Origin of the sequence: Propioniciclava sp. MC1683 (assembly GCF_014164675.1) — a bacterium.
Taxonomy (GTDB): Bacteria; Actinomycetota; Actinomycetes; order Propionibacteriales; family Propionibacteriaceae; genus Propioniciclava.
In genome coordinates this window covers 1-195,214 of the sequence record NZ_JACJFX010000005.1, presented here as the reverse complement: position 1 = coordinate 195,214, position 195,214 = coordinate 1, and the positions used below count along the sequence as shown (strand labels likewise).

Sequence of the window (195,214 nt, the reverse complement as noted above, 5' to 3'; positions counted from 1 at the left end):
CCAACTCACCTGGCGAGCCCCCGACATCAAAGCCCTCAAAATCCGCGCCGGCTAGACCCCCGTTCCCGGGGAAAAATCTGTGAGGCACACGCCCCATCAGCCGGGGACTTGACTATGAGGCACCACGATCGGCCGCCCGTTGATGCGTGGAGTAAGCTGTCCGCGCTTGGAGCCAGCGTTGGTCGGGAGGTCCGAATGGCGAAGTCAGAGGCCCGCACTGTCGGGGTGCGCACGCGGGGGCGTGCGTTCGCCGCACTCGTGGCTGCGGCCGCGCTCGTGCTCACGGCCTGCACGGCCGGTGGCCAGCAGCTCCCGGCGCCCGCACCGGCGCCCAGCGGGTCGACCGCGGCGCCCACCGAGGCGCCCGCCGGTGAGGCGAGGACCCTCGTCATCGGCGCGACCGCCGAGCCGCAGACGCTCGACCCGACCGCGACGGACGCGGCTGCGGGTCCGCAGGCGCTGCTCTACAACGTCTTCGAGACGCTGATCCGCCTCGACTCGGCCGGCGAGCTCAAGCCGCTCCTGGCCCAGGCATGGGACGTCACCCCCGACCGCCTGACCTACACCTTCCGGCTGAACCCGTCGGCCAAGTTCTCCGACGGGTCGCCCGTGGATGCCGACGCGGTCGTCGCGAACATCGAGCGGATCCGGACGGGCACGGTCGCCCCCAAGCTGAAGCGGGCCATGGAGGTCGTCGCGAGCACCGAGGCGGTCGACGCGCAGACGGTGAACGTGGTGCTGAGCCGCCCCAGCGTGACCTGGCTGTTCGACATGGCCGGCGCCGCCGGCATCGTCATGAACCCGACCGGCTTCGCCGACGCCGGTTCCCAGACCGCAGGGTCCGGGCCGCTCACCCTCGACCGCTGGACCCCCGGCGACAGCATCGCCCTGAAGCGCAACGACGCGTACTGGGGGACGCCGACCCGCTTCGACGAGGTCACGTTCCGGTACTTCAAGGACCCGAACGCGATGAACGCCTCGATGCTCTCGGGTCAGCTCGACATCATCTCCAACCTGCAGGCGCCCGAGACGATCGACCAGTTCAGCGACACCAGCCGGTTCACGGTCATCGAGGGCAGCACCGAGGGTGAGGTCACGATGGCGATCAACAACGGCGCCGCCCCCGAGGGCGTGCCCGCGGGGACGGGCAACCCGGCGCTGAAGGACGTACGCGTCCGCAAGGCGATCACCATGGCGATCGACCGCAAGGCGCTGCTCGACACCGTGTGGCACGGCAAGGGCACGCTGATCGGCTCCATGGCCGTCCCGACCGACCCGTACTACGAGGACCTGTCGCAGCTCTACCCGTACGACCCCGAGCAGGCCAAGGCCCTGCTCGCCGAGGCCGGCCAGACCAACCTCACGCTGCGCCTGCGCCCGCCGACGCTGCCGTACGCCACCAAGGCGGCACAGTTCATCGCTTCGCAGCTGGGCGCCGTGGGCATCACCGTCCAGGTCGAGGAGCTCCAGTTCCCGCGCCAGTGGATCGACACCGCGATGACCAACGCCGACTACGACCTGACCATCGTGTCGCACGTCGAGCCGCGTGACGTCCTGACCTACGCCAACCCCGCGTTCTACTGGCGCTACGACAACCCGGCGGTCCAGGAGGCCGTGAAGAAGGGCACCGAGGGCACGGTGGAGGAGTACACCACCGAGCTGCGCACGGCCGCTCGGCTGATCGCCGAGGACGCCGCGTCGGTGTGGCTGTTCGCCCTGCCCAACCTCGTCGTGACCCAGCACGGGGTGACCGGGGTGGCGGAGAACGCCAACAGCTCGCTCTCGTTCGACGTCACCACGATCGCCAAGGCCTGACACCCGTCGTGGCGCGCCAGGTGGTGGCACGGCTGGGCATCTTCCTGCTCAGCCTCGCAGCCGCCTCCTTCGCGATCTTCGTGATCACCCAGGCGCTGCCCGGCGACGTGGCCGCCGTCATCCTCGGGCACGGCGCCACGCCCGAGCAGCTCGCCGCGAAGCGGGCCGAGCTGGGCACCGACCGGCCGTTCGGCGTCCAGTACCTCGAGTGGGTCGGTGGGCTGCTCACCGGCGACCTCGGCCGCTCCTGGTTCTCGTCGCTGCCGATCTCCACGCTGATCGCACCCCGCCTCGAGGTGACCGGCTCCCTGGTCGTGGGCGGGCTGGCCCTGGCCGTCCTGATCGCGCTCCCGCTCGGGGCCCTGGCTGCGCTCAAGCGGCGCCGCCTCCCCGGCCTGCTCACCTCGGCGGCCGCCCAGGTCGGCATGGCCATCCCGGCCTTCTGGGCCGGCATCCTGCTGGTCTTCGTGTTCGGCGTCCTGCTGCGCTGGCTGCCGCCCAACGGCTACGTCCCCTTCGGGCGCGACCCGGGCCGCTGGGCGTCCCACCTCGTGCTGCCCGTGGTCACGCTGGGGGTGATCCAGGCCGCCGTCCTGGTGCGCTACGTGCGCTCGGCGTTCCTCGAGGTCCTGTCGGAGGACTACTACCGCACCGCGCGCGCCGTCGGGTGGACGAAGGGGCGCGCGCTCGTCCGCCACGGCATCCGCAACGCCGCGCTCTCGCTGGTCACGGTCCTGGGGCTCCAGCTGGCTTCGGTGATCGTGGGGGCGATCGTCATCGAGCGCGTGTTCGTCCTGCCCGGCCTGGGCTCGGCCCTGCTCGACGCGGTCGCGACCAGCGACCTGGTCGTGGTCCGCGGGATCACGATGCTGCTGGTCTTCGCCGTGCTCGTCATCAACGCGGTCGTCGACCTGAGCTACGTGCTGATCGACCCGCGCCTGCGCACCCGGGAGGAGTCGTGAAGCGCGCCGAGCTCTGGGTGGGCCTGGTCCTGGTCACGACCGTGGTGGCCCTGGCCCTGCTGTCCTTCATCTGGACGCCGTTCGACGCGACCGCCGTCGGCTCGGCACCCCGCCTGCAGAACCCGGGGTGGCCGCACGTGCTCGGCACCGACCACATGGGCATCGACACGTTCAGCCGCATCCTGGTGGGCGCCCGCTCGGCCCTGTACGTGGGCATCATCGCGGTCGGCATCGCGGCGCTGGTCGGCGTCCCGCTCGGCATCCTCGCGGCGTGGCTTCCCCGCTGGGGGGCCGAGGTGATGATGCGGGCGACCGACGTCGCCTACGCGTTCCCGGCGCTCCTGCTCGCCATCCTGCTGGCGGCCGTGTTCGGGGCGTCCACCGAGACGGCCATGGTGGCGATCGGCATCGCCACGATCCCCGCGTTCATCCGGGTCACGCGCGCGGGCGCGCTGTCGGTGCTGGCGTCCGACTATGTGCTGGCCGCGCGCGCCTCCGGCACGCCGGTCCCGGCCATCGCGGTGCGCCACGTGCTGCCCAACGTCGCCCACCTGATCGGGGTGCAGGCGTCGGTGAGCTTCGCGATGGCGATCCTCGCCGAGGCCGCGCTGTCCTACCTCGGGCTGGGCACCCCGCCCACCGTGCCGTCGTGGGGCCGCATGCTGGGCGACGCCCAGACCTACCTGTTCAGCCACCCCGCCCAGGCTGTGTGGCCCGGCCTCGCCATCGCCGCCGCCGTGCTGGGGTTCAACCTCGTCGGCGACGGCCTGCGCGACTTCCTCGACCCGAAGCTGCGGGAGGTCGCATGACCGCCACGAACGGCCCCGGCGCCACCCTGGCGGTCCGCGACCTGTCGATCGCGTTCGGCCGGCTAAAGCCCGTCGTGCGCGGCCTCGACCTCGACCTCGCCCCGGGCCAGCGCCTGGGCATCATCGGGGAGTCCGGTTCGGGCAAGACCGTCACCGCGTTGGCGATCATGGGCCTGCTGCCCGAGAACGCCCGTGTGAGCGGCTCCATCCGCCTCGACGGGCGCGAGCTCGTGGGGCTGAGCGACCGTGCGCTGTCCCGCCTGCGCGGCGACCAGATGGGCATGATCTTCCAGGAGCCCATGACCGCCCTGGACCCGACCATGACCGCCGGTCGGCAGGTCGCCGAGGTCTTCCGGCTGCACCGCGACCGCGACGCCGGGCGCGCCCGCGCCGCCGTCCTCGAGGTGCTCGGCGCCGTCGGGTTCGACGACCCCGAGCGGGTCGCCGACAGCTACCCCCACCAGCTCTCGGGCGGCCAACGGCAGCGCGTCGTCACCGCCATGGCGCTGGTCAACCGGCCCGACCTCGTCATCTGCGACGAGCCCACCACGGCCCTCGACGTGACCGTCCAGGCGACGGTCCTGCGGGTCCTCGACGAGGTGCTGGACGCCGTGGGCGCCAGTTGCCTGTTCATCAGCCACGACCTGGCCGTGGTCTCGCAGATCTGCTCCGACGTCGTCGTGATGCTCGACGGCGAGGTCGTGGAGCGCGGCACTGCCGACCAGGTCTTCAACGAGCCCCGGCACCCGTACGCCGCGGGCCTGGTCGCCACCGCCCGCCTCGACCTGCTCGAGCCCGGAACCCGCCTGCCCACCGTCGCCGACCACGTGCGGAGGGACCGATGAGCCTGTACGAGGTCGAGAACCTGACCCGCGTCTACAGCAGCGGCCCGCGCCGGGTCGTGGCCCTCGACGACGTGAGCCTCACCGTCGAGCGTGGCCAGCGCCTGGGCATCGTGGGGGAATCCGGCTCCGGAAAGTCCACCCTGATCCGGCTGATGGCCTCGCTGGACCGGCCCACCTCGGGGGAGGTGCGGTTCGACGGCCGTGTGGTCTCGGGGGTGCCCGAGCGACGCCTGGGCTTCCTGCGCGCCTCGGTGCAGCTGGTCCTGCAGGACCCGCGCAGTTCGCTGAACCCCCGCATGAACGTGGGCGACATCGTCGCCGAGCCGCTGCGCAGCCCGATCATCCGGCGCGAGCGCGGCGACCTCGACCCGCGCGCACGCGTGGCCGAGGTGCTGGACGCCGTGGGCCTGCCGGTCGACGCCGCCCGGCGCTACCCCCACGAGTTCTCCGGCGGCCAGCGCCAGCGCATCGCGATCGCCCGGGCGCTCGCCCCGTCCCCCGAGGTGCTGATCGCCGACGAGGCGGTCTCGGCGCTCGACGTGTCGGTGCGCGCCCAGGTGCTCAACCTGCTGATGGGGCTCGTCGACGAGCTGAGCCTGACCCTGCTGTTCGTGAGCCACGACCTGGCCGTGGTCCGGCACGTCTGCCCCGACGCGGTCGTCATGCAGGCGGGCCGGATCGTCGAGGCCGGTCCCACCCAGCGGCTGTTCAGCGAGCCCGAGCACCCCTACACCGCCCGACTGGTGGCCGCGATCCCCGCCTTCCGCGCCCGGCCGTAGAATCCCCCGGGTGAAGGCGCTCCTGCTCGAGAACATCCACCCGTCCGGCATCAAGCTGTTGACCGAGAAGGGCTACGACGTCGAGACGCTGCCGAGCGCGCTCGGTGAGGACGGCCTGATCGCCGCGCTGCAGGGTGTCGACCTGCTCGGCATCCGGTCCAACACGATGCTGACCAAGCGGGTGTTCGAGTCGGCCCCGCAGCTCAAGGCGGTGGGCGCGTTCTGCATCGGTACGAACCAGATCGCGCTCGACGAAGCCACCGCCCGCGGCGTGGCCGTGTTCAACGCCCCCTACAGCAACACCCGCTCGGTGGTGGAGCTCGCGATCGGCGAGATCATCGCGATGGCGCGCCACCTGACCGACCACAACGCGCGCATGCACGCCGGTGAGTGGGTGAAGTCGGCCAAGGGGTCCCACGAGATCCGCGGACGGTCGCTGGGCATCGTCGGCTATGGCAACATCGGCTCGCAGCTGTCGGTGGTTGCCGAGTCGCTGGGCATGAGCGTCTACTTCTACGACATCGTCGATCGGCTCGCGCTGGGCAACGCCCGCCGGATGGGCTCGCTGGAGGAGCTCCTGGCCACCGCCGAGACCATCTCGCTGCACGTCGACGGCCGGGCGGGCAACCGCGGCCTGTGGGGCGACGCCGAGTTCCAGATGATGCGCCCCCGCTCGCTGTTCCTGAACCTGTCGCGCGGCTTCGTCGTCGACACCGAGGCGCTCAAGCGCCACCTCGACTCGGGCCACATCGCCGGGGCGGCCATCGACGTGTTCGAGACCGAGCCGAAGAAGAACGGCCCCTACTTCACCAGCCCGCTGCGCGGCACCCCGAACGTGATCCTGACCCCGCACGTGGCCGGCTCCACCGAAGAGGCGCAGGAGAACATCGGCTCCTTCGTGGCCGGCAAGCTGGCCGACTACTCCGAGAACGGCTCCACGGTGCTGTCGGTCAACCTGCCCGCCGTCGCCGCGCAGGGCCCCGGCGCGCGCCGGATCATGCACCTGCACCAGAACGTGCCCGGCGTGCTGGCCAAGATCAACACCATCCTGGCCGAGCACGGCACCAACATCGACGGGCAGACCCTCGCCACCCGCGGGCACGTCGGCTACGTCGTGCTCGACATCGGCGGCGAGGTCACCGACGCGGTCGTCGAGGCCCTCACCGCGATGCCCGAGGCCATCCGCGTCGAGGTGCGCTGACGCCGCTCAGGGGGTCAGGCGCCCGAGGTCGACCGTGGGCTCGGACGGTGTGAGCCGGCCGACGACCAGGTCGTGCAGGCGGCCGTTGGTGGCCAGGGCGCCGGGGCCCACCGGCCCCAGGACGCCGTCCAGGTTCGTGAAGCGACCGCCGGCCTCGGTGACGATCGGGACCAGGGCGGCCATGTCGTACAGGGCCAGGTCGGGCTCGCAGGCGATGTCGACCGCGCCCTCGGCCACGAGCATGTAGCTCCAGAAGTCGCCGTAGGCGCGGGTCCGCCAGGACTCGCGCATCAGGTCGACGAACTCCTGCCCGCGCCCGGAGGAGACCCAGCCCCCGATCGAGCTGTAGGACAGCGACGCGTCCTCCACGGCGTCCACCCCCGAGACCTGCAGCCGCGTGGCCGAGGCGAGCGTCTTGCCGGTGAACGCCCCGCCGCCCTTCGAGGCCCACCAGCGGCGCTGCAGCGCCGGGGCCGACACCATGCCCACCACGACCTCGTCGCCGTCCATGAGCCCGATGAGCGTGGCCCAGACCGGGACGCCGCGCACGAAGTTGCGCGTGCCGTCGATCGGGTCGATGATCCAGCGCCGCGGCCCGTGGCCGGTGTCCTGCCGCTCCTCGCCGTGCACGGCGTCGCGCGGCCGGGCCCGCTTCAGGGTGGCGCGCAGGGCGTCCTCGACGGCGAGGTCGGCGTCGGTGACCTCGGTCAGGTCGGGCTTCGCGCTCACCTGCAGGTCCAGCGCCTTCCACCGCGCCATGGTGAGCGCGTCGGCGTTGTCGGCGAGCACGTGCGCCAGCCGCACGTCGTCCACGTAGGAGGTCTCGGGCATGCGCTCACCCTAGCGGCGCACCGTGGGCGCCGGATCAGTCCCACGCGGGCGGGCTCGTCCAGACCTTCTCCATGCGGCGGAACGACTCCAGCCGCTCGGGGCGCAGGTCGCCCCGGGCGACGGCCTCGTCGAGCGCGCACTCGGGCGCGGTGGAGTCGTGCTGGCAGCCGCGCGGGCAGTCGGCGACGAGGGCGGCCAGGTCGTCGAACGCCGCCAGGATCGTGTCCGTGGTCACGTGCGACAGCCCGAACGACCGGACGCCCGGGGTGTCGATCACCCAGCCACCCGGCTCGGGGAGCTCGAGGGCGATCGCGGACGTGGAGGTGTGCCGCCCCCGCCCGGTCACCTCGTTGACGTGCCCGATCGCGCGGCCCGCGTCGGGGATCAGCGCGTTGACCAGCGTGGACTTGCCCACGCCGGAGTGCCCGACGAAGACGGTCCGGTGGCCGGCCAGGAGGTCGCGCAGCTCGGTCAGGTCGGCGCCGGGCTGGACCACCACGGCGTCCACGTCGAGGCCGGCGTAGGCGACCAGCAGTCGGTCGGGAGCGGCGAGGTCGGCCTTGGTGAGGACCAGCAGCGGGCGCAGGCCCGCGTCGAAGCTGGCCACGAGGATCCGGTCGATCATGCCCATCCGCGGCGGCGGGTCGGCCAGCGCGGTGACGATCGCGAGCTGGTCGGCGTTGGCGACGATCGGGCGCTCGTGCGGGTCGTCGTCGTCGGCCGTGCGTCGCAGGACGGTCTCGCGCTCGACCACCTCGACGATGCGGGCCAAGGTGCCCTCGTCGCCGGTGGTGTCGCCCACGACCCGGACGCGGTCGCCCACGATGACGCCCTTGCGGCCCAGCGCGCGGGCCTTGGTGGCCAGGACGCGGCGGTGGCCGGCGTCGTTGTCGAGGTCGACCGAGTACCGGCCGCGGTCGACCGTGATCACCAGCCCGACCTCGGCGTCGGAGTAGTCGGGGCGGTCCTTGGTGCGGGGGCGCGTGCGGCGCGGGGGCCGGCCGTAGCCGTCGTGCTCGTCGCGCGACCAGGCGCGGCTGCTCACGGGGCCACCAGCCCCGACCACAGGCCGGGGAAGTCGGCCATGGTCTTGGTGGTGGACCCCACGTCGTCGAGCTCGACCCCGGCCACGGCCAGGCCGAGGACGGCGCCGGCGTGGGCCATGCGGTGGTCGGCGTAGCAGCCCCACACCCCACCGGTGAGCGGCCCGGGCACGATGGCCAGGCCGTCGGGGGTCTGGTGCACGCCCGCCCCGCGGGCGCGCAGCTCGGTCTCGAGGGCGGCGAGCCGGTCGGTCTCGTGCCCGCGCACGTGCGCGACGCCGCGGATCGAGCCGGGGCCGTCGGCCAGCGCCAGCAGGGCCGCGGCGATGCAGGTGAGCTCGCTGGCGTCGGTGAGGTCCAGGTCGGCCCCGCGCACGACGCCGGTGCCGGTCACGGTGACGCTGTCGCCGTCGCGGGTGACGGTGCCGCCGAGGGCCTCCAGCGTGCCCAGGATCGCGTCGGCGGCCTGCAGGGTGTGCCGGGGCCACGCGACGGTGACGGAGCCGCCCGTGGGCAGGGCTGCGGCCAGGAAGACCGCCGCGTTGACCAGGTCGGGCTCGATCGCCTCGTCGCGTGCCGCGATGGGCCCAGGGGCCACGCGCCAGGAGGCGTCACCGACGGCCTCGGCGTCGACGCCCCGGTCGCGCAGCATCGCCAGGGTGAGGCCGATGTGCGGTCGGGACGGGACGGCGCCGCCCCGGTGGTGGACGACCAGCCCGGCGTCGAAGCGGGCGGCCGCCAGCAGGAGGCCGGAGACGAACTGGCTGGAGCGGGAGGCGTCGATGGTGGCCTCGCCTCCGGGCACCCAGCCGGTGCCGCGGACCGTGAAGGGCAGCGCGTCGCCCTCGATCTGGACCCCCGCCTGGCGCAGGCCGTCGAGGAGGGGGGCGATGGGTCGCACTTCGGCCTCCCGGTCGCCGGTGAACGGGGTGACGCCGTCGGCCAGGGCGGCCAGGGGCGGGACGAAGCGCATGATGGTCCCGGCCAGGCCGACGTCCACCGCGCCGGCGGCGAACCGGGCGGGGGGCGTGACGGTGACCGAGGCGTCCGGGTGGTCGGTGAAGCCGACGCCCAGCGACCCTAGCGCGGTGCGCAACAGCCGGGTGTCGCGGGCCTCGAGCACCCCCGACAGCGTCGACGGGCCGTCGGCGAGGGCGGCCAGCACGAACGCGCGTGCCGTGGCCGACTTCGAGCCCGGTACGGTGACCCGGCCGCGTACCGGACCCCCCGTGGTGGGGGCGACCCAGCGGGTCACGAGACGCACGGGGTCACGGAAGGGCGCCCTCGATGGTCTTGCGGGCGATCCGGGCCTGCAGTTGGGCCTCGCGCTTGTAGCGCTTGATGTCCTTGGCGAGCGCGCGGCCGGTGTTGCCGGTCTCGCGGGCCACGAACTTCGCGGTGCGGTCGGCCTCGCGGGCCAGGCGCTTGCGGCTGTCGGAGGCGCGCCACAGCAGGCTGGGCTGGCCGGCCGTGTCCTGGGACACCACGAGGGCAGCACCCAGCAGGGCCAGGTTGCGCAGGAAGACGCTGCGGATCGAGTTCTTCTCGGCCGGCGTCGCACCCCGCGGGTCGGCAGCGAGCACGTGCGGCAGCATGGACGCGGCGGCGAGGTAGGCGCCGCCCCGGCGGCCGATGCCGGTGGCCATGCCGAGCCCGCCGAGCACCGACGCGGCGCCGTTGAGGCGCACGAGGGTCTCCGGGTCCTCCGGCACGTAGGCCGAGGCCTCGGGCGGCAGGGTCCGCTGGGCGAGGGGCACGAACCGCTGGGCGATGGGCTCAGCGGCGGTGGCGAACTGGGCCGGGTCCTTCACGGCCTTGGCGCCCTGGACGATGAAGAAGCCACCCAGCAGCAGGCGGCCGATTCCGCGCACGAGATTCATGTGCCATTCCTACCACGGGCGACAAGGCACGGGAACAAAGTGGTGGGCGCCGGTGTTGATTCCGGCATGGCGAGCAGCGCGACCGTGGTGTCCCCGGGCACGGGGCGGCACGCCCCGAGGTCTTCGGCAGTACTCTCGTATGCGATGAACCTGCCGAGCACCGACGCACCCGACGAGGTCGACGTCGCCACCGAGACCCCGCACGAGCGGTCCGCCCGCTTCGAGCGTGACGCCCTGCCGTACCTCGACCAGCTCTACGGCGCCGCGCTGCGGATGGCGCGCAACCCCGCCGACGCCGAGGACGTGGTGCAGGAGGCGTACGCGAAGGCCTTCGCGTCCTTCCACCAGTTCAAGCCGGGCACGAACCTGAAGGCCTGGCTGTACCGCATCCTCACCAACACCTACATCAACAGCTATCGCAAGAAGCAGCGCCAGCCCCAGGAGGGGTTCGGCGAGGACATCGAGGACTGGCAGCTGGCCGCGGCCGAGAAGCACACCTCGACGGGCCTGCGCTCGGCCGAGATGGACGCCCTGGACCGGATGCCCGACTCGGTGGTCACCGACGCGATGGGCCAGCTGGCCCCCGACTTCCGGATGGCGGTCTACCTCGCCGACGTCGAGGGCTTCTCCTACAAGGAGATCGCCGAGATCATGGGCACGCCGATCGGCACCGTGATGTCGCGCCTCAACCGCGGTCGCACCCAGCTGCGCAAGCTGCTGGCCGACCACGCCGCCTCGCTCGGGATCGGGACGGGGGACCGCGATGCGTGAGATCGACTGCAGCACCGTTGAGCAGAAGGTGCACCAGTTCCTGGACGGGGAGCTGACCGAGCGCGAGGCCGACGACCTGCGCCACCACATCGACGCGTGCGCCCACTGCCTCGACGAGACCGACCTGATCGACGCGCTGAAGAAGCTCGTCAAGCGCTCCTGCGCGTGTCCGCCGGCCCCGGCGGCGCTCCGCCTGCGGATCGTCACCCAGATCCAGTCGGTGACCGTCACCCGCTTCGAGTTCTGACCAGACGCTCGGACGCCCCCACCGGTATCGGTGGGGGCGTCCGTCGCTTCGGGTACAGCTACCGTGCCTCAGGCGTTGGGGCGCTTGCCGTGGTTCGCCTTGTTCTTCTTGCGTGCGCGGCGCTTGCGTCCGGTCTTGCCCATAGGAGTTCTCCTCACGTCAGTGCGCCGGACGGCGCGAGGACCCATTCTGCCACGGATCTACCATGGGCCGCATGCTGACGCTCACCGATGTCGTGGCCGCCCACAGTGACCTGTCGGCCGAGGACACCCTGTGGCTGGGCGGGCTGGTGGACCAGTGGGACATGCTCGCCGACCTGTCGTTCAGCGACCTGCTCCTGTGGGTGCCCGACGTCGACGACAACGTGTTCTGGGCGGCGGCGCAGTGCCGGCCCACGACCGGCCCGACCGCGCTCGAGGACGACGTGGTCGGCGAGGACGTGGCGTACGACCCTGAGAGCCTCGTGGTCGAGGCCTACCTCTCCCGCGAGATCTGCGGCACCAGCGGCAACAAGCTCCACGCCGGGATCCCGGTCGACGTGCACGCGGTCCCGGTCATCCGGGGCGACAAGGTCATCGCCGTGGTCGAGATGCACACCAACCGCATGGGCGTGCGCGCCCCGGGCGCCCTGGAGGACACCTACCTCGAGACCGCCCAGGTGCTGATGGCCATGCTGCGGGTGGGCCAGTTCCCGATGGTCGGTGACAAGCCCGTCCCGTGGGAGACCCCCCGCGTGGGCGACGGATCCATGCGACTGGACGCCCAGGGCGTGGTCACGTTCGCCAGCCCCAACGCGATGAGCGCGTTCCGGCGCCTGGGCTGGGGAGGCGACCTCCTGGGCGACGACCTGCGCGCCGTCGTCGCCGAGCTGGCCCGCAACCGCCGCGAGCCGGTGGACCCGGTCGCCGCGCCGCTGCTGTGCGCCGCGCGGGTCCGCGAGCAGGAGATCGAGACGCGGCAGGGGTCGATGCGGCTGCGGGTCCAGCCCCTGCTCGTCGAGGGCATCCAGTCCGGCTGGTTCGTCATGGGGCGCGACATCACCGACCTGCGCTCCCGCGAGCGCGAGCTGGTCACCAAGGACGCGACCATCCGCGAGATCCACCACCGGGTGAAGAACAACCTGCAGACGGTGGCGGCGTTGCTCCGCCTCCAGGCCCGCCGGACCACCTCGCCCGAGGCGTCCGGGGCCCTGAGCGACGCGCAGAAGCGGGTCGCCGCCATCGCGGTGGTGCACGAGATCCTGTCCCAGGGCTTCGACGCGTCCGTGCGCTTCGACGAGGTCGCCGACCGGCTCATGACGATGGTGCGCGACGTCGCCACGTCGCGCAGCAAGGTCGCCATGACCCGCCAGGGCAGCTTCGGGCTCATCCCGGCCGAGGTCGCGACCAACCTGTCGCTGGTGTTCACCGAGGTGGTCCAGAACGCGCTGGAGCACGGGCTGGGGGAGGCCCCCGGCGAGGTGGTGGTCCGGGCCGGCCAGCGGGACGGGCAGCTGGTGGTGGAGGTCGAGAACGACGGCACCGCGCTGCCCGACGACTTCTCGGTGGCGGCGTCCGGCTCGCTGGGCCTGTCGATCGTGACGACGCTGGTCGCCGACCTGGACGGCACCTTCGAGATGGCGCCCCGCCCCTCCGGCGGCGGCAGCCGGGCCCGGATCGTGGTCCCGCTGGCCTGAGGCGGACGCCTAGTCGCCGACGCCCATGTGGGCGCGGATCGCCAGGGCCGCCGCGCCCCGGGCCCACTCCGCGTCCCCGACGACCTCGACCACCACGGTGGGGGCCGGGATGTGGTCGGGGCTCATCCGCCCCACCAGGGCGCGCACGCGGTCCTCGCGGCCGGCGAGGAGGGGGGCGCCCTCCCCGGCGACCAGGATGCGTTCGGGGGCGGTGATGGCCGACACCGTGCCGGCGAGTTCGCCCACGGCGTTGGCCACGTCGTCGAGCAGGGCCGCCACCCCGGGGACCTCGGTGCCCAGCGCCACGATGTCGGTGCCCGGTTCCACGGACGCCCCCACGGCCTCGTCGACCGCGGCGAGGAACCGGTCCCGGTTGAGGACCTCCTCGGCCCGGCGTCCGTCGAGGACCTTGAGCGGGCCGACCATGCCGACGGCGCCGGCCCGGCCGCGCACCACCTCGTCGCGGCAGACCAGGCCCAGCCCGACGCCGGCGCCGATGGTCAGCACCGCGAACTCCTGGGTGTCCCGACCGACGCCGAACCAGTGCTCGGCGACGGTGAACGCGTTCACGTCGTTGTCGATGGTGGTCCGCAGCCCGGTCTCCGCCTCGAGGAGGGCGGCGAGGTCCACGGGGGCGGGCCAGCCGAGGAAGGTCGCCCCGCGGACCAGCCCGTCGCGGTCGACCGTCGCGCCCAGGGAGACACCGAGCGCGTCGGGCGCGCGCCAGCCCTCGGTCAGTTCGTCCACGAGCGCGTGGACGGCGCCGGCGACCCGGGCGGGGGAGAGGCGGTCGCCGTCGCAGGAGGCCGTGGCCAGGATCGTGCCGCGCAGGTCGGTGAGGACGGCGTGGAGGCCCTCGTGGGAGACCTTGAGGCCCACAAAGGTGGCGCTCTCGGCAGCGATGTCCAGGGGGAGCGCGGGCCGGCCGGTGGACCGCCCCAGCGGGGCGCCCTCCAGGAGCAGGCCGGCGGACACCATCGGCTTGGTCAGGCGGGTGACGCTCGCGGAGGAGAGGTCGAGCATGCGGCCGAGGTCGGCGCGCGAGATCGGTCCGTGGCGGAGGACGGTCAGGGCGACGCGCAGGCTCGTCGGATCGAGTGACCAGCGTCGGGTCGGCATGCCATCGTCCCCCAGAGTCGGGGCCCCTGCGTCAGGTGCGGACGCGGGCCCGTGCGTTGCGCCGCTTCATCGCGCGGCGTTCGTCCTCGGACAGTCCGCCCCACACCCCGTGGTCCTGTCCTGCGTCGAGAGCCCACTGAAGGCATTCCGTACGCACCTCGCAGCGCGCGCAGACCTTCTTGGCCTCGGCGATCTGCATGATGGCCGGGCCCGTGTTCCCCACGGGGAAGAACAGCTCCGGGTCCTCGGTCAGGCATGCAGCCCGATGGCGCCAGTCCATGCGGCAACCACTCCTCGTAGATGGGACGCTCTCAGGAAAAGTGCCCCGTGGTGGGGTCCGCCGGGCACGCCTGACTACCTTGCCAACTTGTTGAGCCGAAAACAAGGGGCACGGCCGGGAATGGTCAGCCCCGCGCCATCTTTCGGACACCCGGGGGTCACCGAGTGGACGGCGTAGAATCACCCGGTGCCCGAAAACCCTTCCCCGCGCCCGCTCGGCCTGACCGTGGCGGCCGTCACGACGATCCTCTTCGGCCTGTTCTTCCTGGGCATGGCGGGGCTGTCGCTGGCCTCCGGGCACGGCGCGTTCAGCGGTGGTGTCGCCCTCGCGCTGGTGTTGTGGGGCCTGCTGGTGGGCGGCGTCGGCGTCGCCCTGCTGCGGGGCGCGCGCTGGGCGATGGGGCCCGTCGTGGCCGCCGCGCTGCTGCACGTGTTCTCGTTCGCCCAGTTCGCCACCGACGGGTCGGCCCCCCAGGCGCTCATCGGGGCGGTGGCCGCGCTCGCGATCGTCGTCGGGGCGTTGCACCCCATCAGCCGGGCCTGGCTCAACGGGCCGCGCTGAGCTCGATCCCGCCGGCCGCGGCGCGCGTGGTGGACAGCCCCGGGGCGGCGAACCCCCGCTCGGCGTAGGCGGCGCCCAGCGCGTCCGCGAAGGAGTCGAGCGAGCCCACCGGGAGCAGCGCGATCACCGTGCCGCCGAAGCCACCGCCGGTCATGCGTGCGCCCAGCGCGCCGCAGGCCAGGGCCGTCTCGACGGCGAGGTCGACCGTCGGGACCGTGATCTCGTAGTCGTCGCGCATCGAGGCGTGCGAGGCCGTCAGGATCCGGCCGAAGGACGCCCAGTCGCCCGCCTCCAGCGCCGCCACCGCGTCGAGCACCCGGGCGTTCTCGGTGACCACGTGCCGCACCCGACGCACCTGCTCGTCGTCGGTGAGGCGGGACAGCGCGGCGGGCAGGTCGGCGGGGGTGACGTCTCGCAGGGCCCGGACGCCGAGGGCCTCGGCCGCGCTCGCGCAGGCCCGGCGGCGCTGCGCGTAGTGCCCGTCCGCGAGGACGTGCGGGCTGCGGGTGTCCACGAGGGCGAGCACGAGGTCGTCCGGCAGCGCGAACGGCACCTGCTCGGGGGTCAGCGTGCGGCAGTCCAGGAGCAGGGCGTGGTCGGTGGTGCACCACAGGCTCGCCCGCTGGTCCATGGGGCCGGTGGGGACGCCCATGAAGTCGTTCTCGGCCGCCTGGGCGACCTCGGCCAGCTCGGCGGGGGAGAGCCCCAGCCCGGCGAGGGCGTCCAGGGCCAGCGCGGTCGCGCACTCGATGGCGGCCGAGCTCGAGAGCCCACCGCCCAGGGGGACGGCACTGTCGAGGGCGAGGTCCACGCCGCCGAGGGCGTGCCCGCGCTGCCGCAGGGCCCACAGCACCCCGGCCACGTAGCCCCACCAGGCGCGCGGCCCGGGGGACAGCTCCTCCAGCTCGACGGACTCGCCGAGCTGCGCGGAACTGATGAGCACGCGGCCGTCGTCACGCGGGGTCGCCTCGACGCGGGCGACGTGGCCCAGGGCGATCGGCAGGACGAACCCGTCGTTGTAGTCGGTGTGCTCCCCGACCAGGTTGACCCGGCCGGGGGAGGTCCCGAGGGCGGGTTCAGTCATCGTCCTCGTCGTCCAGCCGCGCCAGCCACGTGGCCAGCCGCTCGACCGGCACCTCGAACTCGGGGTTCAGGTCGACGAACGTGCGCAACTGCTCGGCGAGCCAGGCGAGGCTGACCTCATCGGCGCCCCGCCTGGTCTCGAGCTCCTCGATCCCGCGGTCGGTGAAGTACAAGCGGGCTCAGATCCCTTCGAAGGCCTGGTCCATGAGCACCTTCTCCTGCGCCTGGTGCACCTTGAGCAGGCCCACCGACGGGGAGGAGGACTCGGGGCGGGCCACCGGGGTCAGCTCGACCTCGCGGCCACCCATCTTCTTGGCGAGCGCCGCCGGGAGGTGGAGGGCCATGAACGGCCACGAGCCCTGGTTGAGCGGCTCGTCCTGCACGAAGCGGATGTCCGTGACGTGCGGGTAGCGGGCCAGCTCGGCGGCCAGGTCGTCGGTCGGGAGCGGGTAGAGCCGCTCGAGCGACACGATGGCCACCTTGCCCTCGAGGCCGCGCTTGGCACGCTGGGCGACGAGCTCCCACCGGATCTTGCCCGAGCAGAGGATGACCGCCTGCACCGCGGACGGGTCGCTGATCGACTCGTCGCCGATGGCCGGACGCCAGCTGCCGTTGGTGAAGTCCTCGGGCGACGAGGCCGCGGCCTTGCTGCGCAGCATCGACTTCGGGGTCATGATCACCAGCGGGCGGTGCCAGTTCACGTAGGTGTGCGTGCGCAGCAGGTGGAAGTGGGACGCCGGGGTCGACGGCTGGCAGACAGCCAGCGCACCCTCGGAACACAGCTGCAGCCAGCGCTCGATGCGCGCCGAGCTGTGGTCGGGGCCCTGGCCCTCGTAGCCGTGCGGCAGCAGCAGGGTCACACCGGACTTCTGCGTCCACTTCGCGTCACCCGAGGAGATGAACTCGTCGGCGACCGTCTGGGCGCCGTTGGCGAAGTCGCCGAACTGGCCCTCCCACAGCACGAGCGACTGCGGTGAGGCCACCGAGTAGCCGTACTCGAAGCCCATGACCGCGTACTCGCTCAGCAGGGAGTCGAACACGTGGAACTGGCCCTGGTCGTCGGTCAGGTGCTTGAGCGGGATGTACTCCTCGTTCGTGTTGCGGTCCACGACCGCCGCGAAGCGCTGGGAGAACGTGCCGCGTCGGCTGTCCTGGCCGGTCAGGCGGACCGTGCGGCCCTCCATCAGGAGGGAACCGAAGGCCAACAGTTCGGCGGTCGCCCAGTCGATCGGGCCGTTCATGATCGCCTCGGCGCGGCGCTGCATCTGCGGGAGCACCTTGGGGTGCACCGCGAAGCCCTCGGGGTAGGTCACCTGCGCGTCGGCGATGAGCTGCATCGTCTCGCGGGAGATGGCCGTGCCCTGGTCGCGACCGAGCTTCGCCGGGTAGAACGGCACCTTGCGGTAGGAGTCGTCCTCGCCGTCGGCCTCCTTGACCTCCTTGAAGACACCCTCCAGGCGGGCGCGGAACCGCGCCATCACGCCCTCGGCGTCCTCGGTGGAGATGTCGCCACGGCCGATGAGGGCCTCGGTGTACAGGCGGCGCACGGAGCGCTTCTGCTCGATGAGGTCGTACATCTTGGGCTGGGTGAAGCTCGGGTCGTCGCCCTCGTTGTGGCCGCGGCGGCGGTACGCGACGAGGTCGATCACGACGTCGCCACCGAAGCGCTGGCGGTACTCGAACGCGAGGCGTCCGACGCGGGCCACGGCCTCGGGGTCGTCCCCGTTGACGTGGAAGATCGGGGCGCTGATCGCCTTCGCGACGTCGGTGCAGTACGTCGAGGAGCGCGACTCGGACGGGGCGGTGGTGAAGCCGACCTGGTTGTTGACCACGATGTGGATCGTGCCGCCGGTCTTGTAGCCGCGGAGCTGGCTCATCTGCAGGGTCTCGTAGACGACACCCTGGCCGGAGAAGGACGCGTCACCGTGCAGCAGGACGGGCAGGACCGCGCCCTTGTCGAGGGTGCCGGCAGCGTCCATCTTCGCGCGGGCGATGCCCTCGACGACCGGGTTGACGGCCTCGAGGTGGGAAGGGTTGGCGGCGACCGAGGTCTTCACCGTGTTGCCGGCCAGCGAGGTGAACTCGCCCTCGGCGCCCAGGTGGTACTTCACGTCGCCGGTGCCCATGACCTGCTTGGGGTCGATGGAGCCCTCGAACTCACGGAAGATCTGGCCGTAGCTCTTGCCGACGATGTTGGCCAGGACGTTGAGGCGACCGCGGTGCGGCATGCCGATCGCGACCTCCTCGAGCCCGTCGTTGGCCGCCCTGTCGCAGATCTCGTCGAGCAGCACGATGGTCGACTCGGCGCCCTCCAGGGAGAAGCGCTTCTGGCCCACGAACTTGGTCTGCAGGAAGGTCTCGAAGATCTCCGCCTCGTTGAGCTTGTCGAGGATGCGGAGGTGCTCGTCGCGACCCCAGCGGACGATCGGGCTCTCGAAGTAGGACTCGAGCCAGCGCCGCTTCTCGGTGTCGGCGATGTGCATGTACTCGACGCCGACGTGGCCGCAGTAGGCGCCGCGCAGCTGCTCGAGCACCTTCTTCAGCGTCATCGTCTCCTTCTCGTTGCCGCCGAAGATGCCGACCGGGAACTCGCGGTCGAGGTCCCAGATCGACAGGCCGTGGGCCTCGAGCTCGAGCTCGGGGTGGCTGCGCTGAGAGTACTCGAGCGGGTCGATGTCGGCCATCAGGTGGCCCCAGCTGCGGAAGGCGTTGATCAGCTGGATGACGCGGGTGCCCTTGGCCAGCTCGTAGGAGCGGTGGGCCGAGTCGTCGGACGCCCAGCGCAGCGGCAGGTAGGGGACGCGCAGCGAGAGGTAGATCTCGTCGTAGAAGTCGTGCTGGCCGATGATGAGCTCGTGCATGACCTTGAGGAACTCACCCGAGACCGCGCCCTGGATGACGCGGTGGTCGTAGGTGCTGGTCAGGGTCGTGATCTTGCTGACGCCCAGCTCGCGCAGGCGGGTGTCGGAGGCGGCCTGGAACTCCGGCGGGTAGTCGATCGAGCCGACGCCCAGGATGACGCCCTGGCCCATCATGAGGCGCGGGACGGAGTGGCTGGTGCCGATGCCGCCGGGGTTGGTCAGCGACGCGGTCGTGCCGGCGAAGTCGTCGACGGTCAGCTCGTTCTTGCGGGCCTTGCGGACCATCTCCTCGTAGGCGCGCCAGAACTCGCGGAAGTTCATCTTGTCGGCGGCCTTGATGTTGGGGACGATCAGCTGGCGGGTGCCGTCGGGCTTGGGCAGGTCGATCGCCAGGCCGATGTTGACCTGGTGGTTCTGGACCAGGACGGGCTTGCCGTTCTCCTCGTCGTAGGCGACGTTCATGTCCGGCAGCATCGACAGGGCCTTGACCATGGCGTAGCCGAGGATGTGGGTGAAGGAGACCTTGCCGCCCGTGGTGCGGGCCAGGTGCTTGTTGATGACGTCGCGCTGCTCGATGATCAGCTTCATCGGCACGTTGCGCACCGAGGTGGCCACCGGCATCTGAATCGAGAGGTCCATGTTCTTCGCGGTGCGCATCGGCGCGCCGCGCATCACGGTGCGGGTCGGCTCGGCCGACTCCTCGATCTTGCGCGCCGCCGAGGGGCGGTTGGCCGAGAGGCCGCCCGCCGAGCCCGGGTTCTTCGGCCCGGAGACGGACTCTGCCCGCGGCTGCGGGGGCGCGGAGGGAGCCGCCGGCTTCTGGGCCGGGGCCTCGGCCGCCTTGGGAGCGGGGGCCGGGGCCGCCGGAGCCGCGGTCACCGCGGCAGGGGCTGCCGGGGCCGGCGCGGGCGCAGGGGCCTTGGCGGGAGCCGGCGCGGGCGCCGGAGCCGGGGCGGTTGCAGGGGCGGCCTGAGGCGTCGCCTGGCCTGCCCGCTTGTCGAAGAATTCACGCCAGGAAGTGTCCACCGAGTTGGGGTCCTTCTTCCAGGCCTCGAACATCTCCTCGATGAGCCAGTCGTTGGCCCCGAAGTTCGAGAGGTCGTCGTTGGAGCTGTTGCCGGGCGCCGTCGCCACAATCGCCTTCTTCCATCAGGTCGCACTGGGCGATCCCGTCGACATCGCCCCTCGTGCGATGGTAGCGAGGAAACGGGCCCCGGACTAAATACCCGGGCGGCGTGGTGGACAGACTGCGTCGTGCCATCCCGGGCGGACTGCTGGGAGACTGGGGTCGTGCACCCCGACACCAGTCCTCCCACGCCCCCGGTCGAGTCGCAGGCCGGGGTGCTGGGCCCCGTCGTGGGCGGCCTCGTCGTCCTCGCGATCGTCGGCGGCGTGATCGGGGGCGCGGTGGCGACCCGGTCCGCGGGGCTGGCGTCCCCGGCGCCGTCGGTGGTGGAGGCCTCGCCGGGCCCGCCCGCGCAGCCCACGATGCTGTCCCCGGCCCCCACGACCAGCCCGACCCCGACCCCCACCCCGTCGGCGACGGCGGAGTTGTCCGCCAGCCCGGTCCCGAGCCCGGGCGGGGAGACACCGAGCGCAACCCCGAGCCCGGCCGCGCCCACGGCGTCCGCACGGCCGGTGACCCGGCCCACCAGCCGGGTCGACCCGCAATGGCTGGCGGACGTGGCGGAGCGGACGGGCGTCCCGCGCCGCGCGCTGGAGGCGTACGCCGCCGCGACGCTGACCCTCCAGCGGGAGGACGCCTCGTGCTCGCTGGGGTGGAACACGCTGGCCGCGATCGGGCAGATCGAGTCCCGGCACGGGTCGTTCGGGGGCGCGACCCTCGGTGAGGACGGGGTGGCCTCGCCCAAGATCATCGGGCCGGCGCTGGACGGCAACGGGTACGCCTCGATCCCGGACACCGACGGCGGGGCCCACGACGGCGACACGAAGTGGGACCGCGCGGTGGGGCCCATGCAGTTCATCCCGGGCACGTGGAAGCTGTACGGCGCGGACGGCAACGGCGACGGGGCGAAGGACCCCCACAACATCGACGACGCGTCCCTGGCGGCGGCGCGCTACCTCTGTGCCCGCGGTGGCATGGACTCGGCGGGCGGGTGGCGCAGCGCGGTGATCGGTTACAACCGCTCGGAGCAGTACCTGGCGGACGTGGCCCGCGTGGCCAACACCTACGCGCAGAAGGTGTCCGGCTGATGTGTGGCGCCCCCTGCAGGATTCGAACCTGCGCTCCCGCCTCCGGAGGGCGGTGCTCTATCCCCTGAGCTAAGGGGGCATGGCCCGTGGGCCGCAGGAAACTGTACCACTGCCGCGGTGGCGGTCCGCACGTCGCGGCGGTGGACCGCCCGGGGTCGGCCACGGCGACTCTGGGAAACTGGTCGCCATGACCCACATGCACGTCGCCGGCTCGATCCACGCGGACGCGGTGTCCGCCGCCCCGAACTGGCTCGTGAAGCCCACCGACGCCAATGTGCTCGTCGACGGGCTGTGGAGCGGTACGGTCGCGCGCGCCGACGACGGGGCCATCCGGATCGGCGGCCTGACGGTGCAGGAGATCGTCGAACAGGTCGGCACGCCCGCCTACGTGATCGACGAGGTCGACTTCCGCGGCCGCGCCCTGACGTGGCGGCAGGCGTTCGAGGGCTGGAAGGTCTACTACGCGTCCAAGAGCTTCCTGTGTGGCACGGTGGCGCGCTGGATCGACGACGCCGGGCTCAACCTCGACGTCGCCAGCATGGGGGAGTTGACCGTCGCGCTCCGTGCCGGTTTCGACCCCGCCCGCATCGGCCTGCACGGCAACAACAAGTCGGACGCCCTCCTGCGGCTCGCCCTGACCCGGGGCGTCGGCCGGATCGTCGTCGACTCGCCGGACGAGATCAGCCGGTTGGAGCGGCTGACCGCGGAGCTGGGCGTGACCGCCTCGGTGCAGATCCGCGTCACCACCGGCGTCGAGGCGCACACCCACGAGTACATCGCGACCGCGCACGAGGACCAGAAGTTCGGCTTCTCCATCTCGGGCGGCCAGGCGCTGGTGGCGCTCGTGCGCTGCCACGGCAGCGCCAACCTGGACCTGCGCGGCATCCACTCCCACATCGGCAGCCAGATCTTCGACACCAACGGCTTCGAGGTGGCCGCCCGCCGCACGCTGCGGCTGATGAGCCAGTTCAAGGAGGCGACGGGCGTCACGCTCCCGGAGCTCAACCTCGGCGGCGGCTTCGGCATCGCCTACACGATCGACGACTCCCCGGCCACGGCCCAGGAGCTGGCCCGCGGGCTGGACGACATCATCGACCACGAGTGCCGCGCGTTCGGCCTGGACAAGCCAGTGCTGTCGGTCGAGCCGGGGCGCTCGATCTCGGGCCCGGCGGGCACCGCGCTGTACACCGTCGGTACCACCAAGAACGTCGAGATCGGCGGGGGGCAGCAGCGCCGCTACGTCTCGGTCGACGGGGGCATGAGCGACAACATCCGCCCGGCCCTCTACGCCGCGGAGTACTCCGCCGTGCTGGCCAACCGGGTGAGCCCTGCGGCCCCCGTGCTCTCCCGCGTGGTCGGGCTGCACTGCGAGGGCGGCGACATCCTCGTCCGTGACGTGTTCCTGCCCGGCGACACGGGCATCGGCGACGTCCTGGCGGTGCCCGCCTCCGGCGCCTACAGCCGCTCCATGGCGAGCAACTACAACCACACGCCCCGCCCGCCCGTCGTGTCCGTCCGGGACGGTAGGATCACGACGATGATCCGGCGGGAAACCCTGGACGACCTGCTGGCCCTGGACGCCGGCCTCGACGAGACCTTGTGAGGACGAGACCGATGATGAACCTGGGGGACTCCCCTGTGCGCGTGGCCCTGCTCGGGTGTGGGGTGGTCGGGTCCCAGGCGGCCCGCCTCCTGCTGGAGCAGGCCGACGACCTGCGGGCGCGCGTCGGCCGCCCGCTCGAACTGGCCGGCATCGGCGTCCGCACGGTGCGCGAGCGGCCGGGCATCGACCCGAGCCTGTTCACCACCGACCTCGCCGGACTCGTCGACCGCGACGACATCGACCTCGTCATCGAGCTGATCGGCGGCATCCACCCCGCCCAGGAGCTGGTGCTGGCCGCTGTCCAGGGCGGCAAGTCGGTCGTGACCGCGAACAAGGCGTTGCTGGCCGAGCACGGGCCCGAGATCTACCACGCGGCCCGCCTGGCCGATGTCGACGTGTACTACGAGGCCGCCGTCGCCGGGGCGATCCCGATCATCCGGCCGCTGCGGGAGTCGCTGGTCGGTGACGCGGTGACGGCCGTCAAGGGCATCGTCAACGGCACGACCAACTACATCCTCGACCAGATGCACACCCACGGGGTGTCCTTCGACGCCGCCCTGGCCGACGCCCAGCAGCTGGGCTACGCCGAGGCCGACCCGACCGCCGACGTGGAGGGCCACGACGCCGCGGCGAAGGCGGCCATCCTGGCCTCGCTGGCGTTCCACACCCGCGTGCGCCTGTCCGACGTCTCCTGCGAGGGGATCTCGTCGGTGACGAGCGAGGACGTGGCCGCCGCCGAGTCCATGCGCTGCGTGATCAAGCTGCTGGCCCAGTGCTCGGTCTCCCCGGACGGCACCCTCGCCGTCGGCGTCCATCCCACGATGGTGCCGCTGGAGCACCCGCTGGCCGGCATCCACGGCGCCTACAACGCCGTCTTCGTCGAGTCCGTGAACGCGGGCCGGCTCATGTTCATGGGGCCGGGTGCCGGTGGCTCGCCGACGGCGTCCGCGGTGCTGGGCGACGTGGTCACCGCCGCCCGGAACCGCGTGCGCGGGGTGGCCGGCCCGGGCGAGTCCGCCTACACCAGCCCCGGGATCACCGATCCCGCGCGCGTGGTGTCGGCCTACTACATCGCCATGGTCGTGCGCGACGAGCCCGGCGTGCTCTCCCGTGTCGCCGAGGTGATGGCCCGCCGCGACATCTCGATCGCCACCGTCCGCCAGGAGCAGACGCGCGACGACGACGCGTCCGCCCGCCTCGGCATCACCACCCACCGGGCCTTCGACGGCGACGTGCGCGCCGCGGTGGCCGAACTCACCGAGGGCGGCGACGTCCTGGGCAACGTGCGCGTGCTGCGCGTGGAAGGAGCCTGACGTGCTGGTCGCCTGCCTCGACCTCGAGGGCGTGCTCGTCCCCGAGATCTGGATCAACGTCGCCGAGCGCACCGGCATCGACGACCTGCGCCTCACCACGCGCGACATCGCCGACTACGACGAGCTGATGACCCACCGCCTCCAGGTGCTGGACCGCCACGGCATCCGGCTGTCCCAGATCCAGGAGGTCATCGCCGGCATGGGGCCGCTGCCCGGCGCCGCCGCGTTCCTCGACTGGCTCCGCGAGCGCTTCCAGGTGGTCATCCTGTCGGACACCTTCTACCAGTTCGGTATGCCGCTGATGGCCCAGCTGGGGTACCCGACCCTGTTCTGCCACAACCTCGAGGTCGCCGACGACCGCATCGTCGACTACCACCTGCGCCAGCCCGACCAGAAGACCAAGGCCGTGGCCGCGCTGCAGTCGCTGAACCTCAGGGTCGTGGCGACCGGCGACTCCTACAACGACACCGGCATGCTCGGGCAGGCCGAGGCCGGCATCCTGTTCAGTCCGCCCGACAACGTGGTGGCCGAGTTCCCGCAGTACCCGGTCGCCCGCGACTACGACGCCCTGCGCGCCGAGTTCACCGGCGCGGCCGAGCGGGTCGGCTGATCAGTCGCAGGCGGTGACCCGGTAGAGGGTCGCGGCCCCCTGTGAGTCGACGACCTCGAACCCCGGCGCGGCGTCGAGCCCGTGCAGTCCCGGGTGCGAGGTCTCGGACTCGTACACGCCCTCGATCTCGAAGGGCTCCAGGGCCAGCGCGTGGTGTGCGCCGGTCTCGGCGACGGCGGCGCACACGGCCGGGTCCGTGGCCGCGTCGCGCAGGTGCAGGGCCAGGTACTCCGCGGCCGGCGTCACGGGGGCGTTCATGTAGTAGTGCGTGACCCGCCGGTCCGCGATCGCGTAGGCGAGGCTGCCGCCCTGGCTGGGGTTGACCACCAGCACGGCGTCGTCCGGGGTCGTGTCCGGCAGCCGCTCGATCAGCGCCCGCTCGTCCGGGGTCAGCAACCAGGCCGTGGAGTCGGCGACGAAGCGCTTGCGCACCTCGTCGCGGAGCCCGCGCATCCCGTCCGAGGCGACCGCCGTGGCCAGCAGGGCGGCCGCCAGCGCCATGGCGACCACGACGCCCACCCGCATGGGCAGGTGCTCGGCGAACCACCGGGCCACGGAGTCCCAGCCGAGCACGGCGATCGGGACGACCAGCACCGTCGCCACGGCCGCGATCCGGTAGGGGTCGGTGTAGTAGGGCGCGGTGAGCAGCAGGGGGAGCGGGCTCGTCTCGAGGGCCACCGAGGCGACGTAGGCCGTCGAGACCAGCGCGAAGGACGCCAACAGCGGGCGCAGGCGCGCGGTGGCGACCAGCACGAGCAGGCCCGCCACCAGGCCGATCGCGAGCGAGGGGACCGGGGGGCGGCCGATGGACGTGCCGGCGACCACCTCGCCCAGCGCGCGGCCCCGCTCCAGGAACGGGTCGCGCACCGACCCGGCGGCGATGGCGTCCCCCAGCACGTACCAGGCCACGGGGAAGGCGACGAGGAAGCCCGCCGCCACCGTCAGGGTCCACACCACGGAGCCCCGGACCGCGCGGAGGTCGCCCCGGCGCACCAAGGGCCAGACCGCGGCGATCGCGACCGGGAACAGGAACAGGCCCACGGACAGGGCGGCGTTCGGGTGGGCCAGGGCGACCGCGGCGCCGGTCAGGGCCGCCATCGTGACGGCGCTGCCCAGGCCCAGGACCGGGTGGTCGTCGCGCCCGAGCGCGTCCCAGACGACGGTGAACAGGACCGGCGCCAGCGCGATGCCCAAGAGGTTGGGGTACAGGGTGCCCCAGCCGGCCAGCGTGAGGGGGAACGACACCGAGGAGAGGGCGAGGACGCCCACGAGGAGCCGCCCCGCGGTGCCGGGCCGGACGACCACCTCGACCAGCCAGGCCACCGACAGGGGCCACACGAGGAAGACGATCGCGAGGGTGCACGCCTGGCTGGCGACGAGGGCGTCGGTGCCGCTGAGCTGCATGACGAGCCCGGCCCAGTCGTGCCAGGCGGCCGGGTAGAAGGAGTTGGTGGTGACCGGTGCCAGGGCGAAGGGCGACGCGTGCCCGGAGGCGACCAGGTGCGTCGTGTTGAGGTGGAAGACGTTGTCGTGGCGTTGCGAGAAGGACTCCGGGGAGACCAGCGCGTCGAGCACGAGCCCGCCCATCGCGATCCCCGCGACCCCGATCCCGGCGAGGTACGCGAGCAGGATCCGGGGCGACCTGCTCGGGGGCGCGGCCTCGGCGGGGGGACGACCCCGACGCACGAGGATCCGGCCGCCCACGACCCCGCCGAGCAGCAGGACGGCGACGCCGAGCACCCAGGGCCAGCCCCAGAGACCGCCGGCGACATCGGCCAGGATCGCGCTCACCGACAGCACGAGGACCGCCACGGGGGGCGCGAGGGCGGCCGAGGCGAGCGGGGGGAGGCGGAGCGCGGCGAACAGCGCCGGGGCCGGCCAGTACAGGGCCACCAGGGCGACGAGGACGGCGGGGACGGCCGCGGACCAGGGCACCGGCCCCTCCTCTCGGGTGTGCGACAGCGACCCAGTATCGCACGCGGGGGTGTCCGGTTCGCGGCCGCTCCGGGGTGCCGTGCTAGCATAGTCACCAGCGCATTCGCGCGCAGCCCCCCAGATCGGGTGCGACCGACCATGACGCGGTGCAGGATCTGACCCTCCCATCACTCAAGGTGGCAACCCCCACCTGGCCCGGCGTGCCACGCCGGTGCTCGGAAGGACATTCGTGACCAACATCGACTCGATGCTCCTGCCCGACCTCAAGAAGGTCGCCAGCTCGCTCGGCGTGAAGTCCGCCGGCCTGCGCAAGGCGGAGCTCGTCGCAGCCATCCGTGCCCAGCAGGGCAACGGTGCCCCCAGCGCGCCCGCCTCCGCCGGCGAGCAGCCGCAGCGCACCGCCCGCCGCCGCGCGGCCCGCCCCGAGGGCGCGCCCGAGCAGGCGCCGCAGGAGGCCCTGCCCGCCGCGGCCCCCGCGGCGTCGGCCCCCGCACCCGCGGCGTCCGACAACGACGACGTGGCCTCGCGCCTCGAGGCGCTGGCCGCCGAGCCGGGCCGTCGCCAGCGCAACCGCAACCGCAACCGCGACGGTGGTGCGGGCGGTGACACCGAGCAGGCGCGTCAGGCGCCGGCCGACGAGGCACCCTCGGGCGGCGCCGAGCAGGCCGAGGCCCGCGCGCCGCAGCAGAACAACCAGCCCCAGCGCTACGAGGACGACGAGGCTGGGGGCGGCCGCCGCAACCGCCGGCGCCGCAACCGTGACCGCAACAACCGCCAGCGCACCAACCGTGGCGGCCAGGGCGTCGACATCGGCCGCATGGAGGCCGAGCCGACCGTCACCGACGACGACGTGCTGACCCCGATCTCCGGCATCCTCGACGTCCTCGACAACTACGCCTTCGTGCGCACGCAGGGGTACCTGCCCAGCACCAACGACGCGTACGTGTCGCTGTCGATGGTCAAGAAGTGGGGCCTCCGCAAGGGCGACATCGTGACCGGCGTCATGCGCGCCCAGCGCGAGGGGGAGCGGCAGAAGTACAACCCGCTCGTCCGCGTCGAGACGATCAACGGCACCGACCCCGAGCAGGCGAAGGGACGCCCCGAGTTCAACAAGCTGACCCCCCTGTACCCGCAGGAGCGGTTCCGCCTCGAGACGACGCCGACCAACATGACCGGGCGGATCATCGACCTGGTCGCGCCCATCGGCAAGGGCCAGCGCGGCCTGATCGTGTCCCCGCCCAAGGCGGGCAAGACGATGGTCATGCAGGCCATCGCGAACGCGATCTCGCAGAACAACCCCGAGGTGCACCTCATGGTGGTCCTCGTCGACGAGCGTCCTGAGGAGGTCACCGACTTCCAGCGCTCGGTCAAGGGCGAGGTCATCGCGTCCACGTTCGACCGCCCGGCCGACGACCACACCACGGTCGCCGAGCTGGCCATCGAGCGGGCCAAGCGCCTGGTCGAGCTGGGCCACGACGTGGTCGTGCTGCTGGACGGCATCACCCGCCTCTCGCGGGCCTACAACCTGGCCGCCCCGGCGTCCGGCCGCATCCTGTCCGGTGGTGTCGACTCCGCGGCGCTCTACCCGCCGAAGAAGTTCTTCGGTGCCGCGCGCAACGTCGAGAACGGCGGATCCCTGACCATCCTCGCCACCGCGCTGGTCGAGACCGGCTCGAAGATGGACGAGGTGATCTTCGAGGAGTTCAAGGGCACCGGTAACATGGAGCTGCGCCTGCGCCGCGAGATGGCCGACAAGCGCATCTTCCCGGCCATCGACGCGGTCGCCTCCGGCACCCGCCGCGAGGAGCAGCTCATGACCCGCGAGGAGCTCGCGATCATGTGGAAGCTCCGCCGCGTGCTGTCCGGCCTCGACGACCAGGCCGCCCTGGAGATGCTGATCAACCGCCTCAAGAAGACGCAGACGAACCTCGAGTTCCTCCACGTCATCAGCCGCACCACGCCCAGCCAGGACTAGCTCCCGGCCGGGCCCCCGGCGGGGCTTGCACAACCCGGGGCCGCGGTCTATCGTGGCTCACGAGTTCAAGCTCATCAGGGTTGTTACCCGTCAGGGGCGAGACCTGAGACACTCGCGTGTCTCAGGTCTTTTTTGCGTTCTGGGGGGTGCCTAACGACAAGGAAGTCCCATGCAGTCAACGACACAGGGTTCCACGGCCGAGCAGATCGTCTCCGCCGTCGGTGGGCCCGAGAACATCATCAGCCTCACCCACTGCGCGACCCGGCTGCGCTTCGAGCTGAGGGACGCCGCGGGCATCAGCCAGCCCGCGGTCGAGTCCATCGACGGCGTCCTCGGCGCCGTGCCGCAGAGCGGCGACCGCTACCAGGTCGTCATCGGCGGCGGCGTCCAGACGGTCTACAACGCGATCATGAACCTGCCGGACATGCGCGGCGCCAAGGGTGCGCTCAGCGACGCCGACGTCAAGGCCGCCGCCCGCGCCAAGGCGCGCGGCAAGGTCGCCTGGGTGGACGCGTTCTTCGAGTACCTGTCCGACAGCTTCCGCCCGCTGCTGGGCGTGCTGCTGGGCGGCTCGCTCATCATCGCGATCGCGGCCGTGCTGGACGCCCTCGGCATCGTCCCCTTCCAGGGCGTCGACCGCGCCGCCGAGGCCGGTGCGACCTGGATCTTCTGGGACGCCATGTGGCGCGCCGTCCTCTACTTCCTGCCGATCATGGTCGCCTACAACGCCGCCAAGAAGCTCGACGTCGACCCGTGGCTGGGCGCGACCATCATGGCCGCCCTGTTCACCCCCGAGTTCATGAGCCTCACCGACACGGCGAAGTTCCCGGGTACGACCTGCACCACCAACCCCACCCTGGGCACCGAGTCGTGCGTCGCCACGATCTTCGGCCTGCCGATGCAGCTGAACGGGTACGGCGGCCAGGTGTTCGTGCCGCTGATGATGGTCGCGATCCTCGCGCTGGTCTACCGGTTCCTGAAGAAGGTCTTCCCCGAGAACGTGCAGATGGTCTTCGTGCCGTTCCTGTCGATGCTGGTCATGATCCCGCTCACCGCATTCCTGATCGGCCCGCTGGGCATCTGGCTGGGCACCGGCCTCGGCGCGGGCCTCGCGTGGCTCAACACCTCGGCCCCGATGGTGTTCGCGATCATCATCCCGCTGATCTACCCCTTCCTCGTCCCGCTCGGCCTGCACTGGCCGCTGAACGCCCTCATGCTGGCCAACATCCAGACGCTGGGCTACGACTTCATCCAGGGCCCCATGGGCGCGTGGAACTTCGCCTGCTTCGGCGCGACCGCCGGCGTCCTGTTCCTGTCGATGCGTGACAAGGACACCGTCATGCGCCAGACCGCCACCGGCGCCCTCGCCGCGGGCCTCTTCGGCGGCATCTCCGAGCCCTCCCTGTACGGCATCCACCTGCGCTTCAAGCGGATCTACCCGCGCATGCTGGTCGGCTGCCTCGCCGGCGGCCTCACCATCGGCATCCTCGGCACGCTGTTCACCTCCGGCGACGTCCGCGGCGTCACCACCGGCGCGTTCGCCTTCACCTCGCTGCTGACGATCCCGGTCTTCAACCCGATCTGGATCTACGTGGTCTCCATCGCCATCGCGTTCTTCGTCGCCATGGTGCTGGTCATCATCTCCGACTACCGCACGCCCGAGCAGAAGGCCGAGGCGCTCGCCGCCCGCGAGCAGGCCGAGGCCGACCTCGCCCTGGCCACCGCCGCCCCGGTCGCCGCGACGTCCACCGCCACCGCGGCGGCTGCTGCCCCCGCCGCCACCGCGACGCTGGTCGCGACCGCGGTCGTCGGCTCCCCGATGGCCGGCCGCGTGGTCAGCCTCGACGACGTGGAGGACAAGGTCTTCTCCTCCCGCGCGCTCGGCGAGGGCGTGGGCGTCGTCCCGACCGCCGGCCGGGTCACCGCGCCGGTCACCGGCACGCTGGTCACCGTCCCCAAGAGTGGGCACGCGTTCGGCATCAAGACCGACGACGGCGTGGAGGTCCTCGTGCACGTGGGGATCGACACCGTGCGCCTGAAGGGGGAACATTTCGACGTGGCCGTGACCAAGGGACAGCGCGTGGAGGCCGGCGACCTGCTCGCCGACGTGAACCTCGACGGCATCCGCGAGGCCGGCTACGACACCACCACGATCGTGGTCGTCACCAACACCAAGGCCATGGCCTCGGTGACCCCGATCACCGGTTCGGACGTCGCGCCCGGCGAGCCCGTCATCGAGGTCACCCGCTGACGTGGAGATCCTGCGCGTCTTCAACAACAACGTCGTCCTCGCCCGGGACGACGCGGGTCGGGAGGTGATCCTGACCGGCCGGGGCCTGGGCTTCCAGGCCCGGCCGGGACGGACCGTCGACCCGACGCTGGTGACGCGCACCTTCATCCCGGCCGACGGCCGCGACCCCGACCACCTGGCCGAGCTCCTGGCAGGCATCCCGCCCGAGCACGTCCAGCTGGTCGGGGAGGCCCTGGCCGAGGCCGGGCTGGACGCCAGGGCGTCCGCCAGCCCGACCCTCGTCATCGCCCTCGCCGACCACGTCAGCTTCGCCCTGCGCCGCCAGCGCCTGGGCGTGGCCGTGGAGTACCCCGTGGTCGCCGAGGTGAAGAACCTGTACGCGGGGGAGTACGCGCAGGCCCGCGCGCTGCTCGCCGCGATCAACGCGCGCAGCGACGAACCGCTCCCGGACGCAGAGGCCGTCGCGCTGGCCCTCCACCTGGTCAACGCGGGCTTCGCGTCCGGGGACCTGTCGTGGACCTACACGATGACCGGCGTCATCCAGCAGATGATGGACGTCATCGGCCAGTCCTACGGCCTCGAGCTCGACCCGGGGTGCGTGAGCGTCGGGCGGTTCGTGACCCACCTGCGCTACCTGTTCGTCCGGATCGAGCAGCACGAGCAGCTCGACCAGCAGCACTCCCCGGTGGGCGGCGCCATCCGCGCGGCCTACCCCCGGGCCGTCGCGTGCGCCGAGCGGCTGGCGTCCATCGTGGAGCTGCGGCTGGGCTCGCCGCTCACCGACGACGAGGTCTCCTACCTCGCGCTGCACGTGGCGCGGGTCACCGAGACGGCCGCCTGACGGCACGCCGGCCGCGCATTTGGGCGACGGGCGCGCGTGCGGCATACTTGATCCTCGGTGCCGGTTCACGCCCAGGGCCCCATGGCCCGGTCAATCCCGTTCGGCGACCCGGTACGACACCATCGCAAGGAGACGTTCATGAAGCAGGGCATCCACCCGGACTACGTGGAGACCCAGGTCAGCTGCACCTGTGGCAACACGTTCACCACCCACTCGACCGCCAAGGGCGGCACCATCCGCGCCGAGGTCTGCGCCGAGTGCCACCCCTTCTACACGGGCAAGCAGAAGATCCTCGACACCGGTGGTCGCGTCGCCCGCTTCGAGAAGCGCTACGGCGCCAAGAAGGGCAACTAGTCCATCCGCACGCCGGGTGCCAGCACGAGCTGGCACCCGGCGTCGTGTTTGCCAGACCACCCACGGCGGAGCAGGAGCCCTCGATGTTCACCAACGCGGACGCGCTGCGCGAGGAGTACGCCTCGCTCGAGGCGCAGATGGCCGACCCGGCCACGCACTCCGACATGGCCCTGTCGCGCCGCGTCGGGCGGCGCTACTCCGAGCTCACGCCCATCGTGCGCGCCCTGGCCGAGCACGACACGCTGACAGCCGACCTCGAGGCCGCGCGCGAGCTGGCCGCCGACGACCCGGCGTTCGCCGAGGAGGCCGTCGACCTGGAGGCGCGGCTGGGGGAGTCCTCCACGCGCCTCGCCGAGATGTTGGCCCCCCGCGACCCGCACGACTCCCTCGACGCGCTGCTGGAGATCAAGTCGGGCGAGGGCGGCGAGGAGTCGGCCCTGTTCGCCGGCGACCTGTTCCGGATGTACAGCAAGTACGCCGAGCAGCGTGGCTGGAAGGTCGAGGTCCTCGACTCCACCGAGACCGACCTGGGCGGCATCAAGTCGCTCACCATGGCGGTGAAGGGGAGCGCGAGCGCGGGACCCGACGACTCGCCCTACGGCGTGCTCAAGTTCGAGGGTGGGGTCCACCGCGTGCAGCGCGTCCCGGTCACCGAGACCCAGGGCCGCATCCACACGTCGGCCGCCGGTGTGCTGGTGATGCCCGACGTCGAGGACGACGCCGACGTCGAGGTCTCCGAGGACGACCTGCGCGTCGACGTCTACCGCAGCTCCGGCAAGGGCGGCCAAGGTGTGAACACCACCGACTCCGCCGTGCGCCTGACCCACCTGCCCACCGGACTGGTGGTGACCTGCCAGAACGAGCGCAGCCAGCTGCAGAACAAGGCCTCCGCCCTGCGCATCCTCAAGGCGCGCCTCGCCGCCCTGGCCGAGGAGCAGGCCGCGGCCGAGGCGTCCAGTGCCCGCAAGTCGCAGGTGCGCACGGTCGACCGCTCCGAGCGGATCCGCACCTACAACTTCCCCGAGAACCGCATCGCCGACCACCGCATCGGCTACAAGGCGCACAACCTCGACGCCGTGCTCGGCGGCGACATGTCCGGGGTCGTCGAGGCCCTGCAGGCCGCGGACCTGGCCGAGCGCCTCGGTGCCGCCGGTGCCTGAGTCGGTCTCGGCCCTCGTCGCGCGGCTGTCCCGCCGGGTCCCGGCCCACGAGGCGCGCATCCTCCTCGCCCACGTCCTGGGCACCGACCTGTCCCGCCTGCTGGTGGCCGACCCGCCGGACGCCGCGACCGTCGCCCGCCTCGAGGGGCTGGTGGCGCGCCGGGAGGCCGGCGAGCCCCTGCAGCACGTGACGGGCACCGCCCCGTTCCGCACGGTCGACCTCGAGGTCGGCCCCGGGGTGTTCATCCCGCGCCCCGAGACCGAGGTGATGACGGGCTGGGCGCTGGAGCGGATGGCCGAGGTCGACGCGCCGTTCGTCGTCGAGCTGTGCGCCGGATCGGGGGCCATCACCAAGGCGCTGGCCACCGAGTTCGGCGCCGCGGCCACGTACCACTGCGTCGAGCTGTCCTCGGACGCCTTCGCCTACCTCGAGCGCAACCTGGCCGGCCTCGGCGTCGACGCGCGGCTGGGGGACATGGCGGACGCCTTCGCCGACCTCGACGGGACCGTCGACCTGGTCGTGGCCAACCCTCCCTACGTGCCGCTGGACCACTGGGCCGACGTGCCCGCCGAGGTGCGCGACTTCGACCCTGCGCTGGCGCTGGTGTCGGGCGCCGACGGGCTGGACGCCATGCGCGTCGTCGCCGACGTGGCCGCCCGCCTGCTCCGGCCCGGCGGCTGGGTGTGCGCCGAGCACGCCGAGGTGCAGGAGGCCTCGGCCCCGGAGGTGTTCGTGCGGCAGGGGTCCTTCACGCACGTGGCCGACCACCGCGACCTCACGGACCGGCCCCGGTTCGTGACCGCCCGGCGGGGTGGCAGGATGGGCGCGTGAACCACACTGTCATCGACATCGCCGACGCCGAGGCGGCCCACGCCGCGGCCACGGCCGCGGTGGCGGCGGGCGAGGTGATCGTCCTGCCGACCGACACCGTGTACGGGGTCGGGGCACAGGCGACGTCGGGCGCGGCCGTGCAGCGCCTGCTGGACGCCAAGCGGCGCGGCCGCGACTTCCCCCCGCCGGTGCTCGTCGCCGAGGTCGGGATGGTCCGCGCGCTGGCGACCGGCACGGACGAGCGCCTCGACGGCCTGGCCGCCGCCTTCTGGCCCGGCGCCCTGACCGTCGTGCTCAACGCGCGCGAGACCCTGCGGATGGACCTGGGGGAGCGGGGCGCGACCATCGCGGTGCGGGTCCCGGACCACGACTTCACCCGTGAGCTGTTGCGCCGGACGGGGCCCCTCGCGGTGAGCAGCGCCAACGTGCACGGCGAGGAGCCCGCGCTCACCGTCGACGCCGCCGTCGCCCAGCTGGGGGACTCCTGCTCGGTGTACCTCGACGCGGGGGAGATGGGCGGGCCCGTCCCCTCGACGATCGTGGACCTGACCGGCCCCCGGGCCCGGGTCCTGCGCGAGGGCCGGATCACCTCCGCCCAGCTCAACGAGGCCGTCCCCGGGTTGATCGAGGACTGAGGTGCGCGAGTACCTGCTGGTGCTGCTGGTGGCCGCCGGCGTGACCTACGTCGGGGCCAGCCTCGCGCGCCGGCTGGCGTTCCGCTACAACGCCGTCGCCCTCGTCCGCGACCGCGACGTGCACACCACCCCGATCCCGTACTTCGGCGGGGTCGCGATGCTCGCGGGCACCACCGCGGCGCTCATCCTGGCCACGAACCTGCCCTGGCTCGGCCGCTTTGAGCTCGTCCAGCGCGACGCGTGGGCCGTGTTCTGGGCGTCCGTGCTGATCTGCACGGTCGGCGTCGTCGACGACATGTTCGAGCTGGGGGCGATCCCCAAGTTCGCCGGCCAGACGCTGGCCGCGGGCATCGTGGTGCTCAACGGGGTGAAGTTCTACTGGATCCCGCTGCCGGACCGGATCATCGCCCTCGACAACGTCGCCGCCACCGCGGTGGCGGTGTTCGTCATCCTCGTCTGCGTCAACGCGATCAACTTCATGGACGGGCTGGACGGGCTCGCCGCCGGGGTCGTCGGCATCGGTGCGGGCGCCTTCTTCGTGTACGCCTACCTGCTCAGCTACGAGCAGGAGCTCGTCCGTGCCACCACGGCCTCGCTGCTCACCGTGGCGCTCGTCGGGGTGTGCCTGGGCTTCCTGCCCCACAACATCCATCGCGCGCGCATGTTCATGGGCGACTCGGGCTCGATGCTGCTGGGCTTCCTGCTGGCCACGTCGATGATCAGCCTCACCGGCCAGCTCGACCCCTCGCGGCTCAACGCCAGCGGGGGAGCGCTCATCTCCTCATACCTTCCCCTCCTCCTGCCCCTGGCCGCGATGGCCCTGCCGTTCATCGACCTGGTGAGCGCCTACGTGCGCCGGACGCTCGCGGGCCGGCTCTGGTACCAGGCCGACAAGCAGCACCTGCACCACCGGATGCTGGAGCTGGGCCACTCCCACCGGGTCGCCGTGGCCCTGCTGTGGCTGTGGTCGGCGGTCATCGCCTTCGGCGTCGTGCTGATCGGGATCACCGACGCCTGGTGGGCGTGGCTGGTGCTCCCCGTCGGGCTGGCCGTCGCGGCCGCCCTCACCTTCCGCAACCGGGACAGGAGCGTGGGACATGCGTGAGCGAGCGCCGCGGCGTCCGATCAGCGAGAACACCCGCCGCGCGCAGGAGCTGCTCGTCGCCGGGCTCGTGGGCGGCCACGTGGCCGCACTCACGGTGGTGGGGCTGTTCCTGGCGCTCGGCGGCACGCAGTCGGCCGCCACCGCGGCCATCGGCGCGGCGGTGACGATCGCCTTCTACACGATCGCGCTCGGCGTCCAGCTCGCGGTGGCGGACGCCTCGCCCAAGGTCGTGCTGTTCGCCTGGTTCGCCTCCTACGTGACCCGCGTCAGCCTCCTGGGGCTGGGGCTGGCCGCCGTGCTCGCCAACGCCGAGCGCTGGGCGTGGCTCGACCCGGTCGCCCTGTTCGTCTCGACCATCGCCACGGTGATGGGCTGGCTGGCCCTGGAGCTGTGGCGGTTCTCCCGCATGCGGGTGCTCGTCTACGACGAACCGTCGGAGATCTCACGGCGAAGTTGAATGTGACTCCGCGGCAAAGGCGTTGCTAGAGTCCTGACCGCACCCCGAGGAATGCTCGAAATCCTCGGGAGCATGTCCAGCGAAGGTTGATGCAAGGAGGCGCAATGGGTGGGCTCAACGGGCTGATCCTTCCGCTGGAGGGAGAGGCGTCCTGGCCTCCCGGCGAGCACAGTTTCGGCTCGCGCTACCTCTTCCCGGGCGTCGAGTCCGGCTGGCTGACCAACCACGCCGCGCAGGCGGTCATCGGTGCGATCCTGGTGATCGGCTTCTGGCTGTGGATGGCGCGGGGCCAGTCGATCGTCCCCGGCAAGAAGCAGGCCGTCGGCGAGTTCGTGTACGACTTCGTCCGCAACGGCATCGCCCGTGACATCCTCGGGCCCGAGTTCCGCAAGTACCTGCCCCTGCTGCTGACGCTGTTCTCCTTCATCCTGGTGAACAACCTCTTCGGGCAGTTCTTCCTCTTCATGTTCCCGACCTTCTCCAAGATCGGCTTCGCCTGGGGCCTGGCCCTCGTCGCATGGGTCGTCTACAACGGTGCGGGCATCAAGAAGCACGGCCTCTTCGGTTACCTCAAGCACGCCACCCTCCCGGCCGGCGTCCCGAAGTTCCTGTGGCCCCTGATCATCCCGCTGGAGTTCCTCTCCAACATCATCGTCCGGCCGCTCACGCTGGGCCTGCGTCTCTTCGCCAACCTGTTCGCCGGCCACCTCGTCATCGTGGTGTTCGTCGTCGGTGGCACGCTCCTGCTGACCGCCACCGAGAACCTCGGCGGCTTCCCGATCCCGCTGCTCAACGTCGCCGGCGTGGTCTCGATCCTGTTCAGCTTCGCGATCTTCGCCCTCGAGCTGCTGGTCGGCTCGATCCAGGCCTACATCTTCACCGTCCTGACCGCCCAGTACGTGTCCTCGGCCATCGCCGAAGACCACTAAACCACCAGAGCTTTCGTCAGAAAGAAACCATCCGAAAGGAACGAACCATGCTCCTCTCCCTCCTGGAGATCAACGGCTCGATCAACATGATCGGCTACGCGCTGGCGACCCTCGGCCCGGCCCTCGGTGTGGCCTGGATCTTCGCGTCGGTCATCAACGGCACCGCGCGTCAGCCCGAGGCCCGTGGCGCCATGATGGGCACCGCGTGGATCGGCTTCGCCGTGGTCGAGGCGCTCGCCATCATCGGCATCGCCCTCGCCTTCGTGCTCAGCTGACCTGAGGGTTGACACATGCTGCCCCTCGCAGGTGAATCTCCTCTTGGTCCGCTCCTCCCGGAGCACATCGAGGAGCTCTTCGTCGGCCTGATCCTCTTCGCCATCATCCTCGCGGTGATGTGGAAGGTGGTCGTGCCGATGTTCGAGAAGACGTACGCCGAGCGCACGGCCGCCATCCAGGGTGGGATCCAGAAGGCGGAGGCCGCCCAGGCCGAAGCCGCTGCCGCCCTGGAGGAGTACAAGGCCCAGCTCGCCACGGCACGGGAGGAGGCCTCGCGCATCCGCGAGGAGGCCAAGACCCAGGGCGCCGCGATCGTGGCCGACATGCGCCAGCAGGCGACCGAGGAGAGCAGCCGCCTCCTCGCCAACGCCAAGGCGCAGATCGAGGCCGAGCGCGCCGCCGCGGTGAGCTCGCTCCGCACCGAGATCGGTGGTCTGGCCACGACCCTGGCCGGCCGCATCGTGGGCGAGTCCCTCGATGACGACGCTCGCGCCCGCCGCACGGTGGACCGCTTCATCGCCGACCTCGAGTCCCAGCCGGTGGAGCAGGCATGAGCGCAGCCGCCGAGTCCCGACTGAAGGCCCTGGACGGTGTCCTGGACAGGCAACCCGCTTCCGAGGCCCTGGCCGACGAGCTGTTCGCCGTCGTGGAGGCCGTGGGCGCCCAGCCCTCCCTCCGCCGTGCGCTGACCGACCCGTCCACGCCGGACGAGGTGCGCTCCCAGCTCACGCAGTCGCTGTTCGGGGACCGCGTGAGCGGGGCTGCGGTGGCCGTCCTGACGGAGGCTGCCCGTGCCCGCTGGGGCACGGCGGGCTCCTTCGTCGCGGCGCTGGAGCGCCAGGGCGTCCGCGCCCTGCTCCGCACCGCGCAGGACGCCGGCCGGCTCGACGAGCTGGAGGACCAGCTCTTCAAGGTCGAGCGACTGGTCGACGCCAACCCCGAGCTGCGTCGTGCGCTGGGGGACCGCCGAGCCCCGATCGAGGGCCGTGAGGAACTCCTCGCCGGCCTCCTGTCGGGCAAGGTGCTCCCGAGCGTGGCCCGCCTCGCGAAGCGAGCGGTCGCGGCACGCCAGCGGACCTTCGACCTCACGGTCGAGGGCTACCTCAAGGCAGCAGCAGAACTGCGCGAGCGCGCGGTGGCGACCGTCACCGTGGCACAGCCCCTCGCCCCCGAGCAGGAGGAGCGCCTCCGGGCCGCCCTCTCCCGCCAGGTGGGTCGTGAGGTCAACGTGCGCGTGGTGATCGACCCCACCGTCGTAGGCGGTGTCCGTGTGTCCCTGGGTGACGAGGTCATCGAGGGCACGGTTGCTGGGCGTCTGACCGACGCGCAGCGCAAGCTGGCCTGAGGGCCAACCCAGACCTGATTTCAAGCAAGCAGCGAAGCAGCGAAGGAACGCATTCGACATGGCGGATCTGACCATTCGTCCCGACGAGATTCGGGACGCCCTTGACCGGTTTGTCTCCAACTACACGCCGGACACCTCCACCCGCGAGGAGGTCGGCACCGTCGTGACTTCGGGTGACGGCATCGCCCGCGTCGAGGGCCTGCCCTCGGCCATGGCCAACGAGCTGCTCGAGTTCGCCAACGGCACGCTCGGCATCGCCCTCAACCTGGACGTCCGCGAGATCGGTGTCGTCGTGCTCGGCGACTCCGAGGGCATCGAGGAGGGTTCGCAGGTGCGCCGCACCGGCGAGGTCCTCTCCGTCCCGGTGGGCGACGGCTACCTCGGCCGCACGGTCGACGCGATGGGCAACCCCATCGACGGCCTCGGCGAGCTCACCGACATCCCCGAGCGCCGCACGCTCGAGCTCCAGGCCGCCGGCGTCATGGACCGCCAGGAGGTCCGCGAGCCGCTGCAGACCGGCCTGAAGGCCATCGACGCGATGATCCCGATCGGCCGCGGCCAGCGCCAGCTGATCATCGGCGACCGCAAGACCGGCAAGACGGCCATCGCGATCGACACGATCATCAACCAGAAGGCCAACTGGGCCTCCGGCGACCCCACGAAGCAGGTGCGCTGCATCTACGTCGCGGTCGGCCAGAAGGGCTCGACCATCGCCGCGCTGCGCAAGACGCTGGAGGAGGCCGGCGCGATGGAGTACACCACCATCGTGCACGCCCCGGCGTCCGACCCCGCCGGCTTCAAGTACATCGCGCCCTACTCGGGTTCCGCGATCGGCCAGCACTGGATGTACCAGGGCAAGCACGTCCTGATCATCTTCGACGACCTGACCAAGCAGGCCGAGGCCTACCGCGCCATGTCGCTGCTGCTGCGTCGTCCCCCGGGCCGCGAGGCGTACCCCGGTGACGTCTTCTACCTCCACTCCCGCCTGCTGGAGCGCTGCGCCAAGCTCTCCGACGAGCTGGGTGGCGGTTCGATGACCGGCCTGCCGATCATCGAGACGAAGGCCAACGACGTGTCGGCGTACATCCCGACCAACGTGATCTCGATCACCGACGGCCAGATCTTCCTGCAGTCCGACCTCTTCAACGCCAACCAGCGCCCCGCGATCGACGTCGGTATCTCCGTGTCCCGCGTCGGTGGTGCCGCGCAGATCAAGGCCATGAAGGGTGTCGCCGGAACGCTGAAGATCGGCCTGGCCCAGTACCGCGACATGCAGGCGTTCGCGATGTTCGCGTCCGACCTCGACGCGGCCTCCCGCCGCCAGCTCGACCGGGGCGCCCGCCTCACCGAGCTGCTGCGCCAGGGCCAGTACCAGCCGTACCCGGTCGAGGACCAGGTCGTCTCCGTGTGGGCCGGCACCAACGGCCACTTCGACGACATCCCCGTCGAGGACGTCCTGCGCTTCGAGTCCGAGCTGCTGGAGCACCTGCGCCGCAACACGCCGATCCTGGCCACCATCGCCGAGACCCAGAAGTGGGACGACGACACCGCCAACGCCGTCGTGGCCGAGATCGGCAAGGTCAAGCAGCAGTTCAAGACCTCGTCGCAGCAGGCCCCGGTGGGCGAGGGCGAGTCCAAGTCCCTGGGCGAAGACGACGTCGACGCCGAGAAGATCGTGGTCCAGAAGCGCTGACATGGCTTCGAGTCTGAGAGAGCTCCGCCAGCGACGGAAGTCGGTGACGGCGACGAAGAAGATCACCAAGGCGATGGAGCTGATCGCTGCGTCGAAGGTGATCCGGGCCCAGCAGGCTGCGCGTCGTGCGCTGCCGTACACCCGCGAACTCAACCGCGCGGTGTCGGCACTGGCGACGCACACCCGCAACCTGGACCACCCGCTGACGACGCAGGTCGAGAAGCCCCGTCGCGCGGCGCTCGTGGTGTTCACGTCCGACCGCGGCATGAACGGTGCCTTCAACTCCAACGTCCTCAAGGTGGCGGCGCAGATGCGCACGCGCCTGGAGGACCAGGGCATGGAGGTCAAGCGCTACGTCGTGGGCCGCAAGGGCATGGCGTACATGAAGTTCCGCCAGATCGAGATGGTCCGCACGTGGGAGGGCTTCAGCGACGCGCCGACGTTCGCGAACGCCCACGAGATCGCCGACGTGCTGATCGAGGACTTCCTCACGCCGTACGAGGAGGGCGGGGTCGACGAGATCCACGCGGTCTACACCCGCATGGAGTCGATGCTGACCCAGACCCCGCGCGTCCGCCGGCTGCTGCCGATGGAGGTCGTCGAGGGTGTGGCCGAGCTCGGTGAGCTCGACCACATCCCCCAGTACGAGTTCGAGCCCGACCCCGAGACGGTGCTGGACGAGCTCATGCCGCTGTACGTGCGCAGCCGCGTGTGGTTCTACCTGCTGCAGACGGCGGCGTCGATCCTGGCGAGCCAGCAGCGCGCCATGAAGTCGGCCACCGACAACGCACAGCAACTCATCGAGTCCCTGACGCGCGAGGCGAACCAGGCGCGCCAGGCCGAGATCACCCAGGAAATTACCGAGATCGTCGGTGGCGCCAGCGCGCTCGCCGAGGCGAGCGCCGAGCACTAAAGGCGAGAGAGGCAACCATGACCCTGACTGCTGAGAACCCCACCACGACCGGTGTCGGCCGCGTTGCGCGTGTCATCGGCCCGGTGGTGGACGTCGAGTTCCCCGCCGACCAGATGCCCGGCATCATGAACGCGGTGAAGATCAAGATCGACGCCGGCGAGCTCTCCCGTGAGATCACGGCCGAGGTCGCGCTGCACGTCGGCGACAACATCGTCCGCGCCATCTCCCTGAAGCCCACCGACGGCATGCGCCGCGGGACCGAGGTCGTCGACACCGGCGCCCCGATCTCCGTGCCCGTGGGTGACGTCACGAAGGGCCGCGTCTGGAACGTGACCGGTGACTGCCTCAACGAGGACATCTCCGGCGTCGAGATCAACGAGCGCTGGCCGATCCACCGCCCGGCCCCGAAGTTCGAGGACCTCGAGCCCAAGACCGAGATGCTGGAGACCGGCATCAAGGTGCTCGACCTGCTGACCCCGTACGTCAAGGGTGGCAAGATCGGCCTGTTCGGCGGCGCTGGCGTCGGCAAGACCGTCCTCATCCAGGAGATGATCTTCCGCATCGCCCACAACTTCGGTGGCACCTCGGTGTTCGCAGGCGTGGGGGAGCGCACCCGTGAGGGCAACGACCTGATCCACGAGATGATCGAGGCCGGCGTCATGAAGGACACCGCCCTGGTCTTCGGCCAGATGGACGAGCCGCCGGGCACCCGCCTCCGCGTCGCCCTGTCGGCCCTGACGATGGCGGAGTACTTCCGCGACGTGCAGAACCAGGACGTGCTGCTCTTCATCGACAACATCTTCCGGTTCACCCAGGCCGGCTCTGAGGTCTCGACCCTGCTGGGTCGCATGCCCTCCGCCGTGGGTTACCAGCCCAACCTGGCCGACGAGATGGGTCAGCTGCAGGAGCGCATCACCTCGACGCGTGGTCACTCCATCACCTCGATGCAGGCCATCTACGTGCCCGCCGACGACTACACCGACCCGGCCCCGGCCACGACGTTCGCCCACCTGGACGCCACGACCGAGCTGTCGCGTGACATCGCCTCGCGTGGTCTGTACCCGGCCGTGGACCCGCTGACCTCGACGAGCCGCATCCTCGACCCGCAGTACGTGGGCCAGGACCACTACGACACGGCGACCCGCGTGAAGCAGATCCTCCAGCGCAACAAGGAGCTGCAGGACATCATCGCGATCCTCGGTGTCGACGAGCTGTCCGAGGAGGACAAGATCGTCGTCGGCCGCGCCCGTCGCATCCAGCAGTTCCTGAGCCAGAACACCTACATGGCCACCAAGTTCACCCAGATCGAGGGTTCGACCGTTCCGCTGGCCGACACCATCGAGTCGTTCAAGATGATCTGCAATGGCGAGGTCGACCACATCGCCGAGCAGGCCTTCTTCAACGTCGGTGGCATGGACATGGTCATGGAGAACTGGGACCGCATCCAGAAGGAGGGCTGAGGCATGGCGTTCGACTCCACCCCGTTGCGGGTCGAGGTCGTCAGCGCCGAGGGCCTCATCTGGGAAGGCGACGCTGTGCAGGTGATCGCCCGCACGACCGAGGGCGACATCGGCATCATGGCGAACCACGAGCCCTTCCTGGGCATCCTGGTCCCGGGCGCCGCCGAGGTGTTCACCACCGAGGGCAAGCGTGAGGTCGTGGCCGTCGACGGCGGGTTCATGTCGGTGTCCGACAACCGTGTGTCGCTGCTCAACGGTTACGCACGCATGGCTCGCGAGATCTCGCTGCCCGAGGCCGAGAGCGAGCTGGCCAAGGCCCAGCTCGCCCTCGAGGAGGGTGACGTGAGCACCGAGACGATGCAGCACTACCATCGAGCCAGTGCGCAGGTGCGAGCCGCCCAGAAGGCGGCCGGCCGCAACTGACGAAGCGGGGGTGAGCAGTGCCCGACTGGTGGAGTTGGACCGCGATGGCGGTCGGTCTGCTGGCCGCGGTGCTGCTCATCCCCGTTGTCTGGCTCATCGTCCGGCGGCGCTGGCTCGCCGGGCGCGGACGGGTCTTCGAGTGCTCCCTGCGGCGCACCGGCACCACGTCCTCCGGCTGGACCCTCGGGGTCGCCCGCTTCCGGGACGAGGACCTCGAGTGGTACCGGGTGTTCAGCCTCTCGTTGCGCCCGAAGGTGGTCTTCCACCGGCACGAGACCAGGGTCCTGCGCGTGCGCACCCCTGAGCCCGGCGAGGCGGCCGAGCTCTACGACGGCCACGTCGTGACCGAGCTGGGCGGCGCCCACGAGGGCACGATGCTGGCGATGGACCGCCAGGACCTGACCGCCTTCTCCTCCTGGACCGAGGCGGGACGCCCAGGCGGCCCCTAGCCCCGGGCCCTCTCGATCTTCTCCCGCTGCCGACGCGCGCGCTCGCCGAGCGGCTCGCGGTCCTTGCCCGGGATCCACAGCACGTCGCCCACGCCCTCGTTGGCGACCCGCCCGAGGATGAACAACAGGTCGCTCAGCCGGTTGAGGTAGGTGAGCGCCAGGACGTTGACGCCGCCGGGCTCCTCTCCGTCGGTGGCCTCCAGACCGTAGGCGTCGGCCGCGGCCCAGCCCGCGCGCTCGGCGCGACGGACCACGGTCCGGGCGAGGTGCAGGTACGCGGCCCCCGGCGTCCCCCCGGGCAGGATGAACGAGACCAGGTCGGGCAGGGGCTCGGAGAACTCGTCGCACCAGGCCTCGAGCCGGTCGATGCTGCCCTGCGTGATGCGCAGGGGCTCCCACTTCGGCTCGGTGACCAGCGGGTTGGACAGGTCCGCCCCGACGTCGAACAGCTCGTTGCTGACCTCGCGCAGCACGCCAACGACCGCCTCGGGCAGCCCGCCCAGCGTGACGGCCAGCCCCACGGCGGCGTTCGCCTCGTCCACGTGCCCGTACGCCTCGACGCGAAGGTCGGTCTTCCGCGCCGTCGACATGTCGGACAGGCGGGTCGTCCCGGCGTCGCCGGTGCGGGTGTAGATGCGCGTCAAGTTGACCATGGCACCCACCCTAATGTGAGGTGGGACCGTGATCCTTCGCCGCCTCGCCGCCGCCTCCGCCGTCCTCGTCCTGCTCGCGACCGCCGGGTGCGCGACGACCCCGCCGCAGGGGCTGAACCAGACCCGGCAGACGCCCAGGGCGCCCGGTGAGGGCCCCGAAACGGTCACCTGCACCTACCGCCCGGGCGGCACGCCCGCCAAGCCGGTCGACCCGCCGAACGGCACCGACGTCCCCGCCAAGGGCGCCGCCACGGTGACCATCGACCTCGGCGACGCGAAGGTCGTCGCCACGCTCGACCGCGAGGCCGCCCCCTGCACGGTGAACTCCTTCGAGAGCCTCGCCGCGCAGGGCTACTACGACGGCTCCGAGTGCCACCGCCTGTCCACCACGGGCATCTTCATCCTGCAGTGCGGCGACCCGACGGGCACCGGCCGCGGCGGCCCGGGCTACACCTACGACGACGAGCTGGGCCAGACGCGGACGTATCCCGCGGGCACCCTCGCGATGGCGAACGCCGGCCCCAACACCAACGGCTCGCAGTTCTTCTTCGTGTTCGAGGACACGCCGCTCCCGCCGAACTACACCGTGTTCGGCCACCTCGACGAGGCCAGCAACCAGGTCATCGCCGACCGGGCGTTCCAGGGCCACGACGCCCAGTACCCCGACGGCACCGGCAAGCCCAACCTGCCGACCGTGATCCGGTCGGTGGTCAGCGGCTGATCACGCGCTGAGCTGGGGCCGCAGGCTGGCCAGGAACATCCCGACCGACTGGGCGACCGCCTCGGGCTGGTCGGCGTGCAGCCAGTGCCCGGCGTTCTTGATGGTCACCAGCCGGGCGCGCGGGAACAGCTCCTTCATGACCGGGACGTGCTCCTCCGTCACGTACCCGGAGTCGGCCCCGCGCAGCCACAGCACGGGCCCGTCGTAGGTGCCCCGGACGCCGGCGGGCCAGCCGCTGATCAACGGCAGCGACTCGGCCAGCAGGTCCAGGTTGGCGCGCCAGCCCCAGCCCTGCGGCGTCCGGTACAGGTTCTGCAGCAGGAACGAACGCACGCCGGCGTCGCGCACGGACGGGGCGAGCAGGTCGTCCGCGTCCTGCCGGCTGCCCACGCGGTCGAGGGGGAGGTCCTTCAGGGCGCCGATGAGGCGGTGGAAGCCGTAGCCGTGCGAGGAGTCGTCGGGCGCGATGTCGGCCACCACGAGGCCCCGGACGAGGTCGGGGTGCCGCAGCGCCAGCGCCATCGCGGTCTTCCCGCCCATCGAGTGCCCGAGCACGGTGACCGGGGTACCGTGGCCGAGCCGGTCGCGCAGGTCGGCGGCCACGGCGTCCGCCATCGAGGCGTAGCCGAAGCCCTCGGTCCAGGGGCTGCGGCCGTGGTTGGGCAGGTCGTACAGCAGGCCGGGGTCGGACGCCGAGACGGCCTTGGCGACCGTGGCCAGGTTCTTGCCCTGGCCCAGCAGTCCATGCAGGTAGGCGACCCGCGGCGTCCCTCGACCGATGGCCGTGGTGTGCAGCTCCACGGCTCAGCCCCTTCGGCTCCAGCAGGCGGTGTGCCAGTGCCGCCGGTCCTCGACGGCCGAGGACGCCCCGACGTGCGGCGTCCGGGGCCAGGCGACGACGTGCGCGGCACCGGCCGGGATGACGCGGTGGCAGGAGGGGCAGGTGTACTCCTTCTCGGAGCGCCCACCCACCACCGACTGGACGACCCACGTGCCGTCGCGCTTGGTCTCGGCCCGCGACAGGGACGTCGACAGCGGCCGCGCGGGGCGCAGGTGCTTGCTGGGACGTCGGGCCATGGGGCCGATCGTACCGGGTAGGCTTCCCCGGGTGCGTCTCATGATTGCCCGCTGCCAGGTCGACTACGCCGGCCGCCTGTCGGCGCACCTGCCGATGGCGACGCGGCTGATCCTGCTCAAGGCCGACGGCTCGATCTCGATCCACGCCGACGACCGCGCCTACAAGCCGCTGAACTGGATGAACCCGCCCTGCTCGATCACGATGCGGGACGCCGACCCGGCCGACCCCGACCAGGCCGGCCTGGCGCAGCGCTGGGAGGTCGCGAACAAGGACGGTGACAAGCTGGTCGTCTCGATCGCCGAGGTGCTGCACGACAGCTCCCACGAGCTGGGCGTCGACCCGGGTCTGGTCAAGGACGGCGTGGAGGCGCACCTGCAGGCGCTGCTGGCCGACAACCCCGCCACGTTCGGCGAGGGCTGGACGCTGGTCCGGCGCGAGCACATGACCGCGATCGGCCCGGTCGACATCCTGTTCCGCGACGCCGACGGCGCGCACGTGGCCGTCGAGGTGAAGCGGCGCGGCGAGATCGACGGGGTGGAGCAGCTGTCGCGCTACCTGGAGCTGCTCAACGCCGACCCGCACCTGCGGCCGGTGCAGGGTGTCTTCGCCGCGCAGCAGATCAAGCCGCAGGCGCGCGTGGTCGCGGCGGCGCGGGGGATCAACTGCGTGACGGTCGACTACGACGCGCTGCGCGGGATCGACGACGCCGAGGACCGCCTGTTCTAGCCCTCAGGCGCGGTCGAGCGCCGGGACGATGACCTCGCGGTAGACCAGCAGCAGCGAGGCCACGGTGGGGATCGCCAGGAGCGCCCCGGCGATGCCGAACAGCACGCCGCCGCTGATGGCGGCCAGCACGATCAGGGGGCCGGGGACGTTGACGGACTTCTGGAAGATCCGCGGCTGGAGCAGGTAGGCGTCCACCTGCTGGTAGACGATGAAGAACACCAGCGTGATGATGCCGGTGGTGGTGTCGTTGGAGAACGCGACCAGGCTCACGATGAGCATGGAGATCGTGGGGCCGACCAGGGGGATGAAGGCGAACATCGCCACGACGACCGCCAGGGCCAGCGACAGCGAGCCGAGCCCCACGGCGTTGAGGAGGACGAAGGCCGACCCGGTCGCGAGCAGGACCAAGGTGAACAGGCCCGACATGTAGCCCCCGATCCGGCGGAACATCTCGCCGGCCAGGTACTTCACCCGCGGGCGGCGCGAGGCCGGGGCGAGCTGGTAGATGGTCTCCTTGATCGAGGGCAGCGAGGCGAGGAACCACAGGGTCAGCACCAGCGTCACGACGACGCTGAACACGACGTTGGCGATCGCCGCGCCGGCGCCGAGGATGCCGCCGAAGAGCCCCTCGACCCAGGCCCCGGAGGTGAACATCTGGCTCACCCGGTTGATCACGTCGTACTGGCGGTCGAACTCGGCGACCTGGGGGTTCTCGCGGAGGCCCTGGAGATACCCGGGCGTGTTCTGGATCAGGATGTTGACCTGGTCGGTCAGCAGCGGCAGCACGGCCCAGGCGCCCAGCACGATGAGGACCACCAGGGACAGCGCGACGATGGCCACGGCCAGGCCGCGGGGTGCGCCGGCGCGGTGGAGGGCCTCGACCAGCGGGTTGAGGCCGAGGGCCAGGAACAGGGACAGGACGCCGAGGATCAGCACGCCCTGCAGGGCCACGACGGCGCCCAGCAGCCCGAACGCCACCAACCCGCCCAGCGTGATCAGGAAGCCGATCTGGAAGGGCGAGCGGTAGAGCAGGCTCGTGGGGCCCGCGGGGATCGCCATGGCCGCGAGCTCACGCTCGGGGTCGGCGGGGGTCAGCTGGCTCGTCCGCCGCAGCCTGCGCCACCACTTGCGCTGCGGCGCGGTCGTGGTGACGGGCTCAGGCGGGACCGGGGCCGGGGCGGGCGCGGCCGACGGCAGGGGGGACTCGGTCGCGGACTGCTCGCGCGGTTCCTCCTGCGGGTCGGGCAGCGTGGACGGGGTCACTGACCGTCCTGGTCCTCGGGGGTCTCGTCGATGCCGTCGTCGCCGCCCACCTCGGGCTCGGCGACCAGCGCCGCCGGGATCGGGCCGGTGGCCTCGTCCTCGGGGAACTCGCTGGCCGTCTCGGTGGCCAGGCTCGACAGCTGGGCCAGCTGCGTGAGCAGCGCCTGCTTGCGCTGGCGCAGGAGGCGGTTGTCCTGCTTGAGGCGGTCGTTGCGGGCGGCCAGCTCGGCGTCGGTCTCGGTCAGCTTGTCCTCGGCGTCGGCGCGGGCCTGCGCGACGATCGCGGCGGCCTCGGAGATCGCGCCGGCCTTGATGTCCTCGGCCTCGGCCCACGCGGACTGGAGGCGACCGCGCAGGTCCTCCGACGCCTGGGTCAGGGCGGCGAGGAGTTCCTCCGAACGCGTGCGCGCCTCGGCCGTCGCGGTCGTCATCTTCTCGGACAGCGCGGCGTGCTCGTTGTGGAACGTCGCGAGGGCCTGCTCGTGTGCGGCCGCGGCGGCGGCGCGCGCCTCGGCGGCCTCGCGCTCGGCGGCCTGCCTGATCGCGGCGGCCTCGCGCCTGGCGCCCTCGATCAGGGCGTTCGCCTTCTGCTCGGCGTCGGCGAGCACGATCGAGTGGTGGGTGTCGGCGGCCTCGCGCAGGCCCTTGGCCTCGGTGCGGGCGGCGTCCAGCTCCTGGGTGGTCTGGCGCTCGAGGTCGGTGCGGAGCACCTTGATCGAGGCGATGCCCTCCTGCCGGGCGGCCTCGGCGGTCTGGGCGGCCTCGTTGCGGGTGCGCTCGGCCTCGACGCGCGCCTCCTCCAGCATCGACTCGGCCCGGGAGCGTGCCTTCTGCATGAGGTCGCCGGCCTGGGCCTCGGCGACCTTGAGCAGGTTGGCGGTGTGGGCGCCCAGCTTGCTGAAATCGGTGTCGTCGACGCGGAGGTTGGCCGCCGTCAGCTCGCGCTGCACCTCGCGCATCTGGTGCTTGGCCAGGGAGAGCTGGCGCTCGAGGTCGCGGATGTACTCGTCGACGGCCTTCTTGTCGTAACCGAGCATCGCGTTGGGGAAGCCGCGGACGGCGCTCGCGTTCTCGTCGAACAGGTCGAGTCCGTGGTGGTCTTGCTCGTGGGTCACCGCTGCGTCCTCTCGCGGGGGTCATGCCGATCGGGTGATCCCGATGGTACCCCGCGCCCGTGACGGGTGGTGGGACGACGAGGCCCGCCCGACACGAAGTCGGACGGGCCCTCCTGCTGGGGGTTTCGCGCCGTCAGTGGGCGGCGTCGGCGGCCGGCTCGACGAGCTCGAGCAGGATGCCGCCGGTGTTCTTGGGGTGCGCGAACTGGATGCGGGAGCCGCCGGTGCCGATCTTCGGCTCGTCGTACAGCAGGGTCACCCCACGCTCGCGCAGGGTCGCGCACACGGCGTCGATGTCCTTGACGCGGTAGGCCAGCTGCTGGATGCCACCGCGTCCGCCGTTCTTGGCGAGCCACTTGCCGATGGTCGACTGCTCGGACAGGGGGGCGAGCAGCTGGATCTGGGCGTTCTCGACGTGCTGGTCGCCGGTACCCAGCATCGCCTCCTCGACGCCCTGCTCCTCGTTGGTCTCGCGGTGGAGCACGCGCCAGCCGAAGACCTCGGTGTGGAGCTTGATGGCCTCGTCGAGGTTCGGAACCGCGAGGCCGACGTGGTCGATGCACACAAACAGGTCGGTGTTGTCCATGGCCCCCATCCTTCCACTCCCGGCGGCGCGCCGCACAGCCGGGGACGCCCGCGTGCGGCAGACTGACCGGGTAACGCCGTCCGAACCAGACTTCCCCCTGGAGGCCGCCATGGGTAAATGGATCCGCACGATCCTGCTCGCCCTGCTCGTCATGTTCGCGATCTTCTACCTCTACACGCGCCCCGAGGCGGCGGCGGAGTTCGTGAAGTTCATCTTCGGGATCTTCGACTCGATCGGTCGGTTCTTCGACTCGCTCGCGCGAGGGTGACATGGCGCTCCTGTCGCGATTCCTGCGCCCCGAGGCGTCGCGCCGGATGCTGGTCGACGAGGGCGAGTTCATCGTCGACGAGGTCACGCGCCACTGGGTGACACGCGTGGTCCCCGTGCTCATCGTCATCGCCGGCATGGCGTGCTTCGCCGTCATGCCGCTGCTCGGCGCTGGCTGGTGGGTCGGCCTGCTGCTCGGCCTGGGGTTGGGCGGGTACGGCTTCTACCGGATCCACCTCGAGTTCATGGACCGCTTCGTCATCACGAACATGCGGGTGTTCCGCGTGCACGGCATCGTCGACCAGCACATGGCGACGATGCCGATCGCGCGCATCCTCGACATCTCGGTGCGCCAGACGTTCCTGGGCCAGCTCCTCGGCTACGGCCACTTCGTCTTCGAGTCGGCGGCGCAGGACCAGGGCCTGAAGCAGATCAACTTCGTGCCGCACATCGAGCGGCGCGACCTCACGATCCAGCGCGTCATCCAGCGCGCCGGCCTGCGCGCCCGGATGGAGCCCGTCGACGAGTTCGACGGCGTCTGACCACCCGGGCGCCGGACACTGGCCTCAGCCGAGGACGGCGTCCACGACCTCCTTGGCCTCCTTCTGCACCTGCGCGAGGTGCTCGGAGCCCTTGAAGGACTCGGCGTAGATCTTGTAGACGTCCTCCGTGCCCGACGGGCGCGCGGCGAACCACGCGTTCTCGGTCACGACCTTCAGCCCACCGATGGACGCCCCGTTGCCGGGGGCCTCGGTCATCTTCGCCACGATGGCCTCGCCGGCCAGCTCGGTGGCCGTCACGTCGGCGGGGGAGAGCTTGCCCAGCTTGGCCTTCTGCTCCCGGTTCGCCGGCGCGTCGATGCGCGCGTACGCGGTCTTGCCGAACTCGGCCTCGAGCTCGGCGTAGTGCTGGCTCGGGGTCTTGCCGGTGACGGCCAGGATCTCGGAGGCCAGCAGGTCGAGGATGATGCCGTCCTTGTCGGTCGTCCACGTCTTGCCGTCCAGCGTCAGGAACGACGCGCCCGCGGACTCCTCGCCGCCGAAGCCGATCGAGCCGTCGGAGAGGCCTGGCACGAACCACTTGAAGCCCACCGGCACCTCGACCAGCGTCTTGCCCAGCTTGCGGGCCACGTTGTCGATCATCGAGCTGGAGACCAGGGTCTTGCCGATGCCCGCGCCCGGGTCCCAGCCGTCGCGGTGGCTGAACAGGTACTGGATGGCCACCGCCAGGTAGTGGTTCGGGTTCATGAGTCCCGCGTCGGGGGTCACGATGCCGTGCCGGTCGGCGTCCGCGTCGTTGCCGGTCGACAGGTCGTAGGAGTCGCGGTTGTTGATCAGCGACGCCATCGCGTGCGGGCTGGAGCAGTCCATGCGGATCTTGCCGTCCCAGTCCAGGGTCATGAACGGCCACGCGGGGTCGACCACGCGGTTGACCACCGAGAGGCCGATGTCCAGCGTGTCGGCGATGTACTCCCAGTACTGCACGGCGGCGCCGCCCATGGGGTCGGCCCCGATGTTCAGCCCGGCGCCGCGGATGGCGTCCAGGTTGATGATGTTGGCCAGGTCCTCGCAGTAGGGCGTCCGGTAGTCGTGGCGGGTGATCTCGCCGGCGATCTGCTCGTAGGGCGTCCGCTTGATCGACGTCCAGTCCGCCATCAGCTCGTTGGCCCGCTTGGCGATCACCGAGGTGGCGTCGCTGTCGGCCGGGCCGCCGTGCGGCGGGTTGTACTTGAAGCCGCCGTCGGTCGGCGGGTTGTGCGACGGCGTGACCACGATGCCGTCGGCGCGGGGGCCGGAGTGGTCGCGGTTGAACACGATGATCGCGCGCGAGACGGCCGGGGTCGGGGTGTACTCGTCCTCACGCTCGGCGCGGACATCCACGCCATGGGCGTGGAGGACCTCCAGCGCCGTCTTCCAGGCGGGGAGCGACAGGCCGTGGGTGTCCTTGCCGATGAACAGCGGGCCGGTGATGCCCTGGCCCGCGCGGTACTCGATGATCGCCTGCGTGGTCGCGGCGATGTGGGCCTCGTTGAAGGCGGTCTTGAGCGAGGAGCCGCGGTGACCGGACGTGCCGAACACGACCATCTGGTCGGGGTTGCCCGGGTCGGGGACCAGGTCGTAGTAGGCCGCGATGAGGGCGTCGATGTCGGTGAGGTCTTCTGGCAGTGCCAACTGCCCGGCGCGTGCGTGAACCATGTCACCATCTTGCCCCTTCGCGGACGCCGCGGGCACGGTTCGGTGCGATTGGGGCGCGGTGGAAGAATGGTCCCATGACTTCTGTGCCGTTCCGTGGTGGAGCCATCGACCTGTCCGCGCTCAAGCCCGCCCCGCCCGCCCCCGCGGGTGCCGTGTGGTGGGTGGAGGCCGATGACCGCTCCTTCGAGTCCCACCTCGCCCAGTCGATGCAGCACCCCCTCGTGGTCGAGTTCTGGTCGCCGCGCGCGCCGAACGCCGCCCAACTGTCGGCTGACCTCAAGAGCCTGGCCAACGAGGCCGCGGGTGCGTACCTGCTCGTGCGGGTGAACGTGGACGAGGCGCCCACCGTGGCGCAGGCCCTGCAGGTCACCGCCGTACCCATGGTCGTCGGCGTGGTCGCCGGACAACTCGCCCCGATGTTCCAGGGCACCACCGACAAGGCGCAGGCCAAGGCGGTCATCGACCAGCTGGTCATGCTGGCCCACCAGAACGGCCTGTCCGGCCGCGCGCAGCCGATCATCGCCGACCCCGAGGCCGCCGCCGGGCCGGACCCCCGCTTCGAGGCCGCCGACGCGGCCCTCGACCGCGGCGACTTCGCCGCCGCCGTGGAGGAGTTCGACAAGCTGCTGGCCGCCAACCCGGCCGACGCCGAGGCGTCCGCGGGCAAGGCGCAGGCGAGCCTCATGGTGCGGCTGGGCGGCGCGAACCCCGCCGACGTGCAGGCGAGGGCGGCCGCCGACCCGGCCGATGTGGACGCCCAGATGGCCATGGCCGACCTCGAGGTCGCCGGCGGCCAGCTGGAGCCGGCCTTCGCCCGCCTCGTGGAGGCCGTGCGGCTCAACGCCGGGCCCGCGCGCGACAAGGCGCGCACCCGCCTGCTGGAGCTGTTCGAGACCGTCGGCCACGCCGACCCCGCCGTGCTGACCGCCCGGCGGAACCTGACGACCGCGCTGTTCTGAGCTACCCGGTGTTGCGCAGGCCCGCCGCGACGCCGTTCACGGTGACGAGCAGGGCCCGTTGCAGGGTGGCGGGCACCTCGTCGCCCGCGGCGTCCAGCGCGCGCACCCGGCGCAACAGCTCGACCTGCAGGTAGCTGATCGGGTCGAGGTACTGGTCGCGCACGGCCAGCGTGCGCTGCAGGCGCGGCTGACGGTCGAGCAGGGTGGCCTCGCCGGTGAGGCGGGTCACCTCCTCGACCGTGAGCGCGAACTCGGCGCGGATCGTGTCGAACACGTGCCGCAGCTCGGCCGGCACGAGCGAGTCGACGTAGTGCGCGGCCACCTCGAGGTCCGTCTTGGCCAGGGTCATCGAGACGTTCGAGACCACCGCGGCGAAGAAGTGCCACTCACGCAGCATCTCGGCCATGTCCTCGGCGTGCCCGGCCTCCCGCGCCGCGCGCAGCCCCGAGCCCACCCCGTACCAGCCGGGGATGATCTGGCGGCTCTGCGTCCAGCCGAACACCCACGGGATCGCGCGCAGCCCCTCGATCCCACCGCCCGAGTCGGGGCGCTTGCTCGGCCGGGAGCCGATCTTGAGCGCGCTCAGCTGGTCCACCGGGGTGCTGGCCACGAAGTAGGCCGGCAGGTCGGCGTCCGACACCAGCGCGGCGTAGGCGTCGTAGGCGGCGTCGGAGGCGAGCTGCAGCACGGCGTCCCAGCGGGCCAGCGCGTCGGCGGACTGGCGCGGGGCGGTGTGCAGCGCGGTGCTCTCGAGCACGGCGGCCAGGGCGAGGGCCAGGTTGTCGCGGGCCAGCGCCGGCAGCGCGTACTTGTCGGAGATGACCTCGCCCTGCTCGGTGAACTTGATCGTGCCGTCGAGCACGCCGTAGGGCTGGGCGAGGATCGCGTCGTAGGTGGGGCCGCCGCCGCGGCCCACCGAGCCGCCGCGGCCGTGGAACAACCGCAGCTGGACGCCGTGGCGGCGGGTCACGTCGCGCAGCTTGCGCTGGGTCTGGTGGATCTCCCACTGCGAGGTGAGGACGCCCGCCTGCTTGTTGGAGTCGGAGTAGCCCAGCATGACCTCGAGCCGGTCTCCCCGCAGCTCGACCAGCCGCCGGAACGATGGGTCGGACAGCAGCCCGTCGATGAGCTCGGCCGAGGCGCGCAGCTCCACGACCGTCTCCAGCAGCGCGACGAAGCCGATGTCGGCATGCGCCCCCGCGCCGTCGGCGCCGCCGTGCAGGTCGACCAGCCCGGCCTCGCGGGCCAGGATCGCCGCGGCCAGGATGTCGTCGACGCCCTGGGTCATCGACACGATGTAGGTCTCGATGACCTCGGCGCCGTAGCGCTGCTGGGCCTCGCGGATCGCGCCGAACACCCCGAACGTCCGCGCGGCGCGACCCGTCAGCGGCGGGTTGGGTCCGGTCAGGGGACGCCGCGCGGCCAGCTCGGTGGACAGCACCCGGCGGCGCTGCTCGCGGCTCAGGTCGGCGTAGGGGACCGCCACCTCGCCCACGTGGTCGATGATCGCGCCGACCGCCTCGTGGTGGGCCTCGGCGTGCTCGCGCACGTCGAGGGTGGCCAGGTGCAGCCCGGTGGCCGCGACGGCCTGCATCGCGGCGCGCACGCGCCCGTGGGCGGCCAGGTGGCCGTGGTGGGCCTCCAGCGACGCGGCGACCAGCGCGAGGTCATCAAGCAGCTCGCCGCCGTCGGCGTAGTCGCGGCCCGGCTCGTGGGCCGCGCCCGACCGGGTGCGCGCCCGGGTGTTGAGCAGCTTCGCGCGCACGCAGGTGAGCTTGAGCCGGTAGGGCTCCTCGGCGTTGATCTCGAGCACCCGCTTGTCGAGGCCGGGCAGCTTGGCGAGGTCCTCGCGCAGGGAGGCGGCCAGGTCGTCGCTGACCGGGGCGAGGCGGGTCGAGACCGACAGGTCGGTGGTGAGACCGTCGACCACGGCGAGCGCGTGGCTGATCGCGTGCTCGTGCTGGAGCTGCAGCACCTCGCGGGTCACCGCCGGGGTGACGAAGGGGTTGCCGTCGCGGTCGCCTCCGATCCACGAACCGAAGCGCACGGGCGTGCCGGCGGCGTCCAGCTCGACGCCGTGGTCGCCGCACAGCGCGGCGAGGTCGTCGAGCACCGCGGGGAGCGCGTCGGAGGTCAGCGCGTCGAGGTAGTACAGCGCGTTGCGGGCCTCGTCGACCGGCGTGGGGGAGGCCAGCCGTAGCTCGTCGGTCTGCCAGAGCAGGTCGATGGTCTCGGCCAGGCGCGCGTCCTGCCGGCGGCGGCCCGCCGAGCCCTCGGCGGACGGGGCAGCGAGCACGTCAGCGACGTCCTTGAGCTTGAGCAGCACCGACCGCCGGGACGCCTCGGTCGGGTGGGCGGTGAACACCGGGCGCAGGTCGGTCTCGCCGATGGTCTCGGCCAGGAGCTCCGGCCCGCCCTCGGCGACGATCGCGGCGACGGCCCGCTCGAGCCAGCCGCTGTCGGCGTCCGCCGCGTCGATGGACCGCACGCGGTGCACCTGCTCGGCGGTGTTGGCCAGCTGGAAGTAGGTGGCGAACGCGCGCACGAGCGCGGTGGCGTCGTCCAGGTCGAGGCCGGTGAGGGTGTCGCGGGCCGCGGCCGCGGCGTCCGGCGAGGACTCGGTGCGCGCCTGCTTGACCTGGACGCGCACCTGCTCGACCAGGTCGAGGAGGCGCTGGCCGCCCTGGCGGACGAGGCTCTCGCCCAGCAGCGTCGAGACGCGGCGGACGTCGGAGCGCAGTTCGGGGTCGATGGCGGACAGTGCGGGCTCGCGGTCGGTCACGGCGCGCATGCTACTCGACGGGCAGTCCGCCCTCGGTGTAGGTCGTCCGGGCGGACGCCAGCGCGGCCACCGCGGACCGGGCCCGGTCGGCGCCGAACGGGGTCATCACGGTGTCGAGGTCGGCCGGGTCCAGCCAATGGAGGGCCAGGATCTCGACCCCGTCGGGAACGAACCGGGCCTTGTCGGCCTCGGCCACCACCGGGGAGGCGAAGACCAGCTCGATCGCGTCCTCCCAGCCCTTGTAGGGGCGCAGCCAGTCGACGACCAGCACGTCGCCGACGCCGGGGGAGGCGCCCATCTCCTCGACCATCTCGCGCTCGCAGGCCAGCCGGGGCGACTCGCCGGGCTCCACGATGCCGCCGGGCAGCTCGAAGTCGGCCTTGAAGGAGGTCTCGCACAGCAGCACGCGCCCCGCCTCGTCGGTCACGAGGGCGTGCGCGATCAGCCGCTTGCGCGGGGTGACGGAGTTCATCACGTGCGTGAAGGCCTCGCGGCCGGCCGGCTCGCCCGCGAGGCGTCCGTACACCAGCTCGTCGACGAAGCGGTCGCCGGACGCCCGGGCCTGCCGCAGGCGCCCCTCCAGGCGGAAGCCGCGCCGGTGGAGGTCGCGGCGGGCGGGCCAGTCATCGGCCGCCACGCGCTCCTCCTGCCGGCGCGGCTCCTGCGTCGTCACCTACTCGGACGCCTCGACGTCGGCGGCGTCGACCGGCGCGGTCACGTCCACCTCGTCCTCGACGATCGCGCGGCGGGGCTCGGCGTCCTCGGCCGGCTCGTCGAGCCGGAAGAAGACCGCACCCAGCGGCGGAACCTGGACGGTCGCGCGGGCCGGGAAGCCGCCCCAGTCGCCCTCGTGGGCGTCCACGCCGCCGAAGTTGCCGATGCCGGAGCCGTCGTAGACGGTCGCGTCGGAGTTGAAGATCTCCGTCCAGCGGCCGGTCTCGGGCAGGCCGATCTCGTAGTCGTACCAGGGCTCGGAGCTGAAGTTGACCACGACCGCGATCTGCTGGCCCTCGCCGTCACGGCGCACCCACGAGTAGGCGTTGCGGCCCGCGTCGTCGGCGTTGATCCACTGGAACCCGTACGGGTCGTTGTCCAGCTTCCACAGGGCCGGGTGGGCCTTGTACAGCTCGTTGAGGTCCTTGATCATGCGCTGCAGGCCGTGGTGGCCCCACAGGTCGCTGACCCACCACTCGAGGCTGACGGCCTCGTTGAACTCCGACCGCTGGCCGAACTCCTGCCCCATGAACAGCAGCTGCTTGCCCGGGAAGGACCACATGAAGGAGTAGAACGCGCGTAGGGTGGCGAACTGGCGCCACGCGTCCTGCGGGATCTTGTTGATCATCGACCCCTTGCCGTGCACGACCTCGTCGTGGCTGATCGGCAGGATGAAGTTCTCGGAGTACTGGTACACCATCGCGAACGTCATCTCGTGGTGGTGCCACTGGCGGTAGATCGGCTCGAGCGCCAGGTAGCGCAGCGAGTCGTTCATCCAGCCCATGTTCCACTTGAAGCCGAAGCCCAGGCCGCCGAGGTTGGTCGGCTGGGTGACGCCGCCGAACGAGGTCGACTCCTCGGCGATCATCGTGACGCCGGGCACCCGCTCGTAGAGGTGGCGGTTGACGTAGCGCAGGAAGTCGATCGCCTCGAGGTTGTGGTTGCCGCCGAACTCGTTGGGCACCCAGGCGCCGGGCTCGCGGCTGTAGTCGAGGTAGAGCATGGACGCCACCGCGTCGACGCGCAACGCGTCGATGTGGAACTCCTGCACCCAGTACAGCGCGTTGGAGACGAGGAAGCTCTTCACCTCGTTGCGGCCGTAGTTGAAGATGTAGGTGCCCCATTCGGTGTGCTCGCCCTGGCGCGGGTCGGCGTGCTCGTAGAGGGCGGTGCCGTCGAAGCGGCCCAGGGCCCACTCGTCCTTCGGGAAGTGCCCGGGCACCCAGTCGAGGATGACGCCGATGCCGGCCTGGTGCAGGCGGTCGACGAGGTAGCGGAACTCGTCGGGCTTGCCGAGGCGGCTCTGCGGGGCGAAGTAGTTGGTGACCTGGTAGCCCCAGCTCGGCTCGAACGGGTGCTCGGTGATCGGCATCAGCTCGACGTGGGTGTAGCCCTGCCACGTGACGTACTCGACCAGCTCGTCGGCCAGCTCGAGGTAGGTCTTGCCCTTGCGCCAGCTGGCGAGGTGAACCTCGTAGATGCTCATGGGCTCGACCTGCATGTTCTTGGTCTTGCGGGCCTCCATCCACGCGTCGTCGCCCCAGCCCATCTGGGAGGTGTAGACGATCGAGCTGTTGGCGGGCGCCTGCTCGGCGAAGAACGCCATCGGGTCGACCTTCTCCCGCCACACGCCGTCGGCGCCGAGGATGTTGTACTTGTACAGCGTGCCGTCGCCGACGCCCTCGACGAACAGCGCCCAGACGCCCGACCCGGGGACCAGGTGCATGGCGTCGCCGGTCCACCAGTTGAAGTCTGCGTTGATGCGCACCTCTTGCGCGTTGGGCGCCCAGACCGCGAACCGGGTGCCGGTAACCTCACCACGCTCGTCGTCGTGGAGCGTCACGACGTGGGAGCCGAGCCGCCTCCAGACCTCGGTGTCGCCGCCGTTGTGGAACCCCTCGAGATCCCATCCGGTCAATCCGCCGAACGGATCGTGTGCCATCGCCTCTCCTAACGCTGGTCGGTCACTCCACCCTAGTGCTTCGCGCGGGGTCGGTGTCGGAACCCCGGCGAGGTCCGCGGAGTGTTCCGGCCTCACTCGGGGAGCAGCCGCACGGCCATGCGTTCCCCCCGGGTACTCGTCCCCCTCCTACGGGTTGGACTCCTGGATGGCTCGCAGGGGGATCCCGACCCAGTCGGGGCGATTGCGCAACTCATACAAGACTTCATACACGGCCTTGTCAAGGACGTACGCGGCCAGGACGTCGGCGTCTGCCCCGTCGCCGTACCCGGCGAGGAACGCGTCGCGGCACGCGTCGGCCCAGGCCACGGCCTCGGGCGACGACGGCTCGGGGTGGGCGCTGCGCACGTAGTCGAAGGACCGCACCATGCCGGCCACGTCCCGCCACACCGAGTCGAAGGCGCGGCGTTCGGCGGCGGTCTTGGCCGGCTCGCCCTCGAAGTCGATGATCGTCCAGCCCGTGGGGCTGTGCAGGGTCTGGCCGAGGTGGAAGTCCCCGTGCACGCGCTGCACCGGGAGCGTCCGGCCCCGCAGCGCCTCGAACGCGGCGCGGACGGTCTCGGCGTGGGGCGCCAGCTCCGGGGCGGCCGTGACCGCCGCGTCGAGCCGGGCACCCATGGTGTCGGCGACCTCGTCACCGGGGAGCACGTGGGCGCCGAACGCGTCCGCGAGGCGTCCGTGCACCGCGCGCAGCGCGACGCCGAGGTCGCCCGCCGCCTCGACGAAGTCGGCCCCCGCGGTGCAGGTGCGGGTGGCCAGCTCCCAGCCGTCCTCGGCGCCGACCACGCGCTCGATCACCAGGCCGAGGTCGGTCGTCCCGCCCTGGGGCCATGCCCCGGTGAGCCGGCCGTGCACGGCCGGGACCGTGCCCCCGCCCAGGGCGAGCAGCACCTCGGCGTCCAGGTTCGGGCCGGGCTCGACCCGCCGGAACAGCTTGTACAGGTCGGTGTCGTCCAGGACCAACGTCGTGTTCGACTGCTCGCCGGACCACACCTTGACCGGGTGGTCGGCGAAGTCGGGCTGGGTCGCGGCCACGAACGCCGCCAGCGCCGCGGGGTCGGTGGTGGCGTCGACGACCTGCATCGGCTCGCCGTCCACCTCGTCGGTGCCCAGCACCGTGCCGGACGCCTCGCGCCCGGCCGGGTGGTGGGCCACCAGCAGGTGGTAGTGCTCGGTGTGGCCGTCGGGGTAGGCCAGGGTGGCCACCTCGCTGCGCACGGCCGGCTCGACGCCCGGGGGCGTCCACGCGGGCAGGACGTCGCGGCGCACGATGCGCGCGCCGGCGCCCTTGCCCCCGAACCAGCGGACCGTCTCGAGGTGGCGCTCCCAGGCGCGGTCGAGCCCCGTCACACGACCACCAGGATGTGGGCCGGGTTCGCGGGGGTGAGCCGGACGAAGTTGCGGGCGCCCCACGTGAACGTGGCGCCGGTGAGCTCGTCGCGCACGCGCAGCGGGGCGTCGGGCGCGAGCCCCAGCTTGGTGAGGTCGAGGTGCACCTCGGACTCGACGGTGTTGTCGGGGTCGAGGGACACGATCACGACCACCTTGCTGTCGCCGTCGACCTTGCTGAAGGCCAGCAGCTTCTCGTGCGGCGCGGTGTGGAAGTCGATCCGCCGCAACTGCTGGAGGGCGCGGTGGTTCTGCCGGATCGCGTTCAGCGTGCCCATCAGCATGTTCAGGTTCGGCTGGGCGTTGTAGTCGCGGGGGCGGAACTCGTACTTCTCGGAGTCCAGGTACTCCTCGCGCCCGGGGGCGTTCGGCACGTGCTCGAACAGCTCGAAGCCCGAGTACACGCCCCACGCCGGCGACAGCATCGCGGCCAGGATCGCGCGGATGGCGAAGATGGCCGGGTTGCCCGACTGCAGGTGGAACGGGTTGATGTCGGGGGTGTTGACGAAGAAGTTCGGGCGGTAGAAGGAGTCCATGTCACGGGACAGCTCGCCCATGTACTCCTCGATCTCGCCCTTGGCCACGCGCCACGTGAAGTACGTGTAGCTGGTGTGGAAGCCGACCTTGCCCAGGGCGTGCATCATCTCGGGCTTGGTGAAGGCCTCGGCGAAGAACAGCACGTCGGGGTCGGTGGCGCGGACCTGCTCGAAGACCCAGGCCCAGAACTGCACCGGCTTGGTGTGCGGGTTGTCGACGCGGAAGATCTTCACGCCGTGGCTGATCCACAGCTTCAGGACCCGCAGCACCTCGTTGTAGATGCCCTCGGGGTCGTTGTCGAAGTTGATCGGGTAGATGTCCTGGTACTTCTTCGGCGGGTTCTCGGCGTAGGCGATCGTGCCGTCCAGACGGGTGGTGAACCACTCGGGGTGGTCGGTCACCCACGGGTGGTCGGGGCTGGCCTGCAGCGCGAAGTCGAGGGCGATCTCGATGCCGAGCTGCTTGGCCTTGGCCACCAGCCGGTCGAAGCTCTCCCAGTCGCCCAGGTCGGGGTGGATCGCGTCGTGGCCGCCGTCGGGGCTGCCGACGGCCCACGGCGAGCCCGGGTCCTTCTCGGTCGCGTCGAGGGAGTTGTTCTTGCCCTTCTTGAACGCGGTGCCGATCGGGTGGATGGGCGGGAAGTAGACGACGTCGAAGCCCATCGCGGCGACCTCTTCGAGCCGCTGGTGGCAGTCGTCGAAGGTGCCCGAGGTCCAGGTGTCCGTCTCGGCGTCGTAGGTGGCGCCCTCCGAGCGCGGGAAGAACTCGTACCAGGAGGCGAACAGTGCCTTGCGGCGGTCGACGAAGATCGGGAAGTCGGCGGTGGGGGAGACCAGTTCGCGGGGCCCGTACTTGCGCATGGCCTTGGCCAGGCCGCTGCCGGTCGCCACGTCGAGCAGGTCCTCGGCCGGACGCTGCGGGATCAGCAGCTGGGCGGTCGCGCGCAGGATGGACGCCTCGACCGGGTCGCCGGCCTCGTCCGCGGCCCTGGCGGTGCGCTCGAACAGGTCGCGACCCTCCATGCAGACCAGCTCGATGTCGACGCCGGCGGGCAGCTTCGCCTCGGCGTTGTGCAGCCAGGTGCCCCAGGGGTCGGACCAACCCTCGACCCGGAAGGTGTGGGCGCCCTCGACCTCGAACCGGACCCAGGCCTCCCACGGGTCGAGGCCGCGGGGTTCGAGGGGGGTCATGTCGTGGCGGGTCTCGCGGCCGGACGGGTCGGTGACGATGACCGACGCGTTGACGGCGTCGTGGCCCTCGCGGAACACCCGCGCCCGGATCGGGACGAGCTCCCCGACGGTCGCCTTGGCGGCGTAGGCGCCGCCCTCGATGACGGGCGAGACCTTGGTGACCGGGATGCGGCCGAAGCCGCGCACGACGGTCTTCGTGGGGGAGAGGTCGACCGGCACCCGGGTGGGCGCGGTCGCGGGGGCCGCCTTCTTCGGCGTGGTGGCGGCGGTGGTCTTGGACTGGGTCACGTTGCGCTGCGTCACGCCGACCACGCTACTGCACCCGCAGAGTCAGCGGCGACGTTCCGCAAACGGACGCCGGCTGGCCACGGTGGCCTTCATCACGACCACGGTGCGGCCGGGGAGGACCACCCGGCGACCCGGTGCGAGGGCCGTCATCCGCAGTTCGTCGGGGGTGCCGGTGTGCGCCATGATCCGGTAGCCGCTGGACCAGGGCTGCCCGGGCAGCGTGATCGCGAGGGGCTCGATCCCGGCGTGGAAGAAGACGTAGAACGCGTCGCGGCGGTCCGAGACGTACATGCCCAGGCTCCGGCGTGCGCCGTCGTGCCAGTTCTCGATCGTCATCTCGGTGCCGTGCTCGTTGAACCAGGCGGACTCGGTGCGGCCCAGCCCCTCGTCGTGCTCGCCGATCACCTCGGCGCGCGAGCGGTACGCGGCGGGGCGGAGCACTGGGTGCTTGCGGCGCAGGTCGAGCAGCTTGCGGGTGAGCGCGAGCTGGTCGTCCCACTCGTCGGTCTCGGTCCAGTGCACCCACGACAGCGGGGTGTCCTGGCAGTAGGCGTTGTTGTTGCCCTGCTGGGTGCGGCCCATCTCGTCGCCGGCGAGCACCATGGGCATGCCCGAGCTCAGCAGCAGGGTGGCCATCATGTTACGCATCGTGCGGCGGCGGGCGGCGTTGATCGCGGCGTCCTCGGTCTCGCCCTCGTAGCCGTGGTTCCAGGACCGGTTGTCGTCGGCGCCGTCGCGGTTGCGCTCCCCGTTGGCCTCGTTGTGCTTGAGGTCGTAGGTGACGACGTCGCGCAGCGTGAACCCGTCGTGCGCGGTGACGAAGTTGACCGAGCTGGTGGCGGGGCGTCCGTCGTGGTCGAAGATGTCGGCCGACCCCGCGAGCCGGGTGGCCAGCTCCTCCACGCCGAAGACCGCGCCGCGCCAGAAGTCGCGGGTGAAGCCGCGGAACCGGTCGTTCCACTCGCTCCAGCCCCGGCCCCAGCGGCCGACCTGGTAGCCGTAGGGGCCGAGGTCCCACGGCTCGGTGATCATGACGGCCTTCGACAGGACCGGGTCCTCGGCGACCGCCTGCTTGAACTCGTGGCTCTGCTGCACGTGGTGCAGTTGGTCGCGGATCAGCGTGGTGCACAGGTCGAAGCGGAACCCGTCGACGCCCATGTCGCGAACCCAGTAGCGCAGCGAGTCGAGGATGAGGTCGAGGACGCCGCCCATCGACGTGTCGACGGCGTTGCCGGTGCCGGTGACGTCGTAGTCGTTGCGCAGGTCGGAGGTCAGCCGGTAGTAGCCGGCGTGGTCGATGCCCCGGAAGCTCAGCGTCGGGCCCTCGTGGCCGCCCTCGGCGGTGTGGTTGTAGACCACGTCGAGGATGACGGCGATGCCCTCGTCGTGGAGGGCCGAGACCATCTCCTTGAACTCGGTGACCTGCTGGCCGAGGGTGCCCGAGCTCGAGTAGGGCGCGTGCGGGGCGAAGAAGCCCAGCGTGTTGTAGCCCCAGTAGTTGACCAGGCCCTTGCCGATCGCGAACGGCTCGGAGATGAAGTGGTGCACCGGCAGCAGCTCGACGGCGTTCACGCCCAGCTTCTTGATGTGCTGGACCACCGCGGGGTACGCCAGGCCCAGGTAGGTGCCGCGCAGGTGCTCGGGGACGGCCGGGTGTAGCTGGGTGTAGCCCTTGAGGTGGGTCTCGTACACGACCAGCTGGTCCTCGGTGATCGGGGTGGCCAGCGGGCGCGGCGGGGGCGTGTCGGCCACGACGACGCTCAGGGGGACCGACGCGAACGAGTCGCGCGGGTCGGGCAGGTAGTTCGATTCGGGGGTGTGGTCGCTGATCGGGCCGGAGTAGTCGACGCCGCCGGTGATCGCCCGCGCGTACGGGTCGACGAGCAGCTTGGCGGGGTTGAACCGCTGGCCGGTCTCGGGGCTCCAGGGGCCGTGGACGCGGTAGCCGTAGCGCTGGCCCGGACCGACGTCGGGGACCAGGAGTTCCCACACGCCGTCGTTGTGCCGGACCAGGTCGTGGTTGGTCTGGCGGCGGTCGGTGTCCACCAGGGCGAGTTCGACGCGGGTCGCACGGGGGGCCCAGAGCGCGAAGCGGGTGCCGCCGTCGACCACGTGGGCACCGAGGATGGACGAATCCACCGGTCGGGGCAGCGAAGGGCGCACGGACACCACTCTCGATCGACGGACTCGGACTCGCGGTCAGCCCCGGTGGGGTGAGGGCGGACGATTCATTCTGCCGTAAAGGAACAGTCCGGTCCATTCGCGCTCCCTCTAGACTCGGCGCACGAGGAGGGCACGGTGCGACGCGTCTACCTGGACCACGCGGCCTCCACGCCGCTGCGCGAGGAGGCTCGGTCGGCCATGCTCGCCGCCCTCGACGTGACCGGGAACGCCAGCTCCCTCCACGGCTCCGGCCGCCACGCCCGCGCGCTCCTCGAGGACGCCCGCGAGCAGCTCGCCGACGCGCTCGACGCGCATCCCGGCGAGGTCGTGTTCACCGGCGGGGGCACCGAGGCCGACCACCTCCTGGTCAGCGGCGCCGCGGCGCTGGGGGAGACGACCGGGCGGCCACGGGTGGCCGCGTCCACGGTCGAGCACCCGGCGGTCGCCCACGCCGTCCGGGCGCTGGGGGAGCGGGCCGTGTGGCTGCCGGTCGACCGCGCGGGCGTCCTGCGGGCGTCGGGGCTGGCCCAGCTCACGCGCGATGTCGCGTGGGCCTCGGTGATGTGGGCCAACAACGAGACCGGCGCGCTGCAGCCGATCGGGTCCTTCGTGCAGGCCTGCCGCAGGGCCGGCGTCCGATCGCACAGCGACGCCGTGCAGGCGGTCGGTCACGTACCGGTGTCGTTCGCCGACTCGGGGCTGGACGCCCTGACCGTCTCGGCGCACAAGCTCGGCGGGCCGGTCGGGGTCGGTGCGCTCGTCCTGCGTCGCGACGCCCCGCTGGCCGTGGTCAGCCACGGCGGCGGGCAGGAGCGCCGGTTGCGGTCGGGGACCGTGCCGGTCGCGCTGGCGGTGGGGTTCGCGGTGGCGGCCGCCGCGGCCGTGGCCGCCTTGGCACAAGAGGGGCCGCGGCTCGCCCGGCTCCGGGAGGTGCTGGTCGCGGGCCTCACCCGCGTGGAGGGCGTCCGGGTCAACGGGCCCGCCGACGTGAGCCCCTCGATCTGCCACGTGACGGTGGACGGCGTCCGGGCCGACGACGTGCTCCTGCTGCTGGACGCCGCGGGCATCGACTGCTCCACCGGTTCGGCGTGCACGGCCGGCGTCCAGCAGCCCAGCGAGGTCGTGCTGGCGATGGGCCTGGGGGAGGAGGCGGCCACCGGGTCGCTGCGGTTCTCGCTGGGCTGGACCACGACCCCCGCCGACGTGACCGCGGTCCTGGACGCCTGGCCGGCGGCCGTGTCCCGGGCCCGCGCGGCGTCCGCCTAGGATTCATCGGGTGCGTGTCCTGGTCGCGATGTCCGGGGGAGTCGACTCCTCCGTCGCCGCCGCGCGCCTCGTGGCGGAGGGCCACGAGGTCACCGGCGTCCACCTGGCGCTGAACCGCAACCCCGAGCTCTACCGGTCCGGGTCGCGCGGCTGCTGCTCGCTGGAGGACTCCAACGACGCCCGTCGGGTGGCCGACACCCTGGGCATCCCCTTCTACGTCTGGGACTTCTCCGACCGCTTCCACGCCGACGTCGTGGAGGACTTCGTCGCCGAGTACGCCGCCGGCCGCACGCCCAACCCGTGCCTGCGCTGCAACGAGAAGATCAAGTTCGCCGCCGTGCTCGAGCGGGGGGTGGCCCTCGGCTTCGACGCGGTGGCGACGGGCCACTACGCGCGGCTCGGGTTCGCCGGCGAGGACGCCGAGCTGTACCGCGCCGCCGACGCCGCCAAGGACCAGAGCTATGTGCTCGGCGTCCTGACCCAGGCGCAGCTGCGCCGCTCGCTGTTCCCCCTGTACGGGACCGTCAAGGCCGACGTGCGCGCCGAGGCCGAGGCGCTCGGCCTGCGGGTCGCGTCCAAGCCCGACAGCCACGACATCTGCTTCATCGCCGACGGCGACACCGCCGGCTTCCTCGACCGTGCGCTGGGCGAGCGGCCCGGCGAGGTCGTGGACGCCGCGGGCGCGGTCCTCGGCACCCACGGCGGCCACCACCGGTTCACCGTCGGCCAGCGCAAGGGGCTGCGCCTCGGGGTGCCCGCCGCCGACGGCCAGCCGCGCTACGTGCTGGCGATCTCGCCGGTCGACAACACGGTGACGGTCGGTCCGCACGAGGCGCTGGCCGTGAGCGAGATCACCGGCATCCGGCCGACGTGGGCGGTCGCCGAGCCGCGCCTGGGCTCGTGGCGGGGGCTCGTCCAGGTCCGCGCCCACGGGACGCCGCTGCCGTGCGGGATCGAGGCCGACGCCGAGGGCGTCCGGATCGCGCTCGACGAGCCGGCCTTCGGGATCGCGCCCGGCCAGGCCGCGGTGCTCTACGACGGCGACCTCGTGGTCGGGGCCGCGACGATCGCGGGTGCCCGGTGAGGACGTCCGCGATCGGGTCGCTGCCCGGGACCGACCTGGGCGCCGGCGTCCGGCTCGCCCTGGAGGCCGTGTCGGTGCCGTGGCTGCCGGAGTTCCCGGCGCGGGGGCCGTGGACCGGGATGGTCGGGCGCGCGCTCGGCCTGCTGGACGGGTTGGGCGCCGAGCTGTCGGCCGGGGAGTGGCGGCTGGCCGCCGTGCCCGGCGTGGACCAGCGTCGCGCGAGGGCCGCGCTGCGCGACGACCTCGACGTGCTGGAGGAGAACGCGCAGGGGCTCACCGGGCCGTTGAAGGTGGCCGTCACCGGCCCGTGGACGCTCGCCGCATCCGTGTTCCGGCCGCTGGGCGGCCGCGTGCTCGCCGACCGCGGCGCGCGCCGCGACGTGGCGCAGTCGATTGCCGCCGGCGTGCGCGACTTGGTGGCTGACGTCGAACGCCGCCTGCCCGGGGTCGAGGTGCTGGTGCAGGTCGACGAGCCCGCGCTGCCGGCGGTGCTGGCCGGCGCCGTGCCGACCGAGGGCGGCTACTTCCGCCACCGCGCGGTCGACCGACCCGAGGCCGTCGAACTGCTGCGCGAGCTGGGCGGCCACGTGCTGCATTGCTGCGCACCGGGGCTCGACGTCGGCCTGGTGCTCGGGCCGCACGGGGCCGGCTTCACCGGCGTCGCGCTCGACCAGGACCTGCTCTCCCGCGCAGCCTGGGACGCCCTCGCGCCGCTGATCGAGGACGGGAAGGAGCTGTGGCTCGGGGCCGCACCCACGGCGTCCGGGGTGCCGCTGTCGGCCGACGCGCTGACGCGGCGTGTGCTGGGGGCCCTGCGCCCCCTCGAGCTGGGGCCGGTCGTGCTCGACCGGGTCGTGCTGACGCCCGCCTGCGGGCTGGCGGGCTGGACGCCGGCCGCGGTCTCCGCGGTGCTGCGGGCGCTGCGCACCACCGCCGAGCGGATGGACGAGGAACTCTCCCGCTGATTGTCGGTCCGGCGCGGTAGGTTTCAGGTCGTGACCGAAGCCGAGGACCAGTCCCGCCACGCCGAGCTCGCGCAGCAGATCAACGACGCGCGGTTCCAGTACTACGTGCTGGACGCCCCCACGCTCACCGACGCGGGCTTCGACGTGCTCATGGCCGAGTTGCAGGCGCTGGAGGAGGCCCACCCCGAGTTCGTCACGCCCGAGTCGCCCTCCCAGCAGGTGGGCGGCGGCCTTTCGGCGACGTTCGCCGCGGTCGAGCACCTCGAGCCGATGATGAGCCTCGACAACGCCTTCTCCACCGAGGAGGTCGAGCGCTGGTACGCCCGCCTGGGCGGTCCGGCCGAGCTGCTGTGCGAGGTGAAGATCGACGGCCTCGCCCTCGACCTCGTCTACCGCAACCGGCGCCTGGCCACGGCGGCCACGCGGGGCGACGGCCGCTACGGGGAGGACGTGACGGCCAACGTGCGCACGATCGCCGACATCCCGCTGACGCTGGCTGACGACGCCCCCGACCTGGTCGAGGTGCGCGGCGAGGTGTTCATGACCCCGGCCGCGTTCGCCGCGCTGAACGCGTCGCTGGAGGAGGCCGGGCGTGCGCGGTTCGCCAACCCGCGCAACTCCGCGGCCGGGTCGCTGCGGCAGAAGGACCCGCGGGTCACGGCGTCCCGCAAGCTGCGCTTCCTGTGCCACGGCATCGGCGCGAGCTCGGGGCAGGCGCCCCAGCGGCAGTCGGAGGGGTACGACCTGCTGCGTGCGTGGGGGCTGCCCGTGAGCACGCACAACGTGGTCGTGCCCGACCTCGCGGCCGCGCTGGCCTACATCGAGACCATGGCGGGGCGCCGCCACGACCTCGAGCACGAGATGGACGGCATCGTGCTCAAGGTCGACGACCGGGCGCGGCAGCGCGAGCTGGGCTCCACCTCGCGGGCCCCGCGGTGGGCGATCGCGTTCAAGTACCCGCCCGAGGAGGTCAACACCAAGCTGCTGCGCATCGAGGTCAACACCGGCCGCACCGGGCGCGTCACGCCCTACGGCGTGATGGAGCCGGTGGTCGTGGCCGGCTCGACCGTCGAGATGGCGACGCTGCACAACGCGCACGAGGTGGCCCGCAAGGACGTCCGCCCCGGCGACACCGTGGTGCTGCGCAAGGCCGGCGACGTCATCCCCGAGATCCTGGGGCCGGTGCTGGCGCTGCGCCCCGAGGGCCTGCCCGCCTGGGTCATGCCCACGCACTGCCCGGGCTGCGGCACCGAACTGGTGGAGCAGAAGGAGGGCGACAAGGACCTGCGCTGCCCCAACACGCGCTCGTGCCCCAGCCAGCTGCGCGAGCGGGTGTTCTTCGTCGCGTCGCGCACCGCGCTCGACATCGAGAACCTCGGCTTCCAGGCGGCGGACGCCCTGCTGTCGGCCGGGCTGATCGAGGACGAGGGCGACCTGTTCGCGCTGACCGAGGAGGACCTGGCGAAGTCCGACTTCTTCACGACCAAGGCCGGGGTGCTGAACGCGAACGCCAAGAAGCTGCTGGCCAACCTGGAGGGGGCGAAGACCCGCCCGTGGGCGAAGTTCCTGGTCGCGCTGTCGATCCGGCACATCAGCAAGGGCGTGGCCCCCGACGTCGCGCGGGCGTTCCCGAGCGTGGAGGCGCTGTCGTCCGCGTCGGAGGAGGAGCTGTCGGCGGTCGACGGCATCGGGCCCACGCTGGCGGCGTCCATCACCGAGTGGTTCGCGGTCGACTGGCACCGCGCGATCGTCGAGAAGTGGCAGGCGGCCGGCTGCGTGCTGGCCGACGAGCCGGCGGCCGATGCCGTCCCGACCGTGGAGCAGACGCTGCAAGGCCTCACCGTCGTGGTGACCGGGGCGGTGCCGGGGTACACGCGCGACACCGCGCAGGAGGCGATCGAGGCGCGCGGCGGCAAGGCGGCCGGCTCGGTGTCGAAGAAGACGTCGGTGCTCGTGGCGGGGGAGTCCTCGGGGTCGAAGTACACCAAGGCCGAGAGCCTCGGCGTGCTGATCCTGGACGCCGAGCGGTTCGAGGCGCTGCTGGAGAAGGGCCTCAGCGCGCTGGACTGAGATCCCGGCTGTGGTCGTTGCGGTCCTGGAAGGCCTTGGTGGCCATGATCGACACCAGCAGGGTGAGCTCGAACGCGTTGGTGATGGCGCCGCTGGGCAGGGGTAGCTGCACGCCGCTGCCGATCGTCATGACCACCGCACCCACGAACAGCCACGGCCACTTCTGCTTCCGCCAGACCAGCGCGCCGGCGACGACGAGGAACGCCGCGACGACGAGCACCATCAGCGGCGGGCCGGTGGCGGGTTCGGCGCTGCCGTAGGACAGGACGCCGTACTCCTCCTGCGGCACGAGGTGCAGGCCGCGCACCTCGAGGAAGTACTCCACGACGGTGAGCGCCAGCGCGGCGCCGATCGACAGCACCTGGTAGGCCCGCGACTGCGCCCACCCGAAACCGGCTCGGCGCAGGGTGTGCAGCGCCCAGGCGACGAGCGTGGGGGTGATCGCGGCGTGGATCCAGTAGCGGCCGTAGTTGAGGCCCTCGAGGAGTGGGCCCTCGCCGATGAAGGAACCCAGGCCGAGCACCAGGTTGTCGTAGACGAGCGCCGCGACGACGAGGAGGGGGATGTTGGCGGGCGTCCACCACCCGTTGCGCATCGCGAGGCGGACGCCCCACACGAGGAGGGCGAGGTAGGCCGCGGCGAAGCCGAGGAAGAGGATGGTGTCCATCCGGTCAGTACGCACAGCACAAGCAACGATGCCGGATGGTCGAACGCGCGTCCGAAAATGTCGGCGGCGAGTCCTAGCGTGGTGACATGGACGAGGGCAGGCGGGCGGAGGCTCGGCGGGTGGCCGATGAGCTGCTCGGCGTGCTGTCGTTGGAGCGCTCGCTGGGCGCCACGAAGGCCCTGCTGGTGGCGGGGTTGGTCGACCTGCACGACACGGTCGCGTCGAACCCGGCCCCCGGGGCCGAGCGGCTCGTCCGGTCGGGGCACGAGGGCACGCCGCTCGTGGCCGAGTTCCTGTACGCCGAACTGGCGCCCCTGCTGGGCGTGACGATCCCGGCCGCCTCCGCGCTGGTGTCCGACGTGATGGACCTGCGGCACCGCCTGCCGCGCACGTGGGCGGCCCTGCTGGCAGGTCGCGTCGAACTCTGGCAGGGCCTGCAGGTTGCCCAGGCCAAGGGGATGCGCGACCTCGACCGGGCGGCCGCCGCCCGCGTGGACCGCCTCGTGGAGCCCTGCCTCGGCCGGCTCGCCTGGCGCCGCGTCCTGCGCAAGCTCGCCGGGCTCATCGTGGCGGCCGACACCGAGGCGGCCGCTGCGCGCGCCGAACGGGCGCGGGGTGAGCAGTTCGTGCGGGTCACCCACGACGGGGACGGCATGAGCACGCTGGTGGCCCGGCTGCGCACGGCGGGAGCCGTGCTGTTGGAGGCCGCGGTGGACGGCTACGTCCGACAGGAGGTCGCGGCGGGGTCGACCGAGCAGGTCGACGTCCTGCGCGCGGAGGGTCTGGTCCGGCTCGCGACGCCGACCGCCGCATCCGACGCCGCCGGCACCCTGCGTCGCCCCGAGGCGACGGTCGTGGTGCACCTCAGCCCCGACAGCGAGGTCGTGCGCACCGAGGGCGACCTCGGGCCGGTGCTCAAGGCCCACCTCGCCGAGTTGCTCCAGCACCACCGGATCCGGGTCCTGCCGGTGGTCGACCTCGCCGACCACCCGCAGGTCGACGCCTACGAGGTGCCCGTCGGCATCGGCCGGCACGTGCGGGCGCGGGACCCGTTCGAGATGTTCCCGTTCTCGGTGCGCGGTTCCCGGGGGCTCGACCTCGACCACTCCGACCCGTGGCGCGACGACGGCACCCGGGGGCAGACGCGGGCAGCCAACCTCGCCCCACTGGGCCGCTTCGCCCACCGGGCCAAGACGCACGGCGACTTCGAGCTCACCCAGACCGCACCCGGCATCCTCGCGTGGGTCACCCGTCTCGGTTACGAGTGGCTGGTCGACCGTCAGGGAACGCACCCGCGCGGGGACGTGCCCAATGCCGGCGGCGCTGACGTCAGCTTCGGCTGAGGGCCGACGCGAAGCCCAGCCAGGTGTGGTGGTTGCCGGCCCAGCACCACCCGACCTTGGGGACATCGCGCCGGTCGGCGCCGTCGCGCCCGGTCCCGCGGCTGATCCAGATGGCCGGGGTGCGGGCGTCGAGCCCGCGGTCCTTGCGCTTGCGGGAGCCGATGCACATGAAGCACCGGTTGGGTTCGAGCACCTCTGGGGCCTGGAGGAGCCAGCTGATGCCCTCGCCGATCGTCAGCGGGCTCCGGCCGCGGGCGAGGATCTCGGGCAGTGCCCGGTCGGGGGTCCACCCGAGCAGGTCGTCCCCACGGTCGACCCCGTGCACGAGGTAGAGGGCACGATCGGGGACCACCACGGACTCGATGGGGTCGAAGGCGTCGAGGTCGTCCATGTCCGCGACCACGAAGCCGGGGCGGTCGCCGCGGCGCAGGAGCGGGGCCAGTTGGCTGGGTCCGGCGAGCTCGGGGTGCACGCACAGCACCCCCTCGCCGGTCAGGTCAGCGGCCAGCTCCCGGAACTCGTCGGCGCTGACGCCCGCCACGTCCGGGACCCCTGCCGCGACCAACCGTTCGACCTGCGCCCGCATGCTCATCGGGCCAGTGTGCCCGTCAGGCGGCGACGGGCAAGCGGTGGATCCCGCGGCGGGCGAACCAGGACGCCGTGGCGTCCACCTGCGCGGCTGCGGCGTCCACCTCGATGGTGAGGACGTTGACGGGGAAGATCTCCATCGTGGTCACCCGCTGCCCGAGCAGGCGGACGGTGACGCCGAGTTCGGCGGTCAGCTGGGCGAGGGCGGCGCGGCCGGCGTCGGCGCCGACGAAGACGAGGTCGAGGGTCATGGCTGTGCTCCGAGGATCTGGCGTGTTGTCGGGAGGGTGCTGGTGCGCGACTCCCGAGCCAGGGGCTTCAGGGAGTCAGGCGCGACAACACGGACAACAGCCCACGGGCACGGTGAACGACGGCAGCGCGAGGGTGCGTGCGGTCGTGGCCATGGGAGCAGGGTAGGTGACGCAGGCCCACGCGTGCACACCGGTGCGCCGCATCGTGAGACGCGTACGCTGGGGGCCGTGGAGGGACTGAACACCGACCTGGACCTGAGCGGCTCCGCGTCGCCGCGCGTGCGGCCGCGTGTCGGCGAGTGGGCGCCGGCGGACGTCCCCACGACACGCAGCAAGCGCAACCAACGCTGGTGGACGATCACGGTCCTCGGCGTGGTCCTCGTCGCGGTGGTCGCCTTCGGCTACTTCGCGTACCTGACGCTGCGGGGCTACTGACTCACACCGCGTGCTCGTGCTCGCTGGCCATCAGCGCCAGGTGGCGCAGCCGGGCGAGCTCGGCCTTGCGGAACTCGGGCCCAGGGCGTCCGATCACGATGCTGTGGGCGCTGCGGCAGGGGGCCACGGCGACCGCGGCCTCGCCCCACCCGTCGTGCCAGCCGGCGGGCAGTTCGGCGACGTGGGCGGTCGCCAGGTCCCCGAACACGCCCACCGGCACCTGCGTGCCGATGGGGGCCAGCGCGCTGCGGTGCAGCACCATGCCGCGCTCGCGGTCGACCAGGAGCGCCCACGAACAGTGGAATGTCGAGGGCGCCTTGTCGGTGAGCAGCACCTCGGCGCGCTCGGGGCTCTCGGCCATGGCGTCGAGCACGTCGAGGTCGGCGTGCAGGCCCCAGTTCTCGGGGTAGAAGGAGACCCACAACACCTCGACGTCGGGCAGCGCCGCGCAGGCGGTGACCAGCTGGTCGGGCCGCGCGTCGGCGGGCAGCGTCAGCATGAAGTCGTCGATGACGTAGCCGGTGCCCTTCTCCACGATCTCGACCGCGTTGATGTCGGCCTGGGCGTGGCCCAGGGCGGTCGCCACGGCACCGAGCGTGCCGGGGCGATCGGGCAGGACGACGCGCAACAGGTACATGGCCCCCTTGATACAGGACGCCCCCGGCCCGGCCCAACACCTGTCCCGGATCGTCGCCAGCTTGTAGCGTGACCGAAACGTCCGCCGGGCACGCGACCGGGCCTAGGATGAGCGGGTCCCCGACCCGATCAGGAGTCCTCCCGTGGCCTTGACCACCGACGACGTCGCGCAGCTCGCCGCGCTGGCGCGCATCGAGCTGACCGACCAGGAGCTGGAGCGCATGGCGCCCGAGCTCGCCATCATCCTCGAGGCGGTGGCCTCGGTCTCCGAGGTCGCGGACGCCGACGTGCCGCCGATGTCGCACGCCATGCCCCTGACCAACGTCTTCCGCGAGGACGTCGTGCGCCCGGGCCTCACCCAGGAGCAGGCGCTGGCCGGCGCGCCCGCCACCGACGAGGGCAAGTTCCTGGTCCCGCGGATCCTGGGCGAGGAGGCCTGATGACCGCCGACATCCTCACCGCCACGGCCGCCGACCTCGGCCGCCGCATCGCGGCGCGCGAGCTCACCGCCGTCGAGGTCACCGAGGCCTTCCTGGCCCAGATCGAGCGCGTCGACGGCGACGTCCACGCCTTCCTGCACGTGGACGCCGAGGGCGCGCGTGCCCAGGCTGCCGCGGTCGACGCGCGGCTGGACGCGGGGGAGGAGCTGGGCCCGCTGGCCGGCGTCCCCATCGCCGTCAAGGACCTGTTCTGCCAGGCCGGGGTGCCCACCACGGCTGCCTCGAAGATCCTCGAGGGCTGGCGCCCTCCGTACTCCGCCACGATCGTGCAGCGCGTGCTGGACGCAGGCCTGGTGGTCCTTGGCAAGACCAACCTCGACGAGTTCGCGATGGGCTCCTCGACCGAGACCTCGGCCTACGGCACCACCCGCAACCCGTGGGACCTGGACCGCATTCCCGGCGGCTCCGGCGGCGGCTCGGCCGCCGCCCTCGCCGCGTTCCAGGCGCCGCTGGCGCTGGGCACCGACACGGGTGGCTCCATCCGCCAGCCGGGCGCGGTCACCGGCACGGTGGGCGTGAAGCCGACGTACGGCGGGGCGTCCCGCTACGGCGTGATCGCGATGGCGAGCAGCCTCGACCAGCCCGGCCCGTGCGCCCGCACCGTCCTGGACGCCGCCCTCCTGCACGAGGTCATCTGCGGGCACGACCCGATGGACTCGACCTCCATCGACGCGCCCGTGCCCCCGGTCGTCGAGGCCGCCCGCTCGGGCGACATCGCCGGCATGCGCATCGGCGTGGTCAAGGAGCTCGGCGGCGAGGGCTACGAGCCCGGCGTCGAGCTGCGCTTCCGCGAGGCGGTGGCCGCGCTCGAGGCGGCCGGCGCCGAGGTGGTCGAGGTGTCCTGCCCGCACTTCACCTACGCGCTGGGCGCCTACTACCTGATCATGCCCAGCGAGGTCAGCTCGAACATGGCCCGCTACGACGCCATGCGCTACGGGCTGCGCTCCGGCGACGACGGCACCCGCTCGACCGAGGAGGTCATGAACCTCACCCGCGCCGAGGGCCTCGGCGCCGAGGTCAAGCGCCGCATCATCATCGGCACCTACGCGCTGAGCTCCGGCTACTACGACGCCTACTACGGCTCGGCCCAGAAGGTGCGCACCCTGATCAGCCGCGACTTCGACGCGGCCTTCGAGCAGGTCGACGTCCTGGTCAGCCCGGCGACGCCGACCACGGCGTTCCTGGTGGGGGAGAAGCTGTCCGACCCGCTGGCGATGTACAAGTCCGACCTGTGCACGATCCCCTCCAACATGGCGGGCAACACGGCCGGGTCGTTCCCGTGCGGGGTCGCCCCCGAGGACGGGATGCCCGTGGGCCTGCAGGTGATGGCACCGCCGCAGGCCGACGACCGCGTCTACCGCGTGGGCGCCGCGCTCGAGCGTGCGCTCGCCGAGCGCGACGGGGGAGTCCTGACCGACCGGATCGCCGAGCGCTGGGTGGAGGCCTGACATGACCGACCTGATGGACTACGACGACGTCATCGCCGACTTCGACCCCGCGCTGGGCCTGGAGGTCCACGTCGAGCTCAACACGGCGTCCAAGATGTTCTGCGGCTGTGACAACACTCCGGGCGGCGAGCCGAACACCAAGGTGTGCCCGGTGTGCCTCGGCCTGCCGGGCTCGCTGCCGGTGGTCAACGGCAAGGCGGTGGAGTCGGCGATCCGCATCGGGCTGGCGCTGAACTGCTCGATCGCGCCGTGGGGCCGGTTCTCGCGGAAGCACTACTTCTACCCCGACATGACCAAGAACTTCCAGACCTCGCAGTACGACGAGCCGATCTGCTTCGACGGCCACGTTGACATCGAGGTCGACGGTGAGGTGCACCGCATCGACATCGAGCGCGTGCACATGGAGGAGGACGCCGGCAAGCTCACGCACGGCGGTGTGACCGGGCGCATCCACGACGCCAGCCACTCGCTGGTCGACTACAACCGCGCCGGGACGCCGCTCATGGAGATCGTCACCCGCCCGGTCCTGGGGCTGGGGGCCAAGGCACCCGCCGTGGCGAAGGCGTACCTCGCGCACCTGCGCGAGCTCATGCTCGCCCTCGGGGTATCCGACGCCCGCATGGAGGCCGGCAACATGCGCTGCGACGCCAACGTGTCGCTGGCGCCCAAGGGCTCCGACGTGCTGGGTACCCGCACCGAGACCAAGAACATCAACTCGCTGCGCTCGGTCGAGGGCGCGCTCACCTACGAGATCCAGCGGCAGGGCGCGATCCTGGCCGACGGCGGGCGCGTGCACCAGGAGACTCGCCACTGGCACGAGGAGGGCTACACCTCGCCGGGCCGCTCGAAGGAGCAGGCGGAGGACTACCGCTACTTCCCCGAGCCCGACCTGGTCCCGGTGGCGCCCAGCTCCGAATGGGTCGAGCAGCTGCGCGGCACCCTGCCCGAGCCGCCGGCCGAGCGCCGCGCGCGCCTGCAGGAGGCGTGGGGCTTCACCGACCTCGAGATGCGCGACGTCAACGGCACGGCCGGCTCCATCGACCTGATCGACGCGACCGTGGGCGCGGGCGCGAGCCCGGCGTCCGCCCGCAAGTGGTGGCTGGGCGAGCTGGCCCGGCGCGCCAACGAGGCCGGGGTCGAGCTGGCCGACGTCGGCGTCACCCCGGCGCAGGTCGCCGAGGTGCAGGCGCTCGTCGACGCGGGCACCGTCAACGACAAGCTCGCCCGCGAGGTCTTCGACGGGCTGCTGGCCGGCGAGGGCACGGCGTCCGAGGTGGTCGAGGGGCGCGGCCTGGCCGTGGTCTCCGACGACGGGGCGCTGGGCGCGGCCGTCGACGCCGTCATCGCCGCCAACCCCGACGTGGCCGACAAGATCCGCGACGGCAAGGTCCAGGCCGCCGGTGCGCTGATCGGCCAGGTGATGAAGCAGATGCAGGGCAAGGCTGACGCCGCGCGCGTGCGGGAGCTGATCCTCGAGAAGCTGACATGATCGGGGAGCCGACCGACCCGACCCGGCGCGCGTTCGTGCCGTGGGTCGTCGTCGCGCTCGCGCTGGTGTTCCACCTGTGGGGGCTCTACACCACCAGCCCGCCCGACGCGGGGGGCTTCTCGTTCCCCGGCATCGACAAGGTCGCCCACGTGATCCTGTTCGCCGTGCCGACCTGGGCACTGATGAAGGTGGTCCCCAACCAGTGGTTCGCGCTGGTGCCCATGCTCCTGCACGTGCCGGTCAGCGAACTGGTGCAGGCGAACCTGCTGCCCGGCCGCGGCGGCGAGTGGTGGGACGCCGTGGCCGACCTGGTCGGCATCGCGGTGGGCTGGTGGACGGTCCGGTCGACCGCGCGGTTCGACGAGGCCACGGCAACTGAGTGAATCCCCCGGCGGAGGGGGCGGGGTGTGTCTAGGCTGGCGAGCATTCCATTCGCCGCTGAAAGGTAGCCCCATGACCGTCCGTGAAGACGCCCAGTGGTCCCTCGTCGTGCCCACCTCGATGGGCGTGCGCATCACCCCCGAGAACCGGGCCCCGGTGCACACCGCTGACCGCTTCTTCCTGCAGGCGACGAGCGCCGAGACCAACGTGGCGAGCGTCATGTCGCACCTGGGTGAGCCCACGCTCGTGCTGAGCGCCTTCGTCAAGGGTTCCCCGATCTCCGCGCTCATCAAGGCCGACCTGCGCAAGCGCAACATGAGCTACCGCGGTCCCGACCTCGACCAGGGCGACGCCTGGGGCCTGCGCCACCAGTTCAACATCGCCGACTCCGGCTTCGGCGGCCGTGCCCCCCGCGTGTGGAACGACCGCTCCGGCGAGGTCGGTCGCGAGCTGAGCGTCGACCAGTTCGACCTCGACCAGCTGTTCCGGGTGGAGGGCGTCAAGGTCCTGCACCTGTCCGGCCTGATCGCCGCGCTGTCCCCGTCGACCTCGAAGTTCTGCGTCGAGCTCGCCAAGGCCGCCCGCGAGCACGGCACGCTCGTCGCGATGGACCTCAACTACCGCGCCACCTTCTGGAAGGGCCGCGAGGAGGAGCTCACCGCCGCGTTCGACGAGATCGCCAAGAACTGCGACATCCTCTACGGCAACGAGGAGGACTTCCAGCTCTGCCTGGGCATCGAGGGCCCCGAGGCCGGCGGCGAGTCGATCGAGGACGAGATCGACGAGTTCAAGAAGATGATCGGCCGCATCAAGGACACCTACCCCAACGCGCACTGGATCGGCACCTCGCTGCGAGAGGTCGAGTCGGCCAACCGCCACCAGTGGGGCATCCTGCTGTGGAACGACGGGGAGTTCCACCTCGCCCCGCTGCGCGCGATCGACGTCATGGACCGCATCGGCGGCGGCGACGGCTCCGTCGGCGGCGTCCTCTACGGCATCGTGCAGGGTTGGGACGTCGAGAAGTGCGCCCAGTTCGGCTGGGCCACCGGCGCGCTCGCGGCCACCTCGCTGTACGACTACGGCGCCCCGGCCGACGAGAAGCAGGTCTGGGACTTCTGGGCGGGCAACGCGCGCGTTCAGCGCTGACCCCGGCGCCCCGGCGGGCGTGCCGTCACCCGATGACGCGCACGCCGGCCGGCCCGGCGCCCCGGTGGGCCCACACGAGCAGGTCCAGCGGTACGCCGACCACGTGGCGCGTCGCCGCCCCGGGGAGCACCCGGGCGACCGCACCCGTGTCGGCGCGCTCCAACACGAGGCCTCCCGAGCGGCGGTGGAGCTGCCGCGCGGCCACCCGCGCCCGGCGCCACAGCGCGTCGGCGGTGACACCGTCCACCATGGTCGGGGGCAGGGCGTTCGCGCGCACCACGTCCTCGGTGTGCGCCGCGTACTCGCCCAGGTGGTGACCCCACGCCGAGCGCGGTGACTCGAAGACCATGGGCATGAACGGTGAGCCCTCGGCCAGGCGCGTGAGCGCGTCCTCGAACCCGGACGCCGTGGCCGCGGCCATCCGCCGTTCGGTCAGGCCCGCGAGCCGGGGCAGCGCGACCCCCGGCCAGGACAGCGGGTCGTCGCGCAGCGTCAGCAGGTGGCCGACCAGGTGCCGCACCGTCCAGCCCGAACAGAGCGTGGGGGCGTCCGGCCCGGCCGCGCGGGCGGCGTCCACGAACCGGTCACGGGCCGCCAGGACGCGGCCCCAGCCCTCAGACCCCCGAGTGCGTGGCGAGGAGCTCATCCTTGACCTCCGGGGGGCCGACGAGCTGCACGTCGGCGTCCGCCATGCGGCCGAACGCGAACAGCAGCAGCTCGGACGGCTTGCCGATCACGATCACCGTGGTGTCGCCCGCCTTGGCCCGCAGCCGCTGGGGGCGGTCGGTGCGCTCGAGCATGATCCCGCACGGCGCCTTGCGGAACAGCGCCTTGGCGGTGGTGTTGAGGCCCTTGGCCACGTGGTCCTCGAACTCGGGCGTGGTCTCGCGCGGGGGCAGGCCGGCGGGGCGGCGCACGTCCTCGGTGTGGACGAAGAACTCGGTCGTGTTGGCCAGCTCGTCGAGCACCGGCAGCGCGAACAGCGAGATCGGACGCGGGCCGCGGCGGATCTGCTCGACCAGCTCGGGGTAGAGCCAGCGCCGCTTGGTCGCCTCCATCCGGGACGCCGTGACGTCGGCCAGCGCGCTGACCAGGAGGCCCGGCATCGCGGAGGGGTCGTTCTCGCGCACCCACACGTGCGCGGCGAGGTCGTGCGTCGTCCAGCCCTCGCAGAGGGTGGGCGCGTCGGGGCCCGCCTCCAGCAGCGCGTCACACAGTGCAGCCCGTTCCTGACCAGCGAAACCCATGGCGCAACCCTAGCCGCCGCGCGTGGAAGAATGACCGGCATGCCCAACTCCCTCGACCCATCGATCGCCGCCGCCCTCAAGCGGAACGCCGACGGCCTCGTCGCCGCCGTCGTGCAGGACGCCACGAGCGGCGCCGTGCTGATGCAGGCCTGGATGGACGACGCGGCGCTCGCGCGCACCCTCGCCACCCGCGAGGCGACGTACTGGTCCCGCTCGCGCGGCGAGCTGTGGGTCAAGGGGCTGACCAGCGGCAACACCCAGCACGTGCGCAGCGTGCACCTCGACTGCGACGGCGACACCGTGCTGCTGCGCGTCGACCAGGTCGGAGGCGCCTGCCACACCGGGGACGCCACCTGCTTCGACGCCCGCGAGCTGCTGGGGGACGACGTCCGATGAACGCCCCCGTCACCCCCGACCTCGCCGGGTTCCGCGCCCAGGCCGCCGAGCAGGGACGCCGCGTCGTCTCGGTGCACACCCGGCTGTTCGCCGACGACGTCACCCCGGTCGGCCTCTACCACCACCTGTGCGGCGACCGCACGAACACGTTCCTGTTCGAGTCCGCCGAGCAGGGCGTCTGGGCGCGCTACTCGATCATCGGCGTCAACGCCGCGGCCGTGCTGTCGGAGTCCGGGGGCCAGGCCACCTGGTCGGGCCGCGAGCTCGCCAACCTGCCCCGGGGCGGTGACCCGCTGGCCGTGCTCGCCGAGACCCTCGAGCGCCTGCACACCCCCCGCGACGAGGCCCTGCCCCCGATGACCTCGGGCATGGTGGGCTACCTCGGGTACGACATCGTCCGGCGCCTGGAGCGCCTGCCCGACAGCAACCTCGACGACCTCGCCCTGCCCGAACTGGTCATGATGCTGGCCGCCGACGTGGCGGTGCTCGACCACCACACCGGCGAGGTGTGGCTGGTGGCCAACGCGATCAACTTCGACGACAGCACCGAGCGCGTCGACGAGGCGTACGCGGACGCCGTGGCCCGCCTGGAGGCCATGGTGGCCCGCCTGCGCGAGCCGATGCAGCCGCTGCTCAGCCTGCGCCCGGACGCCGACGTCGAGCCCGACGTCACCCGCCAGCGCACGCAGGAGGAGTTCGAGGCCGCCGTGCTCGAGGCGGTCGAGGACATCAAGGCCGGCGAGACGTTCCAGGTCGTGGTGAGCCAGCGCTTCGAGGTGCCCTGCACCGCCGACGCCCTCGACGTCTACCGCGTGCTGCGCCGCTCGAACCCGAGCCCGTACATGTACCTGCTGCGCCTCGACGGCCTCGATGTCGTCGGCTCCAGCCCCGAGGCGCTGGTGACCGTGCACGACCGGCACGTGCTCACCCACCCGATCGCCGGGTCCCAGCCGCGCGGGGCGACCCCCGAGGCCGACGCCGCGCACGAGGCCCACCTGCTGGCCGACCCGAAGGAGCGCGCCGAGCACCTCATGCTCGTCGACCTCGGCCGCAACGACCTGGGCCGGGTGTGCGTGCCCGGCACCGTCAGCGTCGTGGAGTTCATGCAGGTGCGCCGCTACAGCCACATCATGCACCTGGAGTCGACCGTCGTCGGCCAGCTGTCGCCGGGCCGCACGGCGCTGGACGCCACGCTGTCCTGCTTCCCGGCCGGCACGCTGTCGGGGGCACCCAAGGTGCGGGCGATGGAGATCATCGACCGCCTCGAGGCCTCGCGTCGCGGGCTCTACGGCGGCGTGGTCGGCTACTTCGACTTCGCGGGCAACTCCGACGTCGCGATCGCGATCCGCACCGCCGTGCTCAAGGATGGCACCGCCTACGTGCAGGCAGGCGGCGGCATCGTCGCCGACTCCGTCCCGGCCTCGGAGGACCTCGAGTCCCGCAACAAGGCCGCGGCAGCGCTGCGGGCGGTGGTCGCGGCGTCCGGGATGAGGCGGGTCGGGTGAGGGCGGACCCGCGCCTGGCCACCGCGGCCGGGGCCCTGGTCGGGCTCGGCGTCGCGGCGCTGGCCGACTGGTGGACCGTCACGTGGGGCGACGGCATGACCGGCGGCGGTTCGGCGGGCCTGTCGGGGTCGCTCGGCACCGGCGGCCTGGCGGCGATCCTGCCCGGGGTGGTGCTGGCCGCCATGCTCGCGACGCTCACCCTCGCCACCACCGGACGCCGCGCGGTCGGCCTGGTCGCCGCCGCGGCCGGCCTCGGGATGGCGGCCCTCGGCCTGCTCGGGGGGCCGCCCTCGGACGCGGTCGTCGAGCAGCACGTCCTCGCCGCGACCCTGGGCGGGGCGTGGAGCCTGACGCCCACGGCATCCCCGATCGCCTATGGTGTGGTCGGTCTGCTGGTGGCTGCGGCAGCGCTCTGGTTGGTCGTGCGACCGCCGGTGCGCCGCGTCCGCACGGCGGGCGGGGCGAGTGGCGACGTGACAGATCCGCTCGCTTCTTGGAAAGCTATGGACGACGGTCAGGATCCGACCGACTCTGAAGGGGAGCGCGCATGAGCAGCACGGTCACGGAGAAGTACCACCACGGCAAGACGCCGGCCGCGTGGACGTCCACCATCATGGCCAGCATCGGCGCGATCATCGCGACGATCGGCTTCTTCATGAACATCAACTGGACCGTCGTCTGGATCGGCCTCGGCGCCATGGTCGCCGCCGTCATCGTCGGTGGCGTGATGGTCAAGATGGGCTACGGCCAGTCGCTGGTCGAGGGCGAGCACCACTAGTCGTGGGCGTCCTCGACGACATCATCGTCGGTGTTCGCGAGGACCTCGCCGAGCGGCAGGCCCACCGGAGCCTGTCCGACCTGATGGACGCGGTGGCGGCCATGCCGCCCACCCGTGGGGTGCTGGAGGCGTTCGCCGCCCCCGGCCTGTCGGTCATCGCCGAGGTCAAGCGCAGCTCCCCGTCCAAGGGGGCGCTGGCCGACATCCCCGACCCCGCCGCGCTCGCCGCCGAGTACGCCGCCGGGGGAGCGGGCGCCATCTCGGTGCTCACCGAGCGCCGCCGCTTCGGTGGCTCCCTGGCCGACCTCGTCGCCGTCCGCGCCGCGGTCGACACCCCGGTCCTGCGCAAGGACTTCATCGTCACCGAGTACCAGCTGTGGGAGGCCCGCGCCGCCGGCGCCGACCTGGCCCTGCTGATGTGCTCGGCGCTCGGCGACCCCGACCTGCACCGCCTGCACGCGCTGGCGCTCGAGCTGGGGCTGACCCCGCTGGTCGAGGTGCACACCCCCGACGAGGCGCGGCGCGCCGTCGACCTGGGCGCCCAACTGGTCGGGATCAACAACCGCAACCTGCAGACCCTCGAGGTGGACATCGCCCAGTTCGAGAACCTGGTCGACCTGATCCCCGCCGACCGCATCCGGGTCGCCGAGAGCGGCATCCTGTCCGTCGCCGACGTCGAGCGGGTCGCCGCCGCCGGCGCCGACGTCATCCTCGTCGGCGAGGCGCTGGTCCGCCACGGGGACCCCCGGGCGTCCGTGGCCGAGTTCATCTCCGCCGGGTCCGCGGCGCAGCGGGCACAATAGGCGGGTGACCTCACCCACAGACATGCCCGACAAGGGCGGCCACTACGGCATCTTCGGCGGGCAGTACGTCCCCGAGGCGCTGAGCGCCGCGCTCGCCCAGCTCGACCGCGAGTTCCACGCCGCCATGGCCGACCCCGACTTCCTCGCCGAGCTGGGACGGCTCCGGGCCGAGTTCGCGGGGCGTCCGACGCCGATCACCGAGCTGCCGCGCCTGAGCCGTGAGGCGGGCAACGCCCGGATCATCGTCAAGCGCGAGGACCTCAACCACACCGGCTCGCACAAGATCAACAACGTGCTCGGCCAGGCCCTGCTCACCAAGCGCATGGGCAAGACGCGGGTCATCGCCGAGACCGGCGCCGGCCAGCACGGTGTCGCCACGGCCACGGCCGCCGCGCTCCTCGGCCTGGAGTGCCGGGTGTACATGGGCAAGGTCGACACCGACCGGCAGGCCCTCAACGTGGCCCGCATGCAGCTGTTGGGCGCCGAGGTGATCGCGGTCGAGTCGGGCTCGGCCACGCTCAAGGACTCGATGAACGAGGCCATGCGCGACTGGGTCGCCACCGTCGACCACACCCACTACCTGATCGGCACGGTCGCCGGCCCGCACCCGTTCCCGAAGCTGGTCAAGGAGTTCCAGCGTGTGATCTCCACCGAGGCGCGCGCGCAGATCCTCGAGCGCTACGGCCACCTGCCGTACGCGGTGGCGGCCTGTCTGGGCGGCGGCTCCAACGCGATGGGCATGTTCGCCGACTTCATCGACGACCCCGAGGTGGCCCTGTACGGCTTCGAGGCCGAGGGTGAGGGCATCGCCAGCGGACGGCACGCGGCGTCCATCACCGGCGGGTCGGTCGGCGTCCTGCACGGGATGCGCACGTACATCCTCCAGGACGACGACGGCCAGACCGTCGAGTCGCACTCCATCTCCGCCGGGCTCGACTACCCGGGCGTGGGCCCCGAGCACGCGTGGCTCGCGGCGTCCGGGCGTGGGACGTACGAGCCGGTCACCGACGCCGAGGCGATGGAGGCGTTCCGCCTCGTCACCCAGCTCGAGGGGATCATGCCGGCCATCGAGTCGGCGCACGGCATCGCGGGGGCGCTGCGACTGGGCCGCCGGCTGGCCGTCGAGCAGCCCGACCTCGAGCCTCTGATCTGCGTGTGCCTGTCCGGACGCGGTGACAAGGACGTGCCCACGGCCCTGTCCTGGTTCGGCCTGGACGGCACCCCGAACGAGACGGTGGGGGGATTCTGATGGGCGGCATCGGACGCTCCGGCCAGGTGCTGGCCGCCGCGAAGGCCGAGGGGCGTGCCGCGCTGGTCGGCTACCTGCCCGTCGGCTACCCGACCGTGGCCGGCTCACTGGACGCCTTCCGCGCGATCTGCGTCCCCGGCGACGGGCCGGGCGTGGACATGGTCGAGATCGGCATGCCGTACTCCGACCCGATGATGGACGGCCCCGTGATCCAGCGGGCGGGTACCGCGGCGCTGAACCGCGGCGTCCGGACCCGCGACATCTTCGCCGCCGTCGAGGCCGTCGCCTCGACCGGCGTGGTGCCGGTCTGCATGACGTACTGGAACATCGTCGACCGCTACGGCGTCGACGCCTTCGCCCGCGACTTCGCCAACGCCGGCGGCGCCGGGCTGGTCACCCCCGACCTGACCCCCGACGAGGCCCACGACTGGCTGGTCGCCTCCGAGGACCACGGCCTGGACCGCATCTTCCTGGTCTCGCCGAGCTCGACCGACGAGCGCATCGTGTCCACGACCCAGGCCTGCCGCGGGTGGGTCTACGCCACGGCGGTGATGGGCGTGACCGGGGCGCGGCAGCAGACCAGCTCGCAGGCGCCCGAGCTGGTGTCCCGGCTGCGGCAGCTGGCCCCCGACACCCTCGTGGGCGTGGGGCTGGGCGTCAGCAACGGCGCGCAGGCCGCCGAGGTGGCGGGCTTCGCGGACGCCGTGATCGTGGGTTCTGCCCTGGTCAAGACGCTGATCGCCGCCGAGGACGCGGGGACGCCGGACGACCTGGCCGCCCTGCGCGCCGTCGTCGCCGACCTCGCGGCGGGGGTGCGGGCGTGACGCTGCTCTCGATCCCCAGCCCCGACATCAGCCAGTTCCAGATCGGGCCGCTCACGATCCACATCTACGCGCTGTGCCTGATGACCGGCATGGTGGCCGCCTGGTTCATCGGCTCGCGCCGCTGGGTGGCCCGCGGCGGACTGGCGGAGACCTTCGAGACCATCGTGCTCGTCGCGATCCCGTCCGGCATCGTCGGGGCCCGCATCTACCACGTGGTCACGCACTGGGAGGACTACTTCGGCCCCGACCGGAACCCGCTGTCGGCCCTGTTCATCTGGGAGGGCGGCATCGCCATGTTCGGGTCGCTCATCGGCGGCGCGATCGGCGCGTGGATCGCCGCACGCAAGCTGGGTGCGCGCCTGACGGCGTTCGCGGACGCCCTCGCCCCGGGCCTGATCATCGCCCAGGCCATCGGACGCCTCGGCAACTGGTTCAACAAGGAGCTCTTCGGCGGCCCCGACTACGGGCCCTTGGGCCTCGAGATCGACCCGCAGTACCGTCCCGCCGAGCACGCCGACGTGCCCACCTTCCAGCCGACGTTCCTGTACGAGATGAGCTGGAACCTCGCCGGCGGTCTGCTGCTGCTTCTGCTCGACCGGAAGTTCAAGCTCGGCTGGGGCAAGCTCTTCGCGCTGTACATGGTCGTCTACGGCACGGGCCGGTTCTTCATCGAGGGGATCCGCACCGACTTCAGCTACTACTTCGGGCCGCTCCGCACCAACCAGGTGACCGCGCTGCTCGTCGCTCTGGCCGGGCTGGCGATCTTCGCCCTCCTGCAGCGCACCAAGCACGGCCGCGAGCCGTGGGTGGAGCGCAAGGGCGTGGGCGGTCCCGACCACGAGCCGGCCGAGGCGGAGGGCGTGGCGAAGGCCTGACCCGTCCAGATTCTGGAAAGTTGGGCGCGCTGTAACGCGCCCGAAACAGAAGTCGCGCTACTTTTTTCCCGCGCCATGCGGTGTGGCCAGGAAGGTCGTCCGAAGGGGCGGCTGCCACAAAGCCCGTTGGCCGGGAAGAACACAAATGAACACGATGAACCACAGGCCCGACCAGGGCCTGTACCGCCACGACTTCGAACACGACGCGTGTGGGGTCGCCTTCGTCGCGCACCTGAGCGGCGAGCCGAGCCACGCGATCGTCGCCCAGGGCCTGCTGGCCCTGGAGAACCTGGACCACCGCGGCGCCACCGGCGCCGATGAGGCCGCCGGCGACGGCGCCGGCATGTTGCTCCAGGTCCCCGACCGACTCTTCCGCGACACCGTCGACTTCGTGCTGCCCCCGCAGGGCGGCTACGCGGTGGGCATGGCGTTCCTGCCGGCCGACGACGCCGAGCGCGGCCAGGCCAAGCGCCGCATCGAGTACCTCGCGATCGAGGAGGGCCTGCGCGTCCTCGGCTGGCGCGAGGTGCCGATGAGCGGCGACACCCTCAGCCCCGTGACCCTGGCGGTCATGCCCCACATGGAGCAGCTGTTCGTCACCTCCGGGCGCGCCACCGGCATCGACCTCGACCGGCGCGTCTACCCGCTGGTCAAGCGGGTCCGCACCGAGGTGGGCGTCTACTTCGCCTCGCTGAGCTCCCGCACCACGGTCTACAAGGGCATGCTCACCACGCAGCAGCTCGCGGAGACCTTCCCCGACCTGCTCGACGAGCGCACCGAGACCGCGCTGGCCCTCGTGCACAGCCGGTTCTCGACGAACACGTTCCCGAGCTGGGAGCTGGCCCACCCCTTCCGGTTCATCGCCCACAACGGCGAGATCAACACGGTCAAGGGCAACCGCAACTGGATGCGTGCCCGTGAGGCCCTGCTCTCCACCGACCTCATCCCGGGTGACCTGGACCGGCTCTTCCCGATCTGCACCCCCGACGCGTCCGACTCGGCGAGCTTCGACGAGGTGCTCGAGCTGCTGCACCTGGGCGGCCGCTCCCTGCCGCACGCCGTGCTGATGATGATCCCCGAGGCGTGGGAGAACCACGCCGAGATGGACGCCGCCCGCCGCGACTTCTACTCCTTCCACAGCTCGGTCATGGAGCCCTGGGACGGCCCCGCGGCCGTCTGCTTCACCGACGGCACCCTGATCGGGGCCACCCTCGACCGCAACGGGCTCCGCCCGGGCCGCTACTGGGTGACCGACTACGGGCTGGTGGTGTTCGCGTCCGAGGCCGGCGTGCTGCCGATCGAGCAGAGCCGGGTGGTCGAGAAGGGCCGCCTGCAGCCCGGCCGCATGCTGCTGGTCGACCTGGCCCAGCACCGCCTCATCGGCGACGACGAGATCAAGGCGGGCCTGGCCGCCGAGCAGCCGTGGGGCGAGTGGGTCAGCGAGCGCCTGAACCTGGAGGACCTGCCCGAGCGGCAGCACGTCGTGCACAGCCACGCGTCGGTGGTCCGGCGCCAGCAGGTGTTCGGCTACACCCACGAGGAGCTCAAGCAGATCATCGCGCCGATGGCGCAGACCGGCGCCGAGCCGATCGGGTCGATGGGCACCGACACCCCGGTCGCCGTCCTGAGCGACCGGCCGCGCCTGCTGTTCGACTACTTCAGCCAGTTGTTCGCGCAGGTCACCAACCCGCCGCTGGACGCGATCCGCGAGGAGCTCGTCACGAGCCTCGCGAGCTCGGTCGGGCCGGAGGCCAACCTGCTCCAGGCCGGCCCCGAGTCGTGCCAGCAGATCGTGATCAACTACCCGGTGCTGGACTCGGACGAGCTGGCCAAGCTCGTGCGCATCAACCGCGACGGCTCGATGCCGGCCTACGCCAGCCACGTCGTGCGCGGCCTGTACCGGCTGCTCGACGGCCCGGACGAGCTCGCCCGGCGGATCGACGAGATCTGCGCCGAGGTCAGCGCGGCCATCGCCGACGGCGCGCGGATCATCATCCTGTCCGACCGCCACGCCAACATCGACTACGCGCCGATCCCGAGCCTGCTGCTCACCTCGGCCGTGCACCACCACCTCGTCCGCGAGAAGACCCGCACGCAGGTCGGCCTGATCGTCGAGGCGGGCGACGTCCGCGAGGTGCACCACGTCGCCCTGCTGATCGGCTACGGCGCCGCCGCGGTCAACCCGTACCTGGTGTTCGAGTCGGCCGAGGACCTCGCCCGCCGCGAGGTGTTCGTCACCGTCGACCCCGAGAAGGCGCTGGTGAACGTCCGCAAGGCGCTGGGCAAGGGCGTGCTCAAGGTGATGAGCAAGATGGGCGTCTCCACGATCGCGTCCTACACCGGCGCGCAGATCTACGAGGCGCTCGGCCTGGCGTCCGACTTCGTCGAGAAGTACTTCACCGGCACCACCAGCCGGATCGAGGGCGTCGGCCTGGCCGAGATCGCCCGCGAGGTGCAGGCCCGCCACGACTTCGGTTACCCGGTCGACCGCCGCACCGTGCCGCACCGCACGCTCGCGGTGGGCGGTGAGTACCAGTGGCGCCGGGAGGGCCCGCCGCACCTGTTCGACCCCGAGACGGTGTTCCGCCTGCAGCACTCCACCCGGGAGAAGCGCTACGACATCTTCAAGCAGTACACCAACCGGGTCGACGACCAGTCGCGCCGCCTGATGACCCTGCGCGGCCTGCTCGAGTTCGACACCGGGGTGCGCGAGCCGATCAGCATCGACGAGGTCGAGCCGGTGAGCGCGATCGTCAAGCGGTTCTCCACCGGCGCGATGAGCTACGGCTCGATCAGCCAGGAGGCCCACGAGACCCTCGCGATCGCCATGAACCGGCTGGGCGGCAAGTCCAACACCGGCGAGGGCGGCGAGGACGCCGAGCGGCTCTACGACCCGACCCGTCGGTCGGCCATCAAGCAGGTGGCCTCGGGACGCTTCGGCGTCACGAGCGACTACCTGACCAACGCCGACGACATCCAGATCAAGATGGCGCAGGGCGCCAAGCCCGGCGAGGGCGGCCAGTTGCCCGGCCAGAAGGTGTACCCGTGGGTGGCGAAGACGCGGCACTCGACGCCGGGCGTGGGCCTGATCAGCCCGCCGCCGCACCACGACATCTACTCGATCGAGGACCTCAAGCAGCTCATCCACGACCTCAAGTGCGCCAACCCGGTCGCCCGCATCCACGTGAAGCTGGTCGCCGAGGTCGGCGTGGGCACGGTCGCGGCGGGCGTCAGCAAGGCCAAGGCCGACGTCGTGCTCATCTCGGGCCACGACGGCGGCACGGGCGCGGCGCCGCTCACCTCGCTCAAGCACGCGGGCGGCCCGTGGGAGCTCGGCCTGGCCGAGACCCAGCAGACCCTGCTGCTCAACGGACTGCGCGACCGCATCGTCGTGCAGGTGGACGGCCAGCTCAAGACCGGCCGCGACGTCGTCATCGGCGCCCTGCTGGGCGCGGAGGAGTTCGGCTTCGCCACGGCGCCGCTGGTGGTCAACGGCTGCATCATGATGCGGGTCTGCCACCTCGACACCTGCCCGGTGGGCGTCGCGACCCAGAACCCCGACCTGCGCGCGAAGTTCTCCGGCCACGCCGACTACATCGTGACGTTCTTCGAGTTCATCGCCCAGGAGGTGCGCGAGCACCTGGCCGCGCTCGGGTTCCGCTCGATCGAGGAGGCCGTCGGCCACGTCGAGGTGCTCCGCACCCGGGCGGCCGTCGACCACTGGAAGGCGCAGGGCCTTGACCTCACGCCGATCCTGCACCGCGTCGAGACCGACGGGCCGCTGCACTGTGTCACGACCCAGGACCACGGCCTGGCCGCCAAGCTCGACAACGAGCTGATCGAGCGTGCGGCGTCCGCCTTGGAGACCGGCGCGAAGGTGCGGTTCGCCACCGCGGTGACCAACGTCGACCGCACCGTGGGCACCATGCTCGGCAACGCGGTCACCAAGGCGACCAAGGGCAAGGGCCTGCCCGACGACACGATCGACATCACGATGACCGGCACCGGCGGCCAGAGCTTCGGGGCGTTCGTGCCCCGCGGCGTCACCCTGCGCCTGGTGGGCGACACGAACGACTACCTCGGCAAGGGGCTGTCGGGTGGACGCCTCGCGGTCCGGCCGGCCGACGACGCGCCGTTCGTGGCCGAGGAGCAGATCGTGGCCGGCAACGTCATCGGCTACGGGGCCACCTCGGGCGAGATCTTCATCCGCGGCCAGGTGGGGGAGCGCTTCTGCGTGCGCAACTCGGGAGCCACGGCGGTCGTCGAGGGGGTGGGCGACCACGCGCTGGAGTACATGACCGGCGGTGAGGCACTCGTCCTGGGCGGCACCGGGCGCAACGTCGCCGCGGGCATGTCGGGCGGCCTCGCGTGGGTCCTCGACCTCGACGCGGCCCGGGTCAACACCGAGCTCGTCGACCCCGTTCCCCTGACCGACTCCGACGTCGACCGGGTGGAGACGCTGCTGCGCCGCCACGTGGACATGACCGGCTCGGCCGTCGCCCAGCGCCTGCTGGACGCCGGCGCCCCGGCCTGGCGGGAGCGCTTCACCAAGCTGCTGCCGCGTGACTACGCCCGCGTGCTCGCCGCACGCGCCGACGCCGAGGCCGCGGGGCTCGGCGAGGACGAGACCGTTCGCACGATGATGGAGGCCGCTCATGGCTGACCCCAAGGGCTTCATGACGATCGCTCGGCAGGTCGCCGAGCGCCGCGACCCCACCCAGCGGGTCCAGGACTGGGACGAGGTCTACCCGGGCTCGCCCGGCCGGGCCGTGCTGCCGATCATCCGCCAGCAGGCGAGCCGGTGCATGGACTGCGGAATCCCGTTCTGCCACACCGGGTGCCCGCTGGGGAACCTGATCCCCGAGTGGAACGACCTGATCCACCGCGACCTGTGGCGGGAGGCGACCGACCGGCTGCACGCCACGAACAACTTCCCCGAGTTCACGGGACGCCTGTGCCCGGCCCCCTGCGAGACGGCCTGCGTGGTCGGCATCAACCGGGACCCGGTGACGATCAAGAACGTCGAGGTCGCCATCGCCGACAAGGCGTGGGACGACCGCCGCGTCATCCCGGTCGTGCCCGAGTGGCACACCGGCAAGACCGTCGCGGTGGTCGGCTCGGGCCCGGCCGGCCTGGCCGCCGCCCAGCAGTTGACCCGCTCGGGGCACACGGTCGTGGTCTACGAGCGCGCCGACGACATCGGCGGGCTGCTGCGCTACGGGATCCCCGAGTTCAAGATGGAGAAGAAGGTCGTCAACCGTCGCCTGAAGCAGATGCGTCAGGAGGGCACGGTCTTCAAGCCGAACACGACGATCGGCGTCGACATCACCGGCGAGCAGCTGCTCGACCGCTTCGACGCGGTGGTGCTGGCGATCGGGTCCACGGTCGCCCGCGACCTGCCGATCCCGGGGCGCGAGCTCACGGGCATCCACCAGGCCATGGAGTTCCTGCCCCAGGCCAACAAGGTCGCGGTCGGCAAGAAGGTCGAGGAGCAGATCGTCGCCACGGGCAAGCACGTCGTGGTCATCGGCGGCGGCGACACCGGCAGTGACTGCATCGGGACGAGCCTGCGCCAGGGTGCGGCGTCCGTCACGCAGCTCGAGATCATGCCCACCCCGTCCGACGGACGCCCGGCGGGCCAGCCGTGGCCCACCTACCCCATGCTGTTCCGCGTCAGCACCTCCCACGAGGAGGGCGAGGTCGACCGTGTCTACTCGGTCTCGACGACCGAGTTCGTCGGCACCGAGGGCCGCGTGAGCGGCCTGCGCCTGACCGAGGTGGCGTTCACCGAGGGCCGGTTCGCGCCGGTCGAGGGCACCGAGCGGGAGATCCCGGCCGACCTGGTGCTGCTCGCCATGGGCTTCGTCGGGCCCGAGAAGGCCGGCCTGGTCGAGGAGCTCGGCGTCGAACTGGACGCCCGCGGCAACATCGCCCGCGACGCGAATTTCGCCACCAATGTGCCCGGCGTGTTCGTCGCCGGGGACGCCGGGCGCGGCCAGTCGCTCATCGTCTGGGCGATCGCCGAGGGACGCTCGGCCGCCAACGGGGTGGACGCCTGGCTGCAGGGCAGCTCGGCGTTGCCCAAGCCGATCCGGCCCACGGACGGGCCCCTCGTGGTGTAGGCGACGCTCCTGGTCGGGTGTGGCAATACCCTGGGAACCCAGCGGGTGGGGCGCGCGCGGGTTATCGTTCTCGGCATCCACCCCGGAGGTGCCCCATGAACGGCGTTCCACCTGATGTTCCCGCCACCCAGAGCAGCGGGCTGCACCGACGCCTGGGGGTGTTCGAGGTCACCGCTTTGTCGGTGGGCTTCATGGGCCCGGTCATGGCCATGTCGCTCAACGGCATCGGCGTGGCCGGTCTGGTCGGCAGGGCGGTGCCCTTCACGTTCGCCGTGTCGTTCGCGGGCACCCTCCTGGTGGCGTACGCGTTCATCCGACTGACGCGCTACTTCACCCGGGCCGGTTCGGTGTACGCCCTCGCCGGCTCGACGCTGGGCCCGCGGGCGGGCTTCTTCGGCGGCTTTGCGCTGCTGGGCACGTACATGTTCTTCGCGGCGTGCATCACTGGGGCGTGCGCGGTGTTCTTCGAGGCGATGCTGACAGAACTGGGGGTCAGCCTGCCCCCGTTCGGCTGGGTGGCCGTGGTGCTGGTGGTCACCGTGGTCGCGCTGCTGCTGAACATCCGCGAGTCGGTCGTGACCACGCGGGTGCTGCTCGGCATCGGATTCGTGGGCATCGCCGCCATGGTGGTGCTCGGCGTGGTCATCGTGATGCGGGTGGGCTCGGCCGACGCCCCGGTCAGCACCGGCATCGACCTGTCGACGCTGGCCCCTTCGGGCGTCGCCGCGAACGCGGTCATGACGGCGTCCGTGTTCGGCTTCCTCAGCTGGGCCGGCTTCGAGTCGGGCACGTCGTTGGCCGAGGAGACCAAGCGGCCGGAGAAGAACATCCCGCGATCGCTCCTGCTGGCCGTGGTGCTCGCCGGCTTCCTGTACGTGTTCGTGATGTTCGCCCAGACCATCGGGTACGGCACCGACGAGGCGGGCACGAACGCGTTCGCCAACGCCAGCTCGACCCTGACCGAGCTGAGCAGCCGCTACATCGGGGCCTGGTTCGCCGTGGCGATCTCGGTGATCGCCTTCTTCGTGGCCCTCGCGTCGCTCATCTCGTCCACCGCGGCGGCTGCCCGGCTGGTGTTCGCCCTGGCCCGCGACGGGTTCGGACCGCCCGCCCTGGCCCACGTCAACCATCGCGGCGCCCCGTCGACCGCCGTCTTCCTGATCAGCGGACTGACCACGGCGCTGACGCTCGGGCTGGCCTTCGCCGGTCAGGGCCCGGTCGAGGTCTACTACTGGTATGCGACCATCGCCACGCTGTGCATGGTGCTGGCCTACGCGATGACGTCGGTCGGGGCGATCCGGCACGCGTTCAAGCCCGCCTCACCCATTCCGGTGTGGGAGATCGTCTTCCCCGTCCTCGGGTTGGGCTACCTCGCCTACGTCTTCGGCGTCCAGATCATCGGGCAGGAGGCGCCGTACACGTACTTCCCCATCTTGGCCGGCATCTGGTGCCTGGTCGGGCTGGTCGTGGTCTTCGTACGCCCCGACCTCGCCCAGCGGATCGGTGACCGACTCACCCGAGAGGACCTCGACACATGAACCACGACCCCGCAACCGAGATGACGTTCATCGCCACCAGCGACCTGGCGGCGGTGATGAAGGGCCGCAGCATGCGGACCGAGGACTTCCATGCCGGTTCCACCGTCGGGTGGGTGCCCGCCAACCTCGGCATCGGTATCCAGGGGCACATCGCCGAGGATCTGCCCTTCGGCTCCACCGGCGACCTCCGACTCAAGCCGGACCTGTCCACGCGGCGCACGGTCACCGGGGTCCCCGGCCGCCCCGACCTCGACTTCGTCATGGCGGACGTGGTCAAGACCGACGGCAGCCCCTACGAGTGCTGCCCGCGCACCTTCCTCCGCCAGGTGCTGGCCGACCTGCACCAGGAATACGGCATCAACGTGGTCGCCGGGTGGGAGCACGAGTTCGCCGACCTCGACGCCGACTACCCCCACCACCCGTTCTCGTTCCGCAGCTTCCGCTGCGCCGAACCGATGGGCTCCCAACTCTTCTCGGCCCTGGCTCGGTCGGGCCTCGGCCCGGACACCTGGCTGCCCGAGTACGGCGACCACCAGTTCGAGATCACGCTCAGCCCCGTCCCGGCGCTCGAGGGTGCCGACCGCGCGGTGCTGCTGCGCGAGATCGTCCGCGATGTATACCGCGTGCACGGGCATCGCGCCACCTTCACGCCCGTGCCGAAGCTGGGCGGCTCCGGCAGCGGTGTGCACGTCCACTTCAGCCTGTCGGACGACGCGGGCCGCAATGTGTCGTGGGACCCGTCCCGCCCCGGGCGCGTGTCGGCGCAGGTCGGGTCGTTCCTGGCCGGCATCCTGCGCGACTCGGCCGACATGTGCGCGCTGTTCGCGCCCCTGTCGATCTCCTACCAGCGGCTGGTCCCCAACAACTGGTCCTCGGCCCGGGTGTTCCTGGGCCTGCAGGACCGCGAGGCGCTGCTGCGCATCGTGCCGACCGTCGAGATCGGCGGCAAGGACCCCGAACCTCAGCTGCACTTCGAGTTCCGGGCCGCGGACGCCGGCGCCAACCCGTGGCTCTTCTTCGGTGCACTGATGCGGGCCGGCCTGGACGGGCTGCGCGACGGCCTCGAGCCGGCGGCGATCGTCGAGCGCGAGCTCGACCTGAAGGGCCGGGACAAGGACCTGCCGGCCCTGCCCTCGACGCTCGAGGAGGCACTCGACCTGTTCGAGTCGTCCGAGCGGGCCCGTGGCTGGTTCTGCCCCGACATGGTGCACACTTTCCTCTCGGTGAAGCGAGAAGAGGTCGACCAGATGAACCGCCTGAGTCTGCAGGAGCGTTGCGAGATCTATGCGTCCGTCTACTGACCTGGGTGCCGCCGCCCTCGACATCATCGAGTCGGTGGCCCTGACCGACCACCACTGCCACGGGGTCATCGAACGTCCGCTGGTGCGCGCCGAGTTCGAGGACCTGATCACGGAGTCCGACCGACCGGCCCCCGCCGGGTGTTCGGTCTTCGACTCGCAACTGGGCCTCGCCGTGCGACGACACTGCGCGCCCGTGCTCGGCCTGCCCGCCTTCGCCGACGCCGATTCCTATGTCGCGCGGCGTGCCGAGCTCGACCCGGCAGAGGTGACCCGGAGGTTCCTGCGGGCCGGCGGGTTCGGCCGCCTCGTGGTCGAGACCGGATTCCGCGCCGACGTCATCCTGCCCCCCGCGGCCATGGGGGAGCGCGCCGGTGCCGCGGTGTCCGAGGTCGTCAGGCTGGAGAAGATCGCCGAGGACGCCGCGACCGAGGTCGGCGAGGACGCGGCCGCGCACCGGTCCCTGTTCGCCGAACGACTGGACGCCGCGCTGGCCACCGCCGTGGGCGTGAAGACGATCGCGGCCTACCGCGGCGGCCTGGAGTTCCCGGCGACGCGACCCGCCACGGAGGCGGTCGACCGCGCCTACCGGTCCTGGTGGCGGCGGCAGCCGCCCGATGACGTCCGCCTCGACGACCCGGTCGTCATCGGCCACGGCCTGTGGCAGGCCATCGATCGCGGCGTGCCGATCCAGGTGCACGTGGCCTTCGGCGACCCCGATGTGGACCTGCGCCGCTCCGACCCCGTGCTGATGTCGGAGCTCTTCCGGGCCTCCCGCGGGTCCGGCGCGAGGTTCGCCCTGCTGCACTGCTACCCGTACCACCGTGAGGCCGGCTACCTCGCCCACGTGTGGGAGCACGTCTACTGCGATGTGGGCCTGGCGATCAACTACACCGGCGCGCAGTCGGCCCAGGTGCTGGCCGAATCCCTGGAACTCACCCCCTTCCACAAGGCCCTGTTCAGCTCGGACGCCTGGGGTGCCCCGGAGCTCTACCACCTCGGTGCCCTGCTCTTCCGACGGGGACTCGGCGAGGCCCTCGGGCGGTGGTTCGGGGCGGACCTCCCCCTGGCCGACGTGCGGCGCATCCTCGACATGATCGCGCACGACAACGCCACGCGGCTGTACGGCCCCACGGCCGGCGCCGGGGTGGCCCCGTGACCGACGACGGTCGCCGGGGACTGGACCGGCTGGCACGGGCGTGGCTCGCGCGGTTGGACGTCGAGCTGCCTGCCGCGCGGGAGCTGCGGCGACGGCTGCACGCCGAGCCGCGGCTGTCCGGGCAGGAGCAGGACACCACCGACCTCGTGCTCACGGAGTTGGGGGTCGCCGGCACGCCGGTGGCCGGGACCGGCGCCTGGGTCCGCGTCGGTCCGCCCGGCAGCTCGATCGGCGTGCGGGCCGAGTTGGATGCCCTGCCCGTCGTGGAACGGACGTCGGTGGGCTGGGCAGCGTCGGGTGTGGCGATGCACGCGTGTGGGCACGACGTCCACCTCGCCGCGTTGGTTGCCGTGCTGCGCGCCGCCGCTGCGCTGCCCACAGGGCTGCTGCCGCAGGGCGTCGTGGGAGTGTTCCAACCGCGCGAGGAGTCCGATGCCTCGGGCGGGCTCGACGTGGTCTCCTCCGGGCTGCTGGCCGACCAGGGCGTGCGGGCCATGGTGGGAGCGCACGTGCACCACGGCGTCCCGGCCGGCTCGGTCTCGACGGGGGCTGGTGCGATCAACGCTGCCTACGACGGGTTCGAGGTCACGGTCACGGGGCGGGGCGGGCACGGCGCCTACCCCGAGTCGGCGCGCGACCCCATCACCGCCCTCGCGAGGATCGCCCTCGGCCTGCCCGGGCTGGTCCGGACCACCGTGCCGGGCATGCGCCCGGCGGTGATCAGCGTGGGCACGCTCAGGGCCGGCGACGGGGCCGCCAACGTCATCCCGGACACGGGGCTGCTGCTGGCGTCCCTGCGCACCTACGACGCCACGGATCGCGAGCGACTCCGCGCCCGCGTCGCCGAGTTCGTCACCGCGACCGCACAGGCGGCCGGCTGCGTGGGGACCACCCGGGTGATGCCCGGCGAGCCCGTGTTGTCGAACGACCCCGTGCTCAGCCGTGGCACCGATCGTTGGCTGGGGGCGCTCGGGTTGCGGGCCGTGGAGCCGATTCGCACCTTGGGGTCGGACGATTTCGCCTACTACGCCGAACGCGTCCCGGCGTTGATGTGCTTCGTCGGGGTGCACGACGAGCCCGGCCTCGGGGTGCCCAGCCTCCACGACCCCGAGTTCCTGCCCCCGGACCGTGCGGTCGGGGATGTGGCCCGTGCGATGATCGCAGCCTGGCTCGGTGCCGCAGACATGCTGGCGGGAGAGGACGACCATGTTCACCTACGACAGTGACCACGTGATCGCCGGGGTTGAGAAGTTGCGGTTCTTCCCCCAGACCGCGGTGTCGGGCGCGGGCGCCACCATCGTGGACGCCGACGGGCGGGCCGTGCTCGACTTCAGCGCCGACTGGACGGCCGCCGGGTTCGGGCACGGCAACCCCCGCATCGCCGCAGCCGTGCACGAGGCCCTGGTCGCCGGGGGTCCGGCGTCCGTGTTGTCGGTCGCGCACCCATGGGCGACCCGGCTGGCCGAGGCGCTGTTGGGGCTGATCCCGACGCTCGGCGCGGATCGGCGCGTCTATCTGGGCCACGCCGGCACCGATGCCAATGACATCGCCGTGCGCGGGGCGCGCCACCTGACCGGACGCCGCGGGCTCATCGCGTTCGAGGCCGGGTACCACGGCGGGGCGGGGAGCTCGCAGGCCTTCTCCGGCGTCCACGTGGCCACGGGTGTCCCGGCCGACCCCGACACGGTCTTCGTGCCGTACCCCAGCGCCTTCCGTCCGTTCCGGGGCGACGCGTCCACGGTCGGCCAGGAGTCACTGGAGCTGGTGGCGGACGCCATGGCCGGCGGCGACATCGCCGCGGTCATCGTCGAACCGCTGCAGTCCGACGGTGGCCTGGTCGTGCCGCCGGAGGGCTTCCTGGCTGGCTTGCGGGCCTTGTGCGACCGGCACGGCTGCCTGTTGATCATCGACGAGGTCAAGGTCGGGTTGGGTCGAACCGGGCGCCTGCTGGCCCACGACCATGACGGGGTCCGGGCCGACATCGTCACCCTCGGCAAGGCCTTGGGCGGCGGGTTGCCCTTGGCCGCCACCGTCGGACCAGCCGCCGCGCTGGACGAACCTGCGGCGTCCGCCCTGATGACGACGGTGGGCAACGCCGCATCCTGCGCGGCGGCGCTCGAGGTGGTCGCCCTGCTGCGGGAGGGCCACCTCACGGCCAACGCCGCCGCGCGCGGCACCCAGCTGGTGGAAGGGTTGCGCGCGGTGGCGTCCTCGGGGGCGGCGGGTGCGGACTGGATCGCCGACGTGCGCGGGCGCGGCCTGTCGGTGGGCGTGGAGCTGCTCGATCCGTCCCGGGCCGACGGCGGGTTCGGCGACGCGACGGACGTCGTGACGGCCAAGGTCGCCTACCGGGCCTGGCAGCTCGGTTTGGCCTGCTACCCGGTGCGCGGGAACGTCCTGGAGCTGACCCCGTGGTTGGGGGTGACCGCCGACGAGATCGGGCGAGGGATCGCCCTCATCGGTCGCGCGCTCGCCGATGTCGTCGAGGGGGCGGTGTTGGACGCCGACATCGCCGGGTTCAGCGGGTGGGCGGACGCCCGCGAGGAGTGATGACGACGTTCTTGGGGTCGCGCGACAACCCCCTCGCTCTGCGGCGCTTGTTCACGCTCGGTCCCGCACCGGCCGACCACGGGATCGCGGTGCGCTGCGCCCTGGGTGTGCTCCTGCCCATGGCTGCCCTGCTGCTGGTCGACCGTCTCGACCTCTCGGTGTTCGCCGTCTTCGCGGCGTTCACGAACGTCTACGGGCGGGTCCCGGGGCACGTCGATCGGTAGCTCACCCAGCTGAAGGTGGGGGCGTCCTTCTGGGTGCTGATGCTCGCCGCCTGGTTGGGTGCCTCGGTGATCCCGCACGGTACGAGCGCCGGGTTGTGGGCCATGGTGGTCACCACCAGCGTGGTGGCGTTCGTCGCTGCGGCGTGGGCGGCTCTGCTGCGCATTCGTCCGGCCGGCTCGCTGTTCCACATCTTCTGTTTCGCGGCCATCATCTCGGGGCCACCGAGGGCATCTCTGGGCGACAGCATGTTCGTGGCCTCGGCGACGGTCGGGTTGGCGCTGTTGCTCGGCCAAGTCGGCCGGATCCTGCCCAGTCGCCGGACGCCGTGGGTCGTCACCCCGCCGCCACCGCTGGCGGAGGTGGACTGGCGCGGTGTCACGCTCGAAGCGACCGTGCACGGGATCGCCGCTTTCGCCGCGGGGGCCCTGACGATCCCCCTCGCCGGGGCACTGGGAGCCGGCCACCACTACTGGGCGATGGTGGCCGCGGTCGTGCCGCTCGCCGGCCATTCGACGCGGCATCGCGTCGCTCGCGGCCTGCACCGCATCCTCGGCACCTTCACCGGCATCGCCCTCATGCTGGGCATCATGGCGCTCCACCCGCCGCTGGTGGCCGTCGCCGTGCTCATGGCGGTCTTCCAGTACGGCGCCGAGCTGTACATCGCGCGGAACTACTTCTTCGCCCAGACCTTCGTGACGCCCCTGGCCCTGCTCGGCACGTCGATCGGGGCGGGCTGGTCGGGGCAGCTGGCCTACGACCGCATCGTCGAGACCATCATCGGCGCGTGCGTCGGCATGGGGGGCGTGCTCACCATCACGCTGGTGCGTCGCTACGCCGCGCGGTTGGCGGACCCCGACGACCACGAGGTCACCGTGCTGCGCTTCCGAGGGCTGGGCTGATCGGGTCGACCAGATCGCGCTTGCGTCTCACCCGCGGTCGGGGTGGACCCACCGAAGGCCCGGGAAGCGAGCGAAGTCGCCGTCGAAGGAGCAGACGCTCGTTCCGTGCTCGATCGCGAGCGCGGCGAGGTGGGCATCCGTGACGAGGTTCCCGCGCAGATTCGACTCGACGAGGAGCTGCCCGAGGATGTCGCGGTGGCGACCCCCGGGCGTGGGGACCCAGGCCTGGTCGGCGTCCAACCAGTCGGTGACGTATCCCCACGCCTCTTCAGGGGTCAATGGGTCAGAGGTCACCCTGGGATGGGTGATGATGCGCTGGAAGGCCATCAGGGACACCCAGGGCAGCCCGACGCGTTCCACGCCGTTCATCGCGTCGTCGAGCCACGTCCGTGCCTTCGTGTGGAAGGGGGACGTGTCATCGACGGCGTAGAGCAGGACGTTCGCGTCGACGATCACCCGGCTGCCTGGGCGTCTTCGTGATCCAGCAGCTCCAGCGTGTCCGCGATGTCGGTCACGTCCACCTTCAGACCGACGCTGGCGGTGCGCTGGCGGAAGCGCGTGCGCTGCTGCTTGCGATCGAGGCCGGCGCGGGCGAGTTCGTTCACGGCCTCGCCCAGACCGATGTTGCGCTCTCGGCGCAACCGTTCGGCCGCTGCCTGCACCTCGGGGTCGAGTCGTACGGTTGTTCGCATGCCACGAGCCTAGCACCACTGATGCTGATCATGCGCATCTATGATGCTGGATTGCCAGTCCCGCAAGGGGCTGGCTGGCCGAACCACGGGCTGGCAGGATAGGCCGACATGACAGCGCCGTCGCCTCGTGTCGCCATCGTCGGAGCCGGACCGTCGGGCCTGTACGCAGCAGGTTCGCTGCTCAAGGGGTCGGACCAGGTGCGCATCGACATCCTCGACTGCCTGCCCACCCCGTACGGATTGCTGCGCTACGGCGTCGCCCCCGACCACACCAGCATGCAGGGCATCCAGCGGGTGCTGGCCGAGCCGTTCGAGTCCGATCGGGTGCGGTTCTTCGGCATGGTCGAGCTGGGCTCCGACATCACCGCCGACGAGCTGCGCGAGGGCTACGACGCGGTCGTGTACGCGGCCGGCGCCTCCGAGGACCGCCGCCTCGACGTCCGGGGCGAGCACCTGCCCGGCAGCCGCTCGGCCCGCGAGTTCGTGGCCTGGTACTGCGGCCACCCCGACGCCGAGGCGCAGTCGCTCGCCGGGGTCGACACGGCGATCACGTTCGGCGTCGGCAACGTGGCCGTGGACGTGGCCCGCATCCTGCTCGCCGACCCGGACCACCTGGCCACGACCGACATGCCCCCGCCCGTCCTCGACGAGCTCGGCGCCCACCGGGTCGCCGACGTGTGGGTCGTCGGACGCCGCGGGCCCGAGCACGCGACCTTCACCACCACCGAGTTGCGCGAGCTGCTGGCGCTGGACGGCGTCCAGCCCGTGCTGCACGACCCCGTGCCCGACGACCCCGTGGACGCCGACCGGCGCGTGCGCCAGAACCTGGCCGCCCTGCGCGAGGCCGCCGACCGCGTCGTCGAGGAACCGCGGGCGCGCCTGCACCTGGCCTTCTGGCGTCGGCCCGTCGAGCTCGTGGGGGCGTCCGGGGTGCGCGCGGTGGTGCTGGAACGCACCGCGCTGGACGAGGCCGGCCGGGTGGTCGGCACGGGCGAGCGCGAGGTCGTCGGCGCCCAGTTGGTGCTGCGCGCGATCGGGTACCGGGGCAAGCCGCTGCCGGGCGTCCCGTTCGACCCCGAGGCGGGGGTGGTGCCCAACACCGACGGCCGGGTGGTCGACGCCGCCGGCCCGCGCCCCGGCGAGTACGTCGTCGGCTGGATCAAGCGTGGCCCGCTCGGCGTGATCGGCACCAACAAGTCGGACGCCGCGGCCACCGTCCGCAACCTCCTGGCCGACCTCGCCGACCTGCCCGCCCCGACGGGGCCGGACGCCGGGGCGCTGTTGGCGGACCGGGGGAGGCCGGCGTCCACGTTCGCCGACTGGGAGCGCATCGACGCCGAGGAGCAGGCGGCGGGGCAGCGGTTCGGCCGGCCGCGGGTCAAGGTCGCGACGTGGCACGCCCTGTTCGACCTCGTCCGCCACGGCCGGCCGGGTGGACCGCTGGAGCGGGAGGCCGAATAGCCCTCAGCCGGCGGGCGGGTTGTCCAGGTCGGTGACGCGCAGCAGCGTGGACTTGCCGAACAGCGACTCCACGAGGTCGACCGCCAGCTCGGCGGTCGCGTTGCGCACGTCGAGGGCCGGGTTGACCTCGACGATGTCCAGCGACCCCAGCCGGCCGGTGTCGGCGATCATCTCCATGACCAGGTGGGCCTCGCGGTAGGTCGGGCCACCGACGACGGGCGTGCCGACGCCGGGGGCGACGCTCGGGTCGACGAAGTCCAGGTCGAGGGACAGGTGCAGGTGGGTGTCCTCGCCAACCGAGGCCAGCACCCGGGTCATGGCCCGGCGCATCCCGACCTCGTCGAGGAACCGCATGTCGTAGACGGCCATGCCCAGCTCGTGGAGGAAGACCTTCTCGCCCTCGTCGACGCTGCGCAGGCCGACCTGGTGGATCTGGTCGTGGGTGATCGCGGGGGTCCGGTCGGAGAGCCCGGTCAGGACGTCGGGGCCGTGGCCCAGCAGGCAGGCCACCGGCATCCCGTGGATGTTGCCCGACGGGGTCATCTCGTTGGTGTTGATGTCGGCGTGGGCGTCCACCCAGATGATGAGCAGGCGCTTGCCCGCGGCGCGGCAGTGGGCGGCGACGGCGCTGATCGACCCGATGGCCAGCGAGTGGTCCCCGCCCATGAGGATCGGCAGGCGCCCGTCGGCCAGCTCGGCAGCCACGGCGTCCCGGACGGCGTGGTTCCAGGCCGTGACCTCGGGCAGGTGCTTGTAGCCGTCGACGGGGCCCTGCCGGGGGTTGGGCGGGCCCTCGACGTCGCCGACGTCGCGGACGTCATTGCCGAGCTCACGCAGGGCCGAGCCGAGCAGGGCGACGCGCAGCGCGCCGGGGCCGAGGCGGCAGCCGGCGACGGAGGCGCCGACGTCGGTGGGTGCTCCGATCAGGGAAAGACGCATGGTCGCCAGTCTCCCGAGGGGGTGGCCGGGTCGCAACCGTTAACTGTCACCTGCGCAGGCTAGGGTGGGGCACCTTGGGAGGTTGACACCACACATGGGCGACGAATTCGTTCACCTGCACTGCCATTCCGAGTTCTCGATGCTGGATGGCGCGGCGCGCCTGAAGGCGCTCGCGAAGGGTGCCGAACAGATGGGCATGACCGCGTTGGCGGTCACCGACCACGGCAACGTGTTCGGCGCCTACGAGTGGTACAAGACGGCGAAGGGCAGCCCCGTCAAGCCGATCATCGGCCTCGAGGCGTACCTCACCCCGAAGACCCACCGCTCCGAGCGCAAGCGGGTTCAGTTCGGCGACGGCACGGGCGACGACGTGGCGTCCAAGGGCGCCTACACCCACATGACGATGTGGGCCTCCGACAACGAGGGCATGCACAACCTGTTCCGGCTGAGCTCGCTGTCGAGCCTGGAGGGGTTCTTCTACAAGCCGCGCGCCGACCGGGAGCTGCTGAACCGCTACGGCAAGGGCCTGATCGCCACGACCGGGTGCCCCTCGGGCGAGGTCCAGACCTACCTGCGCCTGGGGCAGTACGAGCAGGCCGTGGCCTCGGCCGCCGAGTTCCGCGACATCTTCGGGGCCGGCAACTTCTACGTCGAGCTCATGGACCACGGGCTCGACATCGAGACCCGCGTGCGCGCCGACCTGCTGCGCCTGGCCAAGGAGCTGGCCCTGCCGCTGGTGGCCAGCAACGACCTGCACTACGTGCACGCGACCGACGCCGACGACCACGACACACTGCTGTGCGTGAGCGCCGGCGCGAACAAGGACACCCCGGGCCGCTTCAAGTTCGACGGGACGGGCTACTACCTCAAGAGCCCGACCGAGATGCGGCAGCTGTTCAGCAACCTGCCCGAGGCGTGCGACAACACGCTGGCGATCGCCGAGCGGTGCACCGTCACCTTCGACGAGGGGATGGGCACCTACATGCCCCAGTTCCCCGTCCCGGTGGGGGAGTCGGAGGAGTCCTGGTTCCACAAGGAGGTCCGCCGCGGGCTCGAGGAGCGCTTCCCCGACGGCGTCCCCGACTACGCCATCAAGCAGGCGGAGTTCGAGGAGCAGGTCATCATCGGCAAGGGTTACGCCGGGTACTTCCTCGTCGTGGCCGACTTCATCAACTGGGCCAAGGCCAACGGCATCCGGGTGGGTCCGGGCCGTGGCTCGGGCGCCGGCTCGATGTGCGCCTTCGCGATGCGGATCACCGACCTCGACCCCGTGCCCCACGGCCTGATCTTCGAGCGGTTCCTGAACCCCGAGCGCCCCTCGATGCCCGACTTCGACGTCGACTTCGACGAGCGTCGTCGCGGCGAGGTGATCCGGTACGTCACCGAGAAGTACGGCGACGACCGGGTCTGCCAGATCGTCACCTACGGCACGATCAAGGCGAAGCAGGCGATCAAGGACGCCGGCCGCGTGCTCGGCAAGCCCTTCGCCCTGGGCGAGAAGATCACCAAGGCGTACACGCCGCCCGTCATGGGCAAGGACGTGCCGATCGCCGAGGTCTTCAACCCCGAGCACGGCCGCTACGGCGAGGGTGCGGAGTTCCGCGAGCTGTACAACACCGACCCCGAGGTGAAGGAGGTCGTCGACACCGCCCGCGGCATCGAGGGCCTCAAGCGCCAGTGGGGCGTCCACGCCGCCGGCGTGATCATGTCGAGCAAGCCCCTGCTGGACGTCATCCCGATCATGAAGCGGGAGCAGGACGGCCAGATCATCACCCAGTTCGACTACCCCAGCTGCGAGAGCCTGGGCCTGGTCAAGATGGACTTCCTGGGCCTGCGCAACCTCACGATCCTCGACGACGCCGTGCGCAACGTGAAGATCAACACCGGCGTCGACCTCGACCTCGACGCGCTGGCCCGCGACATGACCGACAAGGCGGCCTACGAGCTGCTGGCCTCGGGCGAGACCCTGGGCATCTTCCAGCTCGACGGTGGCGGCATGCGCTCGCTGCTGCGGCTGATGCAGCCCGACAACTTCGAGGACATCTCCGCGGCGCTCGCGCTCTACCGGCCGGGCCCGATGGGCGCCGACTCGCACACCAACTACGCGCTGCGCAAGAACGGCCGGCAGGCCATCGAGCCCATCCACCCCGAACTGGCCGAGCCGCTGGCCGACATCCTCGACACGACCCACGGCCTGATCGTCTACCAGGAGCAGGTGCAACAGATCGCGCAGAAGGTGGCCGGGTACAGCCTCGGCAAGGCCGACCTGCTGCGCCGCGCGATGGGCAAGAAGAAGAAGGAGGTCCTCGACGCCGAGTTCGTGCCGTTCAGCGACGGCATGCGGGCCAACGGGTACTCCGACGCCGCGATCAAGGCGCTGTGGGACATCCTCGTCCCGTTCTCCGACTACGCGTTCAACAAGGCCCACACCGCCGCGTACGGCGTGATCTCCTACTGGACCGCCTACCTCAAGGCCCACTACCCGGCCGAGTACATGGCTGCGCTGCTGGAGTCGGTGAAGGGCGACAAGGACAAGACCGCGATCTACCTCGGCGAGTGCCGCCGGATGGGCATCAAGGTGTTGCCGCCCGACGTCAACGAGTCGGAGGAGATGTTCACCCCGGTGGGCTCCGACATCCGCTACGGGCTGGGCGCGATCCGCAACGTCGGCCACAACGTGGTGCAGGGCATCATCGAGGCCCGCACCGAGAAGGGGCCGGCCCGCGACTTCAACGACTTCCTCGACCAGGTGCCGGCCGTGGTGTGCAACAAGCGCGTCATCGAGTCGCTGATCAAGGCCGGGGCGTTCGACTCGCTCGGCCACACCCGGCGCGGGCTGATGGAGGTCTTCGAGGAGAAGGTCGACCAGGTGGTCAGCCTCAAGCGCAACCAGGCGCTCGGCCAGGACGACCTGTTCGGCGACTTCTTCGGGGGCGACGACGCGGACGCCGAGGGCGGCGGCCTGCTCCACTCCACCCCCGTGCCCAACCTGGCCGAGTGGGAGAAGATGACGCGGCTGGCGTTCGAGCGCGAGATGCTCGGCCTCTACGTCTCCGACCACCCGCTGCAGGGCCTCGAGCACGTCCTCGCGGCCAACCGCGACCTCGGCATCCAGCAGTTGACCGCCGACGACGGCCCCCGGGACGGCGTGGTCACGATCTGCGGCATGATCACCGGCATCCAGCGCAAGCAGACCAAGGACGGCAAGGTCTGGGCGATCCTGAGCGTGGAGGACCTGGACGCCTCGATCGAGGTGCTGGTGTTCAACAAGGCCTACGCCCCCGTGGCGATGTCGCTGGGCACCGACGTGGTCGTCCGGATCAAGGGGCGCCTGCGCGACCGCGACGACTCGGTCGAGCTCACCGCCTCCGACGTCAGCTTCCCCGACGTGAGCGCCGGGCCGTCCGGGCCGGTGACGATCTCCCTGCCCACCGCGCGGTGCACCCCCGAGGTCGTCGAGCAGCTCAAGTTCACGCTGCGCCAGCACCCGGGCACCCAGGAGGTGCGCGTCCGGCTGGTGAGCCCGCAGCGCGCGACGGTGTGGCGCCTGGACGACCGCCTGCGCGTGCAGAACACCAACTCGCTCGTGGCCGACCTCAAGGCGCTGTTGGGGCCGTCCTGTGTCAGCGCCTAGCATCACTGCCATGGGGTTCCGCAGCGCGGTGAGCCGCACGCTGGTGCTGACCGTCCTGGCCGTCCTGGTCGGGGCGGTGGCCGCGCTGCTGTGGGCGAACCTCGCGGTGCTGCCGGAGTGGACGGTCCAGGCCGACGGCCACGCCGAGATCTCCGACAGCGGCCGCGCCGAGATGTTCTCCGCCTCGTTCTGGTACTCGATCCTCGCCATGGCCGGCGGCCTCGCCCTCGGCATCGCCGCGTGGGTGCGGCTGCGGGTGATCGGGTGGCCGGTCGCGGTGATCACGGCCGCCCTGGCCGTCGTCGGCGGGCTGACCTGCTGGTGGCTGGGCGAGGTGTTCGGCCCCGGCCCGTTCCCCGAGCGCCTGGCCGCCGCCCAGGCCGGCGACAAGGTCGAGGTCGCGCTGCTGCTGTCCGCGCCGTCCGCCCTGGCCGTCTGGGTGTTCGCCGCCGTCGCCGTCCCGCTGTTCGCCGCGTCCCTGGGCCCCGAGGTCGCCAAGGCGCCCCGCGATGCCTGAGCGGGCCCTCGAGGTCGAGCGGAAGTTCACCGCACCGGCCGGGTTCGCCCCCGACTTCACGGGGCTCGTCGAGGTGCTGGCCACCGCGGTCCACGAGCTGGATGCCACCTACCACGACACCCTGGCCTGCGACCTCGCCGACGCCGGCTGGTCCCTGCGCCGCCGCACCGGCGGGCACGACGACGGCTGGCACCTGAAGCGGCCCGCCACGGGCGAGGGACGGGTCGAGGTCACCGCCGCCCTGTCGGCCGATGTTCCCGGGGCGCTGCGCCAGGAGGTCCGCGAGGTGACCGGTCTGGCGGCCGTCATCCCCGTGGCCCGCCTCCGCACCACCCGCGTGGAGACCTTCCTCGGCACCGACGGCGTCCCCGTCGCCACCCTGGCCCAGGATGCGGTGCGGGCCACCACGCGGGCGGGGGAGGATGCCTGGGCCGAGGTCGAGGTCGAGCTGGTGCCCGGGGTGCCCGCCGCGCTGCTGGACGGGCTGTCGGAGCACCTCGTCGCCGCTGGCGCCACCGTGGCCCCGCACACCTCCAAGGTCGCCAGGGCGCTGGCCGCGGTGCCCCGCTTCACCCCGCCCGCCTCGCCCCAAGCCCCGGCCGCCGACGTCCTGCTGGCCTGGGCCGCGCGCCAGGTCGGGGTGCTGCAGGCCCTGGAGGCCGGCGTCCGCACCGACGAGCCCGACCACGTGCACAAGGCGCGCGTCGCGACCCGCCGGCTGCGCAGCCTGCTGAAGACCTTCGCCCGCCTGTTCGACACCGACCGCACGCGACCGCTCCGGGCCGAGCTGCGCTGGCTGGGCGCCGTCCTGGGCGAACCCCGCGACGCCGAGGTGCTGCGGGAGGAGTTCGGCGACCTGCTGGCCGAGCTGGGCACCGACGTGGCGCCCGAGGTGCGCCACGGGCTGCTCGACCACCTGCGCGCCGAGCACGACCGGGCCCACGCGGCCCTCGTCACCGAGCTGGACGGCGAGCGCGCCGCCGCGCTGCGGGCGGCCCTCGTCTCCCTGCTCACCGACCCGCCCCTGCGCGGCCGCGCCGACCGGCCGGCTGGCGAGGTCCTGCCGCCCCTGCTGGCCCGGGCCGTCGCCGAGGTGTCCCGCCTCCGGGAGGAGGCCAGCGAGGCCCCCGAGGAGCTCGAACGCTGGCACGAGGTGCGCAAGGCCGCCAAGGCGGTGCGCTACGCGTGTGAGGCCATGGAGGCGTCCGTCCCCGGGCTGTCCGACGAGGTCACCGCGTGGGAGGCGGTCACCGAGTCCCTCGGGGAGCTGCAGGACACCGCGGTCGCGAGCGACCTCATCGTGCAGGTCGCGCGGCGCAGCGGCGCGGACCCCGACACCGGCGCGTGGCGGGTGCTGCGCGACGCGCAGTCCGACCGGCGCCGGGCGGCGTTCGCCGAGGCGCAGCTCGCGCTGGCCGCGGTGCTCGACCGTCGGCCCTGAACCGCGTCGGTCAGCGGCCGATCGGTGCGAAGGTCGCGTGCGTGGCTGCGGCCAGGTCGGCGGGCGCGATCCCCAGCTGCAGGCCGCGCTTGCCGCCCGAGACGTACATCACGTCCAACGCCTCGGCCGACGCGTCGATGACCGTGGGCAGGGGCGTCCGCTGTCCGATGGGGGAGAGCCCGCCCACGACGTAGCCCGACGAGCGTTCGGCCACCTTCGGGTCGGCCAGCTCGGCCTTCTTCGCGCCGAGGGCGGTGGCGATGGCCTTGAGGTCGAGGCGTCCGGCGACCGGGACGATGCCCACCGCGAGCTGCCGGGGGCCGGTGGTGACGACGAGGGTCTTGAAGATCACCGCCGGGTCGAGGCCCGTCTCCCGCGCCGCCTCGGCGCCGAAGTCGGTGCTGTCGTCGTGGTGGATGTACTCGACTGGGGTGAAGGCGATGCCGGCCGCGGCCAGCGCGGCCGTCGCCGGGGTGCCGCCCGCGGCCTGCTTGCGCCGGGCCATCAACGCAGGCCCGCGACGAGGGCGACCAGCACGGGCGCGAAGACCAGCGCCGGCAGCAGGTCGCCGACCGGGATGTTCTTGAGCTTGAGCAGGCGCACGCCCAGCGCCATGAGCATGACCCCACCGGTCGCGGTGAGGGCGTCGATCTGGGCCATCGAGAACAGGTCGCCGAGCAGGAAGGCGGCCAGCGTGAGGCTGCCCTGCACCAGACCGACGGCGATGGCCGAGAACAGCACGCCCCAGCCGAGGGTGCTCGCGAACGCGATGGCGGCGAAGCCGTCCAGCACGGCCTTCACCAGGAGCTGGTCGGCGCCGCGGCCCAGGCCGTCCGACAGCGAGCCGAGGATGGTGAGCGGGCCGATGCAGAACAGCAGCGTCGGGGTGACGATGGCGTCGACGAACGTGCCCGCGTCGCCGGTGCCCGAGAAGCGCTGGCGCAGCCACGCCGCGCCCCACTCCAGGCGCTGCTCGATGCGCAGGGCCGAGCCGACGATCGCGCCGAACAGGAGCGAGCCGAGCACGATGAGCATGGGCGCCCCGGCGCCGACGGCGTCGGCGAGGTTCTGGGATGACATCGTCAGGGCCGAGCCGACGCCGAGGACCAGCGTGATCAGGCCCAGCACGTCGGTGATGGTGCCGCTGGTGCGCTCGGGGATGCGGTCGCCCAGGAGGCGCCCGATGACCGCGCCGAGGGCCACGGTGACCACGTTGGTGACCGTCCCGATCCCGATGAACATGGGGCCCATAGAATCAGCCCCGTGGAACTCCGCCTGATCGATGTCCGAGGACTGACCCCCGACTACCGCGCCGTGGTGCCCCGCGGCGCGTTCGACATCGACCATGCCCTCGGGGCGGTGAAGGGGATCTGCGACGCGGTCGCCGAGCGCGGAGAGGCGGCCCTGCGCGAGTTCGCCGAGCGGTTCGACAAGGTCGTGCCCGAGCACCTGCGTGTACCGGCCGAGGCGCTGGCGCGCTGCGCCGACGAGCTCGACCCCGAGGTGCGCGCGGCCTTCACCGAGTCCATCCGCCGGCGCCGCGAGGTCGCCGAGACCGAGGGGACGCCGGACCTGGTCCGCGCCGAGGTCGCACCCGGCGCCGTGGTCGAGACCAAGACCGTCCCGGTGGCGCGCGTCGGTCTCTATGTGCCCGGCGGCCTCGCGCCGCTGGCCAGCAGCGTGCTGATGAACGTCGTGCCCGCGCAGGTCGCCGGCGTCGGCTCCCTCGCGGTGGCCACCCCGCCGAGCGCAGAGTTCGGCGGGCTGCCGCACCCGTCCATCCTGGGCCTGTGCCACCTGCTGGGCGTCGACGAGGTCTACGCCGTCGGCGGCGCTCAGGCGATCGCGATGTTCGCCCACGGCGTCGAGGGCCTGTGCGCGCCGGTCGACCTGGTCACCGGGCCCGGCAACATCTGGGTCGTGGCCGCCAAGCGGTACCTGCGCGGCGTGGTGGGCATCGACTCCGAGGCCGGCCCCACCGAGATCGCCGTGCTCGCCGACGACTCCGCCGACGCCGCGTACGTCGCCGCCGACCTGATCAGCCAGGCCGAGCACGACCCGATGGCCGGCTCGGTGCTGGTGACCGATTCGCCCGAGCTCGCGGCGTCCGTGAACGGCCTGCTGGCCGGGCAGGTGGCCGCGCTCGACAACGTCGACCGCATCGAGACCGCCCTCACCGGCCCGCAGTCGGCGATCGTGCTGGTCGACGACATGGAGCAGGGCCTGGCCGTCGTCGACGCCTACGGCGCCGAGCACCTCGAGGTGCACACCCGCGACGCCTACGCCCTGGCCCACCGGGTGCAGAACGCGGGCGCGATCTTCATCGGCCCGTGGTCCCCGGTGCCGCTGGGCGACTACTCGGCCGGCTCCACCCACGTGCTGCCCACGGCCGGCGCCGCCCGGTACCAGTCCGGGCTCACGGTGCGCAGCTTCTGCAAGACCGTGCACCTGATCCACTACACCGAGGGAGCGCTGCGCGAGGTCGGCCCGACCGTCGAGCGGTTCGCCCGCGAGGAGCGCCTCCCCGGCCACGCCGCGGCCATCACGGTGCGCACCGCCGCCGAGCAGGGGGACCGCTGGTGAGGCCGAACCCGTCGCTGGACGACCTGCCGCTGCGCCCCGAGCTGGTGGGGGAGGAGCCCTACGGCGCCCCCCAGCTCGACGTGCCGGTGTGCCTGAACGTCAACGAGAACCCGTACCCACCGTCGGAGGCCACCCTGGCCGAGATGGCCGAGGCGATCCGGGTGGCGGCCTACCACCGCTACCCCGACCGCGAGGCGTCCGAGCTGCGTGGGCTGCTGGCTGCCTACCTCGGCCACGGGCTCGAGATCGGGAACGTGTGGGCCGCCAACGGCTCGAACGAGGTGATGACGCACGTGCTGGGCGCCTTCGGCGGGCCCGGACGCCGTGTGCTGAGCTTCACGCCCACCTACTCGATGTACCCCGAGTACGCCCGCAACACGCACACCGACTACGTGACGGTGGCGCGCCGCGACGACTTCGGCCTCGACGCCGGGCTGGTGCTCGACGCGATCGCCCAGCACCAGCCCTCGGTCGTGCTCATCACCACGCCCAACAACCCGACCGGCACCACGACCCCGCTCGAGGTGGTGGCCGAGGTGCTGGCCGGCACCGACGCGATCGTGGTGGTCGACGAGGCCTACCAGGAGTTCGCCCGCGAGCCGGGCCGGACCGCCCTCACCCTGCTGGGCGAGCACGGCAACCTCGTGGTGAGCCGCACGATGAGCAAGGCCTTCGCCTTCGCGGGCGGCCGGCTGGGCTACCTGGCCGCGGCCCCCGCGATCGTGGACGCCTGCCGCATCGTCCGCCTGCCCTACCACCTGTCGGCGCAGACGCAGGCGGTGGCCTCGGTCGCCCTGCGCCACGCCGACGAGATGCTCGCCCGCGTCGACGACCTGCGGGCGGCCCGTGACGAGCTGCTGCGCCGCGCGCCGGCGATGGGCTTCGTGGTCGTCGACTCGGACGCGAACTTCGCGCTCGTCGGCCGGTGGGCCGACCGCCACCTCGCGTGGCAGCAACTGTTGGACCAGGGCGTCCTCGTCCGGGAGACTGGCCCGGCCGGGTACCTGCGCGTCAGCGCGGGGACGCCCGAAGAGATGGAGGCGTTCTACGCCGCGTTGGCGCGCGTGGACGCGCCGAGGATGGGGGAGTGATGGCACGCACGGCACGCGCGGAGCGGTCGACCAGCGAGAGCCAGATCGTCGTCGAGGTGAACCTCGACGGCACCGGTGTGGCGAACGTCAGCACCGGGGTCGGGTTCTACGACCACATGCTGACCGCGCTGGCGAAGCACTCCCTGATCGACATCACCGTCGAGGCCACCGGCGACGTGCACATCGACGGCCACCACGTGGTCGAGGACACCGCGATCGTGCTGGGCCAGGCCCTGCGCGAGGCGCTCGGTGACAAGAAGGGCATCAAGCGCTTCGGCGATGCCCTGGTGCCGCTGGACGAGGCCCTCGCCCGCTGCGTGGTCGACGTGGCCGGCCGCCCGTACGTGGTGTGCACCGGCGAGCCCGACGCGCAGGTGTACGCGCGCATCGGCGGCTCCGGTGTGCCGTACCAGGGGTCGATGACGTACCACGTGGTCGAGTCCCTCGCCCTGAACGCGGGGCTGTGCGTGCACCTCGACCTGGTCCGCGGGCGCGACCCGCACCACATCGTCGAGGCCCAGTTCAAGGCGCTGGCCCGTGCGCTGCGCACGGCCGTCGAGCCCGACGCACGCATCGAGGGCGTCATCCCCTCGACCAAGGGCGCCCTGTGACCCTGGTCGCGGTGCTCGACTACGGCTCGGGCAACCTGCACTCGGTCACGCGCGCCCTCGCGGTGACGGGCGCCGAGGTGGTCCTCACCGCCGACCCCGCCGCGGCCCTGGCCGCCGACGGGCTCGTCGTCCCCGGCGTGGGCGCCTTCGCGGCGTGCATGGCGGGCCTCGAGGCGGTCGACGGGCCCCGGATCATCCGCGAGCGGTTGGCGTCCGGACGCCGCGTGCTCGGCATCTGCGTCGGCCACCAGGTGATGTTCGGGCTGGGCTCGGAGCACGGGGTGGAGACCGCCGGCGTCGGCGTCCTGCCCGGCGTGGTGGAGGGGCTGGCCGCCCGCCGCCTGCCCCACATGGGCTGGAACACGGTTGATGTCCCGGCCGGGTCGGCGCTGTTCGCCGGCGTCGAGGACGAGCGGTTCTACTTCGTGCACTCGTACGCGGCCCGGGCGCTGCCCGAGGCGGAGGGTGTCGCCGTGACCTGGGCCGAGCACGAGGGCGACCGCTTCGTCGCCGCGGTCGAGGCCGGGGCGCTGGCGTCCACGCAGTTCCACCCCGAGAAGTCCGGTGACGCCGGTGCCCGCCTGCTGCGCAACTGGGTGGCCGCGTGCGCGGAGCCGGTACCCTCGCCTGCGTGACTGACGCGCTCTCCCTCCTTCCCGCCGTCGACGTGCAGGGCGGCCAGGCCGTCCAGCTGTCCCAGGGCATCGCCGGCTCCGAGAAGGTATTCGGCGACCCGCTCGCCGCGGCCCGCCGCTGGCAGGAGGCCGGCGCCGAGTGGCTGCACCTGGTCGACCTGGACGCCGCCTTCGGGCGCGGTTCGAACGCCGACGTCATCGCCGAGATCACCGAGGCGATGGACCTGAAGGTCGAGCTGTCCGGCGGCCTGCGCGACGACGCCGCGCTCGAGCGCGCGCTCGCGACCGGCTGCGCGCGGGTGAACCTGGGCACCGCCGCCCTGGAGAACCCCGACTGGTGCGAGAAGGCCATCGCCGAGCACGGCGAGCGCATCGGCATCGCCATCGACGTCAAGGGCACCCAGCTCGCCGCCCGCGGGTGGGTGCGTGAGGGCGGCGACTGGCGCGAGGCCGTCGACCGGCTCTCGGCGGCGGGGTGCCGCACGTTCGTCGTGACCGACGTGAAGTCCGACGGCATGCTGACCGGCCCCAACCTCCAACTGCTCAGGGACGTGGCCGCGCGCACCGACGCCGAGGTCATCGCCTCCGGCGGCATCGCCCAGCTCGACGACCTGCGCGCCCTGCGCGAGCTCGTGCCCCTGGGCGTGACCGGCGCGATCATCGGCACGGCGCTCTACGTGGGCAACTTCACGCTCACCGACGCCCTGCGCGTGGCCCGCGAGGGCTGACTCAGCCGGCCCGCCGGTACAGGAACGCGGCCATCGCGTCGCGGTTGACCGGGCTCAGCGGCCGGTAGGTCCCGTCGGCGTAGCCCGTCGTGGTGCCCGTCGAGGCGAGCCACTCGATCTCGGTGCGGAACGCCGTGCCGACCGGCACGTCGCTGAACCGGGCCCGCGTCGGCGGGGTGAACGCCGGCGATCCGGACGCGCGGTACAGGAAGGCGGCCATGGCGTCGCGGTTGATCGGGTCGTACGGCCGGAAGGTGTTGTCCCGGTACCCGGTGGTGATGCCGGCCGCCTTCATCCACTCGATCTCGCGGAAGAAGGGCGCGCCGACCGGGACGTCGGTGAAGGAGGCCCGGGTCGGGGCGGTGAACGCCGGCGATCCCGCGGCGCGGTACAGGAAGGCCGCCATCGCGTTGCGCTGGACTGGTTGCACCGGGCGGTAGGTGTTGTCGGACCAGCCCTCGCTGATCCTCATCGCGCGCATCCACTCGATCTCGCCCTCGAAGCCCGTGCCCGGGGGCACGTCACGGAAGGCCGGCAGGAGGGTCGGCGTGGTCCCTCGGGGCACCCAGTGGGCCAGCGTGGCGCCGCGGGCCGGCGTCCAGACCATCGCCAGCCTGCCGAACGTCTTGTGGAACGTGCCGTTCGGCCCGGCCAGGATCATCGACGTGCTGGACCCCGTGCGGGCCAGGGTCAGGGTGCGCATCCGCGCGTAGACCGCCTCCATCTGGGGCGTGATCGTGGACGCCGGGCTGGGGTACACCGCCGGTGCGGTGCTGGTGCCCGGGGAGGGGGCCGCTCGCGGCGGCCGGGGTGGCCGGGACCAGCAGCCCCGTGGTGACCAGGGCGACGGCGAGCAGCGAGCCCAGCCAGCCGCGCACGCGCCGCAGGGGCGAGAGCCGACGCGGCTCGGGCTCCGGCTCGGGGTCTGGGTCGGGTCGGGGTTCCTCTCGCGGACCGAGCAGCCCGTCGGTGCTCGCGAACAGGCCAGCGGTGTTGGCGCCGGATGCCGCCCCGGGCGGGAGGGGGTAGGGGTCGAGGTCGAACCGGCCCCGGACCTCGGCGAGGAAGTCCGGCTTGTGGGGGTGCGAGGCGGCGTGGCAGACGAAGTGCTCGTCTGGGCGGTCGGCGAACTGGTGAATGCGGGCGTTGAAGGCCTCGGCGGGGTGGTAGGTCACCCGGTCGACGAGCCCGAGCCGGTCGATCTGGTACAGGATGCGCTCCTGGTCGCCGTGCTCGATGCAGACGTTCCCGTGCACGGACTCGTCCCACCACGCGCGGACGTCCTCGAACGGGGTGTCCAACGCCGCCCGGCCAGGACGCCGGCGGGGAACCACTCGTCCAGCGGCCGGTCGAGCTGCATGAAGTACGCGTCGTCGTCGATCCAGACGAGGACGTCATCGTCGGGCATGCCGTCGAGCGCGCGCAGGATGGCGTGCAGCTTCTGGTCGTAGGGGCTCGCCACCGGGTACGGGGTGACGTCGAACAGGTACCCGTACCCGTGCCGGCCGGCGTAGCACTGGTGGTCGACCGGGGAGGCCAGCCGCGGGTGCGTGTGCGAGGAGAGGATGTGCACTGCCACGCGGTCACTCTAACCGTGGCGTGCCGAGCCGCCCCGCCTGCGGTGTGTGGACAGGTCGCGCAGGTAGACCGGGAGCGCGAGCAGCGCCAGGCCCGCCCCCACCCAGAAGACGCCGCGGTAGCCGATCGTCGGCACCAAGAACCCGAACAGGATCGGGCCCACGCCCGTGCCTGCGTCGAGCATGAAGAAGTGCGTGGCGACGGCGGCGCCCGTGCGGTCGCGCGGCACCCGGCTCACGATGGCCGCCTGCCCCCCGGTTGTCATGGTGCCCCAGGTGAGGCCGAGCGCAGCGGCGCCGGCGAGCAGCCACCAGCCCGCCTGCGCGCTGGCCACCACGCCCATCGCGACCGCGAAGCCGAGCAGGGCGGGGGCGATCACGCGGCCCTCGCCGAGGAGGTCCTGTGCCCGTCCGGCGGCGGGCCGGGCGACGAGCACGACGAGCGCGTAGGTGAGGAAGAACCACGCCGCGGCCGGGGCCAGGGGCGTGTCCCGGGTGGCCGGGTCGAGGAAGGCGAGGATGGAGGAGTAGGCGAACCCGCTCAGGCCGATCACCACGCCCATGCCCATGGCGCGGGAGTCCAGCAGCGTGCGCAGCGAGAACGGCGGCAGGGCCAGGGTCCCGTCCGGCCGCCCCGGCAGGCCGCGGCGGAAGACCACCAGCAACACCAGCGTCAGCACCGCGGCCACCAGGGCCGCGACGAAGACCCACCGCATCCCGGCGACGCCGAGCAGCGTCAGCGCGAGCCAGGGTCCGAAGCCGATGGCGATCGAGATGCCGGCCGAGAACCAGCCGGCCCCCTCGGCGCGGCGTCCGGCGGGCAGGGTCATCATCACGCCGCCGACGAGGGCCGAGCCCAGCAGGCCGAAGCCGATGCCGTTGAGCAGGCGGACGCCCATCATCACCCACAGCCCCGGCGCCACGAGGTATCCGGCGGTCGTGACCACGTAGAACGCTGACGCGGCGAGGGCGACGTGGCGCGGGCCGAACCGGTCGGTGAGCCAGCCGCCGAACAGGCGCGCCAGCAGCGCGCCCACGAAGAAGATGGACGCCAGCGCCCCGGCCTCAACCGGGGTGGCGCCGAAGGAGTCGACCGCGTGGCCGGCCATCGCCGGGACGAGCAGGTAGAAGATCATCGAGTTGAAGAACCCGGCGAACGACAGCCCGACGAAGCTCGGGGTCCACAGGCGCTCGCTCACGTGCGGAAGGGTAGCGGCCCGGTCACGATAGGATGGACGACGGACCTGAGGACGAACGAGGCGAAGGAGACCCATGGCAGGGCATTCCAAGTGGGCCACCACGAAGCACAAGAAGGCGGCACTGGACGCCAAGCGCGGCAAGCTGTTCGCGAACCTGATCAAGAAGATCGAGGTCGCCGCGCGCATGGGCGGTGGGGACCCCGGCGGGAACCCGACCCTGTACGACGCCATCCAGAAGGCGAAGAAGAACTCGGTCCCCAACGACAACATCGACCGCGCGGTCAAGCGGGGTTCGGGCGAGGGCGCCGACGCCGTCGCCTACGACGAGATCACCTACGAGGCGTACGGCGCCGCGGGCGTGGCGATCCTGATCCAGGTGCTGACCGACAACCGCAACCGCTCGGCGTCCGACGTCAAGGTCGCGATCACCCGCAACGGCGGCACGGTCGCCGACATGGGCTCGGTCGCGCGCGTCTTCGACCGCAAGGGCGTCGTCGAGGTCAAGAAGACCCAGCCGGCCGCCGACAAGAAGGCGGCCGACAGGGTCGTCACCGAGGACGACCTGCTCGAGGCCACCCTCGACGCCGAGCCCGAGGACATCGTCGACGAGGGCGACGTCTTCAAGATCGTGTGCGACCCGACCAACCTGGTCGCGGTCCGCAAGGCGGTCCAGGACGCCGGGCTCGACTATGAGTCGGCCGACCTCGAGTTCCGCCCGCAGTTCGAGCAGGCGGTCGACTCCAAGGAGGCGGCCGAGAAGCTGTTCAAGCTGCTGGACGCGATCGAGGACGTCGACGACGTCGAGGCCGTGTACAGCAATGAGGACGTGCCGGACGAAATCCTCGAGTCGCTCGACGCCTGAGGCTAGGATCCGAACAGACGTTCGGACTTCCAGGCTCAGGAGTGGCATGCGCGTGCTCGGGATCGACCCCGGCCTCACCCGGTGTGGGGTGGGGATCATCGAGGGCGACCTCGGGCGCACGCCGTCCCTGCTCCTGGCCGATGTCGTGCGCACCCCGGCCGAGATGGAGACGGGGCAGCGCCTGGCCGGCCTCGAGCGCAGCCTCGTGCAGTACCTGGCCGAGTACCGGCCCGACGCGATCGCGGTGGAGCGCGTCTTCGCGCGCCGCGACGTGAGCACGATCATCGGCACCGCGCAGGCCTCGGGTGTGGTGCTGCTCGTCGGCACGCGGGCGGGCCTGAGCGTGGCCCAGCACACGCCGAGCGAGGTGAAGGCCTCCATCACGGGCAACGGCCGCGCCGACAAGGCGCAGGTCGGCCAGATGGTCATGCGCATCCTGAAGCTGGACGCCCCGCCCCGGCCCGCCGACGCGGCCGACGCGGTGGCCCTGGCGATCTGCCACCTGTGGCGGGCGCCGGCCATCGCGCGCATCAACGAGGCGCAGGTGCGCCGCGACCTGGCGATGGGGCGGGCCCTGGCCCGCGCCCGCGCCGCGCAGAGGAGACTGGCATGATCGACCGACTCACCGGCACGGTGACCGCCGTCGGCGGCACGTGGGTGGTGCTCGACCTGAGCGGCTTCGGGGTGCGCGCGCTGTGCACCCCGGCCACCGTCGCCGCGGTGCGGGTGGGGGAGTCCGCGACGCTGCACACCTCGCTGGTGGTGCGGGAGGACTCGCTGACCCTGTACGGGTTCTCCGACGCGGACGAGCGCGACGCGTTCGAGCTCGTGCAGTCGGCCTCCGGCATCGGCCCCAAGATCGCGCAGGCGGTCGTGTCGGTGCTGCCGCCCGACGACCTGCGCGCCGCAATCAGCCAGGGCAACATCGCCGCGCTGACCCGGGTGCCCGGCATCGGCCCCAAGGGCGCGCAGAAGATGGTCATCGAGCTGAAGGACAAGGTGAACGCGCTCGGCGCCATCCCCAACCTCGGTGGCTCCCGCCCCTCGCTGCCGCAACCCGGCGACTGGCGCGAGCAGGTGGCCTCCGGCCTGGAGTCCCTCGGCTGGGGCAGCAAGGACGCCGCGGCCGCGGTCGACCGCGTGGCCCACCTGCGCGAGGCCGACGAGACCATCGGGATCGGCGATCTCATGCGCGCCGCCCTGCGGAGTCTGGCGAAGTGATGGCGAAGCTCTCCGACGACCCGCTCGACCCGAACGCCCACGTCGACGACCAGGCTGCCGAGGGTGCCCTGCGCCCGCCGTCGCTGGCCGAGTTCCGGGGCCAGCCCCGCGTGAGCGAGCAGCTCGGCCTCGTGCTGGCCGCCGCACAGCACCGCGGCGCGGTGCCCGACCACGTCCTGTTGTCCGGCCCGCCCGGGCTGGGCAAGACGACGCTGGCCATGATCATCGCCAACGAGCTGGGCACGCCGCTGCGGATCAGCTCGGGCCCGGCCATCCAGCACGCCGGCGACCTCGCCGCGATCCTGTCCGGGCTCGCCGAGGGGGAGGTCTTCTTCCTCGACGAGATCCACCGCATGAGCCGCCCGGCCGAAGAGATGCTCTACCTGGCCATGGAGGACTTCCGCGTCGACGTCATCGTCGGCAAGGGCCCCGGAGCCACCGAGATCCCGCTGGAGATCCCGCGGTTCACCCTCGTCGGCGCCACCACACGCGCCGGGCTGCTGCCCGGCCCGCTGCGCGACCGGTTCGGCTTCACCGGCCAGCTGGACTACTACGACGCCGCCGACCTCGTCGGCATCGTCAGCCGCAGCGCGGCCCTGCTCGGCGTCCGGATCGACACCGCCTCGGCCGAGGTCATCGCCGGCCGCAGCCGAGGCACGCCCCGCATCGCCAACCGCCTGCTGCGCCGCGTGCGCGACTACGCGCTGGTGAAGGCGTCCGGACGGATCACCCCGCAGGTGGCTGCCGCCGCCCTCGAGCTGTACGAGGTCGACGAACTGGGCCTGGACCGCCTCGACCGCGCCGTCCTCGAGGCCGTCTGCTCCCGCTTCGGCGGCGGCCCGGTCGGGCTGTCGACGCTGGCGATGAGCGTGGGGGAGGAGACCGAGACCGTCGAGGAGGTCGCCGAGCCGTACCTCATCCGGCAGGGCTTCCTGATGCGGACGCCCCGCGGTCGGGTCGCCACGCCCCGGGCGTACCGGCACCTGGGCCTCAGCGTGCCCGCGGCACGCGCGGACCTCTTCAGCGACAGCGACGACTGAGGCGGTAAGGTTGCCCCTTGGTGGGGTGCCGTACGGTGTGCCTCGCGTTCGTCCACCGAAGAGGTTTGTGTCCCGATGCCTGCTGACAACTCGATGCTGTCGACCCTGCTCATGTTCGCCGTCATGGGCCTGGCGTTCTGGCTGCTCCTGATCCGTCCCGCGCAGCGCAAGCAGAAGGCGCAGCAGGAGATGGTCCGGGCCCTCGGCCCGGGCACCCGCGTGATGACCACCGCGGGCGTGCTGGCCACGGTCCGCGAGGTGGGGGAGCGCACCGCCGTGATCGAGATCTCCCCCGGGGTGGAGATGACCGTCCTGAAGCAGGCGATCATGCGCACGGTCACCGCCGACGAGGAGGAGTTCGAGTACGACGACGAGGACGGGGCCGACGAGGCCGCGCCCGAGGCGTCCGGCTTCGAGACGTTCGACACCTTCGACCCCGAGCGGCCCGTCGACCCCGACACCCGCACCAACTGATCCCCCCGCACCACCGTTCGAGAGCCGGAGTCCCGTGGCAACCGAGAGCAGGCACAAGCAGCGTCCCCTGCGCACCCTCATCATCTTCTTCGCCGTCGTCGCGGCGCTGTTCGGCATCATGGCCCTGGCCAACACGTGGACGCCCAAGCTGGGCCTCGACCTGCGTGGCGGCACGACCATCACGCTGACGGCGCGCAACACCACCGGCAGCGGCGCGGTCGACCAGGCCAGCCTGGAACAGGCGCGCACGATCATCCAGCAGCGGGTCGACTCGATCGGCGTCGGTGAGTCCGAGGTCGCGGTCGTCGGCAACAACCAGGTCACCGTCTCGGTGCCGAACGTCGCCCCGGCCCAGCTGCAGGAGATGGTCGGCCAGACCGCCCAGCTGTACTTCCGCCCGGTGTACGCCGTGGAGATGGCAGGCCCCTCGACCGGTGGCGGCCTCCCGCTGCCCCCGCCCGAGCCGCGCCCGACCGTGGCGGCCAACCCGCAGCCCACGACCGACGAGGTGCTGGCCTGGCAGCCCACTGAGCGCGACCTGGCCGACTTCCAGGCCTACGAGTGCGGCCAGCCGTTCCCCGACGTGCCCGACCAGGTGCTGATCACCTGCGACCGCGAGAACGTCACCAAGTTCCTGCTCTACCCGGCGGTCATCGACGGCAAGATGCTGACCAACGCCAGCGCCGGCATCCCGCAGGCCAGCGTGAACTGGATCGTCCAGCTGTCCCTGAACCCCGAGGGCGCGGCGATCTTCGAGAAGGTCACCGGCGCCCTGGCCCAGAAGCCCGAGCCGCAGAACACCTTCGCGATCGTCCTCGACGGTGCCGTCGTCACCTACCCGCGCCTGTCGGGCCCGATTCCCGGCGGGCAGGCCCAGATCGAGGGCAACTTCACCCAGCAGAGCGCCACCGACCTGGCCAACGTGCTCAAGTACGGCTCGCTGCCGCTGTCGTTCGACCTCTCCGAGGTCTCCAACGTCTCCCCGACGCTGGGTGGCGAGCAGCTGCGCGCCGGCATCATCGCCGGCCTCATCGGCATCGGCCTGGTGCTGATCTACTCGGTGGTCTACTACCGCGCCCTGTCGATCGTGGTCATCGGCTCGCTCGCGCTGGCCGCCGTGCTGACCTACCAGATCATGGTGCTGCTCGGTGAGGGCATGGGCTTCGCCCTGAACCTGCCCGGCATCGCCGGCGCGATCGTGGCCATCGGCATGACGGCCGACTCGTTCATCATCTTCTTCGAACGCATCCGTGACGAGGTCCGCGAGGGCCGCTCGCTGCGCACGGCGATCGAGACCGGCTGGATCGGCTCGCGCAAGACGATCCTGATCGCCGACGCGGTATCGCTGCTGTCGGCGGTCGTCCTGTTCGCGCTGGCCATCGGTTCGGTGAAGGGCTTCGCGTTCACCCTGGGCCTGACGACCCTGATCGACATCGCGATCGTCTTCTGGTTCACCAAGCCGCTGGTCACGCTGCTCGGGCGCACCAAGTACTTCGGCGAGGGCCGCCGGTTCTCGGGCTTCGAGCCCGAGCACATGGGCGCCCAGCGCCGGTCCCCGATCCGTCGCCTCCGCGCGACCGCCCCCCAGGAGGTGTGATGAGCGAGCGGAAGGCCAGCCTCGCCCACCGGCTCTACACCGGTGACCTGAGCTACGACTTCGTCGGCAAGCGCAAGCAGTGGTACATCGTCTCGGCGGTCATCGTCGCGATCTGCCTCGCCGCCATCGGGCTGCGCGGCCTCAACCTGTCGATCGACTTCACCGGCGGCTCCGAGTTCACGGTGCCGACCCAGGTCACCTCGACCACCGTCGACGACTACCGCAACGCGGTGCAGGACGAGAGCGGGCTGCCCGAGCTCGGCGAGGTCAAGGTCAACTCCGTGGGCGACAACCAGGTGCGCATCCAGGTGCGCGCCCTGGGCGCCGAGGAGATCAACCAGATGACCTCGTTCCTGGCCGAACGTGCCGGGGTCGCCAACGAGGAGGTCACCAACAACCTCATCGGGCCGAACTGGGGCCAGCAGATCACCCAGCAGGGCCTGATCGCGCTCGTCGTGTTCCTCAGCCTCGTCGCGCTGATGATCGCGATCTACTTCCGCAACTGGAAGATGTCGGCGGCAGCCCTCATCGCCCTGCTGCACGACCTGATCGTCACCATCGGCGTGTACGCGATCCTGCAGTTCGCCTTCACCCCGGCGACCCTGATCGGCGTGCTGACGATCCTCGGCTACTCGCTGTACGACACGGTCGTCGTGTTCGACAAGGTGCGCGACAACACCACCGACATCACCAAGCAGTCCCGCACGCTGGCCACGGCGTCCAACCTGGCGATCAACCAGGTGCTCGTGCGCTCGATCAACACCACGATCATCGGTGTCCTGCCCGTGGCCGCGCTGCTGGCCGCCGGCGTGTTCATCCTGGGCACCGGCCCGCTGAAGGACCTCGGCCTGGCCATGTTCGTCGGCATGATCGCCGGGGCGTACTCGTCGCTGTTCCTGGCCGCGCCGATGTTCGTCCAGATGCGCGAGCGCGAGCCCGAGATCATCGCCCACAACAAGCGCGTCGCCAAGCGGGGCACGAAGAAGGAGCAGCCGGTCCCCGCCGCCAGCACGCTGCCCGCCACCGCGGGCGCCCCGCTGCTCTCCACGACGGACGCCCCGCCGGTCGACGCGGCCACCCTCGGCGCCGTCCGGGCCGAGGACCTCGGCCCGCGCAACCAGCCCCACCGCAGCACCCGCTCCGAGCGCCGGAAGGACGGCCGATGAACGCGAACCAGGAGCTCATCCTCGAGCTGATCCGCGACGTCCCCGACTGGCCCAAGCCCGGCGTGGTGTTCAAGGACATCACCCCGCTGCTGGCCAGCCCGAAGGGCTTCGAGGCAGCCGTCGACGAGCTGGTCGCGCTGGCCCCCGGCCCCATCGACATCGTCGTGGGCATGGAGGCGCGCGGGTTCATCTTCGCCGCCCCGGTGGCGCTCAAGCTGGGCGCCGGGTTCGTGCCGGTCCGCAAGCCGGGCAAGCTGCCCGGCGCGGTCGACGAGCAGAGCTTCGCCCTCGAGTACGGGCACGAGACGCTGACGATCCACACCGACGCCCTGTGGCCCGGCGCGCGCGTCATGGTCATCGACGACGTCCTCGCCACCGGCGGCACCGTCGGCGCGACGGCGGCCCTGATCAAGCGCCAGGGGGCCGAGCTGGTCCACGTCGCGGTGCTCATGGAACTGGGCTTCCTCGACGGCCGCGAGAAGCTCACCGAACTGGGCGCCGACACCCTCTCCGCGGTCGTCACGGTGTAGCCATGGCCGAGCGGTCGTCGCAGTCGCTGTGGGGCTACCAGGCCCTCGTCAGCCTGCCGACGGTGGCGGCGGACCCGTTCCGCGAGCTCGTCCGGCGGGCGCTGCTGGCGGTGGGCATCGTCCTGCTCAACACGTTGATCGTGTGGCTGGACCACGAGAGCTACGCCGACAACGTCAACGGGGACGGCGTCAGCTTCATCGACGCGCTGTACTACGCGACGGTCACCGTCACGACGACCGGGTACGGCGACATCACCCCGGTCTCCGACCACGCCCGCCTGCTGAACGCCCTGCTGGTCACACCCCTGCGCATCGCGTTCCTGATCCTGTTGGTCGGCACCACCCTCGAGGTGCTCGCCAACGAGGGTCGCCGCGCGATGATCGACACCCGCTGGAGGAAGAAGATGCGCAACCACACCGTCGTGCTCGGCTACGGCACCATGGGCCGCAGCGCGCTGAACACCCTGCTGCGCAACGGCGCCGAGTCCGACCGGATCGTCGTGGTCGACGGCAGCCAGGCCGCCGTCGACGAGGCCAACCGCAACGGGCTGGCCGCCTTCCTGGGCGACGCGACCTCGCGCGAGCTGCTGCGGCGCGCCGAGGTGCCCAAGGCCAAGCACATCGTGATCACCGTCAACCGCGACGACACGGCGATCCTGGCCACGCTGACGGCCCGCCAGCTGAACCCGCACGCGCACATCGTCGCGGCGGTCCGGGCCGCCGACAACGTGTCGCTGCTGCGGCAGAGCGGCGCCGACGGCGTCATCACGAGCTCGGACGCCGTGGGTCGCCTCATCGGCCTCTCCGCCGTCAGCCCCGACCTGGGCGCCACGATGGAGGACCTGCTGTCCTACGGCGAGGGCCTCGACATCGCCCAGCGCCTGGTGGCCCCCGACGAGGTCGGCCACAGCACGCAGGACATCGTGGGCGAGCGCGTCCTCGGCGTCGTGCGCGGCGGCCTGCTGCGCCGCTTCTTCGACCCCAGCGTGGCCACGCTGAAGACCGGCGACGAGCTGGTCGTGGTCCGCCCCAGCCGTCGGACGCGCCAGCGGTAGACTCGGCGCCACCGTCGATGGGGGGAGGGGGCACACCGTGAGTGAGGCCACGAACCAGACTGCGGGGACGCAGGCGTACGACCCGCGCGTGCCCGCGCTGCCGGACGCCCCGTCGCCCCTGCCCGCCGCGCCCGACCAGCCGCGCCGCAGCGTGCGCCGGATGCTGGCGCTGCTGGGTTCGCAGAAACCCTCCACCTCGGCGGCCCTCGACCCGCTGTTCGCGGCGATGCGCCAGCACCACGCCAAGGTCGACACCGCGGTCATCGAGCGCGCCTACCGCACCGCCGAGCACTACCACGACGGGCAGACCCGCAAGAGCGGCGACTCCTACATCACGCACCCCCTCGCCGTGGCGACCATCCTGGCCGGCCTGGGGCTGACCGAGCCGACGATCTGCGCGGCCCTGCTCCACGACACGGTGGAGGACACCGGCTACACGCTGGCCCAGCTGACCGCCGACTTCGGCGAGGAAGTCGCCACGATGGTCGACGGGGTCACCAAGCTGGACAAGATGGTCTACGGCGAGTCGGCCAAGGCCGAGACCATCCGCAAGATGGTCGTCGCGATGGCCCGCGACATCCGGGTGCTGGTGATCAAGCTGGGCGACCGGCTGCACAACATGCGCACGATCACCTCGCTGCGCCAGGACAAGCAGATCCGCATCGCCCGCGACACCCTCGAGATCTACGCCCCGCTGGCGCACCGCCTGGGCATGAACGCGATCAAGTGGGAGCTGGAGGACCTCTCGTTCTCGGTCATCGAGCCCAAGATCTACTCCGAGATCGTCAAGCTCGTCGCCGAGCGCGCCCCGCTGCGCGACCAGTACCTGGGCACGGTGGTGAACCAGGTCAAGGAAGACCTGGCCGAGAACAAGATCAAGGCCACGGTGTACGGCCGGCCCAAGCACTACTACTCGATCTACCAGAAGATGATGGTCCGCGGCCGGGACTTCTACGACATCTACGACCTGGTCGGCCTGCGCATCCTGGTCGACACCAAGCGCGAGTGCTACGACGTCCTGGGCGTGCTGCACGCCCGCTGGCGCCCCCTGCCCGGGCGGTTCAAGGACTACATCGCGATGCCGAAGTTCAACCTCTACCAGTCGCTGCACACGACGGTGCTGGGTCCCGGCGGCAAGCCGGTGGAGCTTCAGATCCGCACCCACGACATGCACCGGCAGGCCGAGTTCGGCGTGGCCGCGCACTGGCGGTACAAGGAGGGGCGCAGCGCCGGCGACCAGATCAACTGGGTGCAGTCGATCTCGGAGTGGCAGAAGGAGACCGAGGACTCCGGGGAGTTCCTCGACACCTTCACCGAGGAGATCGCCAAGAACGAGGTCTTCGTGTTCAGCCCCAAGGGCGACGTGATCTCGCTGCCCGCCGGGTCGACCCCGGTCGACTTCGCCTACGCCATCCACACCGAGGTCGGCCACCGCTGCATCGGCGCCCGCGTCAACGGCAAGCTCGTGCCGCTGGACTCGGCCCTGGAAATGGGCATGAGCGTCGACATCATCACCTCGAAGGCCGCCAACGCCGGGCCCAGCCGTGACTGGCTGGGCTTCGTCAAGACTCCGCGGGCCCGGTCGAAGATACGCCAGCACTTCACCCGCGAGCGCCGCGACGAGGCCATCGAGCAGGGCAAGGACATGCTCACCAAGCAGATGCGCCGGGCCTCGGTGGCCCAGCGCCTGCTCACCCCGGAGGTGCTCGCCGGCTTGGTCCAGCACTTCCACGTCTCCGACGTGCCCAGCCTGTTCGCCGCCATCGGTGAGGGCTCGGTCGGGCCGCAGGCCGTGGTGCACCAGCTGGTCGAGACGGTCGGGGGCGGCGAGGCCGCGGCCGAGGCGTCCCTCGTCGACGAGGCGCTGCTGCTCAAGCCGATGCGCAAGCTGCCGCGTGACCACTCCGGTGTCGTCGTGGACGGCGACCCCGACATGTACACGAAGCTCGCCAAGTGCTGCCTGCCGGTGCCCGGCGACGACATCCTGGGCTTCGTCACGCGGAGCGAGGGCATCTCGGTGCACCGCGTCGACTGCACCAACGTCGGGTCGCTGAAGCGCTACCCCGAGCGGATCGTTCCGGTCTCCTGGTCGCCGACCGCCGACGCGGCGTTCCTGGTCGCCGTACAGCTCGAGGGCATCGACCGCGGTGGCATGCTCAGCGACGTCACCCGCGTGCTGAGCGACCTGCACATGAGCATCGTGTCGGTGAGCGCCAACGCGTCCAAGGACCACGTGTTCACGATGCGGCTGACGTTCCAGACGCCCGACCCGCGCCACCTCGACATGGTGCTGCGGAGCCTGCAGCGCGTCCCCGGCGTGTACGAGGTCAGCCGGGTCAAGCCGGGCTGATCAGCGCACCTCAGCGGGTGAAGTCGGCCAGGGTGGCCTTCGCCTGGTCGAGCCAGGTCTGGTAGGTCGCGATCGAGTCCTGGGCCTTCTTGGCGGCCTGCTGGTCGCCGCGGGCCTCGGCCTTCTCGGCCTTGGCGGCCAGTTTGTCGATCTCCGCGCTGAGCATGGCGACCGTCTCCTCGGCGCGCTGGCGCGCCTCGGGGTCGGTGCGCTTCCACTCGTCCTCCTCGGCCTTGCGGACGGCCTGCTCGATCGCGCGGACGCGGTTGTCGAGGCCGCGCATGGAGTCACGGGGGACCTTGCCGAGGGCGTGGTACTCCTCGAGGAAGGTGCGGAAGGCGGCGCGCGCCGACTCCACGTCCTTCACCGGGACGATGCTCGCCTCGGCCTTGGCCAGCAGCTCCTCCTTGGCGACCAGGTTGCCGGTGAACTCCTCGTCCTGGGCGCTCTGGGCGGCGGTGCGGGCGCCGAAGAACTGGTCCTGGAGACCGCGGAACTCGGCCCAGAGCTTGTCGTCGTGCTCGCGGGCGGCCGATCCGGCGGCCTTCCAGCGGGTCATCAGGTCGCGGAAGGCACCCGAGGTGGGGCCCCAGTCGGTGGAGTCGGCCAGCGAGCGGGCCTCCTCGATGATCTGCTCCTTGACGGCCTTCGCCTCGCCCCAGCGCGCGGACTGCTCGGCGAACTGCGCCTTGCGCCGGCGGGTGTAGGTGGTTCGGGCTGAGCTGAACCGGTGCCACAGGGCGTCGTCGGTGGCGCGGTCGATGCGGGGGAGCTTCTTCCAGTCCTCGAGCAGCTGGCGGAAGCGGTTGACCCCGCCGCGCCAGTCGTTGCCGGACGCCAGCGCCTCGGCCTCGCCGACCATGGCCTCCTTGGCCTCGCGGGTGGCCTCGTGCTGCTTGGCGCGCTCGGCCTTGCGGGCCTCGGACGCCTCGGCCAGGCGGGGCTGCAGGGCCTCGAGCCGGGCCTCCAGGGCGGCGAGGTCGCCGACCGCGTTGGCCTCGGACACCGACTTGCGCAGGTTCTTGATCGTGTGGCGTGCGTCGTCGGGGGAGACCGCACCGGAGTTCAGGCGCTGCTCGAGCAGCGTCACCTCCAGCTCGAGGGCCTCGTAGCGCCGGACGAAGAAGGCGAGCGCCTCGTCGGGGGACACGTCGGGAACCTGACCGACCGCCCGTTCGCCCTCACCCGTGGTCACGTAGACGGTGCCATCGGGGTCGACACGACCGAAGCTGGCCGGACCTGCAGAGTCAGTCATGGGCTCCATCTTGCACGAAAACACCCCTCCGGCGCGCGCGGTCTGGCCGACGATAAGGTAACGGACGTGTTCCTGACCTCGTTCCCGGCCGGTCCGCTGCAGGCCAACTGCTACATCCTGTCGATGGATGGGCGGCGGTGCGTGGTCGTCGACCCCGGTGTCAACGCGTTCGAGCCGGTCAAGGAGCTCGTCGCCGAGCACGGGCTCACCGTCGAGGCGGTCGTCCTCACACACGGGCACCCCGACCACGTGGGCGGTGCGGCGGACGTTGCCGACCACTACGGCGTCCCGGCCTACCTGCACGAGTCCGACCGCGAGCTGTTCGACACCTCGCTGCTGATGCCGTGGGCCCTCGAGATCATCGACCGGTTCGGCGTCAACCACGTCGAGCCCGCCGACCTGCGTGACCTCGTCGGCGGCGAGACGCTGGAGCTGGCCGGCATGACCTTCACCACCGAGGTCGCGCCGGGTCACCGCCCGGGCTGCCTGCTGTGGCGCACGCCCCTGGTCGAGCCGGTGCCGCAGGCGCCCGAGCTGACCGAGATCGTGTTCACCGGCGACGTGGTGTTCGCCGGCTCCATCGGGCGCACCGACCTGCCCGGCGGCGACGACGAGGCCATGCGACGCTCGCTGCGCGACGTCGTCCTGGCGCTGCCCGACACCGCCGCCCTGCTGCCGGGGCACGGGCCCGAGACCACGATGGCCCACGAGCGGGCCACCAACTCCTACCTGACCGAGAGCTACCTGAGGTGAGCATGCGTCCCAAGCCGTTGTCCGGGTTCCCCGAGTTCCTGCCCGCCGGGCGGATCGTGGAGCAGGCCGTCCTCGACTCGCTGCGGCAGACGTTCGAGCTGCACGGTTTCGCGTCCATCGAGACGCGCGCGGTCGAGACGATGGACGCCCTGACCCGCAAGGGCGAGATCACCAAGGAGGTCTACGTCGTCCGTCGCCTGCACGCGGCGGAGGGCGAGACCGGGGATGACCTCGGCCTGCACTTCGACCTCACCGTGCCCTTCGCGCGCTACGTGCTCGAGAACGCCGGCCACCTCGCCTTCCCGTTCCGGCGCTACCAGGTGCAGAAGGTGTGGCGCGGCGAGCGCCCGCAGGAGGGCCGCTACCGCGAGTTCGTGCAGGCCGACATCGACGTGGTGGGGGAGAACACCCTCGCCGGCCACCACGACGTCGAGGTGGCCCTGGTCATGCTCGAGGCGCTGGAGACGCTGCACACCCGGTTCGGCGTCCCGCCCGTGGTCATGCACGTGAACAACCGCAAGCTCGCCGAGGGCTTCTACCGCGGCCTCGGGGTCGAGGACCACATGGCTGTCCTGCAGCGCGTCGACAAGCTCGACAAGATCGGCCCGGACGCCGTGGCGGCCCTGCTCGTCGACGAGCTGGGGCTGTCGGCCGAGGCCGCCGCCAAGTGCCTGGAGCTGGCGACGATCTGCACCCCCGACACGTCGTTCGTGGAGCGCGTTCGCGCCCTGGGCGTCCAGCACGAGCTGCTCGACGAGGGCCTGGCCGCCCTCGCCGAGGTCGTCGAAGCCGCTGAGGCGGCGGTGCCCGGGCGCCTCGTGGCCGACCTCAAGATCGCCCGCGGCCTGGACTACTACACCGGCACCGTCTACGAGACCGAGATGGCCGGCTTCGAGTCGCTGGGCTCGATCTGCTCGGGCGGGCGCTACGACGCGCTGGCCACCGACGGCAAGCGCACGTGGCCCGGCGTCGGCATCTCCGTCGGCGTCACCCGCATCCTGGCCCCGCTCATCGCCAAGGGCGAGCTGGTGGCGTCCCGCTCGGTACCGACCTGCGTGCTGGTCGCGGTGGACGCCGAGGAGACCCGCGGCACGGCCCTGGCCACGGCTGCCGCGCTGCGGGCGCGGGGGATCCCCACCGAGGTCGCGCCCAAGGCCGACAAGTTCGGCAAGCAGATCCGCTACGCCGACCGGCGGGGCATCCCCTTCGTGTGGTTCGGTGGGGCCGAGGGTGACTCGGTCAAGGACATCCGCTCGGGCGAGCAGGTGCCCGCCGACGCCGCCACGTGGACGCCGCCGGCCGGCGACCTGCGCCCGAGCGTCGGCCGTCAGGCCTGAATCTCGCCCGTCACCGCGTCGACGTAGACGTCCACGTCGTCGCGGTCGGCGGTGTCGATGGTGACCTCCCACACGACGGCGTCGTTGCGGTCGTCGAGCTCGACGTCGTCGATCACGCCCGGGGTGGCCTCGAGGGCGGTCTTCATCGCGTCCACGAGCGAGACCGTCGCGGCCGCGGCGCGGCGCGCGTCATCGCCGTCGACCGCCTCGTCACGGTCACTCTCGGTGACCGCGGTGCCGGCGTTGTCGGTCGTGACGTCGTGGACACGGTCGCCCACCAAAACCTCGACCTCCCAGCGCTGGTCGTCATGGTCGAGCTGGATCGCGGCGCCACTCACCTCGGCCTCGGCGGTGGCGACGGCGGCCTCGCCGGCCGCGTTGTGGGCGGCGGCGTCCGCGGGGGTGTCACCGCGCGGGGCATCGGCGGTGGTCGTCGCGGCCGGCGGGTTGACGGTGCCGGGGGCTGGGGCCGGGGGAGTCGCCGGCGAGGTGCAGGCGGCGAGCAGGAGGCCGCCGGCCAGGACGGTGGGGAGGAGGGCTGTCGTCTTCTTCATGGGCCCCACGCAACCCGACGAGTGGCTCACGACAAGGGGTGATGTCCCCCAGTCGACCCCGAACCGGGCACCGGGTCGGGAGGTGTCACCCGCAGTGCGTACAATCACCCCCACGCGCCCCGTACCGTCCATGCGGGGGCAAGAAGGGAATCACGCAGCATGTTGCGCACGCACCAGGCCGGGACGCTCACGTCCGAGCACGTCGGCCAGACCGTCAGCCTCGCCGGATGGGTCGCCAAGCGGCGCGACCACGGCGGGGTGGCCTTCATCGACCTCCGCGACGCCTCCGGCATCTGCCAGGTGGTCGTCCGCGACGAGTACCTGGCCTCCGCCGGGATCCACGACCTCCGCAACGAGTTCTGCATCCAGGTGACGGGCGTCGTCGATGCCCGAACCCCCGAGAACGTCAACCCCAACATCGCCACCGGTGAGGTCGAGGTCGCGATCCGCGAGCTGGAGGTGCTGAACCCGGCCGCGCCGCTGCCGTTCCAGATCGACGAGCGCACCACCGTCGGTGAGGACGCCCGCCTCAAGCACCGCTACCTCGACCTGCGGCGTCCGCGCCAGCACGAGGCGCTCGTCCTGCGCTCGAAGGTCACGCGCGCGATCCGCGAGGTGCTCGACGGCCGCGACTTCCACGACATCGAGACCCCAACCCTCACCCGCTCGACCCCCGAGGGCGCCCGCGACTTCGTCGTGCCGGCCCGCCTGCACCCGGGCAAGTGGTACGCCCTGCCGCAGAGCCCGCAGCTGTTCAAGCAGCTGCTCATGGTCGCCGGTATGGAGCGCTACTACCAGATCGCGCGCTGCTACCGCGACGAGGACTTCCGCGCCGACCGCCAGCCCGAGTTCACCCAGCTGGACATCGAGATGAGCTTCGTCGACCAGGACGACGTGATCGCCCTGGCCGAGGAGGTCATGGCGGCCTGCTGGCGCCTGATCGGCGTGGAGATGTCGCTGCCGCTGCCGCGGATGACCTGGCACGACGCCATGGACAACTACGGCTCCGACAAGCCCGACCTGCGGTTCGACAACAAGATCCGCGAGCTCACCTCGTACTTCGCCGACACGCCCTTCCGCGTGTTCCAGGCGCCGTACGTGGGCGGCGTGGTCATGCCGGGCGGGGCGTCCCAGCCTCGTCGCCAGTTCGACGCGTGGCAGGAGTGGGCCAAGCAGCGCGGCGCCAAGGGTCTTGCCTACGTGACCATCGGCGAGGACGGCACCCTCGGCGGGCCGGTCGCCAAGAACATCACCGACGCCGAGCGCGACGGCCTGGCCGCCGCCATGGACGCCCAGCCGGGCGACGCGATCTTCTTCGGCGCGGGTGCCCGCGAGGCCACCCAGGAGCTGCTGGGCGCCGCGCGCCTGGAGATCGGACGCCGCACCGGCCAGATCGACGAGGACGACTGGTCGTTCCTGTGGGTCGTGGACGCCCCCATGTTCAAGCTGCGCGAGGACGCCGTCGCCTCCGGTGATGTCGCCATCGCCGAGGGCAAGTGGGCCGCGGTGCACCACGCGTTCACCTCGCCCAAGCCCGAGTCGCTCGACACCTTCGACACCGACCCCGGCTCGGCGCTGTCCTACGGCTACGACTTCGTCGCCAACGGCAACGAGATCGGCGGCGGCTCGATCCGTATCCACCGCCGCGACGTGCAGGAGCGCGTGTTCAAGGTCATGGGCCTGTCCCAGGAGGAGGCGCAGGAGAAGTTTGGCTTCCTGCTCGAGGCCTTCTCCTTCGGCGCCCCGCCCCACGGCGGCATCGCCTTCGGCCTGGACCGCCTCGTGATGCTGCTCGGCGGCTTCGACACCATCCGCGACGTCATCGCGTTCCCGAAGTCGGGCGGCGGGTTCGACCCGCTGACCGAGGCGCCGGCGTCCATCACGGCGCAGCAGCGCAAGGAGGCCGGGGTCGACGCCAAGCCGAAGGCCGAGAAGCCCGCCGAGGCCGCAGCCGAGGCGAAGCCGGAGGCCTGATCCCGCCGAGGGCTCTACTTCTAATTGCCGAGGGCTCTACTTCTAATTGCCGAGGGCTCTACTTCTAATTGCCGAGGGCTCTACTTCTTATCCGGAGTGGAGCCCTCGGCGCTGAAAACTCAAGCCCTCGGCGCTGAAAACTCAAGCCCTCGGCGCGTAAGACCCAAGCCCTCGGCGCGAAAAACTCAAGCCCTCGGCGTCAGGTGCCGCCCTCCGCGGCGACCATCGCCGCCGCCACGTGGGCGGCGTCGGAGTCGAGGTAGCGGGCGGTGCCGAGGCGTCCGTCGGACCAGGGCACGACGAGCGGGTGCCCGGCCGGGATGTTGAGCCGCTCGACCTGTTCGTCGGTCATCCCCGCCACCAGGGCGGCCAGGGCGCGCAAGGTGTTGCCGTGCGCCACGAGGAACACCGTCTGCCCCGCCGCCAGCGCAGGTTCGAGTTCGTCGGTCCACCATGGCTCCACGCGCAGCATCACATCCGACAACGACTCGCCGATGCCGGCGTCCAAGGGGCCGCGATCGGCGACCGGGGCCGGGTCGTGCCAGCCGGCGACCTGTTCGGGTGACGCAGCGGGGGGCCGGCCGTTGAGCGTGCGGCGCCACGTGAAGAAGGCCTCCTCGCCGAACCGCTCGCGTGCGTCGTGCTTGGAGACGTTGGTCAGGCAGCCGTAGGCACGCTCGACGAGCCGCCACGTGGAGCGCACCTCGGGGTCCATCGCGAGGTGACCGAGCAGCAGCTCCGTCGTACGGGACGCCCGCAGCATCGTCGACTGCCACACGAGGTCGGGCACGAGCCCCTCGGCGCGGAGGAGGTCCGCGGCGACCTCCACCTGGGCCTCGCCGGTCGGGGCGAGCGGGGCGTCCAGCAACCCGGTGAACACCCGGGCGGCGTTGAAGGTCGTCTCGCCGTGGCGCAGCAGCATCAGGGTGCCCATCCCGGGATTGTGCCACTGGTCGTTGCGGTAGCGTCGGACGGGTGACGGACCTCTTCGGCAACCCCGACCCCAGCGACGCCCCCGCGGCGCGCACGGGCGGCTCCCTGTCGAGCGCCGGCCACGACGACGTACCTCTGGCCGTGCGCCTGCGCCCCCGGACCCTGGACGAGATCGTCGGGCAGCAGCACCTGCTCGGCCCCGGGTCGCCGCTGAAGCGCCTCGCCGACGGTCAGCCCATGTCGGTGTTCCTCTGGGGTCCGCCCGGGGTGGGCAAGACGACGATCGCCTCGGTGGTCTCGCAGGCCACCAACCGCCGCTTCGTCGAACTGTCGGGCGTCACCGCGGGCGTCAAGGAGGTCCGCGCCGAGCTGGACACCGCCAAGCGCGAGCTCGCCCGCGGCCGCGGGACGGTGCTGTTCGTCGACGAGGTGCACCGCTTCAACAAGGCGCAGCAGGATGTCCTGCTGCCCGCCGTCGAGAACCGCTTGGTCACCCTGATCGCGGCCACCACCGAGAACCCGTCCTTCTCGGTCATCTCGCCCCTGCTGTCCCGCTCGCTGCTCCTCACGCTCAAGCCGCTGACCGACGACGACGTCAACGCCCTGCTCGACCGTGCGCTCAGCGACGAGCGCGGGCTGCGGACCCCCGAGGGCGCCACCTACGACCTCGACACCGACGCCCGGGGCACGCTGGTCCGACTCGCCGGCGGGGACGCCCGTCGCTCGCTGACCTACCTCGAGGAGGCTGCGGCGTCGGCGTCCGCCCTCGGCTCGACCACGATCACCCCCGAGGCGGTCGAACTCGCCGTCGACAAGGCCGCGGTCCGTTACGACCGTGACGGCGACCAGCACTACGACGTCATCAGCGCGTTCATCAAGTCGATCCGCGGGTCCGATGTCGACGCGGGCCTGCACTACCTCGCCCGGATGCTGGCCGGGGGAGAGGACCCCCGCTTCATCGCCCGGCGCCTGATCATCCTCGCCAGCGAGGACGTCGGCATGGCCGCGCCCTCGGTGCTGCAGACCTGCGTGGCGGCGGCCCAGGCCGTGCAACTGATCGGCATGCCCGAGGGACGCCTCGTGCTCGCCCAGGCGGTCGTCGCCTGCGCCACCGCTCCCAAGTCGAACGCCTCCTATGCCGCGATCAACGCGGCCCAGGCCGACGTGGCGGCCGGCAAGGGCGGGCCCGTCCCGCTGCACCTGCGCGACGCCCACTACGCCGGCGCGAAGGCGCTCGGCCACGGGAAGGGCTACCAGTACGCCCACGACGCCCCGCACGCGGTCGCCGCCCAGCAGTACCTGCCCGACGACCTGGCGCAGGCGCGCTACTACGAGCCCACCACGCACGGCAACGAGGCGCAGATCGCCGAGCGGTTGTCGGCGATCCGGTCGCTGCTGGGGCGCGACGAGGCGACCCACTAGGCTCGAACCCATGACTGTTGGGGAGGTTGCCGGGCTCATCGCGGCGATCGCGTTCGTGTTCCTCGTGGGCATGGCGGCGATCCCGCTGTTCAAGCTGGGCAAGGTGCTCGACGAGCTGGCGACCGCCGTGAAGGACGTGGGCACCGGGACGACCCCGATCCTGAACGAGCTCAAGGAGACGGTCACCGTCACCAACCAGGAGATCGCCAAGATCAGCGACGTGACCGCCGAGGTCGAGAAGGTGACCGCCGACGTCGCCCGCGTCAGCAACCACGCCAGCACCGTGGTGGAGAACACCGCGGCCCTGTCGAAGATCATGACCGCCGCCGTGGGGCGGCCCCTGGTGGCCGTGGCGTCCACCTCGCACGCCCTGCGCACCGCGATCGCCTCGAAGATCGAGGGTCCGGCCGAGAAGAGGAGCGCATGAGCCGCGGCTTCTGGTTCCTGGCCGGCGTCGCGACCACGGCGTTCGTGACCATCAAGGGCCGGGAGTACTATCGACGCCTGACCCCCGAGGGGATGGCTGAGGAGATCGAGCGCCGCGCCGAGGAGACCGCAGTGTCGGCGAAGGCGTGGGCCGCCGACTTCGCCACGACCTACAGCAATGCCCGAGCGGCCAAGCGATCCGAGCTGATGGCCCTGCTCACCAAGGACGAAAGAGGACAACTGGAATGAAGACCGCGGAGATCCGGCGCCGGTTCCTGGACCACTTCACCGCCGCCGGGCACACCCTGGTGCCCTCTGCGTCGCTGGTCTACAACGACCCGACCCTGCTGTTCGTCAACGCCGGCATGGTGCCGTTCAAGTCCTACTTCACCGGCGCCGAGGACGCGCCCTACGACACCGCCACCAGCTGCCAGAAGTGCGTGCGCACCCTCGACATCGAGGAGGTCGGCAAGACCACCCGCCACGGCACCTTCTTCCAGATGAACGGCAACTTCTCCTTCGGTGACTACTTCAAGGAGGGTGCGATCCAGCACGCCTGGAAGCTGGTCACCGGTTCGGTCGGCGACGGCGGGCTCGGCTTCGACCCCGACAAGGTGTGGGTCACCGTGCTCGGCCCCGGCCACCACCCCGACTTCCCCGAGGGGGACGCCGAGGCGGTCGCGCTGTGGAGGTCCGTCGGCCTGCCCGACGAGCGCATCCAGCGCCGCGACCTGAAGGACAACTACTGGAACATGGGCGTCCCCGGCCCCGGCGGACCCTGCTCCGAGATCTACATCGACCGCGGTCCGGCCTACGGCCCCGAGGGCGGCCCGGTCGTCGACGAGGACCGCTTCCTCGAGATCTGGAACCTCGTCTTCATGCAGCAGGAGCTGTCCGCGGTCCGTGCCAAGGACGACTTCGACGTGCTGCGCCCGCTGCCGAAGCCGAACATCGACACCGGCATGGGCCTGGAGCGTGTTGCCTACCTGATGCAGGGCAAGGACAACATGTACGAGATCGACCAGATCTTCCCGGTCATCGAGAAGGCCGCCGAGCTGTCGGGCAAGCGCTACGGCGCGAACCACGACGACGACGTGCGCATGCGCGTCGTGGCCGACCACGTGCGCTCCGGCCTCATGCTCATGACCGACGGTGTCACCCCCGGCAACGAGGCCCGCGGCTACGTCCTGCGCCGCCTGCTGCGCCGCAGCGTGCGCGCGATGCGCCTGCTGGGCGTGCACGACCCGGTGCTGCCCGAACTGCTCCCGATCAGCAAGGGCCTCATGGAGGAGTCCTACCCCGAGGTCACCAGCGAGTGGGCCCGCGTGTCGGCGTCCGCGTACGCCGAGGAGGAGAGCTTCCGGCGGACGCTGGCCTCCGGCACCCAGATCTTCGACGTCGCGGTGCGCAACGCCAAGGCGGCCGGGCAGACCACCCTGGCCGGCGACCAGGCGTTCCAGCTGCACGACACCTACGGGTTCCCGATCGACCTGACCCTCGAGATGGCCTCCGAGGCCGGCCTCGAGGTCGACCGCGCCGAGTTCACCCGCCTCATGGGTGAGCAGAAGGCCCGCGCCAAGGCCGACGCCCGCGCCAAGAAGGGCGGCGCGGTCAACACCGAGGCCTACCGCCAGCTGCGTGAGGCGGGCGAGACCCCGTTCCTCGGCTTCACCGACCTGACCGTGCCCAGCCGCGTGCGCGGCATCGTGCGCGACGGTGCGGTCGTCCCGTCCGCCCAGCCCGGCGACGTCGTCGAGGTCGTGCTGGCCGAGACCCCGTTCTACGCCGAGGCCGGTGGCCAGGACGCCGACGCCGGCGTCCTCACTGCGCCCGGCCTGGCGCTCGACGTGCTCGACGTGCAGCGTCCCGTCCAGGGCCTGGTCGTGCACAAGGTGCTGGTCAACGAGGGCGAGCTCACCGCGGGCGCCGAGGTGCTGGCGCAGGTGGACGCCGCGGCGCGCCTCGGCGCGTGCCAGGCCCACACCGCCACGCACATCGTCAACGCCGCGCTGCGCCAGCTGCTGGGCGACACCACCCACCAGGCCGGCTCGTACAACAAGCCCGGCTACCTGCGCTTCGACTTCAATGCCACGGCCGGTCTCTCGACCGACGCCAAGGCCGAGCTCGAGGGCATCGTGAACCAGGCGGTCCGCGGCAACTTCGCCGTCACCGACCGCGAGATGCCCTTGGACGAGGCCAAGGCGCTCGGCGCCCAGGCCATGTTCGGCGAGAAGTACGGCAACGTCGTGCGCATGGTCGAGCTCAACGGCGCCTGGAGCCGCGAGCTGTGCGGTGGTACGCACGTGGGCTCGACCGCCCAGATCGGGCTGGTGAACCTGCTCGGCGAGGGCTCGATCGGCTCCGGCATCCGCCGCGTCGAGGCGCTGGTGAGCGGGGACGCCTTCTCGCGCTTCGCCGCCGAGCGCGCCCTGGTCGGCACCCTGGCCGACACGCTCAAGACCCAGCCCGACCAGCTCGTCGACCGCGTCGAGAAGCTGCTCGCCCAGCTCAAGTCGGCCGAGAAGGAGATCGCCGACCTGCGCACCCAGCAGCTGCTCGGCAACCTCGACGCCCTGGCCGCCTCGGCCACCGACGTCGGTGCGGTCAAGCTCGTCGCCCGCGCCATGCCCGGTGTCGGCGGCGGCGACCTGCGCACGCTGGCCATGGGCCTGCGCGACAAGCTGTCCAGCCAGCCGGCGGTCGTCGCGCTGGTCGGCGGCGAGGCGAAGCCAGTCGTGATCGTGGCCACCACCGACGCCGCCCGCGCGGCCGGCGCGAAGGCCGGCCAGCTGGTCGACGTCGCCGCGGCCCAGCTCGGCGGCAAGGGCGGCGGCAAGGACGACCTCGCCCAGGGCGGTGGCTCCGACGCCGCGGGCACCGACGCGGCGCTGGCCGCGATCCGCGACGCCCTGGCCGGATGACGGACGACGCACTGCGCGGCGTCCGGCTCGGCATCGACTGGGGGCAGGCGCGCATCGGGGTCGCGGCGTGTGATGCCGGCGGCGTCCTCGCCTTCCCCGTGGAGACGATCGCGCCGGCGTCCGACGCCCGGGTCGTGCGCGACCGCCTGTCGGCGATCGTGGAAGAGTACGAACCCGTCGTGGCCTACCTCGGCCTGCCCCGCCACCTGCGGGGTGCGGAGGGGGAGTCCGCCGCGAAGGCGCGGGGCCAGGCACGGTGGCTGGCGCGCACGTTCCCCGACGTGGCCGTGCACCTGGTGGACGAGCGGATGACCACGGTGTCCGCGACGCGGCAGCTGCAGGAGGCGGGCAGGTCGGCCAAGACCCAGCGCGCCGTGATCGACCAGGCCGCCGCCGTGGCAATCTTGAACCACGCGCTCGACACCGAACGCCTCACCGGCGCGCGGGCCGGGGAGCGAATCGAAGGAAAGGTGTGACATGACCGAGCCTCGCCGGGTCCGCCGACGGGACAGGCTGCGCGACCCCGAAACGGGGCAGTGGGACATGGCGGAGGTGCGCCACCGCATGAAGGGTTGGGCGGCCGTGCTCGTCGCTCTGGCCGTGATCGTGGGCGGCGGCTGGTTCGTCGGGAACCGCGCTTGGGACGCCTTCATGGACTTCCGCACCCAGGAGGACTACATCAGCGTGGCCGGGCTGGAGGACGTGCAGGTCACGATCCCCGCAGGCTCCACGATGGGCCAGATGGCGACCATGCTGCAGGAAGCCAACGTCGTGAAGTCCGCCGACACCTTCACCAAGTACGCCCGGAGCCGCCCCGACGAGGCGGCGAGGATCCAGGCGGGCACCTACAACCTCCGCACCGAGATCTCGGCGCAGAGCGCCTTCGACCGGCTGCTCGACCCGGCCAACATCGTGCGCAACATGATGCGCATCCCCGAGGGGCTGCGCCTCTCCGAGGCCCTGGCGCAGATCTCCGAGCGCACGAAGATCCCGCAGGAGGAACTGCAGGCGGTCATCGACGACCCCGCCGAGCTGGGCCTGCCCGAGTGGGCCGGCGGCAAGGCCGAGGGCTTCCTGTACCCCGAGACCTACGAGATCGGGGCCGACCCGACCGCGCTGTCGGTGCTGCAGATCCCGGTCAACCACTTCAAGAAGGTGGCGGCCGAGATCGCCTTCGAGAACCGCGCGGCATCCACCCCGCTCGGCGACCCGTACCAGACGCTGGTCATGGCCAGCATCGTCGAGCGCGAGGCCCGCAGCGCCGAGGACCGCGCCATGGTCGCCCGGGTGTTCTACAACCGCCTCGAGCAGGGCATGCCCCTGCAGTCCGACGCGACGACGGCGTACGCCAACAACACCACCGGTCGTGCGGCCACCACCGATGCCGAGCGGGCGCTGGACAGCCCGTACAACACCTACCACCCGTCGACGGCCGGCAAGCTCCCCCCGGGCCCGATCAGCTCGCCCGAGCGGTCCGCGCTGGAGGCGGCCCTGGCCCCGGCCGAGGGCGACTGGCTGTTCTTCGTGACCGTGGACCTCGACACCGGTGAGACCAAGTTCACCAACACGCTGGACGAGCACAACGCCGCCGTGGCCGAGCTGCGCGCGTGGTGCGCGGCCAGCCCTGAGAACCAGAAGAAGTGCACCGGCTGACCGTGGGAGACTGACGCCCATGTTGCGTTGGTTGACCGCAGGGGAGTCCCACGGTCGCGCCCTGGTGGCGACGATCGAGGGCATCCCCTCCCACGTCCGTGTCAGCACCGACGACCTGGCCGAGGCGCTGCGGCGCCGCCGGCTCGGCGTCGGCCGGGGGGCCCGGATGAAGTTCGAGGCCGACGAGGTGACGATGCTCACCGGCATCCGCCACGGCGAGACGCTGGGCTCGCCCATCGCGGTCATGGTCGGCAACACCGAGTGGCCCAAATGGGAGACCGTGATGGCCCCCGACGAGGTCGACCCGGCCGTCCTCGAGCAGCAGGCCCGCAACGCCGCCCTCACCCGTCCGCGCCCCGGCCACGCCGACCTGGCCGGCATGCAGAAGTACGAGTGGGACGAGGCCCGTCCCATCCTCGAGCGCGCCTCCGCCCGTGAGACCGCGGCCCGCGTGGCCCTCGGCCGGATCGCCAGCAACTTCCTCGACCAGGCCTACGGGGTGCAGGTCGTCAGCCACGTCGTCGAGATCGGCCCGGTCCGCTCGACGGGGCTGGCGCTGCCGACGTTCGCCGACCGCGACGCCATCGACGCCGACCCGGTGCGCTGCTTCGACGCCGAGTCCTCGGCCCGCATGCTCGCCGAGATCGAGGCCGCCAAGGCCGAGGGCGACACCATCGGCGGCGTCGTCGAGGTGGTCGCGACCGGCCTGCCCCCCGGCATCGGCTCGCACAGCCAGGGCGACCGCCGCCTCGACGCGCGCCTGGCGGGCGCCCTCATGGGGATCCAGGCGATCAAGGGCATCGAGGTCGGCGACGGCTTCGAGCTCGCCCGAACCCGCGGGTCGCTGGCCCACGACGAGATGGTGCTGGACGGCGACCACATCGCCCGCACCGGCAACCGCTCCGGCGGCACCGAGGGCGGGATGAGCACCGGCGAGGTGCTCCGCGTGCGCGCCGCGATGAAGCCGATCGCGACGGTGCCGCGCGCGCTGCGTACGGTCGACACGGCGTCCATGACCCCGGCCCAGGCCCACCACCAGCGCTCCGACGTGTGCGCGGTGCCGGCCGCCGGCGTCGTCGCCGAGGCCATGGTCGCGCTGGTGCTGGCCGAGCAGATGCTGGAGAAGTTCGGCGGCGACTCGCTGGCCGAGACCTCCCGCAACCACCGCGCCTACCTCGACCGCCTCGCCGAGCGGGGGCTGGCGTGACCACGATCGCCCTGATCGGCGCCCCCGGCTCGGGCAAGTCGACCGTCGGCGCGCTGCTGGCCGAGCGGCTGCGGCTGCCGTTCTTCGACGTCGACACCGAGATCGAGCGCATGCACGGCAAGCTCGTCCGCGAGATCTTCGCCGACGACGGCGAGGAGGCCTTCCGCGCCATCGAGAAGGACGCCACCCTGTCGCTGCTCGTCGGCGACGGTGTGGTCAGCCTCGGGGGCGGCGCGCCCATGACCCCGGCGATCGCCGACGCGCTGGCCGACGTGCAGACCGTCTGGCTCATGGTGGACGCCCACGACGCGTTCAAGCGCGTCGGCCTGGACGACAGCCGCCCGCTGCTGGCCGGTGGCGGCATCCGGGCCACCCTGATCAAGATGCTGCGGGCGCGCACGCCCGTCTACGCGGCGGTCGGCCGCCTCCACGTCGACACCTCCGGGCGCGAACCCGGCGAGGTCGTGGAGGAGATCATCGCCCTGCTGCAGGAACCCGCCGCATGACCGAGCTGAGCACCATCCACGTCGCGACGGCCCAGCCCTACGACGTGACCGTCGGCCATGGGGCCGTGTCCCGCCTGCGTGCCGCCGTCGGGGACGCCGCCCGCGTCGCGATCCTGCACCCCAAGGTGCTGGGTGACGAGGCGACCGCGCTGGCCCACCAACTCGACGCCGAGGTGACGCAGGTCCAGCTGCCGCGCGGCGAGAAGGCCAAGACCGCCAAGGTGCTGGACGCCTGCTGGAAGATCCTCGCCGAGGACGGGTTCACCCGCACCGACGCCGTCGTCGGCCTCGGCGGGGGAGCGACCACCGACCTGGCCGGCTTCGTGGCCGCGACCTGGCTGCGCGGCGTCCGGTACGTGTCGGTGCCCACGACCCTGCTGGCCATGGTGGACGCCGCCGTCGGCGGCAAGACCGGCATCAACCTCAAGGCGGGCAAGAACCTCGTCGGTGCGTTCTGGGAGCCGGCCGCGGTGCTCGCCGACCTCGACTTCCTGGCCAGCCTGCCGATCGACGACCTGCGCGGCGGCCTGGCCGAGATGGCCAAGCACGGCTTCATCGCCGACCCCCGCACCCTCGAGCTCTTCGAGGCCGACCCGCAGGCCCTGCTCACCCCGGGCAGCCCCGCGCTGGCCGAGGCGGTGTCCCGGTCGATGGAGGTCAAGGCCGGCGTCGTCGCCGGCGACCTGCGCGAGCGCACGAGCGCCGGCGCGCAGGTGGGACGCGAGCTGCTCAACTACGGCCACACGCTCGCGCACGCGATCGAGCGCCGCGAGAAGTACACGATGAGCCACGGCTACGCGGTCAGCATCGGCGCCCAGTTCGCCGCGCTGCTCAGCCGCAACCTCGGCCACGCCGACGACGCCTTCGTCGAGCGCCACCGGGCGGTGTTCGGGTCGGTGGGACTGCCGCTCACTTACGACGCCGACGCCTGGGACGACCTGCGCGAGACCATGAACCTCGACAAGAAGACCCGGGCCGGGTCGCTGCGGTTCGTGCTGCTGGACGCCGTGGGCAGCCCGTTCATCGCCGAGGCCCCCGACGAGGGCCTCCTGCGCGACACCTACGCCGAGCTCGCCGGCTGATGTACACCCCGCGCCACTTCGCGATGACCGACGAGCACGTCCGTTCGCTGCTGGCGACCGCCGAGACGGCCCAGCTGGTCACGGCCCACGAGACCGGGCCGGTCGCGACCCTGCTGCCCCTCACGTGGCGTCCGGACGCCGCGGGCGAGGGTCTCGGCTCGCTCGTCTTCCACGTGACCCGGGTGAACCCGGTGTGGAAGGAACCACACCTGGGCGAGGCGCTGGCGATCCTGTCGGGGCCCGACGGCTACATCGACGCCGACTGGTACGCCTCCAACGCCGAGGCCCCGGGCGTCCCGACGTGGAACTACGTCACGGTGCACGCCTACGGGCCGCTGGTGGTCCACGACGACGCCGAGTGGCTGCGCGCCGCGGTGTGGGACATGTCCGACCGGTTCGGCTACGACACCGACAAGGTCGACCCCGACGCCATCGAGCGGATGCTGCGCGCCATCGTCGGCATCGAGCTGCCCATCGCCCGGGTCGAGGCCAAGGCCAAGCTCAACCAGAACCGGACCCCGGCCGACATCGCCGGCGCGATCGCGGGGTTGCGCTCGGCGGGCAACGCCCCGCTGGCCGACGTGATGGACGAGGTCAGCGTCCCGCACGCCGAGCAGCGGCACGCGCTGCTGGCCGACATCCGGGGCCGCAACCTGGGCCAGGTGCGCCCGCCGGTCGGCTGACGCCGCAGCCCGCGGCGTCCGGTACAGTTCTCCGTTGGAAACGCGACGCCGGAAGGACCATGCATGCCCACCATCTCGACCAACGACCTGAAGAACGGCACCGTTCTCGACATCGACGGCCAGCTCTGGCAGGTCATCTGGTTCCAGCACCACAAGCCGGGCAAGGGCAACACCGTCGTCCGCAGCAAGCTGAAGAACGTCCTGTCCGGCAAGATCGTCGACAAGACCTTCAACTCCGACACCAAGGTCGAGAGCGCCACGGTCGACCGCCGCGAGATGCAGTACCTGTACCACGACGGCCACGCGTTCGTGTTCATGGACACCGTGTCCTACGACCAGCTGAACATCGCCGACGAGATCGTCGGTGACGCCAAGGACTACATGCTCGAGAACCAGATGGCGCTCGTCGCCACCCACGACGGCAACCCGCTCTACATCGAGCTGCCGGCGTCGGTCGAGCTGGAGATCACCTACACCGAGCCCGGCCTGCAGGGCGACCGCTCCTCGGCCGGCACCAAGCCCGCCACGCTGGAGACCGGCAAGCAGATCCAGGTCCCGCTGTTCATCGAGCAGGGCACCCGGGTCAAGGTCGACACCCGCGACGGCAGCTACCTGGGTCGCGTCAGCGCGTGACCGACCGCCGCGACAACAGCACGCGGACGAAGGCCCGCAAGCGCGCCCTCGATGTCCTGTACGAGAGCGAGCTGCGGGGCCGCCCCGCTGCGGAGACGCTCGCCGAGCGCATCGGCCTGGCGCCCGTGCGCCCCTTCACGATCCAGCTGGTCAACGGCTGCATCGAGCACGCCGACGAGCTGGACGCCGTGATCGCGGCCAGCCTCACCGGTTCGTGGACGCTGGAGCGCATGGCCCGCGTCGACCGCAACCTCGCGCGCATCGCGCTGTTCGAGATCGCGCACACGGACACGCCCGCACCCGTCGCCATCGACGAGGCCGTCGGGCTGGCCGCCGAGTTCTCCACCCCCGAGTCGCCCGCGTTCCTGAACGGGCTGCTCAACGCCGCCGTGCAACGGCTTTCCGCTCCGGGGGATCCCGGGGCCGAGTGAGGAAGGACACCACCATGGAACCTCGCACCGCACCACCAGCTCTGTTGGTCCTCGAGGACGGTCGCGTTTTCCGTGGGGTGTCCTTCGGCGCCACCGGCGAGACCTTCGGCGAGGCCGTCTTCTCCACCGGCATGACCGGCTACCAGGAGACGCTGACCGACCCCAGCTACCACCGTCAGGTCGTGGTCGCGACCGCGCCGCACATCGGCAACACGGGCTGGAACGACGAGGACGACGAGTCGCGCCGCATCTGGGTGGCCGGCTACGTCGTGCGCGACGTGTCCCGGGTCCGCTCGAACTGGCGCTCCAACCGGTCGCTGCACGAGGTGCTCGCCGAGCAGGGCGTCGTCGGCATCGCCGAGGTCGACACCCGCGCCCTCACGCGCCACCTGCGCGAGCGCGGCGCCATGCGGGTGGGCATCTCCACCACCGAGACGGACGCCGACAAGCTCCTGGCGCGCGTGCTCGAGCAGCCGCCCATGGCGGGCGCCAACCTCGTCGGCGACGTGACGGTCGAGCAGCCCGCCGTCGTGCCCGCCGAGGGGGAGCGCCGCTTCGCCGTGGCCGCCGTCGACCTCGGCATCAAGGACATGACCCCGACGATGATGGCCCGCCGCGGCATCGAGGTGCACGTGCTGCCTGCCTCCTCGACGCTGGCCGACATCCGCGCCACGGGGGCCGACGGGGTCTTCTTCAGCAACGGGCCCGGCGACCCCGCCGCCGCCGGCGAGGCGGTCGCGCTGCTCACCGAGGTGCTGGACGCCGGCCTGCCCTACTTCGGCATCTGCTTCGGCAACCAGATCTTCGGGCGCGCCCTCGGGTTCGGCACCTACAAGCTCACCTACGGCCACCGCGGCATCAACCAGCCCGTGCTCGACCGCCGGACGGGCAAGGTGGAGATCACCGCCCAGAACCACGGCTTCGCGGTCGACGCGCCGCTGGACCGCGACACCGACACCCGCTGGGGCACGGCCCGGGTCAGCCACGTCTGTCTCAACGACGACGTCGTCGAGGGCCTGGAGCTGCTCGACGGCGACGGCCGCCTGCGCGGCTTCTCGGTGCAGTACCACCCCGAGGCGGCCGCCGGCCCACACGACTCGGCCTACCTGTTCGACCGTTTCGTCGCGATGCTCGAGGGGAACTGACATGCCACGCCGTACCGACATCAGCTCGATCCTCGTGATCGGGTCGGGCCCGATCGTGATCGGCCAGGCCTGCGAGTTCGACTACTCGGGCACCCAGGCCTGCCGCGTGCTGCGGGAGGAGGGGTTCCGGGTGGTCCTGGTGAACTCCAACCCGGCCACGATCATGACCGACCCCGAGTTCGCCGACGCCACCTACATCGAGCCGATCACCCCCGAGATGGTCGAGAAGGTCATCGCGCTGGAGCGGCCCGACGCGATCCTGCCCACGCTGGGCGGCCAGACGGCCCTCAACACGGCGGTGGCCCTCCACGAGAACGGCGTGCTCGAGCGCTACGGGGTCGAGATGATCGGCGCCAGCTTCGACGCCATCCAGCGCGGCGAGGACCGGGAGAAGTTCAAGGACATCGTGTCCGGCCTCGACGTCCCGGGCGCGAAGCCCGAGTCGGCCCGGTCGGTGGTCTGCCACACGCTGGAGGAGGTGGTGGCCGCGGCGTCCGAGCTCGGTTACCCGCTCGTGCTGCGGCCCAGCTTCACGATGGGCGGGGTCGGGTCGGGCTTCGCCCACGACGAGGCCGAGCTGCGCGAGATGGCCGCCATCGGGCTGGCCGCCTCGCCGGTGACCGAGGTGCTGGCCGAGGAGTCGATCCTGGGCTGGAAGGAGTACGAGCTGGAGGTGATGCGTGATGCGGCCGACAACGTCGTCATCATCTGCTCGATCGAGAACCTCGACCCGATGGGCGTCCACACCGGCGACTCGATCACGGTCGCCCCGGCGATGACGCTGACCGACCGCGAGTACCAGGCCATGCGCGACGTCGCCATCGCGATCATCCGCGAGGTCGGGGTCGACACCGGCGGCTGCAACATCCAGTTCGCCGTCAACCCGGTGGACGGGCGCATGGTCGTCATCGAGATGAACCCGCGCGTGTCGCGGAGCTCGGCGCTGGCGTCGAAGGCGACCGGGTTCCCGATCGCCAAGATCGCCGCGAAGGTCGCCGTCGGGTACACCCTGGACGAGATCGACAACGACATCACCGAGCAGACCCCGGCCAGCTTCGAGCCGACGCTGGACTATGTCGTGGTCAAGGTGCCCCGGTTCGCGTTCGAGAAGTTCCCGACGGCCGAGGACACGCTGACCACCCACATGAAGTCGGTGGGCGAGGCGATGGCTTTCGGCCGCAACTTCCCCGAGGCCCTGAACAAGGCGCTGCGCTCGCTGGAGGACCCGAAGGCCCCCTTCGACCTCACCTCGCCGATCCCCGAGTCGCTCGACGACATCCTGTCCCGCGTCGGCCGGCCGCACGACGGACGCCTCCAGCTCGTCATGCGCGCCTTCCGGGCCGGGGCGACGGTGGAGCAGCTGCACGTGGCCACCGGGATCGACCCGTGGTTCCTCGATCAGATCCTGCAGGTCTGGGAGCTCGCCCAGGAGGTGCGCGACCACGACAACCTGGCCCCCGACCTGCTGCGCCGGGCCAAGCGGATCGGCCTGTCCGACCACCAGGTCGCGCTGCTGCGGAACACCTCCGACGAGGTGATCCGGGGCGTGCGGTGGGCGCTGGGCGTGAACCCGGTCTACAAGACCGTCGACACCTGCGCCGCCGAGTTCGCCGCTCGGACGCCGTACCACTACTCGACCTACGACGAGGAGAACGAGGTCGCCGAGCGGACGAAGCCCGCGGTGCTCATCCTCGGCTCGGGCCCCAACCGCATCGGGCAGGGCATCGAGTTCGACTACTCGTGCGTGCACGCCGCGATGGCGCTGCGCGAGGCCGGCTACGAGGCCGTGATGGTCAACTGCAACCCCGAGACCGTCTCGACCGACTACGACACCTCCGACCGGCTCTACTTCGAGCCGCTGACGCTGGAGGACGTGCTCGAGGTCTACCACGCCGAGCTCGACAAGGGCCCGGTGGCCGGCGTCATCGTGCAGCTGGGCGGACAGACGCCGCTGAAGCTCGCCCAGGCGCTCAAGGACAACGGGGTGCCGATCGTCGGCACCTCCCCCGAGGCGATCAACGCGGCCGAGGAGCGGGGCGCCTTCGGCGACGTCCTCGTCGCGGCCGGGCTGCCCGCCCCGCGCTACGGCATGGCGCAGAGCGCCGCCCAGGCCGTCGAGATCGCCAACCGCATCGGCTACCCGGTGCTCGTGCGCCCCAGCTACGTGCTGGGCGGGCGCGGCATGGAGATCGTCTACGACGACGAGGCGCTGGTCGGCTACATCCACCGGGCGACCTTCATCACCCCGCAGCAGCCGGTGCTGGTCGACCGGTTCCTCGACGACGCGATCGAGATCGACGTCGACGCCCTGTACGACGGCAGCGACCTGTACCTGGGCGGGGTCATGGAGCACATCGAGGAGGCCGGCATCCACTCCGGCGACTCGGCGTGCACGCTGCCCCCGATCACGCTGGGCACCGACGTCATCGAGCGGATCCGGGTCGCCACCGAGGCGATCGCCCGGGGCGTGGGCGTCCGCGGCCTGATCAACATCCAGTACGCGCTGCAGGGCGACACCCTGTTCGTGCTCGAGGCCAACCCGCGGGCGTCCCGCACCGTGCCGTTCGTGTCGAAGGCCACCGGCACCCAGCTGGCCAAGGCCTGCGCCCGGGTCATGCTGGGGGAGTCGATCGCCGACCTGCGCGCGGCCGGGGTGCTGCGCGCGACCGGCGACGGCGCCGAGCTCATCGAGACGGCCCCCATCGCGGTCAAGGAGGCCGTGATGCCGTTCAACCGGTTCCGCACGGCCGACGGCGTCTCGGTGGACTCCCTGCTCGGCCCCGAGATGAAGTCGACCGGCGAGGTGATGGGTCTGGACGCCCGCTTCGGCACGGCCTTCGCCAAGTCCCAGACCGGCAGCTACGGCGGCCTGCCCACCGGCGGCACCGCCTTCGTGTCGATCGCCAACCGCGACAAGCGGCACGCGATCTTCCCCGTGAAGCGGCTGGCCGACCTCGGCTTCCGGATCGTCGCGACCGCCGGCACCGCCCAGGTACTGCGCCGCAACGGGATCGAGGTCGAGGTGCTGCGCAAGGCGCACGAGGGGCGCGGACCCGACGGGCACCCGACGGTCGTGGACGCCATCCTGGCCGGCGAGGTGGACCTCATCTTCAACACCCCGCAGGGCGCCGGCGCCGACGGGCAGCCGCGCCGCGACGGCTGGTCGATCCGCTCGGCGGCCATCCTGCGGGACATCCCGATCATCACCACGGTGCAGGGCCTGTCCGCGGCCGTGCAGGGCATCGAGGCGACGCAGGCGGGGGAGGTCGGCGTCCGGTCACTCCAGGACTGGACGGCGCTCATGGCGCGATAGGGTCGTGGCCATGCTGCGCACCATCGTGGGGACGGGTTACGAGAGGGCCCTGCGCCCCCTGCTGTTCAAGGCCCGGGGCGGGGACCCGGAGAGCGTCCACGAGGACATGATCCGGGCGCTGTCGGTGCTCGCCCAGCTCCCCGGTGCGCGCGACCTGGCCCGCCTCGCGACGCGCAGCGCCTCGTCGCCGGTCGAGGTGGCCGGCATCCGGTTCCCGGGCCGGGTCGGCCTGGCCGCCGGCATGGACAAGGACGGACGCGCCGCCCTCGCGTGGCAGTACCTGGGCTTCGCGTTCGCCGAGCTCGGCACCGTCACCGCCCAGGCACAGCCGGGCAACGAGCGGCCGCGCATCTTCCGGGCCCCGGAGTCGGGCGGATTGGTCAACCGGATGGGGTTCAACAACCACGGCGCGCTCGCCCTGGCCAACCGGCTCGCGGTCGCTGGCGTGTTCCGGGGCAACGGCGCAGCGGGCATCCCACTGGGCGTCAGCCTCGGCAAGACGAAGGTGGTCGAGGTGGAGGACGCCGTGGCCGACTACCTGGCCTCGTTCGACCTCGTGCACCCCCACGCCGACTACATCGCCGTGAACGTCTCCAGCCCCAACACCCCCGGCCTGCGCTCGCTGCAGGACGGGGGAGCGCTCGCCGAGCTGCTCGGCGCCCTCACCACCCGAGCCCGCCAGCTGCGCGCCGCCGACCCCGTGCCCGTGTTCGTCAAGGTCGCGCCCGACCTGACCTTCGATCAGCTCGACGAGGTCCTCGGTGCCGCCACGGACGCCGGCGTCTCGGGCCTGATCGCCACCAACACCACGCTGTCGCGCGAGGGCCTGGCCCCCTCGGACCGGCACCTGGCCGACGAGGCCGGCGGACTGTCCGGGCGGCCGCTGACGGCCCGTGCTCGCGAGGTCGTCGGCTACGTGGCCGGGCACACCGACCTCCCGGTGATCGGGTCGGGTGGCGTGATGACCGCCGACGATGCCAAGGCCCTGTTGGACGTCGGCGCGAGCCTGGTCCAGATCTACACTGGCTTCATCTACGCGGGTCCCGCCCTCATCGCGTCCATCAACGAGGAGGTCAGGTGAGCACCTATCGCCAGCGGCTCAAGGAGGTCGTCGCCCAGCGCGGCAACCTCTGCGTCGGGATCGACCCCCATCCCTCCCTGCTGTCGGCCTGGGGACTGTCGCTCGACGCGTCCGGGCTGGAGGCCTATTGCCGCACCGTCGTGAACGGGCTCGGCGACGTGGTCGCCGTGTTCAAGCCGCAGGTCGCGTTCTTCGAGGTGCACGGCTCGGCCGGGTTCGCGGTGCTGGAGCGCCTGGTCGCGGCCATCCGCGAGGCCGGGGCGCTGTCCATCCTGGACGCCAAGCGCGGCGACATCGGCTCGACGATGCAGGCCTACGCCGAGGCGTTCCTCGCGCCGCACGCCCCCCTGGCCGGCGACGCCGTGACCGTGTCGCCCTACCTGGGCTTCGACTCGCTCATGCCCGCCTTCGAGCGCGCGATCGCCTTCGACAAGGGCGTCTACGTGCTGGCCCGCACCTCGAACCCCGAGGGCGGGCAGGTGCAGCTGGCGCTCGGGCAGGAGGGGTCGGTGGCGCAGACGATCATCGATTCGGCCCGCGAGCTCAACACGCGCGCCCGCACCCGCGCGATCGGCCTGGTCGTCGGCGGGACCCACCAGTCGCTGGCGTGCGACGTGTCGGAGTTCAACGGATCCATCCTCGTCCCGGGCATCGGGGCGCAGGGCGGTCGCATGGAGGACCTGCCCGGCCTGTTCGGCAGCGCCTACGACAACGTGCTGCCCATGGTGGGGCGTGGCATCCTGCAGGCAGGGCCCGACCCGGAGGCCCTACGGCAACGAGTTGCCACGTTCCTGCCCTCGTGAACGCCACGATTCGCCCGAATCAACCGTCAAGTTGTCTAATCTGCTGTACCAAGTCCACCGCATGACCCGTTGGGAGCCAGAGTGTCCATCCCCCAGCTCACGACCGAGCAGCTGCAGGCTGCTCGGGCTGCAGCAACCCAAGCGCGCCGCGTGCGCGCCGAGTTGAAGGCCAAGGTGCGCACCGGGGCGTTGTCCCTCGGTGAGGCGCTGGACGTGGCCCAGGCCGATGACGTGCTGGCGCACGTCAAGGTCGTCGACCTGCTCAAGTCCCTCCCGCGTGTCGGCGAGAAGCGCGCCACCGCCGTGATGGAGAAGCTCGACATCGCGTCGAACCGTCGCATCCGCGGCCTGGGGCGCCACCAGGTGGCGGGGCTCAAGGCCGAGTTCAAGTGAGGCACGGCATCACGGTGATCTCCGGGCCGGCAGGGGTCGGCAAGGGGACCGTGGTGCAGTTGCTGCGGGCGTCCCACCCCGAGGTGTGGGTGTCGGTGTCGGCGACGACGCGGCCCCCGCGACCGGGCGAGGTGGACGGCGTCCACTACCTGTTCACCTCCGACGCGGAGTTCGACCGCCTCATCGAGACCGACGGCCTGCTGGAGTGGGCCGTCGTCCACGGTCGGCACCGGTACGGGACGCCGGCGGGCCCGGTCCTCGAGGCGGCGGCGCAGGGGCGTCCGGTGATCCTGGAGATCGACCTGCAGGGGGCGCGCCAGGTCCGCGAGACGTTGCCGGAGGCCCATTTCGTCTTCCTGGCGCCGCCCGACTGGTCGACGCTCGTGGGCCGGCTGGAGGGCCGGGGAACCGAGTCGCCCGACCAGGTCGCGCGCCGTCTGGAGACCGCCCGCATCGAGCTCGCGGCGGCCGAGGAGTTCGACGAGGTCATCGTGAACGATGAGTTGGGACGCACGGTCGCGCAACTGGTAGACTCCTTGGGTTTGCAACCCCAGACGTGATGAAGGATGGACGTTGAGCACCCATATTCCCGAGGGGATCACGAACCCCCCGATCGATGAGCTCCTGAGCAAGGTCGACTCCAAGTACCGCCTGGTCCTGTTCGCCGCCAAGCGCGCGCGCCAGATCAACGCCTACTACAGCCAGCTCGGCGAGGGCCTCCTCGAGAACGTCGGCCCGCTGGTCGACACCTCGGTGCAGGAGAAGCCGCTGACCATCGCGCTGCGCGAGATCAACGCCGACGTGCTCGAGGTCACCGAGATCGACCCCGAGGCCGAGGCCGCCGCGCGCGCCGAGGCCGAGGCGGACCCGGACTTCGGCCTCGACCCGTTCGACCCCGACGCCCTGGCCTGAGCCCAGCGTCCCGGTCACCGGCGTGAGTCGCATCGTCCTCGGCGTCGCCGGGGGGATCGCCGCCTACAAGGCGTGCGAGGTCCTCCGGCGACTCAGCGAATCCGGCCACGAGGTCACCGTGGTCCCCACCCCGAACGCGCTCGAGTTCGTGGGCGCGACGACGTGGGCGGCCCTGTCGGGGCGTGCCGTGGCCACGTCGGTCTTCGAGAACATCACCGAGGTCCCGCACGTCCGCATCGGGCAGCAGGCCGACCTCGTCGTCGTCGCGCCCGCCACCGCCGACCTGCTCGCGCGTGCCGCGACCGGCCGCGCCGACGACCTCCTCACCAACGTCCTGCTCACCGCCACGTGCCCCGTCCTGATGGTGCCGGCCATGCACACCGAGATGTGGCTGCACCCGGCGACCCAGGCGAACGTGGCCACACTGCGCGAGCGGGGCGTCCTCGTCATGGAGCCGGCGTCCGGCCGCCTCACCGGCGCCGACACCGGCCCCGGCCGCCTGCCCGAGCCCGTCGACATCGTGGCCGTGGCCACGTCCGTTCTGGGGGACGAGCGCACCGCCGACGCCGTGCGCGCCCGCGACCTGACCGGCCGCCACGTCGTCGTCAGCGCGGGGGGCACCCACGAGGCGCTCGACCCCGTCCGCTTCCTCGGCAACGCCAGCAGCGGCCTGCAGGGCATCGCCCTGGCCCGCGCGGCGTCCCTGCGCGGCGCCCGGGTGACGCTCGTCGCCGCCAACGTCTCCCTGCCGCTCCCGTCGGGCTGCACCGTCCGCACCGTGCGGTCGACCGCCGAGCTCGCCGAGGCGATGCTGGAACTGCAGGCCGACGCCGACGCGATCGTCATGGCCGCGGCGCCCGCGGACTTCACCCCCGAGGCGCCGGCCGACGGGAAGATCAAGAAGGACGGCGACGGGGGGCTCACCGTCTCCTTCAAGCAGACCACGGACGTGCTCAAGACCCTCAGCCACGCCCGGCCGCGCGAGCAGGTGATAGTCGGCTTCGCCGCCGAGACGGCCGCCGACGAGGCCGACCTGCTGCGCCTCGGTCGGGCCAAGCTCGAGCGCAAGGGCTGCGACCTGCTCGTCCTCAACAACGTGTCGGGCGGGGCCGTGTTCGGCGAGCCCGACAACACCGTCACCATCATCGACGCCACGGGCGTCGTCGAGGCGGCCGCCGGCTCCAAGTCGGCGATCGCCCACCGCATCTGGGACGCCGTCGTGGCGGCCGGACAGGAGAAGAAGTGAGTCGTCTGTTCACGTCGGAGTCGGTGACCGAGGGTCACCCCGACAAGGTCGCCGACGCGGTGTCCGACGCCGTGCTCGACGCGCTCCTGTCCGACGACGTGGCGAGCCGGGTGGCCGTCGAGACGCTCGTGACCACCGGCACCGTCGTGGTGGCGGGTGAGGTCTCGACGACGGCCTACGCCGACATCTCCAGCATCGCCCGCGAGCGGATCCTCAAGATCGGCTACGACAAGGCCGAGGCGTCCTTCGACGGCAAGAGCTGCGGTGTGCTCGTCTCGCTGGGCTCGCAGAGCCCCGACATCGCGCAGGGCGTCGACGCGGCCGAGGAGGTGCGCGACGGCGTCGCCGGGGACGACCTCGACCGCCAGGGCGCCGGCGACCAGGGCCTCATGTTCGGCTACGCCTGCCTCGACACCCCGACCCTGATGCCGCTGCCCATCGACATCGCCCACCGGCTGTCCGAGCGCCTGGCACAGGTGCGCAAGAGCGGCGAGCTGCCGTGGGTGCTGCCCGACGGCAAGACCCAGGTCACGATCGAGTACGACGGCGCGAAGCCCGTGCGCGTCGACACCGTCGTGGTCTCCACCCAGCACACCGAGGCGGCGTGGCGCGACGGCGTGATCCGGGACGCGATCATCTCGTCCGTCATCGAGCCGGTGCTGGCCGCCTACGACATCGAGTCGGCGGGCCACAACTCCTACGTGAACCCGACCGGCAAGTTCGTCATCGGCGGACCGATGGGCGACGCCGGGGTCACCGGCCGCAAGATCATCGTCGACACCTACGGTGGCATGGCCCGCCACGGCGGCGGCGCGTTCTCGGGCAAGGACCCCTCGAAGGTCGACCGCTCCGGCGCGTACGCCATGCGCTGGGTGGCGAAGAACGTGGTGGCCGCGGGCCTGGCCGAGCGGTGCGAGGTGCAGGTGGCCTACGCCATCGGCCGCGCGCACCCGGTCGGCTTCTACACCGAGTGCTTCGGGACCGAGAAGGTCCCGGTGGAGCAGATCAACGACGCCGTCCTGTCGGTGTTCGACCTGCGCCCGGCCGCGATCATCCGCGACCTGCAGCTGCTGCGCCCGATCTACTCCAAGATCACCAACTACGGGCACTTCGGCCGCGAGCTCCCCGAGATGACGTGGGAGCGGACCGACCGCGCCGAAGCGCTGGCGAAGGCCGTCCGGGGCTGATCGACCCGTCTGGTTGGCGTCGGCCAACCATTCTGCGGGATAGCACCCATTGGGGATAACTGCTGGTGGTCGGGGTCCTGGGGTGGCGCCTCCTCGAGGAGCGCCGCTGGTGGCTGGGGCTGGGGGCGGTCGCGGGGCTCGTCCTCGTCGTGCTCTCCGCATCCCGTGCCGCCCAGGCCGCACTCCTCGTCGCCTGTGTGGTCGCGGTGGTCCTCCGCCTGCGGCCCACCGCGCCCGAGCCGGCGGAGGACCTCGAGCAACTGCGCGTGCTCCGGGGACGCTGAGTCCCGCGGCTGTCGGCCGCGCCCCCTACGATCGGGCGCATGGGGCAGGTCAGGGTGGCGCGGGTCGCGGTCGACGTGCCGCTGCCGCACCTCGACCGCGTGTTCGACTACGCGATCACCGACGAGCAGGCCGACGCGGTGGAGCCGGGCGTCCGGGTCCGGGTGCGCTTCGCGGGCAAGCTGCGCGACGCCTGGGTGCTCGAGGTCGCCGACACCACCGATCTCGACAAGCTGGCGCCGCTGGAGCGTGTGATCTCGCCGGAGGTGGTGCTGACCGACGCCGTGGCGCGACTGATCCGTGAGGTCGCCGACCACTGGGGCGGCACGTTCTCCGACGTCGCCCGGCTGGCCGTCCCGCCGCGCCACGCCGCGTCCGAGGCGGCCGCGCGCCCCGACCGGCCCGAGCCCGCGGCGTCCGAGCCCTCGGGCGTGCTGGCCGGCTACCCCGGGGGCGAGCGCTACCTCGCCGGGCTGGCGACCGGCGAACCTCTGCGGGCGGCCTGGAACCCCGTGCCCGTGTTGGGCGCGCCCGGCGACTGGGCCGGTGGGGTGCTGGACGCCGTGGGCGCGACCCTGTCCGCGGGCCGGGGTGCGATCGTCGTGGTCCCGGACGGGGATGCGCTGGACGCCCTCGTCGCGCGCTGTACCGCCGCGTTCGGCAAGGGCAGCTTCACGACGCTCACCGCCGAGCTGGGGCCCGCGACGCGCTACCGGAACTTCCTCGCCGTCGCACGCGGCGACGTGCGCCTGGTGCTGGGGACGCGCGCCGCGGTGTACGCCCCCGTGCACGACCTCGGACTGGTGGCGGTGTGGGACGAGGGCAACGACTTGTTGGCCGAGCCCCGGGCGCCCTACCCGCACGCCCGCGAGGTCGCCGCCCTGCGCGCCGGGCTGGAGCACTCCGCCCTCCTGCTGGCCGGCTACGGCCGCACCGCCGAGGTGCAGGCCCTCGTCGAGAAGGGGTGGCTCGTCGCCCTGGCGCACGAGCCGCGCGAGGTGCGCCGGCTGGGTCCCGCGGTGCACGTCGCCTCGCACAGCGACCGCGCGGAGGACCGCGACCCGGCCGCCAGGGCCGCCCGCCTGCCGCACGACGTGTTCACGACCATCCGGGCGGGGCTCGCCAGCGGGCCGGTGCTGCTGCAGGTGCCCCGGGCCGGCTACGCACCGTCGATGGCGTGCCAGGACTGTCGGGAACTCGCCCGCTGTCCCCGGTGCAGCCACCCGCTGCGCGGCGAGCGGGGCGGGGTGCTCGTGTGCCGGTCGTGCGGGGTGCTGCCGGGGCCGTGGGCGTGCCCGACGTGCGGCGGCGGGCGGCTGCGGGCCCCGACGGTCGGCGTCCGGCGGACCGCGGAGGAGCTGGGCCGGGCGTTCCCGCAGGTGCGGGTGGTGCAGTCGTGGTCCGGCCACCTGGTCGACGAGGTGGGGGAGGAACCCGCGCTCGTGCTGGCCACCCCCGGCGCGGAGCCTCGCGCCGAGGCCGGGTACGCGGCGGCGATCCTGATGGACACGGGCCTCCTGCTCGGCCGGCCCGACCTGCGCGCGGCTGAGGAGTCCCTGCGCCGGTGGCTGCACGTGTGCGCGCTCGTGCGGCCGGGTTCCCAGCACGGCACGGTGATGGCGGTGGGGGAGCCGGACGCCCGCGCGATCCAGGCCCTCATCCGGCTGGACGCTCCGGGGTTCGCCGAGCGTGAGCTCGCCGAGCGCGTGGCCACGCGCTTCCCGCCCGCGGCACGGCTGGTGCAGTTCGACGGCCCGCGGGCTGCGCTGGACGAGGCCGAGGCCGCATGGCTCCCCGTGCCGGGTGCCGAGCACTTCGGCCCGGTGCCACTGGAGACCACCGGCGAGGGGGAGACGTGGCGGCTGACCGTCCGGTGCCCGCCCGCCCACGGCGATGCGCTGGTGGCGGGACTGAAGGAGGTCGTGGCCGACCGGCTGGCCCGCAAGGCGCCGGGGGCGCTGCGCCTGCAGGTGGACCCGTCATGACGGCGCCGGTGTACCCGCGCACCGAGCCGCACGTGGCCGGGATGCTGACCCTCTCCGACGGGGCCGAGCTCGCCTGGGAGTGCTCGGGCAACCCGACGGCGATCCCGGCCGTCCACCTCCACGGCGGTCCGGGCGGGGGCCGGGGCCGGCGGGGCTTCGTGCGCACGTTCGACCCGGAGCGGTACCGGGTCATCGCCTACGACCAGCGGGGGTGCGGCGCCTCGCTCCCGCGCGTCGACCCGGTCCACGGGCGGGACGCGCACACGCTCGAGCGGTACGTCGCGGACCTGGAGGAGCTCCGCCGGCACCTCGGGGTGGAGGCCTGGCTGCTGTACGGCGTGTCGTGGGGGTCGACGCTGGCGCTGGCCTACGCGCAGGCACACCCCGGGCGGGTGCTCGCCGTGTCGCTGGCCGCGGTGACCACGACCTCGGCGGAGGAGGTGACGTGGCTCAGCGAGGGCGTCGGTCGGATCCACCCCGAGGCCCACGCTGTCCTCGTGGACACGCTCTGCGGCCAGCCCGAGGGGTACCGGCCGGGGGAGGAGCCGCTCGTCACCGCCCTGGACCGCCTCATGGGTTCGCCCGACGCGACGGTGCGGCGCGCCGTGGCGGCGGCCTGGACGCTCTGGGAGGACCACCACGTGTCCCTCGGTGCCGGCGGCTTCACCCCGGTGCTCTCGGAGTGGCCACCCGCCGAGCAGGAGGCCTTCACGGTGCTGGTGGCCCGCCTGTGGAACCACATCGCCTTCGGGGCACCCGGCGGGGCCGCGCCCGCGGACGTCCTGGGCAAGGCGTCCGCCCTGCCGCGGGTGCCCGCCCAGCTCGTGCACGGGCGCCTGGACGTGTCCGGTCCGGTCGTGACCGCGTGGCGCCTGCACCGGGCCTGGCCCGGCAGCGAGCTGGTCGTCGTCGAGGACGAGGGCCACGGCGGACCCCGGATGATGCGGGCGGTCACCGACTTCCACGACCGGGTGGCGGCGCGGGCCTAAGCTGGTCGGGTGCGCCTCGTCCTTGCCGGAACCCCGTCCGTCGCCATCCCCTCGTTCGAGGCCCTGCTCGCCTCCGACCACGAGGTGACCGCCGTCGTGACCCGACCCGACGCGGCCCGGGGCCGCAGCAAGCGGCTCGTGCCGAGCGAGGTGGGGCAGTGGGCGGCCGACCACGGCATCCCGGCGTTGAAGCCCATGCACCCCCGCGACCCCGAGTTCGTGGCCGCCCTCACCGAGCTCGCCCCCGACGCCTGCACGGTCGTCGCCTACGGCGCGCTGGTGCCGCAGCACGTCCTCGACATCCCGCGGTACGGGTGGGTCAACCTGCACTTCTCCCTGCTCCCGCGCTGGCGAGGCGCCGCTCCCGTCCAGCGGGCCATCATGGCCGGCGACGGAGTGACCGGCGCCACGACCTTCCGCCTCGTGCGCGAGCTGGACGCCGGCCCCGTGTACGGCACGACGGAGATGGCGCTCACCGGCACCGAGACCGCCGGCGAGGTGCTGGAGGCTCTCGCCCACACCGGCGCCAGGTTGCTCCTCGACACCATCGACGCCCTGGCCACCACCGAGCCGGCCGAGCAGGACGACGAGGCCGCGGTCACGCTCGCGCCCAAGATCACGGTCGAGGAGGCCCGCATCGACTGGACCCGGCAGGCCGACGAGATCGACCGGCTGGTCCGCGGCTGCTCGCCCGAACCCATGGCGTGGACGACCATCGGCGACGAGCGGTTCAAGGTCGCGTTCGGACGCCCCACCGACGAGGCCGGGCTGGCCCCCGGCGAGGTGCGGGTCGAGAAGCGACGGGTCCTGGTCGGCACCGGCACGACGGCGCTGGAGCTGGTGCGCGTCCAGCCCCAGGGCAAGAAGGAGATGGCCGGGGCGGACTGGGGCCGCGGCCTGCGCGACGCCGCGGTGCGGTTCGCCTGATGGCCGCCGGCAACCGCACGCTCCGCCGCCGGCGACCTGACCGGCCGCGGCTGCTCGCCCATCGCATCCTGGGTGCGGTCACCCAGCAGGACGCCTACGCCAACCTCGAGACCGCCCGGGTCCTGTCCGACGCCGGCCTCGACCCCCGCGACGCAGGATTCGTCACCGAGCTCGTCTCCGGCACGTGCCGCCTGCTCGGCACCTACGACCGCATCCTGGCCGCAGCGTCCGGGCGCGACTCCTTCGACCCCGCGCTCGCCGACGCCCTGCGCCTGGGCACCCACCAGCTGCTCAGCATGCGGGTGGGGCACCACGCCGCCATCAGCACCACCGTCGACCTCGCCGCGGCCACCGTGGGCGAGAAGGTCGCCGGGCTCACCAACGCGGTGCTGCGCAAGGTCGCCGCCCGCGACCTCGACGGCTGGGTCGACCACCTCGCCCGCGACGAGGACGCCCTCGGACGCCTCGCGCTGCGCACCCACCACCCGCGCTGGATCGCCCAGGCCTACGTCGACCTGCTCGGCGACGAGGCCGAGGAGGCGCTGGCGGCCAACAACGTCCCGCCCGTGCCGACGCTCGTCGTGCGGCCCGGGCTCGCGACCGTCGACGAACTCGACGGCGAGCCCACCGCCCGCTCGCCCTTCGGCGCCCGACGGCCCGGCAACCCCGGCGACCTCGCTGCCGTCCGGGAGGGGCGCGCCGGCGTCCAGGACGAGGGCAGCCAGCTCGTGGCGCTCGCGCTCGCCGAGTCCGACGCGCCCGAAGGTCCGTGGCTCGACCTCTGTGCCGGCCCCGGCGGCAAGGCGGCCCTGCTCGCCGGCCTGGCGATGCAGCAGGGGAGCACGCTGCTGGCCTCCGAGCTGCAGCCGCACCGCGCCGGGCTGGTGGCGGCCGCCCTCCGCGCCTATGGGGGCGAGAACCGGCCCCGGGTGATCGCGGCGGACGGCACCCGGCCCGCGTGGGCGTCCGGCCGTTTCGCCCGGGTGATGGCTGACGTGCCCTGCACCGGGCTGGGGGCCCTGCGCCGGCGTCCGGAATCGCGGTGGCGCCGCACGCCCGAGCACCTCGCCGGACTCGTGCCGCTGCAGCGGCGGCTCCTGTCGAGCGCGCTCGACGCGACCGCCCCCGGCGGGGTGGTCGCGTACGTCACCTGCTCGCCGCACCGCGACGAGACCGAGGGCGTCCTCGCGACGGTGCTGGCCGACCGGGACGACGTCACCCGCGAGTCGACCACGCAGCTGTGGCCGCACCGCGACGGGACCGACGCGATGTTCTGCGCGCTGCTCCGCCGCCGCGCATGAGGCCCAACGGATAGAGTCGCCTCGTGGCGAACCGCATCCATCCCAGCATCCTGAACGCGAACCTGGCCGGCCTCGACGACGAGATCCGCCGGATCCCCAGCTCGGCGGGGATCCACATCGACGTGATGGACAACCACTTCGTGCCGAACCTCACGCTCGGGCTCCCGGTCGTGGAGTGCCTGCGGAACAACCACCGCGACGCCTTCCTCGACATCCACCTGATGATCGAGAACGCCGACGTGCACGCCCCGGCCTACGCCGAGCTGGGCTGCGAGTCGGTCACCTTCCACCTCGAGGCGTCGAACGCGCCGATCCGCACGGCGCGGCAGATCCGCTCGCTGGGCTCGCGGGCGTCCATCGGCCTGCGGCCCCAGACGCCGATCGAGCCCCTGGCCGACATCATCACCGAGTTCGACATGGTGCTGATCATGACCGTCGACCCGGGCTTCGGCGGGCAGAGCTTCCTCGACGGCATGCTCGGCAAGATCCGGCGCACCCGCGAGATCGTGAAGGGCTCCGGCCAGGAGATCTGGATCCAGGTCGACGGCGGCATCGCCGAGTCGACCATCGAGCGGGCCGTGGACGCCGGCGCCGACGTCTTCGTCGCGGGGTCGGCGGTGTTCCGGGCCGAGGACCCCGACGCCATGGTGCGCTCCCTGAAGGACCTCGCCGACGCCCGCTGCGCGGGGCACTGAGATGGGCAAGGAGCTCGACCGCAACCGCAGCCAGCAGCCGCTCCGCACCCCCAGCGCCCCGGGCGACGGCCCGGTCTACCGGCGCCTCGCCGCGTTCGCCGGGGTCGTCCTGCGCGCCACCTCCCGCGAGGTCTGGGACGACGCGGCCGCCCTGCCGGCCACCGGCGGCATGCTGCTGGTGAGCAACCACGTCAGCTACGCCGACGTGCTGGCCGTGGGCCGCTACGTGATCTGGTCGGGCCGCTGGCCCCGTTACCTCGGCAAGGCCGAGCTGTGGAGCACCCCGGTCGTCGGCTGGTTCGCCCGCAAGTGCGGCCAGATCCCCGTGCTGCGCAACACCGCCCAGGCCCGGGACGCCCTCGCCCCGGCCCAGGCCGCCCTCGAGCGGGGGGAGTGCGTCGGCATCTACCCCGAGGGCGGGCGCACGCGCGATCCCGACCTGTGGCCCATGACGGCCCGCACCGGCGTCGCCCGGCTGGCGCTCTCCACAGGCGTGCCGGTGATCCCGACGGCCAACTGGGGCACCCACCTGATCATGCCCGGGCGCCGGCTCACGTGGCCGCGGCTGTGGCCGCGCAAGACCATCCGCGTGGTCATGGGCGATCCGGTGCCGCTGTCCGACCTGTACGGGCGCACCGACGTCGAGGCCATGCGCATCGCCACCGACCGCATCATGGACGCCGTGACGACCCTCCTGGAAGGCCTCCGCGGCGAGACCCGGCCCCCCGGTGTCTGGGACCCCCGAAAGGGTGAACGCGTCACGAAGGCGTGACAACGCGCGTTGCGGCGCGCAAGGATGACGCATGGCTGATTACACCGAGCAAGAGCAGGAGCAGGTCCGTCGCGCCGTCCTGAACGCGATCGCCTATGTCTCGAAGGCCGACCCGGGCTTCTTCGCCGCCTTCTCCGAGAGCGCCGCGGGGGCCCGCGCGCTCGCCGCCGCCCCCGAGGGCCTCCTCACCCTCCTTACCGGCGGCTTCATCCTCCCCGAGGCGCAGTCCCCCGAGGAGTTCGACGCCAGCGTGGTGCCCGACCTGCAGGCCGCCGTGGGGGTGGTCGCCGCGAAGGACCCCGCCGACGCGCAGGCGCTCAAGGACGTCGTCCTGGCCGCCGCCCAGCAGGTGGCCGAGGCGTCCAAGGGCGTGAGCCCCGAGGAGCAGCAGGCCGTCGAGAAGATCCGCGCCGCGCTCGCCTGAGCCTGGCTACAGACCCAACGACCGGTAGCGTCGGGCCCGCTGGGCCCGGCGCTTCCGCCTGTCCTGGGCCATGACGCGCAGCAGCTCCTCGCGCAGCGCGTCGCCCAGGCCCCGGCAGAAGGCCTCCCGCTCGGCGGCCGGGTCGTCGGGCTCGGGGACGACCCGGTCGACGATGCCGGCGGCCAGCAGGTCCGCCGAACGGACGCCCTGGGCCGCGGCCATGTCGGGGGCCCGGTCGACCGTGCGGTGCATGATCGCGGACGCCCCCTCGGGCGGCAGCGGGGCGAGCCACGCGTGCTGGCTGGCCAGGACCCGGTCGGCCGGGTTGAGCGCCAGCGCGATGCCACCGGTGCCCTGCCCCATGAGCAGGCTCACCGTGGGCGTGGGCAGGGTGATCAGGTCGCTCAGCGTGCGCGCGATCTCGGGGGCGAGCCCCCGCTCCTCGGCCTCCTTGCTGAGCGCGGCGCCGGGCGTGTCGATCACGCTCACCAGCGGCAGGCGCAGCTCGCGGGCCAACCGGATGCCGCGCCGGACCTCGCGCAGCGCGGCGGCGTCCAGCGGGGTCGCCTGGTCGTCGCGGTCCTGGCCGACGACCACGCAGGGCGCCTCCCCGAACCGGGCCAGCGCGAGCACCGACCCCGGGTGCGACTCGCCGTCGCCGGTGCCGTTGAGCAGGGTCACGTCGGTGGCCGCCAGCGCGAGCAGCTCGCGGATGCCGGGCCGGTCGTCGCGGCGGGTCCGCAGCACCGACTCCCAGGCGGGGACGTCCGGCAGGTCCACGGCGGCCGCGGCCGGGGGCGCCACCGCGTGGTCCTCCGAGGTGAGGTGGGCGTCACGCCGCGCCATCATCACGGTGAGCAGGCGGTCGAGCGCCTCGGCGAGCTCGGCGGGCGTGCAGACCGCGTCGATGACGCCCCGCTCGGCCAGGTTGTCGGACAGCTGCACCCCGGACGGGAACGGCTCGCCGTACAGGGCCTCGTAGACCCGGGGCCCGAGGAAGCCGACGAGGGCGCCAGGCTCGGCGAAGGTGACGTGTCCGAGCGACCCCCACGAGGCGAACACCCCGCCCATGGTGGGGTGGCGCAGGTACGTGAGGTAGGGCAGGTTCTCGGCCTTGTGCGCCATGACCGCGCCGGTGATCTTCACCATCTGGAGGAAGGCCGGCGTGCCCTCCTGCATCCGGGTGCCGCCCCCGATGGGGAACGCGATGACCGGCAGCCGCTCGGCGGTCGCCCGCTCCAGGGCCGCGGTGATGAACTCGCCGCCGTCCACCCCGATGGAGCCGCCCATGTGGTCCCCGTCGCCGGCCACCCAGGCCACGCGGCGGCCGCGCAGGCGGGCCTCGCCGGCCAGCACGGCGGGGTCGGTGACGGGGAACTCCCAGACGGAGCGCTCCTCGAACACCGCGGACAACAGGTCGTGGACGGACAGGCGCGCCATTGCTTCCTCCGGTTCGGGCTCTCCGACGAGGCTAGTCCCGGGCCGGGCGGGCCACGATTCCGGCTGCCCCTAGCGGCCGCGGCGGCGCAGGTAGCGCTCGAACTCCCAGGCGATCTCGTCGCCGGTGGCCTCGGCGGTGTCGTAGCGGACCTCGAGGGAGGCCACGTACTCGGCGACGTCGGGGTCCTCGGCGACCAGGTCGGTCACGCGCGACTCCCACGTGGCCGCGCGGTCGACCAGTTCGCCGGGCTCGAGCTCGTTGTCGAGGAATTCCCCGACGCGCTGCAGGAGCGCGAGCGTCGCCTTCGGGTTGGGCGGCTCGGCGACGTAGTGGGGCACCGACGCCCACAGGCTCGTGGTCGTCAGCCCGGCGTCGCGGCAGGCCTGGGCGAGGACGCCCACGATGCCGGTCGGGCCCTCGTAGTCGGTGCCGTCCTCCGACACCGGGACCGGGCGCGAGTGGGGGGCGTCGGCGAGCATCGCGCCCATGGCGATCACGCGCTCGGGGTTGATCGAGCGGAAGGCCGACACCAGCGCCGCGCAGAACGCCTTCCAACGCAGGTTGGGCTCGGGGCCGTTGACCAGGACGAGGTCCTGCCCGGGCAGCCGCGCGACGAGCACCTCGGTGGTGGCCCACTGGATCGAGCGCTCGCCGTTGTCCTGGCGCACCAGCACCGGGCGGTTCTCGGTGAGGTCGTAGTACTCGTCGGGGTCGAGCTGGAAGCTGAACTCCGTCTCGTAGCCCTCGGTGAGGTGGTCGATGACACCCGTGGCGGCGTCCCCGGCATCGTTCCACCCGCTGAAGGCGAACAGCACCACCGGACGCCGCAGGTCGGTGAGCCGCGTGGGAACCATGCGCGCCACCCTAGCGCGGTGGGCGCGAGCGCCCGGGAAGGTGCCTGCTGGCTATCCTTGCCCGGTGACCGAAGCCCTTGCCACCGCCCTGTCCCATCGCGTCGTCATCGCCGACGGAGGAATGGGGACCATGCTGCAGGGGTACGACCTCACGGTCGAGGACGACTTCGCCGGGCTCGAGGGCTGCAACGAGATCCTCAACGTGACCCGCCCCGACGTCGTCGAGGCCATCCACGCCGCCTACCTCGACGCGGGGGCCGACGCCGTCGAGACCAACACCTTCGGGGCCAACCTCGCCGCCCTCGGCGAGTACGACATCCCCGAGCGGATCGCCGAACTCGCCGAGGCCGGCGCCCGCATCGCCCGCCGGGCCGCGGACGCGGCGTCCACCCCCGAGCGGCCGCGCTGGGTCCTGGGCTCGATGGGACCGGGCACCAAGCTGCCGTCGCTGGGCCACCTTCCCTACGCCACCCTCCGCGACGGCTACCAGACGCAGGCCGCGGCGATGATCCGCGGGGGCGTCGACGCCTTCCAGGTCGAGACCTGCCAGGACCTGCTCCAGGCCAAGGCCGCCATCGTCGGCGCCAAGCGCGCGATGGCCGAGGCCGGCGTGACCCTGCCGATCCTGGTCAACGTCACCGTCGAGACCACCGGCACGATGCTGATGGGCTCCGAGATCGGCGCCGCGCTGACCGCGCTCGAGCCGCTCGGCGTCGACGTGATCGGCCTGAACTGCGCCACCGGGCCGGCCGAGATGAGCGAGCACCTGCGCCACCTCTCCCGCAACGCGCAGGTGGGCGTGGCCTGCATGCCGAACGCCGGCCTGCCCGAGCTCACCGCCGACGGGGCCCGCTACCCGCTCGGCCCCGAGGAGTTCACCGCGACCCTCACCCAGTACGTCGACGAGTTCGGCCTCGCGCTGGTCGGCGGCTGCTGCGGCACCACCCCCGAGCACATCCGGCAGCTCTCGGACGCCGTGGGCGGGCGTCCGCTGGCCCCCCGCACCCCGGCCGACGTGGCCTCGGTGTCGAGCCTGTACGCCGACACCCCGCTGCGGCAGGACACCTCCTACCTGTCCGTGGGGGAGCGCACCAACGCCAACGGCTCCAAGGCCTTCCGCGAGGCGATGCTCGCCGGCAACTGGGACGAGTGCGTCGACATCGCCAAGGGCCAATCCCGTGAGGGCGCGCACCTGCTCGACCTGTGCGCCGACTACGTGGGCCGCGACGGCACTGCCGACATGCGTGAGCTGGCGTCCCGGCTGAACACGTCGGTGACGCTGCCGATCATGCTCGACTCGACCGAGCCCGAGGTCATCGAGGCCGGCCTGGAGTCCCTGGGCGGGCGCTGCGTCATCAACTCGGTCAACTACGAGGACGGCGACGGCCCCACCAGCCGGTTCGCCCGCGTGATGCCGATCGTGCAGGAGCACGGCGCCGCCGTCGTGGCGCTCACCATCGACGAGGAGGGCCAGGCCCGCACCGCCGAGTGGAAGGTGCGCGTCGCCGAGCGGCTGATCACCGACCTCACGCAGAACTGGGGGCTGGCCACCTCCGACATCATCGTCGACTGCCTGACCTTCCCCATCGGCACCGGCCAGGAGGAGACCCGCCGCGACGCCATCGAGACCATCGAGGCGATCCGGCAGATCACCGCGAAGTACCCCGAGGTGCAGACCACGCTGGGCGTCTCGAACGTCAGCTTCGGGCTCAACCCGGCCGCGCGCGTCGTGCTCAACTCGGTGTTCCTCAACGAGTGCGTGGACGCCGGGCTGAGCTCGGCGATCGTGCACCCGAGCAAGATCCTGCCGATGGCGCGGATCCCCGAGGAGCAGCGCGAGGTGGCCCTCGACATGGTCTACGACCGCCGCCGCGAGGGCTACGACCCGCTGGCCCGCTTCCTGGAGTTGTTCGAGGGCGTCACCACCGCCGACACCAAGGCCGCGCGCGCCGAGGAGCTGAAGGCGCTGCCGCTGGGCGAGCGCCTCCAGCGCCGCATCGTGGACGCCGACGACAAGGGCCTGACCGACGACCTCGACGAGGCGTTGGCGTCCAAGCCCGCGCTCGACATCGTCAACGAGGACCTGCTGGCCGGCATGAAGACCGTCGGCGAGCTGTTCGGCTCGGGCCAGATGCAGCTGCCGTTCGTGCTCGCCTCGGCCGAGGTGATGAAGAAGTCGGTGGCCCACCTCGAGCCGCACATGGAGAAGTCCGACGACGAGGGCAAGGGCACGATCGTGCTGGCCACGGTCAAGGGCGACGTCCACGACATCGGCAAGAACCTGGTCGACATCATCCTGACCAACAACGGCTACACGGTGGTCAACCTCGGCATCAAGCAACCCGTCGGCACCATCATCGAGGCCGCGGTGGCGCACAACGCCGACGCGATCGGCATGTCCGGGCTGCTGGTGAAGTCGACCGTGGTGATGAAGGACAACCTGCTCGAGCTGGAGGCCCGCGGCCTGGTCGACAAGCCGGTGCTCCTCGGCGGCGCCGCGCTCACCCGCGCCTACGTGGAGCAGGACCTCAACGGCATGTACTCCGGCGAGGTGCGCTACGCCCGCGACGCCTTCGAGGGCCTGTCGCTGATGGACGCCGTGATGGCGGTCAAGCGGGGCGAGACCGAGGCGCTGCCCGCGCCCCGGGAGCGGCGCGTCAAGGGCAAGACCCGCCAAGAGGCCGTGGACCCCGACCTGTACGCCGACACCACCCGGTCCGAGGTCGCCCGCCGCATCGACGTGCCCACCCCGCCGTTCTGGGGAAGCCGCGTCGTCAAGGGGGTCAAGCTGGCCGACGTCGCCGAGTGGCTCGACCACCGGGCCACGTTCATGGGCCAGTGGGGCCTGCGCGGCGGCCGCGGCGGGGCGACGTACGAGGCGCTCGTCGAGGCCGAGGGCGTCCCGCGCCTGCGGACGTGGCTCGACCGGATCCAGACCGACGGGCTGGCCGAGTTCGCGGTCACCTACGGCTACTGGCCGTGCCACTCCGAGGGGAACACCCTCGTCGTGGGCGCGCCCGAGGACCCGACGCGCGAGCTGACCCGGTTCACGTTCCCGCGCCAGTCCCGCGACAAGCGCCTGTGCCTGGCCGACTTCTACCGCGACGCCGAGGAGGCCGCCGAGCTGGGGCCCGACGTGATCGCGTTCCAGCTGGTCACCATGGGCTCGCGCGTTGCCGAGGAGACCAACCGCCTGTTCGCCGGCGACTCCTACCGCGACTACCTCGAGCTGCACGGACTGTCGGTGCAGTTGACCGAGGCGCTCGCCGAGATGTGGCACCACCGCGTCCGTGAGGACCTGGGCCTGACGGGCGCCGCCGACGGCGACGTGGACGCGATGATCCGCGACCAGGCCTACCGCGGCTCGCGGTACAGCTTCGGCTACCCGGCCTGCCCCGACCTCGAGGACCGCGCGAAGCTGGTCGCCCTGCTCGAGCCCGAGCGCATCGGCGTGGTGCTGAGCGAGGAGCTCCAGCTGCACCCCGAGCAGTCCACCGACGCGCTGGTCGTCCACCACCCGGAGGCGAAGTACTTCAATGCCCGCTGAGTTGGTCCCCGGCGTCGACGTCCCCGCAGCCTTGCTGTGGGACTTCGACGGCACGCTCGTCGACTCGGAGAAGTCGTGGCACGCGGCCGAGGCCCGGCTCATGCGCACCTGGGGTGGCGGCACGATGACGCCCGACCAGCACCACGCGCTGGTGGGCAACTCGCTGCGCGACAGCGCGCTGGCGATCATGGGCTGGAGCGGCGTCACGGGGGAGGACCCCGACCACTGGGCCGCCGTCCTGAACGACTGGGCGCTGGAGGACATGGTCGAGGTCGGGGTCGACTACCGGCCCGGCGCGCGGGAGTTCCTGGCGACGGCCCGGGCGGCCGGTATCCGCTGCGCGCTGGTGTCGGCGTCCTGGACCCAGGTGCTGGAGCACGTGGTCGACACCATGCCCGCGGGGAGCTTCGAGGTCATCGTCGGCGGCGACCAGGTCACCCACGGCAAGCCCGACCCCGAGCCCTACCTGCTCACGGCGCAGCGCCTCGGGCTGGCGGTCCGCGACTGCCTCGCCCTGGAGGACTCCCTGCCGGGGACCGCCTCGGCCGAGAACGCCGGCCTCGCCACGATCGCGGTGCCGTTCGAGCAGGTGATCGTGCCCGCCACCCGCCGCCGCCTCGTCCCGACCCTCGAGGGGCTGACCCTCGCCGAGGTGGGCGCCCTCTGGCAGGAGCTCCGCGATGCGTAGGCTCGCAGCCCTCGCCGCCGGCGTCGCGCTGCTGGCCGGCTGCACGATGCCGCAGGCGCCCGAGGAGCCGGCGCCCGCGCCCAGCACCGTGGAGACGCCGAGCCCGACGCCCACGCCGCCGCCGCGTCCGTTCACCGTGACCACCACCGAGGTGCCCACGACCTACGACCCCGCCGCGGCGACGACCGCGGCCGACGCGCTGGTCGCCCTCAACGCGTTCAGCCGGCTCATGGTCGTGCACCCCGAGGGGGCCGAGCTCAAGCCCGACCTGGCCAGCGACTGCCTCTACACGTCGCCCACCACCTACCAGTGCGACCTGCCCGAGGGGCTCACCTTCCACAACGGGCACGAGCTGACGGCCTCCGACGTGAAGTTCAGCATCGAGCGCGCGTACCGGCTGAGCGTGCCACGCAGCTCGATCCAGCTGTTCGACTCCCTCCAGCGGGTCGACGTGGTCGACGAGAAGACCGTGGCCTTCGTGCTCAAGTACGCCGACAGCCAGTTCGGGCACGCCCTGGCCACGCCCGCGGCGTCCATCGTCGACGAGGAGCTCTACGACCCCGACGCGGTGCGCAGCAACGAGGGCCAGGTCGTCGGCTCGGGCCCCTACCAGCTGGTGACCACGGCCCCCGACCACCTCGTGTTCGAGCGGTTCGAGGACTACCGGGGCGCCCAGGGCGGGACCATCGACGAGGTCAGGGTCAGCTTCGCCGCCGACAGCGGGGCGGTGGAGGAGGCGATGGCCGCGGCGTCCACCGACGTGGTGTGGCGCAGCCTGAACGAGTCCGCGCTGCAGAGGCTGGCCACCGAGATGGCCACCCACGACGACGCCACCCGGACCGGCTTCACCCGCGTGGACCTGCCGCAGGTGCGCGTGCAGCGGCTGCTGTTCCGGCCCGACTCGGCCTACCGCGAGGACCCCGCCGTGCGGGCGGCCGTGGCCGCCGCGCTGCAGGCCGACCGCTCGCTGGCCTCGATCGTGCCGCCGACCGTCGAGGGCGCGGTGGACGCGTTCCCGGTCGGTGGGACCGCCGAGGTCCCCGACCTGGGCGGCCAGCGGCTGCGGCTCACGCTGGCCTACTCGTCGAAGGCGCCGGGGCAGCGCGACCTCGCCTCGATGCTGCGCGACCGGCTCGAGGAGCGGGCCGGCATGTCGGTGCAGCTCGTGCCCGACACCAACGACGCCGACCTGCTGCTCACCGACCGCCCGGCGTGGGTCAACACCGCGTTCGGCTGGTTGCAGTCCTACGTCGACGACGCGCTGCCCGGCTCGCGCGAGAAGGTGGACGACCTCGTCCGGCACGCCCGGGAGACCACCGACCCACCCACCCGCCTGGCCCTGCTGGCCGAGATCCAGCAGCAGGCGGCCGCGGACCTGACGGTCCTGCCCCTCTCCGTCGGGCCCGAGACGATGTTCCTCGGCCCCGGCACCACCCTGCAGGGCCAGCCCTTCGGCCCCGCCTGGCAACTCGGACTCTGGAGCCTGCGTGACTGACCACCCGACCTACCCGACCACCACCGGCCCCCTCCAGGAGGGCGAGCGGGTCACGATGAGCGACGCCAAGGGGCGCCGCCACTCGGTGAAGCTGCGCGCCGGCGGGGTGTTCCACACCACCAAGGGCGGCATCCAGCACGACGACCTCATCGGCGGCCCCGAGGGGGTCGTGGCCACGTCGGTCGGCGGCGACCAGTTCCTGGTGTTCCGGCCGCTGATGCACGACGTGATGGTGTCGATGCCCCGCGAGGCCGCGGTCATCTACCCCAAGGACGCCGCGCACATCCTGATGCAGACCGACATCTTCCCCGGCGCCCGGGTGCTCGAGGCCGGCGTGGGCTCGGGCGCACTGACCATGGCGCTGCTGCGCGCCCTCGGCCCCACCGGGCGGCTGTGGAGCTACGAGCGCCGCCCCGAGTTCGCCGAGGTGGCCAGGAAGAACGTGCGCGCGTTCTACGGCGAGGAGCCGGCCTCCTGGGAGGTGCGCCTGGGCGACCTCGCCGAGGTCATCGGCCCCGAGGAGGTCGACCGCGCGATCCTCGACATGCTCGCCCCCTGGGACTGCATCGACGCCGTGGCCGAGCGCCTCGTGCCCGGCGGGGTGCTGTGCTGCTACGTCGCCACCGCCACCCAGTTGGGTCGCACCGCCGACACCCTGCGCACCCACGGCGGGTTCACCGAGCCCGTGCTCAAGGAGTACACCGGCCGCGACTGGCACGCCGAGGGCCTCGCCATCCGGCCCGGCCACGCCACCAGCGGCCACACCGGCTTCCTGCTGTTCTCCCGCCGTCTCGCGCCGGGGCACACGCCGCCGCGCAAGAAGCGGCGTCCGGCGCCGGGCGCGTACGGCGCCGACTACGTCGGCCCCCGGCCGGCCTGGGTGGAGCAGCAGGCCACGGCGGTCACCGAGGCTGAATAGGCTGGCCCCATGACCGACGAGGACGCCCTGCGCGCCGAGGTCGCCGAGCGGCGGCTCGCGCAGGCGCGGGCGGACGCCCGGGCGCTGGCCCAGCACAACGACAAGCTCAACGTCACCCTGCGGGAGGCCCGCGACCAGCTCCTCGCCCTGCGGGAGCAGGTGGCCGCGCTCGCGCTGCCGCCGCAGCAGTTCGGGATCGTGGTCGGGCTGCCCGAGGCGGGGCTGGCCGACGTCCACGTCGGCGGACGCCTCGTGCGTGCCGCCGTGGCCCCCGAGGTCGTCGCCGTCGAGCGCCTGGGCGTCGGGGCCGGGGTCCTGGTCAACGAGGCCCTCGTCGTCGTCGCCGTCACCGACCACCGGCCCGCCGGGGAGGTGGTGCGGGTGCGCGAGCGCCTCGACGCCACGTCGGCCTTGGTGGCGGGCGCCAATGACGAGGAGGTCGTCGTCCAGCTGGGCGCCGCCCTGCGCGACGCCGAGATCACGCCGGGCGAGTCGCTCCTGGCCGACCGGCGCGCGCTGGTCGCCTGGGCGTCGGTCGCCCGCACCGACGTCGAGGAGCTCACGCTGGAGGAGGTCCCCGACGTGAGCTGGGCCGACATCGGCGGGCTCGACGACCAGATCGCGCAGGTCCGCGACGCGGTCGAGCTGCCCTTCCGGCACCGGGACCTGTTCACCGAGTTCGGGCTGGCCGCCCCCAAGGGCGTGCTGCTCTACGGGCCCCCCGGCTGCGGCAAGACCATGGTCGCCAAGGCGGTGGCCAACTCGGCCGGGTCGTCGTTCCTGAACATCAAGGGCCCCGAGCTGCTCAACAAGTACGTCGGGGAGACCGAGCGCCAGATCCGGCTCACCTTCGCCCGCGCCCGCGAGGTCGCCGAGGCCGGCCGCCCCGTGATCGTGTTCTTCGACGAGATGGACTCGCTGTTCCGCACCCGCGGCTCGGGCGTCAGCTCCGACGTCGAGTCGACGATCGTGCCGCAGCTGCTCGCCGAGATCGACGGCGTCGAGTCGCTGGCCAACGTCATCGTGATCGGCGCGACCAACCGCGAGGACCTGATTGATCCCGCCATCCTGCGCCCCGGACGCCTCGACGTGAAGATCCGCCTCGACCGGCCCAGCCGCGACGGGGCGGCGGAGATCCTCGGGCTGTCCCTCACCGACGCCATGCCGTGGAACGGGGCCGAGGCGGCCTCGGCAGGCGGTGTGGCCGCGCTGAGGGCGTCCGTGATCGCCGACGCGGTGGCCGACCTGTACGCCGAGACCCCGCGCAACGAGTTCGTCGAGGTCACCTACGCCAGCGGCGACCGCGAGGTGCTCCACGTGGGCGACTTCGCCTCGGGCGCGATGCTGGCCAACATCGCCTCACGGGCGAAGAAGGCCGCCATCAAGGAGCTGCTCGACGGGGGCGAGCGCGGGGTGCGCCGCGGTCACGTGCTGGACGCCGTGCGGGCCGAGGTCGAGCAGAACGAGGACCTGCCCAACACCACCAACCCCGACGACTGGGCGAAGCTGTCCGGACGCCGCGGCGAGCGGATCGTGTTCATGCGGACCCTGGCCGGCGGGACGCGCGGCGGGGGAGTGCGGGCTCTGGACGCCCAGGCGGGCAGTTAAGTCAGCCCGCGTTGCGGCGGGCCGGGTTGCCGGACCGCCGCGGGTCCTTCGCCCGCTGGGGCACCGGCTTGTTGCGCTGCAGCAGCCACCGCACGGCGCGCCAGCCGATCAGGAACGCTGCCAGCACGAGCGCGGTGACGACGACGAAACCGATCTCGGCGGTGTCGCCGAGCAGCAGGCGGAAGGTCAGGCCGAGCACGACCGTCATCGCCCAGACGAACAGGCCGTTCTTCAGCGTGAGGCCGCTGTGCTTCTTGAGCAGGAAGCCGATCCACGCCATGAGCGTGCCCGCCAGGAACGGGAGCGCGGTGCGCTGGATGCCGTCGAAGTCGAGGGCCTCGCTGTGCGAGGCCCGACCGATGATGACGAACACGATGACCAGCGCGAGGTCGGCGAGGATAGCGGCGATGCGGCCCATGGCCAGCACCCTAGCGGCGCGGTGCGACAATGCCCGCATGCCACTCCTGCTGGGGACCGAGACCGAGTACGGGATCGCCGCGCCCGGGCGTCCCGACCTCGACGCGCATGCCCTCTCGGCGCTCGTCGTCGAGGCGTGCGGGGTGCCGGCCACCCCGGTGGTCGAGGACTCCCGGCACCGCGTGCTGGGCAACGGGGCCCGCTTCTACGTCGACCACGGCCACCCCGAGTACTGCACGCCCGAGACCACCTCGGCCACCGACCTGCTGGTCCACGAGCTGGCCGGGGACCGCATCGTCGCCGAGGCCGCCGCACGCGTGAGCGCCGAGCTGGGGACGCCGGTGCGGGTCTACAAGAACAACACCGACGGCAAGGGCAACAGCTACGGCTACCACGAGAACGTGCTGCTACGCCGGTCGACCCCGTGGGAGGCGGTCGAGGGCACCCTGCCCACGATCCTCGTCACCCGCGCCGTGCTCGGGGGCGCCGGCCGGGTGGGCCTGGGCCAAGGCTCGGAGCGACCCGGCTTCCAGCTGTCCCAGCGCGCCGACTTCTTCGAACGCGTGAGCGGCCTGGACACCACCCAGCGGCGTGGCATCGTCAACACCCGCGACGAGCCGCACGCGCTGCCGCGGGACTGGCGGCGCCTCCACGTCATCGCCGGGGACGCCACCCGCTCGCCCTTCGCGACGTGGCTCGCGGTCGGGGTGCTCGGGCTGTGCCTGGGCGCGCTCGAGGACGGGGCGCTCCCGGCGGCTCGCCTCGCCGACCCGGTCGGCGCGTTCCGGGCCGTGAGCCGCGACCTCACCCTCGCCGCCCCGCTGGCCCTCGTGGACGGCATGACCGCCACCGTCCTCGACCTCCAGGAGGGGCTCCGCGACGCCGCCGCGGCGTGGGCCGAGCGCGAGCCGTTCGCCGAGGCGTCCGAGCTCCTGACCGCGTGGACCGCCGTGCTGGACGACCTGCGCGCGGACCCGGCCCGGGTCGCCGACCGGCTCGACTGGGCAGCCAAGCTCGCCCTGCTCGAGGGCTACCGCGAGCGCGAGGGGCTGGGCTGGGACCACCCCAAGCTGGCCCAGGTCGACCTCGCGTGGGCCGAGCTGGGGGAGCGCGGCATCGCCGAACGCCTCCTGGCCGTCGGACGCCTCGCACCCGGCCCGGCCGCCGCCGACGTCGAACGGGCCATGACCACCGCGCCCGCGGACACCCGCGCCCACACGCGCGGCACGTGGGTGCGCGACCACGTCGACCACGTGGTCGCCGCCGGCTGGGACTCCCTGCTGGTGCGCGACTCCGGCCGCGCCCTGCACACGCTGCGGATGCCCGACCCGTTCCGGCACACGGCGGCCGGGGCACCCACCGAGGGCGGCGTCGATAGACTCGTGCGGAGCCACGACCGGAGGGAACCATGAGCGAACGCATCCAGCGCCAGCGCACGCCGTCGGTCGAGCGCGAGCAGGAGGCCCCGCTCGTGGTGAAGCAGGCGCAGGTCGACGACCTCGACGCGCTGCTCGACGAGATCGACACGGTGCTCGAGTCGGACGCCGAGAGCTACGTCAAGGGGTTCGTGCAGAAGGGCGGCCAGTGATCGAGGTCAACCTCAGCCCGGCCGTGGTCATCGGCTCGGGGCTGGTCGGGGCGTCCGTGGCGATGGCACTGAGCCGCGCCGGCATCGAGGTGCACCTCGAGGACAAGCGGCGCTCGCACGCGCTCGTCGCCGCCTCCCGCGGTGCGGGGAGCGTCGAGCCGGTCGACCCCGCCGACGTGCGCCTGGTCGTGGTCGCGACCCCGCCGCAGGCCCTCGCCGGCGTCATCTTCGAGGCGCTGCAGCGCTTCCCCGAGGCCACCGTCACCGACGTGGGCTCGGTCAAGGGCGTCGTGCTGCAGGCCCTGCGCGCGACCGGCGCCGACCTGGCCCGCTACTGCGGCTCCCACCCCATGGCCGGTTCCGCCAAGGACGGCCCCCTCACCGCCCGCGCCGACCTTTTCGAGGACCGCACCTGGGTGATCACGCCCCACGACACGTCGGCGGCCCAGTCGGTGCTCGTGGTCCGCCGCGTCGCCGAGGTGTGCGGCGCCCGCCTGACGACCATGGCCGCCCAGCACCACGACGAGGCCGTCGGCCAGGTCTCCCACGTGCCCCAGCTGATGAGCGCCCTCGTGGCCGGGGGCCTGCTCGACCTGCCCGCCGAGCACCTCACGCTGGCCGGCCAGGGCCTGCGCGACGTCACCCGCATCGCGGGCGGCGATCCCAAGCTGTGGCGCCAGATCATCTCGGCCAACCACCGCGCCCTGCGCATCGAGCTGCAGGAGCTGCACGCCGACCTCGGCCGCCTCATCGAGACCATCGACGACCCCGACGCGGTCGAGGCCTTCCTCGACCGCGGCCGCACCGGCACGCGCGCGATCCCGGGCAAGCACGGCTCGCTGCCGGCCGACTGGGCCGAGGTGGTCGTCGAGATCCCGGACGCCCCGGGCTCGCTCGCGCGCCTGTTCGCCGACGTCGAGGCCGCCGGGGTCAACGTCGAGGACGTCACCATCGACCACGACACCCAGGCCGAGCGGGGCTGGCTGGCCGTGCACGTGGACGCGTCCGCCGCCGAACCCCTGGCCGCGGCGATGACCGCTGCGGGATGGAGCATCCGCACGTAGCATGGCGCGCATGCTGCGCACCCTCAGCCTGCTGCTCTGCCTGTTCCTGCTTGTCGCGCCCGTGTCCCCGGCCGACGCGGCGCCGACGGACGCCGCCGTGGGCGACGAGGTCGTCGTGGCCGCCTACGTGCTGGACCGCGCGCCCGCCGACGGCGAACAGGCCGACCTCGGCGGTGTCGCCGTGGGGTTCGAGCCGCGCCCGGGCGGGGGAGCCGTGAGCGAGCCGGTGGTCCTCGGCGACGCGGAGGCCGCACGGGCGTCGCACGCGGCCCCGCCGGGTCCCCGCCTCGTCACCTACTCCTCGACGGTCACGGCCGCCGACCTCGCCGCGTCCGCCGCCGCGGACGCATGGCCGCAGCCCCGCATCCTGCCGCGGTCGGCGTGGGGCGCGAACGAGTCGATCGTCCGCTACCCGTCGAGGATCGGCGAGGTCACCGGGGCGATGGTGCACCACACGGCGACCGGCAACACCTACACCGCCGAGCAGGTGCCCGCGGTGCTGCGGTCGATCCAGGCCTTCCACGTCAACGAGCGCGGGTGGAACGACATCGCCTACAACGTGCTCATCGACCGGTTCGGGCGGGCGTGGGAGGGCCGCAGCGGGGGCGTCCACCGGGCGGTGGTGGGCAGTGACGACACCGACGTGACCAACCAGCGCCTCACCAACATCTCGCTGCTGGGCAACCACGAGGAGGTGGCGCCCACCGCGGCGACCATGGAGACCCTCGCCCAGGTGTTCGCGTGGAAGCTGCTGCGCCACGGCGTCGACCCCCACGGCCGGACCTGGGGCTCCGGCGGCAGGGAGGGTGGCCGGGTGGACCTGCCCGCGATCCACGGCCACCGTGACGAGCGGCCCACGCTGTGCCCGGGGCGGTACGTCTACTCCCAGATGGACGCCCTCCGCACCCGGGTGGCGACCATCATGGCGGGCACCAGCTTCCCGCTCTTCTCCGACGTCCCGAACGGGACGGCCTTCGGCACGGAGATCCGCTGGCTGGCGGACGAGGGCATCTCGACCGGCTGGACGGACGGCACGTACCGGCCCCTCGAGCCCGTCGCGCGCGACGCGATGGCGGCGTTCATGCACCGCGCGGTCGAGAAGCTGGGCCGGCCGGCACCCTGACCGGGTCGCCTCAGCGCAGCGCCCAGGCGAAGGCGCGCTCCACGTAGGCCCTGGCTCCCGTGGCCACGACGGGGCCGTGCGCCATGACGAGCCGGTCGAAGTCCCAGCTGAGGACGCGTTCGACCCAGGCCCGCGCACCGCGTCGGGAGATGGCCCGGATGTCACGCGGCACGCCGCCGGGTGCCTGCACGTTCCCGAACCGGATGAGCCCGTTCAGCAGGGGGCGGCCGACCGACGGCCGGTGGCTCTGGACGATATCCTCCACCAGCAGCGTCCGCGACGCGCGGTGGAGGAACGTGGTCTCCTCGAACCCGCGCCCCCGGTAGACGGCCTGGTCGAGCTGGCCCGCCCAGGCGGCCGGTGCCTCGTCGGTGAGCACCGTCGCGGGCAGCCGTTTGTCGCCGAGCGTGAAGGGACCCGTGCGACACGACCAGAGCGCGGCGTCCGGGAAGAGGGCGTGCCAGGACTCGAGCCGCCAGTGGTGGCGCGGGGTGGGGGAGACGAGGTGGCGCACCGGGCCGAGTTCGCGCAGCGCGTCCAACACCTCGACCGGGGTGGGGACGGGCGAGGCGACCCAGAGCCCGCCGTCGGCGAGCCTGACCACGGTCATCCGCGTCGGGTAGGGCACGACCAGGAGGTCGACCGCCACGGGGCCGTCGGCCACCCACAGGTCCGCGTCCAGCTGCTCCAGAGCCATGTCACCAGCGTAGGTGGGGCGCCGGTAGACTGCCCCGGTGCCCGACGACCGCCTCGTGATCGCCATCGACGGACCCAGCGGGTCCGGCAAGTCGACGACCGCCCGCGCGGTGGCCCGGCGCCTGGGACTGTCCTACCTCGACACCGGCGCGATGTACCGCGCGGTGGCCGTGGCGTTCCTGGACGCCGGGGTCAGCCCCGACGACACCGCGGCCGTGATCGAGGCCACCACGAGCGCCGACATCGAGCTCAGCCTCGACCCCGACGAGCGCTGGGTGCGGGTGAACGGGCGCGACGTCACCGCCGAGATCCGCGAGCCGCGCACCGCGCAGAACGTCTCGGCGGTCTCCACGATCCCCGAGTGCCGTGCCGACATGGTGCGGCGCCAGCGGGCGCTCATGGACGCCGACCCGCGCGGTTGCGTCGCCGAGGGCCGCGACATCACCACCGTCGTCTACCCCGACGCCGACCTGCGCATCCTGCTCACCGCCTCGCCCGAGGCGCGCCTGCGCCGCCGCGCCGGCGACATGGCCGGGAAGCTCACCGAGGACCAGCTGCGCGACCAGGTCCTGCGTCGCGACCGCGACGACTCCAAGCTGGTGGACTTCCAGACCGCCGCCGACGGCGTCCAGCTGCTCGACACGTCCGACATGACCCTGGCCGAGGTCGTCGACGCCATCACCGACCTGGCCGAGGAGTCCCGCCCGTGACCGAGATCAAGCCCGTCCTGGCCGTCGTCGGACGCCCGAACGTCGGCAAGTCCCAGCTCGTCAACCGCATCATCGGCCGCCGCGAGGCCGTCGTGCAGGACAAGCCCGGCGTCACCCGCGACCGGGTGAGCTACGACGCGACCTGGAACGGCCGCGACTTCGTGATCGTCGACACCGGCGGCTGGGTCTCGGACGCCCAGGGCATGGCCGCGCAGATCGCCGAGCAGGCCGAGCTGGCCATCGGCGCCGCCGACGCAGTGCTGTTCGTCGTCGACGCGACCGTCGGCATCACCGACGAGGACGAGGCCGTCGTGCGCGTGCTGCGCCGTGCCAAGAAGCCGGTGGTGCTCGCGGCGAACAAGGTCGACGACCAGCGCCTGGAGGCCGAGGCGGCGTCCATGTGGAACCTCGGTCTGGGCGAGCCCTACCCGGTCTCGGCGCTGCACGGCCGTGGGTCCGGCGACCTGCTGGACGCCGTCCTGGACGCCCTGCCGGAGGCGCCCGAGGCCGACTACGACGAGATCGGGGGGCCCCGCCGTGTCGCGATCGTCGGCAAGCCCAACGTCGGCAAGAGCTCGCTGCTGAACAAGCTGTCGGGCCAGCAGCGCTCGGTGGTCGACAACGCGTCCGGCACCACCGTCGACCCGGTCGACGAGCTGGTCGATCTGGGCGGCGAGGTCTACCGCTTCATCGACACCGCCGGCCTGCGCCGCCGGGTCAAGGAGGCCTCGGGCCACGAGTACTACGCCTCGCTGCGCACCCAGCAGGCGATCGAGCGCGCCGAGGTGTGCGTGGTGATCATCGACGCCTCCGAGACGATCTCCGACCAGGACCTCAAGATCCTGAGCATGGTCGAGGACGCCGGCAAGGCCATGGTCATCGCCTACAACAAGTGGGACCTCACCGACGACGAGCGCCGCCGCTACCTCGAGCGCGAGGTCGAGCGCGACATCCACGCCTTCAGCTGGGCGCCGCACGTGAACATCTCGGCCCTGACCGGCCGCAACGTCGACAAGCTCAAGAAGGCCGTGGACGCCGCCCTCGAGGGCTGGGAGACCCGCGTCACCACGGGCAACCTCAACAGCTTCCTGGGCCGCGTGGCCGCCGCCCACCCGCACCCCGTGCGGTCGGGCAAGCAGCCGCGGATCCTCTTCGGCACGCAGGCGCAGGCTTGCCCGCCGACCTTCGTGCTGTTCACCTCCGGCAAGCTCGACCCGCAGTACGAGCGGTTCGTCGAGCGTCGCCTGCGCGAGGAGTTCGGCTTCGTGGGCAGCCCGGTGAACGTCGAGGTCCGGGCGCGGGAGAAGCGCAAGCGCTGACATGGTCGACCGTCTGCCCCCAACGCCGTTCCTGGCGATCGACCTTCCCGTCCTGCAGGCCAACATCGAGCGCGTCGCGGCCTGGGCCGACGACCGCGGCCTCGCCTTGCGCCCCCACGTGAAGACGCACAAGAGCCCCGAGATCGCCCACATGCAGGAGGACGCCGGGGTCGGCGGCCTCACCGTGGCCACCGTCGGCGAGGCCGAGGTGTTCGCCCAGCAGGGCTTCGACGACCTCTTCGTCGCGTACCCGCTGTGGCTCGACGACGACCGCCGGCGTCGGTTGGCGCGGTTGGCCGAGCGGGCCACGCTCCGGGTCGGCTTCGACTCGGTCGAGGCGGCACGCCGGTTGGCCGGCACGGGGGTCACCGGGCTCGTGGAGGTCGACTCGGGCCACCACCGCTCCGGTGTGGCGCCCGAGGCCGCAGGCGAGGTGGCGGCCGGTGCCGTCGAGGGCGGGCTGGAGGTGCTCGGGGCGTTCACGTTCCCGGGCCACAGCTACGCCCCGGGCGGCCGGGCGGCGGCGGCAGGGGGAGAGGCCGGGGCGCTGGCGTCCGCGGCCGAGGCCCTGCGCGCCGCCGGGATCGAGCCGGTGGTGCTGTCGGGCGGGTCGACGCCCAGCCTGGCCGAGACCGGCGACGGCCTGACCGAGTCGCGGCCCGGCGTGTACGTCTTCAACGACGCCCAGCAGTGGGAGCTGGGTTCCTGCACCCCCGACCAGATCGCGCTGACCTGCCACGCCACCGTGGTCAGCCACGCGGGCGGCCGCCTCGTGCTCGACTCGGGCTCCAAGGTGCTGGGCGCGGACCGGCCGGCGTGGGCGTCCGGGTTCGGTCGCCTGCTGGACCACCCCGAGGCGCGGATCGTCATCCTGTCCGAGCACCACGCGGTGGCCGACCTGGCCGGACGCCCGCTGCCGCCGCTGGGTTCGACCGTGCGGGTCGTGCCCAACCACGCGTGCAACGCGGTCAACCTGGTCGACGAGTACGCGGTCCTCGCCGACGGCGGCCTCGTGGACCGGTGGGCGGTCGCCGCCCGCGGGATGAACGCATGACGCCACAGCCCGGGGTCCGCGCCGTTGGGCTGGCGGTCGCGCTCGCCTCGGCGGCGATGTTCGCCACGTCCGGCTCCTTCGCCCGGCCGCTGCTGGAGTCGGGCTGGTCGCCCGCCGCCGCGGTGATCGTGCGGCTCGGGCTCGCCTCGCTGGTGCTGGCGCCGCTGGCGGCCCTCGCGCTGCGCGGGCGCTGGCACGTCCTGCGCGAGAAGTGGCGCCCCATCCTCATGTACGGGCTCTTCGGTGGCGCCGCCGTCCAGGTGGCCTACTTCAACGCCATCACCTACATCGAGGTCGGCATCGCCCTGATGCTGGAGTACCTCGGCGTGGTGCTGGTCGTGCTCTACGTCTGGGCGCGGACGCGGCGCCGCCCGGGGCCGCTGACCCTGGTCGGCATGGCGGTGGCGGTGGCCGGGCTGGCCGTGATCCTGAACCCGGCCGACCTGGCCGGGGCCGACCTGCGGGGCGTCGCCTGGGGCCTGTTCGCCGCCACCGGCATGGCGGTCTACTACGTGACCTCGGCCGAGACCTCCGGCATCCCGCCGCTGGCCTTCGTGTCGGCCGGGCTCGGCGTGGGGGCGGTGGCCCTGCTCGTGGCCGGCCTCACCGGGCTGGTGCCGCTGCGGTTCGGGACCGCCGACGTCCGGCTCTTCGGCGGCACGTACCCGTGGTGGGTGCCGCTGCTCGAACTCGTCGTCGTGGCGGCCGCACTGGCCTACGTGACCGGGTTCATCGCCGCCCGGCGCCTGGGCCCCACGGTGGCGTCGTTCGTGGGCCTCACGGAGGTCGTGTTCGCCGTCGCGTGGGCTTGGCTCCTGCTGGGCGAGCTGCCCGGACCGGTGCAACTGCTGGGCGGCACGGTGCTGCTCGCGGGCGTGGCGGCCGTCCAGGCCGGCAGCGGGCGGGACGCGGAGCGTGCGCGCGAGGAGCTCAGCCCGGCCGTCGCCCCGTGACCAGGAAGATGTCGTGGGTGTGGTCCGTCCCGTGCTTGGCCTTGGTGGCCCGCAGCGCGGTGCGCTCGGCGACATCGAGGTAGCCCAGCTCGCGCAGTGAGGCGGCCAGGGCGTGCCGGTCGATGCCCCGGTGGCCGTCGAAGTCGTCGGCGTGGAACGTGTTCGCAGGGTCGGCGTCGAGGTCGGCCAGTGCCACCCAGCCTCCCGGGTGCAGGCTCGCGGTCAGGTTCCCGAGCACCGCTGCGGTGTCAGGGATGTGGTGCAACGCCATCGCCGAGTAGGCCAGGTCGACCGGGTGGTGGATCCGGTCCCCGAGGTGCCAGGTGAGCTGCCCGGTGCCGCAGCCGTAGTCCAGGGCGCTCCAGGCGGGGTCGAGGGGCACGGCGTCCGCAATCGCCTCGGCGATCCTGGTGGAGCGGTCCACCTTCTCGGGGGAGTCCCACGTCCGGGCGGCGGCGTCGAAGTCGGTGGCCATGGGGCCATCCTGCCACCGCCCGGACCGGGATCGGGGTGCCGTCGGCGCGATCGCCGACAGGGGCCACTCAGGCGCGCGAGGAGCCCTCGGTGCCGGGTTCGGTGGTGTACATGTCGCCCTTGAAGCCGAGCTCGTCGTCACGGGGCGCGTCCGGGACGGCGCCGTCCTTCGGCTCCGCGCCGAGGGTCTCGGGGCGTCCATCGACCACCTGGATGTACTTGTCGTCAGCGGTCTCGTGCTCGCCGTCGACCTCGTCGTCGACGCGGTCGAGGTCGACCACGGGCTGGTCGGGGTCGAGCACCGCGTCGCGCGGGGCGTCCACGTCGTCGAGACGGTCGTCGCGGGGATCCAGCGGCTGGTCAGTCATCGGTCCTCCTGTTCACAACCGGGCACGGCGCCCGGTCGGACCAGCTTCGGGGCTGCCATCTCGCCTTGTCAATGGTGCTTCGTGACCGAACTGAGATTCTCGGCGCGCCACGCGGTGTGGGCCGATTCTGCATGCGGGGCCCCGGTGGTGTAACGTTCATCGCCGTGGTCGGGTCACCCTGACCGCGGGCGGGCTGTAGCGCAGCTTGGTAGCGCACTTGACTGGGGGTCAAGGGGTCGCAGGTTCAAATCCTGTCAGCCCGACGTGCCGAACCCGCTTCCCACTAGGGGGAGCGGGTTCTTTCATGCCCAGGATCGGGGCCGCGTGCAAGATCCGTGCAAGTAGCGATCGTGCTCCCGGCGGGGTGCCGTCGCTCGACGGCCGCCCAAGTCAGAACCGCCTGTCACGCCGTGACGAGCCCGTGACGGGGGCGTGACACCCCGGTCGCCGACGAACCGTCACGCTCGGCCCGACGCCGACCAGGGCCGGACGCCGACGAGGAACCGGACCACGAGGGGCCGGACGCCGACGAACCCACGAGGACACCCCCGGCCGTTCTGACGCGATCACGGACACTTCCGCGTGTCCTCGGACTCGACCCGTTCGGCCGTCCTAGGGCCCGTTACGGGCCGCCCACGGGCAACGGGGCGTCAAGGCCCACCCGACAGACGAGGGCGACGGCCGGGAGAGAGAGACAACATCGCGGCCGGGGTTGCGCTCGACCCCCTCGACGAGGAAAAAACGGCCCCCTCCGGCCCGACGCGGCCGTCCTGCGGCCCCCGGCGCTCGCCTACGACCACGGACACGCGAACGGCCCGTGATCGTCTCACGGGCCGTTCCGGGGGTCGTTCAGAGCCATTGTCGGCTTGGTGGTGGTGGTTTGCGTCGGTCGGGGTCGCGGTTGCGGTTTCCTTCGGCCGCGCCGGCGCTTGCGTTGCAGTTCGGGTGTTCGGGTTCGATCTCGACGAGGAGGATCCGGTCGGTTGGGTTGGTGGTGTCGTCGGGGTGTCCGAGTTGCCAGGCGTTGGGGTCGAGTGGCGGGATTGGTCCGAGGCAGCGTCGGCAGTGCCAGCCGTTGTTGGTGTCGATGCGGAGTTGCCAGGCGTGGCGGAGTTGTTTCCAGGCGTGGGTGCCGCGGCGGGGGGCGAGGGTGCCGGGGTTCATGGTGGGGGTCTCCCTTCCGGTGGTGGGGGTGGGGGGTGTGGTCCGGGGCTCGACCCCTGCGGAACGCGCCCGATCCGAAGGTGCAGCAGGGGGAGCCCCGGGCCACGGACCGCGGTTCCACTCGCGGCCGTCTGGGGGTGCCGGCCCCGAGGGTTCCCGAGGAGTCGTCTCGGGGCCGGCGGCCGCGGGGCCCGCCCACGACTAGCGGGCCAGCATCGCGGCGGTTCGGACGCTCAGGGCGTCCGGGTTTGGGCCGCGTGGTGCGCGGCGGTGAGCGGGTGAACGTGTCGGCCGTGGCGGGCGAGGGCGTCCGGGTAGGCGTCGGGCTCCCGGTTGCGGATCGCGTCCACGGTGCGCTGGGCGTCGCGGGTGGGGACGCCGTCCTCGAGGAGGGCCGCGACGGCCCGCACGAACGGGTCCGGGTTCGCCGGTCGAGTGCTCGGGGTGGGGGCGACGAGGTCGGCGTGGTAGCGGCCGGTCATGGTCCGACCTCGTCGGGGGCCAGCGGGACGGACGCCGTCCGGGTGGTGGGTCGTCCGGCCCGGTCGCGGAGCGCGTCGCCGTCCGTGTCGAACCGGGACTCGGCGACGAGCCAGCGGACGCCGTCCTCGACGATGATCGCGGCGGTCGTCCAGGTTGCCCAGGGCAGCCGGTGGGCGACGAACTCGCGGACCGTGTCGGCGTAGGCGGGTTCCCGTTCGGAGCGGGCCCGGTCGGGCATCCACTCGACGGTGGGCGCGGTGCGCTGGGGCTCGACGGCGATCACGCGACGACGACCTTCTGCACGGCCCCGGGGATCCGGACGCGAGCGCGGCCCCACATGAGGGCGGCGACGTCCACGCCCCACTCACGGGGCCGGGTCGCGGAAACCCACTCGACGCGGGAGGCGACGGCGTACACGGCCGGGGAGGCCATGACGAGCGCGGTCCCCTTGGTTGCGCCGGCGGTCGGGAGGATCCGCGGCGGAAGGGTGTCGGAGCCGTCGAACGCGGTCGCGTAGGCGCGGGTGACCTTGGGGGCGTCCTGCGGGTTCACGACGACGAGGTCGGCGGCGTAGTCGGTTGCGCCGGCGGCGACCTCGGCGGCCTCGAACGACGCGGCCGCGGGTGCGGCGGCCGCGAGGGCGTCGAGGAGGGCCTTCTCCAGTCCCTTGTGCACGGCCGCGAGGAACAGGCGCTCGGACTCGGCTCCCTTGTCGGCGGCCCAGTCGAACCGCTGGCGCGACGTGTTCACGCCGAACCCGACGAGCGACCAGGGCAGGGGGTCGCCGGCGACGTCGAGGTCGGCCCCGGTGATCGGGTTGTCGAATCCGGGGTTGAGCGTTGCGGCGGGGATGCCGTTGCCCCAGGCGGGGATGGTGTCGATCGGTCCGAGTCCGGCCGCGGGGAGGGCGTAGGCGGCGAGCCAGCGGGCCGGGGTCACGAACTCGACGGTGGGCGCGATCGAGCCGGGCCGGAGGCCGGTCAGGTTCGCGGCCGCGCGGGTGGCGTGGGTGAGCCGGTCGAACTGTTCGGCGCGGAGGAGGCGCTCGGCGACCGCGCCGTCGAGTTCGGTCTCGCCGGCGAGTGCTCGGGTGGCGACGGTCTGGAGGTCGGCCATCCGGTTGTGCTCGGTGCCCGCGTAGGGGTCGAGGAGGGGGACGACGTCGGCCAGGTTGCGGGCGTGCTCGGCCGCACGGGCGGCGCGGGCCAGGCGTTCGGCCCGGCCGATGCTGGGGGCGGTGGCGGATGCCGCGAGGTCAGTCACGCCGGTTCGGAGGTCGTCGGCCGTGCGGTCGTCGACGGGGGCGTTCAGCTTGACGGACAGTGCCCGGGTGCGGTTCATGGTTGGTTCTCCTGTCTCGCGGGGGTTCCGCGTCGAGCCGGACGAGGGTCCGCCCGGTGTTGTCGTTCCGGGTCTCGCCGGCGGTGAATCGGCCTTGTCGGATCCAACGGCGCACGGTCTCGGGGTGCCGGTCGTGGATCCTTCCGTACTCAGTAGGCGTCACCCAGGCGGCCGGGGTCGAGGCAACGGCCCCTTGTTGTGCGTCGGCGCGCACAACTACGGCGCGGAGTCGTCGAATCGCCTCGTCGATCGGCGCGGATCGGAACGCGGTCCGGGTGCCGGCCCGGGCGCGGACGTCGTCGAGCAGGCGGGCGTCGCGGGCGGCCGCGAGCGCGTCGGCGACGAACTCGGCGTCGAGGGGGACGCCCTCGACGAGCGTCGGCCTACCCATCGTCGAGCCCGTCCGGCTCGTCCTCGTCGTCGAGGGGTCGGGGCGTCCGGGCCGTTCGGTGCGCGCGGAGGGCGGCGTCCACACGATCGCGGGCCCACGAGGCGGCCGCACGCCCGGCGGTCGCGGCGATCGTGGCGAGCCCCTCGGGGAGGCGTCCGGCGTCCACGAGCCGCGCGAGCTCGTCGGCGGCCTCAGCCACCGTGAGCACGTCGGCGAGCCCCAGGCGGGCCAGGTCGCGGCCGCACACGGGGACCTCGTCGTGCTCGAGGACGAGGTAGCGGCCCGGTTCGATCCGCGCCCCGCAACGGCCGCACGCGAGCGGGAGCGGCGCGCGGACCAGGCTCCCGGCCGGCTCCCGGTAGGCGTACGGGCGGCCGCTGGTGCTCACGGTCGGCCCTCGACGGCCCGGAGCAGCGTCCGGACCGTGTCCTGCAGGCGGCCGACCTCGTCGAGGACGTCGCGGAGGATCCCGGGCGCGTCGAGCCCGTCCAGCGCGTACACGGGGACGACGAGCCGCTCGCCGTTCCACGTCTCGACGATCTCGACGCGTTGCCCCCACGTGAGCCGGCGCAGGGCCTCGTCGAACAGGTGCCGGTCGCGGCCAGCGAGCGCGCGTCGGAGGTCGGCCGGGTTGGCTCCCTCGAACGGGACGCCGGCCAGGATCCGGCGGGCGACACGGGTCACGGCCGCGTCGTGGTCGTCCTCGTGGATCCGGGCGTCGGTCGTCGGGAGCTTGAACGGGTCGCGCTTGGGCATGGTGTGGTGTCCTCTCCGGTGGTGTCGCGATCGGGTCGTGTCGGGTCGTGGTCTCGGCCGGCCCACACGCCGAACGCGCGTTCGGCTCGGGCGGCGTCCAGGCACGCGACGAGGACGGGACAGCCCTCGCAGTGCCGGCGGGCGACGGCCCGGCGGGTCGCGTCGTCATGGGTGAACTCGTCGCGGATGCTCGGCTCGGTGCAGGGGGGCGGCTCGTCGAGCTGGCGGATCGCGTCGAGCAGGGCGACGAGCTGCGGCCCGGGCCCGCGCGGCGTCTCGTTGCGGCGGCTCACGACGGCCCCCCGACGTCGTCCAGGGCGTCCGGCGTCCGTTCGGAGGGTCGGAGGCGGGTCGGCCTCGGCTCGTGCGTCCCGCTGCGCGTCGTGAACTCGTGGGCGAACCGTTGCGCCGGTGGGACGAGGGCCTGCGCTCGCGCGCACCCCTCCCGGGTGTGCCGGCAGTGGACGCACACGGGTTCGGCCGGATCGTCGGCGTTCGCGCGCGGCCGGGCGTTCCCGAACTTGGTCCACAGGGCGGCGTCCGGCGTTCGCGCGTTCGGATCCGCTGCGGCGGTTTCGAGCTTCGCGAGGATCGTCGAGGGTCGGTCGCCTTGTTCGGCGAGCTTGCGGACGGCCGCGGCCGTGCCGGGCGGATCCCACGTCTTCCCGGCACGTGCGGCGACCGCGATCCCGAGGGCGACGAGGGCCTGCCCCTCGGGGTCGGTGAGGGTCGTCATCGTCGGAGCACCCCCTCGACGAGGTTCCCGAGCGTGTCGGGGTCACCGGCCGCGCCTCGACGGGTCGGTGTCGGCTCGACGTCGTCGCGGGTGTCGTCGGCCGGCTCGAACTCGTGATCGCTGCCCAGGGTGCGGGAGCAGACACGTTCCACGAGCCCACACGTCCGGCACGCGGGTTCCCGCGGCCCCTCGACCGTCTCGACGCGCTCGGCGGACGCCGCGGCGTACTTCGAGAACCCCGCGACCCTCGGCGTTCGGGCGGCCGGGTCTGCTGCGGCGGCCAGGAGACGGCGCACGGCCTCGGCACGGCCAATCTCGGCGGTCAGGGTCGAGGCGTTCGATCGGACGCCGGACGCTTGCCACGACTTCCCGGCCCGAGCGGCTTCGGCGATGATCTCGGCGACCTCGGCGGCCGTGACGGGTCCGACGTCGTCGGTGTGTTCTTTGAGCCCTCGATCATCATCATCACGGGGCCCCGTGTCGAACTCGCGCGCGTGATGATGATCTTGATCTGATCTATGACTTGATGGGGTGGGGCTCAGCCCCCCCGGTCGGGAGGCGTCAGCCCCCCCGGTCGGGAGGTCCCAGCCCCCCCGGTCGTCGTCGCCCGACAGGGGGGGCTCAGCCCCCCCTGTGGTCGGGTCGGACCGGGGGGTGTCAGCCCCCCGGGTGGCCGGCGGAAGCGCCAAGGCGTAGTTCGTCGCTCGACGTTCACCGCCGGCGACGGAACCGCCGGGTGCGGTCACGACGAGGTAGCCGCGCGCGACCAGGTCGCGGAGTCGCGCGGTGATCTCCTTCGGACCGTTTCGCGGGCTTAGGCACACGTCGGCCGCGAGCTTCTTGTTCCCGGGGAACGCGTTTCGGCCCCAGGCGTCGGTGTAGGTCCAGACGGCCACGAGTAGGCGAACGTCGGCCGGTGTCAGGTCATGGCGTCCGCGTAGCTGGGTGAGGTACGTCATCTTGTCCACCCGGGGGACTCGGGCGGTCTCGTCATCGCGCACCATCGGAGGTCGCCCCCTCGGGGACCGCGAGCGATCGCGTTCCCCGCTTCGCCTCGAACCGGTCCCCGATCTCGCCGAGAACACGCCCCGACCCGCGCGCGGCGTCCGCGCCCGTGTCGGACGGCTCGCCTACGCTGGTCACAGGGTCAGGGGCGACTCGCTTCGGGCGGTCGGCGTGGTGCGCGCGTCGGCCGCTCGTCACGTTCATCGGGCACCGGCCCGAGCGGTCGGGAGGGCCTGCGAACGCACCCAGGCGTCGAGTTCGTCGAGGTCCACGCGGAGCGCGGATCCGAGCTTGTAGCCGGTGAGTTCCCCGCGGCCGATCGCGCGGCGGATCGTTCGGGAGCAGAGGCCGACGCGGTCGCCGGCAACGTTGAGGGACACGAACCGAGGGGCAACCTCGGTCACGGTCTCGGGGGTCTTGGTCTTCTTGGTCGTGGTGCTGGTTCGCACTGTCGCCTCCGTGACTGGCGAGCAGCCCGCAACGGGGCGTGCTCAACTGTCACGGCCGACTATCCGAGCCAGGACGCCGGCGTTCTTGTCGCGAGCGGTCCCCGCGCTCGGCCACGAGGGCCAGCCGGGACTTCGCGGGTAGGTGCGACCCCACCGAACCGGGGTTCGGTGCTCCCTTCGTGGGAGTCCCTCGCCGTTCCCCCTCCCGTCACCTGGTCGGGGGGTGCGTCCTTGCTTCGGAATGCTCGGCGTCACCCGAGCTTCCGGCACGTGTTCCGTCCCTCGTTCCGAACCGGTGAACCGGCCCGAGTCAATGCGCCACGAGGAAGGGCGACATGTGCAGTGCGTGCCCGGGGTCGTGAGCCCCGGAGTCCGCCCGTAGCGGATCACGCCGTTTCGAGAAAGGTAGCTCGCGGGTCGCGTCGAGTCCAACAACGACACCCGCGATCCGTCCGGTTCATCCCTTCGCGAGTTCCGACAGGCGTCGAGCGATCTCGGCCGCCCGGCCGTCCGCGACGTGCTGGTAGCGCATCGCCATAGCGGGGGAGGAGTGCCCGAGCCGGTCCATGAGTTCCCGCGTCGTCGCCCCAGCTTGCGCAGCCAGCGTCGCGCCGGTGTGCCGGAGGTCGTGCCACCGGAGATCCGGACGTCCGGCCTTCAACCGGGCGGGCTTGAACACCTTGTACAGGCTCCCGTGGTGCATGTGCTCGCCCTCGGTGTTCGGGAACACGAGCCCGTCAGGGCCCGGTTGGGCCCACGCCTTCACGTGCTCGCGGATCGGCTTCACCAGGTGCGGGGGGATCGTGACGTCGCGCTGCCCGGCGTCCGACTTGGGCGTGCCCACGATCGGGGCCGCGACGGCGTCGGTCTCGCCCTTGATCCACGTCACCGCGCGACGAACCCGGATCACGCCCCCGTCGAGGTCGAGGTCGCGGCGACGTAGCTCGGTCAGCTCGCCGAACCGGAGAGCACACCACGCCGCCATGTGAACCATGAGCCGATACCGGTCGGGCATCGCGTCCGCGATCGCGTTCACCTCGGCCGGGGACGCGGGCCGGAGGTTGTGCGCCCGGTTCACCCGCGACCCGTTCTCGATCTGGCACGGGTTCGCCGGGATCAACCGGCCCTGCATCGCGGACTGGCAGACCGACCACATGAGCGAGTAGGCGTGTCCGCGCGTCGTCGCCTTCGCCGGGTCGAGCGACAGGAACCACGCCTCGACCCCCTCGGGCGTGAGATCGGCCAGCGGAACGTCCTTGAACGTCGGGAGGATCTTCGCGTCGAGCAGGTGCCGGTAGCCGGCGGCCGTCCGCGGCTTCAAGGGCTTGAGCTTGGTCCGCTTCTCGAGCCACTCGTCGGCGTAGTCGCCGAACGTCCTCGACGACGGCCCAGGCGGGGGAGCGGGCTTCCATCGGTGCTCGGTGATCGCGGCCGACTCCATCGCGAGCCACGTCTCGGCGTCGCCCTTCGTGAGGAAGGTCACGGGCGCGTTGTGCCGGATGCCGTCCGGCCCGAGGTAGGACGCTTGGAACCGCTTTGACGGGAGCTTGCGGACGTTCCCGAACCGTCGCCGGGTGCCCTTGTTGTTGCCGCCTCGTTGCGGCTTCGGTCGATGGTCGTCGAGGGCGATCACGTTGTCGGTCGGCATGGGGCCCTCCCGGTCGGTCGTGCAAGATTCGTGCAAGATCGAATGTACTCGGGAGTCACAGTGTGTCAAACAGAGACACCCCACGACGAGGACAAAACCCGTTGTCACCACGCGTAAACGGACCATCGTCGGCCGTCACGGCCACATCGGAGACTGTCTGTGAAATCCGGTTCAAATCCTGTCAGCCCGACCGTGTGGGCCTTGTGGAGGCATGTTCGTGCCCCGGAGGCCGACTTCGTGCATTTCGCGCCCTGAGGTCGGTCAGCGGCGTACCCGATAGCGCACGTGCAACACCCGGTGGCCCCGAATCACCGCGTCAGGATCCTCCAACAGGTGCTGCGCGTCGATCGACCCGAAGTAGCGTTTGCCGGACCCGAAGATGACGGGCACGACGTCCATGCGCACCTCGTCGACCAGGCCCGCGGCCAGCACTTGGCCCCCGACATTTCCGGCGGCGACCTCGACGATGCGGTCGCCCGCAAGTTCCTGCGCCTTGGCCACGGCTGCCTCGATGCCGTCGACGAACTGGAACGGCGCCTCAGGGTCCCAGCCCTCGGGCTCCGGGCGGTGCGTCACGACGACCACGTGGTCGACCCCTGCCGGGGGTTTCCCGTCCCAGCCGCCGGTCAGGTCGAAGACGTGGCGGCCGATGACGGCCGCCCCGATCTGGTCCCAGTACGCCCGGGTGTAGTCGTAGGACTCCCGTGACACCTTCAACGCGCCGCTCTCATCCAACGGCACGTCACCACTGAGCAACCAGTCGAACAGCGGCCCGGGCTGGTCGTGCTCGTCGGCGATGAAACCGTCCACCGACACCGTGCTGTACATGATCGCCTTGCCCATGGGGCACTCCTCTGGTCACTGGAACTGGATCGCCACGACCGAGCGTCGCTTCGACGGGTGCTGGATCAGGTCGAACCCTGCTTGCTGGTACATCGTCAAGAGCCCGGGGTGGTTCTCGGTGCCCAGGGCGCTGGGCTGATCGATCGGGTAGGCCTCGAGTCGCGATGCGCCCCGTTCGCGTGCGAAGCCCACGGCGGCGGCGACCAAGGCCGAGGCGACACCCAGACGCCGAGACCCGGGCCGAACGAAGACGCACGTGATGGCCCAGACGTGGGAGTCCGACCGATCTTCGTAGCGTCCTGCCCACGCGGCCATGCTGCCGTTGCGGACCAGCCCGGGATGGGAGGCGCGGGGCGCCACGGCGCACCAGCCCACTTCTTGGCCGTCGAGGCGAGCGATCAGGCCGGTCGTCGTGGCGGCCAGTCGGTCGCCGCAGTTCGTCTGGGCGCGCAGGCGGTGGGCCCGTTCCTCGACGGGGGCATTGCGGAACGACTCGCCCCGGGCGAGTCGGTAGCGCTGGCACTGGCACTCGGCCGCAGGGCCCTTGGCGCCGAAGACCTGGGCCAGCGCGGCGCAGGAAACCTCGTTGGCCGGGACGATATCGATCGACATGCCCCAACGGTAAGCCTCGGAGGTCGCCACGGCACCGAAGGAAATCGTCCGCGACCAGCGGGACGGGGGCAACCTGCCCCGTTGCTGGGGTTACGCCGGCGCGGCGCTCGGCGGGCCGCTTCGGGGCATGGGCTGTCGAGCGTTGGGCAGCTGAGGTGCGTCGTGACGCCCCTGCCGGGCGTCGAGGCGGCGGTGCAGGATCGCGGTGGCGAGGTCGAGCACGCCGGGGTCGCCGGTCAGGTTGAAGCCGGCATTGGCGGCAAGGAACTGTCCGTTGATCTCGAAGGAGAGGGCGGCCGGGTCCTCCCCGAGCAGGTCGCCGTTCTCGTGGGCCGTGCGGACGAAGCCGCTGGTGATGGCCATGAAGTCACGCTGGAACTCAGCGATGCGGTCGCGGACGGGGCCGGGCCGGGAGCCCATCTCCAGGGCCGCGGTGGCGAAGAAGCAGCCGCCGGGGAATATGCGCGCACGGAGGTGGGTGATGTACGCGTCGCACAGCGCGAGCACCTGCGGCAGTCCTGGCTGAGCAGCCCGCGCGGGCGCCACCACCTCGGCCTCGAAGACGCGGGCGGCCTCGCCGATGGTGGCCAGCTGCAACTCGATCTTCGAGCCGAAGTGCGCGTACAAACCGCTCTTGCTCATGGACAGGGCCGCGGCGAGGCGCCCGATCGTGAGGCCCTCGAGGCCCTCGACGGACGCCAGGGCTGCCGCCGTCCGGAGGATTGCCGCGCGCGTGCGGGCACCGTCGGCACGAACGCGTCGCTGGCGCCGCGCGACCTCCTCCATCTCCGGATCTCCCCCAGGAATGCCTCTTGTCGTCATAGCACGAACGATCGTACCATCTAATCACGTGCTGCTCGTGCGCAGCGCACTCAGGAGGAGAAACCATATCCAACAAGGCCGCCATCAGCCTCACCACCGGACTCGAGGATGCCGAGAAGGTGACCGTCGCGTTCCTCGTCGCCGTCGGCGCTGCCGAGGCGGGCCGGGAGACCCTCATGTTCCTGACCAAGGAGGCCGTCCGCTTGGCCGTGCGGGACTTCCCGCGCGCGATCGCCTGCGACGGGTGCCCCCCGCTGGGCGATCTGATGGAACGCTACGCCAAGGCCGGGGGGCGCTACATCGCCTGCGGAGTGTGCGTGAAGGCCAAGAACATCGACCCAGCCTCCTTGGTCGACAACGCCGTCGTCGCCGGAACCGTCCAGTTGTGGGAATGGATCGGCGATGGCGCCACCACGTTCAGCTTCTGACCCGCGGAGCCCCCGGCGGGGGATGTCACGGCTGCGCCACGGGGCATAGGTTCGGACGCATGGACCACCTCGATCTGCTCAACGCCGAAACCGATCGCTTCATCGCCGCCGTGCGGCAGACGGACGGTGCCGCGCCCGTCCGGTCCTGCCCGGACTGGACCGCCGACGACCTCCTGTGGCACCTCACCGAGGTGCACGCCTATTGGGCCGCGATCCTTGGCACCGGTGCAGTCACCGACCAGGAGTCGGAGGCCGTGGAGGCGGCCAAGCCCTCCCGTCCGGACGACCGTGAGGCGACCATCGCGTTGTTGTCCGAAGGGACCGCTGCGTTGATCAGCCAGCTCGCCGCCCGGGCCGACGAGGAGGCCGCGTACTCGTGGTTCCCGACCGACCAGACGGTCGGCTTCACACGCCGCATGCAGGTGCACGAGGCCACCATGCACCGCGTCGACGCCGAACTGGCAGCGGGCCTCCCCTCGGCGCCGATCTCTCCCGAGGTGGCCGCCGACGGGATCGCCCACGGCGTCGAGGTGATGTGGGGCTGGTGGGGGACCAACCCCGGGTTCGAGTTCCGCCCCACATCCGGAATCGTGGAGCTCAGGGCCAGCGACGGCGCCTCCTGGCTGGTTCAGCCCGGTCGCTGGGGCGGGACGGGGCAGTCAGGCAAGGAGTACGACGAGCCAGGCGCCGTCCTCGCCGACGAGGGAAACCCCGCAGCGACCGTCGACGGGACCGTGGAAGAGCTCTACCGGTGGCTCTGGGGACGCGGCGGGGAGCCCGCTGCATCGGGCGACGACACCGCCCTGGCCGCCCTCCGCGAGGCCCGCGACCAAGGCATGCAGTAGTCCGCCCGGAGGACGTGTCAACGAAGTCACCCCGACCGCCGACCGCATGGGAATGGGGGGTACACCAGCGGAGAGCGCGGGACTAGCCTGTCGTTCATGAGCGGGACCGCGACGCCGACGGCCGTTCCTGGTGGCCGCCCTCGTCACCGCGGTGCTGGCCCTGCTGGTGTGCCTCGGTTCCCCGCTCGCCTCACGACCGCCCTCGTTCGAGTCGAGAAAGGACTCGGCGCTGGCGAACCCTCAGACATCGGTGCTTCTCGCCGACAACGACCTCGACCTCGCCGACGCCGAGGAGGCCCTCGGGCCGTCGGTGAGGCGCTCCGGCTCCGCCTCGTCCACGGCGCGCAGCTTGAGCGTCGTGCTGCCCGCGGGCGCGTCCACCGGCACCTGGGCCCGCACCTCGACGGTGAGCGTCGCGCCCACCGCCATCAGGATCTCGGAGTCACCGACGGGTCGGAACCAGGCGTCCTGCGCGGGGGGCGCCGCCTTCGGTTCCATCCGGACAGTGAGCGGACGCCCCGTCAGGTTCGTGACGGTGAAGGTGGTCGAGCCAGTGCGGTCCGGCGCAAGGACGAGCTGGGCGGGGCCGGTGATCGCGAAGGGGACCGCGGCACCGGGTCCCGGAAGGGTCTCGTGGCTGGGGGGCCATGTCTCATGGTAGGCGTCCCGCGCGCCGAGACCTAGGAGCCTGCTGAACAATCTGTCCGCGTGCCCACGGGACTGACCGGCAGCTGGCTGGAATTGTTGGGTTGTGCAGGGTGAGTCGAGTCCGCAGCGGGATGTGTTGGACGTGGAGTCGCTGGCGGGGCATTTGTTGCCGGCTGGCAGCGTGTTCCGGTTCTTGGCCGAGCACCGGCACCGCCTGTTCCCGGACGCGTTGTTCGCCG

The 195,214-nt window shown here is 72.1% G+C and carries 192 protein-coding genes, 2 tRNA genes and 1 pseudogene; 132 read left to right on the top strand and 63 right to left on the bottom strand.

Going from position 1 to position 195,214, the window contains the following annotated elements:
* The first annotated feature begins 195 nt into the window (after nucleotides 1–195).
* The 6 genes from H5397_RS05005 to serA are packed head-to-tail and all read left to right on the top strand — an operon-like array spanning nucleotide 196 to nucleotide 6,411.
* Nucleotides 196–1,815: an ABC transporter substrate-binding protein gene (locus H5397_RS05005; protein ID WP_182815265.1), complete on the top strand. Its 1,620-nt coding sequence runs from the start codon at nucleotides 196–198 to the stop codon at nucleotides 1,813–1,815.
* An 8-nt stretch (nucleotides 1,816–1,823) separates the two neighbouring features.
* A complete protein-coding gene (locus H5397_RS05000; protein WP_182815263.1) occupies nucleotides 1,824–2,777 on the top strand; it encodes an ABC transporter permease in 954 nt (317 codons plus the stop codon).
* A complete protein-coding gene (locus H5397_RS04995; RefSeq protein WP_182815262.1) occupies nucleotides 2,774–3,586 on the top strand; it encodes an ABC transporter permease in 813 nt (270 codons plus the stop codon). The genes H5397_RS05000 and H5397_RS04995 overlap by 4 nt, the downstream gene beginning before the upstream one ends.
* Nucleotides 3,583–4,431, top strand: a complete 849-nt coding sequence (locus tag H5397_RS04990; protein ID WP_182815260.1) for an ABC transporter ATP-binding protein — start codon at nucleotides 3,583–3,585, stop codon at nucleotides 4,429–4,431. The genes H5397_RS04995 and H5397_RS04990 overlap by 4 nt, the downstream gene beginning before the upstream one ends.
* Complete coding sequence (locus tag H5397_RS04985; protein WP_182815258.1) at nucleotides 4,428–5,210, top strand: ABC transporter ATP-binding protein; 783 nt, start codon at nucleotides 4,428–4,430, stop codon at nucleotides 5,208–5,210. Before H5397_RS04990 ends, H5397_RS04985 begins: the two co-directional genes overlap by 4 nt.
* 10 nt (nucleotides 5,211–5,220) lie before the next feature.
* A complete protein-coding gene (gene serA / locus H5397_RS04980; protein ID WP_182815256.1) occupies nucleotides 5,221–6,411 on the top strand; it encodes a phosphoglycerate dehydrogenase in 1,191 nt (396 codons plus the stop codon).
* Nucleotides 6,412–6,417: 6 nt separating this feature from the next.
* Here serA and H5397_RS04975 read toward each other — a convergent pair whose 3' ends face one another.
* The 4 genes from H5397_RS04975 to H5397_RS18020 are packed head-to-tail and all read right to left on the bottom strand — an operon-like array spanning nucleotide 6,418 to nucleotide 10,165.
* Complete coding sequence (locus H5397_RS04975; protein WP_182815254.1) at nucleotides 6,418–7,242, bottom strand: inositol monophosphatase family protein; 825 nt, start codon at nucleotides 7,240–7,242, stop codon at nucleotides 6,418–6,420.
* 34 nt (nucleotides 7,243–7,276) lie between these two features.
* Nucleotides 7,277–8,287, bottom strand: a complete 1,011-nt coding sequence (gene rsgA / locus H5397_RS04970) for a ribosome small subunit-dependent GTPase A (protein WP_182815252.1) — start codon at nucleotides 8,285–8,287, stop codon at nucleotides 7,277–7,279.
* Nucleotides 8,284–9,549 carry a 3-phosphoshikimate 1-carboxyvinyltransferase gene (gene aroA, locus H5397_RS04965; protein WP_309224279.1) on the bottom strand — a complete coding sequence of 422 codons (1,266 nt, stop codon included), beginning with the start codon at nucleotides 9,547–9,549 and terminating at the stop codon, nucleotides 8,284–8,286. Before aroA ends, rsgA begins: the two co-directional genes overlap by 4 nt.
* Before the next feature lie 4 nt (nucleotides 9,550–9,553).
* Nucleotides 9,554–10,165 carry a DoxX family membrane protein gene (locus tag H5397_RS18020; protein WP_182815250.1) on the bottom strand — a complete coding sequence of 204 codons (612 nt, stop codon included), beginning with the start codon at nucleotides 10,163–10,165 and terminating at the stop codon, nucleotides 9,554–9,556.
* A 144-nt stretch (nucleotides 10,166–10,309) separates the two neighbouring features.
* Between H5397_RS18020 and H5397_RS04955 the strand changes: the two genes are divergently transcribed.
* Both H5397_RS04955 and rsrA read left to right on the top strand, forming a co-directional pair.
* Nucleotides 10,310–10,936 (top strand): sigma-70 family RNA polymerase sigma factor, encoded by a 627-nt coding sequence (locus tag H5397_RS04955; RefSeq protein WP_182815248.1) that lies wholly within the window; start codon nucleotides 10,310–10,312, stop codon nucleotides 10,934–10,936.
* The gene (gene rsrA, locus H5397_RS04950) at nucleotides 10,929–11,183 is read left to right on the top strand and encodes a mycothiol system anti-sigma-R factor (protein WP_182815246.1); all 255 of its coding nucleotides are present in this window, start codon (nucleotides 10,929–10,931) and stop codon (nucleotides 11,181–11,183) included. Before H5397_RS04955 ends, rsrA begins: the two co-directional genes overlap by 8 nt.
* Before the next feature lie 68 nt (nucleotides 11,184–11,251).
* On the opposite strand, the gene H5397_RS19065 is transcribed toward rsrA, so the two are convergent.
* Nucleotides 11,252–11,326 (bottom strand): 50S ribosomal protein bL37, encoded by a 75-nt coding sequence (locus H5397_RS19065; protein WP_372727394.1) that lies wholly within the window; start codon nucleotides 11,324–11,326, stop codon nucleotides 11,252–11,254.
* A 71-nt stretch (nucleotides 11,327–11,397) separates the two neighbouring features.
* Between H5397_RS19065 and H5397_RS04945 the strand changes: the two genes are divergently transcribed.
* Nucleotides 11,398–12,858, top strand: a complete 1,461-nt coding sequence (locus H5397_RS04945) for a sensor histidine kinase (RefSeq protein WP_182815244.1) — start codon at nucleotides 11,398–11,400, stop codon at nucleotides 12,856–12,858.
* Nucleotides 12,859–12,867: 9 nt separating this feature from the next.
* On the opposite strand, the gene H5397_RS04940 is transcribed toward H5397_RS04945, so the two are convergent.
* Together H5397_RS04940 and H5397_RS04935 are read right to left on the bottom strand one after the other, a co-directional pair.
* Nucleotides 12,868–13,977, bottom strand: a complete 1,110-nt coding sequence (locus tag H5397_RS04940) for an ROK family transcriptional regulator (protein WP_182815242.1) — start codon at nucleotides 13,975–13,977, stop codon at nucleotides 12,868–12,870.
* Nucleotides 13,978–14,008: 31 nt separating this feature from the next.
* Complete coding sequence (locus H5397_RS04935) at nucleotides 14,009–14,257, bottom strand: WhiB family transcriptional regulator (protein WP_182815240.1); 249 nt, start codon at nucleotides 14,255–14,257, stop codon at nucleotides 14,009–14,011.
* Between the two features lie 186 nt (nucleotides 14,258–14,443).
* Here H5397_RS04935 and H5397_RS04930 point away from each other — a divergent pair, with 186 nt between their 5' ends.
* Nucleotides 14,444–14,818, top strand: a complete 375-nt coding sequence (locus H5397_RS04930) for a hypothetical protein (protein ID WP_182815238.1) — start codon at nucleotides 14,444–14,446, stop codon at nucleotides 14,816–14,818.
* Here the strand turns inward: H5397_RS04930 and galK are convergent.
* Genes galK through H5397_RS04915 form a run of 3 tightly spaced genes read right to left on the bottom strand, consistent with a single transcriptional unit; the run spans nucleotide 14,802 to nucleotide 19,899 of the window.
* Complete coding sequence (galK, locus tag H5397_RS04925) at nucleotides 14,802–15,902, bottom strand: galactokinase (RefSeq protein WP_182815236.1); 1,101 nt, start codon at nucleotides 15,900–15,902, stop codon at nucleotides 14,802–14,804. The two genes, H5397_RS04930 and galK, sit on opposite strands and share 17 nt — an antisense overlap.
* Nucleotides 15,895–16,074, bottom strand: coding sequence for a DUF6104 family protein (locus H5397_RS04920; protein WP_182815234.1), 180 nt, complete (start codon nucleotides 16,072–16,074; stop codon nucleotides 15,895–15,897). Before H5397_RS04920 ends, galK begins: the two co-directional genes overlap by 8 nt.
* Before the next feature lie 6 nt (nucleotides 16,075–16,080).
* A complete protein-coding gene (locus tag H5397_RS04915) occupies nucleotides 16,081–19,899 on the bottom strand; it encodes a multifunctional oxoglutarate decarboxylase/oxoglutarate dehydrogenase thiamine pyrophosphate-binding subunit/dihydrolipoyllysine-residue succinyltransferase subunit (RefSeq protein ID WP_182815288.1) in 3,819 nt (1,272 codons plus the stop codon).
* A 153-nt stretch (nucleotides 19,900–20,052) separates the two neighbouring features.
* Between H5397_RS04915 and H5397_RS04910 the strand changes: the two genes are divergently transcribed.
* Nucleotides 20,053–20,976 (top strand): lytic murein transglycosylase, encoded by a 924-nt coding sequence (locus tag H5397_RS04910; protein ID WP_309224278.1) that lies wholly within the window; start codon nucleotides 20,053–20,055, stop codon nucleotides 20,974–20,976.
* 4 nt (nucleotides 20,977–20,980) lie between these two features.
* Here H5397_RS04910 and H5397_RS04905 read toward each other — a convergent pair.
* Nucleotides 20,981–21,055 (bottom strand) — tRNA-Arg (locus H5397_RS04905).
* A 108-nt stretch (nucleotides 21,056–21,163) separates the two neighbouring features.
* On the opposite strand from H5397_RS04905, the gene lysA reads away from it, so the two are divergent.
* From lysA to thrH, 3 genes are read left to right on the top strand one after another with little or no spacing between them, the layout of a single operon-like run.
* Nucleotides 21,164–22,579, top strand: coding sequence for a diaminopimelate decarboxylase (gene lysA, locus H5397_RS04900; RefSeq protein WP_182815232.1), 1,416 nt, complete (start codon nucleotides 21,164–21,166; stop codon nucleotides 22,577–22,579).
* An 11-nt stretch (nucleotides 22,580–22,590) separates the two neighbouring features.
* Nucleotides 22,591–23,892: a homoserine dehydrogenase gene (locus H5397_RS04895; protein ID WP_182815230.1), complete on the top strand. Its 1,302-nt coding sequence runs from the start codon at nucleotides 22,591–22,593 to the stop codon at nucleotides 23,890–23,892.
* Between the two features lies 1 nt (nucleotide 23,893).
* Nucleotides 23,894–24,502 carry a bifunctional phosphoserine phosphatase/homoserine phosphotransferase ThrH gene (gene thrH / locus H5397_RS04890; RefSeq protein WP_182815228.1) on the top strand — a complete coding sequence of 203 codons (609 nt, stop codon included), beginning with the start codon at nucleotides 23,894–23,896 and terminating at the stop codon, nucleotides 24,500–24,502.
* On the opposite strand, the gene H5397_RS04885 is transcribed toward thrH, so the two are convergent.
* The gene (locus H5397_RS04885) at nucleotides 24,503–26,437 is read right to left on the bottom strand and encodes a DUF6541 family protein (RefSeq protein ID WP_182815226.1); all 1,935 of its coding nucleotides are present in this window, start codon (nucleotides 26,435–26,437) and stop codon (nucleotides 24,503–24,505) included. It lies immediately after the preceding gene.
* A 229-nt stretch (nucleotides 26,438–26,666) separates the two neighbouring features.
* Here H5397_RS04885 and rho point away from each other — a divergent pair, with 229 nt between their 5' ends.
* The 18 genes from rho to H5397_RS04795 all read left to right on the top strand — a co-directional run bounded on the left by rho (nucleotide 26,667) and on the right by H5397_RS04795 (nucleotide 43,535).
* Complete coding sequence (gene rho / locus H5397_RS04880) at nucleotides 26,667–28,412, top strand: transcription termination factor Rho (RefSeq protein WP_309224277.1); 1,746 nt, start codon at nucleotides 26,667–26,669, stop codon at nucleotides 28,410–28,412.
* Between the two features lie 169 nt (nucleotides 28,413–28,581).
* Complete coding sequence (locus tag H5397_RS04875) at nucleotides 28,582–30,663, top strand: glucose PTS transporter subunit IIA (RefSeq protein WP_182815224.1); 2,082 nt, start codon at nucleotides 28,582–28,584, stop codon at nucleotides 30,661–30,663.
* Between the two features lies 1 nt (nucleotide 30,664).
* Nucleotides 30,665–31,504, top strand: a complete 840-nt coding sequence (locus tag H5397_RS04870) for a PRD domain-containing protein (protein WP_182815222.1) — start codon at nucleotides 30,665–30,667, stop codon at nucleotides 31,502–31,504.
* Nucleotides 31,505–31,642: 138 nt separating this feature from the next.
* Nucleotides 31,643–31,858, top strand: coding sequence for a 50S ribosomal protein L31 (gene rpmE / locus H5397_RS04865; RefSeq protein ID WP_182815220.1), 216 nt, complete (start codon nucleotides 31,643–31,645; stop codon nucleotides 31,856–31,858).
* 83 nt (nucleotides 31,859–31,941) lie between these two features.
* Nucleotides 31,942–33,018: a peptide chain release factor 1 gene (gene prfA / locus H5397_RS04860; RefSeq protein WP_182815218.1), complete on the top strand. Its 1,077-nt coding sequence runs from the start codon at nucleotides 31,942–31,944 to the stop codon at nucleotides 33,016–33,018.
* Complete coding sequence (gene prmC, locus H5397_RS04855) at nucleotides 33,011–33,850, top strand: peptide chain release factor N(5)-glutamine methyltransferase (protein WP_182815216.1); 840 nt, start codon at nucleotides 33,011–33,013, stop codon at nucleotides 33,848–33,850. The genes prfA and prmC overlap by 8 nt, the downstream gene beginning before the upstream one ends.
* Nucleotides 33,847–34,485, top strand: coding sequence for an L-threonylcarbamoyladenylate synthase (locus H5397_RS04850; protein ID WP_182815215.1), 639 nt, complete (start codon nucleotides 33,847–33,849; stop codon nucleotides 34,483–34,485). The genes prmC and H5397_RS04850 overlap by 4 nt, the downstream gene beginning before the upstream one ends.
* Before the next feature lies 1 nt (nucleotide 34,486).
* Nucleotides 34,487–35,590, top strand: a complete 1,104-nt coding sequence (locus H5397_RS04845; RefSeq protein WP_182815213.1) for a glycosyltransferase family 4 protein — start codon at nucleotides 34,487–34,489, stop codon at nucleotides 35,588–35,590.
* Nucleotides 35,583–36,047 (top strand): hypothetical protein, encoded by a 465-nt coding sequence (locus H5397_RS04840; RefSeq protein ID WP_182815211.1) that lies wholly within the window; start codon nucleotides 35,583–35,585, stop codon nucleotides 36,045–36,047. Before H5397_RS04845 ends, H5397_RS04840 begins: the two co-directional genes overlap by 8 nt.
* Nucleotides 36,048–36,151: 104 nt before the next feature.
* Complete coding sequence (gene atpB, locus H5397_RS04835) at nucleotides 36,152–36,976, top strand: F0F1 ATP synthase subunit A (RefSeq protein WP_182815209.1); 825 nt, start codon at nucleotides 36,152–36,154, stop codon at nucleotides 36,974–36,976.
* A 47-nt stretch (nucleotides 36,977–37,023) separates the two neighbouring features.
* Nucleotides 37,024–37,251, top strand: a complete 228-nt coding sequence (locus tag H5397_RS04830) for an ATP synthase F0 subunit C (protein ID WP_131168042.1) — start codon at nucleotides 37,024–37,026, stop codon at nucleotides 37,249–37,251.
* Between the two features lie 15 nt (nucleotides 37,252–37,266).
* Nucleotides 37,267–37,806 (top strand): F0F1 ATP synthase subunit B, encoded by a 540-nt coding sequence (locus H5397_RS04825; protein ID WP_182815207.1) that lies wholly within the window; start codon nucleotides 37,267–37,269, stop codon nucleotides 37,804–37,806.
* Complete coding sequence (locus tag H5397_RS04820; protein ID WP_182815205.1) at nucleotides 37,803–38,597, top strand: F0F1 ATP synthase subunit delta; 795 nt, start codon at nucleotides 37,803–37,805, stop codon at nucleotides 38,595–38,597. The genes H5397_RS04825 and H5397_RS04820 overlap by 4 nt, the downstream gene beginning before the upstream one ends.
* A gap of 58 nt (nucleotides 38,598–38,655) precedes the next feature.
* Entirely contained in the window at nucleotides 38,656–40,290 is a 1,635-nt protein-coding gene (atpA, locus tag H5397_RS04815; RefSeq protein ID WP_182815203.1) for a F0F1 ATP synthase subunit alpha, read from the top strand.
* Nucleotide 40,291: 1 nt separating this feature from the next.
* The gene (locus H5397_RS04810) at nucleotides 40,292–41,203 is read left to right on the top strand and encodes a F0F1 ATP synthase subunit gamma (protein WP_182815201.1); all 912 of its coding nucleotides are present in this window, start codon (nucleotides 40,292–40,294) and stop codon (nucleotides 41,201–41,203) included.
* Nucleotides 41,204–41,220: 17 nt separating this feature from the next.
* Nucleotides 41,221–42,663 carry a F0F1 ATP synthase subunit beta gene (gene atpD, locus H5397_RS04805; RefSeq protein ID WP_182815200.1) on the top strand — a complete coding sequence of 481 codons (1,443 nt, stop codon included), beginning with the start codon at nucleotides 41,221–41,223 and terminating at the stop codon, nucleotides 42,661–42,663.
* A 3-nt stretch (nucleotides 42,664–42,666) separates the two neighbouring features.
* Nucleotides 42,667–43,086 (top strand): F0F1 ATP synthase subunit epsilon, encoded by a 420-nt coding sequence (locus tag H5397_RS04800; RefSeq protein ID WP_182815198.1) that lies wholly within the window; start codon nucleotides 42,667–42,669, stop codon nucleotides 43,084–43,086.
* Nucleotides 43,087–43,130: 44 nt separating this feature from the next.
* Nucleotides 43,131–43,535, top strand: a complete 405-nt coding sequence (locus H5397_RS04795) for a DUF2550 domain-containing protein (RefSeq protein ID WP_182815196.1) — start codon at nucleotides 43,131–43,133, stop codon at nucleotides 43,533–43,535.
* On the opposite strand, the gene H5397_RS04790 is transcribed toward H5397_RS04795, so the two are convergent.
* On the bottom strand, nucleotides 43,532–44,188 hold the full coding sequence (locus tag H5397_RS04790; protein ID WP_182815194.1) for a cob(I)yrinic acid a,c-diamide adenosyltransferase: 657 nt from the start codon (nucleotides 44,186–44,188) through the stop codon (nucleotides 43,532–43,534). The two genes, H5397_RS04795 and H5397_RS04790, sit on opposite strands and share 4 nt — an antisense overlap.
* 28 nt (nucleotides 44,189–44,216) lie before the next feature.
* On the opposite strand from H5397_RS04790, the gene H5397_RS04785 reads away from it, so the two are divergent.
* Nucleotides 44,217–44,909, top strand: coding sequence for a peptidylprolyl isomerase (locus tag H5397_RS04785; RefSeq protein ID WP_182815192.1), 693 nt, complete (start codon nucleotides 44,217–44,219; stop codon nucleotides 44,907–44,909).
* On the opposite strand, the gene H5397_RS04780 is transcribed toward H5397_RS04785, so the two are convergent.
* Complete coding sequence (locus H5397_RS04780; protein ID WP_182815190.1) at nucleotides 44,910–45,710, bottom strand: alpha/beta fold hydrolase; 801 nt, start codon at nucleotides 45,708–45,710, stop codon at nucleotides 44,910–44,912.
* A gap of 3 nt (nucleotides 45,711–45,713) precedes the next feature.
* The gene (locus H5397_RS04775; RefSeq protein ID WP_182815188.1) at nucleotides 45,714–45,986 is read right to left on the bottom strand and encodes a hypothetical protein; all 273 of its coding nucleotides are present in this window, start codon (nucleotides 45,984–45,986) and stop codon (nucleotides 45,714–45,716) included.
* A 31-nt stretch (nucleotides 45,987–46,017) separates the two neighbouring features.
* On the opposite strand from H5397_RS04775, the gene nucS reads away from it, so the two are divergent.
* On the top strand, nucleotides 46,018–46,713 hold the full coding sequence (gene nucS / locus H5397_RS04770) for an endonuclease NucS (protein WP_182815186.1): 696 nt from the start codon (nucleotides 46,018–46,020) through the stop codon (nucleotides 46,711–46,713).
* 3 nt (nucleotides 46,714–46,716) lie between these two features.
* Here the strand turns inward: nucS and H5397_RS04765 are convergent, their stop codons facing one another.
* The 3 genes from H5397_RS04765 to mce form a co-directional block, all read right to left on the bottom strand.
* Complete coding sequence (locus tag H5397_RS04765) at nucleotides 46,717–47,976, bottom strand: AI-2E family transporter (protein WP_182815185.1); 1,260 nt, start codon at nucleotides 47,974–47,976, stop codon at nucleotides 46,717–46,719.
* Nucleotides 47,973–49,091, bottom strand: a complete 1,119-nt coding sequence (locus H5397_RS04760) for a DivIVA domain-containing protein (protein ID WP_182815183.1) — start codon at nucleotides 49,089–49,091, stop codon at nucleotides 47,973–47,975. Before H5397_RS04760 ends, H5397_RS04765 begins: the two co-directional genes overlap by 4 nt.
* Before the next feature lie 133 nt (nucleotides 49,092–49,224).
* Nucleotides 49,225–49,686 carry a methylmalonyl-CoA epimerase gene (gene mce / locus H5397_RS04755; RefSeq protein ID WP_182815181.1) on the bottom strand — a complete coding sequence of 154 codons (462 nt, stop codon included), beginning with the start codon at nucleotides 49,684–49,686 and terminating at the stop codon, nucleotides 49,225–49,227.
* Here mce and H5397_RS04750 point away from each other — a divergent pair.
* Together H5397_RS04750 and H5397_RS04745 are read left to right on the top strand one after the other, a co-directional pair.
* Complete coding sequence (locus H5397_RS04750; RefSeq protein WP_182815292.1) at nucleotides 49,676–49,945, top strand: hypothetical protein; 270 nt, start codon at nucleotides 49,676–49,678, stop codon at nucleotides 49,943–49,945. The two genes, mce and H5397_RS04750, sit on opposite strands and share 11 nt — an antisense overlap.
* 1 nt (nucleotide 49,946) lies before the next feature.
* Nucleotides 49,947–50,486, top strand: coding sequence for a PH domain-containing protein (locus tag H5397_RS04745; RefSeq protein ID WP_182815179.1), 540 nt, complete (start codon nucleotides 49,947–49,949; stop codon nucleotides 50,484–50,486).
* Nucleotides 50,487–50,510: 24 nt separating this feature from the next.
* Here the strand turns inward: H5397_RS04745 and pgm are convergent, their stop codons facing one another.
* Nucleotides 50,511–52,139, bottom strand: a complete 1,629-nt coding sequence (gene pgm / locus H5397_RS04740; protein WP_182815177.1) for a phosphoglucomutase (alpha-D-glucose-1,6-bisphosphate-dependent) — start codon at nucleotides 52,137–52,139, stop codon at nucleotides 50,511–50,513.
* 74 nt (nucleotides 52,140–52,213) lie between these two features.
* Here pgm and H5397_RS04735 point away from each other — a divergent pair, with 74 nt between their 5' ends.
* The gene (locus H5397_RS04735; protein WP_182815175.1) at nucleotides 52,214–53,098 is read left to right on the top strand and encodes a tetratricopeptide repeat protein; all 885 of its coding nucleotides are present in this window, start codon (nucleotides 52,214–52,216) and stop codon (nucleotides 53,096–53,098) included.
* A 1-nt stretch (nucleotide 53,099) separates the two neighbouring features.
* On the opposite strand, the gene ppc is transcribed toward H5397_RS04735, so the two are convergent.
* The 6 genes from ppc to glgX form a co-directional block, all read right to left on the bottom strand.
* On the bottom strand, nucleotides 53,100–55,880 hold the full coding sequence (gene ppc / locus H5397_RS04730) for a phosphoenolpyruvate carboxylase (RefSeq protein ID WP_309224276.1): 2,781 nt from the start codon (nucleotides 55,878–55,880) through the stop codon (nucleotides 53,100–53,102).
* A 10-nt stretch (nucleotides 55,881–55,890) separates the two neighbouring features.
* Entirely contained in the window at nucleotides 55,891–56,553 is a 663-nt protein-coding gene (locus H5397_RS04725) for an NUDIX domain-containing protein (RefSeq protein ID WP_182815172.1), read from the bottom strand.
* Nucleotides 56,554–58,536, bottom strand: coding sequence for a 1,4-alpha-glucan branching protein GlgB (gene glgB / locus H5397_RS04720; RefSeq protein ID WP_182815171.1), 1,983 nt, complete (start codon nucleotides 58,534–58,536; stop codon nucleotides 56,554–56,556). It abuts the gene before it with no gap.
* Between the two features lie 147 nt (nucleotides 58,537–58,683).
* Nucleotides 58,684–59,904 carry a phosphotransferase gene (locus H5397_RS04715; RefSeq protein WP_182815169.1) on the bottom strand — a complete coding sequence of 407 codons (1,221 nt, stop codon included), beginning with the start codon at nucleotides 59,902–59,904 and terminating at the stop codon, nucleotides 58,684–58,686.
* Nucleotides 59,901–61,973, bottom strand: a complete 2,073-nt coding sequence (locus H5397_RS04710; protein ID WP_375539407.1) for an alpha-1,4-glucan--maltose-1-phosphate maltosyltransferase — start codon at nucleotides 61,971–61,973, stop codon at nucleotides 59,901–59,903. Before H5397_RS04710 ends, H5397_RS04715 begins: the two co-directional genes overlap by 4 nt.
* 27 nt (nucleotides 61,974–62,000) lie before the next feature.
* Nucleotides 62,001–64,097 carry a glycogen debranching protein GlgX gene (gene glgX, locus H5397_RS04705; protein ID WP_309224275.1) on the bottom strand — a complete coding sequence of 699 codons (2,097 nt, stop codon included), beginning with the start codon at nucleotides 64,095–64,097 and terminating at the stop codon, nucleotides 62,001–62,003.
* A gap of 159 nt (nucleotides 64,098–64,256) precedes the next feature.
* Between glgX and H5397_RS04700 the strand changes: the two genes are divergently transcribed.
* The 4 genes from H5397_RS04700 to ligA are packed head-to-tail and all read left to right on the top strand — an operon-like array spanning nucleotide 64,257 to nucleotide 69,506.
* The gene (locus H5397_RS04700; RefSeq protein ID WP_182815165.1) at nucleotides 64,257–65,387 is read left to right on the top strand and encodes a cysteine desulfurase family protein; all 1,131 of its coding nucleotides are present in this window, start codon (nucleotides 64,257–64,259) and stop codon (nucleotides 65,385–65,387) included.
* A gap of 10 nt (nucleotides 65,388–65,397) precedes the next feature.
* On the top strand, nucleotides 65,398–66,471 hold the full coding sequence (gene mnmA, locus H5397_RS04695) for a tRNA 2-thiouridine(34) synthase MnmA (protein WP_309224274.1): 1,074 nt from the start codon (nucleotides 65,398–65,400) through the stop codon (nucleotides 66,469–66,471).
* Nucleotides 66,468–67,436 (top strand): methionine synthase vitamin-B12 independent, encoded by a 969-nt coding sequence (locus H5397_RS04690; RefSeq protein ID WP_182815163.1) that lies wholly within the window; start codon nucleotides 66,468–66,470, stop codon nucleotides 67,434–67,436. The genes mnmA and H5397_RS04690 overlap by 4 nt, the downstream gene beginning before the upstream one ends.
* Nucleotides 67,437–67,466: 30 nt before the next feature.
* A complete protein-coding gene (gene ligA / locus H5397_RS04685) occupies nucleotides 67,467–69,506 on the top strand; it encodes an NAD-dependent DNA ligase LigA (protein WP_182815161.1) in 2,040 nt (679 codons plus the stop codon).
* Here ligA and H5397_RS04680 read toward each other — a convergent pair.
* Nucleotides 69,490–70,173, bottom strand: a complete 684-nt coding sequence (locus H5397_RS04680; protein ID WP_182815159.1) for a phospholipid phosphatase — start codon at nucleotides 70,171–70,173, stop codon at nucleotides 69,490–69,492. The two genes, ligA and H5397_RS04680, sit on opposite strands and share 17 nt — an antisense overlap.
* Before the next feature lie 86 nt (nucleotides 70,174–70,259).
* Here H5397_RS04680 and H5397_RS04675 point away from each other — a divergent pair, with 86 nt between their 5' ends.
* Nucleotides 70,260–71,516, top strand: a complete 1,257-nt coding sequence (locus H5397_RS04675) for an HNH endonuclease signature motif containing protein (RefSeq protein WP_182815157.1) — start codon at nucleotides 70,260–70,262, stop codon at nucleotides 71,514–71,516.
* Here H5397_RS04675 and H5397_RS04670 read toward each other — a convergent pair.
* On the bottom strand, nucleotides 71,503–72,108 hold the full coding sequence (locus tag H5397_RS04670) for a DUF5701 family protein (protein WP_182815155.1): 606 nt from the start codon (nucleotides 72,106–72,108) through the stop codon (nucleotides 71,503–71,505). The genes H5397_RS04675 and H5397_RS04670 overlap by 14 nt on opposite strands.
* Nucleotides 72,109–72,124: 16 nt before the next feature.
* A complete protein-coding gene (locus H5397_RS04665) occupies nucleotides 72,125–72,355 on the bottom strand; it encodes an NIL domain-containing protein (protein ID WP_182815153.1) in 231 nt (76 codons plus the stop codon).
* Nucleotides 72,356–72,583: 228 nt separating this feature from the next.
* Here H5397_RS04665 and H5397_RS04660 point away from each other — a divergent pair, with 228 nt between their 5' ends.
* Nucleotides 72,584–72,790 (top strand): hypothetical protein, encoded by a 207-nt coding sequence (locus H5397_RS04660; protein WP_182815152.1) that lies wholly within the window; start codon nucleotides 72,584–72,586, stop codon nucleotides 72,788–72,790.
* A 1-nt stretch (nucleotide 72,791) separates the two neighbouring features.
* Here the strand turns inward: H5397_RS04660 and H5397_RS04655 are convergent, their stop codons facing one another.
* Entirely contained in the window at nucleotides 72,792–73,427 is a 636-nt protein-coding gene (locus H5397_RS04655) for an ACT domain-containing protein (RefSeq protein ID WP_182815151.1), read from the bottom strand.
* A 142-nt stretch (nucleotides 73,428–73,569) separates the two neighbouring features.
* Here H5397_RS04655 and gatC point away from each other — a divergent pair, with 142 nt between their 5' ends.
* From gatC to H5397_RS04630, 5 genes are all read left to right on the top strand, one after another.
* The gene (gene gatC / locus H5397_RS04650; protein ID WP_182815150.1) at nucleotides 73,570–73,866 is read left to right on the top strand and encodes an Asp-tRNA(Asn)/Glu-tRNA(Gln) amidotransferase subunit GatC; all 297 of its coding nucleotides are present in this window, start codon (nucleotides 73,570–73,572) and stop codon (nucleotides 73,864–73,866) included.
* Entirely contained in the window at nucleotides 73,866–75,374 is a 1,509-nt protein-coding gene (gene gatA, locus H5397_RS04645) for an Asp-tRNA(Asn)/Glu-tRNA(Gln) amidotransferase subunit GatA (protein ID WP_182815149.1), read from the top strand. The genes gatC and gatA overlap by 1 nt, the downstream gene beginning before the upstream one ends.
* Before the next feature lies 1 nt (nucleotide 75,375).
* Entirely contained in the window at nucleotides 75,376–76,863 is a 1,488-nt protein-coding gene (gatB, locus tag H5397_RS04640) for an Asp-tRNA(Asn)/Glu-tRNA(Gln) amidotransferase subunit GatB (RefSeq protein ID WP_182815148.1), read from the top strand.
* A complete protein-coding gene (locus H5397_RS04635; protein ID WP_182815147.1) occupies nucleotides 76,860–77,246 on the top strand; it encodes a VanZ family protein in 387 nt (128 codons plus the stop codon). The genes gatB and H5397_RS04635 overlap by 4 nt, the downstream gene beginning before the upstream one ends.
* 70 nt (nucleotides 77,247–77,316) lie before the next feature.
* Entirely contained in the window at nucleotides 77,317–78,390 is a 1,074-nt protein-coding gene (locus tag H5397_RS04630) for a PfkB family carbohydrate kinase (RefSeq protein ID WP_182815146.1), read from the top strand.
* 25 nt (nucleotides 78,391–78,415) lie between these two features.
* On the opposite strand, the gene H5397_RS04625 is transcribed toward H5397_RS04630, so the two are convergent.
* Entirely contained in the window at nucleotides 78,416–79,036 is a 621-nt protein-coding gene (locus tag H5397_RS04625; RefSeq protein ID WP_182815145.1) for a maleylpyruvate isomerase family mycothiol-dependent enzyme, read from the bottom strand.
* Nucleotides 79,005–79,637 carry a TIGR03085 family metal-binding protein gene (locus tag H5397_RS04620; protein WP_182815144.1) on the bottom strand — a complete coding sequence of 211 codons (633 nt, stop codon included), beginning with the start codon at nucleotides 79,635–79,637 and terminating at the stop codon, nucleotides 79,005–79,007. The genes H5397_RS04625 and H5397_RS04620 overlap by 32 nt, the downstream gene beginning before the upstream one ends.
* 30 nt (nucleotides 79,638–79,667) lie before the next feature.
* Between H5397_RS04620 and hisI the strand changes: the two genes are divergently transcribed.
* The 17 genes from hisI to H5397_RS04535 all read left to right on the top strand — a co-directional run bounded on the left by hisI (nucleotide 79,668) and on the right by H5397_RS04535 (nucleotide 99,858).
* Entirely contained in the window at nucleotides 79,668–80,033 is a 366-nt protein-coding gene (gene hisI / locus H5397_RS04615) for a phosphoribosyl-AMP cyclohydrolase (RefSeq protein ID WP_375539352.1), read from the top strand.
* A complete protein-coding gene (locus H5397_RS04610; protein ID WP_182815142.1) occupies nucleotides 80,030–81,538 on the top strand; it encodes an anthranilate synthase component I in 1,509 nt (502 codons plus the stop codon). The genes hisI and H5397_RS04610 overlap by 4 nt, the downstream gene beginning before the upstream one ends.
* Entirely contained in the window at nucleotides 81,535–82,089 is a 555-nt protein-coding gene (locus H5397_RS04605) for a Trp biosynthesis-associated membrane protein (protein WP_182815141.1), read from the top strand. Before H5397_RS04610 ends, H5397_RS04605 begins: the two co-directional genes overlap by 4 nt.
* The gene (locus H5397_RS04600; RefSeq protein WP_182815140.1) at nucleotides 82,086–82,316 is read left to right on the top strand and encodes an HGxxPAAW family protein; all 231 of its coding nucleotides are present in this window, start codon (nucleotides 82,086–82,088) and stop codon (nucleotides 82,314–82,316) included. The genes H5397_RS04605 and H5397_RS04600 overlap by 4 nt, the downstream gene beginning before the upstream one ends.
* A gap of 2 nt (nucleotides 82,317–82,318) precedes the next feature.
* Entirely contained in the window at nucleotides 82,319–83,119 is an 801-nt protein-coding gene (gene trpC / locus H5397_RS04595; protein WP_182815139.1) for an indole-3-glycerol phosphate synthase TrpC, read from the top strand.
* 22 nt (nucleotides 83,120–83,141) lie between these two features.
* The gene (gene trpB / locus H5397_RS04590; protein WP_182815278.1) at nucleotides 83,142–84,368 is read left to right on the top strand and encodes a tryptophan synthase subunit beta; all 1,227 of its coding nucleotides are present in this window, start codon (nucleotides 83,142–83,144) and stop codon (nucleotides 84,366–84,368) included.
* An 8-nt stretch (nucleotides 84,369–84,376) separates the two neighbouring features.
* On the top strand, nucleotides 84,377–85,192 hold the full coding sequence (trpA, locus tag H5397_RS04585; protein ID WP_375539409.1) for a tryptophan synthase subunit alpha: 816 nt from the start codon (nucleotides 84,377–84,379) through the stop codon (nucleotides 85,190–85,192).
* A complete protein-coding gene (lgt, locus tag H5397_RS04580; protein ID WP_182815137.1) occupies nucleotides 85,189–86,067 on the top strand; it encodes a prolipoprotein diacylglyceryl transferase in 879 nt (292 codons plus the stop codon). The genes trpA and lgt overlap by 4 nt, the downstream gene beginning before the upstream one ends.
* Nucleotides 86,068–86,221: 154 nt before the next feature.
* Complete coding sequence (gene gltB, locus H5397_RS04575) at nucleotides 86,222–90,730, top strand: glutamate synthase large subunit (RefSeq protein ID WP_182815136.1); 4,509 nt, start codon at nucleotides 86,222–86,224, stop codon at nucleotides 90,728–90,730.
* Nucleotides 90,723–92,189, top strand: coding sequence for a glutamate synthase subunit beta (locus H5397_RS04570; protein WP_182815135.1), 1,467 nt, complete (start codon nucleotides 90,723–90,725; stop codon nucleotides 92,187–92,189). The genes gltB and H5397_RS04570 overlap by 8 nt, the downstream gene beginning before the upstream one ends.
* Before the next feature lie 95 nt (nucleotides 92,190–92,284).
* Complete coding sequence (locus tag H5397_RS04565; protein ID WP_182815134.1) at nucleotides 92,285–93,727, top strand: APC family permease; 1,443 nt, start codon at nucleotides 92,285–92,287, stop codon at nucleotides 93,725–93,727.
* Nucleotides 93,724–95,028, top strand: a complete 1,305-nt coding sequence (locus H5397_RS04560) for a glutamine synthetase family protein (protein WP_182815133.1) — start codon at nucleotides 93,724–93,726, stop codon at nucleotides 95,026–95,028. The genes H5397_RS04565 and H5397_RS04560 overlap by 4 nt, the downstream gene beginning before the upstream one ends.
* Entirely contained in the window at nucleotides 95,012–96,184 is a 1,173-nt protein-coding gene (locus tag H5397_RS04555; RefSeq protein ID WP_182815132.1) for an amidohydrolase family protein, read from the top strand. The genes H5397_RS04560 and H5397_RS04555 overlap by 17 nt, the downstream gene beginning before the upstream one ends.
* Nucleotides 96,181–97,410 carry a M20 family metallopeptidase gene (locus H5397_RS04550; protein ID WP_220491988.1) on the top strand — a complete coding sequence of 410 codons (1,230 nt, stop codon included), beginning with the start codon at nucleotides 96,181–96,183 and terminating at the stop codon, nucleotides 97,408–97,410. Before H5397_RS04555 ends, H5397_RS04550 begins: the two co-directional genes overlap by 4 nt.
* Entirely contained in the window at nucleotides 97,391–98,734 is a 1,344-nt protein-coding gene (locus H5397_RS04545; RefSeq protein WP_182815131.1) for an aspartate aminotransferase family protein, read from the top strand. Before H5397_RS04550 ends, H5397_RS04545 begins: the two co-directional genes overlap by 20 nt.
* The gene (locus tag H5397_RS04540; RefSeq protein ID WP_182815130.1) at nucleotides 98,734–98,958 is read left to right on the top strand and encodes a hypothetical protein; all 225 of its coding nucleotides are present in this window, start codon (nucleotides 98,734–98,736) and stop codon (nucleotides 98,956–98,958) included. Before H5397_RS04545 ends, H5397_RS04540 begins: the two co-directional genes overlap by 1 nt.
* Before the next feature lie 15 nt (nucleotides 98,959–98,973).
* Nucleotides 98,974–99,858 carry an FUSC family protein gene (locus H5397_RS04535; protein ID WP_182815129.1) on the top strand — a complete coding sequence of 295 codons (885 nt, stop codon included), beginning with the start codon at nucleotides 98,974–98,976 and terminating at the stop codon, nucleotides 99,856–99,858.
* Between the two features lie 27 nt (nucleotides 99,859–99,885).
* Here the strand turns inward: H5397_RS04535 and H5397_RS04530 are convergent, their stop codons facing one another.
* Nucleotides 99,886–100,314 carry a type II toxin-antitoxin system VapC family toxin gene (locus H5397_RS04530; protein ID WP_182815128.1) on the bottom strand — a complete coding sequence of 143 codons (429 nt, stop codon included), beginning with the start codon at nucleotides 100,312–100,314 and terminating at the stop codon, nucleotides 99,886–99,888.
* Complete coding sequence (locus H5397_RS04525; RefSeq protein ID WP_182815127.1) at nucleotides 100,311–100,550, bottom strand: CopG family transcriptional regulator; 240 nt, start codon at nucleotides 100,548–100,550, stop codon at nucleotides 100,311–100,313. The genes H5397_RS04530 and H5397_RS04525 overlap by 4 nt, the downstream gene beginning before the upstream one ends.
* A gap of 108 nt (nucleotides 100,551–100,658) precedes the next feature.
* On the opposite strand from H5397_RS04525, the gene H5397_RS04520 reads away from it, so the two are divergent.
* The gene (locus H5397_RS04520; RefSeq protein ID WP_182815126.1) at nucleotides 100,659–102,011 is read left to right on the top strand and encodes a ferredoxin-NADP reductase; all 1,353 of its coding nucleotides are present in this window, start codon (nucleotides 100,659–100,661) and stop codon (nucleotides 102,009–102,011) included.
* A gap of 3 nt (nucleotides 102,012–102,014) precedes the next feature.
* On the opposite strand, the gene rocF is transcribed toward H5397_RS04520, so the two are convergent.
* A complete protein-coding gene (rocF, locus tag H5397_RS04515; RefSeq protein WP_182815125.1) occupies nucleotides 102,015–102,950 on the bottom strand; it encodes an arginase in 936 nt (311 codons plus the stop codon).
* Nucleotides 102,951–103,044: 94 nt separating this feature from the next.
* On the opposite strand from rocF, the gene dnaE reads away from it, so the two are divergent.
* The 3 genes from dnaE to H5397_RS04500 are packed head-to-tail and all read left to right on the top strand — an operon-like array spanning nucleotide 103,045 to nucleotide 108,542.
* Nucleotides 103,045–106,584 carry a DNA polymerase III subunit alpha gene (gene dnaE, locus H5397_RS04510; RefSeq protein WP_182815124.1) on the top strand — a complete coding sequence of 1,180 codons (3,540 nt, stop codon included), beginning with the start codon at nucleotides 103,045–103,047 and terminating at the stop codon, nucleotides 106,582–106,584.
* Nucleotides 106,585–106,594: 10 nt separating this feature from the next.
* A complete protein-coding gene (locus H5397_RS04505) occupies nucleotides 106,595–107,101 on the top strand; it encodes a hypothetical protein (RefSeq protein ID WP_182815123.1) in 507 nt (168 codons plus the stop codon).
* Complete coding sequence (locus tag H5397_RS04500; protein ID WP_182815122.1) at nucleotides 107,094–108,542, top strand: CYTH and CHAD domain-containing protein; 1,449 nt, start codon at nucleotides 107,094–107,096, stop codon at nucleotides 108,540–108,542. Before H5397_RS04505 ends, H5397_RS04500 begins: the two co-directional genes overlap by 8 nt.
* Before the next feature lie 10 nt (nucleotides 108,543–108,552).
* Here H5397_RS04500 and ybaK read toward each other — a convergent pair whose 3' ends face one another.
* Nucleotides 108,553–109,047, bottom strand: a complete 495-nt coding sequence (gene ybaK / locus H5397_RS04495; protein ID WP_182815121.1) for a Cys-tRNA(Pro) deacylase — start codon at nucleotides 109,045–109,047, stop codon at nucleotides 108,553–108,555.
* Nucleotides 109,047–109,784 carry a DUF554 domain-containing protein gene (locus H5397_RS04490; RefSeq protein WP_182815120.1) on the bottom strand — a complete coding sequence of 246 codons (738 nt, stop codon included), beginning with the start codon at nucleotides 109,782–109,784 and terminating at the stop codon, nucleotides 109,047–109,049. The genes ybaK and H5397_RS04490 overlap by 1 nt, the downstream gene beginning before the upstream one ends.
* A 21-nt stretch (nucleotides 109,785–109,805) precedes the next feature.
* Here H5397_RS04490 and hisD point away from each other — a divergent pair, with 21 nt between their 5' ends.
* From hisD to priA, 5 genes are read left to right on the top strand one after another with little or no spacing between them, the layout of a single operon-like run.
* Entirely contained in the window at nucleotides 109,806–111,125 is a 1,320-nt protein-coding gene (hisD, locus tag H5397_RS04485) for a histidinol dehydrogenase (RefSeq protein WP_182815119.1), read from the top strand.
* Complete coding sequence (locus tag H5397_RS04480; RefSeq protein ID WP_182815275.1) at nucleotides 111,119–112,216, top strand: histidinol-phosphate transaminase; 1,098 nt, start codon at nucleotides 111,119–111,121, stop codon at nucleotides 112,214–112,216. Before hisD ends, H5397_RS04480 begins: the two co-directional genes overlap by 7 nt.
* Complete coding sequence (hisB, locus tag H5397_RS04475) at nucleotides 112,216–112,827, top strand: imidazoleglycerol-phosphate dehydratase HisB (RefSeq protein WP_182815118.1); 612 nt, start codon at nucleotides 112,216–112,218, stop codon at nucleotides 112,825–112,827. Before H5397_RS04480 ends, hisB begins: the two co-directional genes overlap by 1 nt.
* Nucleotides 112,824–113,462 carry an imidazole glycerol phosphate synthase subunit HisH gene (gene hisH / locus H5397_RS04470; RefSeq protein ID WP_182815117.1) on the top strand — a complete coding sequence of 213 codons (639 nt, stop codon included), beginning with the start codon at nucleotides 112,824–112,826 and terminating at the stop codon, nucleotides 113,460–113,462. Before hisB ends, hisH begins: the two co-directional genes overlap by 4 nt.
* Nucleotides 113,459–114,190 carry a bifunctional 1-(5-phosphoribosyl)-5-((5-phosphoribosylamino)methylideneamino)imidazole-4-carboxamide isomerase/phosphoribosylanthranilate isomerase PriA gene (gene priA, locus H5397_RS04465; protein WP_182815116.1) on the top strand — a complete coding sequence of 244 codons (732 nt, stop codon included), beginning with the start codon at nucleotides 113,459–113,461 and terminating at the stop codon, nucleotides 114,188–114,190. The genes hisH and priA overlap by 4 nt, the downstream gene beginning before the upstream one ends.
* A gap of 1 nt (nucleotide 114,191) precedes the next feature.
* Here the strand turns inward: priA and H5397_RS04460 are convergent, their stop codons facing one another.
* From H5397_RS04460 to H5397_RS04450, 3 genes are all read right to left on the bottom strand, one after another.
* A complete protein-coding gene (locus H5397_RS04460) occupies nucleotides 114,192–114,950 on the bottom strand; it encodes an S-layer homology domain-containing protein (protein WP_220491987.1) in 759 nt (252 codons plus the stop codon).
* A gap of 411 nt (nucleotides 114,951–115,361) precedes the next feature.
* Nucleotides 115,362–115,769 (bottom strand): hypothetical protein, encoded by a 408-nt coding sequence (locus tag H5397_RS04455; RefSeq protein WP_182815115.1) that lies wholly within the window; start codon nucleotides 115,767–115,769, stop codon nucleotides 115,362–115,364.
* Nucleotides 115,770–115,778: 9 nt separating this feature from the next.
* On the bottom strand, nucleotides 115,779–116,966 hold the full coding sequence (locus H5397_RS04450; RefSeq protein ID WP_182815114.1) for an MFS transporter: 1,188 nt from the start codon (nucleotides 116,964–116,966) through the stop codon (nucleotides 115,779–115,781).
* Between the two features lie 73 nt (nucleotides 116,967–117,039).
* Between H5397_RS04450 and H5397_RS04445 the strand changes: the two genes are divergently transcribed.
* The 10 genes from H5397_RS04445 (at nucleotide 117,040) to H5397_RS04400 (ending at nucleotide 127,261) form a co-directional block, all read left to right on the top strand.
* Entirely contained in the window at nucleotides 117,040–117,828 is a 789-nt protein-coding gene (locus tag H5397_RS04445; RefSeq protein WP_182815113.1) for a YebC/PmpR family DNA-binding transcriptional regulator, read from the top strand.
* Between the two features lie 46 nt (nucleotides 117,829–117,874).
* Nucleotides 117,875–118,441: a crossover junction endodeoxyribonuclease RuvC gene (gene ruvC, locus H5397_RS04440; RefSeq protein WP_182815112.1), complete on the top strand. Its 567-nt coding sequence runs from the start codon at nucleotides 117,875–117,877 to the stop codon at nucleotides 118,439–118,441.
* A complete protein-coding gene (gene ruvA, locus H5397_RS04435; protein WP_182815111.1) occupies nucleotides 118,438–119,049 on the top strand; it encodes a Holliday junction branch migration protein RuvA in 612 nt (203 codons plus the stop codon). Before ruvC ends, ruvA begins: the two co-directional genes overlap by 4 nt.
* The gene (gene ruvB / locus H5397_RS04430) at nucleotides 119,049–120,089 is read left to right on the top strand and encodes a Holliday junction branch migration DNA helicase RuvB (protein ID WP_182815110.1); all 1,041 of its coding nucleotides are present in this window, start codon (nucleotides 119,049–119,051) and stop codon (nucleotides 120,087–120,089) included. Before ruvA ends, ruvB begins: the two co-directional genes overlap by 1 nt.
* Nucleotides 120,090–120,164: 75 nt before the next feature.
* Complete coding sequence (yajC, locus tag H5397_RS04425) at nucleotides 120,165–120,563, top strand: preprotein translocase subunit YajC (protein ID WP_182815109.1); 399 nt, start codon at nucleotides 120,165–120,167, stop codon at nucleotides 120,561–120,563.
* 34 nt (nucleotides 120,564–120,597) lie between these two features.
* Nucleotides 120,598–122,160 (top strand): protein translocase subunit SecD, encoded by a 1,563-nt coding sequence (gene secD, locus H5397_RS04420; RefSeq protein ID WP_182815108.1) that lies wholly within the window; start codon nucleotides 120,598–120,600, stop codon nucleotides 122,158–122,160.
* Nucleotides 122,160–123,326, top strand: a complete 1,167-nt coding sequence (secF, locus tag H5397_RS04415; RefSeq protein WP_182815107.1) for a protein translocase subunit SecF — start codon at nucleotides 122,160–122,162, stop codon at nucleotides 123,324–123,326. The genes secD and secF overlap by 1 nt, the downstream gene beginning before the upstream one ends.
* Entirely contained in the window at nucleotides 123,323–123,856 is a 534-nt protein-coding gene (locus tag H5397_RS04410) for an adenine phosphoribosyltransferase (protein WP_182815106.1), read from the top strand. Before secF ends, H5397_RS04410 begins: the two co-directional genes overlap by 4 nt.
* Nucleotides 123,857–123,858: 2 nt before the next feature.
* Nucleotides 123,859–124,911, top strand: a complete 1,053-nt coding sequence (locus H5397_RS04405; protein ID WP_182815105.1) for a TrkA family potassium uptake protein — start codon at nucleotides 123,859–123,861, stop codon at nucleotides 124,909–124,911.
* Between the two features lie 160 nt (nucleotides 124,912–125,071).
* Entirely contained in the window at nucleotides 125,072–127,261 is a 2,190-nt protein-coding gene (locus H5397_RS04400) for a bifunctional (p)ppGpp synthetase/guanosine-3',5'-bis(diphosphate) 3'-pyrophosphohydrolase (RefSeq protein WP_182815271.1), read from the top strand.
* Nucleotides 127,262–127,271: 10 nt separating this feature from the next.
* Here H5397_RS04400 and H5397_RS04395 read toward each other — a convergent pair whose 3' ends face one another.
* A complete protein-coding gene (locus tag H5397_RS04395; RefSeq protein WP_375539408.1) occupies nucleotides 127,272–128,570 on the bottom strand; it encodes a DUF349 domain-containing protein in 1,299 nt (432 codons plus the stop codon).
* 12 nt (nucleotides 128,571–128,582) lie between these two features.
* Between H5397_RS04395 and H5397_RS04390 the strand changes: the two genes are divergently transcribed.
* The gene (locus tag H5397_RS04390; RefSeq protein WP_182815103.1) at nucleotides 128,583–129,269 is read left to right on the top strand and encodes an MBL fold metallo-hydrolase; all 687 of its coding nucleotides are present in this window, start codon (nucleotides 128,583–128,585) and stop codon (nucleotides 129,267–129,269) included.
* A 2-nt stretch (nucleotides 129,270–129,271) separates the two neighbouring features.
* The gene (hisS, locus tag H5397_RS04385) at nucleotides 129,272–130,606 is read left to right on the top strand and encodes a histidine--tRNA ligase (RefSeq protein ID WP_182815102.1); all 1,335 of its coding nucleotides are present in this window, start codon (nucleotides 129,272–129,274) and stop codon (nucleotides 130,604–130,606) included.
* On the opposite strand, the gene H5397_RS04380 is transcribed toward hisS, so the two are convergent.
* Nucleotides 130,597–131,160, bottom strand: coding sequence for a PepSY domain-containing protein (locus tag H5397_RS04380; protein ID WP_182815101.1), 564 nt, complete (start codon nucleotides 131,158–131,160; stop codon nucleotides 130,597–130,599). The genes hisS and H5397_RS04380 overlap by 10 nt on opposite strands.
* A gap of 159 nt (nucleotides 131,161–131,319) precedes the next feature.
* Between H5397_RS04380 and aspS the strand changes: the two genes are divergently transcribed.
* Nucleotides 131,320–133,134, top strand: coding sequence for an aspartate--tRNA ligase (gene aspS, locus H5397_RS04375; protein WP_182815100.1), 1,815 nt, complete (start codon nucleotides 131,320–131,322; stop codon nucleotides 133,132–133,134).
* Between the two features lie 199 nt (nucleotides 133,135–133,333).
* Here aspS and H5397_RS04370 read toward each other — a convergent pair whose 3' ends face one another.
* Nucleotides 133,334–134,068 carry a 2,3-bisphosphoglycerate-dependent phosphoglycerate mutase gene (locus H5397_RS04370; protein ID WP_182815099.1) on the bottom strand — a complete coding sequence of 245 codons (735 nt, stop codon included), beginning with the start codon at nucleotides 134,066–134,068 and terminating at the stop codon, nucleotides 133,334–133,336.
* A 41-nt stretch (nucleotides 134,069–134,109) separates the two neighbouring features.
* Here H5397_RS04370 and H5397_RS04365 point away from each other — a divergent pair, with 41 nt between their 5' ends.
* From H5397_RS04365 to H5397_RS04230, 29 genes are all read left to right on the top strand, one after another.
* Entirely contained in the window at nucleotides 134,110–135,489 is a 1,380-nt protein-coding gene (locus H5397_RS04365; RefSeq protein WP_182815098.1) for a replication-associated recombination protein A, read from the top strand.
* A gap of 10 nt (nucleotides 135,490–135,499) precedes the next feature.
* On the top strand, nucleotides 135,500–135,916 hold the full coding sequence (locus tag H5397_RS04360) for a DUF948 domain-containing protein (RefSeq protein WP_182815097.1): 417 nt from the start codon (nucleotides 135,500–135,502) through the stop codon (nucleotides 135,914–135,916).
* Complete coding sequence (locus H5397_RS04355; protein WP_182815096.1) at nucleotides 135,913–136,164, top strand: hypothetical protein; 252 nt, start codon at nucleotides 135,913–135,915, stop codon at nucleotides 136,162–136,164. Before H5397_RS04360 ends, H5397_RS04355 begins: the two co-directional genes overlap by 4 nt.
* Nucleotides 136,161–138,836, top strand: coding sequence for an alanine--tRNA ligase (gene alaS / locus H5397_RS04350; protein WP_182815095.1), 2,676 nt, complete (start codon nucleotides 136,161–136,163; stop codon nucleotides 138,834–138,836). The genes H5397_RS04355 and alaS overlap by 4 nt, the downstream gene beginning before the upstream one ends.
* Nucleotides 138,833–139,312, top strand: coding sequence for a Holliday junction resolvase RuvX (gene ruvX / locus H5397_RS04345; protein WP_182815094.1), 480 nt, complete (start codon nucleotides 138,833–138,835; stop codon nucleotides 139,310–139,312). Before alaS ends, ruvX begins: the two co-directional genes overlap by 4 nt.
* Before the next feature lies 1 nt (nucleotide 139,313).
* Complete coding sequence (mltG, locus tag H5397_RS04340) at nucleotides 139,314–140,489, top strand: endolytic transglycosylase MltG (protein WP_182815093.1); 1,176 nt, start codon at nucleotides 139,314–139,316, stop codon at nucleotides 140,487–140,489.
* A 19-nt stretch (nucleotides 140,490–140,508) separates the two neighbouring features.
* Nucleotides 140,509–141,696 (top strand): chorismate synthase, encoded by a 1,188-nt coding sequence (gene aroC, locus H5397_RS04335; protein WP_182815092.1) that lies wholly within the window; start codon nucleotides 140,509–140,511, stop codon nucleotides 141,694–141,696.
* Nucleotides 141,693–142,202 (top strand): shikimate kinase, encoded by a 510-nt coding sequence (locus H5397_RS17595; RefSeq protein ID WP_309224273.1) that lies wholly within the window; start codon nucleotides 141,693–141,695, stop codon nucleotides 142,200–142,202. The genes aroC and H5397_RS17595 overlap by 4 nt, the downstream gene beginning before the upstream one ends.
* A complete protein-coding gene (gene aroB, locus H5397_RS04330; protein ID WP_220491986.1) occupies nucleotides 142,199–143,284 on the top strand; it encodes a 3-dehydroquinate synthase in 1,086 nt (361 codons plus the stop codon). Before H5397_RS17595 ends, aroB begins: the two co-directional genes overlap by 4 nt.
* The gene (locus tag H5397_RS04325) at nucleotides 143,284–143,967 is read left to right on the top strand and encodes an FMN-binding negative transcriptional regulator (RefSeq protein ID WP_182815091.1); all 684 of its coding nucleotides are present in this window, start codon (nucleotides 143,284–143,286) and stop codon (nucleotides 143,965–143,967) included. Before aroB ends, H5397_RS04325 begins: the two co-directional genes overlap by 1 nt.
* 63 nt (nucleotides 143,968–144,030) lie before the next feature.
* On the top strand, nucleotides 144,031–144,600 hold the full coding sequence (efp, locus tag H5397_RS04320) for an elongation factor P (protein ID WP_182815090.1): 570 nt from the start codon (nucleotides 144,031–144,033) through the stop codon (nucleotides 144,598–144,600).
* Nucleotides 144,597–145,031, top strand: coding sequence for a transcription antitermination factor NusB (gene nusB, locus H5397_RS04315; RefSeq protein WP_182815089.1), 435 nt, complete (start codon nucleotides 144,597–144,599; stop codon nucleotides 145,029–145,031). The genes efp and nusB overlap by 4 nt, the downstream gene beginning before the upstream one ends.
* Nucleotides 145,032–145,045: 14 nt before the next feature.
* On the top strand, nucleotides 145,046–146,176 hold the full coding sequence (carA, locus tag H5397_RS04310; protein WP_182815088.1) for a glutamine-hydrolyzing carbamoyl-phosphate synthase small subunit: 1,131 nt from the start codon (nucleotides 145,046–145,048) through the stop codon (nucleotides 146,174–146,176).
* A gap of 1 nt (nucleotide 146,177) precedes the next feature.
* Nucleotides 146,178–149,489 carry a carbamoyl-phosphate synthase large subunit gene (gene carB, locus H5397_RS04305; RefSeq protein WP_182815087.1) on the top strand — a complete coding sequence of 1,104 codons (3,312 nt, stop codon included), beginning with the start codon at nucleotides 146,178–146,180 and terminating at the stop codon, nucleotides 149,487–149,489.
* A 10-nt stretch (nucleotides 149,490–149,499) separates the two neighbouring features.
* Nucleotides 149,500–150,570, top strand: a complete 1,071-nt coding sequence (locus H5397_RS04300; RefSeq protein WP_182815086.1) for a quinone-dependent dihydroorotate dehydrogenase — start codon at nucleotides 149,500–149,502, stop codon at nucleotides 150,568–150,570.
* Nucleotides 150,567–151,373, top strand: a complete 807-nt coding sequence (pyrF, locus tag H5397_RS04295; protein ID WP_182815085.1) for an orotidine-5'-phosphate decarboxylase — start codon at nucleotides 150,567–150,569, stop codon at nucleotides 151,371–151,373. Before H5397_RS04300 ends, pyrF begins: the two co-directional genes overlap by 4 nt.
* 69 nt (nucleotides 151,374–151,442) lie before the next feature.
* Nucleotides 151,443–151,766: an integration host factor, actinobacterial type gene (mihF, locus tag H5397_RS04290; protein WP_182815084.1), complete on the top strand. Its 324-nt coding sequence runs from the start codon at nucleotides 151,443–151,445 to the stop codon at nucleotides 151,764–151,766.
* Nucleotides 151,763–152,326 carry a guanylate kinase gene (gene gmk, locus H5397_RS04285; protein ID WP_182815083.1) on the top strand — a complete coding sequence of 188 codons (564 nt, stop codon included), beginning with the start codon at nucleotides 151,763–151,765 and terminating at the stop codon, nucleotides 152,324–152,326. The genes mihF and gmk overlap by 4 nt, the downstream gene beginning before the upstream one ends.
* Nucleotides 152,327–152,339: 13 nt before the next feature.
* Nucleotides 152,340–152,678: a DNA-directed RNA polymerase subunit omega gene (gene rpoZ / locus H5397_RS04280; RefSeq protein WP_182815082.1), complete on the top strand. Its 339-nt coding sequence runs from the start codon at nucleotides 152,340–152,342 to the stop codon at nucleotides 152,676–152,678.
* Nucleotides 152,679–152,700: 22 nt separating this feature from the next.
* Nucleotides 152,701–153,924: a bifunctional phosphopantothenoylcysteine decarboxylase/phosphopantothenate--cysteine ligase CoaBC gene (gene coaBC / locus H5397_RS04275; protein WP_182815081.1), complete on the top strand. Its 1,224-nt coding sequence runs from the start codon at nucleotides 152,701–152,703 to the stop codon at nucleotides 153,922–153,924.
* Nucleotides 153,921–155,111: a methionine adenosyltransferase gene (metK, locus tag H5397_RS04270; RefSeq protein ID WP_182815080.1), complete on the top strand. Its 1,191-nt coding sequence runs from the start codon at nucleotides 153,921–153,923 to the stop codon at nucleotides 155,109–155,111. Before coaBC ends, metK begins: the two co-directional genes overlap by 4 nt.
* 65 nt (nucleotides 155,112–155,176) lie before the next feature.
* Nucleotides 155,177–155,395 carry a hypothetical protein gene (locus H5397_RS04265; protein WP_182815079.1) on the top strand — a complete coding sequence of 73 codons (219 nt, stop codon included), beginning with the start codon at nucleotides 155,177–155,179 and terminating at the stop codon, nucleotides 155,393–155,395.
* Nucleotides 155,396–155,434: 39 nt separating this feature from the next.
* Nucleotides 155,435–157,378, top strand: coding sequence for a primosomal protein N' (locus H5397_RS18640; RefSeq protein WP_182815078.1), 1,944 nt, complete (start codon nucleotides 155,435–155,437; stop codon nucleotides 157,376–157,378).
* The gene (locus H5397_RS04255) at nucleotides 157,375–158,367 is read left to right on the top strand and encodes an alpha/beta fold hydrolase (protein WP_220491985.1); all 993 of its coding nucleotides are present in this window, start codon (nucleotides 157,375–157,377) and stop codon (nucleotides 158,365–158,367) included. Before H5397_RS18640 ends, H5397_RS04255 begins: the two co-directional genes overlap by 4 nt.
* Nucleotides 158,368–158,376: 9 nt before the next feature.
* Nucleotides 158,377–159,294 (top strand): methionyl-tRNA formyltransferase, encoded by a 918-nt coding sequence (gene fmt / locus H5397_RS04250; RefSeq protein ID WP_182815077.1) that lies wholly within the window; start codon nucleotides 158,377–158,379, stop codon nucleotides 159,292–159,294.
* Entirely contained in the window at nucleotides 159,294–160,595 is a 1,302-nt protein-coding gene (locus H5397_RS04245; protein ID WP_182815076.1) for an RsmB/NOP family class I SAM-dependent RNA methyltransferase, read from the top strand. Before fmt ends, H5397_RS04245 begins: the two co-directional genes overlap by 1 nt.
* A gap of 23 nt (nucleotides 160,596–160,618) precedes the next feature.
* Complete coding sequence (gene rpe / locus H5397_RS04240) at nucleotides 160,619–161,290, top strand: ribulose-phosphate 3-epimerase (RefSeq protein ID WP_182815075.1); 672 nt, start codon at nucleotides 160,619–160,621, stop codon at nucleotides 161,288–161,290.
* 1 nt (nucleotide 161,291) lies between these two features.
* The gene (locus H5397_RS04235; RefSeq protein ID WP_182815074.1) at nucleotides 161,292–162,062 is read left to right on the top strand and encodes a 1-acyl-sn-glycerol-3-phosphate acyltransferase; all 771 of its coding nucleotides are present in this window, start codon (nucleotides 161,292–161,294) and stop codon (nucleotides 162,060–162,062) included.
* A gap of 31 nt (nucleotides 162,063–162,093) precedes the next feature.
* Nucleotides 162,094–162,486, top strand: coding sequence for a hypothetical protein (locus H5397_RS04230; RefSeq protein WP_182815073.1), 393 nt, complete (start codon nucleotides 162,094–162,096; stop codon nucleotides 162,484–162,486).
* 6 nt (nucleotides 162,487–162,492) lie between these two features.
* Here H5397_RS04230 and H5397_RS04225 read toward each other — a convergent pair whose 3' ends face one another.
* A complete protein-coding gene (locus tag H5397_RS04225) occupies nucleotides 162,493–163,926 on the bottom strand; it encodes a carboxyl transferase domain-containing protein (RefSeq protein WP_182815072.1) in 1,434 nt (477 codons plus the stop codon).
* A gap of 69 nt (nucleotides 163,927–163,995) precedes the next feature.
* Nucleotides 163,996–164,781: a PAC2 family protein gene (locus H5397_RS04220; protein WP_182815071.1), complete on the bottom strand. Its 786-nt coding sequence runs from the start codon at nucleotides 164,779–164,781 to the stop codon at nucleotides 163,996–163,998.
* Nucleotides 164,782–164,845: 64 nt separating this feature from the next.
* On the opposite strand from H5397_RS04220, the gene metH reads away from it, so the two are divergent.
* From metH to arc, 5 genes and pseudogenes are all read left to right on the top strand, one after another.
* Nucleotides 164,846–168,328 (top strand): methionine synthase, encoded by a 3,483-nt coding sequence (gene metH / locus H5397_RS04215; protein WP_309224272.1) that lies wholly within the window; start codon nucleotides 164,846–164,848, stop codon nucleotides 168,326–168,328.
* Nucleotides 168,318–169,016 (top strand): HAD family phosphatase, encoded by a 699-nt coding sequence (locus tag H5397_RS04210; RefSeq protein WP_182815069.1) that lies wholly within the window; start codon nucleotides 168,318–168,320, stop codon nucleotides 169,014–169,016. The genes metH and H5397_RS04210 overlap by 11 nt, the downstream gene beginning before the upstream one ends.
* On the top strand, nucleotides 169,009–170,511 hold the full coding sequence (locus tag H5397_RS04205; protein WP_182815068.1) for an ABC transporter substrate-binding protein: 1,503 nt from the start codon (nucleotides 169,009–169,011) through the stop codon (nucleotides 170,509–170,511). The genes H5397_RS04210 and H5397_RS04205 overlap by 8 nt, the downstream gene beginning before the upstream one ends.
* A pseudogene (locus tag H5397_RS04200) lies at nucleotides 170,504–171,430 on the top strand (tRNA (adenine-N1)-methyltransferase); the annotation flags it as partial. The gene H5397_RS04205 and the pseudogene H5397_RS04200, both read left to right, overlap by 8 nt.
* A 9-nt stretch (nucleotides 171,431–171,439) precedes the next feature.
* Nucleotides 171,440–173,038, top strand: coding sequence for a proteasome ATPase (gene arc / locus H5397_RS04195; protein ID WP_182815066.1), 1,599 nt, complete (start codon nucleotides 171,440–171,442; stop codon nucleotides 173,036–173,038).
* Nucleotide 173,039: 1 nt separating this feature from the next.
* Here the strand turns inward: arc and H5397_RS04190 are convergent, their stop codons facing one another.
* The gene (locus H5397_RS04190) at nucleotides 173,040–173,456 is read right to left on the bottom strand and encodes a DUF3054 domain-containing protein (RefSeq protein ID WP_182815065.1); all 417 of its coding nucleotides are present in this window, start codon (nucleotides 173,454–173,456) and stop codon (nucleotides 173,040–173,042) included.
* Nucleotides 173,457–173,493: 37 nt separating this feature from the next.
* Between H5397_RS04190 and H5397_RS04185 the strand changes: the two genes are divergently transcribed.
* The 4 genes from H5397_RS04185 to H5397_RS04170 are packed head-to-tail and all read left to right on the top strand — an operon-like array spanning nucleotide 173,494 to nucleotide 177,230.
* Nucleotides 173,494–174,867, top strand: coding sequence for a proteasome accessory factor PafA2 family protein (locus tag H5397_RS04185; RefSeq protein ID WP_182815064.1), 1,374 nt, complete (start codon nucleotides 173,494–173,496; stop codon nucleotides 174,865–174,867).
* Entirely contained in the window at nucleotides 174,864–175,043 is a 180-nt protein-coding gene (locus H5397_RS04180; protein ID WP_182815063.1) for a ubiquitin-like protein Pup, read from the top strand. The genes H5397_RS04185 and H5397_RS04180 overlap by 4 nt, the downstream gene beginning before the upstream one ends.
* Complete coding sequence (locus H5397_RS04175; RefSeq protein WP_182815062.1) at nucleotides 175,040–176,107, top strand: prephenate dehydrogenase; 1,068 nt, start codon at nucleotides 175,040–175,042, stop codon at nucleotides 176,105–176,107. The genes H5397_RS04180 and H5397_RS04175 overlap by 4 nt, the downstream gene beginning before the upstream one ends.
* 10 nt (nucleotides 176,108–176,117) lie before the next feature.
* On the top strand, nucleotides 176,118–177,230 hold the full coding sequence (locus H5397_RS04170; RefSeq protein WP_182815061.1) for an N-acetylmuramoyl-L-alanine amidase: 1,113 nt from the start codon (nucleotides 176,118–176,120) through the stop codon (nucleotides 177,228–177,230).
* A 10-nt stretch (nucleotides 177,231–177,240) separates the two neighbouring features.
* Here H5397_RS04170 and H5397_RS04165 read toward each other — a convergent pair whose 3' ends face one another.
* Nucleotides 177,241–177,927, bottom strand: coding sequence for a DUF4336 domain-containing protein (locus H5397_RS04165; RefSeq protein ID WP_182815060.1), 687 nt, complete (start codon nucleotides 177,925–177,927; stop codon nucleotides 177,241–177,243).
* 37 nt (nucleotides 177,928–177,964) lie between these two features.
* Between H5397_RS04165 and cmk the strand changes: the two genes are divergently transcribed.
* From cmk to H5397_RS04145, 4 genes are read left to right on the top strand one after another with little or no spacing between them, the layout of a single operon-like run.
* A complete protein-coding gene (gene cmk / locus H5397_RS04160) occupies nucleotides 177,965–178,636 on the top strand; it encodes a (d)CMP kinase (RefSeq protein WP_182815059.1) in 672 nt (223 codons plus the stop codon).
* Nucleotides 178,633–179,955 (top strand): ribosome biogenesis GTPase Der, encoded by a 1,323-nt coding sequence (gene der / locus H5397_RS04155; RefSeq protein WP_182815058.1) that lies wholly within the window; start codon nucleotides 178,633–178,635, stop codon nucleotides 179,953–179,955. Before cmk ends, der begins: the two co-directional genes overlap by 4 nt.
* Before the next feature lies 1 nt (nucleotide 179,956).
* Nucleotides 179,957–181,009 carry an alanine racemase gene (locus H5397_RS04150; protein ID WP_182815057.1) on the top strand — a complete coding sequence of 351 codons (1,053 nt, stop codon included), beginning with the start codon at nucleotides 179,957–179,959 and terminating at the stop codon, nucleotides 181,007–181,009.
* On the top strand, nucleotides 181,006–181,962 hold the full coding sequence (locus H5397_RS04145) for a DMT family transporter (protein WP_182815056.1): 957 nt from the start codon (nucleotides 181,006–181,008) through the stop codon (nucleotides 181,960–181,962). The genes H5397_RS04150 and H5397_RS04145 overlap by 4 nt, the downstream gene beginning before the upstream one ends.
* On the opposite strand, the gene H5397_RS04140 is transcribed toward H5397_RS04145, so the two are convergent.
* Together H5397_RS04140 and H5397_RS04135 are read right to left on the bottom strand one after the other, a co-directional pair.
* Entirely contained in the window at nucleotides 181,940–182,437 is a 498-nt protein-coding gene (locus tag H5397_RS04140) for a hypothetical protein (protein ID WP_182815055.1), read from the bottom strand. The two genes, H5397_RS04145 and H5397_RS04140, sit on opposite strands and share 23 nt — an antisense overlap.
* A gap of 67 nt (nucleotides 182,438–182,504) precedes the next feature.
* Nucleotides 182,505–182,804 carry a hypothetical protein gene (locus tag H5397_RS04135; RefSeq protein ID WP_182815054.1) on the bottom strand — a complete coding sequence of 100 codons (300 nt, stop codon included), beginning with the start codon at nucleotides 182,802–182,804 and terminating at the stop codon, nucleotides 182,505–182,507.
* Between the two features lie 189 nt (nucleotides 182,805–182,993).
* Between H5397_RS04135 and H5397_RS04130 the strand changes: the two genes are divergently transcribed.
* A tRNA-Pro gene (locus H5397_RS04130) sits at nucleotides 182,994–183,067 on the top strand.
* Between the two features lie 586 nt (nucleotides 183,068–183,653).
* Here the strand turns inward: H5397_RS04130 and H5397_RS04125 are convergent.
* From H5397_RS04125 to H5397_RS17590, 14 genes are all read right to left on the bottom strand, one after another.
* Complete coding sequence (locus H5397_RS04125) at nucleotides 183,654–183,968, bottom strand: hypothetical protein (RefSeq protein WP_182815053.1); 315 nt, start codon at nucleotides 183,966–183,968, stop codon at nucleotides 183,654–183,656.
* A 233-nt stretch (nucleotides 183,969–184,201) separates the two neighbouring features.
* Entirely contained in the window at nucleotides 184,202–184,450 is a 249-nt protein-coding gene (locus H5397_RS04120) for a hypothetical protein (RefSeq protein WP_182815052.1), read from the bottom strand.
* Entirely contained in the window at nucleotides 184,447–184,734 is a 288-nt protein-coding gene (locus tag H5397_RS04115; protein WP_182815051.1) for a hypothetical protein, read from the bottom strand. Before H5397_RS04115 ends, H5397_RS04120 begins: the two co-directional genes overlap by 4 nt.
* The gene (locus H5397_RS04110) at nucleotides 184,731–185,792 is read right to left on the bottom strand and encodes a hypothetical protein (protein WP_182815050.1); all 1,062 of its coding nucleotides are present in this window, start codon (nucleotides 185,790–185,792) and stop codon (nucleotides 184,731–184,733) included. Before H5397_RS04110 ends, H5397_RS04115 begins: the two co-directional genes overlap by 4 nt.
* Nucleotides 185,793–186,175: 383 nt before the next feature.
* Nucleotides 186,176–186,571, bottom strand: a complete 396-nt coding sequence (locus tag H5397_RS04105; RefSeq protein WP_182815049.1) for a hypothetical protein — start codon at nucleotides 186,569–186,571, stop codon at nucleotides 186,176–186,178.
* Entirely contained in the window at nucleotides 186,568–186,939 is a 372-nt protein-coding gene (locus H5397_RS04100) for a hypothetical protein (protein WP_182815048.1), read from the bottom strand. The genes H5397_RS04105 and H5397_RS04100 overlap by 4 nt, the downstream gene beginning before the upstream one ends.
* Nucleotides 186,864–187,232, bottom strand: a complete 369-nt coding sequence (locus tag H5397_RS19060) for a WhiB family transcriptional regulator (protein WP_182815047.1) — start codon at nucleotides 187,230–187,232, stop codon at nucleotides 186,864–186,866. The genes H5397_RS04100 and H5397_RS19060 overlap by 76 nt, the downstream gene beginning before the upstream one ends.
* Nucleotides 187,229–187,675: a hypothetical protein gene (locus H5397_RS04090; protein WP_182815046.1), complete on the bottom strand. Its 447-nt coding sequence runs from the start codon at nucleotides 187,673–187,675 to the stop codon at nucleotides 187,229–187,231. Before H5397_RS04090 ends, H5397_RS19060 begins: the two co-directional genes overlap by 4 nt.
* A complete protein-coding gene (locus H5397_RS04085; protein WP_182815045.1) occupies nucleotides 187,672–188,679 on the bottom strand; it encodes a helix-turn-helix domain-containing protein in 1,008 nt (335 codons plus the stop codon). The genes H5397_RS04090 and H5397_RS04085 overlap by 4 nt, the downstream gene beginning before the upstream one ends.
* 201 nt (nucleotides 188,680–188,880) lie before the next feature.
* On the bottom strand, nucleotides 188,881–189,129 hold the full coding sequence (locus H5397_RS18765; RefSeq protein WP_208090906.1) for a helix-turn-helix domain-containing protein: 249 nt from the start codon (nucleotides 189,127–189,129) through the stop codon (nucleotides 188,881–188,883).
* Between the two features lie 457 nt (nucleotides 189,130–189,586).
* Nucleotides 189,587–190,777, bottom strand: coding sequence for a site-specific integrase (locus tag H5397_RS04075; RefSeq protein ID WP_182815044.1), 1,191 nt, complete (start codon nucleotides 190,775–190,777; stop codon nucleotides 189,587–189,589).
* Nucleotides 190,778–191,038: 261 nt separating this feature from the next.
* Complete coding sequence (locus tag H5397_RS04070) at nucleotides 191,039–191,620, bottom strand: dihydrofolate reductase family protein (protein WP_182815043.1); 582 nt, start codon at nucleotides 191,618–191,620, stop codon at nucleotides 191,039–191,041.
* Nucleotides 191,621–191,635: 15 nt separating this feature from the next.
* Nucleotides 191,636–192,232, bottom strand: a complete 597-nt coding sequence (locus H5397_RS04065) for a GNAT family N-acetyltransferase (RefSeq protein WP_182815042.1) — start codon at nucleotides 192,230–192,232, stop codon at nucleotides 191,636–191,638.
* Between the two features lie 90 nt (nucleotides 192,233–192,322).
* Nucleotides 192,323–193,018 carry a TetR/AcrR family transcriptional regulator gene (locus tag H5397_RS17590; RefSeq protein WP_220491984.1) on the bottom strand — a complete coding sequence of 232 codons (696 nt, stop codon included), beginning with the start codon at nucleotides 193,016–193,018 and terminating at the stop codon, nucleotides 192,323–192,325.
* A gap of 59 nt (nucleotides 193,019–193,077) precedes the next feature.
* Between H5397_RS17590 and H5397_RS04055 the strand changes: the two genes are divergently transcribed.
* Both H5397_RS04055 and H5397_RS04050 read left to right on the top strand, forming a co-directional pair.
* Nucleotides 193,078–193,482 (top strand): DsrE family protein, encoded by a 405-nt coding sequence (locus tag H5397_RS04055; protein WP_309224280.1) that lies wholly within the window; start codon nucleotides 193,078–193,080, stop codon nucleotides 193,480–193,482.
* Nucleotides 193,483–193,541: 59 nt separating this feature from the next.
* Nucleotides 193,542–194,327 (top strand): maleylpyruvate isomerase family mycothiol-dependent enzyme, encoded by a 786-nt coding sequence (locus tag H5397_RS04050; protein ID WP_182815041.1) that lies wholly within the window; start codon nucleotides 193,542–193,544, stop codon nucleotides 194,325–194,327.
* 240 nt (nucleotides 194,328–194,567) lie between these two features.
* Here the strand turns inward: H5397_RS04050 and H5397_RS04045 are convergent, their stop codons facing one another.
* Nucleotides 194,568–194,825, bottom strand: coding sequence for a hypothetical protein (locus tag H5397_RS04045; RefSeq protein ID WP_182815040.1), 258 nt, complete (start codon nucleotides 194,823–194,825; stop codon nucleotides 194,568–194,570).
* Nucleotides 194,826–195,214: the final 389 nt, after the last annotated feature.

Bases quoted from the DNA above. Each gene is read 5' to 3' on its own strand.
- pgm (WP_182815177.1), bottom strand. From the start codon at position 52,139: ATGGTTCACGCACGCGCCGGGCAGTTGGCACTGCCAGAAGACCTCACC.
- ruvA (WP_182815111.1), top strand. From the start codon at position 118,438: ATGATCGACCGACTCACCGGCACGGTGACCGCCGTCGGCGGCACGTGG.
- H5397_RS04380 (WP_182815101.1), bottom strand. From the start codon at position 131,160: ATGAAGAAGACGACAGCCCTCCTCCCCACCGTCCTGGCCGGCGGCCTC.
- H5397_RS04810 (WP_182815201.1), top strand. From the start codon at position 40,292: ATGGCTTCGAGTCTGAGAGAGCTCCGCCAGCGACGGAAGTCGGTGACG.
- H5397_RS04150 (WP_182815057.1), top strand. From the start codon at position 179,957: ATGGTCGACCGTCTGCCCCCAACGCCGTTCCTGGCGATCGACCTTCCC.
- H5397_RS04545 (WP_182815131.1), top strand. From the start codon at position 97,391: ATGTTCACCTACGACAGTGACCACGTGATCGCCGGGGTTGAGAAGTTG.
- mltG (WP_182815093.1), top strand. From the start codon at position 139,314: ATGACCGAGCCTCGCCGGGTCCGCCGACGGGACAGGCTGCGCGACCCC.
- H5397_RS04670 (WP_182815155.1), bottom strand. From the start codon at position 72,108: ATGAGCATGCGGGCGCAGGTCGAACGGTTGGTCGCGGCAGGGGTCCCG.
- H5397_RS04560 (WP_182815133.1), top strand. From the start codon at position 93,724: ATGAACCACGACCCCGCAACCGAGATGACGTTCATCGCCACCAGCGAC.
- H5397_RS04085 (WP_182815045.1), bottom strand. From the start codon at position 188,679: ATGGTGCGCGATGACGAGACCGCCCGAGTCCCCCGGGTGGACAAGATG.
- H5397_RS04985 (WP_182815258.1), top strand. From the start codon at position 4,428: ATGAGCCTGTACGAGGTCGAGAACCTGACCCGCGTCTACAGCAGCGGC.
- yajC (WP_182815109.1), top strand. From the start codon at position 120,165: ATGCCTGCTGACAACTCGATGCTGTCGACCCTGCTCATGTTCGCCGTC.
- H5397_RS04630 (WP_182815146.1), top strand. From the start codon at position 77,317: ATGACCGTCCGTGAAGACGCCCAGTGGTCCCTCGTCGTGCCCACCTCG.
- H5397_RS04795 (WP_182815196.1), top strand. From the start codon at position 43,131: ATGGCGGTCGGTCTGCTGGCCGCGGTGCTGCTCATCCCCGTTGTCTGG.
- ybaK (WP_182815121.1), bottom strand. From the start codon at position 109,047: ATGGCCCGGCGCAAGCAGGCCGCGGGCGGCACCCCGGCGACGGCCGCG.
- atpA (WP_182815203.1), top strand. From the start codon at position 38,656: ATGGCGGATCTGACCATTCGTCCCGACGAGATTCGGGACGCCCTTGAC.
- H5397_RS04140 (WP_182815055.1), bottom strand. From the start codon at position 182,437: ATGGCCACCGACTTCGACGCCGCCGCCCGGACGTGGGACTCCCCCGAG.
- H5397_RS04045 (WP_182815040.1), bottom strand. From the start codon at position 194,825: ATGGAACCGAAGGCGGCGCCCCCCGCGCAGGACGCCTGGTTCCGACCC.
- galK (WP_182815236.1), bottom strand. From the start codon at position 15,902: ATGACTGAACCCGCCCTCGGGACCTCCCCCGGCCGGGTCAACCTGGTC.
- H5397_RS04935 (WP_182815240.1), bottom strand. From the start codon at position 14,257: ATGGACTGGCGCCATCGGGCTGCATGCCTGACCGAGGACCCGGAGCTG.
- H5397_RS04525 (WP_182815127.1), bottom strand. From the start codon at position 100,550: ATGCGAACAACCGTACGACTCGACCCCGAGGTGCAGGCAGCGGCCGAA.
- H5397_RS04100 (WP_182815048.1), bottom strand. From the start codon at position 186,939: ATGCCCAAGCGCGACCCGTTCAAGCTCCCGACGACCGACGCCCGGATC.
- rpmE (WP_182815220.1), top strand. From the start codon at position 31,643: ATGAAGCAGGGCATCCACCCGGACTACGTGGAGACCCAGGTCAGCTGC.
- H5397_RS04800 (WP_182815198.1), top strand. From the start codon at position 42,667: ATGGCGTTCGACTCCACCCCGTTGCGGGTCGAGGTCGTCAGCGCCGAG.
- rocF (WP_182815125.1), bottom strand. From the start codon at position 102,950: ATGCGTCTTTCCCTGATCGGAGCACCCACCGACGTCGGCGCCTCCGTC.
- H5397_RS04840 (WP_182815211.1), top strand. From the start codon at position 35,583: ATGCGTGAGCGAGCGCCGCGGCGTCCGATCAGCGAGAACACCCGCCGC.
- H5397_RS04565 (WP_182815134.1), top strand. From the start codon at position 92,285: ATGAACGGCGTTCCACCTGATGTTCCCGCCACCCAGAGCAGCGGGCTG.
- H5397_RS04210 (WP_182815069.1), top strand. From the start codon at position 168,318: ATGCCCGCTGAGTTGGTCCCCGGCGTCGACGTCCCCGCAGCCTTGCTG.
- ruvB (WP_182815110.1), top strand. From the start codon at position 119,049: ATGGCGAAGCTCTCCGACGACCCGCTCGACCCGAACGCCCACGTCGAC.
- H5397_RS04065 (WP_182815042.1), bottom strand. From the start codon at position 192,232: ATGTCGATCGATATCGTCCCGGCCAACGAGGTTTCCTGCGCCGCGCTG.
- H5397_RS04680 (WP_182815159.1), bottom strand. From the start codon at position 70,173: ATGGACACCATCCTCTTCCTCGGCTTCGCCGCGGCCTACCTCGCCCTC.
- H5397_RS04490 (WP_182815120.1), bottom strand. From the start codon at position 109,784: ATGTTCATCGGGATCGGGACGGTCACCAACGTGGTCACCGTGGCCCTC.
- H5397_RS04555 (WP_182815132.1), top strand. From the start codon at position 95,012: ATGCGTCCGTCTACTGACCTGGGTGCCGCCGCCCTCGACATCATCGAG.
- H5397_RS04620 (WP_182815144.1), bottom strand. From the start codon at position 79,637: ATGGGTTTCGCTGGTCAGGAACGGGCTGCACTGTGTGACGCGCTGCTG.
- ruvX (WP_182815094.1), top strand. From the start codon at position 138,833: ATGACGGACGACGCACTGCGCGGCGTCCGGCTCGGCATCGACTGGGGG.
- H5397_RS04120 (WP_182815052.1), bottom strand. From the start codon at position 184,450: ATGACCGGCCGCTACCACGCCGACCTCGTCGCCCCCACCCCGAGCACT.
- H5397_RS04505 (WP_182815123.1), top strand. From the start codon at position 106,595: ATGGGGTTCCGCAGCGCGGTGAGCCGCACGCTGGTGCTGACCGTCCTG.
- H5397_RS04875 (WP_182815224.1), top strand. From the start codon at position 28,582: ATGCAGTCAACGACACAGGGTTCCACGGCCGAGCAGATCGTCTCCGCC.
- H5397_RS04190 (WP_182815065.1), bottom strand. From the start codon at position 173,456: ATGGGCCGCATCGCCGCTATCCTCGCCGACCTCGCGCTGGTCATCGTG.
- H5397_RS04180 (WP_182815063.1), top strand. From the start codon at position 174,864: ATGAGCGAACGCATCCAGCGCCAGCGCACGCCGTCGGTCGAGCGCGAG.
- H5397_RS04205 (WP_182815068.1), top strand. From the start codon at position 169,009: ATGCGTAGGCTCGCAGCCCTCGCCGCCGGCGTCGCGCTGCTGGCCGGC.
- aroB (WP_220491986.1), top strand. From the start codon at position 142,199: ATGACCGAGCTGAGCACCATCCACGTCGCGACGGCCCAGCCCTACGAC.
- H5397_RS18020 (WP_182815250.1), bottom strand. From the start codon at position 10,165: ATGAATCTCGTGCGCGGAATCGGCCGCCTGCTGCTGGGTGGCTTCTTC.
- hisI (WP_375539352.1), top strand. From the start codon at position 79,668: ATGACCGGCATGCCCAACTCCCTCGACCCATCGATCGCCGCCGCCCTC.
- H5397_RS04445 (WP_182815113.1), top strand. From the start codon at position 117,040: ATGGCAGGGCATTCCAAGTGGGCCACCACGAAGCACAAGAAGGCGGCA.
- dnaE (WP_182815124.1), top strand. From the start codon at position 103,045: ATGGGCGACGAATTCGTTCACCTGCACTGCCATTCCGAGTTCTCGATG.
- gatA (WP_182815149.1), top strand. From the start codon at position 73,866: ATGACCGCCGACATCCTCACCGCCACGGCCGCCGACCTCGGCCGCCGC.
- mce (WP_182815181.1), bottom strand. From the start codon at position 49,686: ATGGGGGCCATGGACAACACCGACCTGTTTGTGTGCATCGACCACGTC.
- H5397_RS04170 (WP_182815061.1), top strand. From the start codon at position 176,118: ATGCTGCGCACCCTCAGCCTGCTGCTCTGCCTGTTCCTGCTTGTCGCG.
- H5397_RS04975 (WP_182815254.1), bottom strand. From the start codon at position 7,242: ATGCCCGAGACCTCCTACGTGGACGACGTGCGGCTGGCGCACGTGCTC.
- H5397_RS04370 (WP_182815099.1), bottom strand. From the start codon at position 134,068: ATGGGCACCCTGATGCTGCTGCGCCACGGCGAGACGACCTTCAACGCC.
- ruvC (WP_182815112.1), top strand. From the start codon at position 117,875: ATGCGCGTGCTCGGGATCGACCCCGGCCTCACCCGGTGTGGGGTGGGG.
- H5397_RS04050 (WP_182815041.1), top strand. From the start codon at position 193,542: ATGGACCACCTCGATCTGCTCAACGCCGAAACCGATCGCTTCATCGCC.
- H5397_RS04625 (WP_182815145.1), bottom strand. From the start codon at position 79,036: ATGAGCTCCTCGCCACGCACTCGGGGGTCTGAGGGCTGGGGCCGCGTC.
- H5397_RS04665 (WP_182815153.1), bottom strand. From the start codon at position 72,355: ATGACCCTCGACCTCGTCTTCGTCGGCGCCGACGCCGGCCGCGCCGCC.
- H5397_RS04600 (WP_182815140.1), top strand. From the start codon at position 82,086: ATGAGCAGCACGGTCACGGAGAAGTACCACCACGGCAAGACGCCGGCC.
- alaS (WP_182815095.1), top strand. From the start codon at position 136,161: ATGAAGACCGCGGAGATCCGGCGCCGGTTCCTGGACCACTTCACCGCC.
- H5397_RS04540 (WP_182815130.1), top strand. From the start codon at position 98,734: ATGACGACGTTCTTGGGGTCGCGCGACAACCCCCTCGCTCTGCGGCGC.
- H5397_RS04500 (WP_182815122.1), top strand. From the start codon at position 107,094: ATGCCTGAGCGGGCCCTCGAGGTCGAGCGGAAGTTCACCGCACCGGCC.
- H5397_RS04775 (WP_182815188.1), bottom strand. From the start codon at position 45,986: ATGGCCCGACGTCCCAGCAAGCACCTGCGCCCCGCGCGGCCGCTGTCG.
- H5397_RS04220 (WP_182815071.1), bottom strand. From the start codon at position 164,781: ATGGTTCCCACGCGGCTCACCGACCTGCGGCGTCCGGTGGTGCTGTTC.
- H5397_RS04185 (WP_182815064.1), top strand. From the start codon at position 173,494: ATGCCACTCCTGCTGGGGACCGAGACCGAGTACGGGATCGCCGCGCCC.
- H5397_RS04735 (WP_182815175.1), top strand. From the start codon at position 52,214: ATGACTTCTGTGCCGTTCCGTGGTGGAGCCATCGACCTGTCCGCGCTC.
- atpB (WP_182815209.1), top strand. From the start codon at position 36,152: ATGGGTGGGCTCAACGGGCTGATCCTTCCGCTGGAGGGAGAGGCGTCC.
- H5397_RS04945 (WP_182815244.1), top strand. From the start codon at position 11,398: ATGCTGACGCTCACCGATGTCGTGGCCGCCCACAGTGACCTGTCGGCC.
- H5397_RS04090 (WP_182815046.1), bottom strand. From the start codon at position 187,675: ATGACGACCCTCACCGACCCCGAGGGGCAGGCCCTCGTCGCCCTCGGG.
- H5397_RS04360 (WP_182815097.1), top strand. From the start codon at position 135,500: ATGACTGTTGGGGAGGTTGCCGGGCTCATCGCGGCGATCGCGTTCGTG.
- rsrA (WP_182815246.1), top strand. From the start codon at position 10,929: ATGCGTGAGATCGACTGCAGCACCGTTGAGCAGAAGGTGCACCAGTTC.
- trpB (WP_182815278.1), top strand. From the start codon at position 83,142: ATGCCCGACAAGGGCGGCCACTACGGCATCTTCGGCGGGCAGTACGTC.
- H5397_RS04655 (WP_182815151.1), bottom strand. From the start codon at position 73,427: ATGTACCTGTTGCGCGTCGTCCTGCCCGATCGCCCCGGCACGCTCGGT.
- glgB (WP_182815171.1), bottom strand. From the start codon at position 58,536: ATGGCACACGATCCGTTCGGCGGATTGACCGGATGGGATCTCGAGGGG.
- aroC (WP_182815092.1), top strand. From the start codon at position 140,509: ATGTTGCGTTGGTTGACCGCAGGGGAGTCCCACGGTCGCGCCCTGGTG.
- H5397_RS04225 (WP_182815072.1), bottom strand. From the start codon at position 163,926: ATGGCGCGCCTGTCCGTCCACGACCTGTTGTCCGCGGTGTTCGAGGAG.
- H5397_RS04940 (WP_182815242.1), bottom strand. From the start codon at position 13,977: ATGCCGACCCGACGCTGGTCACTCGATCCGACGAGCCTGCGCGTCGCC.
- secF (WP_182815107.1), top strand. From the start codon at position 122,160: ATGAGCGAGCGGAAGGCCAGCCTCGCCCACCGGCTCTACACCGGTGAC.
- H5397_RS04570 (WP_182815135.1), top strand. From the start codon at position 90,723: ATGGCTGACCCCAAGGGCTTCATGACGATCGCTCGGCAGGTCGCCGAG.
- H5397_RS04245 (WP_182815076.1), top strand. From the start codon at position 159,294: ATGGCCGCCGGCAACCGCACGCTCCGCCGCCGGCGACCTGACCGGCCG.
- H5397_RS04790 (WP_182815194.1), bottom strand. From the start codon at position 44,188: ATGGTCAACTTGACGCGCATCTACACCCGCACCGGCGACGCCGGGACG.
- carB (WP_182815087.1), top strand. From the start codon at position 146,178: ATGCCACGCCGTACCGACATCAGCTCGATCCTCGTGATCGGGTCGGGC.
- H5397_RS04410 (WP_182815106.1), top strand. From the start codon at position 123,323: ATGAACGCGAACCAGGAGCTCATCCTCGAGCTGATCCGCGACGTCCCC.
- H5397_RS04135 (WP_182815054.1), bottom strand. From the start codon at position 182,804: ATGACTGACCAGCCGCTGGATCCCCGCGACGACCGTCTCGACGACGTG.
- hisB (WP_182815118.1), top strand. From the start codon at position 112,216: ATGGCACGCACGGCACGCGCGGAGCGGTCGACCAGCGAGAGCCAGATC.
- aspS (WP_182815100.1), top strand. From the start codon at position 131,320: ATGTTGCGCACGCACCAGGCCGGGACGCTCACGTCCGAGCACGTCGGC.
- H5397_RS04830 (WP_131168042.1), top strand. From the start codon at position 37,024: ATGCTCCTCTCCCTCCTGGAGATCAACGGCTCGATCAACATGATCGGC.
- H5397_RS04990 (WP_182815260.1), top strand. From the start codon at position 3,583: ATGACCGCCACGAACGGCCCCGGCGCCACCCTGGCGGTCCGCGACCTG.
- H5397_RS04635 (WP_182815147.1), top strand. From the start codon at position 76,860: ATGATCGGGGAGCCGACCGACCCGACCCGGCGCGCGTTCGTGCCGTGG.
- H5397_RS04820 (WP_182815205.1), top strand. From the start codon at position 37,803: ATGAGCGCAGCCGCCGAGTCCCGACTGAAGGCCCTGGACGGTGTCCTG.
- H5397_RS04300 (WP_182815086.1), top strand. From the start codon at position 149,500: ATGCTGCGCACCATCGTGGGGACGGGTTACGAGAGGGCCCTGCGCCCC.
- H5397_RS04675 (WP_182815157.1), top strand. From the start codon at position 70,260: ATGGACGAGGGCAGGCGGGCGGAGGCTCGGCGGGTGGCCGATGAGCTG.
- H5397_RS04125 (WP_182815053.1), bottom strand. From the start codon at position 183,968: ATGAACCCCGGCACCCTCGCCCCCCGCCGCGGCACCCACGCCTGGAAA.
- hisS (WP_182815102.1), top strand. From the start codon at position 129,272: ATGCGTCCCAAGCCGTTGTCCGGGTTCCCCGAGTTCCTGCCCGCCGGG.
- H5397_RS04520 (WP_182815126.1), top strand. From the start codon at position 100,659: ATGACAGCGCCGTCGCCTCGTGTCGCCATCGTCGGAGCCGGACCGTCG.
- H5397_RS04895 (WP_182815230.1), top strand. From the start codon at position 22,591: ATGATGAACCTGGGGGACTCCCCTGTGCGCGTGGCCCTGCTCGGGTGT.
- H5397_RS04110 (WP_182815050.1), bottom strand. From the start codon at position 185,792: ATGAACCGCACCCGGGCACTGTCCGTCAAGCTGAACGCCCCCGTCGAC.
- carA (WP_182815088.1), top strand. From the start codon at position 145,046: ATGGAACCTCGCACCGCACCACCAGCTCTGTTGGTCCTCGAGGACGGT.
- H5397_RS04075 (WP_182815044.1), bottom strand. From the start codon at position 190,777: ATGCCGACCGACAACGTGATCGCCCTCGACGACCATCGACCGAAGCCG.
- efp (WP_182815090.1), top strand. From the start codon at position 144,031: ATGCCCACCATCTCGACCAACGACCTGAAGAACGGCACCGTTCTCGAC.
- H5397_RS04255 (WP_220491985.1), top strand. From the start codon at position 157,375: ATGACGGCGCCGGTGTACCCGCGCACCGAGCCGCACGTGGCCGGGATG.
- H5397_RS04145 (WP_182815056.1), top strand. From the start codon at position 181,006: ATGACGCCACAGCCCGGGGTCCGCGCCGTTGGGCTGGCGGTCGCGCTC.
- gatB (WP_182815148.1), top strand. From the start codon at position 75,376: ATGACCGACCTGATGGACTACGACGACGTCATCGCCGACTTCGACCCC.
- H5397_RS17590 (WP_220491984.1), bottom strand. From the start codon at position 193,018: ATGGAGGAGGTCGCGCGGCGCCAGCGACGCGTTCGTGCCGACGGTGCC.
- H5397_RS04230 (WP_182815073.1), top strand. From the start codon at position 162,094: ATGGCTGATTACACCGAGCAAGAGCAGGAGCAGGTCCGTCGCGCCGTC.
- H5397_RS04745 (WP_182815179.1), top strand. From the start codon at position 49,947: ATGGCGCTCCTGTCGCGATTCCTGCGCCCCGAGGCGTCGCGCCGGATG.
- H5397_RS18640 (WP_182815078.1), top strand. From the start codon at position 155,435: ATGGGGCAGGTCAGGGTGGCGCGGGTCGCGGTCGACGTGCCGCTGCCG.
- gltB (WP_182815136.1), top strand. From the start codon at position 86,222: ATGAACCACAGGCCCGACCAGGGCCTGTACCGCCACGACTTCGAACAC.
- H5397_RS04405 (WP_182815105.1), top strand. From the start codon at position 123,859: ATGGCCGAGCGGTCGTCGCAGTCGCTGTGGGGCTACCAGGCCCTCGTC.
- H5397_RS04070 (WP_182815043.1), bottom strand. From the start codon at position 191,620: ATGGGCAAGGCGATCATGTACAGCACGGTGTCGGTGGACGGTTTCATC.
- H5397_RS04355 (WP_182815096.1), top strand. From the start codon at position 135,913: ATGAGCCGCGGCTTCTGGTTCCTGGCCGGCGTCGCGACCACGGCGTTC.
- H5397_RS04400 (WP_182815271.1), top strand. From the start codon at position 125,072: ATGCTGGCGCTGCTGGGTTCGCAGAAACCCTCCACCTCGGCGGCCCTC.
- H5397_RS04610 (WP_182815142.1), top strand. From the start codon at position 80,030: ATGAACGCCCCCGTCACCCCCGACCTCGCCGGGTTCCGCGCCCAGGCC.
- H5397_RS04955 (WP_182815248.1), top strand. From the start codon at position 10,310: ATGAACCTGCCGAGCACCGACGCACCCGACGAGGTCGACGTCGCCACC.
- atpD (WP_182815200.1), top strand. From the start codon at position 41,221: ATGACCCTGACTGCTGAGAACCCCACCACGACCGGTGTCGGCCGCGTT.
- arc (WP_182815066.1), top strand. From the start codon at position 171,440: ATGACCGACGAGGACGCCCTGCGCGCCGAGGTCGCCGAGCGGCGGCTC.
- H5397_RS04235 (WP_182815074.1), top strand. From the start codon at position 161,292: ATGGGCAAGGAGCTCGACCGCAACCGCAGCCAGCAGCCGCTCCGCACC.
- prfA (WP_182815218.1), top strand. From the start codon at position 31,942: ATGTTCACCAACGCGGACGCGCTGCGCGAGGAGTACGCCTCGCTCGAG.
- H5397_RS05005 (WP_182815265.1), top strand. From the start codon at position 196: ATGGCGAAGTCAGAGGCCCGCACTGTCGGGGTGCGCACGCGGGGGCGT.
- H5397_RS04165 (WP_182815060.1), bottom strand. From the start codon at position 177,927: ATGGCTCTGGAGCAGCTGGACGCGGACCTGTGGGTGGCCGACGGCCCC.
- H5397_RS04750 (WP_182815292.1), top strand. From the start codon at position 49,676: ATGGCCCCCATCCTTCCACTCCCGGCGGCGCGCCGCACAGCCGGGGAC.
- H5397_RS04825 (WP_182815207.1), top strand. From the start codon at position 37,267: ATGCTGCCCCTCGCAGGTGAATCTCCTCTTGGTCCGCTCCTCCCGGAG.
- H5397_RS04325 (WP_182815091.1), top strand. From the start codon at position 143,284: ATGTACACCCCGCGCCACTTCGCGATGACCGACGAGCACGTCCGTTCG.
- lysA (WP_182815232.1), top strand. From the start codon at position 21,164: ATGACCCACATGCACGTCGCCGGCTCGATCCACGCGGACGCGGTGTCC.